Source organism: Rhizobium sp. BK491, from assembly GCF_014194925.1.
Lineage (GTDB): Bacteria > Pseudomonadota > Alphaproteobacteria > Rhizobiales > Rhizobiaceae > Rhizobium.
The window spans coordinates 1,355,758-1,576,313 of sequence record NZ_JACIAR010000001.1; the positions used below are offsets into that span (position 1 = coordinate 1,355,758).

Genomic DNA, 220,556 nt, shown 5'->3' on the forward strand with positions numbered 1-220,556 from the left:
GTGCGCGAGGTCATCAACAGGCTGCCCGATGCCATGCGCGAGGTCCTGGTCCTGCGCGAACTCGAGGATCTCTCCTACAGGGAAATCGCCGAGATCATCGATGCGCCGATCGGCACCGTCATGTCGCGCCTTGCCCGCGCCCGCCGTGATTTTGGCGAAGTCTGGCGCAGCCTCGAAGGAAAAGGGACGGCACGATGAGCGGCGGGAGACACGATGGTCACGGTGAATGGAACGACCTGCTGCACGGCTTCATCGACGGCGAACTGGACGCAACCAACGCGGCGCGTTTCGAGGCGCATCTGGCGACTTGCCGGGACTGCGCCGACGAGATGGAGAATGCTCTGATGGTCAAGCGTCTTTCCGCACGCGAGGGCGTCAAATGGCAGGCGCCTGATACCGTCCATGCCCGCGTGCAGGCGGCACTGACGCTGGAGCAATCCGTGATGAGGCGCGCAACCACGGCCGCGAGCCAAACGGAGAGCCCGTGGCAGCACGTGTGGCGATTGGTCCGCGAATGGAGTTTCGTGCCGTCGCTTGCCGTCCTTGCGGCAAGCCTCATGCTGGTACTGAACGTGCCGCAGCAGAGCCAGACGATCGAGGATCAGCTTCTCGCAAGCCATGTGCGCTCGATGCTCGCCGACCATCTGACCGACGTGCTGACATCAGACCAGCACACGGTCAAACCATGGTTCAACGGCAAGATTGATTTCTCCCCGCCCGTAGTCGATCTGGCAGCACAGGGCTTCCCTCTCGTCGGCGGCAGGGTGGATTATCTCGATGGTCGGGTGGTGGCGGCGCTGATCTATCGCCGGCATGGTCATGTCATCAATCTCTTCATCTGGCCGGGCGCTGCGGGAGCCAAAACCAATGCCGAGAAGGAGGGCTATAATTTCGTCGAATGGCATGCCGACGGGCTGGTCTTTTGGGCTGTCTCCGATGTCGCCGCACCGGATCTCACCACCTTCCGCGATGATTTTATCCGCGCGACAGCCCCATAACGCAAAAAGCCGGCCGCATCGCTGCAGCCGGCTTTTCTGAATGATCAGAAGGGATCAGGCCGAGAGCTTGGCCATAACTTCGTCCGAAACTTCGAAGTTCGAATAGACGTTCTGAACGTCGTCATCGTCTTCAAGGTTTTCGATGAGCTTCATCAGCGACTGGGCCTTTTCTTCGTCGACCGGCACGTTGTTCTGCGCGCGCCAGATCGCCTTCACGGTTTCGGCTTCGCCGAGCGTCGCTTCGAGCGCCTTGGCGACTTCGCCGAGGGATTCGAAGGCGCAGATGATGACATGGCCCTCTTCATCGCTTTCGACATCATCGGCGCCTGCCTCGATCGCCGCTTCCATGACCTTGTCGGCATCGCCGGCGGTCGGCTTGTAGGTGATTTCGCCGACGTGATCGAAGGAGAAGGACACCGAACCGGTTTCGCCAAGCGCACCGCCGGCCTTCGTGAAGATCGAGCGAACGTTGGATGCTGTGCGGTTGCGGTTGTCGGTCAGCGCTTCGACGATGATCGCCGTACCGCCCGGACCGTAGCCCTCGTAACGGATCGCGTCGTAATTCTCGGTATCGGCACCGGAAGCCTTCTTGATGGCACGGTCGATATTGTCCTTCGGCATCGACTGGGCCTTGGCGTTCTGGATCGCCAGACGCAGGCTCGCGTTCATGGTCGGGTCGGGCAGGCCCGATTTGGCAGCGACCGTAATTTCGCGCGCCAGCTTCGAGAACATTTTCGAGCGCACAGAGTCCTGACGACCCTTGCGGTGCATGATGTTTTTAAACTGTGAATGGCCAGCCATGGCACCCCTGTTCACGTCTTTTGTTGGGAATGGGCTGCCTTATAAGAGCGAAGCGGCCCTCATTCAAGTAAAAAGCCGGATAATGGGGATGAAGAGCGGTCGCGATCGAGAAGGTCTCAAAGGTGATCGCGATGGTCACAGCCCCTTGAGCACATAGATCAGCGGCTTGCGCGGCAAGGTCTTCACCGACACCGTGACGCTCGGCGTCGGTGCATAGGCAATATCGAAGTCGGGGCCGAACAGGGCGAGAAACTGATCGACCGGCGGACCCCAGCGATGCATGGGCAGGATCAGCGATGAGCGCAGCCTTTTCACCACGCGGCTCATGCTGTCGGCCCCCATGGTCAGACCGCCGTCGACCGGCACCATCACGACATCGAGACGGCCGATCTCGGCATATTGCTGGTCGGTGAGCTCGAAATGCAAATGGCCCAGATGTCCAATGCAAAGGCCCGCCACCTCGAAGATGAAGATCGAATTGCCGTTGGCTTCGATGCCGCCGCCCCAGGAGCGAATATCGGTGACGACATTGCGGATCAACGTATCACCGACGGTCATGCGGATCTTTGCCGGCTCTCCAGGCACATCGCTCCATCCATGCAGCACATATTTGATCGCCGGGTCCGGCGTCAGCGTGTAGTGGCTCGGATGCGCCTTGTTCATCGTGACGACCTCGGGCGTATAGGGCGGCGGATAGGCACCGCTATAATCCGTGGCGATCGAAACGCCGCCCGGCGTTTCGATGAAAAGCGTGGCGTGGCCGAGGAAGGTAATCTTCACGTCGCCATTGATTGGGTCATCGGCAAGCGTCGGACGGGGAGGAGAAAAGCTGGCGAAAGTTGCTTTCGGAAGAGATTGCGCGATCGCCTGGCATTGGCTGGGTTGCGGACGAGAGGGCTTTTGCTGGGCGTCAGCCGCGGTCCACCAAAAAATCATCGCCAGGAAAAACGCAGCAAGGACAGGAAATCGCTGTAACATGCCATCCCCTCAAGCCAGATAGTGGCCGAAGGATGCGGCATGACCGGAAACGGGTCCAGCGGCAATAAGACAGGATTGCTCACAATCGCGTCATCTTATGGTGATGCTGAATTACCAGGCAGCGATCAGCGCCAGAAGTCAGGAATGGTCTCCGCAAGCCGCGGTCCAAGCCGGAGCGGTGCGATCTTCTCAGCCAATCCCGTCGCGTCGGAAATCTCGACGCCAACGCCGCAGATGGTGGCTGGCCCCGAAGCCGCCTCGAAACGCCCCTTCGGCATCTTCGAGATGAAGCGGTTGAGCGGCTCTTCCTTTTCCATGCCGAGCGAGGAATCGTAATCGCCGCACATGCCAGCATCCGACATATAGGCGGTGCCACCATTCAGGATCTGTGCATCCGCAGTCGGCACATGCGTATGCGTGCCAATGACGAAGCTCGCGCGGCCATCGACGAAGTGACCGAAACACTGCTTTTCGCTCGTCGCCTCCGCGTGGAAGTCGAAGACGATGGCATCCGCCTGCTCTTTCAGCGGGCATGCATCGAGGATGGCTTCCGCCGACTTGAAGGGATCGTCGAGCTCCGGATGCATGAAGACGCGGCCCATGATGTTGGCAACGAGCACGCGGGCGCCGTTGCGGGCATAGTAGAGGCCGGAACCGCGGCCGGGCGTGCCGGCCGGATAGTTGGCAGGGCGCAGAAACTGGTCGTGACGCTCGCAGAAAACGACGGCTTCCTTCTGGTCCCAGACATGGTTGCCCGTCGTCACGACGTCAGCGCCGGCATCGATCGTCTCAAGGAAGATGTCCTCGGTGATGCCGAAGCCGCCGGCAGCATTCTCGCCATTGACGATGACGAAATCGAGCTTCAGGTCGGATACGAGGCCCGGCAGGCGGTCCCACACCGCGGTCCGTCCTGTCTTGCCGACCATATCTCCCAGAAAAAGCAGCCGCATTCGCTATCCAATCACTTCCGAAACGAAATTGAGTCCGCTCTCGGTCAAAATCGCGTCAAGACGGACATCATGCGGCTCTGCGGGTACTGATGGCACTTCTTGGCAATCGAATGCAATGCCGATCAGCCGCGGATCCAACCCTTTTTGATGCAGGCGTTCGATCGCACGGTCGTAATGACCGGCGCCATAGCCGATGCGATGGCCGCTTCTGTCGAAGGCCGAAAGCGGCACGAGCATGATATCCGGGTCCAGCACCGCCGCTTCAGGTCCCGGACCGGAAGTCCCGAATCCAACCGGAACCAATGGCACCCCGGCGACAAGCTCCCGGAAGACGATCGTGCTGCGATCAAGAATAACAGGCACACAGAGCCGCGCCCCCCGCTCCCGCAGACGCGCCATCAATGGCCTTATATCCACTTCCGAACGGATCGGCAGGAAGCCGGAGACGATATCTCCCGGCCTGATATCGATGGCGTCGCCACCATGCACCACCATGGCCAGGCCCTTTTCAATACGGTCCTCAGCCGGAATGGCGTCCCGTGCCGCCAGGCGCTCGTTGCGATATCGGGCTTTCAGCTCTTTGGGAGTCATTGGATCTTCGCGAAAGTTTATATTATCGCAAAAACATAATGAGCCGGCAGCCCATTGCAAAGCGCGAAAGCGACATGCCGTGGTCGCAGAAAGGAGTGGGCTGCATCAGCCTTTGCGGATGATCGACAATTTTCCGTTGCCATCCACATGGGCGCGAACATTTTCATAATTCTGCAGCGTCGTATGATTGGTCTCGATCGGATGCGAGTGCGTCGCCGTGATGACCACCACATCCGCACCAGCCGCCTCGCCCGCCTTGACACCGGCCAAGACGTCTTCAAACACCAGGCATTCCGACGGGCTGAGGCCGAGGCGTTGCGCCCCGAGGATGTAACCTTGCGGATCGGGCTTACCGACCTTCACGTCTTCGGCGGTGACCATGAAGCGCGGAACCGGGATCCCGGCGGCATCCAGCCGCGCCAGCGCCAGCCGATAGGGCGACGAGGTGACGATCGCCCAGCGCTCCGGCGGCAGCGATGCAAGGAAATCGACGGCGCCCGGCAGCGCGATCACACCCTCGACATCGGCAATCTCGGCCTCGGTGATCTTCAGCGCCTCCGCGACCGGATCGACGCCAGGCAGCTTCAACTGACCGATCGTATCGACACCGCGCTTGCCATGCATGGTTGGCATGAACTTCTCGACATCAAGACCCTGGGCGCGTGCCCAATTGCCCCAGACGCGTTCTGCAGCAGCAATCGAATTAATGATCGTGCCGTCCATATCGAATAGGAAGCCGGAATAGGTCTTTGCGAAGGCGGAATTCGATGCGGCGGACAAGGGCGGACCTTTCTGGATAAGACGGTGAGCGGCTGCGGCAAACGCAGCGCTCATGATATGCCCTTCCCGACTAACGGCAGCCGTCGAAAGAAGCAAATAAATGCTGCGCCGAACGCGCAGGAAAAGTCGGCAGGAGACCGTGGAGAAAGGCGAGAAAGGGCGCGCGACAGCAAGACGTGCCGCGCGCCATGACCATTATTCGCCGAGGCGGCTCTTCAGACCGTTGATGATGTGGTTCGCCAGGGCTTCGTAATCGTCATCGAAATGATGGCCGCCATCCATGGCGATGACTTCCGCACCCGTGCCCTTCAGCAGCGGGCAGGCGACATCCTCGTCATCGTCCTTGCCGTAGACGCATTGCACCATCTTTGGATTGATCGATTTGAGGTCGTTGACGGGATCGCCGCCCTTGCCCGCGCTCGAAGCCCCGAGCCAGCCCATGACCGAAATCACATAATCGACCTTCTGCGACAGGGATAGCAGCGACATCTGGACGATTTTGTCCTTTTCGGCCTGAGGCAGGCGATTATAGCTCGCCGGCAGCACATCGGCGCCAAAGGAATAACCGACCAGCACCACATGCTTGACCTTGAAGCGCTTGGTGTAGAAGTCGATGATCCGGCCGAGATCGTTGGCCGTCTGCTGTGGATCCTTCTCGGTCCAGAAATAATGCAGTGTATCGACGCCCACGACCGGGATTCCCTGGTCCTGCAGGTAGCTGCCGACTTCCTTGTCGATGTCGCGCCAGCCACCATCACCCGAATAGACGATTGCGAGCGTGTCCTCCGTCGGCGTCGTCTCCATGATGTCAAGGGGCAATCCAAGCGGCGACTTCGAGCTGTCGATCGTCTTCATCAGATCGGCGAGCGAAGCCTCCAGCGTCGCATAGGTATCGGCATTGTCGGAATCCGTAGTCTGGACTTCGGGGTGGTCCTTCTGGATGTCTGCAACGTGGTCGCGGCCATCCTTCGGCGCATTCGCCGTGAAGGTCACGAGAATAGGATTGGGCAGCGCGCCTTCCTGCAGACCGAAGGACACCATATCGCCGTCAGTCTTCTTCTCGGCCGGCGTGCAGAGTTCCTGCTTCAGGCCGATACCGGCAGTCGGGTCGACCGCCAGCGTACCGGCAACGGTCGCATCCGGGGTCTGGGCCGCGATCGTCAGCGCCATGGCGCCACCGGCGCCGACACCGGCGATAACAGGCAATTGATAGGTGCTGTCGGCAAAGGAGCGCTGCACCTGCTGGCTGAGCGATTCCAGATCCGAGACGATATAGATGCAGCCGTCATTCTTGCTGACGTCATAATTGTTGAGCGCGGCCAGAAAGGACGGATAGTCGATGCCGATGACGAGCGAGCCATTGGCGACGAGCTTGTCGGCAACAGCCTTCTCCTTGTCGCCCCAGCCGGCGAGATCGGAAATTAGGACAACTTCGTTCGAAACCTTGCCGTGCGGTCGCATGATATGCGGCGCCGGGATCATGCCCAGATCATATTTTGTATCGTCGGCTTCAGCCCGTGCTTGGCCCGACATCAGCAGGCCCGTCGACAGCACGCATGCGAAAGCCAATGACATTGCGTATTTCAAGATCATTTCCTCACGACCCCCTTAAGTCCGCCCCCGATGAGGAATGTGGCATCCATCAACGCGATCATTGGACTAACCCCTCCCGAAACAGCCAGGTAGCGCGGCTGCCATTCGGGATGGAATTTTGATTTGAAGGCACGAAGCCCTTTGAAATTGTAGAAGCGCTCGCCGTGCTCGAAGACAGTTCCCCCGACCCTGTCCCAAACCGGCGCCGATTCCCGTCTCGACATGCCCGACAGCGGCGCCATGCCAAGGTTGAAACGCTGAAATCCCTCACCCTTGAGGTATTCGAGGATCTGCACGAACAGAAAATCCATCGAACCCTTCGGGGCATCAGGGGAAAAACGCATCAGGTCGACGGATCCCTCCTCCTTGGTCTCCGTCATCAGAATATTCGCAAAAGCGACGATCTTACCATCCTTTTTCAACACGCCGACCGGCTGCGAGCAGACATAATCCGGATCGAACGCGCCGAGCGAGAAACTCTTTTCCTTGGCATTGTGATCGGCAAGCCATGTATCGGAGACATGCGCGAGCTGATCCAGCACATCGGGTATATCTTGAGGTTCGATAACGGCAAATTCTAGTCCATCGCGCACCGCGCGGCTCGCCGTCTGCCTGAGATTGGCCCATTTGCCGCCCTTGAGCTCGAAATTGGCAAGATTGACCACGGCAAGCTCGCCGAGCTTGAATGCCCGCAGGCCTGCATCGGCGCAGTAGGAGAGAAGCGCCGGCGAGATCTGGTAGAAGACCGAGCGGCAACCGGCAGCGCGCGCCGTCTCGACGAAGCGCCAAATCAGATCGGGCAGCGCCTGGCGCGGGCCGACCGGATCGAACAGGGCGATCCATGAGCGACCCTGCTTGCCATACATGATGAAGGCATCGCCTTTTTCCGAGAACATGATGCTCTTGTCGCCCATGCGTACCAGATTGGCATCGGCAACGCCCTGCTTGCGCACGATTTCCACGGCGCGCGCCACCGCATCGTCGCTGACAGGCTCCGGCCGCTTCGTTGCCGGACGCAACAGGCTGAAGATCGCGATCGCCGAGGACACGATGGAAATGCCGAGCGCCGCACGAAGCCCGCGCGGCGCCTCATCGGCAAATTCGAACTGCCACCAAAGCTCGTTGCTGTATCCGACATCGCGATAGACGAAGAACAGCACGACGATGGCGCCGATGCAGACGACCGCGATGGCCGTGAGCCAACCGGCCGTCAGCGTCTGGTTAAGCAGCGAGGCCGGTCGCTTGAACAGGCGACGGCTGACGACAAGGCTAAAGACGAAGAAGGCCAGCAGACCGGCTTCGACGATGGCGATGGCCTTCAGCAGCGAGAAGAACAGGGCGAACAGCGCGGAGAAGGTCGAAACCCACCAGGCCCCGTCGAGACGCTGGCTCAAGCCGCGCGCGGCCACGATGATCGCCAGCCCCAGAAGGCTTGAGAGGAAATGGGCGCTTTCGACCAAGGACAGCGGCAGATAGTCCGATAGCACGATCAGGTTATGATCCGGCGTCGGCGTCACGCTCGAAAAGACCAGCATCATGCCAAGCAGCAGCGCAAAAGCCGACAATAGCTGCGGCATCAGGCGTGCGCCGATGCGGCGCATGCTCGAAGCCACCGGATGATCGACGAAACGGCGCAGCTCCGCGACCGAGATCGCGGCAATGGCGATGACGAGCGGAATGACATTGTAGATGACGCGATAGAGGACCAGAGAGCTCAGAACGGCATCTTCATTCACGGAACTGCCGAGCCAGGCGATGATGATCGTCTCGAACACGCCGAAGCCGGCCGGAACGTGGCTGAGCACGCCAAGCCCGACGGCGATCGCGTAAATCGCGAAGAAGCCCGGCCATCCGATGGAGGTTTCCGGCAACAGCACATAGAGCACGGAGGCCGAGGCTGCGATATCGAATGCAGTGACCAGAAACTGCCGCGACCAGGTGCGCGAATCCGGCAGACGCACGGCAACCGGGCCGATACGCACTTCGCGGCCATTGCGGCCGGCATAGACTACGAAAGCAAGCGCCGCGAGAATGGCGATAGCGATCAGCCGCAGCCACAAGCCATCGACGCTGATCAGCGGACCGATCTCGTCGGCGATGACCAGAAGTGCCATGGCGCCGACAGACGCCAGACCCAGACCGAAGGCGAGCGTAACGAAAGCGATGACGCGGGTGATGTCGTCAGGCGACAGCCCGAGCCGGGTATATGCGCGGTAACGGATCGCGCCGGCGCTGAGCGCACCGAAGCCGGCGGTATTGCCGACCGCATAGGCGCTGAAGGAGGTCAGCGCGACATGCGGAAACGGCAGCCGCTTGCCGATATATTCCAGCGCATTCTGGTCATAGAAGATCAGGGAGGCGAAGCTTAGACCGGTAAACAGCAGTGCCAGCAGCACCGAGGAGATCTTCGTCGTCGTCAGGGCGTGGACGACGTCGTCATAGCGCACCTCGGTCGTCAGGTCGTAGATCGCATAGGCGGCGATGCAGAAGACGGCGACTGTGAGAACGGCGACAATCAGCGCGCGATAGCGGTTCAACAGACCGACGATGCCGCCACGCTCTTCCAATTCCTCATCGGCATTTTCCAGATCGATTGGGCTCGACATGCTCTACCTGTTTATAGTGATCTTCGCCGGTTCCGACTGTCCGGATATTCAATAACATCGACGACGCGTCTTCGAGTTGCCGTATACACTTCTTTCGACAAGCCCATTGTGACGCGCGCTCCATCGTTCTGAATTTAGGCAATTTTGGCGCAGGCCCCGTCCCGCCAGCAATGAATCTCTTATTATTTAAAGGATTTTGTCATTCACCCGGCTTTTGGGCTTATCCACACACAAAAGTGATATTCCCATCCCATCCTGAGCGCCCCCACCGCCAATACCGCCCTTCTTCCGATTGTCCGAAGCCTACTACAACGTGAGATGGATATCCATCGCACGGCATCAACCGCTCTCCCCGGTAGCAGAATCCGGAAACAGATAGGCCCGGCGTCGAAATCGGCACCGGGCCACTGACCGACAGCCAGGAAAGGGATCGAGACGATAGTGACCGGCGATACGGGTTTGCCGGAGCTCAGCGATCCGGCGCCTCCGCCGGCTCGCCGCGCATCTCGCTGAGAAAGAACCCTTCGCGCAGATTGATCCCGTATTCGACGAAGGCTTTCATGCAGCAAAGCATCTGCGTCCAGCCCTCGCAGTTCAGATAGGTGCCGCGACGGCCGGCCTCGTCCTCGCGCCAGCCGCTTTCTTCGATGATGACAAGCGTGCCGCCATCCTCGCCGATGCCGCCGTCCCAGTGAAAGACGATGCGCTTGTTGGCCTCCACCTCATTGACCTCGACGGGGGCGTTCTTCCACCAGATGGCGGTCCCGCCACCAGGGGCGCGCTCGCGCCGCTCCATCCTCGATCAGCTGAAGAACGATCTAGAGAGCTAAAATAGACGGTTGGGTTCGGAGAAAGCCGGATTACGCTGCGCTGGCGCGGCCCAACAGACGTTTCAGCCTGTCGCTCGTCCCGTCCTCTTCGAGCGGTGTATAAACGACCAGCTTCATGTCGGCACGGTCCATGACGGCAAGCGCGGTATATTCGAATGTCATCACGCCGCCTTCCGGATGGCGCAGACGCTTGTGACCCGTCAGCGGCCGCAGCACATCCTGCCTCGGCCACCAGGCGCGAAATTCGGGGCTCGCCTGCATCAAGGCAGCGATCAGCCGTTCGAAATCAGGATCGCCGGCGTAACGGGCACTGTCGACGCGAAACATCGCCAGCGAATTCGCCGCCACGATCTCCCAATCGACAAGAAGCTGCCGGTGGGAGGGGTCCGTAAACACCCGATGGACGCTGTTGCGCGCGTCCCCCTGCAGCAGGGCATAATCACCGAAAACTGCAACAGCCGCGGCATTCCAGGCCAGCACATCCCAGCGGCGGCCGAGAACATAGGCCGGCTGACCGGCAAGGCTTGCAAGCATGCGCATTAGCGCATCCGGCACTTCCTCAGGCCCGCGCGACGGGGTGTCAACAGATGGCCGATCACTCAGTGTAAAGAGATGCCGCCGCTCGACCGGATCGAGCCGCAGCGCGTCGGCCAGCGCCGATAGAACCTCTGCGGAGGGACGAACGTCCCGCCCCTGTTCCAGCCAAGTGTACCAGGTGGTGCCGACACCGGCGAGCAGCGCCACTTCCTCGCGCCTGAGCCCCGGCGTGCGCCGCCGGAACCCTTCCGGAAGCCCGACGCTGCCGGGCGTCAGCTTTTCCCGGCGGGAGCGCAGAAAGGCGCCGAACTCGCGACGTCTGGCTTCGAGAATGGTCTGGCTCTGGTTGATGGTCATGCCCTATCATAGCAGGATCAATACTAGGATAAAGTCAGAACTGTTTGCCGCGTCTGTAAGCTGCCACATATCATCATGCAGACAACGAGAAGGCGGTTGCTATGAATATGAGCGGCAAGACAGTTCTGATTACAGGCTCGACGGATGGTGTCGGGCGCAGGGTTGCGGAACGACTGGCAGCGGCAGGTGCTAGGCTGATCGTTCACGGCCGTGACAAGACCCGCGCGGAAGAACTGGTCTCCCGCATTCAGGACAAGGGCGGCAAAGCGACCTATTACCTCGCCGACCTTTCCTCACTGGAAGAGGTCCGCACTCTGGCCGACGCCATCCAGCGCGACTACGATCGCCTCGATGTTCTGATCAACAATGCCGGCATCGGCACCAGTGGCGGCGGCACAGGGCGCCAGGTAAGCCGAGACGGATACGAGCTGCGCTTCGCGGTGAATTATCTTGCCGGCTTCCTGCTGACGCGCCGGCTCCTGCCTCTGTTGAAGGCAAGCACTCCCGCCCGCATCGTCAATGTATCTTCCGTCGGCCAGCAGGCCATCGACTTCTCCGATGTCATGTTGACGCACGGCTATAGCGGCGTGCGCGCCTATTGCCAGAGCAAACTGGCGCAGATCATGTTCACCTTCGATCTCGCCGAAGAGCTTGCCGACTCCGGCGTCACCGCCAACTGCCTGCACCCGGCGACCTATATGGACACGACCATGGTGCGCCAGGCAGGCGTTGCGCCGCTAAGCACGGTCGAGCAAGGGGCCGATGCCATCCTCAATCTGGCCGCCGGCACCGCTCTGGAAGGACACACCGGCCTCTATTACGACGGACTGCGCCCATCGCGCGCCTCTGCCCAAGCCTATGACGCAACTGCGCGCAGCAACCTGCGAACACTCAGCCAAAGCCTTACCGGCCTGGTCTGAGACCTTATTCCTTGCCTCTCCCCAGCCTCTAGAAAGGAGACATCCATGTGGTCTCAACACGTCGCTATTGTCGGCGGCTCCTCCGGTATCGGTCTTGCGACTGCCGCCCATCTTCTCGAAAAAGGCTATCGCGTCACGATCACTGGCCGCGATAAGGCGAAACTCCAGGACGCCGCACAAAGCCTGAACGGCGATTTCACTGCCGTCGCCATTGACGCCGCCGACCTTGCGGGCCTTGCGGAAGCCTTTGAGGCAATCGGCCCTCTCGATCATCTCGTCCTGGCATTGGGCGGCGGCAATGGCGCCGGACCTTTCGCCACGGTCGATCTTGCCGACGTCAGGAAAGGTTTCGAGCAGAAGACGATGGCGCATTTCGCCTGTGCCCAGGCCTGCCTACCCTATCTGTCGAAGCAAGGCAGCATCACCTTCGTCTCGGCCGTATCGGCACAGGCGGCGATGCCCGGAACCGCAGGGCTCGGAGCCATCAATGCCGCCATTGCCGCCTTGGCGCCGATTCTCGCCGTCGAGCTCAAGCCGATCCGGGTGAACTGCGTTTCACCGGGAGTTGTCGACACCCCCTGGTGGGACTTCCTGAGCGCAGATCAGAAAGAGCCGACATTTGCCGGCTTCGCAGCGCGCACACCCGTCGGTCGTGTCGGCCAGCCCAAAGAAATAGCCGAAGCCATCGCCTTCCTGATCGGCAACGGCTTTACGAGCGGCCACACGCTGATTTGTGACGGCGGCATCCGCCTCGGTCAATAATCTCCAGCCATCGCCAGCCGGCAGCGGCGATGGCGTCCTCAGCTGTTTTGAACGCCCGCCCGCAAATGCGTGAGGATTTCGATCAGCTTGAGCGCCATATCGCGGATTTCGACCAGATGGATCAAACTGAGCCGCTGAAGAACCTTCGAAGCGGGGCGCGGCTGAAGGGCGGTCGCGCGCCTGGTGGACTTGATTGCCCGCTAAGATCTGCCGCGGCTGGGCAGCGCGAGCAGTCGCACCGAACTTGAACGCGGTGTCTATCTGCGGACGAAAGTTGCCAGCGCGGCGATGGAACTGCGCGGCGCTTTCCTTGGCAATCGTCCGGAAAATTGAAGAGCGATCCACGACGACCGATGGATGTTTACGATCCTGGGTGCCTACAAACGTAGGTGGGCACCGTGTGTCCAGGCCCACGGGCCTGGTCAGGGACAGCTCCCTTTGGATCGAGTATGGCCCCAGGGATTGTGGTTCCTGTCGGGAAGCGCAGACCGCCTGAACTATATAGAGCGAATTGTGCCGCTGCACCAGAGGGCCGCATCGGGCATCCGCAGAAATAACTCAAAGCATATCGCGCAAAAGTGAGCAGCGGTTTTGCGCGACATGCGTAAAATCGAATCTAAAGCGAGAGAAGCGAGGCTGAAAGCTCGCGATGCGCTTTAGACCTGCTCGATGCCCGGCCGCTCCAGGAGCTTCTCGGTGATGCCGTGGATGCGTGTCGTCACCTCGTCGATCACACTGGCGAGCGTTTCCTCCGCGCGGGCATTGGCAGCGAGCGTCGTATCACGATTGCTGGTCAGGGACTCCAGTTCGGCTTCCAGCGCGGAGACCCGTCGCGTCAATTCCGATACCTCGTCCATGATCATGATCCCGGCCATGACAGTCAGCCTGAGATCGCCGATTTCACCGAACTGGCTCTTCAAATGCAGGACATAGCGGTCGAAGCGATTGGCAAGATCCGTCAGATGGTCTTCCTGCCCCTCTTCGCAGGCCATCCGGTAGGCTTTGCCGTCGATCGTTACCGTTACTTGCGCCATTCGACTTTCCGATCACTGCCGCTCCGGCACGGCTGCCTCCCGAGGGATCAGCGGTCCAGCACGGCTCTTATGGTTTCCATCGCCGTAACCAGCCGGCGCGACACTTCACGATTGACTTCTTCGAGCCGGTTCGCCCGGAACTCGGCCTGATCCAATTCCTGGGCAAGGCGCGACCGGTCGGCGTGAACCCTGCGGACCTCGCCTTCTATATCGCTCTGCGCCCGTTCCCGCTCGAACCGTCCGTCGACGGCACTCTCCAAAGTCGAAAGCGCCTGGCGTAACTGGGCGAGCGCCGCGTCCACCGTTTTGCCTGAAGGTGTCATACCCTTCGCTTCTCCGCGCAAGGCCCGAATCAAAACATCCGGCCACTTGTCTGATTTCGCAACAATATTCAACTCGGCAACAGCACGTCAATAAAGGCTGTCATGTGGCAGGGCCCCTATTCTGTGGATGAATGCCGCCTTTGCCGTCTGCACAGGCCTTGTCGCATGATTGTCGTCTTTTGTAAAAGTGAACGGGCAAATGTTAAAAAATTGCCGCAAGGGAGTCGGATTGAGCCCTCGATTTGTTGACTTGCTCGCCCTAACTGCTATGTCTCGACCGCCTGAGGCGACGTTGGAAATGGCGTTCGGAAGAGCGCCTCACTTCACCCGCCTTTAACCGATGGCCTCCCTCCCAAGCGTGCGGCCATCCCCCGAACCCGGAACACTGCGGAAAAACCCATGAACTCTCGCGAACAACACGACCGGATGGCAAATGCGATCCGTTTCCTTGCCATGGATGCTGTCGAGAAGGCCAATTCCGGTCACCCCGGTTTGCCGATGGGGATGGCTGATGTCGCCACCGTTCTCTTTAGCAAATATCTGCGCTTCGACCCGAAGAACCCGCTTTGGCCGGATCGTGACCGTTTCGTTCTGTCGGCTGGCCACGGCTCGATGCTGCTTTATTCGGTTCTCTACCTCACCGGCTATCCGGACATGACGGTCGATGAGCTCACACGCTTCCGCCAGCTCGGCTCCAAGACCGCCGGCCATCCGGAATATGGTCACGCCACCGGCATCGAAACCACCACCGGCCCGCTCGGCCAGGGCATTGCCAACGCTGTCGGCATGGCGATCGCCGAGCGCAAGCTGCGCGAAGAGTTCGGCGCCGAGCTTCAGGATCACTACACCTACGCCATGTGCGGCGACGGCTGCCTGATGGAAGGTATCAGCCATGAAGCGATCGCGCTGGCCGGCCACCTCAAGCTCAACAAGCTGATCCTGTTCTGGGACAACAACTCCATCACCATCGACGGCGCCGTCTCGCTTTCGGACTCGACCGACCAGATCATGCGCTTTAAGGCCGTTCACTGGAATACGATCGAAGTCGACGGCCACGACCAGGCCGCCATCAGCGCCGCCATCGAAGCCGCACACAAGTCCGACCGCCCGACGCTGATCGCCTGCAAGACGATCATCGGCTTCGGCGCTCCGAACAAGCAGGGCACCCACAAGGTCCACGGCTCGCCGCTCGGCGCCGAGGAAATCGCCGCGACCCGCGTTGCGCTCAACTGGCCTTATGAGCCCTTCGTCATTCCGAACGACATCCTCGGCGAATGGCGCGCTGCCGGCGAACGCTCCGTCGGCACCCGTGAAGCCTGGGAAGGCCGCCTCGCTGCCGCCGACCCGGCCAAGAAGGCAGAGTTCACCCGCCGCTTCGATCACAAGCTGCCTGCCGGCTTCGACGCCGCCATCAGCGACTACAAGAAGAAGCTCGCGGAAACCAAGCCGACACTCGCAACCCGCAAGGCATCGGAAGATGCGCTGGAAATCATCAACGGCTTCATTCCGGAAACGCTCGGCGGCTCCGCCGACCTGACGCCGTCGAACAATACCAAGACCAGCCAGATGAAGTCGATCACCCCGACCGATTTCTCCGGCCGCTACATGCACTGGGGCATCCGCGAACACGGCATGGCTGCTGCCATGAACGGCATCGCGCTCCACGGCGGTCTCATCCCCTATAGCGGCGGCTTCCTGATCTTCTCGGATTATTGCCGTCCGCCGCTGCGCCTCGCCGCTCTGATGGGCATCCGCGCCATCCACGTCCTGACGCATGATTCCATCGGCGTCGGCGAAGACGGCCCGACCCACCAGCCGGTCGAGCAGGTCGCCAGCCTGCGCGCTATCCCGAACTTCCAGCTCTTCCGCCCGGCAGACGCAACGGAAACGGCCGAATGCTGGCAAATCGCCATCAAGACGACCAACCGTCCGTCCGGCCTTGCTCTGACCCGTCAGAACCTGCTGGCCGCCCGTACCGAGTACAGCGAAAAGAACCTCTGCGAACTCGGCGCCTACACCTTGGCCGGCAATGCCGATGCCAAGGTGACGATCTTCGCTTCGGGCTCCGAAGTTGAGCTCGCCGTTGCTGCCCGCGCGGTCCTGGAAGGCAAGGGCGTTTCCACGCGCGTCGTTTCCGTTCCCTGCACCGAACTCTTCTTCGAGCAGCCGGACGCCTACCGCAAGGAAGTCATCGGCAATTCGCCGGTCAAGGTTGCCGTCGAAGCCGGCGTTCGCGAAGGCTGGGATGCCTTCATCGGGCCGGAAGGCGCCTTTATCGGCATGAAGAGCTTTGGCGCTTCGGCTCCGTACAAGGACGTCTACAAGCACTTCGGCATCACCACCGAGGCTGTTGTCGCCGCCGCTGAGGCAAAGCTTTCCTGAGGGCGCTGACAAGCGCTCTCAAATCCAATAGATAAACACCCTGAATGAAAGGGAGTGACATTCATGACTGTAAAAGTAGCCATCAACGGCTTTGGCCGCATCGGCCGTAACGTCCTGCGTGCAATCGTCGAATCCGGCCGTACCGACATCGAGGTCGTTGCCATCAACGACCTCGGCCCGGTCGAGACCAATGCTCACCTGCTGCGTTACGATTCCATCCACGGCAGATTCCCCGCCGAAGTGAAGGTCGAAGGCGACTCGATCATCGTGGGCGGCGGCAAGCCGATCAAGGTCACGGCGATCAAGGACCCGGCAACCCTGCCGCACCGCGATCTCGGCGTCGACATCGCCATGGAATGCACGGGCATCTTCACCGCTCGTGACAAGGCTGCCGCTCACCTGACGGCCGGTGCCAAGCGCGTCATCGTTTCGGCTCCTGCCGACGGTGCCGACCTGACAGTCGTTTTCGGCGTCAACCATGACCAGCTCACCAAGGAGCACCTGGTCATCTCCAACGCATCCTGCACCACGAACTGCCTGGTGCCGGTGGTCAAGGTTCTCGACGACGCCGTCGGCATCGACCATGGCTTCATGACGACGATCCACTCCTACACCGGTGACCAGCCGACGCTCGACACCATGCACAAGGACCTGTACCGCGCCCGCGCCGCAGCCCTGTCCATGATCCCGACCTCGACGGGCGCCGCAAAGGCTGTCGGTCTCGTTCTGCCGCACCTCAAGGGCAAGCTCGACGGCACGTCGATCCGCGTTCCCACGCCGAACGTCTCGGTCGTCGACTTCAAGTTCGTGGCCAAGAAGGCAACGACGGTCGGCGAAATCAACGAAGCCATCAAGGCTGCATCGAACGGCAAGCTGAAGGGCATCCTCGGCTACACCGACGAGCCGCTGGTTTCCCGCGACTTCAACCATGACAGCCACTCGTCGATCTTCGCGACCGACCAGACCAAGGTCATGGAAGGGAACTTCGTGCGCGTCCTGTCCTGGTACGACAACGAGTGGGGCTTCTCCAGCCGCATGTCTGACACGGCCGTTGCCTTCGCAAAGCTGATCTGACCATGGCCTTCCGCCCGCTCCTTCCGACGACAGTCCGCTGGCGTCCCATGGAAGGAGACGGGCTGGAGCACCTCACGATCGCTCCTATCGACAATGCCGGCGCTGCGGTTATCCGCGCCGCCGGCATTATTATTGGTGGCCGCGGCGGCACGCCCTACGGCGTCTCCTACCGTATCGATTGCTCCGCCGGCTGGGCCGTTCTTTCCTTCTCGGTCGAAACCACCGACGGATGCCGTCTCGCGCTGATCTCTGACGGCAAGGGACATTGGCGTACCGAGGATGGCGTGGCCCTGCCGCAGTTCGACGGCTGCATCGATATCGATCTCCACGGCTCGCCCTTCACCAACAGCCTGCCGATCCGCCGGCTGGAGATGACACCGCAAGACGGAACCGCCAAGCTCTCCATGCTCTATATCCCGTTCGACACCTTCGAGCCGGTGCGCGACGGCCAACATTACACCTGCATCGTGCCAGGGAAACTTTATCGCTATGCCGCCGAAGACAGGGATTTCACCGTCGATCTTCCGGTCGACGAAGATGGGCTGGTAATCGATTATCCGATCTATTTCAGGCGCGTCACCGTCTGAGCGCCTGCTAATGTGCGCTCGTGCATCCTCTTAAAAACATTTCGATTTTTCATCCCCCTGCCCTGCTATGGTCCAGATTTACCAGTAAATTTTGAATCAGGACGTCTTCCAGGCTATTTCACGCCGCTTTGCCGTTCTGGCAAGGCGCATCACACTATGACGATATGGTCGTCGGAAAGAGTTTCATTGTCTGAACTCTGCTCCGAACGATTTCCGTGTTTGCCAATTTGCCAGGCGCGGCGGCATGATGGACACTGGGGGTTTCCGGCATTCGGGGCTTTGGCCCTAGCAGCGGCGCACGGAAAGGGGAAAAGGTGGAGGCATTTTACATCATCGTGCTCATCAGCACGGTTCTCATACTCATTGCAGCCTTCTCCAGCCTCCTCGCCTTCCGTTTCGGCGCGCCTTTGCTGCTGCTCTTCCTGATGATCGGCCTTGCCGCCGGGACGGACGGGCTCGGCATCGAATTCTCCAACAATTATCTCGCCTATATCCTCGGCTCCCTGGCGCTTGCGATCATTCTTTTCGATTCCGGCTATGGCACGCCGATCCAGGCCTTCAAGCTTGCTGCGGCACCCGCGCTAACAATCGCTTCCGTCGGCGTCATCGTGACGGCCGCATTGTTTGGCCTCGCGGCCACCTGGCTGCTCGGCTTCACCTGGCTGCAGGGTCTTCTGCTCGGCTCCATCGTCGCCTCGACGGATGCGGCGGCAGTCTTCTTCCTGCTGCGCATCGGCGGCATCAATATCCGTGACAAGGTGCGCTCGACGCTGGAGGTCGAATCCGGCACCAACGATCCGATGGCAATCTTCCTGACACTTGCCTTGGTCGAGCTCCTGGCAAGCGGCGAAGGCTATGCCGGCATCAACCTCGCCATGCTTGCCACCTTCGTCCAGCAGATGGGGCTGGGTGTCATACTCGGCCTGCTCGGCGGCATGATGATCGTCCTCATCGTGAGCCGGCTGGAGACGGATCGCGGCCTGACGCCCATCTTCGTGCTGGCCCTGGCGCTCCTCGTCTTCTCGTTTACCGGCGCCGTCGGCGGCAGTGGCTTCCTGGCCGTCTATGTCGCAGGCATCTATGCCGGCAATCGCAAGCTGCCAGCCTCCGCCTCGATCAAGCGTTTCCAGGATGGCATGACCTGGCTGGCGCAGATCATCATGTTCCTCGTGCTCGGCCTGCTCGCCACCCCATCGGAATTTCCGGCAATCGCCATCCCTGCCGTGGCGCTGGCGCTGTTCCTGATCTTCGTTGCCCGGCCGATCGCCGTGTGGCTCTGCGTGCTGCCCTTCGACTATACGCAGCGGGAAACCGGCTTCGTTGCCTGGGTCGGTCTGCGCGGCGCCGTCTCCATTCTTCTCGCGATCATGCCGATCCTCGGCGGCCTCCAGGCGGGGCAAACCTATTTCAACGTTGCCTTCATCGTCGTGCTGGTGTCGCTGCTCGTACAGGGCTGGACCATCAAACCCATGGCGCGCCGCCTCGGCCTCATCGTTCCCCCGCGCATGGGCGCGATCGACAAGGTCGAAGTCGACCTGCCGGGCACGGTCAACCACGAACTCCTCTCCTATCGCGTCGTGAAGGACAGCCCGGTCCTGCGCGGCGAACGCATTCCGCGTTGGGCGACACCGTCGCTCATCGTTCGCGACGGCAAGTCCATGCGCTATCAATACGCCGGCCGCCTGCGCGAAAACGATATCGTCTATCTTTTCGTCTCGCCCAATTATTCGCGCCTTCTCGACCGCATCTTCGCCAGCCGCGCGCCGGTCGATCCCGAGGATGCCGAATTCTTCGGTGCCTTCTCGATATCGCCGCTGCGCCCCGCCGCCGATCTCGACGCCGCCTATGGACCAGGATTGCTGAGCGAACAAGAGAAGGGGCTGACCATAGCGGAGCTCATGCGCCATCGCCTCGGTGGCAAGGCCGACTATGCGGATCGCGTACGCCTCGGCGAGATTATCCTCATCGTCCGCGATCTCGACGAGAACGATCACATCCAATCCGTCGGAATGTCGCTCGAGGCGGTGGAACCGCCCGTCATCATGCCGATCTTCATCAATCTCCATGATATTTTGAAGAGCATCCGGGCTTATCTGCAGAAGCGCCGCGAGCGCGTGAATGAAGCTATTTCCGACGAATCGACACCGGGTAAAAACGACGCCTGAGTGCCTTGAGCAGTTCCCGGAAAAATGCATGACGGCTTTCCGTCCGGAATTGCCGAAAACCAGGAAAATAGAACCGTTCGGCGATCCCATGAAACGCCGAACGGTTCTTGCGTCTCCGATCATCCGTAGTATGGTCGGCGCGCTTTTCGCCACCAACAATATCGGATCCTTCCCATGGCAGCCTTCAAAACTCTCGACGATCTCACCGACATCTCCGGCAAGCGCGTACTGGTGCGCGTCGACCTCAACGTGCCGGTCAAGGATGGCAAGGTCACCGATGCGACCCGCGTCGAGCGTGTCGCCCCGACGATTCTCGAACTGTCCGAAAAGGGCGCCAAGGTCATTCTGCTTGCCCACTTCGGCCGCCCGAAGGATGGCCCCTCCCCGGACCTTTCGCTCGGTCTTATCGTCCCGACGGTCGAAGAAGTTCTGGATCATGCCGTTCTCTTTGCCTCCGACTGCATCGGCACCCCAGCTGCCGACGCCGTTGCCAAGATGAACAATGGCGACATCCTGCTGCTGGAAAACACCCGCTTCCACAAGGAAGAGGAAAAGAACGACGCAGCCTTCACCAAGGCGCTCGCCGTCAATGGCGATATCTACGTCAACGACGCTTTCTCGGCTGCCCATCGCGCCCACTCTTCCACGGAAGGCCTCGCTCACCTGCTGCCGGCCTATGCGGGCCGCACGATGCAGGCAGAGCTTGAAGCCCTGGAAAAAGGCCTTGGCAATCCGGTCCGCCCGGTCGTCGCCATCGTCGGCGGCGCCAAGGTTTCCACCAAGATCGACCTTCTGATGAACCTGGTGAAGAAGGTTGATGCGCTTGTCATCGGCGGCGGCATGGCCAACACCTTCCTCGCTGCGCGCGGCACCAATGTCGGCAAATCGCTCTGCGAACACGATCTCGCCGATACCGCGAAGCAGATCATGATCGAAGCCGCAACGGCCGGCTGCGCGATCGTGCTGCCGGAAGACGGCGTCATCGCTCGCGAATTCAAGGCCGGCGCAGAAAACGAAGTCGTCGCGATCGAAGCGATCCCCGCCGATGCCATGGTACTCGATGTCGGCCCGAAATCGGTCGAAGCGATCAACAACTGGATCGGCCGCGCCACCACGCTCGTCTGGAACGGCCCGCTCGGCGCCTTCGAAATCACGCCTTTCGATGCAGCAACGGTCGCGGCAGCCAAATATGCCGCCGAATGCACCAAGACCGGCAAGCTGACCTCGGTCGCCGGCGGCGGTGACACGGTTTCGGCGCTGAACCACGCCGGCGTTGCCGACGACTTCACCTATGTCTCGACGGCGGGCGGCGCGTTCCTCGAATGGATGGAAGGCAAGGTCCTTCCCGGCGTCGCCGTTTTGCAGGCCGGCAAGTAAATCAGCCGGCAATTCGAACGAATGAAAAGCCCCGGTCGTGATGCGGCCGGGGCTTTTTGCTTTATGGCAATAACGTCCGACGTTCAGAACAGGGCAAGTTACATATGCCACAATGACAAGATCAGCTTTGCTGTGATATCGGAAAGCAAACCGTGTCAAACGGATGTTACAAAAGCGCGGCACTAGGTCCGATTATAATGAAGGGCCGAATAGAGGGGTTGCCATATGCTGGCCTGGCGCAGTTTTATCGCCGTTCTTGCTGCAGTCCTGGTCGCTCAAACAGATATTGCTCAAGCCCAACAGGTGCGTGCAGCTGTTCCTGTGTTTTCTCCGACCGGACCGGATGCGGAAGCTTACGGTGAGAAACTCGGCTATCCCGTCGGTCTGCCGCTCAGCGAACAACGCAATATGATCGGCAACTTCACCCATGCCGATCAGCTTGCGCCAACGCACACGATCGCCCCCGCCGAGCATCCGTTACAGCTCTTACGCGCCCCGTCCGAGATTTCGGTGAAGTTCACATTCGGCGCTGAGACCGCCTCCCTGTCGAAATATCTCGATACCAATCCCACCACGGGATTGCTGATTGCTCGCAACGACACGATCCTGTTCGAACATTATCAATACGGCCGCACCGATCACGACCACTTCGTCTCGCAATCACTGGCAAAGACATTGACCGGCATGATGATCGGAATTGCGATTTCCGAAGGTGCCATCCGTTCGATCAACGATACGGTTGAGACCTATGTGCCGGAGCTGAAAGGTACGGAGATGGGCGTTACGCCGATCCGCGCATTGCTGCACATGGCCTCCGGCATTGCCTTCACCGAAAACTTCGGCAACCCCGACGACAACGTTCACCTCAGCAATTCCCTGCTTGGCCCCGAAAAGCTCGACCCCATCACAGCCATATCCCGCTTCAACAAGCGGGTGGCGCCTCCCGATACGGTCTGGCACTACAGCAATCTCGATACCGAAGGATTGAGCCTCATCCTGACCCACGCCACCCATATGAGCATGGCGGACTATCTTCAGACCCGGATATGGCAGCCGATGGGCGCCGAAGCCAGCGCGAACTGGCAGGTCGACAAAACAGGTCAGGAAGTCGGCTACTGCTGCTTCAGCGCGACGCTTCGCGACTATGCCCGCTTCGGCATGCTGCTCGCCCATGACGGAGCCTTGAACGGGCGGCAGATCATCCCGCGTCAATGGCTATTGGATGCGACGGAACCGGTAAAGCAGGGCTCGTTCCTCGCTGTCAATCACGAGACGAACCCCTGGGGCTACGGCTATCAGACCTGGCTGATGCCCGGTCCGCGCCGAACGTTCTTTCTGGACGGACGAGCCGGCCAGCGCATTCTCGTCGATCCGGCAACACATCTGGTCCTGGTGCACACTGCGGTCCGTGCCAAGCCCGGCGATGCAGGTAGTGCGGAGCTTGTCGAGCTCTGGTCCAGCGTGCTTAAGCAGTTTCAGAACAATTGACGCGATCGTCATTGCATGACGCGACTTTCCGGCTAATGCACTGCTGGTGAAGTTGTCACCGGCACAAGTTCCCGCTTCCAGCATCCGCCGAGCAACGGCTAAATCCTCGCAGATCTGCAAAAGCTCTGGGGGCCTCCATGAACACCATCGCCTATGTCACCGTCGATGTCTTCACGTCCGAACGCTTTGTCGGCAATCCACTGGCGGTCATCCCCGATGCGCGTGGCCTCAGCAGCGACGCCATGCAGAAGGTAGCGGCCGAGTTCGGTTATTCGGAAACGACCTTCGTGCTGCCGCCCGAAAACGCCGAGCACACCGCGCGCGTTCGCATCTTCACGCCGACATCAGAAATTCCCTTTGCTGGCCACCCGAATGTCGGCACCGCCTTCGTTCTCGGCCAGCAGCCGGCGATCTTCGGAAGGCCTACGGGCGACACGCTGATTTTCGAAGAGGATGCCGGCCTTGTGGAAGTGACGTTGTTGCGCAACGACGGCGTGGTCTCGGGCGCAAGCATTCGCGCGCCGGGCCGACTTTCGGTCGGCGAGACGATTGCCGACGAACTCATTGCACGCTGCGTACAGATCGACCCGCAATCGATCCGCCATACGACCCATACTCCGACCTTCGCATCCGTCGGCCTGCCTTTCGCCTTTGCCGAGCTGGACAGCCTGGAAACGCTTGGCAAAGCATGGCCGAATGCCGCCGTTTTTGCCGAAGCAGCTGTGCGGCACAAAGAGGACAAGACCGGTTTCTCGCTCTTTCTCTACGTACGCTCCGCCGAAAATCCATGGGCTATCCGCGCCCGCATGTTTGCGCCGCTCGACAATGTCACGGAAGACGCGGCGACCGGCAGCGCCTCCGCCGCAATTGGCGCCTATCTCACGTCCCTGCTGCCTACACAGGATGCAGAGGTAAAAATCACCATTGAACAGGGCGTGGAAATGGGAAGACGCAGCGTCATCGGCGTCGACGTCAAAAAATCTGCCGGTACGGTAAATGAAGTCTTGCTGTCCGGCAGCAGCGTCTTCGTCATGCGCGGAGAGATCCGGCTATAGGAAGCGACGCACGCCGGAGCTGAAGCCCCGAAACCGATCTGAAATGCCCTAAAACACCTCGTTGATAACGAGCGCCACCGTCCAGATGGCAAAGGCGAAGAGGGCGATCTTCCAGAAATCAGCCCTGCGCCTCAGGCCCGGCAGCCCCAAAGGCTTGATGATGTGCACCGCCATGGCGAGCAGGAGCAGCACCGCTATGGCTTTTGTCACGCTATTTTTCCCCATTTATGCAAGAGTGAGAGCAGCCGCGACCAAAAACCGCTGCACGCCTTTCGCGATCATGCTCTAATCGTCATACGACGGACATTTTTCCGCGCCAACAGACTGTTTCTACACGCCGATAGCGGCAATCCGGGACACAATCAATAGCGAATACAGGCAGGGCGCGATCCTGTCTTTCGGCTCCCAAACGGAGCCGCGTGAAGGTGGGGAGCATGAAAAGAAACATATTGCCGGTACTCGCTCTGCTGTTCGGCACGCTGTTCCTGTTTACCGGCAACGGCCTGCACAGCCTGCTGCTGCCTGTGCGTGGTACGGCCGAAGGCTATGCGACGACGACGCTCGGCCTGCTGGGCACGACGTGGGCGACGGGCTTCGTGCTCGGTTGCCTGACGGCGCCGAAACTGGTCCGACGTATCGGCCATGTGCGCGCCTTTTCGGGCTTCATCTCCGTCATCGCCATTATCGCGCTTCTGACCGGCATCATCGTCGACCCAATCTGGTGGGTGGCGCTGCGTGCCGTGACCGGCTTCTGCACGGCCGGCACCTCTATGATCATCGAGAGCTGGCTCAACGAACGCGCCACCAATGAAAGCCGTGGCGCGATCTTCTCGCTCTATATCGGCATCACCCTCATCGGCGCCGTCGCCGGCCAGATGATGGTGCCCTTTGCCGATGTCCATACGCCCATCCTCTTCATGGTGTGTGGCATCTGCTATTGTATCGCCATGCTGCCGACCACGCTGTCGACCGCCGCCTCGCCGCAGCCGCTGAAGGCCGTCAGCCTCGATCTGAAGGCACTCTACCGCAATTCGCCGGTTGCCTCGATCGGCATCCTACTTGTCGGCATCGCCAATGGCGCATACGGCACGCTCGGCGCCGTCTTCGGCGCTAAGGCCGGCCTTTCCCAAAGCGATATCGCGCTGATGATGAGTTCGACCATCTTTGCCGGCGCCGTCATGCAGCTGCCGGCCGGCCGCCTGTCCGATCGCATCGACCGCCGCTATGTGCTCGCAGGCATGGCTGCGATCGCAGCCCTCGACGGCCTGCTGCTCTTTCTGTTGAAGCCGGGCAGCCCGGCTTTCCTCATCAGCATGGTCGTCATCTATGGCGCCGTCGCCAACACGCTCTATCCGATCGCCGTCGCCCATGCCAACGACTTCGCCGCGCCGGAGGATTTCGTCAAGGTTTCGGGCGGCCTGCTGCTGCTCTACGGCATCGGCACGATCATCGGCCCGACGTTGAGCGGCCCGGTCATGTCCTCCATCGGCCCCTATTCATTGTTCTTCGTCACGGCCATCGCCCACGTGCTGATTACCTCCTATTCGATCTTCCGCAGCCGCATGCGCGCCGCAAAGCCGGCAGGCGATCGCGATGCCTATACGACCATGCCGTCGGCCAACGCGCAGATGATCACGCCGGAGAGTATGTCGCTCGCGCGGAGCGAGACTTCAAAAAAGGACGATATAACTGTAAATTACGGCACTTGATCCCTCTTGAAGGGAAGGAGGAGCCGAAATGAGCGTATTCGATGATGATCGTCCCAAGCAGCCGTCCGCCCACGAGATCGGCAGCGACCTGTCGTTACTATCGGTCGATGAGCTGAAAAGCCGCGTTGCATTGCTTCAGGGCGAGATCGCCCGGCTGGAAGAGGAAATCGCCACCAAGACCTCCGGCCGCAAGGCGGCGGATAGCCTTTTCCGCTTCTGAGACATCGTTCCAAGGTGCATCGCCGCAGCACAAAATTTGGGCGGCGCAGTCCTGGATCAAGACATGGTCAACTGAATATTAAGCTTTACGACATATTACTAGGACCATCCAGATTCGCTCTGGACTCAGACAGTTCCTCCACTTGGCGAATTGGTCTGATTTTTCTCCCTGTTTTACCTTGAGAGCCGCTTTTGCGGCTCTTCTTTTTTGTCCTGTATCACGGACCTTGCCGAAACTGTGGAGATTAACCCTTTCTTAAGAATCGCCTTGCGAATTTCAGTTAAAACAACCATCTTAAAGTCATAAAAGCGGATGCCGAAAGCTCTTAGGGACTTGACCGGCCTTTCCTGAACAAAAGTGTTGCGTGAAGCAGGGATTTATTCAATGTCGGAACTTGGATTGAACACGATCAGCTTTGCTGGCCACGCCGCATCGTCGGCGCAGTTCAGGGCGCTCTATTCTGAAGGCATGTCGCTGGTCGAAGAAACTGCCGGCTATCTCGACGGCCAGGGCCGCGCCGCTTCCAAGGTTCTGCCGCGCATGGCCTCCGTACTCTATGCCGCCGAATCTATGCGGCTGACGACCCGTCTCATGCAGATGGCCTCCTGGCTGCTGCTCCAGCGCGCCGTCAACAATGGCGAAATGTCGCGCGATCAGGTGCTGGCCGAAAAGAACAAGGTTCGCCTCGACGGCTTCAACGTCGACCGCACGGCACCCGGCTGGAATGACCTGCCGGAATCCTTCCGCGATCTCGTCGAGCGTTCGCTGCGCCTGCAGAACCGCGTCGCCATCCTCGATCGCGAGATCTATCGTCCTACGGAAGCGGCCATCGTTCCGGACAACCAGAATAGCGTCAAGGCACAACTGACCCTGCTGCAGACCGCATTCGGCGGCAACTAAGCCCTACCATCGACTATGAATTCGAACCGGTCGCGCACTGCGCGGCCGGTTTTGTTTTGAGCAGTTATTCATCTTTCCGAAAAGCCGTGCGCGGGGAGCTAAACCGCAAGTGGCAAGCGGGCAAAGCTTGACGATCTCAGCGAAACCTTTGTAAAAAGAGAGTGCCTGCCTCTCTCAAGGGGTGGGCGAGCCGATATCGAATGTGCGTGGAGGACCCAATGCGCCGACTCACTTCTCACGAAATTCAAATCCGAAATTCTGAGAAGATGATGAACCATGCGCACATTGAATCTGGGCATCCTCGCCCATGTAGACGCGGGCAAGACTAGCCTCACGGAGCGACTCCTTTTTGATACCGGCATAATCGACAAGCTCGGCAGCGTCGACGCCGGCAGCACGCAGACAGATAGCCTCGAACTCGAAAGACAGCGCGGTATCACCATTGCCGCCGCGGTGGTCTCGTTCACCGTCGGTGACGTCACGGTGAACCTCATCGACACGCCGGGACATCCGGACTTCATTGCCGAGATCGAACGGGTGCTGCAGCTGCTCGATGCGGCCGTGGTCGTCGTATCGGCTGTCGAGGGCGTGCAATCGCAGACCCGCGTGCTCGTCAGGGCATTGCGCCGCCTCAGCATCCCTTTCATCTTCTTCATCAACAAGGTCGACCGCCTCGGCGCCCGCTATGATGAGGTGCTTCAGGATATTGCGAGCCAGCTGGCGGTTCGCCCCATTGCGATGTCGATCGTCCATGATGCCGGTAGCAGGCTCGCCACGGTGGAAACCGCCGATCTCGGAAGCGATCCGCATTTCTCGCGCGTCTGCGAAGCCCTTTCGGTCAACGACGAGCTCTTCCTGGAGGATTATGTTCTAGCTCCCGAGCGCCTGACACGGCAGAGGCTGGAGCAAGCCCTTGTCGATCAGGTGAGGAAGTCTCTGATTCATCCGGCGTTCGCCGGCGCGGCGACACGGGGCCTCGGCATCCCTACCCTGATTTCGGCGGTCCAGGCTTTGCTGCCCAGCCGTCAGCCGAACCATGACGGTCCGGTTTCCGGGACGATCTTCAAGATCGAACGCGGATGGGGTGGCGAGAAGCTCGCCTATCTCTATCTGGCGTCTGGCACGATCGGCCTTCGCGACGATATCGAAACCACGAACGGCCCGGCAAAGATCAGCAGCCTCCAGCTCTTCCGGGATGGCAAGGCGGAAAAGGTCGCGCAGATCAGCGCCGGACAGATCGCCAAGGTCGGCGGTCTTCCGAACGCCCGTATCGGCGATTGGATCGGCATCGAAAGCCGGCCAGGCACGCTTTGCCACTTCGCGCCGCCCACTTTGGAAACCCGCATCCGCCCGATGCGCCCTTCGGAAAATGCAGCGCTCTGGCTGGCTCTGGCGCAACTTGCAGAACAGGATCCGCTCATCAACCTGCGCTCCAACGAGGAAACCGGCGAGATATACGTCTCACTCTATGGCGAAGTGCAGAAGGAGGTCATCCAGGCAACGCTCTCCACGGAATTCGGCTTGGATATAGCTTTCGAGGAAAGCACCGTCGTCTATGTCGAAAGGCTGGCGGGAACGGGAAGCGCGGTTGAGCACATATTCAAGGAGCCCAATCCGTTTCTCGCAACAGTCGGCTTGCGCGTCGAGCCGCGACCGGAAGGCGCCGGCAACAGCTTTGCCCTGGAAGTAGATGTCGGCCAGATGCCCGCAAGCTTCTACCGGGCAGTCGAGGAAGCCACGTTCGAAACACTCAAGGAAGGTCTTTTCGGCTGGCAGATCATCGACTGCCATGTCGCCATGACGGCGGCTCGACAGACCTCGCCGGCGAGCACTGCGGTGGATTTCCGCAAACTGACGCCATTGGTGCTTGCATCAGCGCTTTCATCGGCACAAACGATCCTCTGCGAACCCATCGAGCATTTTCACGTCGAGATACCGGCAACGGCTTTGGCTGGTGTGCACAGCCTGCTCGCAAAATCCGGCGCATCGATGAGAAAATCGCTGATCGACGAGGGACTGGCCCGGCTGGAAGGCACGGTGGCATCATCGATGATCCAGACAATCCAAAGACAATTGCCGGGATTATCGGGCGGAGCCGGCGTCCTGGAGCACGCCTTCGATCACTATGCACCACTATCGGGTCCGCACCGTGTACGGGAGCGCGCAGCCGTAAATCCGTTCGACCGTGCGGATTACCTGCGGCGCGTGCGATGAGGAACGAGGCTCCGTATCAACGCAAAAAAGCCCGGCAAAACCGGGCTCTTTTCAAGCGGCAAATCGCAATGCGATTAGATGCCGAGACCGCCGAAGCGCTTGTTGAACTTCGAAACACGGCCGGCACGGTCCATCAGCTGCTGGTTGCCGCCGGTCCAAGCCGGATGGGACTTGGAATCGATTTCGAGGTTCATGACAGCGCCTTCAGAACCCCAGGTCGAGCGGGTTTCATATTCGGTACCGTCGGTCATGACTACCTTGATGGTGTGATAGTCGGGATGAATGTTGGCCTTCATAACAATCTTCCTGTCATGCCAGGGTCCATTTGTCGCAAGGCATTGCGGCAACCGAACCGATTGAATAAATGAAGCCGCAGTCCGTTAAAGGCCACGGCTTCCAATTAAGATGGCGTGCCTATACATGAAGGCAGCGGCGATAACAAGGGGCGAAACGCCGAGTCCCTTGCTGATATGGGGATTGGAGACGACTTGTCAGAAACTGGCCAGGCTGAGGAAAAGAAAACCCGTTCAATCCGTCCTCTCGGACGACTGACGCCATACCTCAGGCGATATCGAGGCATGGTGGCCGGGGCAATCATATCGCTCGTCATCGCTGCCGTTACCTCGCTTGCTTTGCCAGTCGCCGTCCGCCGCATGATCGATCACGGCTTCGATCAAGCCGACCGCGCTCTGATCGACAGTTATTTCGTAGCGATCATGATCATGGCGCTGCTGCTCGCGGCTGCGAGCGCGCTGCGCTATTATTTCGTCATCTCCATCGGCGAGCGCATCGTCTCCGACATGCGCCGCGAGGTCTTCGATCACGTGACGCGGCTGTCGCCCTCCTTCTTCGATGTCAATCAATCGGGCGAGATCGTCTCGCGGCTGACGGCAGATACCACGCAGATCAAGTCCGCGGTCGGCGCCACGGCCTCGGTCGCGCTGCGCAACCTGATCCTCTGTCTTGGCGCCGTGATCATGATGATCGTCACCAGCCCGAAACTCTCCAGCATCGTCCTGATCGCGATCCCGATCATCGTCCTGCCGCTGGTCAGTTTCGGCCGTTCCGTACGCAAGCGCTCGCGGGCCGCGCAGGAGACGCTGGCGCAGGCGTCGGCCTATGCCAACGAGACCATCGCGGCCAACCGCACCATCCAGGCCTATAATGGCGAGAACGCCGCCGCTCAGCGCTATGGCAGCGCCGTCGAGGATGCCTATCAGGCGGCGCGCGCGGCGATCAAATCCCGTTCGCTGCTGACGGGCTTCGCCATCGCCATGGTTTTCGGCAGCATCGTCGCGGTTCTCTGGGTCGGTGCGCAGAATGTTCTCGCCGGCACGATGTCGGCCGGCACGCTCGGCCAGTTCCTGCTCTATTCCGTCATCGCCGGCTCCTCGCTCGGCTCGCTGTCGGAAGTCTGGGGCGAGCTCTCCCAGGCCGCAGGTGCTGCCGATCGCCTGGGCGAGCTCCTTGCAGAAGTCTCACCCATTGCCGCCCCGGCCAATTCCCTGCCCTTGCCACAGCCGCCGCAGGGCCGAGTGGAATTTTCCGACGTCCATTTCTTTTACCCGTCACGACCGAACAGATCGGCACTGCATGGGCTCTCCTTCTCCGTGAAGCCGGGGGAGACGGTCGCAATCGTCGGCGCATCGGGTGCAGGCAAGAGCACCATCTTTTCGCTGCTGCTGCGCTTCTACGATCCGCAGAAGGGCCGCGTTGCCCTGGATGGTGTCGATGCACGCGACGTACTGCCGGATGCGCTGCGCGAACGCATCGCCATCGTCCCTCAGGATACGACGATCTTCGCCGCCTCCATCCATGACAATATCGCCTTCGGCCGCCCGGGCGCCTCGCGCGATGAAGTGCGAGCCGCCGCGATTGCCGCGCAGGCCGACGAGTTCATTTCGCGCCTCGAAATGGGCTATGATACGCAGGTCGGCGAGCGCGGCGTCACCCTTTCCGGCGGCCAGCGCCAACGTGTCGCCATCGCCCGCGCCATCTTGAAGAACGCGCCTATCCTGCTGCTCGATGAAGCGACCTCTGCGCTCGATGCCGAAAGCGAGACCCTTGTTCAGAAGGCGCTGGAGGGCTTGATGGAGGCGCGCACGACCCTCGTCATCGCCCATCGCCTGGCGACCGTGCTCAAGGCCGACCGCATTCTGGTGCTGGATCAGGGCCGCATCGTCGAGGAAGGTACGCACCAGAGCCTGATCCGTCACGGCGGCATCTACGCCAAGCTTGCGCGCCTGCAATTCGATGCCGGCATCGAGGACCACATGCTCGTCGCGAAATAGCGGGCAAGTCGTCTCAAATACAACCTTGTGGAAATAGTTTCAAAGTTGAGCTAGATTTTCGGCGTTATCCCGCGCTGACGCGATTCTAGGAGACGTGCACCATGTATAAATTTGAAGTCTACAAGGACAAGGCCGGCGAGTTTCGCTTCCGCTTCAAGGCCTCGAACGGCGAAACCATGTTCGGTTCGGAAGGCTATAAGGCGAAGGCCTCGGCCCTGCATGCTATCGAATCGATCAAGGCTCACGTTGGCGGCGCCGTCATCGACGACCAGACCACCGCCACCGCATAATTTTCGCGTCACGCACTTGCTGCAAAGCCATTAACAGCCGGCTGCCCTTTGGGCATGCCGGTCGTTTTGATTTTTCTGCGGCGAATTTCAAGAAATCTTTTCGCGAGTGTCGAATTCACTCAGGCCTGCGGCTCATTATGTCGAAGCGGCAGGAAGCCGTTTTGCCAGCGGTGTTGTATATTCCGGCATTCAGCTTTCGGGGTACGCCGTCCGGCCATCGTCAAAACTGCAAATGGGAGACCCATCTCATGCAATATGCTTTGATCATCCGTGAATCAGCCGAGGATTTTGGGCGTCGCGCCGATCCGACCTATAAGAACGGCTGGATCGCCTACACCCAGGCGCTTGTCCAGGCCGGCATCATGACGGGAGGCGCGGGATTGACGGCGCCGGAGACGGCAACGGTTGTCCGTCGCCAGGGCGAGGACCATGAAGTAAAGGACGGTCCCTTCCCTGAAGGTAAGGAGCAGCTTGGCGGCTTCTACCTGATCGATGTGCCGGATCTCGATGCCGCGCTGGAATGGGCGCTGCGCGTACCGATCTCCCAGCAAGGTTCGGTCGAGATACGACCGCGATTGCAGATGTAGCCATCATGGAGTTGGATGCCGGACGCGCCGCCGAGCAAACGGCGCGTCAATCCTATGGCAAGCTGATCGCCTTTCTCGCCGCGCGCTTCCGCGACGTGCCGGCGGCCGAGGATGCTTTGTCGGATGCGATCGCGGCAGCGTTGAGCACCTGGCCGGAACGCGGCATTCCCGACAATCCGGAGGCCTGGCTGCTGGTTGCAGCCAAGCGTAACCTCCTTCGCCGTGTCAGGCACGAGAACGTCAGGGCCGGAGCGCGCGACAGGATCATAATGGCCTTCGAAGAAGCGGAAGAACGCATGAATGCCGACAATTCCACCTTTCCGGATGAGCGCCTGAAGCTCCTTTTCGTCTGCGCCCATCCGGCTCTGGATCGCTCGGCTCACACCCCGCTGATGCTGCAATCCGTGCTCGCCGTCGATGCAGCAACCATAGCCAAGGCCTTCCTCGTTTCGCCGCAAGCCATGAGCCAGCGGCTGGTACGGGCAAAAATCAAGATCCGCGACGCACATATTCCCTTCATCGCTCCGGAGCGGTCCGCACTGCCGGACCGATTGGAAAGCGTGCTCTCGGCGATATATGCCGCCTATGGCCTCGGCTGGGACGGTGTCGACGGAGAGATCGGCAAGCAAAGATCTTTAGCGGATGAAGCCATCTGGCTCGGCCGCACGCTGCTTGCGACCCTGCCCGAGGAACCGGAGGCGGCAGGCTTGTTGTCGCTGATGCTCTACAGCCAATCCCGTCGTGAAGCGCGACGCAACGCGAATGGACGATATGTCCCTCTCGACCAGCAGGACATGGCCCTTTGGGACGTCGAAATGATCGCGGAAGCCGACAATCTGTTACAAAAGGCGGGTGCATTCGGGCGCTTCGGCCCCTTCCAGTGTCAGGCTGCGATCCAGTCCGTGCATGCCGACCGGCGACGTTCGGGCATCACTGACTGGGCAGCTCTGGCCAAGCTTTATCAGGCGCTCGTTATGATGAAACCGACCGTCGGCGCCCGCGTCAGCTATGCCGCGGTGACGGGCAAAGTGGAAGGTCCCGCTGCGGGGTTGGCTCTCCTTGACCGGATAGCCGAACGCGAAATCGTCAACTATCAGCCCTATTGGGCCGTGCGCGCCCATCTCCTGGCCGAAGCCGGAGATACGGAAAGCGCCTCCAATGCCTATCGGATCGCGATCGGCCTCAGTGACAGCGAAGCCCTGCGGCAATTCCTGCAGGCACGCCTCGATGGCATCGCATCGCCGGAGCGATGATCGATTACTTCTCCGTCAGTTTCAGTTCGATGCGGCGGTTGGTGGCGCGAGCATCCGGCGTATCGCCCGGTGCAATCGGCTGGAATTCGCCGAAGCCGGCAGCGACGAGCCTGTCGGCGGGCACACCCTGCGAGATCAGAAACTTGACGACTGCGATAGCGCGCGCCGATGACAGCGCCCAGTTGTCCGGATAGCGGCCATTGCCCGAAAGCGGCACATTATCGGTGTGGCCATCGACGCGCAGTACCCAATTGATCTCGGGCGGAATTTCCTTGGAAAGGTCGATGAGAGCTGTGGCAAGCTTGGTCATCTCCGCCTGGCCCGCCGGATTGAGATCGGCAGCGCCGGACGGGAAAAGCACCTCGGACTGGAACACGAAGCGGTCGCCGACGATGCGGATATTATCCCGATCCGAAAGGATTTCGCGCAAGCGGCCGAAGAAGTCGGAACGATACCGGTTCAGTTCCTGTACGCGCTGTGCCAGCGCCACGTTCAGCCGCCGGCCGAGATCGGCAATCTTCACCTGCGATGACTGATCCTTGGCTTCTGATGCCTGAAGGGCAGCTTCGATAGCGGCGATCTGGTTGCGCAGGGCGGCAATCTGCTGATTGAGGAGATCGACCTGGCTCATCGCCCGTGCGCTCACCTGCTTCTGATCGTCAAGCTCCTGCGAAAGCGATCCAGCCCGCTTTTCCGCAGCCTGGCTGCTGCCGGAGCCTGCTGCGAGAAGGTCTTGCAGCCGCGAGCGCTCAGTCTCCGCCGAGGATAGCGATGCCTGAAGATTGGCGACAGCATCCTCCAGATCCTGTTTGCCGCTTTTTTCCAGTGCCAGCTGCTGCACCAGATCGTTGATGCGGCTGTTGAGGCGATTGAGCACTTCGTCGCGCCCGGAAATTTCGCGGCTGAGGATGAATTGGCCAACGACGAATACCGTCAGCAGGAACATGATCGCCATGAGCAGCGTGGACAGCGCATCGACGAAGCCGGGCCAATAGTCGACGCTTCTCTGGTGGCGTCGGTTGCGGGCGAGCGCCATGGCTTACTTGCTCCCGGTCTTCTCGGTATGGCTGATCCGGTCGGCGAGGCGGTCGAGCGTGCGGCGCATCGATTTCGCCTCTTCCTGCTGGGCCTCGATCCAGTCGCGCAGCATCTGCTGCTCGTTACGCATGTTCTTGACTAGGCCCTGAATGCCTTCGGCGAGGTTCGCCATCGCGGTCACCGAGCGTTGACCACCGCCCTCCTCGGCGATCTTGCGCAGATAGTCGGAAAGCGCACGCACATCCTCCGAGGAGGCGCCGGCGGCATTTTCGATGACCGGCGTGATATCGGAACCGACATCCGTGACCGAGGAAAGCCAGTTCTCGAGCTCGGTGTAGAAACGGTTCTGAGCACGGCCAGCCTGGAGATCGAGGAAGCCGAGGATCAGCGAGCCGGAAAGGCCGAGCAGCGAGGAGGAGAAGGCTGTGCCCATACCCACAAGCGGGCCGGAAAGACCCGATTTCAAGGCGCTCAGAATGTCACCTGAGTCGCCGGTGCCCGCGTCGAGGCCCTGGATGACGTCATTGATCGAGCCGATCGTGCCGATCAGACCCCAGAATGTGCCGAGCAGACCGAGAAAGACAAGGAGGCCGATAAGATAGCGTGAGGTGTCCCGCGATTCGTCGAGGCGTGTGGCGATCGAGTCGAGGATCGAGCGCAGCGTCGCCGTGGAAAGCTGCATCGCGCGGCGATTGCCGAGCAGCGCCCGCATCGGCGCCAGCAGCCGCGGATTGCGACCGACCTTGTCCGCATTGCCGACTGCGCGGAAGTGATTGAACCAGCGAACCTCGGGTCTCAGCATCAGCACATGGTTGAATACCAGCAGAATGCCGACGACCAGCACACCGACGATCAGGCCATTGAGGCCGGGATTGTGCAGGAACGCAACCTGGGCCTGACGGAAAAGGATAGCCACGATAAAGCCGACGATGACGAGGAAAAGCACCATCGTCCAGAAAAAGGCCATCGGGCTCGAGAGCTTATAGGCGTAGCTGCCCGACACATTGTCGGTCGATCCCAGATCCGCCAATTTCACATTTTCCATTGCACGCTCCGCCACCGCATTTTCCGCAGGCGAGACTAGAGCAACATTGTGCCGAATTGAAGAGACGGAAAGCACAAAACAGCCCGTTGGCAACAGACCGTTTTATCCCTCGAAAAGGCGAATGGGGGAATGACTTATTTCGTCGGGACCGGCCGCTTGACAACTTCGGCGAGCGCCTTCTGTATATGCTCGTTGCCGCAAATGATCGATTTCGTTGCGAACATCTCGGTACCGCCATGGAAATCCGATACGAAGCCGCCGGCTTCGCGGATCAGCAGAATGCCGGCTGCGATATCCCAGGAAGACAGGCCGGTTTCCCAGAAGCCGTCGAAGCGACCCGCGGCCACATAGGCAAGATCGAGCGATGCGGAACCGAGACGGCGAACACCGGCGACCTCGCCCATGACATGGCGCAGCTCGACGAGGAACTTGCCGTGATTGCCGCGGCCAAGATGCGGAACGCCGCAGCCGATGACGCTGTCCGACAGTACGCGGCGCGAAGCCACGCGCAGGCGGCGGTCATTGAGGAATGCGCCACCACCGCGCTCGGTCGTATAGAGTTCGTCGGTGGCCGGATTGAAGATGACGCCGGCAACGATCTCGTCGTTGCGCTCAAGCGCGATCGAGACCGCAAACAGCGGAATGCCGTGCAGGAAATTGGTGGTACCGTCGAGCGGATCGACGATCCAGCGATGGGCGCCATCCGTGCCCTTGACCTCTTCGCCTTCCTCGCCGAGGAAACCGTAGGTCGGGCGGGCCTTCAACAGCTCGTCGCGGATGATCTTCTGCGCCTTCAGGTCCGCCTGGCTGACGAAATCGCCCGGTCCCTTCACCGACACCTGCAGGTTCTGCACTTCGCCGAAATCGCGGCTGAGCGACTTGCCTGCCTTGAGGGCAGCCTGAACCATGACATTGAGAAGAGCAGAACGGGCCATCGGGGTTCCTTGGATAATGCAGAAAGCGCTGACCGGGCCCGAAAGCAGGCACCGACGGAGCAGGAGCGTCAGCGGAAATAAAGATTGGCGGCCTCAAGACCATAAAATCGCGGGAATTTCAAGTGGTGAGGCTGTGGCAGACGCAAACTGACCTCAGATCAGCTCCGCCAAGGCTCAATCCGACACCTTTATTATCGCGCGCGCCGATACTTGTTGGCTGCGTCGATGGCCGCCTTCTGCTGGTAGTCCTCGATCCCTTGATAGAAATCCTCAAGCTCGGGGTCTTTCAGGCCGGCACGACGCGAAATGACATACCAGGTGGCTGCAGCCACCGGATCCTGCTTCGTGCCGATGGCGTTGATATAAAGATGCGCCAATTTGTTTTGCGCGACGACGTTGCCGCGATAGGCTGCGACCCGCATCCAGTTAAAGCCGTTTTCGAGGTCCTGCGCGCCGCCGGTGCCGTTGATCAGCCAGATGCCCATGTCGAGCTGTGCAGTATCGAAGCCTGCATTGGCTGCACGCGACAGCCACTCTCGTGCGCGCGCCTTCTTTTCCGGCGGCAGATCGGGAAGGTTCAGATAGAGCTGCGAAACGGCATACTGCGCGTCGGCAATGCCCTGCTGCGCAGACTTTTCATAATAGGGAAGCGCCATCTGCAGACCCTTCGGGCCTGGATTTTCGGCCGTCAGCATCTGGGCGACATTGAATTCCGCCGAAGGCTGACCCGCATCGGCCGCCTTCTTCATCCATTCATCGGCCTTCTTCTGATCGCGGGGCACTTCGCGGCCCTCCATCAGGATCAGCGCGTATTTGAACATCGCCGTGGGATCACCGCCCTCGGCCGCCTTGCTGTACCAGAAGGCGGCGTCCTTCGTATCGCGCTTCACGCCCAGGCCCTGTGCCATCAGCTCCGCGATCAAGGTCTGTGCGGCCGGATCGCCGAGCTGCGCCCGCGGCAATGCTTTCTGAAAAGCGGTCAGGTAATAGCCGCGTTGGAAGGCACCATAGGCATCATCCACCTTGCCGGTGAAAGGCTTTTCCGGCGGCAGGTCCGGCAAATTTGCCCCCATGCGCTCGAAAACGCCAACGCCCTGGGATGGCTTGATGTCGCTATCGGCTTTCGGCTCTGCGCCCGGCTGAATCTTTTCAGTCTTGAAAGTGCCGGCATCGGCGCCCAGGGGCCGGGTCATGACATTATCGTTGTGCTGCGGTGCATCCGGCACGGTTGTGTCGTCATCGGATTGCGCATTGTCTTCCGGTCGCGCGCCCTTCTCCGCCGGCTGCGAAACACCCGGCAGGGACGTATTGTCATTGCCGGATTGCGCCGCGGCCAGCAACGGGAATGCTGCAAGCCCGGCTGCCAGCACGGCAAGGAAGGATCGATGGCGGAATCGAGGCGCTGACGACATGAATCGCTATCAATCCTCAAACCGTGGCGCTTTTTCGTCCAGAAGCGCATTCACTTCCGCAACGATGGACGGGGCGGCGGCGGGATCGGCAAAGACCGCCTTGTGCAGCGCCACGAACTCGGCGCCGGTGAGCGCCACCTCCAGCGCCGACTTCGGATCGGTGCCGCCCATGACGATACAGGGGATTTCGATCATCGAAGCCCACCATTCGCCGAGCGCCAGATTTTTTGGATGCGCCTCGGGCTTGATGTCGCCATCGAGCTTGCCGAAGAAGATATAGTCCGGCCTGAGTTCGCCGACCTCCAGTGCGCTGTGCCTATCGGCTGCGCTGCCGCCACCGACGATCAGCTTCGGCACGAATTTTTCGACGGCTTCCGTAAGCTCGGTAATATTGCCGGCAATGTGCAGCCCGTCGGCCTTGGCACGCCCTGCCACGCGGCTGTCACCGGCGACGAGCGCTGCCGCACCTGCGGCCTGAATGACCGGCACGAGCTTTTCGGCATGTTTCTGGAAGGTACCGTCATCAAGACCATATTGAGGAATGATCACCGAAGCGACGTCCCCACCCCTCAGGGCATCGGCCACTGCCGTCGCCCGCTGCTCGATATCGGCAATGTCGGGAACGATGAGTACGAGGCGGCAACGATCTTCGGGCACGGTCATGCGAGCTTCCATGGTTTCGGCCTCCATCGTCAGCGATGGCGCACCGGTTCGATAATCGTGAGTAAATCCGTTAGCTCTCTCTGACAAGGGGCAGCTGCCGAAACGGGCACTTCGCGATGAAGGACATCGGGCACGCCACCTCCGCGAGCGGCCATTCGCACAATATATCATGCAGCGCACAATTAACTTGCCGCCCTTTGGTGTTTGACGTAGCTTTCCGCCATGTCGACCATGGACCCTTTCGCAGCCATCGCGGACCCGAACCGGCGTCATCTGCTGGAGGAATTGCGCCGCGCACCCAAGACGGTCAACGAACTGGCGCAGGGCCTGCCAATCAGCCGCCCAGCCGTCTCGCAGCATCTCAAGGCGCTGCTCGACAGCAACCTCGTTTCCGTCACCAATGAAGGCACGAAGCGCATTTATGCGGTCAACAGCCGCGGTTTCGACAAGCTGAATCTATGGCTGGATCAATTCTGGTCCTGAAACGGCTTTTCCGCTTTCATCATACTTGGAAATTTGCGGAATTTGGCAGCTGATAGCGTCCGCTATGACGACGCGCAAAGCGGCTCTTCGAGTTGAGTCCGCGATCGAAACGACATGACCTCCGGATGAGCGAGTGCCGCGACCACAACGAGCCGAGAGTCGCCAACGACGGCATTTGTTGCATAAGATGGGGAAATTGCGCCAACCCCTACCTTCGACACTACGAAGCTGGCGCATCCGTTTTTGACGGAAATGCTCATCGATCCTGACTGGGAATTTGCCTCAAGACCTTTCGATCTGCCTCTTTTGCCCCAAGATCGATGGCTTTTTTGAACTTTGGAACGTTGCCTCAGTGAACGGAGGAACGCAGACGCTGGATTTCGTCCTTGACGCGCAGTTTCCTGCGTTTGATGTCGGCTATTTCCGTATCATTGCTAGAGGGAGATGAGATTGCCGCATGCAGCGCCTCCTCGAGCGCGACATGTTTCTTTTCGAGCGATTCAAGATGTGCTTGAACAGTCATATGACCCTTCCTTCCTCTGAAGAGCCCTGACCATCCATTCGCCAAGGCTCTAGGTGTCAACCCTCTCACTGTGCCATAAGATGGAGCCTTTGTCGAAGGCGAAAACGTGGCCTATAGGCGGCAAATTCGTGAAGAAGGATAACTTCCCGTTATCGCCATTTGGTGATAGGAGCTTGCGGAATTCAGGAGGCGGAACGAATGCGATTCCGCGATATGCTGGGGAAATGAACATGGCCGATCAGGAACAGGCGGAAATCAGGCTGATCGTGGCGCGGCTGCGCCAGGAACACGAGGATTATGATGCCGCAATCAATGCCATGATCGAGACGGGCTGCGATGCCCTTCGTATCCAGCGCATGAAAAAGAAGAAGCTCGTCATCAAGGACAAGCTGACTAAGCTGGAAGACCAGATCATCCCCGACATCATCGCCTGAGGAGCACAACGCAACGATGCTGACCGAAAGACCGCCTGTCGCCATCATCATGGGAAGCCAGTCTGACTGGGAGACCATGAAGAATGCTGCGGACACCCTGGAAGCGCTTGAGATTACCTATGATGCGCGCATCATTTCCGCGCATCGTACGCCGGACAGGCTGGTGAGCTTCGCCAAGGGCGCGAGGGATGAGGGTTTCAAGGTCATTATCGCGGGCGCCGGCGGCGCGGCGCATCTGCCGGGCATGGCGGCTTCTATGACGCCTCTTCCGGTCTTCGGCGTGCCGGTTCAGTCACGCGCGCTCTCCGGTCAGGACAGCCTTCTTTCGATCGTGCAGATGCCGGCCGGCATTCCCGTCGGCACGCTCGCGATCGGAAAGGCCGGCGCGGTCAATGCCGCCCTTCTTGCTGCCGCCGTCCTGGCGCTCGGCGACGAAGAGATTGCCGACCGGCTCGACGAATGGCGCGCGCGCCAGAGCGCAGCCGTTGCCGAATATCCGATGGACGACCTATGAACGCGAAGACGATTGGTATCATCGGCGGCGGCCAGCTCGGCCGCATGCTGGCCATGGCGGCTGCGCGCCTGAATTTTCGCACCGTCATCCTCGAGCCCCAGGCCGATTGTCCGGCGGCCCATGTTGCCAACGAACAGATCACAGCCGCCTATGACGATGCGGCCGCCCTTGCCGAGCTGGCGAAGCGCTGCGATGTCGTGACCTATGAGTTCGAAAACGTGCCCGTAACCGCCGCCGAGGATCTTGCCTTGCAGGTAACGGTCTATCCGCCGCCCAAGGCGCTTGAAATGGCGCAGGACCGGCTGACCGAAAAGAGCTTCATCAACGGCTGCGGCATTCCGACGGCCCGCTTCCATGCCGTCGACAGCCAGGACGACCTCGAAAAGGCGCTAGCGGATTTCGGCGGTCAGGGCGTGCTGAAGACGCGCCGCCTCGGCTATGACGGCAAAGGCCAGCGCGTCTATCGCTCCGCCGCCGACAGCCCCGAAGGCGGCTATGCGGCCTTGGGCAGCGTTCCGTTGATTCTGGAGAGCTTCGTATCCTTCGAGCGCGAGGTTTCCATCATCGCCGCCCGCGGCAGCGACGGAAAAGTCGCCTGCTACGATCCGGCAGAGAACGTCCATCGCAACGGCATTCTCCACACCTCCACGCTGCCGGCGAGCATTTCGCAAGAGACGGCGAATGCCGCTCGCGATGCTGCGGAGAAGATATTGACGGCGCTCGGCTATGTCGGCGTCATCGGCATCGAGTTCTTCGTGCTTGCCGATGGCAGTCTGATCGCCAATGAAATGGCGCCGCGCGTCCACAATTCCGGTCATTGGACGGAGGCCGCCTGCGTCATATCGCAATTCGAGCAGCATATCCGCGCCGTCGCCGGCCTGCCGCTCGGAAATCCTCAGCGCCACTCGGACTGCGTCATGACGAATCTGATCGGCGACGACATCCTGGCACTGCCGGAATGGCTGCGCCTTGACGACACGCTAGTGCATCTCTATGGCAAGACCGAAGCCCGGCCGGGCCGCAAGATGGGGCACGTTACACAGCTTCTGCGCTGAGATCAGCGGGAAAAAGCCCTGACATGGTTGACAGCGCACGGCCGACAGGGTATTTGCTCCCCACCCTAAAGAGCGCGCCCTGAGCGCGCTTTTGATTGTTAAAGACCCGGGCGAATGTGACATTCCCCCTCAGAGATCGCGGATCAGAAAAATGAAGATCAAGAATTCGCTCAAGTCGCTCAAGGCGCGCCACCGTGACAACCGTCTCGTCCGCCGCAAGGGCCGTATCTACATCATCAACAAGCTGAACCCACGCTACAAGGCTCGTCAGGGCTGATACAGCGCGCGGCTCCGATCCCACGGATCGGGCCTCAGTTTTAGTTGATCGCATCAAATTTGTTTTGATCTTCGACATTGGCGGGCTACTATGCCCGCCATGCGCGTTTTTGCTTTGTCATATCTAGCCCTGCCGATTCTGTTTGCTCTGACTGCCTCTGCATCCCATGCGGCGCAGGCTGATGAACCAAACCCTGTGGAAAAGCAGAATCAGGGCAATTCCTCCGGCACCCTGTCGCCTAAGCAGCAGCTCGACAATCTGTTCACGACGCTGAAGCGGCAGCGCGATCCCGACCAGGCAAGCTTGATTGCGGACCAGATCAATGCCCAGTTCGCCGATTCCGGCAGCGCCACTATCAATCTCCTGATGCAATGGGCCGACAAGGCCATTCAGGACAAGCGCAATGCCGCCGCGATGGATTATCTCGATCAGGTGATCTCGCTGAAGCCCGACTATGTCGAAGGCTGGAACCGCCGCGCCACGCTCAATTTCGCGATCGGCGACTATCGCAAGTCGATGGAAGACATCAATCAGGTGCTGCGCATCGAGCCGCGCCATTTCGGAGCGCTGGCCGGTATGGCGGCGATGCTGACCGAACGCGGCAACGATGCTCTCGCCCTCAAGGCCTGGCAGCGCTTTCTCGAAGTCTATCCTGCGAATCGATCAGCCCAGGAGGAAGCGGACAAGCTCTCGGAAAAGATCGCCGGCAGCCGCACCTGATTTTCCGCCGCGGTTTCCCGGCGGAAATCGCATTTGGAGGGATGAAAAGCCGCCATATCACGCTAGATTAGCGTCTCAAGATATTTGATCCGTGCCGCAATGATCGATTCTTTCCTCGTCGCCATTGTCTTGCTTCTTATCGCCGCCGCGGGCTTTTCCGCCTACAAGACCCGCGCCATCGAGCAGGCCTATCCCAATATTGGCGAACTTACCGATATTGGCGGCTACCGCCTCAACGCGGTCCATTTGCCGCGCCCGTCAACGGCTGATCTGCCGGCTCTGGTCTTTATCCATGGGGCCAGCGGCAATCTGCGCGACCAGTTCGAGGCCTTTGCGGCACCTTTATCTGGCCGCGCCGAAATGCTGTTCGTCGACCGCCCCGGTCACGGCTATTCCGAACGCGGGCCGGCCGAAAACGCGGTGCCCTCGGGCCAAGCCGATGCGATCGCGAAGCTGATGGACAAGCGCGGCATCAAGAGTGCCATCATCGTCGGTCACTCCTTCGGTGGTGCGATCGCAGCCGCCTTCGGCATGCGGCACCCCGAAAAGACGGAGGGGCTGCTCTTTCTCGCGCCGGCGACTCACCCCTGGCCTGGTGGCGTCGACTGGTATTATACACTTGCCGCCACGCCCGTTTTCGGCTGGCTCTTCACTCAGCTTTTCGTCATTCCGATCGGCTTGCGCCGAGTCGAAAATGGCACGCTCAGCATCTTTCGCCCTAACGAACGGCCGGCGGATTATATAATCAAGACGGCGCCGGAACTGGTGCTACGGCCGCAGACCTTCCGCAACAATGCGATCGATGTGGTCAATCTCTTTGCCTATGTCTCTGCCCATTCCCCGCGCTATAGCGAGATCAAAGCACCCACGGTCATCATCACCGGCGACAGCGACGATATCGTGCTCGAAGAATTGCATTCGCGTGGACTTGCCCGGGATATCGCGGGCGCCGAACTCGTCACCATCCGCAATCTCGGCCACAAGCCAGATTATGTCACGACGGATGTCGCAATCGCCGCCATGGAACGGCTGGCAGGCCAGCCGCGTGACCTGTATGAGCTGGCTGCACAGGCGGAAATCCGCATCAGCGACCTCGGCAGCGAACTTTCCACGCGACAGCCCTCTTCTCAGGCCATGACGACATCCTGACCAGACGCATCCTCGAATATGCGGCTCTGCGGCACCGCCTCGATGGTCTGCCGCACCGCCTGCAGCATGATCGATGCCAAGCGCTCCGTCGCCGGGCTCCCCTCCGCCTCGGCACGATGGAGCACGAGATCGAGCGTCGGCAAAGCCGGCAAGCCCACCTCTCCCGGCGTCAATTGCCGTACCTTTGGCGGCAGCCCGAGCGGCGTGCGCAGTGTCAGGCCAAGACCTGCCGCCGTTGCTGCCCAAAGGCCCCCGAGACTCGGGCTGACGAAAGATATCCGCCAGCCGACGCCGGCGCGATCGAGCGTCTTTGTGGCGATGTTGCGCAGCAAACAAGGCGCCTCAAGCGAGGCGAGCGGCATGGCTTCGCCGCCATCGGCGTGCCACTGCATGTCGCCACTGGCCGGGCCGACCCAGCAGAGCGGGACTTCAGCTATACGGTCCGTATAAGCCGTGCGGAAACCGTCGCTCCAGGCAAGCGCCAGATCGAGCTTGCCTGACGTCACCCGCTCCACAAGTTCCGCGTTGCGCACGACACGCGCCTCGATACGCACCTTGGGATGTGCACGGGCGAAGCGGCCCAATACGTCCGGCAGCAGCGTCTCGCCGAAATCCTCTTGCAGCCCCAGGCGCACCCAGCCTTCAAGCTCGGTCCCATGTAGTGCCGTGGCCGCCTCGTCGTTCAGATCCAGCAGCCGCCGTGCATAGCCAAGCATCGTCTCGCCAGCCTCCGTCAGCGCCAGTCCCCGGCCCGCCTTGCGGAAGATCGGCGTGCCCGCCTGCTCCTCCAGCTTTTTCAGCTGGGCACTGATCGCCGAGGTGGAACGCCCGAGCCGGTCTGCCGCCTTGGCATAGCTGCCGAGATCCATACCAGTGACGAAGCTGCGCAGCACATCGAGATCGAAGATGATCTTTCGCACGGATAATCATCCATATTTTTGGGACTATATATCCAGAATTATCTGATTTTCAGGATGATTATCGACTGACATTCTATGCTCGTCAAGTGACACGGAAACAGGAGCAATCCCATGCCATTCACCCGCATCACCCTTCTGCGCGGCAAGTCGCCGGAATATCTCAAGGCACTTTCGGATAATTTCCACCGCGCTCTGGTCGAAGCCTTCGAGGTGCCGCCGACCGATCGCTTCCAGTCTATTCATCAGCTGGAGCCGCATGAGCTCATCTTCGATCGCACCTATTTTGCCAGCACTCCGCGTTCGGACAATTACGTCTTCTTCGACGTCACCATCGGCAAGCCGCGCAGCACCGAGGTCAAGCAAGCCTTCTATCGCCGTGTCGCCGAGCTGCTTGCCGATGCACCAGGCATTCGCCCCGAGGACATCATGATCACCATCACGACTGCGACGCGCGAGGATTGGTCCTTCTCCGATGGTCGCGCGCAAATGATCGAACAGGTCTGAGAGCCATGCCGCAGACCACATCGACCCAATCCCCGACCATACATCGCGCCGGCACGAATATGCGCGCATCGCCCGAGGGCATCGCCACGGCCTCCTTCCTGGTGGAGTCGCTCGTGGAGAATGCCGAAAACGGCGGTCTCACCGCCATGCGCTGCGCACTCGAACCCGGCGTCATGACGCGCTGGCATACGCATCCGCATGGACAGATCCTCTATGTTCTGTCCGGCGTCGGACTTGCCGAACGCTTTGGCGGCACGGCCGAGGAACTGCGCGCCGGCGACTGCATCAGCTTCGCGCCGAACGAACGCCATCGGCACGGTGCAGCGCCGGAAAATGCCTTCTCCTATATCAGCATCCAGGCGGCGCAAGATGGAAGCGCTGTAACCTGGCTGGAGGAATGACCGATGATCGCCATGCAATATAACTTCCCCCTACCCGCGGATTACGACATGGCGATCATCGATCGCCGTATCCGTGAAAAAGGTCCCCTGCTCGACAATCTCCCGGGCCTGAAGTTCAAGGCCTACCTGACGGCGAGAAAGGGCGATGCCGTCACAGGGAGCCGACAGAACTTCTACTCGCCCTTCTATGTCTGGCAGCAGGAAGAAGGACTGAGCGACTTCGTCTCTGGCCCAGGCTTCTCAGCCCTGACCGAGAACTTCGGCCGCCCTCAGGTCGATACCTGGATCGCATGGCACACCGAGACATCTGCGGATATTCGCAGCGCCAAGTTCGCAACGCGCGAGGTGGTCGCGATTGACGCCGAAACATCGCTTGCCGAACTCCGCGCAAACGAGACTGAGGCTGCGGCGCAGGCCCTATCGAACGGCGAAGCACTCGCCTCGCTCGTCGCCTTCGAACCGACGCACTGGACATTGGTGCGCTTCCGTCTGCTGGCCGAGCCGCCGAAAGACCCGGGTCTATCCGGGGTCCAAGCCTACAATGTCGGACATCTTTCGCTGCCCGGCGTCGCCTGAAGTGTCATGGAGACAATCTCCTTGTTTTAAAGGAAAGGCCGGAGCTTTATGGAGGGAAAGTCTTTCTGAATCCGAAGAGTGATCCCTCCATGGTCGATATCGCAATGATCGAAGCCGCCCGCACTCGCCTCGGCGGTCGGGCGCGCCGCACTCCGCTGCTCTCCTCGCCCTTTCTCGATGAGATCGCCGGCCGACGCCTGTTCGTGAAGGCCGAATGCCTGCAGCATTCCGGTTCCTTCAAGTTCCGCGGCGGCTGGTCGGCTGTTTCGGCGCTGGAGCCGACCGTGCGCGCCAGAGGCGTCATCGCGTTTTCCTCTGGCAACCACGCGCAGGGTGTGGCGCTGGCCGCAAAGCTGCACGGCATCCCCTCGGTCATCATCATGCCGACGGACGCGCCGAAGCTGAAGATCGACAACACCCGCGCCTTCGGCGCGGAGGTCGTGCTCTATGACCGCATCAAGGAAGATCGCGACGAGATCAGTGCCCGTATTTCCAAGGAGCGAGGCCTGACGCTCATCAAGCCCTTCGATGAGCCGCAAGTCATCGCCGGCCAGGGAACGACGGGGCTGGAGATCGCAGAGCAGGCTGCCGAAGAAGGCATCGAAACTGCCGATGTGCTGGTCCCCTGCGGTGGCGGTGGCCTGACCTCGGGAATCGCACTGGCGCTCGAATCCCGCGCTCCGGGCCTGAAGGCGCGCCCATGCGAGCCCGAAAATTTCGATGATACCACCCGTTCACTCGCCTCGGGCAAGATCGAGCGCAACGCCGCGCTGCAAGGCTCGATCTGCGACGCCATCATCACGCCGCAGCCGGGCAACATCACCTTCCCGATCCTGAAGCGCCTTTGCGGCCCCGGCCTCGTCGTGACGGATGAAGAGGCGCAAAAGGCCATGGCCCTCGCCTTCACCCGCCTGAAGATCGTCGTGGAACCAGGCGGCGCCGTCGCGCTTGCAGCAGCGCTTTTCCACGGCAAGGGCATCGACGGTGATACGGTGATCGCCGTCACTTCAGGCGGCAATGTCGACCAGGACGTCTTCGAGGCGGCGCTGAGCCGCCACTAAACCCTAGTTCACGGTGCGGCGATAGAGCGCCAGCGAACCGGCAAGAGCCAAAAGCGCGCCGCCACAGGCGCGCTCGAGCCATTTCGCCCCTTCCGACTTCAGGACGCGGACGGCATGAGAGCCGAACACCGCATAGCCGAGCATGATCATGAAATCGAGCGCGGCGAAGATCGCGCCGAGCACGATATATTGCTGCATCTGCGGCGCCGAAGGGTCGATGAACTGCGGCAGGAACGCCGAGAAGAAGAGATAGCCCTTCGGATTGGTCACGGCGACCAGGAAGCTCTTCAGCCCAATGGAGAAAGCGGTTCCCTTCGATTGGCTCGCGCTCGCCTGCAATGCGCCGTCGATGCTCCCCTTCGAGCGCAGCATCATGATACCGAGAAAGGCGAGATAGGCCGCACCCACCCATTTCAGAGCCGAAAACCAGAATTCGGAGGCAGCCAGCAAGGCGCCGAGGCCGATGGCGACGGCGCTGATTAGCACCGCGTCGGAAAGAACGGCTCCCACCATGCCGGGCAAGGCGCGCCTGATGCCGAAGCGCGAACCATTGGTCAGCGCCAGAAGCACAGTCGGCCCCGGCGTCGCGATACCGATGAAGGAAACAGTGGCGAAGGCGAGCAGCGTGGTCAGATGCATGGGAGTCTCTCCTCTGGAAGAGGGGAAAGTTGCATGTGGTGCCGTGCTTAGCAAGAGGGCGTAAGAGAGGCTTCGGTATGCCGAACCTCGGGCGGCCCCCTTCTGTCCCTATCGGGACATCTCCCCCACAAGGGGGAAGATTGGTAACTCGTGGTCCCGGCGCACCTCAAGCGAATATTGGAGGTGCAGAAACCACAGTTCACCGGTTTGAAAGGAACGGGCGACAACTCCCAACGATCTCCCCCTTGTGGGGGAGATGTCATGGAAGTGACAGAGGGGGCACGCACCCACCACAAACTCGATCAGCTGTGGGTAAATCTTCCAACCCTCGAACTACCCCACCAAACCCGCATCTTTCGCCGCCAGCGCGCCAATCGCCGACCAGTCCAGTTCCTCTCCGCCATGCGCCAGCAGGTTGAGGAACCGATCACGCAGCAGGCTCGCCAGCGGCAGCGGCACGTTCAGCGCCTCACCGGCAGCCAAAGCCAGCCGAATATCCTTTTGACCGAGCGGCGCGGTGAAACCGGCCGGCTTGAACTTGCGGTCCGCAATTAGCCCGCCATACGTCTTGTAGACAGGCGCGTTGAACAGCGTCGAGGTCAAGAGATCGAGATAGGCGTGCCTGTCGACACCGCCCTTTTCGACCAACGCCATAGCCTCGCCCAGCGACTCGATGACCGAAGCGATGAGGAAATTGCCGCTGAGCTTGACGAGATTGGCCGCCTTCGGCTCCTCGCCGAGGACGAAGGTGCGCTGACCGATGGCGTCGAAAAGCGGCGTGACCGTTTGAATCGCATCAGGCGCACCCGCAGCGGCAACGAAGAGCTTTGCCGCAGCCGCCGCTTCCGGGCGGCCGAAGACGGGCGCTGCCACGAAGTGCTGACCTGCCGCGACATGTTCCCTCGTCAGCCTTTCCGACATGGCGACGCTGATCGTGCTGGCGGAAATATGAACTGCACCCTTGCCAAGACTTGCCAGAGCGCCGCCATCGCCATGGACGACCGCCGACAGCGCATCGTCATGCGCAAGCATGGTGAAGACAGCCTCGCCGCCGCACGCTTCCGCCACGGTCGCCGCAACCTTGGCGCCCTCGCCGGCCAGAGCCTCGGCCTTGTCGCGTGAGCGATTGTAGACGGTCACTTCATGCCCGGCCTTGATGAGATTGATGGCCATGGCGCTGCCCATCTGGCCCAATCCGATAAATCCGACTTTCATTGACATATCTCCTTCTTCATCCGCCTGCCTGGGATTGCAGGCGCTTCGGCTTCAAGAAAAAACCCGCCGTCTTTCGACAGCGGGTTTCGGATGTTTGAGGTGCTGCCGCAATCGGATGTCGGCAATCACACGCCCGACTGGCCGTCCGAACCGATATAGGCAATGCGCAACATGTTAGTGGCGCCCGGCGTGCCGAGCGGCACACCGGCCGAAATGATGATGCGGTCGCCCGGCTTGCCGAAGCCTTCCTCGGCGACGATACGGCAGGCATTGTTGACCATGTCGTCGAGGTCGGTCGCATCGTGCGTGACGACACAATGCATACCCCAGACGACGGACAGGCGGCGTGCCGTCTGGATGATCGGCGACAGCGCCAGGATCGGAACCTGCGGACGCTCGCGCGAGGCGCGCAGGCCGGTGGTGCCGGAGGACGTGTAGCAGACGATGGCGGCAAGCTTCAGCGTCTCGGCGATCTGGCGGGCAGCGAGCGAGATCGCGTCGGCGCCAGTTGCTTCGGGTAGAGCGCGCTGAGCATAGATGATGCCCGGATAATGTGGCTCGCGCTCGATGGTGCCGGCAATCGACGCCATCATGGAAACGGCTTCGACCGGATAGTCGCCGGACGCGGATTCTGCAGAGAGCATAACGGCATCGGCGCCTTCGAAGACGGCGGTCGCGACGTCGGAAACTTCGGCGCGGGTTGGGACCGGCGCGGAGATCATCGATTCCAGCATCTGCGTGGCGACGACCACCGGCTTGCCGGAGCGGCGGCAGGCGCGGATCAGCTGCTTCTGGATACCCGGAACGGCTTCCAGCGGCATTTCAACGCCGAGGTCGCCACGAGCCACCATCAGTGCGTCGGAAAGCTCGATGATTTCCTCGATGCGCTCGACAGCCTGCGGCTTCTCGATCTTCGACATCAGCCCAACGCGGCCGTGCGAGATCTTGCGAACTTCCGTCAGGTCTTCCGGGCGCTGGATGAAGGAGAGCGCGACCCAGTCGACTTCATTGGTGGCGAGAACGGCGTCGAGATCGGCGCGGTCCTTGTCGGTCAGCGCGCCGACGCCGAGCAGCGTATCGGGCAGGCTGACGCCCTTGCGGTCGGAAATCTTGGTGCCCGAAATGACAGTCGTGACGATGCTCTTGCCGTCGCACTTTTCGGCACGCAGTGCCAGCTTGCCATCATCGATCAGTAGGCGGTGGCCGGGCTGAACCGATTCCAGGATTTCCGGATGCGGCAGGTAGACACGCGTGTTGTCGCCTGGGATATCCTGATTGTCGAGCGTGAAAGTTTGACCCGGCTTGAGATCGACCTTGGTGTCCGCAAACTTGCCAACGCGCAGCTTGGGACCCTGCAAGTCAGCGAGAATGCCGATCGGCCGACCACAGCGAGCTTCGACGGCGCGAATGCGCTGGATCAGCGTGCGCATCACATCATGGCTGGCGTGGCTCATGTTGATGCGGAACAGGTCCGCGCCGGCCTCGTGAAGCTTCTGGATCATTTCCTCCGAAGAGGAGGCCGGACCGAGCGTTGCGAGGATTTTGACTTTTCGGTTTCGTCTCATCAATTCTGGCTTTCTTGGCTGCCCGAGGGCTCGGAAAGCTGAACCATCCAGCTCGCCTGGCGCCCGGTGTCGTATTCCTTGAATCCCATCTTCTGATAGCCACGCGCGTAGCAATCCTTGACGCCTGGGATTTTGAATTCATTTTCCGCCACGCACATTTCGACGTCACCCGTCCAGCGGCCGCCGCGGGCCGCATCTTCTGCGTAGAGATAATAATAGCGGGATTGAAGCGGCCCCTCGATCAAAGTCGCGCAGGTATTGGCCGGAATTTGCCACCAACCCTCCGTCACCCACCCGTCCTTGGCGCGATAGCCGATCGCAACGCCGACAAGGTTCTGCGTACCGTTGCACGTTCGGAAATCGGCATAAGCCGCATTCGGCATGAAGAAGAACGGCGCTGCCGCAGCGAGAATGAGAAAGGCGATTCGGGCGAGCGGGCCTGACCGCTTAACGAAACGTGGCGCGACTTGGCTGGACACGGCTTCCAATTGGCTCCCGGTTATTCGTTGTTGCGTCTTCTTGCGCCGCCATCCCATGAATGTCAACGCAACTCTAATCGATTATATTTTCTTCACGGGATGGTGGCGGCACCATCCACCGCCCCTCATCCGACCGAAGCTGCAAACCTTGCACCTTCCATCCGCACATGCAATCAAACAAAGAGTTGAAAATTTCAATAATCGACAATCCGCATGACTGATTTCAGACCGTTTGAATTTATACCCGGCAATCGTGACAAAGGCATGGTCATTCTCGGCGACCACGCCATGCGGCGCCTGCCCGAGCGTTATGGCAGCCTCGGCCTGCCGGAGACCGCCTTCTCCCGCCACATCGCCTACGACATCGGCATCGAAGGCCTCTGCCGTCATCTCTGCGCGCGGCTGGACGTGCCGGGCGTGCTTGGCGGCTTTTCCCGTCTGCTGATCGATCCGAACCGCGGCGAAGACGACCCGACGCTCATCATGAAAATATCGGATGGCGCGATCATCCCGGGCAATCATCCAATCACGGATGAAGAATGGAACTACCGTATAGAAGCCTTCCATCGGCCCTATCATGAAGCGGTCGACGAAACGATCTCCGCCGTGGCCGCGGCAACGGGCAAGGCACCCCTGGTTTTCTCGATGCACTCCTTCACGCCGGCTTGGAAAGGTGTGCCGCGTCCCTGGCATGCAAGCGTACTCTGGGACAGCGACGATCGTGCCGTCGTGCCGCTCCTTGCAAAGCTCGGCGCCGATACCGATCTCGTTATCGGAGACAATGAACCGTATGACGGTGCGCTGCGCAACGACACCATGTTCCGCCATTGCATGATGAAAGGCATTGGGCATGCGCTGCTGGAAGTCCGGCAGGATCTGATCGGCGACGAGGCCGGTATTATCGAATGGGCCGATCGCCTGGCACCGATCTTTGCGGAGATCAATGCCGATCCGTCGCTCCATGAATATAGGCGATACCCTTCGCGCACCGGCCCCTATGAGGCGTGAACCGGCAAGCGAATTGAGGAGAAAGAGATGACCACGCTCACCAAGGAACAAGAGACCGAGCTTGAGGCCGCTGCCTTCCGCCGCCTCGTTGCGCATTTGCGCGAACGCAGCGACGTTCAGAACATCGACCTGATGAATCTTGCCGGCTTCTGCCGCAACTGCCTCTCGAACTGGTATCGCGAAGCGGCCGAAGAGGCGGGGCTGCCCGTCAGCAAGGATAAGTCCCGGGAAGTGATCTATGGCATGCCCTACGAGGATTGGAAGAACCTGCACCAGAAAGAAGCCTCGCCTGTGCAAAAAGCCGCTTTCGAGCAAAACAAGCCGAAAGATTAACGCTCCCTTCACCAATTCGGCTTGACCTTGCGCGCCATTCGCGGCACGTCAACTGCCCGATCGAATTCGAAATCCCGCGCAAGCCCTGAAGCGATGTGCCCCTATCGGTGACCGACCGATCTCATCTGCGACGGGCTGCAAGCGACCCTTTGAGACCCTTTAGGAGAAGTGCATGGAAGAGAACAGCGTCGAGAACGTGGCTGCGGCGGAACTGCGTCAATTCATCGAGCGCATCGAGCGCCTCGAAGAAGAAAAGGCCGCGATTGGGTCCGACATCAAGGATGTCATGGGTGAAGCCAAGGGCCGCGGCTACGACACCAAGGCGATCCGCACCATCATTCGCCTTCGCAAGAAGGACGCGAACGAACGCCTGGAAGAAGAATCCATCCTGCAGACCTACATGGCCGCACTCGGCATGGAATAATCGGGGCTCCCCTCAGCCTTGTGAGATGATCAGGAGCCGGCAAGCCGGCTCCTTTCTTTTTGAGCGCATCACTCTGCGAAAAGACGGCCGATCAATTCGGCGGCACTCCCCTGCCACAGCTCGCCCTTGCCGGTTCCCGACCAGAGAGACAGGAAATCCGGCGATCCCTTCGCCGTCGACGCAGCGCGGATGTCCCGCGTAAACTTGTTTTGCGCCGGAAAGGGAAGAATGGCATCAGGCTTTCCATCCATCTCATCCATGAAGCGGTTCTCGATCCCTCGCGCAAAGCGGCCCGAAAAGGCGCGCGTCGTTCGCGTCCGGCGCTCCGGCGTTTCCAGCAGCTTCCTGCGATAGGGTGCCGAGGTTCCGGCTTCCACGCAGGTGAGGAAGGCCGTGCCCATCTGCACGGCCCGCGCTCCCGCCTTCAGCGCCGCCCGGATATCGCTGGGGGTCATGATGCCGCCGGCTGCGATCAACGGCAAACGAATGGTGCCGACGCATTGCACCAGAAGATCGCGCATCCCGATTTCCGGGTCTGCTGCCTTGGCATCGAAAATGCCGCGATGACCGCCCGCTTCGAAACCCTGCAGCACGACCGCATCGACGCCGCTCTCTTCCAACGCCCTCGCCTCGTCGAGTGTCGTCGCCGTGCCGATCAGCGGAATACCAGCCTTCTTCGCTTCCCGTACATAGCTGGCCGGCAACAAGCCGAAGACGAAACTGAAACAAGCCGGCTTGATACGCAAAACCGCTTCAAACTGCGCATCGAAATCCTCTTCATAGGGAGGCACAAGCTGCGGTGAAGGCAGCTCCAACTCCCGGCGATATCGTGCGGTCGCCGCAGCCGCGCGCTCGACCCGATCAGTGGCAACTTCCGGGATTGAGTGCGGAATGAAGAGATTGATCGAAAACGGCCTGTCGGTCCGTTGACGCACCTGAGCTGCAAAGGCTTCGATCGCCGCGGCGTTTAGATAGGCGCCGCCCATGGCGCCGAGCGAGCCTGCGGCAGAAGCCGCCGCCACCAGCTCCACCGACGAAGGACCGCCCGCCATCGGCGCGACGATCAATGGATGCTTCAAACCAAGTTGTTGAAAAAGATTGCTGTCCATAGGGGCAGACATGTCCGGCGTCCTTTCAGAAATGTCTGTTCAGGTCTCCATGCAACATAGGTGCCGCAAGACGGCTTCCCAAGCGTGAGCTTGACGAAATTTAGGTCCATCAGCCCCGCCTGAGCGCTTCGGTGCGAGCCTCGATGGCCGCAACCACCGACACCATGTCGAGCCGGCCGTTGCCGAGTTCGACGCTCTCGCCATAAAGAGTACGGCAGACATCAAGGACCGGCGATGCCATGCCGACGGCACGAGCCGCCTCGGCAATCAGTTTCGTGCTGTTGAACGCATCGGCTGTCGCCGCTTGCACTGAAAAATCCCGCGCAACAAGCTTCGGAATTTTTACGCGCGTCAGATCGCTGGCCATCGGGCCGGAATCGATCGCAGCCTGAAAAGTTTCGAGATCGAGGCCGTTCCGCTCGGCGAAATGCGAGGCTTCGGCGAGACCCGCCAGCATCGTGCAAAGGTAGAGGTTGACGGTCAGCTTCATCAGCAGCGCATTGCCGACCGGACCGCACAGGATCGTTTCGCGGCACATAGGCGCAAGCAGCGGCCGCACCTCAGCAACCGTGTCCGCATCGCCGCCGAGCAGCGCGACCAGCTGCGCTGTCTCGGCAGGCTTCCGCGAGCCCGAAACCGGGGCTTCGACATAGCGCCCACCGGCTGCGAGAATATCGGCGGCTAGCCCGCGCGAATAGTCGGGCGGATTGGAGCCCATCGACACGACGATATGGCCGGCTACCAGCTTGGCGAAGTCCGGTGTCCCGCGCCGCAGCACCTCGTCCAGCACAGTTTCGTTGACCAGCATCAGGATGACGATGCGCGTGCGTTCGAACACCTCTTCTACACTTACGGCGACCGTCGCACCTGCCTCGCGCAACGGATCGGCCGCTGCCGGCGATCTGTTCCAAACGACAAGCCTCGCGCCTGCCTTTGCGAGATTGAGGGCCATCGGCTGGCCCATGACGCCGAGACCGACAAAGCCGATCTCCTCGCCCGGCTCGACGCCGGGACGCTCGCTGACGTTGGTTATCATAACAACTCCGATGTTTCGGGTGGCTATGCGAACTTTAGAGCAATTCCAGGAAAAGTGCGCAGCGGTTTTCCGTCCGGAATTGCGTGAAACAAAGAGATCGAGCGGTTCAGATATTTCACGAAAAGCTGAACCGCTCTTGAGTCAGAAGCCGGCGGGAGAGCTCACATGCCTTTTCCCGCCGAATATCGGTTCATTCTTCGCTTAGAACAGGCGGTCCAGCCACTCGTTCTTGTCGGGCGCGCGGCCGAACTGAATGTCGGTCAGCGCCGCCTTCAGACGCTGCGTCGTAGTGCCGGCATTGCCGTCGCCGATGGCGAAGCCGTGCTTGCGGCCCTTCACCTTGCCAATCGGAGTCACGACAGCCGCCGTGCCGCAGGCGAAGGATTCGCGCAGGCGCCCGCTCTCGGCATCCGCCTGCCACTGCTCGATCGAATAGGGCTCCTCGCGCACTGTCAGGCCCATGTCGCGCCCAAGCTTGATCAGCGAATCGCGGGTAATGCCCGGCAAGATCGTGCCGGTGAGCGGCGGCGTCTGCAGCGATCCGTCATCGAAGACGAAGAACACGTTCATGCCGCCAAGCTCCTCGATCCAGCGCTTTTCGACGGCATCGAGAAAGACGACCTGATCGCAGCCTTCGCGCTGGCCCTCAGCCAATGCGGCAAGACTTGCGGCGTAGTTGCCGCCACACTTGGCCGCACCCGTGCCGCCCGGCGCGGCGCGGGTGAAATTCTCGGAGACCCAGAGCGTGACGGCCGATCCGCCGCCCTTGAAAAAGGAGGCGACGGGGGAGGCAATAACGCAATAGATATATTCTGCCGACGGCTTTGTGCCGAGAGCGACTTCGGTGCCGATCAGGAACGGCCGGAGATAGAGCGATGCCCCCTCCGCGGTCGGGATCCATTCGCGCTCGATCTTGACCAGCTCGCGTACGGACTCGACAAAAAGCTCTTCCGGCAAGCGCGGCATCGCCAGCCGTTCGGCCGAATTCTGGAAACGGCGCGCATTGGCGCTCGGGCGGAAAAGGGCGGCCCCGCCATCCGGCAGGTGATAGGCCTTCATGCCTTCGAAGATTTCCTGGGCGTAATGAAGCACCACGGTTGCCGGATCGAGAGCAAGCGCCTTGCGCGGCTCGATCTTGGCGCTGTGCCAACCACGATCCTGCGAGTAGCGGATCGTTACCATGTGATCGGTGAAGATGCGGCCGAAGCCCGGGTTCTGCAACAGCGCTTCCCGCTCGCTCGCCGTCGCGGGATTGGGGTTTTTCTGGATGTCGAAGGTTAATGTTTCGCCGGTGCTCATGGCTCCTCCAATGCTTCTTTTGCTGCGGCTTTCGCCGCCCATCTCCCGAAGGATGGTGTAAATCAAATCGGGTGGTATTTGATTGCGTTTACGCCTGTTCTCACGCAAGTTTAAGAGCGATTTGCATAAAATTACGAGGCGAATCGCTATTTCTCGCCTGGAAGCTGGCTATCGATCTCATGAGGCTTCCATTAGAGCGTTTTCGCAACGGCTTCGGCGGCGGCAACGCCGGTTTCATAAGCGCCGTGCGCGGTAGAATAACGCGTCTTCGAGCAGGCTTCTCCGGCGAAGAACAAACGCTCGTTGTGAGGAGCGGCAAGGACGCTGCGTAGATCGGAAGCACCCGGCGTCGCATAGGAATAAGAACCACCGAAGAAAGGCTCTCCCGCCCAGGCCGATGCGGCCAGCGGCGACAGCGTCTTGCCGACATCGGCACCGAAGACACGCTTCAACTGTTCCACCGAAAAACCAAACATCGCATCGACGCCCTGTCGCTCCAGATCGAGCGCGAGGTCGGCAGCGAAATAGGCCTCGATGACCGGCGCACCGAATGGCTTCAGCTGATAGGCACCCGTCCGGCGGCTATGCTGCGATCCCGTCACATGCGTATCCTTCGGAAACATCGCCGGCTCGGCAACACGAATGAAAAGCTTGTTTGCCAGGCCGAGCGGCAGGCGGGACGCCGCCTCGATCTTTTCCGGCAAAGGCGGCCAGAAGGCGATGCGTTCGGCCGCAAGCACATTGGTTGAAACTGTGACGATGACGGCCTTCGCCCGCAGCTCACCCTTGCCTGTCGAAAGCACGATATGGCCGGCGCCGCTGTGGTCGATGCGGCGGACCTCGGCGCCGACAACGGTCGGCACCGGCAGACCGTAGGTGGCGATCAAGGTGCCGTAGCCCTGTCGCACGCGCCAGTCAGGACCGGGGCCGGGATCGTAGCGGCCAAGATCGATCACCGAAGACTTGTCGAGCTCTCCCCCGGTCATGAAGGCGGCGACGGCGTAAATCCTTTCATTCCACGGATCATCAGGCGACAACATGATCGAGAGATCGGCGTCTGCATCGCCCTCATACTCATAGACCCGCCCGAAGAAGTCGTTGACGGCGGCGGCCGCGGCTTTTGCATCGGGATCGTTCCGTTCCAAGCGATGGCCGCCATCGCTCCAGGGCGCAGGCGTGCGATCGACGGTCAGGCCTACTTCCTCGGCAATATCAGTCCAGGCATTGGTGCGCGCGCCATGCAGCCAGCCGCAGCCAAGATCGAGCGCGGCGGCGTCGGTGCCGAACGGATGGATCGAGCGGGCGCGGCCGCCGACGCGATCGGAGGCTTCGAGCAAGACGATCGAGAGATCCGGCCGAAGCAATTGCAGCTGCCGGGCTGCAGCTACGCCGGCTGCGCCGGCGCCGATCACGGCAACGTCGACCTCGCCGCCTCTCCAGGATTCGATGGGCATTCCAATTCCCCTTCGCGCAAGCACCGGAGCGTGACCGAGCCTCGCGACTTGGTGATGTCAGGCTCGCCTATCCGCCGGCACGAGCCCTGTCGATCATCTGTAGCCGACCTCGGCGCGGCCTGTAAACGGTCACAATGGTGGGCATACCAAATTGCCGCATTGAGCCCAAATGACGAATGTCGTACGTGCTTCATCAAGGCAGATAATGAGGAAGATCGTGCGGAAACCGACCTTCACAACAACACTTTCGACCGCGACGCGTAATATTGGAGGCGCTTGTGCCAACACAGCTCAATAAGACGGCAGCCGGACGTCGGGCTTCTTTCAAGTCGCGTCAGGAAACACCGATGTTCACGAAGGAGTGGTCCATCCCCGCGATCCTCACCGTCTTCCTGCTCGGCATCTGCGGTCTGATCGCCTATTTCACCTGGACCCTCCTGCCGCCAGCGGCGACAGCACAGAACCATGTCGGTGGAGCTGCCATACTCAGCGACAGCAGTGCTCATCCGACGGCCTATTCCGCGCCCCAAAAACAGAAGTAGCAGGCGCAGCGGCCGATAAGGCAGAAATGAAGACTAAGATGCGTGGGCGCCGTACTTTCTGCCGCCGGCCATAAGACCGACGGCAGTTACAGCTTTACAGTAGCACCCTGATTACAGGTACTCGTTATCCGAGGGCACATTTCTTGACGAAATGCAGCCAGCTGTCGTTGCGCCGGATAGTGGCGCGCGGCAAGCCGAAGGGATCGTCGCTTGATCGCGCCCGACCGCGGCGTGTCGTCGTTGCGGCGCTGTAACCGGCTTCATAGGCAAGCACGCGGTCGAGCGGCGTTTCGTCGCCATAGGGAAAACAGAAGGACGAAATCCCCTCATCCAGTAAATCTTCGAGCAGCTCGCGCGACTGCGTGATCTGACGGCGTGCCTCTTCCATGGGCAATTGCGGCAGGCGAACATGATCGAGCGTATGCGATCCCACCTCATGCCCCAGACTGTGCCAGCGCTTCAGCTGCTCGACAGACATGCAAGGCGCCTGCGCCACGCCAAGGGGAGCATCCCAGACATTGCTGCCGCCGATCTGGTTTGCCACGACGAAATTCGTGGCGGTGAAGCCGAACTCCTCCAGCACGGGCAAGGCATTCTCATAAACATTGGCATAGCTGTCATCGAAGGTGATGGCGGCGACTTTGCCGGTCTTCTCGCCGCGGATGTAAGGCATTGCCTCGCGCAGCGATACACCCTGAATTCCAAGCCTTTTCAGCCATTCCATCTGACGATGGAAAGCCTCTGGGTGGACGACCATGCTTCTAAACGGCGCCTTGCGCGACGGCGGCACCGCAATCTGATGATATGCGAGGATCGGAACGGCCACGATGGATGATCTCAGATGATGCGGCGCGAGCGAAGCGCGATCTTTGCACGATAGAGTGGCCGCAACACCTCTCTGGAGAGCGTTTCCGTCAATGTCTTGCGGCTTTTGATCGTGCTGCCGCCGAGCTCGGGAGAGATTTCACGCACACCACCGGGCAAGACCGAAAGCGGCGACACGCGGGTAAACCAGCTCATCTGCACGGTGGTATCGACGGGCCTGTCGAAGACGGCGGTCGCCTCCAGCAGGCGGATGGCAGCATCGCGACTGACAAGCTGTGCCACCATGCCAAGCCCAATCCGCGTCGGCTGAATGACATTGGTCGCTCCCTGGGACAGAACACATTTGCCATGCTCCTTGCCCATGCGAAACGGGAAGCGAATAAACGAACCTGGCTTCAGGCAGGCCTTGGCGGCGGCAAAAGCGGCATGGAACGCATCGTCGATCTCGACGTCGTCTTCGAAGACAAGGCCGGCATCGATGCCCTGCTCGACGATGGCGGCCCAAGCCTTACGGTGCGACAGAAAGCAGGCGATCTCGCCCGTGCTCATGGCAAACGGATAATACGGCTTTTGCAGCCGGGGACGATAAACGCTGTCGATCTCGGCGAAACTCAGAGCGCGGCCATCGACTGCCTCGATGACCTCACTCTGCACCGGAAGCTTTGCAACAAGCCTTTCAACCTGGGGCATGCGATCGCGAGCGCGAGCGAGATGGATGATGAAGCCACGAATGACAGGTTGGCCGGGCGTGTCCAGAACGGTACCGACCGAATTGGACGCAGGAGCGAACTCGAATCCCGTGTGAGATCTTTCGAGCGGCATCGCCGAAGACGGGTTGAATTCGTGGGCTTGCATGAATGAATACCTCGAGGTCATATTTCGCGAGGCTCTAGCAACCCTGAATGAAAGCGAGCTTAGGCAAACCTGAGGCCAAACTGAAAATGGTTGTTTTCAACTGGTCTGAACAACTGAAGGAAGGCTAAACGAGCATGCTGATGCGGCCGCTCGCCATTTTGTCTTCAACCCAGCGGCGCTCGTCCAGCCAGGCATGGCGTTTCCACCCTTCCCAGCTGAAACCGCACAGCTTCACCTCCCACTCGTCGGCAGGCAATCGTGACAGCACATATCGGATGCCGAAGAAGCCGGTGCTCGGAAAGAGCTGGTGCATGCGGCATTGGCTCACGCCGAGTTCCTCGCAGCCCTCGATGTAAAATTGCGGCGGCATGATGCGGATTTCCTTGCCGGCCGCGCCGACCAATTCGATCGTCCGCATCGTCCAATCGCTTCTCCTGCCTTTGAGGCGCGAGAGAAGATTGGGCTTGGGGTGATATTTGCGGATGATATCGGGATGATAGGCCAGCACGACCTCTTTGGCCGCCGTGAAAGTCGGGCTTGTCAGAAAGGCCGGGTCCGTCAATCGCCGCTGCATCGGCTTGCTGGAAGCTGCAAGCATGAGAATATCCGTGCGTGAGCCGCTCATCCCGATCGAGGCTTTCGGCTCGTTGAAGCGCATTGCGAATTCAGCATTGTCCACGACCTCGGAAAGGTCGCGATGCAGCTTGCCATTGCCGATGATGATTGCCGTCTTTCGGGTCAAATATGAGTATCCATCAGGTCTGAAATCGTCGACCTAACGAAGCCAAATGAAGCCAAACTGAAGACGGATGAGGGGAAGGATGCATAAAAGCTGACACGAACCTGAAAGCCGTCGCGATGTCACCCGCAAGCAACAGCAGCGCCCGAGGACCACGCGTCAGCTCAGATTTGTGTGGGGCTTGAGAGTGCAAGAAACCGATTGTGAACGCAAAGAGGTGACATCTTGCCGAATCAAAAAGGAGCCCAAACGGGCTCCCGAAACAATGACGGTTTGTCTGGTCTATTCGACCGAATTAAATTTCTTAACCTGAAGGAAATTCACTGCACTTCCGCTGAAGCGTTCGGGATCGATCGACGCGGTCTGTACCTTGAAGCCATCCGTGTAAACGGCAGTCGGCTGGGCACGAAGCGTCGGGCTCACGAAGCGCGGAGCCTTGACCGGGCGGTTCACGATCTCAACCCGAGCCTTTGCGATCGCCCATTGCGAGATCATTTTATCCGTCAGCGTCGGCGCAGTTGTCACAGTTGCACGGCCCGAATCGGCCACGACGGCATCCTGCTTGTTCGGCCGGCCGCCCTTGGTCGCAATGCCAGCGGCAATTGGGCGCTCCTGCGGCGTTGTCGGCTCGAACCCGTCGTTGAAGCGACGGCTGCTGGCCTTAACCTCATTGCGAACCGGCGCGAGTGCGGCCACCTGCATCGGCATTTGCTGGGTCGGTCTCTGCTGCGGCAGGACGGAGGCAATTGCCTGCGCTGCATCATTACCGGCAGCCAGACCATTGTCTGCCGCGGGCAGCTGATCCTTAGACGCGACGTTGTTCGACGGCTGGGTCATCGCAACCGCATTGTTGGCATCCGATCGATCCGGACGGCTCTGCTCCAGAGCGGCAATGACCGAAGGCGAAAGTGCGCCTGCATCGGCTTGGTCGTCGGCAGCCTCCTGATCCGCATCGGCTGATGCCAGCAGGCTTTCGGCCAATTCCGGACGCTGCGCCGGCACCGGAACGGCAGCCAACTGGCCTTTCATGCCAGCCTCGGCCGATGCCACTTCGGCATCGCCGGGTGAGCGGCGGTCAAGCAAGGACGGCACCGGCACATGATAGGAGCGAAGATCGGCATATTGCGGCTGATCTCCCGTATCCGGCATGGCGGCGGCAAGCGCATCCTGAGCAGCGTTGCGAGACGGCGAAACGAGAGCGGAAGCAACATCGCTGCCGGCGGGCTGACTACCGAATGCCGGGCGAACCTGCGGAACGGGCGCGTTTACGCTGGCGACCTGAACCTGGGCAGGAGCCAGAGCAGCGCCATCGTCACCATCATCGCTGGCGGCTGGAGCGGGCTGGCCTTTGCGAACAGCCGAAGCGACAGCCACCGGTGCTGCCGCCGTGCCGGTATCCGCATTATCCTCTTCCTCATCCGCACCACCGCCCCCGAACAGACGGGCAAAGAAGCCGCGGCGCGACGAAGAGGAGCTGGCGATCTGGATATCGTCGGACGACATGCGGCGCTTGTAATCGGCGACTGCCTGCTGGTAACCCGGCAGCGGCCGGCCATCGGCCGGAATATGCATCGTCTTGCCATCCGGGAAGAGGCGGACGAGATCCTGGCGATCCATGCGCGGCCATGCACGCACGCCGCCGACGTCCATATGGACGAAAGGCGAACCCGAAGTCGGATAATAGCCGACACCGCCCACCTGTAGCTTCATGCCGATTTCGCGCAGCTTGGAAAGCTTGACGTCCGGAAGATAGAAGTCCATCGCGTTGCCAAGCATGTGCTGGCTCTTCTTGGCAACGCCGGTGTGGGCCGAACGCGTGCGCAGCATCTCGTTGGTGCCAGGCGAACGGAACCCGCAAATCACATAGATGAATTCGTGCGAACCGCTTTCGCGGTAGGCCTCCCAGATCAGATCGAACAGGCGCGGGTTCATCTTGGTCGGCTGATTCTTGCGCCAATCGCGCAGGATGCGGTTCAGCTTTTCCAGGCCGTCCGGATCGAACTTGCCGTTGCGTTTGTAGGTAATGACGGCCTTTTCGCCGGTGTGGACATAATAGATCTTCAGGCTGCGGGTTTCACCACCAGCCTGCGAGGGAGTACCGACGAAAACAGGAGTAGAAACGGCCAAAGCAAGGAGGCCAACGGCTGCTACCTTGGCCACCTTGCTAAATAGGTTAGAGCACGCAGAATGCCAGCTCAAGCTATTAGGCTTGGTATTTGCACTCAAATTCGGCAATTCGATCCCCGTCCGACAGACAATGTCGCATCGTGTTCCAAATGGCTGTCAATTGCGGTGACACGATGGCAAAAATGCCACACATGGTCGCCCCCTTCATACATGGTGAACGATGCACTAACAAGTGCTTTACGACGGGTAACAAAATATGCTTGCCTAAACGTTAAGCTTTTTCTCATGCCGCGCTTTTTTGCGGATCATCCGGGTCGATGCCATAGTCTTTCAACTTACGGTAGAGAGTTGAGCGCCCGATACCGAGCTTCCTCGCCACCTGACTCATCTGCCCGCGATAGAATTTAAGGGCGAATCGGATCAATTCTTCCTCTACATCCGCCAGTTTTCTTACGTCGCCCAAGGTGTTCGTGCTGACGATGACGTTGTCGGAAGCACCGGCCGAGGCATCGGCGGAAGCAAGCGGAGGAGTTGCAGGCGATGCCTGCGCAACCCCGTAAGGGATCCGCTCGCTTCTTTCAGCCGCCAGAAGTCCAGCCGACGAGGCATGCGAATTATCCACAACCAAAGTCGGATGCTCGACGGCGAAATAACCCGGCAGCTGCGCGGCGATCTGCGGAAAATCCGTATCGAGCAATTCCGGTCCTTCGGACAGAACGACTGCGCGGAAGATCGCGTTTTCGAGCTGGCGGATATTGCCCGGCCAGTCATAGGCCGTCAGCAAGGCTAGAGCATCATTGCTGATACCAAGCGGGCGATCGAGCTTCTGCTCCAGCGCAAACCGGTCGGCGAAAGCGCGCGCCAGATGCGGGATGTCCTCCTTGCGGCGGCGCAGGGCCGGCATCGTAATCGGGAAGACATTGAGGCGATAGTAGAGATCCTCGCGGAATCGCCCTGCCTTGACCTCTTCGATCAGATCCTTGTTGGTGGCCGAGATCAGCCGGACATTGACCTTCTGCGCGACACGTGCGCCGACGGTCTCGATTTCGCCCTGCTGCACGGCGCGCAAAAGCTTGACCTGGACTTCCAGCGGCAGATCGCCGATTTCGTCGAGGAACAGCGTGCCACCATCGGCTTCCATGAATTTGCCGACATGGCGTTCGGTCGCACCCGTGAATGCGCCCTTCTCGTGTCCGAAAAGGATGCTTTCGACGAGATTGTGCGGGATCGCACCGCAATTGACGATCACGAACGGCTTGCCGGCACGATCGCTGGCGGCCTGAATGGCGCGAGCCACCAGTTCCTTGCCGACGCCCGATTCGCCTTCCAGCACCACCGGAATGCTCGATTGCGCCGCCCGATGGGCGAGATCGATCACGCGCATCATCGCCGGACTTGCCGAGACGATGTCGTCGAAGGAGATGCTGCTCGAGCGCGACTTGCGCCCGGCGCGGGCCTTCGCCTCGCGCTGGTCGAGCTTCAGGGCGTTGGCGATCGACGCAGCGATACGCTCCGGCGACACAGGCTTGACAACGAAATCGAAGGCGCCGGCGCGCATGGCCTGCACCACGGTATCGATGCCGCCCTGCCCGGTCTGCACGATGACGGGCAGGTCGATGCCCATATCGTTCAGAGCGCCCAGGAACTCGATGCCGTTCATTTCCGGCATCATGAGATCGAGCACGATCACATTAATCTGATCGTGGCCACGCTTCAGGAACTCCAGGCCGAGACGGCCATTTTCTGCCAAATGGGCAACGTGTCCGTGCCGCTCGATGGCATTCTTCAGCAGACGGCGTTGAATCGGATCATCCTCAACAACGAGAATCTGCGCGCCTCCCTTGGCGCTATTGTAAACGGTCATTGGTGCCTCACTTCATGCGAAACCTGACGCGGACATTCGCAGAAAGGCTTGAACATGAAGTTTTGCCAAACCATCGCATTTTAATCATTATGACGAATATAAAATCGCTTATGAATCAACGGCCGGCGCTGGAAAATCAGGCCTTGCGGTGGCCTTTCCAGCCCACTAGACACGAATGGATCGGACGATCCGAAAGATAAAAGCAGAGGAAATTTCGCCCATGAGCCCGACCTCGCTCCGCCACTCTCTTAACTTCTCCGCAAGCTCGGCCGCCGGCGAGGCGCTTGGCGAGCTGCCCGCCTGGAAGCTCAGCGATCTCTATCCGTCCGCGACCTCGCCGGAATTTCTTGGAGACATCGAAAAGGCCCGCAAGCTGGCCATTGCCTTCGAGGAAAAGTGGAAAGGCAAGCTGACCGAAGCCGCCGCCAAATCGGGGGATGCCGGCATCGGCGCCGCCATCAAGGAGTATGAGGCGCTTGACGATATCATGGGCCGCCTCGGCTCCTATGCCGGGCTCACCTATTTCACGAACACCATCGATCCGGCCAACGGCAAGCTCTATGGCGACGTCCAGGCAAAGCTGACGGACTACGCCGCGCACCTGCTGTTCTTTCCGCTGGAATTGAACCGCATCGACGACGCAGTCATGGATGCCTGCATGGCGAACGACGCCACCGCCGGTCACTACCGCCCGTGGATCGTCGATCTGCGCAAGGACAAGCCGCATCAGCTCGACGACAAGCTCGAACAGTTGTTCCTGGAAAAGTCGATGACGAGCGCTGCCGCCTTCAACCGACTGTTCGACGAGACGATGGCAGAACTGCGCTTCGAGATCGACGGCGAGAAGCAGCCGCTGGAAGTGGCCTTGAACATGCTGCAGGAGCAGGACCCCGAAGTGCGTCGCAAGGCGGCCATGGCGCTTGCCGAAACCTTCAAGGCGAACCTGCGCACCTTCACGCTGATCACCAATACCCTCGCCAAGGATAAGGAAATTTCCGACCGTTGGCGCGGTTTCGAGGATATTGCCGATAGCAGGCATCTCGCCAACCGCGTCGAGCGCGAGGTCGTCGATGCCTTGGCAGCCGCCGTGCGCGACGCCTATCCGCGCCTGTCGCATCGTTATTACAAGATGAAAGCCAAATGGCTCGGCATGGAGCAGATGAATTTCTGGGATCGTAACGCGCCGCTGCCGGAAACACCAAATGCACTGATCCCCTGGACCGATGCGAAGGACACGGTTCTTTCGGCCTACGGCAATTTCGCGCCTGAAATGGCTGCGATCGCCAAGCGCTTTTTCGATGAGGAATGGATCGACGCGCCGGTACGTCCCGGCAAAGCGCCCGGTGCGTTCGCGCATCCGACCGTCCCGTCAGCCCATCCCTATGTCCTCGTCAATTACATGGGCAAGCCGCGCGATGTCATGACGCTGGCGCATGAGCTCGGCCACGGCGTGCATCAGGTGCTGGCCGGCGGCCAGGGGGCGCTGATGTGCCAGACGCCGCTGACATTGGCGGAAACCGCATCCGTCTTCGGCGAGATGCTGACCTTCCGCGCGCTCCTCGACAAGACTACCGACAAGCGCGAACGCAAGGCCATGCTCGCCCAGAAGGTCGAGGACATGATCAATACGGTCGTGCGCCAGATCGCCTTCTACGAATTCGAGCGCAAGGTGCATACCGCCCGCAAGAATGGCGAACTGACATCGGACAATATCGGCGAGCTGTGGCTCTCCGTGCAGGAAGAGAGCCTAGGCCCGGCGATCAAGATCTCCGAGGGCTATGAGACCTATTGGGCCTATATCCCCCATTTCATCCACTCGCCCTTCTACGTCTATGCCTATGCCTTTGGCGATTGCCTGGTAAACTCGCTCTATGCGGTCTACCAGAACGCCGAAAAGGGCTTCCAGGACAAGTATTTCGAGCTCCTGAAGGCCGGCGGCACCAAGCACCACTCTGAGCTTCTGAAGCCTTTTGGCCTCGACGCGACCGATCCGTCGTTCTGGAGCAAGGGCCTGTCGATGATCGAAGGGCTGATCGATGAGTTGGAAGCGTTAGATAAGAACTGAAATCCCGTCTGCTCGTAGGAGCAGGTCAGGCATGTCTGCCATTGCCGCAACCTCGCGCATGGCCCCTCACCCCAACCCTCGCCCCGCCTATGCGGGGAGAGGGAGCCGCGGCTCAGCCTTCGCATCATTTGGGCACGAATGGCGCGGCAATGTCGGATCGGTCCCCTCTCCCCGCCTGCGGGGAGAGGGTTGGGGTGAGGGGCCATACGCCTGGTTGCGGTAGGCACAACTAAAGCCTGACAATCGATATAACGAGAACCTGATCGAAATCCGCGCATGGTCGATGCCATACCCTACGTCCTCTTCAGGGACGACAGCACAGGACAGATGATGATCTTCGCCGAACCGGCCGAGATCATTATCGCCCATACGCGCGCGCAATTTTTCGATGCCCTCAATCGGATGGAGGAGGCCAAGCGGCAAGGACAATGGCTTGCCGGCTATATCGCCTATGAGGCCGGCCATCTCTTCGAGGAAAAACTCGCCCCTTTCGCCGAGGAGAATAGGGAAACGCCCCTGCTCTGCTTCGGCGTTTTCGACGGCCCTGCTGCGGGCGACCACCCGCTCTGCCAACCAGCCAAGCGCATGGAAAACCAGGAATTACTGACAGAGCCGAAAGCGGCCTGGAATTTCGAGACCTATCAGGAGCGCTTCGACAGGCTGCATCTGCATTTGCGCCTTGGCGACTGCTATCAAGCAAACCTTACCATGCCGATCCATGCGCGATGGAACGGTGATCCCCGCGCCGCCTTCTGGTCGCTGATCGAACGGCAGCCGGTGAAATACGGCGCGCTCGTCGATCTCGGCGGTCCGATCATCCTGTCGCGCTCGCCGGAGCTTTTCTTCCGCACGGACGAGAACGGCTGGATCGAGACGCATCCGATGAAAGGCACGGCCAAGCGCGGTGCGAATGCCGCCGAGGACGAGCGCATCGTCGCCGCCATGCTTGCCGACGAAAAGACGCAGGCCGAAAACCGTATGATCGTCGACCTCCTGCGCAACGATATCTCGCGCATCACCGAGGTCGGCACACTCGACGTGCCAAAGCTCTTCGAGATCGAGACCTATCCGACGCTCCATCAGATGGTCAGCCATGTCCAGGCGAAGCTGCGTCCGGGCATATCGATCCGCGACATTCTCGCAGCGCTTTTTCCCTGCGGCTCGATCACCGGTGCACCCAAAATGCGGGCGATGGAAATCCTTCATGAACTGGAAGACGGCCCGCGTGACGCCTATTGCGGCGCGATCGGCATGATCTCGCCCACGGGCGCCATGCGTTTTTCGGTGGCGATCCGCACGATCACGCTTTTCGAAGACGGCCGCGCGGTGTTCAATGTCGGTGGGGGCATCGTCTTCGATTCGACGGCGGAAGCGGAATATGAGGAATGCCTCCTCAAGGCGCGCTTTGCCGTGGGGGATAGATGGATCGAGCGGTAGAGAATTTTTCCCTCATCGAGACGCTGCGCTACGAGCCGGGTAACGGCTTCGTCCGCCTGCGCCTGCATCTTGCCCGGCTGCAGCGTTCCGCCCGCCGTTTAGGCTTTGCAGCCCCGAAGAACGTGCTTGGAAAACTGGAAGAGGCGGTTGCCGGCGCTGCCGCACCCTTGCGAGTGCGGCTGACGCTGGACCACGAAGGGCAAACGGAAGTGACGACGGCGCCGTTTGTCCCGCTTTTGCCTGACACAGTCTGGCGCTTGCGCATCGCTGCGACCCGGCTCGATTCCTCCGACAAGCTGCTGCGTTTTAAAACCACCCGACGTGGCATCTATGAAGCAGCCCGCGCGGAATGCCGGCCAGACGAGGCAGATGAAGTCCTGCTCCTGAATGAGAAGGACGAGGTGTGCGAGGGAACGATCACCTCGATCTTCCTTGAGGACAGCGCGGACCTGCTCAGAACCCCGCCCATATCAGCCGGTCTGCTTGCCGGTGTCCTGCGCACCGAGCTCATCTGCCAGCGCAAGGCTCGCGTCGGCCGCATCCGGCTCGATGAGCTGAAAGACCGTCCCCTTTATGTCGGAAACTCCCTGCGCGGCCTGATCCGCGCACAACTCCTATGGAATTGATTGCATGTTCATTCTCTCGCTCACCTACCTCAAGGGCAATGACGAAGCCGACAAGCACATGCAGCCGCATATGGCCTGGGTGCAGGAGGGCTATGCTAGGGGCTGGTTCCTCGCTTCCGGCCGCAAGGTACCGCGCACAGGCGGCGTCATCTTCGCACGTGGCGAGCGGGCGGAACTTGAAGCCTATGTCGCGGCCGACCCCTTCACGATCCACGGTGTCGCCATTTACGAAGTCCAGGAAATCGCCCTCACCACCGTCGTCGACGGGCTGGAAGGCCTGAAGGCCTAGGCGACGGAAGGCGCTTGCCTGCCGCCCATTCCGTTTATGTCAGCGAAAACCAACCTTGAGGGCAACAAACTCGTCGCATATGGCGTGTATGTTGCCCTCCACTTGACTTTGCCCGGCTAACCCTCAACAGCTCTTTATTGTGACATCAAATTATGATTAGAGCCGCTCACCTCGCGTTTTCGCGCAAACTCTGCCAGCGCTTTCGCGCAAACTCTAATTGAATTTCGTGAACCGAACGGCGTCCCGCCTTTCGAAGGAGAAAAGAATGACGAAACACAACTATCCGGTATATGCCGAAATTACCGGTCCGATCGTGATGATCGGCTTTGGCTCCATTGGCCGTGGCACCCTGCCCCTGATCGAGCGCCATTTCAAATTCGACAAGAGCCGGATGGTCGTCATCGACCCGCAGATGGACGCCGAGCACCTGGCGATCCTGGAAAAGCATGGCGTCCGTCATATCCAGGAATATGTCACCAAGGACAATTACAAGGACCTCCTGAAGCCCCTCCTGACGGAAGGCGACGGCCAGGGCTTCTGCGTCAACCTCTCGGTTGATACCGGCTCGCTCGACCTGGTCAAGCTGTGCCGCAAGCTCGATGTGCTCTATATCGACACCGTCGTCGAGCCCTGGCTTGGCTTCTACTTCGACAAGGGCCTGAAGAACGCCGACCGCACCAACTATGCGCTGCGCGAAACCATGCGCAAGGAGAAGGAAAAGAACCCGGGCGGCGCGACGGCCGTTTCCACCTGCGGCGCCAATCCGGGCATGGTCTCCTGGTTCGTCAAGCAGGCGCTCGTCAATCTCGCCAAGGATATCGGCCTGAAGTTCGAAGAGCCGGATCAGCATGATCGCGAAGGCTGGGCAAAGCTGATGAAGAAGGTCGGCGTCAAGGGCGTTCACATCGCCGAGCGCGACACGCAGCGCACCAAGCATCCGAAGCCGCTTAACGTCTTCTGGAACACCTGGTCCGTAGAAGGCTTCATTTCCGAAGGTCTGCAGCCGGCCGAACTCGGCTGGGGCACCCATGAAGAATGGATGCCGAAGAACGCCAAGAAGCACAAGAAGGGCTGCAAGGCCGCCATCTATCTGGAGCAGCCGGGCGCCAATACCCGTGTGCGCACGTGGTGCCCTACCCCCGGCCCGCAATACGGCTTCCTCGTCACCCATAACGAGTCGATCTCGATCGCCGACTATTTCACCGTCCGCGACAAGGACGGCGAAGTCACTTTCCGCCCGACCTGCCATTACGCCTATCATCCGGCCAATGACGCCGTGCTCTCGCTGCATGAGATGTTCGGCAATGGCGGCACGCCGCAGCCGGTCCATCACGTTCTCGACGAGGACGAGCTGGAAGACGGCATCGACGAACTCGGCGTGCTGCTTTACGGCCATGCCAAGAATGCCTACTGGTACGGCTCGCGCCTGTCTCTCGAAGAGACCCGCCGCATCGCTCCCTACCAGAACGCCACCGGTCTGCAGGTGACATCAGCCGTGCTCGCCGGCATGGTCTGGGCGTTGGAAAACCCGAAGGCCGGCATCGTGGAAGCCGACGAAATCGATTACAAGCGCTGCCTCGAAGTACAGCTGCCCTATCTCGGCCCGGTCGAAGGTCACTACACCGACTGGACCCCGCTCGACGGCCGTCCGGGCCTCTTCCCGGAAGACATCGACACCAAAGACCCCTGGCAGTTCCGGAACATTCTGGTTCGCTGAGGGTATCGTGTCAGCTTGATGCCAGACCCGAATGCCCGCACAAGTCGTGCGGGCATTTTTGTTACGCAAGCCAGATAAATCAAGCAGATCGCTTGGAGCGTCTTGCTTTAGCCCGATGGTCGCGGCATCTTCCTTGCAACCGATACGCCTTTAGACCGCCTTCATTCGCGGGAGATATTTATGAAGATGAGAACCGTTCTTGCCCTCGTTGCCGCCGCCGCGGCCCTCTCTGCCTGCGTCGATTTCGGCGGCTCCAGACCGCCGCCGATGGGGATGAACCCGGGTGGCTCCCAGCCGCGCATGAATTCGGTGGAAGGAAGCTGGGCTGATTCGAACGGCCTGAGTTCGACCTTCAACGGCGGCCGATTCGAAACGCATACCACTGATGGCACGAACCAGCAGATGGCCTCGGGAACCTATACGACCGATCCATCCGGCGTGATCCAGATCAATCTCTATTCGAACATCAAGCGCACATCATCGAAGGTGAATTGCTTCCTGGCCAATCCCAGCCAGCTCAATTGCACCTCCGAAACCGGTGGGCACTTCTCGCTCAATCGCCAGGGCTGATAGAGACCCGATGGACGGATAAGGCATCATGCGCGGCATGCTGATCCTCTATCTGGCACTTGTCGCGGCATTGCCCGTCGCCATTATGGCGACGGTCCTCCCTGTAAACAGCTATCGGGCTCAGGGCATCGACGCCCTTGATTGCGACGGCCCAGCGAGCGTCCTCCTCTTCGCCATACCGGCTTTGCTCGTCTACGGTGCCGGCGCTATCCTGCTTTACCGGAGGCGGAATCGGCGCCTGCATCTTGTCGCCTTCCTCTGTTGTGCGCTCGTCTTCTGCTCCGTCGGCTGGAATGCCGCTGCGGCGCTGCGCGAATCCTATGGTGCAGCCTCAGTCGAAGCCTGCGCCTGATCCGGCGGGCCATTTCGCTTCTTTGTAAAATCCGAATGAGGCCAACAGCTTTTACTTGCGCTCGCTCCGCGGGGATGGAAACATCGGCATGGGGGACCGCCTCGGGCATTGGCGGGCCGGATTGCAATGACCAACAGGAGAGACAGATGAAGCAGCCCTTCGGAGTGGGTCTTTTGGCCGCCACGCTGCTGGCGCTGAGCACCAGCGCCGCCTTCGCGGACTATCAGCTCAACATCCTGCACTTCAACGATTTCCATTCGCGCGTGGAGTCGATCAACAAGTTCGACGCGACGTGCTCCGCAGAAGAAGAAGCCAAGAACGAGTGCTTCGGCGGCGCAGCCCGGCTGAAGACCATCATCGACCAGCGCCGCGCCGCGCTTGCCGGCCAGAACGTCCTCGTCCTCGATGCCGGCGACAACTTCCAGGGCTCCCTATTCTACACGACCTACAAGGGCGCTGCCGAAGTCGAATTCCTCAATGACATGAAGATCGATGCCATGACGGTCGGCAATCATGAGTTCGACGATGGCGAAGGCCCGCTTGCCGCTTTCCTCGACAAGGCGCAGTTCCCCGTCGTGACGGCCAATCTGGTGGTCGACGACCAGTCGAAGCTGGGGGAACGCATCAAGAAGTCGATCGTGCTCGATATCGGCGGCCAGAAGATCGGTATCGTCGGTGCGGTGACGACCGAAACACCGGAACTTGCCTCTCCCGGCCCGCATGTGAAGATCACTGACGATGCTGCCGCCATCAGTGCCGAAGTCGATGCCCTGAAATCGCAAGGCGTCAACAAGATCATCGCGCTCACTCATGTCGGCTATCCGCGCGATGTCGAGAAGATCGCCAAGATCGCCGGCGTCAGCGTCGTGGTCGGCGGCCACTCGCATACGCTCCTGTCGAATACCGATCCGAAGGCAGCCGGCCCCTACCCGACCATGGTCGACAATCCGGCCGGCTATAAAGTGCCCGTCGTCCAGGCCGCGTCCTACAGCAAATATCTCGGCGACATCGTCGTCACCTTCGACGACAATGGCGCCGTCAAGGACGCCAAGGGCGATCCGATCCTGCTCGATTCCTCCATCAAGCCCGATCCAACGATCCTTGCACGCGTGCAGGAGATGGCGAAACCGATCCAGGAACTGCGCAAGAAGATCATCGGCAATTCGCAGGAGCCGATCGAAGGCGCGCGTGAAGTCTGCCGCGTTCGGGAATGCTCGATGGGCAATCTCGTCGCCGATGCGATGCTCGACCGCACCAAGGCGCAAGGAATCTCCATTGCCATCCAGAACGGCGGCGGCTTGCGCGCCTCAATCGGCGCCGGCGATGTCAGCATGGGCGACGTGCTAACCGTGCTGCCTTTCCAGAACACGGTTGCAACCTTCCAGCTGACTGGCGCGGACGTGAAAGCGGCGCTCGAAAACGGCCTCAGCCAGATCGACGACGGCGCGGGCCGCTTCCCGCAGGTTGCCGGCCTCAAATACAGCTTCGACAAATCGAAGCCGGCAGGCAGCCGTCTCGTCTCCGTCGAGGTGCAGGAAGGCACCGAGTTCAAGCCGATCGACCCGGAGAAGACCTATGGTGTCGTCAGCAACAACTATATGCGCGCAGGCGGCGACGGCTATACGGTCTTCGCCAAGGACGGCAAGAACGCCTATGACTTCGGCCCCAATCTGGAATCGGTGGTCGCCGACTATCTCGGCGCGCATAATCCCTACAAGCCCTACACGGACGGCCGCATAACCCAGATAGCCGCGGCAGCGCCAGCTGCGCAGCCGGAACCCGCAAAGCCCGCCGATACCACGCAGACAGCACCGGAGCAGAAGCCGGCAGCAGCTGCTACAGGTGGCGGCGCCTCATCCACGACCACCCCTCCGGCCTCCTCACCTCCCACGGTGACAACGCCAACTACCACCATGCTGGCAAACCCGACTGCGACACCGTCCGCTCCGGCAAAATCGGATCCGGCAGCCTCGACACCGGCCACCTCAGCTCCAGCGGCGGAAACCCCGACGACCCCCGCACCCACGGCCACAGCTGCGCCGGAGGCAAAGGGCAACGAACCGCCAAAGACACCCACAACCCACGTCGTCGTCGCCGGCGACACGCTCTGGGATCTCGCCAAGACCTATTATGGCAGCGCCAGCCAGTGGCACAAACTCGTGGTGGCCAACCGCAACATCAAGCCGCATCACCTGTCGGTCGGCGAAAAGTTGAAGATTCCGGCCAAGTAAGACGATTTGTCTCGCTTACTCCAGCCGGTCCGGGCTTTCCCGGACCGGCTTTTATTCTTATGTGAAGTGCTTCGTATCTTGAGAGGAATTCAATCGATGACAGCAGACCTGACCACGCTTTCACCCGGTCACCCCAGCGTGAAATACGGCAAGGTCGGCGTGCTGCTCATCAATCTCGGAACGCCAGACGGCACCGATTATTCCTCGATGCGCCGCTACCTGCGCGAATTCCTGACCGACCGCCGCGTCATCGAGTGGTCGCGCTGGAAATGGTACCCGATCCTGTTCGGCATCGTGCTCAACACCCGGCCGCAGAAGGTCGGCAAGGCCTATGAGACGATCTGGAACAAGGACAAGAACGAGAGCTATCTGCGCACCTACACCCGCAACCAGTCAGACCTGATGGCCGAGCGCCTGCGCGACCTGCCCAACGTCAGGGTCGATTGGGCCATGCGCTATGGTCAGCCTTCGATCGCCGATCGCATTCAGGCGCTGAAGGACGATGGCTGCGAGCGCATCGTGCTCTTCCCGCTCTATCCGCAATATGCGGCTGCAACGACGGCAACCGTCAACGACAAGGCCTTCGAGAAGCTCCAAAAGATGCGCTGGCAGCCGGCAATCCGCACCGTGCCGCAATATCACGACGACGAGACCTATATCGAGGCGCTCGCCAATTCCGTGAACCGGCACCTCTCGACGCTGGACTGGCAGCCCGAAAAGATCATCGCGTCCTTCCACGGCATACCAATGTCCTACTTCAAGCTCGGCGATCCCTATTACTGTTTCTGTCAGAAAACCGGCAGGCTGCTGCGCGAGAAGCTCGGCCTATCCAAAGACCAGTTCATGGTTACGTTCCAGTCCCGCTTCGGACCTGAGGAATGGTTGCAGCCATATACCGACAAGACCGTGGAAGAGCTCGCAAGAAACGGCACCAAGCGAATTGCCGTCCTCAATCCAGGCTTCGTCTCCGACTGCCTGGAGACGCTGGAAGAGATCGCCGAGCAGGCGGCTGAATCCTTCCACCACAATGGCGGCGATAAATTCACCCATATCCCCTGTCTCAACGACAGTGAAGACGGCATGAACGTGCTGGAGAAGGTGGTGCGGCGGGAGCTGCTCGGCTGGGCTTGAACGAAGCGCCGGGATTGATCCCGGCGACACTCGTCTACTGAAGCTGCGGCTTTTTGAGAAAGCTGCCGCGGTCGGCGGATTTGACGCGCAGCCAGGCCTCTCTGCCATCGCGCAATATACGCATGGGGATCTCGGAACCCGCCGGGCCGCTTTCCCAGATCTTGCGATAGAAATCGGCGAGCCCGTCGACCTCGCCATCGCGGATTTCGGAAATGACGTCGCCGCGACGCAAGCCCGCCTTGGCCGCCGGGCCGCCCTCCGCGACGCTCATGACGACGACTTCGCCATTGCTTTCGGCGGAGAAGGCGCCGAGCCAGGGCCGCGGAGGCTTGTTGACCCGACCGCGCTTGATCAGATCGTCCAGGATCGGCATCAGCAGATTGATCGGCACGATCATGTTGATATCCGCGCTATCGCCCTTCTCCGTCGCCATCTGCAAGTGCAGCGAGCCGATACCGAGAAGCTTGCCGTCCTCGTCAACAAGAGCCGCGCCGCCCCAGGAGGGATGGGCGGGCGCCGTGAAGATTGCCTCATCAAGCAGATACTCCCAATAGCCGGCAAATTCCTGCTTTGCGACGATCTTCGCCTCGACGAACTGACCGATCCCGTCAGCAACAACGACTTCATCACCGATCTCGGCCTTGTCGGCGTCGCCGAATTCGAGGGCGGGCACATCGAGAGGCCCGAGCGCTTGCACAAGACCGAATCCCGTTTCCTGATCGTAAGCGAGCGCATGGCCAGGCACGACACGGCCACTATTGGTCGTGAGCCAGACCTCTTCCGCTTCGGTAATCAGATAGCCGATCGTCAATACCAGGCCGTTACCGCGGATGACAACGCCACTGCCTTCCCTGCGGATGCCGAGCGTTGCCGCCGTAAAGGCGTCTTCCGGAATTGAGGCGTGCACGGCCACAACCGACCGCAAGGTCCTATCTAAGTTCATAGCTTCACCCTGATGATGCGCGATGGCTTGGCCCGAAAAGGCTGCGAGGCAGCGGAGCCGGAAATTCCATATAAGGTATGAATATCAATCGCCGGGCGCAAGACCCGAAGGACGATTGCTTGATCGGCTCGCAGCAAAACGTCCGCTGTAGCCCCATTCCTCACTTGCTGAGAACATGCTAACCCACCACATCTGATTGAGCTGCCGCCTCATGAGCTCGACCGAGCATAGGGAGGCCAAATCGCAGCGGTTTAGGCGACGCGAACCTGTTGAGGCGGGTGCGTCCATGGAGGAGTTCGATGGTAGTCGGTGGTTTCAGCATCGTTGTGATCGCCTTGGTGATCTTCGTCATTCTGGTGCTGTTCGCAGGCATCAAGACCGTACCACAAGGCTATCGGTACACAGTTCAACGCTTCGGACGCTATATCCGAACGCTGGAACCGGGGCTCAATCTGATCGTACCCTTCATCGAAACAATCGGGGTGCGAATGAACGTGATGGAACAGGTGTTGGCCGTGCCGACCCAGGAAGTCATCACGAAGGACAATGCGAGCGTTTCCGCCGATGCGGTCGCATTCTTCCAGGTGTTGAATGCGGCGCAGGCGGCCTATCAGATCACCAATCTCGAAAGCGCGATCCTCAACCTCACCAAGACGAATATCCGCTCCGTCATGGGCTCCATGGATCTCGATGAGCTCTTGTCTAATCGCGATGCCATCAACGAACGGCTGCTGCGCGTGGTCGATGAGGCGGTGGAGCCCTGGGGCATCAAGGTAACGCGCGTCGAAATCAAGGACATCCAACCGCCGAAAGACCTGGTTGACGCTATGGGCCGGCAGATGAAGGCGGAACGCGAAAAGCGCGCTCAGGTTCTGGAGGCGGAAGGTCTGCGCAACGCGCAAATTCTCCGCGCCGAGGGCGCGAAGCAGGCGGCCGTTTTGCAAGCCGAAGGTCAGCGCGAAGCAGCATTTCGCAATGCCGAAGCGCGCGAACGACTGGCCGAGGCCGAAGCCAAGGCGACCCGCATGGTGTCCGAAGCGATTGCAGAAGGTAATGTGCAGGCAATCAACTACTTCATCGCCCAGAAATATACCGAAGCCCTGACTGCAATCGGCTCCGCGGGCAATTCCAAGATCGTGCTGATGCCGATGGAGGCGAGCTCCATTATCGGTTCTCTTGGTGGCATCGGCGCTATCGCCCGCGAAGTCTTCGGCGATAACGGCGATGGCAGCGGCACGCCGCAGCCACCCCGCCCGCGTTCCGGCCCTACCCGCACGACGCCTTCGATTAATCCGCTGACGCCGAAGGAGAGCTGACATGTTCGACAATCTCATAGTCGAACTCGGGCCCTGGAGCTGGTGGCTCGTGGGTTTGGTGCTGCTTGCCGCCGAACTGATCCTGCCCGGCTTCTTTCTCGTCTGGATCGGGCTCGCCGCGATCATCGTCGGCGCCTTGTCGCTTCTGTTTTGGGAAAGCAGCTTCTGGGCCTGGCAGGTACAAGGACTGGTCTTCGCCGCCACAGCGGTGATCGTCACTCTCATCGGCCGCCGCTATCTCTATAACAACAACCAGGTGACCGACGAGCCGTTCCTGAACCAGCGCGGCGCGAGCCTGGTTGGCCGCACGGCAACACTCGACCAGCCGATCGCCGAGGGCCGCGGGCGCATTCGCCTGAACGATACCTATTGGACCGTCAGCGGACCGGACCTGCCTGTCGGCACCCGCGTCAAGGTGGTCGCCAGCAACGGCCGCGAGCTCACAGTCGAACCGGTCTGATCAGGCGACGCCGATCCGCAGCAGATCGTGGAAATGCACGACGCCGATCGGCCGGCGCGCTTCATCGATGACCATCAAAGCCGAGATATTGTGGCGGTTGAGCACGGCCATGGCGCTCGTCGCCAGCGTCGTTTCCTTCACCGTTTTCGGATTGGGGGTCATCACCTCGTCCACCAGCTTCTCCGCGAGGCTGGTGCCGAGATTGCGGGCGATATCGCCATCGGTGACGATACCGCACAGGCAACCATCATCATCGATCACGCCCACGCAGCCAAACCGCATCTTCGATAGCGTCATCGCCGCTTCCGGCATGCCGGTTCCAAGCTTGACGAGCGGCACACTGTCGCCTTTATGCATAATGTCGGCCACATGCGAGAGGCTGGCACCGAGCTTGCCGCCCGGATGGAAGGTACGGAAATCTTCGGCCGTAAAACCGCGCGCCTCCAGCAAGGCGACGGTCAGCGCATCGCCGATGGCAAGCTGCAGCAGCGTCGATGTCGTCGGCGCCAGCCCATGCGGGCAGGCCTCCTGCTCCTTGGGCAGCAGCAGCACCACATCCGATTCGCGCGCGAGTGTAGAAGTCTCGCCGGCAGTGATCGCGATCATGGGGATCGAGAAACGGCGTGAATAGCTGATGATGCCACGCAGCTCAGCGCTCTCGCCGCCCCACGATATGGCGATGATGACATCATGCTGCGTGATCATGCCGAGATCGCCGTGATTGGCTTCGACCGGGTGCACGAAGAATGCCGGCGTACCCGTGGACGCCAGGCTTGCGGCGAGTTTGTTGCCGATATGGCCGCTCTTGCCGACGCCGGTGATCACCACACGGCCGGAAATATCGCCTATGATCTCCACCGCGCGGCTGAAAGGCTCGGCCAGACCGTTGGTCAGTGCGCGTTCCAGCGCTTCCATGCCCCGTCTCTCGGTCTCGATCGTTCGCATCGCGGATTCGATCGCACCATTCTCGATGAGTCTTACAGCTCTCTTGTTCATGAGCGAGGCCTAACGCTTTTCGGCAAATCTGTCCACCAAAGATCGACTTATAGCGATGCGACAGCCTGCAACATCTTCCCGACAAATATTATCGAACCCGTTCTTGTTGCCATCGCTTGGCAACCAACCGTTAACCACGCGCCTTTACACTTGGGTAAGAATTTAGGTCATTTCCAGCAGGGTCAGATATAAACAACATGGGCATCGGCAAGGACAAGGCGGGTCATGGTGCCCTCCGGCTGACGGCATGGGCGAGTTCCGCCCTGCTCGGCTGGGGTATCGCATTTGCCCTTCCACTGCCGATCCATGCGCAATCATTGCCGCCAGATCAGAACCTCGACGATACCTTGCCTGCCCCGACATCGGCTTCCTCGACGGATCCGAGCGCCGCACCCACCCCAGACAGCCAGGCAACCGCACCGGCAAACCAGACAACGACCTCCAGCGACGCGCCATTGAACGCGCCGCTGCGCCTCACCGGTATCGACCCCACGACCACCGGCTCGACGCTGGATAACGACCTGCGCCGCGTGAACCAGCGGGAATCTGCCGTCGACGGTCTGAAGGCTCGCCAATATCCGGATCGCGCAGACGCCCAGGGTATACCGCTCGGCACCTTTACCCTGCGCCCCTCGATCAATCAGTCGGTCAATATCGAGCGGGATCGCACCGGCGACGTCAAGAACAACCGCACTTTCCTGCAGACCGACCTGCGCAGCACCCTGACATCGGATTGGGATCGCCACGCGCTGACCATCACCGGCGAAGGCGTCTGGCAGAGGAACGTCGGCGGCACGGGCGAAGAGAAACCGACAGTCAATCTTAATGCCGACCTGCGCCTGGATCTTCCCGCCGACACGACGGCACATGTCACCGCCGGCTATCAATTCTACCGCGAGGACACGAGCGATCCGAATGCGATCGCCGGCGCCTCGAAACAATCCGCCGTCAACCAATATACGGCCGGTCTCTCACTGGAACGCGATTTCGGCCTGCTGCGCGGCACGACGGCCGTGGCGCTGACACGCAGTGTCTATTCCAACGCCGTGCTTTCGGATGGGACGACGGTTACCCTCAGCGACCGCAACCAGACGGCCGGAAGCTGGCGCGGCCGCATCGGGTACGAGCTATCGCCCGCCATCATTCCCTTCGTGGAAGTGGATCTCGGACGCGCCGTCTACGACCAGACGCGCGACAGCAACGGTTATGCCCGCTCGAACCAGAGCTATGGCGGCAAGGGCGGCGTCGAAGTCGACCTCGGTGAAAAATTCAAGGGCGAGCTCGGCTTCGGCTACCAACACACGGAGTTCGACGATTCGCGCCTGAGTTCGGTCGACTCGCCGACGATCGACGGCAGCCTCGCCTGGTCGCCACAGCGCGGCACCGATATCAGTGTCGGCCTTTCGACGACGGTCCAGCCTTCAACCACGGCCGGTCTCAGCGGCTACACCGCTTACCAACTGACGAGCACCGTGGCCCATCAGCTGCGCGACGATCTCACCGCCAAGCTGACGGGCGGAACGATCTGGCGCGACTACCCCTCCAATGGCAGCGCCGCCGATGAGACCGAATATGATGCCGCCTTCGGCCTGACCTGGGGAATCAACCGTTACCTCGATCTCACCGGCAATGTCGGCTATCAGCTGACGACCAGAGACGTTGGCGACAGCACCCGTCAGCTTCAGGCCGGCATCGGTTTGACCGCGAAGCGTTGACGACCGCCCTCGCATTTTGATGATTCTTCCGTTCAAACGAATTGAGGCCCGGCATACGACGGGCCCCAACATATTCGGAAGTTCGATCACTTATTTCAGAGCAGCAACGAGCGCCTTGAACTCATCCTCGATAGTCGGGCGGATGTCGTCACGCGCCAAGGCAAAGGCGACGTTCGCGAGGATGAAGCCATCCTTTGCACCGCAGTCGAACGTCTGCCCCCGGAAGTGATAGCCGGCGAAATCCTGCGTCTTGGCAAGCTTCAGCATGCCGTCCGTCAGCTGGATCTCGTTGCCGGCACCGCGCTCCTGGCTTTCCAGGATACGGAAGATTTCCGGCTGCAGGATGTAGCGGCCGTTGATGAAGAAGTTGGAAGGCGCCGTGCCCTTGGCCGGCTTCTCAACCATTTCCGTGATGCGGAAGCCGCTGCCGATCGTCTCGCCGACGCCGACGATGCCATATTTATGAGCCTGATCGGGCGCGCATTCCTCGACGGCGATGACATTGCCGCCGCTCTGCTCGTAAAGCTCGATCATGCCCTTCATGCAGCCCTTTTCGGCGCGCATGACCATGTCGGGCAGTAGCAGCGCAAAGGGTTCGTCGCCGACGATCTCGCGGGCGCACCAGACGGCGTGGCCGAGACCGAGCGGCTCCTGCTGGCGCGTGAAGCTTGCCGTACCGGCCTTCGGCAGCAGGCCGCTCAGAAGCGACAGTTCGGCATTCTTGTTACGCTGACGCAGCGTCTGCTCGAGCTCGAACTGGATGTCGAAATAATCCTCGATGACGTGCTTGCTGCGGCCGGTCACGAATACGAAATGCTCGATGCCTGCTTCCATCGCCTCGTCGACGACATACTGGATCACCGGCTTATCAACGACGGTCAGCATTTCCTTCGGCACCGCCTTGGTCGCCGGCAAGAACCGCGTCCCTAGTCCGGCGACCGGAAATACTGCCTTACGAACCTTCTTATGCTGTCCCACGCATACCTCCTGGGCATTAAATCAGTTGGCACAAAGCCATTCTAAAGGTCAGTAGATTAGATTTGCTACCGTTTTGCAAATAATGACTGACGCAAGCTTCCATGGTAAAGAATTTGTTGACTTCGTTCGTTTAGCGTCACGCATGGGCCGATGCTACGTGCATCGCCGCACCGAAATCCAACGATTGATGGACAAGGCTGTAGATGACCGTAAACCGCAAACACTCCCTTCGTGGTCTCGCTCTGGCGCTCGCGCTCGGCGCCTTTGCGGGATTCCTTCCCGTTAACGCCAGCGCTGACCCTGGGTTCCAGAAATGGATCGCGGGCTTCTACGCTACCGCGGCAAAGAGCGGCATCACGCAATCCACGTATCGCAATGCATTTGCCGGCGTAACCGACCCGGACCCCACGGTGCTTGAAAAGGCGCAGTACCAGCCGGAATTCAAGTCCCAAATCTGGGATTACCTCGACTCCCGTGTCAATCCCTATACGGTCGATATTGGCCGCAAGATGGCGGTTAAGTACGGATCCACACTGCGCACGCTCGAACAGCATTTCGGCGTCGATCGCAATATCATACTGGCCATCTGGTCGATGGAGTCGAATTACGGCGAGGTTCTCGCCAAGAACGATCGGCTGCATTATGTGCCCCGCGCGCTGGCGACCCTTGCCTATGCCGATCCGAAGCGCGCGAGTTATGCCAAGAAGCAGCTCATCGCCGCCCTGAAAATCCTGCAGAAGGGCGACATCTCGCGCAAGGACCTGAACGGATCCTGGGCCGGCGCCATGGGCCATACGCAGTTCATCCCGACAAGCTATCTGCTCTATGCAGTCGATGCCGACGGCAGCGGCCATGCCGATATCTGGAATTCCATTCCGGACGCATTGGCGACAACCGCCAACCTCCTCGCCAAGAACGGCTGGGATACCGGCCGTACATGGGGTTATGAAGTCGTCGTACCACCCGGCGGCAGCGCCCAGGCCGGCAAGACGCACACGATTGGACAATGGGCGGCTCTCGGCTTCGTGCGTCCCAACGGCAAGGGTTTCCGTAGCACCTCCGACCGCGCGCAGCTGAAGATGCCCGGCGGACCGAACGGCCCCGGCTTCCTGATGACCGGTAACTTCTTCACCATCAAGCGCTACAACGCCTCCGATAGCTACGCCTTGGCAGTCGGGCTGCTCGCGGATCAGATCGCCGGCTATGGCGGCATGCAGCAATCCTGGCCCCGTCCGAGCGGCACGCTCGACGTCAAGCAGAAATTCGAGCTGCAGACGCGTCTGAAGGAACTCGGCTACTATGACGGCGTGGTCGACGGCAATTTCGGCTCGGGCTCGAAGGCCGCCATATCAGCCGTCCAGCAGCGCATGGGCATGGATGCGGACGGCGAGCCGTCAATGAACCTGCTGAAAGCATTGCGTAAGTAGGCCGCCTCAAGCGAATCCGGGACCACCGGACGATGAAATCGTCCTTGTGCGGCCCGGACTCGTCAGCGGAAAAGAAGCGATGATGAAACACCCTGCGCGCGCGACCAAGGCAAGTCTAAGGATTGTTCTGACGGCATTCCTCGCCGCCGTCATCACGCTTGGCTGTTTGCCGAACATGGCCGAAGCGCAGGAGCGGCCGCGGCGGAACCTGTTCGACATGCTGTTCGGCACCCGCGAGCCCGATTATCCGGACCAGCCCATGGAGCAGCCGCCGCCACGGCGCAAGGTGCAGCCGAAAAAACGGCCGACCCCGCCGCCGCGCCAGCCGGTCGCGCAGCCGGAAACGCCGCCGCCCGCCGAAAAGCTTTCTGACGCCAAAACCATCCTCGTCGTCGGCGATTTTCTGGCGAGCGGCCTGGCAACCGGGCTGGAAGATGCCTTCTCTACCTCCCCCGGCGTCGTTGTCCAGTCCCGCGGCAACGTCGCCTCCGGTCTCGTGCGGCAGGATTATTACAATTGGCCGCAACAATTACCCGGAATGATCGACCAGCTGAAACCGGCCATGGTCGTCGTCATGATCGGCGCCAATGACCGCCAGCAGATGATCGGCGATGGGCTCAACGAGAAATACGGCACCGATCCATGGTTCCTCGCCTATGAAGAACGCGTACAGCAATTCGCCAAACTGGTAACGAGCCGTCATATTCCGCTGCTCTGGGTCGGGCTGCCCTCCTTCGGCTCAGATCAGCTGACCGCCAGCGCGGTCAAGCTCAACCAGATCTACCAAAGCCAGATCATCAGCGTCGGCGGCGAGTTCATCGACATATGGGATGGCTTTACCGACCAGAATGGCGAATTCATCGTCACCGGTTCCGATATCAACGGCCAGCAGGTTCGACTGAGAACGGCCGACGGCGTCAATCTGACGGCGGCCGGCAAGCGCAAGGTCGCCTTCTATCTGGAGAAATCCGCACGCCGGATCCTGGGGGATCAGGCAAGCCCCGACATCACGCGCCTCGACACCAACAATCCGCTGCCGGCGCAACAGGCCAATCTTCCGGGCACAGAGCCGGAAAAGATCACCCGCACCCAGCCGATGAGCCTCTCCGATCCCGATCTTGACGGCGGCTCGCAGCTTCTCGGCAGCAGCCCTGCCCCCGCCATAACCACTTCATCACCCCGCGATCTTCTGGTCGAGAAGGGTCTGATGGACCCGGCGCCTGTCGGCCGTGTGGACGACTACAGATTGCCCGGATCAGTCGCGCGGTAGGTGTTGCGGAGGCGGTTTGACAACGCAGCGCCCCGCCAATAGAAGAACTGCATGAGCACCAAGAGCGCAGATCAGATCGATCGTTACCGCACCTGCCCGCAGGCTGCGGTTTTGCGCGCCTTCTCCGGCCGAGGTCTCCGCGTCCAGTCGTGACGGCCGGAGCGATTGGCGTGTCCGGCGGCTGCTGGACGTAAAGCCCTCCACCTCAAGACATCAACGTTGCCCATGGAGAAAGGCACGTGCTCAATATCTATAACGTCAATTCGCTCGTTCATTGGGAAGAGCGGGGCATTAGACTGCGCGACGATTTTGTCCGCTTCTTTTCCGATGAAGTGGCAAGCTTCCTGCGATCCACAAACCCCGCTTGGGATATACGAAGGGTCGAGGCTCCAACCCTGATGCCGCGAAATCTCGTCTCGGATGCCTATTCCAACTCGGACATATGGGTGCAGAAGCGAATGTCGAACACCGAAGCCGAACTTGTGCTCCGGCCCGAAACGACGCCGTCAACATACGCCTACATGCAGCATCTTCTCGGAAATCATTCGAGAACGAGGCTGCCGCTATGCGTTTGGCAGGCGGGCAAATCCTACCGCCGGGAACAGGACAGTCGAGCAAACATGTAAGGCTCAAGGAATTCTGGCAGCTCGAATTCCAATGCGCCTTCACCGCCGATAGCGGCAACGATTATCACGCCGCAACATTGGAACCCGTCCGCAGGATGATCGCCTCGGTCATCCATCTGCCGACACGGATCGTGCCGTCCGATCGCCTTCCGGCCTATTCCGAGGTCACCATGGATATCGAGGTCGACAATGGCGACAAATGGATGGAGGTCTGCTCGATTTCGAGACGAACGGACTTTCCGCAGCGCTACCGCAGCCACCCGAAGAAGGGGCCGGCGATAGACCATGACGTCGCGGTGCTCGAAATCGCTATCGGCCTCGACCGCTGCCTCTACAACTGGAACATCGCCGCAAGTCGGTAACGACAAAGGCCGGGTTTGTAACGAACGCGGCCTTCAACAACTTTGCGCGAGAGGACAGCGAAACTTAGGCCGGCAGGACCGTCGAACCCATCAAGGCCTCGTCGATCGCGCGCGCGGCCTGACGGCCCTCGCGGATCGCCCAGACGACCAGCGACTGGCCGCGCCGAATGTCCCCGGCCGTCCAGAGCTTGTCGACCGAGGTCTTATAGTCCTTGTCGTTGGCAACGACGTTGGTCGAGCCGCGGCGGTCGGTATTCAACGTTAGCTTGCCGTCCATTTCCTTGAGAACGCCGTCGGTGAACGGGCCGCGGAAGCCGATGGCAATGAAGGCGAGATCGGCGCGGATGACAAACTCTGTCCCGGCAATCGGCTTGCGGCGATCGTCGACTTCGCAGCACTTCACGCCCGTCAGCACGCCGTCTTCGCCGATGAACTCGAGCGTTGCCACCTGGAATTCGCGAACCGCACCTTCGGCCTGCGAGGAAGAGGTGCGCATCTTCGTTGCCCAGAAGGGCCATACGGCGAGCTTGTCTTCCTTCTCCGGCGGCTGCGGACGAATGTCGAGCTGGGTCACCTTCACCGCACCCTGACGGAATGCCGTGCCGACGCAGTCGGATGCCGTATCGCCACCACCGACGACGACGATGTGCTTGCCGCCCGCCAGGATCGGATCGGCGGGCCAGCCGACGCTGTCGATGTTTTCGCGACCGACGCGGCGGTTCTGCTGCACCAGATAGGGCATGGCGTCATGGACGCCGGCGAGCGTCGTGCCGGGAATGCCAGCTTCGCGCGGGGTTTCCGAGCCGCCGCAATAGAGCACGGCATCATGGTCGGCCAGAAGCTGTTCGACCTTGACATCGACGCCAACATTGACGCCGCAATGGAAGGTGACGCCTTCGCCCTTCATCTGCTCGACGCGGCGATCGATGAAGTTCTTCTCCATCTTGAAGTCCGGGATACCATAGCGCAGCAGGCCGCCCGGCTTGCTTTCGCGCTCGTAGACGTGGACGTCGTGACCTGCGCGGCCAAGCTGCTGAGCGGCAGCCATGCCGGCAGGGCCGGAGCCGATGATTGCGACCTTCTTGCCGGTGTGAACCGTTGCCGGCTGCGGCCGGATGAAGCCGAGCTCATAGGCCTTGTCGGCAATCGCCTGCTCGACGGTCTTGATCGCGACCGGGGCATCTTCCAGGTTCAGCGTGCAGGCTTCCTCGCAGGGTGCGGGGCAGACGCGGCCGGTGAATTCCGGGAAGTTGTTGGTCGAATGCAGGTTGTGGATCGCCTGTTCCCAATTGTTGTTGTAGACGAGGTCGTTCCAATCGGGAATCTGGTTGTGCACCGGGCAGCCGGTCGGGCCGTGGCAATAGGGAATGCCACAGTCCATGCAGCGGGCTGCCTGTTTCTGCACTTCCTGGTCCGACATGGGGATCGTGAATTCACGGAAATGCCGGATGCGATCCGACGCCGGCTGATACTTCGCCACCTGCCGGTCGATTTCCAAGAAGCCTGTTACCTTGCCCATGCTTTCGTTTCCTCACTCAAAAAGAGGAGCTCACGGCTCCCGTGCCTGGGGGTCATCTCAGTTTCCCTGTCCGGCACTTTAATTCAAATCCGATTCCGCTATTCGACAGTCGCGACCGCCATGACGGCGATCGCAATGCGAGGCGAAACCCTCGACTGGTTTCAGAACCGGGGCGGATTACTCCGCCGCCACGCTCATCCGGCTGCGCTCCATTTCCTCAAGGGCGCGGCGGTATTCGACCGGCATGACCTTGCGGAATTTCGGGCGGTAATCGGCCCAGTGATCGAGGATCTCCTTGGCTCGCGTCGAGCCCGTATAGTGGAAGTGGTTCGAAATCAGCTGGAAGAGACGCTCTTCGTCGTGGCGCGTCATGTCATCTGAGACGTCGACGCGTCCCTTGTGCATGATGTCGCCACCATGATGATGCAGCTTCTCCAGCAGCTCGTCTTCCTCGGGAACCGGCTCCAGCTCGACCATCGCCATGTTGCAGCGGCGCGCGAAATCGCCCTTTTCGTCGAGCACATAGGCCACGCCGCCCGACATTCCGGCCGCAAAGTTGCGTCCGGTTTCGCCGAGCACCACGACGACGCCGCCGGTCATGTATTCGCAGCCGTGATCGCCTACGCCTTCGACGACGGCGATCGCGCCCGAGTTTCTGACCGCGAAGCGCTCGCCCGCGACACCGCGGAAGTAGCACTCGCCCTCGGTCGCACCGTAGAGCACGGTGTTGCCGACGATGATCGAGTTCTCAGCGACGATCTTCGAGTTCTCCGGCGGACGGATAATGATGCGGCCACCCGAAAGGCCCTTGCCGACATAGTCATTGCCGTCACCGATCAGATTGAAGGTGACGCCCCGGGCTAGGAAGGCCGCGAAGGATTGGCCCGCCGTCCCCTTCAGGGTGACATTGATTGTGTCATCCTTCAGGCCACGATGACCATAGCGCTTGGCAACCGCGCCCGACAGCATGGCGCCGGCCGAACGGTCGACGTTCCTGATGTCAACCTCGAAGGCGACAGGCGTCTTCGAAGAAAGCGCCGGCTCCGCCTTCTCGATCAGCTTGCGGTCGAGAATGTCGTCGATCGGGTGCTTCTGCACTGTCGTCCAGTAGGTCTCTTCCTTCGGCGCATCGACCTTGTGGAAGATGCGGCTGAAGTCTAGGCCCCTCGCCTTCCAGTGAGCGAGCATGTCGTCCTTTTCCAGAAGCTCGGAAGCGCCGATGATCTCGTCCAGCTTGGCAACGCCAAGCGAGGCGAGGATCTCGCGTACTTCTTCGGCCACGAAGAAGAAGTAGTTGATGACATGCTCCGGCGCGCCCTTGAAGCGCTTGCGCAGAACCGGGTCCTGAGTAGCGACGCCAACCGGACAGGTGTTGAGATGGCACTTGCGCATCATGATGCAGCCGGCCGCAATCAGCGGCGCGGTGGCGAAGCCGAATTCGTCGGCACCGAGCAGCGCGCCGATGATGACGTCGCGACCGGTCTTCAGGCCGCCGTCGACCTGCAGGGCGATGCGCGAGCGCAGCCCGTTCAGCACCAGCGTCTGCTGGGTCTCGGCAAGGCCGATTTCCCAGGGCGAACCGGCATGCTTCAGCGAGGTCAGCGGCGAAGCGCCGGTGCCGCCATCATAGCCCGAGACGGTGATGTGATCGGCGCGCGCCTTGGCAACGCCGGCGGCAACCGTGCCGACGCCGACTTCCGAAACAAGCTTGACCGACACATCCGAGGTCGGGTTGACGTTCTTCAGGTCATAGATCAGCTGCGCCAGATCTTCGATCGAATAGATGTCGTGGTGCGGCGGCGGCGAGATCAGGCCGACGCCCGGCGTCGAGTGCCGGGTCTTGGCAACCGTAGCATCAACCTTGTGGCCGGGCAGCTGGCCGCCTTCGCCGGGCTTGGCGCCCTGCGCCACCTTGATCTGCAGCACATCAGCATTAACCAGATATTCGGTCGTCACGCCAAAACGGCCGGAGGCGATCTGCTTGATGGCGGAACGTTCCGGGTTCGGCGAGCCGTCGAAGAGCGGCATGTAGCGATCGGCTTCCTCGCCGCCTTCGCCGGTGTTCGACTTGCCGCCGATGCGGTTCATGGCAATCGCCAGCGTCGTATGCGCCTCGCGGCTGATGGAGCCGAAGGACATGGCGCCTGTCGAGAAGCGCTTGACGATATCGGCAGCCGGCTCGACCTCGTCGATCGAGATCGGCTTGCGGCCGAGCGCTTCCGCACCCTTGATCTTGAAGAGGCCACGGATGGTGTTCATCCGGAGCGCCGACTCGTTGACCATTTCGGAGAATTCGCGATAGCGATCCTCGGCATTCCCGCGCACGGCATGCTGCAGGGCAGCCACAGCATCGGGCGTCCAGGCGTGGCTTTCGCCACGCATGCGGTAGGCATATTCGCCACCGATGTCGAGCGTGCTTGCGAGCAGCGGATCGCGGCCGAAAGCAGCCTTGTGACGGGCAACGGTTTCCTCGGCGATCGTTTCGAGGCCGATGCCTTCGATCATGGTTGCGGTGCCAAAGAAGTACTTGTCGACCAGCTCCTGCTGCAAGCCCACGGCATCGAAGATCTGCGCGCCGCAATAGGACTGATAGGTCGAGATGCCCATCTTCGACATGACCTTGAGGATGCCCTTGCCGACCGCCTTGATGTAGCGGTAGACGACTTCGGTCGCATCCACTTCCTTCGGGAATTCGCCGCGCTGATGCATATCAAGCAGCGTGTCGAACGCCATATACGGGTTGATCGCCTCGGCGCCGTAACCGGCGAGCAGGCAGAAGTGATGCACTTCACGCGGCTCGCCGGTTTCGACAACGATACCGACCGAGGTGCGCAGGCCCTTGCGGATCAGGTGATGGTGCACGGCTGCCGTCGCCAGCAGCGCCGGGATCGCGATGCGGTCCGGTCCGATCTGACGGTCGGAAAGCACGATAATGTTGTAGCCGCCGCGAACGGCCGCTTCCGCCCGCTCGCAGAGACGGTCGAGCATCTCGGGCATGCCTTCGGCGCCACGTTCGACATCATAGGTGAAGTCGAGCGTTTTGGTGTCGAAGCGATCTTCGGTGTGACCGATCGAGCGGATCTTTTCGAGATCGCCGTTGGTCAGGATCGGCTGGCGCACTTCCAGACGCTTGGCGTTGGCCATGCCGGTATGATCGAGCAGGTTCGGGCGCGGGCCGATGAACGACACGAGGCTCATAACGAGCTCCTCGCGGATCGGATCGATCGGCGGGTTCGTCACCTGCGCGAAGTTCTGCTTGAAGTAGGTGTAGAGCAGCTTCGGCTTGTCGGACATGGCCGAGATCGGCGTATCCGTGCCCATGGAGCCGACGGCTTCCTGACCCGTCGTCGCCATCGGCGACATCAGGAGCTTGGTATCTTCGGTCGTGTAGCCAAAGGCCTGCTGACGGTCGAGCAAGGACACGTCGCGGCGCAGCGCGCGCGGCTCCACCGGCTTCAGGTCTTCCAGGATCAGCTGCGTGCGGTTCAGCCAGCTGCGATAGGGATGCTTGCTGGCAAGTTCCGACTTCACCTCGTCGTCGGAGATGATGCGGCCCTTTTCCATGTCGATCAGCAGCATCTTGCCCGGTTGCAGGCGCCACTTCTGGATGATCTTCTCTTCCTCGACAGGCAGAACGCCGGCTTCGGACGCCATGATAATGCGGTCGTCGTTGGTGACGAGATAGCGGGCCGGACGCAGGCCGTTACGGTCGAGCGTCGCGCCGATCTGCTTGCCATCGGTGAAAGCGACGGCGGCCGGGCCATCCCATGGCTCCATCAGGGCGGCGTGATATTCGTAGAATGCCTTGCGTTCCGGCGCCATCAGCTGGTTGCCGGCCCATGCCTCGGGGATGAGCATCATCATGGCGTGCGCAAGGGAGTATCCACCGCGCACGAGGAATTCGAGCGCGTTGTCGAAACAGGCCGTGTCCGACTGTCCCTCATAGGAGATCGGCCAGAGCTTGGAGATATCGTCGCCGAACAGCGGCGAGGATACCGATGCCTGGCGCGCTGCCATCCAGTTGACGTTGCCGCGCAGCGTGTTGATTTCGCCGTTATGCGCAACCATACGGTAGGGATGCGCAAGCTTCCACGACGGGAAGGTGTTCGTCGAGAAACGCTGGTGCACGAGAGCAACCGCCGTCTCGAAACGCGGGTCGGAGAGGTCCTTATAATAGGCGCCCACCTGATAGGCGAGGAACATGCCCTTGTAGACGATGGTCGAGCTCGACAGCGAGACGGGGTAGAAGCTGCTCTCCTCGCCCTCGTATTCCGCATAGATGCGGTTGGAGATCACCTTGCGCAGGGTAAAGAGACGACGCTCGAACTCCTCGTTCGTGCCGGCATCGCGGCCGGCGCCGATGAAGACCTGAACATGGTGCGGCTCGGTGGCGGCAATGTCAGGCGCCTTCGACAGCGAAGAGTTATCGACAGGCACATCGCGGAAGCCGAGCAGCACTTGGCCTTCCTCGGCGACAACCTGCTTGATCGCAGTCTTGAAGTGCTCGATCAGCGCCTCGTCGCGCGGCAGGAAGAAATGGCCGACGCCATACTCGCCGGCCTTCGGCAGGACGACGCCCTGCTTGGCCATCTCCTCGCGGAAGAAGCGATCGGGAATCTGTACGAGAATGCCGGCCCCATCGCCCATCAGCGGATCGGCGCCGACAGCACCGCGATGCGTCAGGTTTTCGAGAATGAACAAGCCGTCGCGCACGATCTGGTGCGACTTCTGACCCTTCATATGCGCAACGAAGCCGACGCCGCAGGCGTCATGCTCGTTGCGGGGATCATAAAGGCCCTGTTTCGGCGGGAAGCCGACAGCGCGTTTCGACGTCTTGGCCGTCACGGCAGCATTCACTGCAGCGGTCTGGTCAAAACTCGTCAACGTCGTCCTGTTCGTCATGGTCTTCCCTCCGATAAGGCCCGCATCGCGGGCGCTCCTTCGTCCCGCGCGGTCCGTTTCCGGGGCCGACGCGCGACTGCGCTGTTGCATTGTGAAGATCCGGCCGCGAACCGCGGCTCCTTGTATGGAGCCCGTCGTCAGCGTTTCGCGTCCTGCTATTCCACCGCCGCATTGCCCACCGCCCGAAAGGCTGAAAGGGACATGCTCCCGGTAACTATAGCTCGAAATCCCGACATCGTCAGGACCCTTAGCGCATCTTCGGCCTTGGCGGCCAAAATAGGACAGCAACCCTGTCCTAATTCATCAGCTCTATGCCAGAAAGCTTCTGCCTTCGCAAGAGCAAAACGGTAAAATTTCGTCAACCGAAGACGTAAGATTGCCTTTGTTGCATAAATCAAGCAATAAAGTTTCGCTGCAGCGCATCATTTTATTTGTTGATTGCGTAGATCAATTTCTGTGATGCATTCTTCAAACTCATGCGCTTGATAGGTTTTTGCATTGGCGTAATGTCCGCCCCGCACTATTTATCTCTCCCGCAATTCACTCCTTATAATCGGTGTACCTTCATGTTTTTTGCCTCCGATAATTGGGCCGGCGCCCATTCCAAGATCGCTGAACGTCTTCTCGCAGAGGCGGGAGGCTTTGCGACAGCATATGGCTTGAGCGAACTGGATCAGAAGGTCGAGGCAAAGTTTTCAGAGATATTCGAGCGCGAAGTCTCCGTATTCTTCGTCGCCACGGGCTCCGCCGCCAACTCCCTGTCGCTCGCCAGCGTCCAGAAGCCGGGTGGCATCACCTTTTGCCACAGCGAGGCGCATGTAGCCGAGGACGAATGCGGTTCACCGGACTTCTTCAGCAGCGCGCGTCTGGCAACGGTCAAGGGCGAGGCCGGCAAGATCGATCCAAAGGCCCTTGCTGCGAAAATTGCCCGCTTCCCGCAGGATGCCGTGCATCACGGCCGCGCCGCCGCCGTGACGATCACGCAAGCGACGGAAATCGGCACGGTCTATTCGCTGGATGAGATCGACGCCATCGCTGCCATCGCCAAGGCGAACGGCCTGCCGCTGCATATGGATGGCGCGCGCTTCGCCAACGCCCTCGTCGCGCTCGGCACGACGCCGGCCGAGATGACATGGAAGCGCGGCGTCGATATCCTCTCCTTCGGCGGCACCAAAAACGGCTGCTGGTGCGCCGAGGCGATCGTGGTCTTCGATCCTGAGAAGGCGAAGGAGATGCATTTCATCCGCAAGCGCGCCGCCCAGCTCTTCTCCAAATCGCGCTTCATCGCCGCCCAGTTCGACGGCTATTTCCAGGACGACCTCTGGCTCGATCTCGCCCGCCACTCCAATGAGATGGCCGATCGGCTGCGCGCTGGCCTCGAAAAGGTTCACGGCGCCCGTCTCGCGTGGCCGACTGCCTCGAACGAGGTTTTTGCGATCATCCCAAAATCCGCAGCCAAGGCGGCCGAAGACAAGGGAGCGAAGTTCTACGAATGGCCGATCCCGGAATCGCAGCCGGATCTCGTCGGCGGCGATGAAACGCTGATCCGCCTCGTGACCAGCTTTGCCACCACCGAGGCCGATGTGGGAAATTTCCTTGCTTGCCTGGGTTGACCGCATGAAAAGAGCGCCGGAGCCGACTTCACGGCCGGACGGCGCTCACAATGCCAGAAAGGGTCAGTTTTGATTCCGATGGGCGATCATTGCGAAGTTCGATAGATCGTCGCGATCGGATGCCGGTGCGTTGTGTATAGTCATCGTCATTGCCACAACGCAGGCGACAAGCCCGGAAATGAAGATGGCACCGTATATCATCGGACGGCTATTCCTCCGCAACTCCCCCATCACCACCTGAGATAGCAGAGGAAGCTGACTTCCGCCTGAAAACGGGCACAGAATAAATCAGCCGGCAAAATAAATCCGGATCCCTTCTGCATGATGGGAAACGACTTTCTATGATCGCTGATAGGCGACTTCGTCGTTAGTTTGATCGGGGACCCCGGACCTTGGAGAGGATGTCGTCAGAGAGCGCGTTAACCAGAAGTTGGTCCGCACCCTTGCGCGGCACGAGGACGAATTCGACATCTTCGAGGACGGGCAGCCAGCCCGGCGCGATCTCCATCAATCCCGCCGGCGCCATGCTTTTCGGCTGCACGAGAACACCCATGCCCGCGCGCGCCGCCGCTGTCAGGCCGCTCAGGCTGCCGCAGGTGCAGACAATGCGCCAGGGCATCTGCTGCCGGCGTAGTGCCTCCAGCGCGACCGCGCGCGTAACGCTCGGTGTGGGAAAGGCGATCAGCGGCAACGGTCCCGCAAGCTTGCGGATGCGATCCGGGTCGCGCGCCAGCCAGACCAGCGGCTCGCGGTAGACGAGCTTGCCCCTCGCATCACCGAGCCGGCGCTTGGCGAGCACCAGATCGAGATCGCCATTATCCTGCATTTCATAGAGCACGCCACTGAGCGCGACCGTCAGCTCGAGATCGACGGAGGGATGCGAACGCACGAACTCCTCCAATACGTCCGGGAGCTGGCTGGTGACGAAATCCTCGGAAACCCCGAACCGGAGACTGCCGCGCAGGCTGTTGCCGGCAAAAAGCTGCTGCACCTCCGCTTCGATCGACAGCATCTGGCGCGCATGGCCGAGTAGCGCCTCGCCATCACCAGTCAGGACGACACGATGCGTATCGCGCGCCAAAAGCTTTCGCCCGAGCTCTGCTTCCAGCCGCTGTATATGCTGGCTGACGGTCGATTGCCCGAGCCCCAACCGCTCCGCGGCAAGCGTGAAGCTGCCCATCTGCTCGACGGCGACGAAGCTGCGTAGCTGTGTGAGATCAAGCATGGCTTATCCTGTATTACGATAACTGTTATTCCTTGCATCGTGTATCGCAATAGGTCTATCTGCAAGGAGTAATCCTAAAAACTGCAATGCGATCGGGGTAGGCACGATGCGCCGCTTTCTTCCAGACACCTTCACCATGCTGCTGGTGCTCACCGTCCTGACGGCATCCTTCTTTCCGGTGCAGGGGACCAGCGCTCATTATTTCGGCATTGCCACCAACGTCGCCATTGGCCTTTTGTTCTTCCTGCATGGCGCGCGCCTGTCGCGCGATGTCGTCATCGCCGGCATGCTGCACTGGCGGCTGCATCTCGTCATCCTTTTGACGACCTTCGGCATCTTTCCGCTGCTGGTGCTGGCCATGGGTCAAATCGTTCCGAACAGCATCCTGCCCGTATCGCTCTATACCGGCATGCTGTTTTTGAGCGTGCTACCGTCTACCGTGCAGTCCTCGATCGCCTTCACGTCCATCGCCGGCGGCAATGTGCCGGCAGCCATCTGCTCGGCGTCGGCCTCCAACATCTTCGGCATGTTCCTGACGCCGCTGCTCGTCGGCATCCTGTTTTCGGTCGGCGGCCAGGGCGGTGGCTTCTCCTGGGATGTTCTGTGGCAGATCATGCTGCAGCTGCTCGCTCCTTTCATCGCCGGCCAGCTGCTGCAGCCATGGATCGGCGACTGGATCCGCTCGAAGAAGAAAATCCTGATGCCGGTCGATCGCGGCTCGATCCTCATGGTCGTCTATTCAGCCTTCAGCGAGGCCGTGGTGGAAGGACTGTGGCATACCTTCTCCGTCCTCGATATCGTCACAGTCATCATCGCAAACACGGTGCTCCTGGCGACGGTGATTTGTATCACCATGTTCGGCAGCCGTGCCCTGGGTTTTGAAAAATCCGATGAGATCACCATCACCTTCTGCGGCTCGAAGAAGTCGCTGGCAAGCGGCGTGCCTATGGCCAACGTTATCTTCGCCGGCCAAAGTATCGGCGCCATCGTGCTGCCACTCATGCTGTTCCATCAGATCCAGCTGATGACGTGCGCGGTGCTCGCCCAGAAATATGCCGACGCCGCCAAGCGGCGCGAGGCTGCAAAGGCTGGCGCAAAGTCCGGCGAAGCCACCAACGCGGCCTGAGCCCTCTGACACCACGCAAACGAAAGCGGCGCCCCGAGATGGAGCGCCGCTTCTTTGATCTTGGGAGGATCAGGAGCTGGGCGGCCAGAGACCGCCAGCCCAGCATGACGGTCCAAGACCGTCAGCCGCACTTAGTTGATGTGAGCCTCGATGGCCTTCGGGGTTTCAACGGGCTCGGCCGCGATGGAGATACGGCGGGGCTTCATGGCTTCAGGAATGTTGCGCAGCAGATCGATGTGCAACAGACCGTTCTTCAGTGAAGCGGCCTGAACCTCGACATGGTCGGCGAGCTGGAAACGACGCTCGAAGGCACGCTTGGCGATACCGCGATAGAGATATTCGCTGGTTTCAGCCGGCTCTTCGCTCTTTTCGCCCTTGACCTGAAGGACATGGGCGTGGGCCTCGATGCTCAGTTCCTTTTCATCGAAACCGGCAACGGCCATGGTGATGCGATAGGTGTTTTCACCCGTGCGCTCGATATTATAGGGCGGATAGGTCTGGGCCTGATCCGGCTGGCCAAGGCTGTCGAGCATGGTGAACAGACGGTCGAAACCGACGGTGGAACGGTAAAGGGGAGAGAAGTCTACGTGACGCATGGAAGTCCTCCTGTGAGCGACAATTGCGATTTTAGTTCTTGTCCCATGACCCCACTCGGGGCGGCCTCGGGACGGTTCTGCGAGCCCGTTTGGCACCCGCAAAAAAGAGATGGGGATCACTTTTCCGGAGTTCAAGCCCCCAGTGCCGCAACCCTCATTTTGCAGAAAATCACCGCGTGAACCGCAGATGAACGGATAGTTCGGAACCCGTTCAGGCTGGCTGGCCTAATCTCCAAACCATCGGAAGACCATCGTCCGATGACTGAAGTGTATCGTCCCTTCTTCTTCAGTCCTTGCTCGGCCGGCGAAGCGGATCTCTCTATCTCCGCAAGCCGGCCTTTTTTCTTTGCGGACACTACCGCAGCAACTTCAGCGAGCCGGTCAGCGACTTCACCCATTTCGAAGGCCCCGCCAGCCCGAGGCCGTCGATCGCCTCATCAGCAAGATCGCGATTTGGAAACGTCACCTCATACTCCCTGTAATCGTGCAGCGAGCGGGCAAAGGCAGGAAAGGGAACGATCGCGCGGTCGTTTTCCACCGGCAAGGTCTTCAGCAACAGAGATCGTATGGTTTCCGCATCCGCCTGCAGTATCGGGAGGGGCATGTTCGAACTGATGTCGATGGTGCGAGCCTCCCTGTCGGTCAATTGCCTTGCCGCGAGCGAGGGAAACTTTGCGCCCAACCCGATAGAGATAGCGCCGACGGTGTTGGCGATCAGCCCAAGCGGCAGTGCCGGATTGATGACGATGGCAATACGGATATCGGGAAGCATGGAGACCTGCTGCTGTTGACAAATGGGATCGCAGGATATCTCGCGCACCGGGGATAATCTTGCCTTTCATTGCCGCGCATTTGAATAATATGGTAGGATCTACCTAATATATGCAGATAAAAGGTTAGATATGCCCGACGCTCTTGAGCCCATCGATTTGAAGATTCTCGGCGCCCTTCAGAAGGATGGGCGCCTGACGAACCAAGCGCTTTCATCCGAAGTCGGGCTCTCGACATCTCCGTGCTGGCGACGCGTGCGCCAGCTGGAAGAAACTGGCGTGATCCAGGGTTATACGGCCGCGCTCGACAGGCGCCAGATCGGCCTCGGCGTCCTTGCCTTCATCAGGGTCAAGATCGACAGCCACAGTGAGGCGGAAGCCGAGGAGTTCTCCCATGACGTGCTGAAACTCAACGAGGTCGTGGCCTGCTACAGCATCGCCGGCGACGCGGATTTCCTGCTGCAGGTGGTGGCCGCGGATCTCGACAGCTATGCCGATTTCGCCATGTCTGTGGTGCGTCGCCTGCCACGCATCAAGGAGATGGAGACCACCTTCGTGCTGAAGGAAATCAAGCCTTTCAAGGGCTTTCCGCTTGGGGTCGGCCAGCGATAGCAGCGCAAGGCACGGATGCCAGGTGCGCTATGGAGGAAATAGCGCGCCCATGTGCCTCTTTACGTTTGGATCGAAGCCATCCTATTCTCGGGCAAGTGGCTGCCCACCCTAGGGTATTGCCCGGGGTATAAAATGTCGGCGCTCTCTTTCTCGAAGATTTCCTCATCGCTGAATACGCTTCTGGCTGCAATCGGTCTGTTGACGGTGGCGGTGCTTACGACGCCTGATATCGTCGGACAAACGAGGCTCATTCTGGAACTCGTGCTTGCCGGCATCTGGGCCGTCTATGTCCTGCAATTGATCGAGACGCTGGTCATGCACCGCGCAAGGGACGTTCGCGGCAGGATACCGGAAATCGCCGTCGATATGCTTGCCGTTCTGGTCCCTTTGGCCGCTTTCCTTCTCATTCGCGGGCGCGATCAAAGCCTCTATTGCACCATCTGGCTTTTGAAGCCGCTGCGCGGTTCGACCTTCTTCCGGCTGCTGGGCAGGGTCCTGACCAAGGAGGCACGCAACCTGATCGGCGTCACCTCGATTTTCGGCATCGTTCTGTTCGCCGCAGCGCTTGCCGCTTACATCATCGAACGCGACGTCCAGCCTGACAAGTTCGGCAGCATTCCCCTCGCAATGTGGTGGGCCGTGACGACGCTGTCGACCACGGGCTATGGCGACGAGATCCCGCAAAGTCTCGCCGGCCGCACCCTTGCCGGGCTGGTCATGATGTGCGGTATCGGCATCTTTGCCTTATGGGCCGGCATTCTCGCCACCGGCTTCTACGAAGAGGTTCGCCGCCAGGACTTCGTGCGCAACTGGCAGCTGGTGGCGGGAGTGCCGTTGTTCCAGAAGCTCGGTTCAGGCGCCCTCATCGAGATCGTACGGGCGCTGAGACCTCGCGTCGTGCCGGCCGGCGGCATCATCTGCCGCAAGGGCGAGGCCGGCGACCAGATGTATTTCATCGTCGAGGGCCGCGTCAGCGTCGCCACACCGAACCCGGTGGAACTTGGCTCCGGCAGCTTCTTCGGCGAGATGGCGCTGATCACCGGCGAGCCCCGCTCGGCAACCGTCAGCGCTGCGACCGAGGTCTCGCTGCTATCGCTCTATTCATCGGATTTCCAGATGCTCTCGAGCAGCAGCCCCGAGATCGCCGAGATCATCCGCCAGACCGCGCTGGAGCGACGGGGCGCGGCGCCGAAGGCTTGACGCGATCGACATCACGCAGCAGGCGCCTTCGAGGGCACAATAAAATTGCGCATACCGCTGGCCATCCCGTAGCGAATTGACGTCGATACAAGGGATGTGGCAGCCTGACTCGTATTGGCGTCGTCTCGCATTAGATGACGCTTGTCACACTCGTTTGGCACGGCACGGCTCGATGCACCCCCGATTACTCAAGACATTCCTGGCGGTCGCGCGGAACCGGAACTTCACCCGCGCAGCCGAAGAGGTCCATCTCGCGCAATCGAGCGTGAGTGATCAGATCCAGTCGCTCGAAGCCGAATTGGGCACGGCGCTTTTTATCCGGTCGCGATCGGGCCTGGAGCTGACGGCAGCTGGCGAGGCATTGAGACCCTATGCCGAGGAATTACTGGCAATCGCCAACGAGGCGCGCGCTGCCGTTGAAGCAGTTTCGGCGGCTGCGGCGGGCACTGTGACGATCGGCGCGCTCGAGACCATTGCTTCCATCAAGCTTCCGCAATGGTTGCCGGCCTTTCAACGTGATCATCCCGATATCGATCTGCGGGTGAAGATTGCCGGCAGTGGCGATCTATTGCGCAAGCTCGAAACCGGTGAGATCGATGTCGCCTTCTGCTTTGACAGGGGCGAGGTCGATGAACGCCTCGCAAAGCGAGCGATATCGACGGAGCCCCTGATCCTCATTACCCCTCCTGCACAGAAGCCATCATCGAAGACAAGCGATCTAGCAGCACTTGCTTCGATGAACTTCGTGGCAACCGAGGTCGGCTGCGTCTATCGGCACCTCTTCGACAAGGCATTCCAAGCGGCAGGAACGGCGGCACCGAAGCTCGCCGCCGAAGTCGGCAGCATCGGCACCATTGCGCGGCTCGTGGCAGCCGGTACGGGCTCGAGCTTGGTTCCGCGGTTTGCCGTTGCGGACGCACTCCATCGTGGCGAAATCGGTGAAATGCCCTGGCCGGGGCCGATGCGGACAGCCTCGCTTGTGGTGATCTGGCGGCGCAGGCGTGTTCAACCACCAGCTTTGAAGCTTGTACTGGCGTTCGCAAGCACCGGCTTTGCATCCGCTAAATCAGCCGCTGTCCGCCCTCGACATGCAGTATCGTTCCTGTTGTGAAGGCGTTACACATCAGGAAGCTGATAGCATCGGCGATGTCCTCCGGTTGTCCCACTCGTCCGACCAACAGCCGTTTTGCCATCGCGCCCAATGTTTCTTCTTTCCGATCACCGGCAACGAACGTCCAGATGGGCGTATCGACCCAGCCAGGTGAAACGGCGTTTACACGAATGGGCGCCAACTCGACGGCGAGTGCGCGAACCAATCCTTCCAGCCCCGCATTGACTGCGGCGACCACCGACCCCCGTGCGGCCGGACGATAAGCGGCAATGCCTGACGTGAACGTAATGGAGCCCGTGGCGGAGAGTAAGGGCGACCCATATTTTGCAAGCAATAACGGACCGTAGAATTTACTTTCCACGACCCTCTGCGCAGCCCTGAGGTCCAGCGAAGGCAGCAGCTCGTAAGCGCCTTCAATATCGGCAGCGGTGCTTACGATATGGTCGAGACGGCCGATGCGCTCAAACAGACCGGCGACTTGGCATTCTTGCGTGATATCGACTGTTTCAACTGAAACCGATGGGCTTTGGAGTTCTGCGCAAGCGCGCTTCAGCCTATCCGGATCGCGCCCAGCAATGATGACCTCGGCTCCGGCGGCAAGTGCGCGTTGCGCCAGCGCCAGTCCCATTCCGGAGCTGCCGCCGACAATAAGAATTCTCGAATTCGCAATTTCAGTGATTGGCATGTCTTTTCATTCCAGCAGGTGATGACCACGCCCGAACATTCGCAAAACTGCTCAAGAAGATGAAACGGAGAAAAACGATGGCACCATCGGAATCTCCGATGCAGGATTATCGTCTTTAGGCACACCGGATTCGATTGGCGAAACCGCCAACAAACCTGTTGCAATTCCATGAGGCTGCGCTATCCCCTTGAGGTGAGACATTGGTCAGCGAGGCGCGACACCGTCATGGATTCGATCCTCTATTCCACGGCAGACAATCCGGTGCCGGAAAACCGCACCGAAGGTTTCTTCGAAAGTTTCGACGGCCGCAAGCTGCGCTATGCCGTCTTCCGTTGCGAGCAGCCGGTTGCCAAGGGAACCGTTGTGCTGCTGCAGGGCCGTAACGAATTCATCGAGAAATATTTCGAGACGATCCGCGACCTCACAGCTAAGGGCCTGTGGGTCGCGACCTTCGATCTGCGCGGCCAGGGCGGATCCGAGCGGCTACTGAAAGACCCACTGCGCGGCCATATCCGCCATTTTTCCGATTATGAGCGGGATCTGACCGCCTTCCTCGACAAGATTGTCCTGCCGGATACACGCCTGCCCTTCTTTCTGCTTGCCCATTCGACGGGCGGACTGATTGCCCTGTCTGCCGCGCCAAGGCTTACAAACCGAATTGAGCGCATGGTGCTGTCCGCCCCCTTCATCGGCCTGACCGGCCACGGCGCCTCCCCCGGTTTTATCCGCTTCCTCTCCGGGGCGGTCAGCGGCGTTGGCCTGGGCCGCATGCAGTTCAGCAAGAAGTTCAAGGAAAGACCGTTTGCCGAAAACCCGTTGACCACGGACGAGCAGCGCTACCGGCGCAACATCGGCATCGGCACCGCCTATCCGCAACTTTCCCTGGGACCGCCGACGGCACGCTGGCTGTCACAGGCCTTGCGGGCGATCGAACGGGTCAACAGGCCCGAACACCTGTTTTCAATTCAGGTCCCTACCGTCTTGATTGCGCCGACGCGCGATGGCGTCGTGCCTTATGCCGATCAGGAGCGGCTGTCGCGCTATTTCCGCGCCGCGCAGCTGGTGCCGATTCACGGCGCCAAGCATGAAATCCTGCAGGAACGGGATGTCTATCGCAACCAGGCACTTGCCGCGATCCACGCCTTCATCCCCGGCAGCGATGCCGAGAGCAATGCCTATGAGATTGAGGCAGAAGCCTGAAGGACTTAGCGGGATAGAACTGCCAGGGCCTGGTCGTAAACGGCGCGGCTGCCGGCTGCGATAATCGTTCCGCCCATTTCCGGACGGCCGCCATCCCAGGTGGTCATGATGCCGCCAGCCTGCTCGATGACCGGAATGATGCCGCCGACATCATAGGGTTTCAGCGAATTCTCGATGACGAGATCGATATGACCTGCCGCCAGCAGCGCATAGGCATAGCAATCGCACCCGTAGCGGAAGAGGCGCACCTGACTTTCAATCTCGCGATATTTGGCAAGCTCGTCGCCGGCGAAGAGATGCGGCGAGGTGGTAAAAAGGATCGCATTGGAGAGGCTGCCGCAATCGCGGACCCGCAACCGCCTCTCGCCGTCCGGACCGGAATAGGTAGCGCCATTGCCATCGGCAAAATAGCGCTCGCCCGTAAAGGGCTGATCGATCATCCCCATGACGGCGCGGCCGTTCTTCTGCAGGCCGATCAGCGTTCCCCAGACCGGGACACCCGAGATGAAGGCGCGCGTGCCGTCGATCGGATCGATGACCCAGACATGCTCGCGATCGAGCCCGACATTGCCATGCTCCTCGCCTAGAATGCCATGTTCGGGGAATTCGGCCTCGATCAGCGCGCGAATCGCCTCTTCAGCGGCACGATCGCCTTCCGTCACGGGATCAAAGCCCGTGGCTTCCTTGTTGACCACGTCGATGCCGGCACGAAAACGCGGCAGGGTTTCGGCCTTGGCCGCTTCAGCCAGGCGATAGAAGAACGAGCGATCGGGGAGCATGGTCAATCCGATTAGGTGATGGGATGAGCGATCCATAGCGCATATAGCCGATGAAGCAAACCGGATGATGACGCAATGGGCGCAATGCCTGCCGATCAAGCAGAGTTTTCAAACTTGCCTAAATATTTTGCACCGCAATAAAATGCTTGACATTTGTGCAGTGCGAGATCAATATCCAGCTACAGTCTTCTGACTGTAAATACCCTCCTTGGGTGTTTCCTCCCTAGACTTAGCCGCGCCACGAGCGCGGTTCTTTTTTGCTGGGTCTGGAGTTAAGGCGCGGCGAAACAGCCAGCGCAGAACCACGGCCTTCCACGCTTGCTAGAGAGAATGGTGATCGCTATTCGGCAGCCAGCGCCGGATCGCCCGTGTAGGATTCCACATGTTCGGCCATGCGCTTCATGAAGAGCGTGATGGCGGCGGCGACCTTGTCGAAATCCGGGCGCTTCTCGAGCGTCATCTCATCGACATAGAGAGAGCGATTGACCTCGATCTGCAGGGCATGCAGCCCGCGCGACGGGCGGCCATAATGCTCGGTGATGAAACCGCCGGCATAGGGCTTGTTGCGCACGGCGTTGAAGCCCATCTCCTCGAGGATCTGCATGGCGGCGCGCGAAAGCTCCGCCGAGGCGCTGGTGCCGTAGCGATCGCCGAGGATGAAATCCGGCCGCATGTTACTGCCAGCAATACGGATATTGCCCGGCATCGAATGACAATCGACCAGTACGCCGAAGCCGAATTTGACATGGGTGCGTGCGATCAGCCGCCGCAACGTGGCGTGGTAAGGCTTATAGATCGTGTCGATTCGCTTCAGCGCGTCCTCGACCGGCACGCGGCGCGCATAGATCTCCATGTTTTCGGCGACGATTCGCGGAATCGTGCCAAGGCCGCCGGCGACCCGCAGCGAATTGATGTTGGCATAGGAGGGTAACGCGCCATCGAACATGCGCGGATCGAGCTCATAGGGCTCGCGATTCACGTCGATATAGGCGCGCGGGAAATTGGCGAGCAGCAACGGCGCCCCAAGCGCGCTCGCCGCACAGAAGAGCTCGTCAACATAGTGATCTTCCGAGCGGCGGATAGCGATACCCTGCAGGCGGGACTGGGCGATGAAATCGGGAGGGTAGATGCGACCGCTGTGAGGTGAACTGTAGACAAACGGTATCGTCTGGGAAGCGGGTTCCAATACCTCGAAAATCTCGAAACTACGCATTTCCGCGGACATCAACGTCTTTACCATGTCAACAACTTGTCGCAGTAATCATGTTGCCAGTTGCATGACCGCAAGTCCATAGTAACTTGAGCGAAATGGCCTTAATCCAAAACACCGTATTCGGATTCTCGGATGCCCGGTCAGCGAAAACGCAGGACGTTTTCGTGGAATGCACTTATGCTTCGAACAAATGCTGGAACGGCGCGTTTTGGCTGACCATTCACGGCTTGTTTACGGCGCCGCGGTACCCTAAACGCTGGACGAGTCCAACAAGACAAAGTTGATTAGCGATAGAGATGATGACCCAGAAGATACTTCTTGCCGAAGACGACAACGACATGCGTCGCTTTCTCGTGAAGGCACTCGAAAAAGCCGGCTACAAGGTCTTGTCCTTTGACAATGGAGCCAGCGCTTACGACCGGCTGCGCGAAGAGCCGTTCTCGCTGCTTTTGACTGACATCGTCATGCCTGAGATGGACGGTATCGAGCTAGCGCGGCGCGCCACCGAACTCGATCCGGACCTGAAGGTGATGTTCATCACCGGCTTTGCCGCCGTCGCGCTGAACCCCGATTCGAAGGCGCCGAAGGATGCCAAGGTCCTTTCCAAGCCTTTCCACCTCCGCGAACTCGTCGATGAAGTCAACAAACTCCTTGCCGCGTAGGGCTTTCGGCGGCAACGTCACAAAACCGAAAAAAGCCTATTGACGGCCACCAAGGTTTTGTGATCTATGCGCCGCCATCGGATGGGCGTGTAGCTCAGCGGGAGAGCACTACGTTGACATCGTAGGGGTCACAGGTTCAATCCCTGTCACGCCCACCATCCTAATTCGCTGAAAAGCAAGGCCTTTCGAGAAATCGAAAGGCCTTTTTAATTTCTTATCGGTTGACAGAGTCCGGTTATCCCCAAAGCGGATCAAACCGAAAAATACCCCTTGACCTGAAGCGAATTGCAGCCCGGTCAGCGATCCAGGAAATGCCGCAAAACCGCCGTCGTCGGATAGGCATAGACGCCGCGATCGACAAAGCCGTGACGATAGAGGCAATTTCGCAGAGCCAGCCAGTAAGGGGTACTGTTGGGGTTCGGAGAGCCACGGCGCCAGGAATAAGCCTCAGGCTCGCAGCGATCGAGAACCCTCTCATATGTCGCCAGCACCACCGGATCGCTGTCGGCGCGAATGCCGCCATGGTAGGTCTGGTAATTCGAAGGCGCCTCGCCGGCAGAGACGCATGCCAGGCTCAAAATCGCTCCCAACGCTAACATCATTCTCATGTGCTTCGATCTCCAACTAGCCGCGTCCCGAAAAATTCGAGCGCAGGTCGAGAATAGTAGTCTTTTGGGAGATAGCCAATCACATGCTGATGTTCGCGGCGATTGCGGGGGGAATGGAGCCTGCGACACAAGTTCCCGCTACAAGCCGCTTGACTTCCGGCCGCGCCGTCATCCTACTGTCATATCAGCGCATCGATCATACGGGAGGATGAGATGACGGTGATGAAGCGGCAGTTCTACAAGAATCACAAGCCCAATGGCGATGAGTACATGTTCCATCTCGCCCGCGACACCGAGAGCGGTGAGGTCTACGTCATCCGCCAGGCGGATTATGTCGTCGATGGCGGCAGCGAGAAAACCATGACCCTCTATGAATTCCTGGCCGGGGGTGGCAATCGGCAGAATGCCCTGCTGCAGTTGATCGGCGAGCTTGTTCCGGAATCCGCACAACAACACTGAAACGCGTCGCCTAACGGCCGCAGTGACTTTACGACAGTGGCATTCCTGCCATCGGACCTCGACGTACCCGGCTTGAATCCGGGCGTCGTCTGTTGGCTTTGGACTTGTGCACCGCTTCGGGTTGACTGCCACATTTTGATCGGCGAATCTGCACGGGCTTGAAAGGAGCCTCTCTTATGCGATTCGCAGGCATTGCTTTTGGATTGACAGCGCTGGTCGCCACACAGACCGCAGCTGCTACCGTCGAGAATTTTCCGGCACAGGGCGCCACCGTGGTTAGCGGAAAATGTTCCAAGCTCGTGGTCGGCAAACTCGATGCCTCCAAGGGATGCAAGGCGGAACTCGCCAGCGTCACCGCACCTGACGGCTCCGTGACTTTCATTTTCACATCCGGCGGCAAAATGCTCGGCTTCCGTGGCAATGGAAAAGGCATCAAGCCCGGCAACCAGAAAGGCACCGCACAATTGCCGATCGACGTTATCGCGACGGGTGCCGGCAACGATATGTCAAATCAAGTCCCAGCAAAGGGCGCCTGCACCTTCGCAAATCCTTACGCTGGCAAGCCGGTCGCCATCGAATGTACGGCCAAATCGCCGGAAATGAGCTTCAACGGCAGCTTTACATCCGACGGCAAGGCGCCTCGCCACAAGTAGCCATCATCATCGCGCCGCCATCATCTTGTGTTAGTGCGGCAGCGCATTTTTCCGTTTTCTGCCATGATTTGCATCGGCCGGCGCTTCCCGGGATAGGTCCGAACCGTTGACGTGGGCGGGAACGTGCACGTCCTCATGGGTTACAGGATGCAGTGTCAGATCCACCTGATGCGGCGGCAGAACCTGGGCTTGGCGAAGCGTATTGGGCCTTGCCTTTTTCTGCCGTTCCGTCAGCTCCGGTTTTGACGCCTGCGGCGTGCCGTGAATGGGTGCTGGACTCATCGGAGTTCCTCCTGTTGAACGCTGTTGTTAAGGGTAAGGACCCCGCCACAGCGGCGGATGGTCAAAGACACCCGAAAGCCAAACGCAGCCTTTTCCGTTTGGTTCCCCGAATTTCTCAATTATCGAGGGCAAGGACAGCCATCATCATTTCAACTCTTGACCTGCATCCTAACTTCACTAACTATGGAGCATCTCCGCACCTTCCTGACATCGGCAGCGGATTGAACTTTGGTGCCGGGCCCCTCTGGCGAGAGTTTTCACGGCGCTCTCGCGATGTCGGTACCGCCTGCAGATGAGCCGGCGGATTTCTTTCCATGATGAGCTTGACCATGCCTGACCCGCATGCCGTCTTCGGTATGCGGCTGTGCGCGCAATCCGGGTATATCCACTCCATTTCCAGCGAGGCGCATCCATGAAATCGCCCGCCGCCTCAAAATCCGTGCTCAGTTATTTCGGCTGGGCCTTTGCCGTAACCGTCGGCGGCCTTACGCTCGGTGCGCTGTTGGGTTGGAACACCACCGGCACCTTCAGCGGCCTTGCCACAGCCTTCTTTATCTGTGCCGTCCTGGCTGTGCTGGAAATTTCGCTTTCCTTCGACAATGCCATCGTCAATGCCAACAAGCTGAAGGAGATGACGCCGCTCTGGCAGCATCGCTTTCTGACCTGGGGCATCATCATCGCCGTCTTCGGCATGCGGATCGTCTTTCCGCTGGTGATCGTCGCCATCGCCGCCTGGATCAACCCATGGGAAGCGCTGAAACTCGCCGCCGCGAAGCCCGAGCAATATGCCGAGATCATGCAGGCAGCGCATCTGCCGATCGCCGCCTTCGGCGGCACCTTTCTGATGATGGTAGGCCTCACCTACTTCTTCAACCATGAAAAGGACGTGCACTGGATAGGCTTCATCGAGAAGCGGATGGCGCATTTTGCGACCGTCAAGGGCGTCGAAATCGCCTTTGTGCTGGTCCTGGTCCTCATCTTCACCTCGGTGCTCGACGGTGATGACGCGACGACCTTCCTGCATGCCGCGATCTATGGCCTCCTGACCTTTCTGCTCGTCGAGGTTCTGGCCGGCTTTCTGGACGCCTCGCAGCGAACGATGAGCGCTGCGGCGAAGGGCGGCTTCGGCGCTTTCCTCTATCTGGAAATCCTCGATGCCAGCTTCTCCTTTGACGGCGTCATCGGCGCCTTCGCCCTCACCCAAAACCTATTCATCATCGCCATCGGCCTGGGCATCGGCGCCATGTATGTCCGCTCCATGACGATCATGCTGGTGGAAAAGGGCACGCTCGCCCACTACCGCTACCTCGAACACGGTGCTTTCTACGCCATATTGATCCTCTCGGTGATCATGTACGTGCAGACGCTGATGCATATCCCCGAAGTCATCACCGGCCTTGGCGGCGCGGCCCTGATCGGCATCTCGCTTTGGTCATCGATCCGGTACAACAGACGCAACGGCCCCGATCACGTGCCGTCGCAGGATGAACGGCAAGACAGAGCGGAAGCTTGATCTCTGTAGCATTGAAACTATTACTTAGAGGCAATGCTATTTTAATCTGTAGCTAAGGCAGTCTTTCTACGGCTTCTGCTTTTTTTAAACAGAATCGCGCATGCGACACACTTTCAGTGGATCTTGTGGACTAAAGTTGTCGAATGTTTAGGATCTCGACGTATTAGAACTAGCGCTTTAAGAAAAAACATCGCAATGGCGATGGAAATTGTCGAAGGAGCATGGTCGGCGCACAATGGTTGTGCGTCGTCAGACGGCTTCAATTGAGATGGCCAGGAGAGGCAGAGCATGGCGGCAAAAATCGTCCCGGTGATCATGGCAGGCGGCAAGGGTACACGGCTGTGGCCGCTATCGCGCGCTTCCGCCCCGAAACAATTCATCCAGTTCATCGGCGACAGGACGCTGTTTCAGAACACTTTGGAGCGGGTGGCCGACCCCGAGCTCTATGAAGCTGCGATCGTTCTCACCAATGAGGAATTCCGCTTCCTCGTCGCAGAACAGGCCCGCGAACTCGACCTGAAACTGGCAGCGGTGCTGCTGGAGCCGGTGGCCCGCAACACGGCTGCCGCCGTTGCCGCCGCCGCGGCGCTCGTCACCGAGCTTTTCGGCAAGGACGCCATCATGCACGTCCTCGGCTCCGATTACGAGATCGACGCCAACGCGACCTATTATGATTGCGTACGCCTGGCACGCGATACCGCGCTGCAGGGCAAGCTTGTTACTTTCGGCATCAAGCCGACCGAACCCGCCACAGGCTACGGCTATATCGAAACCGGCAAGGCGCTCGCGACCGGCGCCCATGCCGTCAAGCGTTTCGTTGAGAAGCCCGTCCTGGAAAAGGCAAAGGAGATGGTGGCAAGCGGCAGCTTCTACTGGAACTCCGGCATGTTCATGTTCTCGGCCGCCCAGCTTCTCGCCGAAATGAAGGAATTTGCGCCTGATATAGAAAAGGCTGCCAGCAAGGCGGTCTCCAAATCGACGCGCGACCTCGATTTCACCCGCCTGGACGCCGATAATTTCGCAAAAAGCCCGGACATCTCCATCGACTACGCGCTGATGGAAAAGACGGCCAATGCCGCAGTCGTTCCCTCGCCCTTCACCTGGTCCGATCTCGGCAGCTGGGATGCGGTGTGGAAAGTCGGCAGCCGTGACGAAAGCGGCAACGTGTCGACGGGTGCCACGACGCTGGTCAACACGAAGAATTCGCTCGTCATGTCACACAGCCTGCACGTCGCCGTGCAGGGCCTTGAGGACGTCGCCGTCATCGCCAGCGAAGACGCCGTCTATGTCGGCCATCTTAAGGACAGCCAGGACGTCGGCAAGCTCGTTAAGCTGCTCGCAAGCGAGAAGAAGACGGCGAAGCTCACCGAAACGCATCCGACCTCCTACCGTCCCTGGGGCGGCTATACCTCGGTGCTGAATGGCGAGCGCTTCCAAGTGAAGCGCATCTTCGTGCTGCCGGGCAAGAAGCTGTCGCTACAGAAGCATCACCACCGCTCCGAGCATTGGATCGTCGTCAAGGGTACGGCCGAAGTAACGGTCGGCGAAAACGTACAGATGCTGCGCGAAAACGAATCGATCTATATCCCGCTCGGCGAAGTGCACCGCCTTGCCAACCCAGGCAAGATCTTGCTGGAGCTCATCGAAGTACAAACCGGCTCCTATCTCGGCGAAGACGACATCATCCGCCTCGTCGACGAGTTCGGCAGAAGCTGAGATCTTCGACGGTATCGATTACAAAGCGGCGGGCGAAAGCTCGCCGCTTTTGTTTGGCGTGCCACAGCAGGACTTTCCGAAGTACCTGGAGACACCTTGCTTTCTTTCGCTGCATTGCACACACTGCCTATGGGAACAGCAATCACCGCACAATGATGTGGGCTAGGCAAAGAGACATATGGCGATCAAGGCAAGCATCTATCATCTCACCCATTATAAATACGACAATCCGGTTCGCCTCGGTCCCCAGATCATCCGTCTGAAACCCGCCTCGCATTCCAAGACGCGCGTGCTGAGCCACGCGCTCAAGGTCACCCCGGCAAACCATTTCGTGAACCTGCAGCAAGACCCCTACGGCAACTATCTCGCCCGCTTCGTCTTTCCCGATCCGGTGACCGAACTGAAGATCGAGGTCGACCTCGTCGCCGATATGACGGTCTACAATCCCTTCGACTTCTTCGTCGAAGAGGAAGCGACGAAATGGCCTTTCGAGTATCCCGAGACGATCCGAGAAGATTTGTCGATCTATATGAAGCCGGAGGAGCCTGGTCCCCGGCTGAAAGACTTCCTCGCCACGCTCGACCGCTCGGAACAAAAGACCGTCGACATGATCGTCGGCCTCAATGCACGGCTGCAGCAGGAGATCGGCTATGTCATCCGCATGGAAGCCGGCGTCCAGGCGCCTGAGGAGACTTTGGAAAAAGCGAAAGGTTCCTGCCGTGACACGAGCTGGCTGCTCGTTCAGGTGCTGCGCCATCTCGGCCTCGCCACCCGCTTCGTCTCCGGCTACCTCATCCAGCTGACACCCGACCTAAAGGCGCTCGACGGTCCCTCCGGCACCGAAGTCGACTTCACCGATCTGCATGCCTGGGCAGAAGTCTATCTTCCCGGCGCCGGCTGGGTCGGCCTCGATCCGACCTCCGGCCTTCTGACGGGCGAGAGCCATATCCCGCTCGCCGCCACGCCGCATTACCGCAACGCCGCACCGATCTCGGGCGGATATTTCGGCGAAGCCAATACCGAATTCGATTTCGACATGAAAGTCGCCCGCGTCGCCGAGCATCCGCGCATCACCAAGCCCTTTTCCGACGAAAGCTGGGATGCCTTGAACGAACTCGGCGAAAAGGTTGACGCGATCCTCAAGGAAGACGACGTGCGCCTGACCATGGGCGGCGAACCGACCTTCGTGTCGATCGACGATTTCCAGTCCGAGGAATGGAACACCGCCGCCGTCGGCCCGACCAAACGCGACCTTGCCGATCAGTTGATCAGGCGCCTGCGCGAGCGCTTCGCGCCCGGCGGCTTCCTGCATTACGGCCAGGGCAAATGGTATCCCGGCGAAAGCCTGCCCCGCTGGACCTTCTCGCTTTACTGGCGCAAGGACGGGCGGCCGATCTGGCAGAACCCCGCTCTGATTGCCGAAGAAACGGCACAGACCGGTGCGGACTCGGAGAGCGCCAGCAAGCTTCTGAATGCGATTGCCAAGGAACTGGCGATCGAGCCTGACATGGTGCAACCGGCTTACGAAGACCCGGCTGAATGGATCGTCAAGGAAGGGAGCCTGCCGGAGAACGTTGATCCTTCCAATTCGAAGCTCAAGGATCCCGAGGAGCGCAGCCGTATCGCTCGTGTTTTCGAGCGTGGTCTGACGACTCCAACCGGCTACATATTGCCCATACAGGCATGGAACGCGCGCGCCGGCGGCACGCGCTGGGTCAGCGAAAAATGGCGCACACGCCGCGGCAAGATTTTCCTTGTGCCCGGCGATTCTCCGGTCGGCTATCGCCTGCCGCTCGGCACGCTGCCTTATGTGCCGCCGTCACGATATCCCTATATCCACACGGCCGATCCCTCCATTCCGCGCATGCCTCTGCCTGACGTCATCGTGCCAGCTGGCCGCACCATGCCAGAAGCCTCGTTCCAGGTGGATGAAAGCTCGCAATCGCGGGTCGAACAGACGCTCGGCGAAATCGGCGGCGCCGTCCGCACCGCGATCTCTGTCGAACCGCGTGACGGTCGGCTGTGTGTCTTCATGCCTCCGGTCGAAAAGATCGAACATTATCTCGAACTGCTGGCAGCGGCCGAGAATGCGGCGGCTGAGCTTGCGCTGCCGATTCACATCGAAGGCTATTCGCCGCCACAGGACGAACGCATCAACGTCATTCGCGTCGCGCCTGACCCGGGCGTGATCGAAGTCAATATCCATCCCGCGTCGAACTGGCAGGACTGCGTCGACATCACGACGGCGGTTTACGAAGAGGCGCGACAGACGCGCCTCGGCACGGACAAATTCCTGATCGACGGGCGTCATACCGGCACCGGTGGCGGCAATCATGTCGTCGTTGGCGGCGCCAATCCGAACGACAGCCCGTTTCTTCGTCGTCCCGACCTGTTGAAGAGCCTGGTGCTGCACTGGCAGCGCCATCCCTCGCTCTCCTACCTCTTTTCCGGCCTGTTCGTCGGGCCGACAAGCCAGGCGCCGCGCATCGATGAAGCCCGTCACGACAGCCTCTACGAGTTGGAAATCGCGCTGGCCCAGGTGCCGGCGCCAGGTCGCGGCATCCAGCCGCTCCCCTGGCTGGTGGACCGGCTCTTCCGCAATCTTCTAACCGATGTCACCGGCAATACGCACCGCTCGGAAATCTGCATCGACAAGCTGTTTTCGCCGGATGGACCGACGGGACGCCTCGGCCTCGTCGAATTCCGCGGTTTCGAAATGCCACCGAATGCCCGCATGAGCCTTGCCCAGCAATTGCTGGTGCGCGCACTGATCGCCCGCTTTTGGCGCAACCCGATTGATGGCAAATTCGTGCGCTGGGGCACGACGCTGCATGATCGCTTCATGCTGCCACATTATATCTGGCAGGATTTCCTCGACGTTCTCGGCGATCTTCGCGAAAACGGTTTCGACCTCAGACCGGAATGGTTCCAGGCGCAGCTCGAATTCCGCTTCCCCTTCTGTGGCGAGGTCGAATACGAGGGCTGCAAGCTGGAGCTGCGCCAGGCGCTGGAACCATGGCATGTCATGGGCGAAGAAGGTGCGATCGGCGGCACCGTGCGCTACGTCGATTCGTCGGTCGAGCGCCTGCAGGTGCAGTTCGAAACCTCCAATCCGTCGCGTTATACGGTGACCTGCAACAGCCGTCCCCTACCGCTGACGCCGACGGGAATGGCGGGTGTCTCGGTCGCTGGCGTGCGCTACAAGGCATGGCATCCGGCCTCCGGTCTGCATCCTGTGCTCCCCATCGATACGCCGCTGACCTTCGACATCTACGATACCTGGTCACAGCGCTCGATCGGCGGATGTATCTATCATGTTGCCCATCCGGGCGGCCGCAACTACGACACCTTCCCCGTCAATGGCAACGAGGCGGAAGCGCGACGTCTTGCGCGTTTCGAGCCTTGGGGGCATACAGCAGGTGGTTATGCCGTAAGACCGGAGACTGCATCGGTGGAATTCCCGCTGACGCTCGACCTCAGACGTCCCGCGGGAATTTGAAACGAGACTGTGCATGGGTAGAAAACGGGCGACGGAACGACGGGACGAGGCAAAGACCGGCACTGCCAAGGCGCCGGTCTTTGCCTATCGTCCCCTGCCCGGCGTCGCCGACGAAATGGTCGACAATACCGGCGCGGTGCGCCCGGTCTGGCAAAACTTCCTCTCGGCGCTGACGCGTATGACGGAAGAGGGATTGACCGAGCGCTTCGCCCGCGCCGACCGCTATTTGCGCGATGCAGGCGTCTTCTATCGCGCTTATGGGACAGCGGGTATCAGCGAACGCAACTGGCCGATCTCCCATATCCCCGTGCTCATCGACGAACGCGAATGGCAGGCTCTCTCCGAAGGCCTGCAGCAGCGCGCCGATCTGTTGGAATCGGTCATCGCCGATATCTATGGCGACAGCCGACTGGTGAGCGAAGGGCTGCTGCCGCCGGCCTTGATTGCCGCCAATCCGGAGTTCTTGCGCCCGCTTGTCGGCGTCAAGCCCGCAAGCGGCCATTACCTGCATTTCCTGGCTTTCGAGGTCGGCCGCGGTCCTGACGGCAATTGGTGGGTACTGGCTGACCGCGCGCAGGCGCCATCCGGCGCCGGCTTCGCGCTGGAAACCCGCGTCGCCACAACCCGCGCCTTCTCCGATATCTACGCCGAAACTAAGGTCCATCGCCTCGCCTCCTTCTTCGGCGCGTTCCGCGATGCCCTGCTCGGCGGCAAGCGCGGCGCCGAAGGCCGCGTCGCCGTGCTGACGCCGGGGCCTGCCAACGAAACCTATTACGAACACGCCTATATCGCCCGCTACCTCGGCTTCATGCTGCTAGAAGGCGAGGACATCACCGTCGTCAACGATCAGCTGATGGTGCGCACCGTCGCAGGCTTGCGACCGATCAGCGTACTATGGCGTCGCCTCGATGCTTCCTACGCCGATCCGTTGGAGCTCAACCAGCGCTCCCATATCGGCACGCCCGGCCTCGTCGAAGCCCTGCGAGCGCAGACGGTGACCATCGTCAATGCGCTCGGCTCCGGCATTCTCGAAACCCGAGCGCTGCTCGCCTTCATGCCGACCATCTGTCGGCATCTGCGCGGCGAGGAACTGAAGCTGCCCTCTATCGCGACCTGGTGGTGCGGCCAGAAGAGCGAGCGAGACCATGTCGCCGCCAATATCGAAAAGATGGTCATCGGTCCGGCCTATTCCTGCATGCCCTTCTTCGATGATAACGGCCAATCCGTGCTGGGCTCGACGCTGCGCAGCACTGCCCGCGATTCGATCGCGGACTGGCTGGCGACCGAGGGTAACAAGCTGGTGGGCCAGGAGGTCGTAACACTTTCGACGACTCCGGCCTGGGTCAATGGCAAGCTCACGCCGCGGCCGATGAGCTTGCGCGTCTTCGCCGCCCGCACCGAGAACGGCTGGCAGATCATGCCCGGCGGCTTTGCCCGCATCGGCAGCGGTGACGATGTCGCCGCGATTGCCATGCAGGCCGGCGGCTCGGCTGCCGATGTCTGGATCGTCTCCGACAAGCCAGTCGAGGCGCACACGCTTCTGCCGGCCGAAGAAACTTTCACCCGCAACATGCCGGGCAGCCTGCCCAGCCGGGCGGCCGACAATCTCTTCTGGCTCGGCCGCTATATCGAGCGCGCCGAAGGTGCGCTGCGCATCCTGCGCGCTTGGCACGGGCGTTTTGCCGAAGCCGCCGATCCGAACCAGCCACTGCTTGCCGATGTCAGCGCCTATCTTGCCGCCATCGACATCGATACCAAGCAAGCGGTGCCGGAAAACCTGCTGCGCAACATCGATAGCGCCGTCTATTCGGCCAGCAACATCCGCGATCGCTTCTCTCCCGATGGCTGGCTTGCGCTGAACGATCTCGCCAAGACGGCACGCCGCTTCAAGGAAGGGGTAAAGCCTGGCGACGATGCCAGCCATGCCATGACGATCCTGCTGCGCAAGCTCGCGGGCTTCGCCGGTCTCGTGCATGAAAACATGTACCGCTTCACCGGCTGGCGCTTCCTGTCGCTCGGCCGCTATATCGAGCGCGGCCTGCATATGACCCGGCTGCTCGGCCATATGTCCGGCCCCGATGCGCCCGATGGCGCGCTCGACATGCTGCTTGAAATCGGCGACAGCGTCATGACCCATCGCCGCCGCTACAACGTCAATACCGCTCGGCTGACGGTGACGGATCTGCTCGCACTCGATCCGCTTAATCCGCGCTCGATCCTTTTCCAGATGAACGAGATCCACCGCGAGGTCGAACAATTGCCGAATGCCTACGTCAACGGCCAGATGTCACCCTTCTTCCGCGAAGCCATGCGTCTGCATTCGGGGTTGGCAGTGATGACGCCCGAAGCAATGACGGGCGAAGTCTACCAGCAGCTGGCGCGCGAACTGGAGCGGCTGTCTGACCTGCTGGCACGCACCTACCTCGGATGACGTGAATGCTCTACGATCTCTCGCTTCACATGGGCTACATCTACGACGTGCCGGCAAGCGGTGCGCGGCATATATTGCGCGTCATGCCGCTCTCCCTGCCCAACCGGCAGAGGCTGATAGCCGGCTCGGTGAAGATAACGCCGGGACCGGACGAGCAATCCCACTTCACGGATTTCTTCCAGCATCCTGCAACTTCGATCCTCGTGCGCGAGCCCCATGAAAGGCTCGATATCCGCATGCAGGCGCGCGTTCAGGTGGAGAGCCAGCCCGTCGGGGCAGACTTCTCGCCGCTGCTCGCCAAGCTGCCAGAGGAGATCAATGATTGCTGGTCGATCGATCCGTCTTCGCCCCACCATTTTCTCGGCAGCAGCCCGCGTCTGCCGGACACCAGGGAAATCGCGGATTACAGCAGACAATGGAAAGCAGCCAATCTTACGACCCTGCAGATCGCCCATGCGGTCTGCGCGCAGGTACACAAGGACTTCGTCTATGATACCGAGGCGACGACAGTGGACACCACGCCGAGGGAAGCCTTCCGCCTTAAGCGCGGCGTCTGCCAGGATTTCTCGCATGTCATGATCATCGCGCTTCGCAGCCTCGGCATTCCCGCCGGCTATGTCAGCGGCTTTCTGCGCACCATTCCGCCGCCTGGCAAGGAAAGGCTGGAGGGCGCCGACGCCATGCACGCCTGGGTGCGCATCTGGTGCGGCGAGACGGCGGGCTGGATCGAGCTCGACCCGACCAACAATATCCCGGCAGGCACAGATCATATCGTCGTTGCCTATGGCCGCGATTATTCGGACGTTGCGCCCGTTATCGGCGTACTGAAGAGCTACGGCAATCAGGAAGCCGTTCAGGCGGTAGATGTAATTCCACTAAAATAGAATATACTTAAAGTAGTAAAAAGGTGAAGCCAATCGCGTCAGATTACATGGTTTGTTAAAAATCAACTGACCGATTAAACCTTCAACTAATATTTGTATTCGATAGTCCCGCCGTTCTTGAGAAGCTAACTCTTTCCAATAGGCGGACATGATGATTGCCGGCTCTGATATACTTTGGGCATTGAAACAACTTATACGCGATAGAGCCGGAAATTTTGGCATCCTGACGGCGATTGCCGTGCCCGTGCTGGCCGTGGCGAGTGGTGTAGCGGTCGATGTCACGAACATGTCGCTGACACACAGTCAGCTTCAGGAATCCACGGATGCCGCCGCGCTCACTGCGGCAACCGCGCTTGCGGACGGCAGTGCAACCACGACGACCGCCAAGGATCTCGCCAACAATTTCGTCCTCGGCCAGATGTCGAATTATCTCGCCGGTGATACGGATGCTACGAATTCATTGAAAGCGGGCACCGGCACAACGGTAACAAAAACGACCGATTCCTCCGGGAACACGGGCTACACGGTCGTCGTAAATTCATCCTATTCTATGCCCGTGAACAGCATGACCCGCTTGATAGGGCAGAGTTCGCTGAACATTTCTGCGTCCAGCACGTCAATCAGCGGCAAGACTTCCGAAACCCAGAAGAATGCGCTGTCGATGTATTTCGTTCTGGATCGTTCTGGATCGATGGATGAGGCCACGGACACGGTTAATGCCGAGCAGCCGACCAAAAAAAACTGCTGGGGGACCTATTGCACAACGCAGACCAACTATTACTCGAAGATGGAGTCGCTGAAAATCGCGACGTCCAATCTCTCCGCGCAACTGAACAAGGCCGACCCGAACATGATGTATGTTCGCACCGGGGCAGTTTCCTATAACAACGTCGCCCAAACGGCGACAGCTTTGGCCTGGGGTACCAGCGGCATCACAACATATGTCAACAACTTGACGTCAAAAGGTTCCACGAATTCGGCGCCTGCTTTTACGGCGGCAGTCGACGCGTTGACGAAACCGTCTGCGACAGCCGGGCTGACGAACGAGCAACTTCAGCACAAGAATAAGAGCGGCGTCAAAAATCCGACCATGTACATTGTTTTCATGACCGACGGCGAAAACAACGTGTCAAATGCTGACGCGGATACCAAAGCACAGTGCGACAAGGCACGCAGCAATGGCATCCATGTGTACACGATCGCCTTCATGGCACCGGAAAATGGCCAAGCCTTGCTGAAGTACTGCGCTACTTCAGCCTCGGACTACTTCACACCCCAAAGCGCGGCGGATCTTTTTAAGGCGTTCACGACAATCGCCACGGAAACATCGAAGCAAATGACGCTCCTGACCAAGTGATCGCGCCCGGCATCCGTACGGAGCAACCACCGATAGACTACAAAGAAAAAGCCGCGCGATACGAGTATTGCGCGGCTTTTGTTTTGATCGATGCGCGAATAAGAACCCGAAATATCATCAGAATCAAGTTCTTTCGCATTCACCGTAAACCTTTCGCCGCAATTTTCGCATCCGCCCAACTCGCTTGTTGCAACTGCTTTACATCGGTGCGTAAACTGATAGTGAAACGGAAAGGCAAATCGATTTAATTGGCCGTAACACGCTGAATATAAATCACAAATGGCGAGAGTTGATAGTATGAATAACTTGACGAAGGCCGATCTCCCCGTTCCAGCCCCGCGCAGTTCCCGCCCCGAAATCCTTGCCGAAGAAATCATCGAGCGCCTAACATACCGCATCGGCAAGGACGCAAAGGTCGCCAAGCCGCATGATTGGCTGACGGCAACGATCCTCGTCATTCGCGACCGCGTCATCGACAAATGGATCGAATCGACCCGCAAGACCTACGAGACGAACGCCAAGCGCGTCTACTATCTATCGCTCGAATTCCTGATCGGCCGCCTGATGCGCGACGCCATCTCCAATCTCGGTTTGATGGAGGAGATCACCAACGCTCTCGCTTCGCTGGGCGTCGATATTCGTGTCATCGCGGGTCTCGAACCCGATGCAGCGCTCGGCAACGGCGGTCTTGGCCGCCTTGCCGCCTGCTTCATGGAATCCATGGCAACCGTCGACGTGCCGGCCTATGGCTATGGCATTCGCTACGTCCACGGCCTCTTCCGCCAGCAGATGGCCGATGGCTGGCAGGTGGAATTGCCGGAAACCTGGCTGGCGCACGGCAACCCGTGGGAATTCGAACGCCAGGAAAGCTCCTATGAAATCGGTTTTGGCGGCGCCGTCGAGACCATCAGCAGCCACGACGATCAGCCGCGTTACGTCTGGAAGCCGGCCGAGCGCGTCATCGCCACCGCATTCGATACACCCGTCGTCGGCTGGCGCGGCAAGCGCGTCAACACGCTGCGCCTCTGGTCGGCGCAGCCGATCGACCCGATCCTGCTCGATGCCTTCAACGCCGGCGACCACATCGGCGCGCTGCGTGAAAGCAATAAGGCCGAAAGCCTGACGCGCGTTCTCTATCCCGCCGATGCGACGCCCGCCGGCCAGGAGCTGCGCCTGCGCCAGGAATTCTTCTTCTCGTCCGCCTCGCTGCAGGACATCCTGCGCCGTCACCTACAGCAATATGACGATCTGACCAATCTCGCCGACAAGGTCGCGATCCAGCTGAACGACACACATCCGGCCGTTTCCGTTACGGAAATGATGCGCCTGCTGGTCGATGTCCATGGCTTCGATTTCGACAAGGCCTGGGACATCACCAAAAACACCTTCGGATACACCAATCACACCCTGCTGCCGGAAGCTTTGGAAAGCTGGCCCGTGCCGCTGCTCGAGCGGCTTTTGCCGCGCCACATGCAGATCGTCTATGCCATCAACGCCAAGGTCCTGGTGGAAGCGCGCAAGCTGCGCAATTTCAGCGACACCGAAATCCGCTCGATCTCGCTCATCGACGAAAACGGCGATCGGCGTGTGCGCATGGGCAATCTCGCCTTTGTCGGCTCGCATTCGATCAACGGCGTTTCCGCACTTCATACCGACCTGATGAAGGTCACGGTTTTTGCCGACCTGCACAAACTCTATCCGGACCGCATCAACAACAAGACGAACGGCATCACACCGCGGCGCTGGCTGATGCAGTGCAATCCCGGCCTGACCAATCTCGTACGCGAAACCATCGGCGACGCCTTCCTCGACGATGCCGAGCAGCTGAAGCCGCTGGATCAGTTTGCACACGACAGCGCCTTCCAGGAGAAGTTCGCCGCCGTCAAGCGCACCAACAAGGTGCAGCTCTCCAATCTCGTTGCCAGCCGCATGGGCATCAAGCTCGATCCGAACGCGATGTTCGATATCCAGATCAAGCGCATCCATGAATACAAGCGCCAGCTTCTGAACGTCATCGAGGCCGTGGCGCTCTACGACCAGATCCGCTCGCATCCCGAGCTCGACTGGCAACCGCGCGTCAAGCTCTTTGCCGGCAAGGCGGCGCCGAGCTATCACAACGCGAAGCTTATCATCAAGCTGATCAACGACGTCGCCCGCGTCATCAATAACGATCCATCGGTTCGCGGCTTGCTGAAGGTCGTCTTCGTGCCGAACTACAACGTCTCGCTGGCGGAAGTCATGGTTCCGGCCGCCGATCTTTCCGAGCAGATTTCGACCGCCGGCATGGAAGCCTCGGGCACCGGCAACATGAAGTTCGGCCTCAACGGCGCGCTGACCATCGGCACACTTGATGGCGCCAATGTCGAAATGCGCGACAATGTCGGCGAGGACAATATCGTCATCTTCGGATTGCGGGCCGATGAGGTCGCAAACCTGCGCAGCGACGGTCATAACCCTCGTGCCATCATCGAGCGCTCGCGCGAATTGGCTCAGGCTCTGTCAGCCATCGCCTCCGGCGTCTTTTCTCCCGACGACCGCAATCGCTATGCCAGCCTGATCGACGGCATCTATAGTCACGACTGGTTCATGGTCGCCGCCGATTTCGATGCCTATGCCTCGGCACAGCGCGAGGTCGATATTCTTTGGGCCAATCCATCCGAGTGGTATGCGAAGACGATCAACAATACCGCTCGCATGGGCTGGTTCTCTTCCGACCGGACGATCCGTCAGTATGCCAAGGAAATCTGGAGAGCCGGATGAAAAAGCCGAAAAAACCCGCTGACGGCACAAGCTTGAGGGATATTTCGGCAGGGGATATTGCTGCAATTCTCGCAGGCACGCATTCCAATCCGTTCGCCGTTCTCGGCGTACACAAGACGGATGAAGGCTATGTGGCCCGCTGTTTCATCCTTGGCGCGGAAGCTGTCACCGCCACGGCGCTCGACGGTTCTGTCATCGGCGAGCTCGAATGCCTTGATCCGGCAGGCTTCTTTTCCGGCGACGTCAAACTTGTCAAGCAGCAGCCGGTCCGTTATCGCGCCAGACGCGGCGATGTCGAATGGGCCGTGACCGATCCCTATAGTTTCGGTCCGGTTCTCGGCCCGATGGATGATTATTTCGCGCGTCAGGGCACGCATCTGCGCCTCTTCGACAAGATGGGCGCCCATCCGCTGAAGCACGAGGGCGTGCAGGGCTTTCATTTCGCCGTCTGGGCACCGAATGCACAGCGTGTTTCCGTCGTCGGCGATTTTAACAATTGGGATGGCCGCCGCCACGTCATGCGATTTCGCTCCGATAGCGGCATCTGGGAGATCTTCGCCCCGGATGTGCCTGCGGGTGTCGCCTATAAGTTCGAGATCCGTGGCCATGACGGCGTAGTGCTGCCGCTGAAGGCCGATCCATTTGCTCGACGCAGCGAACTGCGCCCGAAGACGGCGTCGGTCACGGCCAACGAACTGGTTCAGGTCTGGGACGATTCCGCCCACCGCGAACATTGGGCGAGCGTCGATCAGCGCCGCCAGCCGATCTCCATCTACGAGGTCCACGCCGCTTCCTGGCAGCGCCGGGACGACGGTTCGATGCTGTCATGGGATGAACTCGCCTCGCGCCTCATCCCCTATTGCGTTGACATGGGCTTCACCCATATCGAATTTCTGCCGATCACCGAACACCCCTACGATCCGTCCTGGGGCTATCAGACCACGGGTCTTTACGCCCCGACCGCCCGCTTCGGTGAGCCGGAAGGCTTTGCCCGCTTCGTCAACGGTTGCCACAAGGTCGGGATCGGCGTCATCCTCGATTGGGTACCGGCGCATTTCCCGACCGACGAGCATGGCCTGCGCTGGTTCGATGGAACCGCCCTTTACGAACATGAAGACCCGCGCAAGGGCTTTCATCCTGACTGGAATACGGCGATCTACAATTTCGGCCGCACCGAGGTTCTCGCCTATTTGCTGAACAACGCGCTCTACTGGGCGGAAAAATACCATCTGGACGGTTTGCGCGTCGATGCCGTCGCCTCCATGCTCTACCTCGACTATTCCCGCAAGCATGGCGAATGGATCCCCAACGAATATGGCGGCAACGAAAACCTGGAAGCCGTCCGTTTTCTGCAGTCCATGAACACCCGGCTCTATGGCGCTCACCCCGGCGTCATGACCATCGCCGAGGAATCGACCTCTTGGCCGAAAGTGTCACAGCCTGTCCATGAAGGCGGCCTCGGCTTCGGCTTCAAGTGGAACATGGGCTTCATGCACGACACGCTGAGCTACCTCGCCCGCGAGCCGGTGTACCGCAAATATCACCACAACGAGCTGACCTTCGGCCTCATCTACGCCTTCTCGGAAAACTTCGTGCTGCCGCTCTCCCATGATGAAGTGGTTCACGGCAAGGGGTCCCTGATCGCCAAGATGGCAGGCGACGACTGGCAGAAATTCGCCAATCTGCGTGCCTACTATGCCTTCATGTGGGGCTATCCCGGCAAGAAGCTGCTCTTTATGGGCCAGGAATTCGCGCAATGGAGCGAGTGGAGCGAAGAACGTGCGCTGGACTGGAACCTGCTGCAGTACCGCATGCACGAGGGCATGCGCCGCCTCGTTCGCGATCTCAATTTCACCTATCGCAGCAAGCCGGCGCTCCATGCCCGCGACTGCGAGGGCGACGGCTTCGAATGGCTTGTGGTCGATGATTTCGAAAACTCGGTCTTCGCTTGGCTGCGCAAGGCGCCGGGCGAAAAGCCGGTTGCGGTCATCACCAATTTCACGCCAGTCTATCGTGAGAACTACACCTTGCGTCTGCCAGCGGAGGGGCGGTGGCGCGAGATATTGAATACCGATGCCGATATCTACGGCGGCAGCGGCAAAGGGAATGGCGGGCGTGTCCAGGCCGTCAATGCAGGCGGAGGCGTACAGGCGGTGATAACGCTGCCTCCGCTGGCGACCATCATGCTCGAACCGGAATTCTGAGATCACTACGGACAGGGAGGAATAAAATGGTAGAAAAACGTTTCCAGCCGCTGGCGCGCGATGCCATGGCCTACGTTCTTGCCGGGGGCCGCGGCAGCCGCCTGAAAGAACTGACCGACCGCCGTGCCAAGCCAGCGGTCTATTTCGGCGGCAAGACCAGAATCATCGATTTTGCGCTGTCAAACGCGCTCAATTCCGGCATCCGCCGCATCGGCGTCGCGACGCAGTATAAGGCGCACTCGCTGATCCGCCATATGCAGCGCGGCTGGAACTTCTTCCGCCCCGAACGAAACGAAAGCTTCGATATCCTGCCGGCCTCGCAGCGCGTTTCGGAAACGCAGTGGTATGAAGGCACCGCGGACGCCGTTTACCAGAACATCGACATCATCGAGCCTTACGGTCCGGAATATATGGTCATCCTTGCCGGCGATCATATTTACAAGATGGACTACGAATGGATGCTGCAGCAGCACGTCGATTCCGGTGCAGACGTCACCATCGGCTGCCTGGAAGTGCCGCGCATGGAGGCCGTCGGCTTCGGCGTCATGCATGTCGATGATAAGGACCGGATCATAGATTTCGTCGAGAAGCCGGCCGATCCTCCGGGTATCCCCGGCAATCCCGATTTCGCGCTCGCCTCGATGGGCATCTACGTCTTCCACACGAAATTCCTGATCGAATGCCTGAAGCGCGATGCAGCCGACCCCAATTCCAGCCGCGACTTCGGCAAGGACATCATTCCCCATATCGTCAAGAATGGTAAGGCGGTCGCCCATCGCTTCACCCAGTCCTGCGTTCGCTCGGATTTCGAACGTGAAGCCTATTGGCGCGATGTCGGCACGATCGATGCCTACTGGCAAGCCAATATCGACCTGACCGCCGTGGTGCCGGAGCTTGACATCTACGACAAGTCCTGGCCGATCTGGACCTATGCGGAAATCAGCCCGCCGGCCAAATTCGTCCATGACGACGAGGACCGCCGCGGTTCGGCAGTCTCCTCCGTCGTCGCCGGCGATTGCATCATTTCCGGTGCCAGCCTCTACAACAGCCTGCTCTTTACCGGCGTGCGCGCCAATTCCTACTCCAAGCTGGAAGGTGCGGTCGTGTTGCCGAGCGTCAAGGTTGGCCGCCGGGCACAGCTCAAGAATGTCGTCATCGACCATGGCGTGACCATTCCCGAAGGTCTGGTGGTCGGTGAAGATCCGGAACTGGATGCCAAACGCTGGCGCCGCACGGAAAGCGGTATCTGCCTCATCACCCAATCGATGGTCGACAAGCTGGATCTGTGACCTATGAAGGTTCTCTCGGTTTCGTCCGAAGTCTTCCCCTTGATCAAGACAGGGGGTCTGGCCGATGTGGTCGGCGCCCTGCCTATTGCACTGAAGCCCTATGGCGTCGAAACTAAGACCCTCATCCCAGGCTATCCTGCGGTTATGAAAGCCATTCGCGATCCGGTTGCCCGTCTGGAGCTTCCGGATCTTCTTGGCGAGGCAGCCACCATTCTAGAAGTCGAGCATGCGGGCATTTCCTTCCTCGTGCTCGACGCACCGGCTTATTATAGCCGCACCGGCGGCCCCTATGTCGATGCGACGGGCAAGGACTATCCCGACAATTGGCGGCGTTTCGCGGCGCTATCTCTCGCCGGTGCCGAGATTGCCGCCGGCCTCTTGCCCGGCTGGCGACCGGATCTCGTTCATGCGCATGATTGGCAGTCGGCCATGGTGCCGGTCTACATGCGCTATTATCCGACGCCGGAATTGCCGAGCGTCCTCACCATCCATAACATCGCATTCCAGGGCCAGTTCGGCGCCGATATCTTCCCCGGCCTTCGTCTGCCGGCACATGCTTTCTCGGTGGAAGGCATCGAATATTACGGCGATGTCGGCTTCCTGAAAGGCGGGCTGCAGACGGCACATGCCCTGACCACCGTCAGCCCTTCCTATGCCGAGGAAATCCTGACGCCGGAATTCGGCATGGGCCTCGAAGGCGTCATCGCCAGCAAGGCCTACAATCTGTACGGCATCGTCAACGGCATCGACGACGACATCTGGAATCCGGCGACCGATCCGATGATCGCGCAAACCTATAGCGCGGCGACGCTGAAGGATCGCGCCATCAATCGCCATCGGGTCGTCGAGCATTTCGGCCTCGACGAGGATGATGGTCCTATCTTCTGCGTCGTCAGCCGCCTCACCTGGCAGAAGGGCATGGATATTCTGGCGGAGGTTGCGAGCGAGATCGTCCACATGGGCGGCAAGCTCGCCATTCTCGGCGCAGGCGACGCGGCGCTGGAGGGCGCGCTCTTTGCCGCAGCCGGCCGTCACCGCGGTCGCGTCGGCGTTTCGGCAGGCTACAACGAGCCCATGTCGCATCTGATGCAGGCCGGCTGCGACGCGATTATCATCCCCTCGCGTTTCGAACCCTGTGGCCTCACGCAGCTTTATGGCTTACGCTATGGCTGCCTGCCGATCGTTGCGCGAACGGGCGGGCTGAACGATACGATTATCGACGCCAACCACGCCGCGCTGCAGGCAAAAGTCGCGACCGGCATTCAATTTTCACCCGTCACCGCGGAGGGGCTGTTGCAGGCCATGCGCCGCGCGATGCACCTCTTCCAGGATCGAAAGGTCTGGACGCAGATGCAAAAGCAGGGCATGAAATCCGACGTATCCTGGGGCAGGAGCGCAGAACGCTATGTCGCTCTCTACTCCAGTCTAGTCTCGAGAGGCGCTTAACCCGATGATTAAAACCGTACCGACCACCCCCTACGCGGATCAGAAACCCGGCACTTCGGGCTTGCGAAAGAAGGTTCCCGTATTCCAGCAGCCGAACTACGCGGAAAACTTCATCCAGTCGATTTTCGATTCGCTCGAAGGCTATCAGGGCAAGTGCCTGGTCATCGGCGGCGACGGCCGCTACTACAATCGCGAAGTCATCCAGAAGGCCATCAAAATGGCCGCCGCCAACGGCTTCGGCAAGGTGATGGTCGGCAAGGGCGGCATCCTCTCGACGCCCGCAGCCTCCAACATCATCCGCAAGTATAAGGCCTTCGGCGGCATCATCCTGTCGGCCAGCCACAATCCCGGCGGCCCGACCGAAGACTTCGGCATCAAATACAACATCAGCAATGGCGGCCCGGCGCCCGAAAAGATCACCGACGCCATCTATGAGCGCTCCAAGGTGATCGACAGCTACAAGATCGCTGACTTCCCGGACATCAACCTCGACCGCATTGCCCGCGAGGATGTCGGCGGCATGATCGTCTCGGTCATCGACCCCGTCGAAGACTATGCGGCTCTCATGGAGGAGCTGTTTGATTTCGGCGCGATCCGCAACCTGATCAGTCTCGGCTTCCGCATCTGCTTCGACGCGATGAGTGCCGTCACCGGCCCTTATGCCAAGGAAATCTTCGAAATCCGTCTTGGCGCCCCGGACGGATCGGTGCGCAACTTCCTGCCGCTGCCGGATTTCGGCGGTCATCACCCGGATCCGAACCTTGTCTACTGCAAAGAGCTCTACGACGACATGATGAGCGACGATGCGCCCGATTTCGGCGCAGCATCGGACGGCGACGGCGACCGCAATCTCATCATCGGCAAGGGCATCTACGTCACCCCGTCCGACAGCCTGGCGATCCTGGCAGCCAACGCCAACCTCGCTCCCGGCTATTCGCATGGCATTGCCGGCATCGCCCGTTCGATGCCAACAAGCGGCGCGGCCGATCGCGTTGCCGAAAAGCGCGGCGTCGGCATCTATGAAACGCCGACCGGCTGGAAGTTCTTCGGCAACCTGCTCGACGCGGGCATGGCGACGATCTGTGGCGAGGAAAGCTCCGGCACCGGCTCCAACCATGTTCGCGAAAAGGACGGCCTTTGGGCCGTGCTGCTCTGGCTGAACATCCTGGCCGTACGCGGCGAAAGCGTCATCGATATCGTGACGCAGCATTGGGCCACCTATGGCCGCAACTATTATTCGCGCCACGATTATGAAGGTGTCGACACAGACGCTGCCAACGGCCTGATTGCAGCGCTGCGCGAAAAGCTGCCGACCCTGCCGGGCACGAAAATCGGCGATCTCACCGTTTCCGCCGCCGACGATTTCGCCTATCACGACCCGGTCGACAAGTCGGTCAGCCAGCACCAGGGCATCCGCATCCTCTTCGAAGGCGGCTCCCGCGTGGTCTTCCGCCTCTCCGGTACCGGCACCACCGGCGCCACGCTGCGCGTCTATATCGAGCGCTACGAGCCCGATCCGACCCGTCACAATATCGAGACCCAGGAAGCGCTAGCCGATCTCATCACGGCTGCCCAGGAAATCGCAGACATCAAGGGCCGCACCGGCCGTAACGCGCCGACTGTGATTACCTGAGTTTTAGGTTTTAAGCTCCTTCTCCCCGCAATGCGGGGAGAAGGTGGCCAGGAGCAGCGGAACGAAGTGAAGCAGCGACTGGTTGGATGAGGGGCCTTCTCGAAATTCACCGCGACTGCACACTATGCCGAACGCTCTGCCCCTCACCCTAGCCCTCTCCCCGCAGGCGGGGTGAGGGAACAATCTCCAGCGATCCGGAAAGCCCGCGAGACATGTCAGAATCGACAACCCGCAGCCTTGGCGCGACCCTCACCGACTCGGGTGTTGAATTTGCCGTCTATTCCAGGCATGCCGAGCAGATAGATCTCTGTCTCTTCGACGCTGAGGGCCACAAGGAAATCGCGCGGCTTCCGCTCGCACACGACGGCGATGAGCATCGACTCTTTGTTAGAGATGCCGGGGAAGGCACGCGCTACGGCCTGCGAGCCCATGGTTCATACGATCCCGACCAAGGCCTATGGTTCGACCCCTCCAAACTGCTGATCGATCCCTACGCCAAGGAAATAGACCGGCCATTTCGCTACGATCCGCGCCTGGGCATCTTCGGCGCGGATACGCAGGACTTGATGCCAAAGGCAATCGTCTCGCGCGATATCGCGATAAAGCGAGCCAAGCCCTTGTTTCAGCCGAGCGGCCTGATCTACGAAATCGCGGTAAAGCCCTTCACCATGCTGCATCCCGACGTGCCGGCGAAGCAGCGCGGCACGCTCGGCGCCCTCGCCCATCCCTCCATCATCGCGCATCTCAAGCGCCTGCAGGTGAACGCCGTCGAACTGATGCCGATCACCGCATGGATCGACGAACGGCATCTGCCGCCGCTCGGCCTCACCAATGGCTGGGGTTACAATCCGGTCGCCTTCATGGCACTCGACCCGCGTCTTGTGCCCGGCGGCATGAAGGAGCTGCGCGAGACGGTCGCTGCCCTTCACGCCGAAGGCATCGCGGTCATCCTCGATCTCGTCTTCAATCATACCGGCGAGAGCGACCGCCAAGGCCCGACACTATCCCTGCGCGGCCTCGACAACCCCACTTATTTCCGTCATTTGCCGGACCAGCCCGGAACGCTGGTCAACGATACCGGCACGGGAAACACCGTCGCCTGCGATCAGCCGGCAACGCGAAAGCTCATTGTCGACAGCCTCAGCCATTTCGTCCGGAATGCTGGAATTGACGGCTTCCGCTTCGATCTCGCCACCGTGCTAGGACGCAACGGCAAGGGCTTCGATCTGGAAAGCATGACGCTTCGCACCATGCTGGCGGACGAGATGCTGCAGGATCGGGTCATGATCGCCGAACCCTGGGACATCGGCCCGGGCGGCTATCAGCTCGGGAATTTCCCGGCACCTTTCCTCGAATGGAACGACCGCGCTCGCGACGACCTGCGCCGCTTCTGGCGCGGCGATGCCGGCATCGGCGATCTGGCAACGATCCTTGCCGGCTCCTCCTCCATCTTCGGCCGTGACGGGCGCACGCAGACGCGCAGCGTCAACTTCCTCGCCGCCCATGACGGCTTCACGCTGATGGATCTCGTTTCCTACGAGAACAAGCACAATGAGGCCAATGGCGAGAACAATCGCGACGGCCACAACGAAAACTTCTCCTGGAACAACTGCATCGAGGGAAAAACGGACGATCAGGTAATACAGTCCAAGCGCCGCGCCGATATCGAAGCCATGCTGTCGACGCTTTTTGCCGCGCGTGGCACGATCATGCTGACCGCGGGCGATGAAGGCGGACGGAGCCAGCAGGGCAACAACAATGCCTACTGCCAGGATAACGCCATCACCTGGGTGGACTGGACGGCGCTGGACGAGGAGCTGATCGGCCATACCGCCTGGCTTGCCGGCCTCCGCCGCCGCTTCACGGCCTTTGGCGACATGAATTTCTTCCACGGCGATGGCGACGTGCTTTGGTTCTCAAGCGCAGGGACGCCGATGACGGTGCCCGATTGGGAGGCGCCGGGAGCGGCCGTGCTCGGCATGGCGCCACAGACAGAGGATCGCGCCACCGGCCGATCGACGCGGCTCGCCATAGTCTTCAATCGCGCCGCAGATGAACGCTCTGTTACATTGCCGGTTTCCGAAAGCGGCGGCTGGTCCCAGCTGACGACGGCAGGCGAAACCCCAGCCGGTGGGCAAATCACCATACCCGCCCGCTCCGTCGCATTCCTTCTGGAAAACTGATCGCGGTTGCACTTTCAGTCTCGATTCGCCAGAAAGGGTTTTGACGACACAGACTGATGAGGATGGAATGCCCGGCGATATCTCGCTTGTTGAGATTATGAAACTTGTAGGAACGGAGATCGGCGTTTCCGACTGGATCACCGTCGACCAGACGATGATCGACACCTTTGCCGATGCGACGCTCGATCACCAGTTCATCCACGTCGATCCAAAACGCGCCAAGGCGGAAACGCCCTATGGCGGCACAATTGCCCACGGCTTCCTGACACTATCGCTGCTCTCAGCGATGAACTACAGCGCATTGCCGAAAATCCGCGAACAGACCATGGGCATCAACTACGGCTTCGAGAAGATCCGCTTCATGTCGCCGGTCAAGTGCGGAGCGCAGGTGCGAGGACGTTTCACACTCGCCGAAACGCGGCTGCGCGGCGCCAATATGCTGATGCTGACCTATGACGTGACAGTCGAGATCGAAAACGAACGCAAGCCGGCGCTGACTGCGACATGGACCACCATATCGCAGTTCGACCCGAAGGATCGGCCGGAAGAGGGTTAAAGCCCAGCATCCTCGGCACCTTCGGCGAGAAGGCCGAAGGCATAGTCGGAGAAGGAGCGCCAGACCTCGACGCGGAATGTCTCCTCGTCGAGCCGCAAGATCACCACTTCCGCCTTGCCGAGCAGCGTGCGCGAGCAGGCGCCGATGGGGAATGCGCTCAACGAAACATCCTGCGGGCAGCCGGCGGCAAGCGTTGCTTCCGCGCCGGGACCGGAGATGATGACCGCGGTATTGCGATGCGAGACATCCGTCGCCGAATGCAGCACGCCGGACGATGCGGCCACGCCGACCAGCTCGGCACCGTTTTCATCGATGACGAGCCATTCGTCCGGGCCGAGCCACAGGGCATGACGGCCATTGGCACTGGCCGAGGTCTTCGGGCGGGTCGGCAGCTGAAGGCCGAGCGCCTGCGAAAGACTATGGACTGAATCCGCAGACGCTCGCAGCGAAATGCGGCTTGCAGGAGCGGCTGGCGTCAGCCGGACGGTCGAGGAACCGCCGTGGCGGCCGGCAAGCGGCAGTTTGCGGGTAGCGAGATCAGCCATTGATCCGGCCTCCTTCCTTGTCAAAGAACACCAGATCCGTCACCTCGACGGCAATCGTCTTGTCGGGCATCGGCACATAGAGCGTCTTGCCCATGCGCTCGCGCCCGCCGGCAACCAGCGCGAAGGCAATGGAGCGGCCGAGATTTTCGGACCAATAGGAAGAGGTGACATGGCCGAGCATGGTCATCGGTTTCGGCTCATTCGGATCGGCAACGATCTGTGCGCCCTCCTCCAGCACCACCTTCGGATCGCGGGTGACGAGACCGACGAGCTGCTTGCGGCCTTCCTTGACCAGATCCTGCCGTTTCAGGCCGCGAATGCCGACGAAATCGGTCTTCTTCTTGGAAACGGCCCAGGCAAGGCCGGCATCGTCAGGAGTCACCGTGCCGTCGGTATCCTGGCCGACGATGATATAGCCCTTCTCGGCGCGAAGCACGTGCATGGTCTCGGTGCCGTAGGCGCAGGCGCCCAGCGGCTCGGCGCGAGCCCATACGGCCTCCCAGACCGACTGGCCGTAGTCGGCCGGCACGTTGATTTCATAGCCGACTTCACCGGTGAAGGAGACGCGGAACAGCCGCGCCGGCACGCCGCAGACCTTGCACTCGGCCACGCTCATATGCGGGAAGGCCTCGTTGGAAAGATCCTGGCCCTCGACGAGCGGCTCGATGATCTCGCGTGCCTTCGGCCCCTGTACGGCGATAACAGCCCATTGCTCGGTGGTCGAGGTCAGCCACACCTTCAGGTGCGGGAACTCGGTCTGCAGATAGTCTTCCATATGATGCAGCACGCGCGGCGCGCCGCCGGTCGTCGTCGTCACATGGAAGCGATCCTCGGCAAGGCGCCCGACGACGCCATCGTCGTAGACGAAGCCATCCTCGCGGGTCATGATGCCGTAGCGGCAGCGGCCGGGCTTCAGCGTATCCCAGGCATTGGTGTAGAGGAGGTTCAGGAATTCCGCCGCATCTGGCCCGACCACTTCGATCTTGCCGAGCGTCGACGCATCGAACACGCCGGCCACTTCGCGCGCCGTCCGGCATTCGCGATTGACAGCCTGATGCATGGTCTCACCGGCACGCGGATAGAACCAGGCGCGCTTCCAGTTGCCGACATCCTCGAAGATCGCGCCATGCGCCTCTTCCCAGGCATGCATCGGCGTCTTGCGGGCGGGATCGAATAGAGCCCCGCGCGAATGGCTGATCAGCGTGCCGTAGGTAACGGGCGTATAGGGCGCGCGGAAGGTGGTGAGACCGACCTGCGGAATATCCTTGCCGAGCATTTCGGCAGCGATCGCCAGGCCATGCATGTTGGATAGTTTGCCCTGGTCGGACGCCATGCCGTTGGTGGTGAAGCGCTTGATATGCTCGATGGAATGCATGCCCTCGCGCACGGCAAGGCGGATATCCTTGGCGCAGACATCGTGCTGGAAATCGACGAAAGCCTTGGCATTCGTATCCGGTCCCGCGCCTTCGGCAGCACCGATCATGCCGCCTGTCCACTCGAAAGCCTGCTCGGCCTGGAGCTGGATCTTCTCGCCGCCATTGGTGCTGCCAGTCGCGCGCGCCATCAGCTCGCCCGCGGCAAGCGATTCCTCTATCGCGGCTTGCAGCCCGTCCGTGCCATTGCAGGCGCCGACCGAAAGGCAATCCTGAACATAGGTGCCCGGCAGGAAGCGCTGCTTCTCGGTATCGAATTTCAGCTTGCCGCGCGATTGCGAGAAGAGATGAACGGAGGGCGTCCAACCCGCCGAAACCAGCAGGGCATCCACCGGGATCTTGCGGGTTGCGGAGCTGCCGTTGCGCGAGACGGTCATCGAGGAGACGCGCAGCTTGCCTGATGTATCGACAACGGCATAGTCGGTCATCACCTCGATGCCGAGCCGCTTTGCTTCGGCGAGAACCGCCTCCCCCGGGCGCGCGCGGCTGTCGACGATGGCAGCGATGGAAACGCCGGCGCGCTTGAGATCGAAGGCGGCCTCATAGGCCGAATCATGCGCCGTGTAGACGCCGATCTTCGCACCGACGGCGACGCCATAGTGGTTGAGATAGGCACGCGCCGCCGAAGCGAGCATGATGCCCGGGCGGTCGTTGTTCGGAAACACCATGTGGCGCTCGATCGCACCTGTCGCCAGGATCGCGCGCTTGGCACGGACCTGCCATAGGCGCTCGCGCGGCAAGTCGCGGCCGGGTTTCGCCAGATGGTCGGTCACGCGTTCGGCAAGGCCGAAGAAATTATGGTTGTAGTAGCCGAAGGCGGTCGTGCGGGTCAGCACCTGCACATTCGGCATCGCCTTGAGCTTGGCGACGGTAGCCTGCGCCCACTCATAGCCTCCGACACCGTCGATCTTGATGCCGGTGTCGAAGCGGAGCGCGCCGCCGACCTCCGGCTGCTCATCACAGAGGATGACCTTAGCGCCGGTTTCGGCCGCCGCGAGCGCCGCGGAAAGACCGGCAACGCCGGCACCGACGACAAGAACGTCGCAATGGGCGTAACGGCCGGCATAATGATCCGGATCCTCTTCCGTCGGCGCAACACCGAGACCGGCAGCGCGGCGGATGAAGGGCTCGTAAATATGCTTCCAGGCCGACTTCGGCCACATGAAGGTCTTGTAGTAGAAGCCGGAGGCAAAGAAGGGCGACATCAGATTGTTGACGCCACCGATATCGAAGGCGAGCGACGGCCAGCGGTTCTGCGACTGAGCCTTCATGCCGTCGAAAACTTCCTGCACGCTGGCACGTACGTTCGGCTGTCGCCGCGCCGCATCGCGCGAGATATCGAGCAGTGCGTTCGGCTCTTCGGCTCCAGCCGAGAGGATACCGCGCGGCCGGTGATACTTGAAGGACCGGCCGACGAGATGAACGCCGTTGGCAAGCAGCGCCGAGGCGACGGTATCGCCTTCGAGCGCGGTATAGGTCTTGCCGTCAAAAGTGAAGCGAGCGGTTCTGGCCGGCGTCAAACGCCCCTTGCCCGCGATACGATTGGCGCCGCTCATTCAGCAAATCCCTCTGTTGGTGCCGTCTTTTCTTGTTCGTTCTGTTGCTGCGCCACCGGTTCGGCCGCGCCAGGCTTGAGCGTCGCCGGATCCGGCTTCGGTTCGCCGGTCTTGTAGGTTCGGTAGAAGTGATCGCTCACCGTATCGCGCGCCGCATTGAAAAAGCGGCCGCAGCCATGGATATGCCGCCAGCGCTCGAAGATCAGCCCCTTCGGGTTGTCGCGCAGGAAGAAATATTCCTCGAATTCCTCGTCCGAGATCCCGGCAATATTGGCCGGCCGCACGATATGCGCGTCGCCGGCGTTGCGGAATTCGAGTTCCGAACGCTCTTCCTCGCAATAGGGGCAGTAAATCAGCAGCATCGTTTTCTACCTGTGTTAAAGCTCGGAGCCTGTAAGGCTTGTGCCGGGAGGCTGCGCGCAAAGCTGCCGCCCCATGATGACGAAAGGTGTTATGCGCTTCAGCAGCGCCTCCAGCGATCCATAGGGCTTCAGCACGTTGGTCATCCCCAGATTGACCAGGCTCATGCCCAGCAGATCGGTGTCGATCGCAAACGCCCTCGTCGCCTCGGGCGTCTGGTCCGGCACGAAATAGACCGTCGGCTTGTTCAGCACCTTGGCGCAGGCAATCACACCGCTTTCAGCCACGAAGGGCCAGTCGGCCTCGTTCTTTGCCTTGTGGATCACCTGCATGCGAAAATCCTTGACCCCCGGAATAAGATCGCTGACTTCGGTCGCGATCGCTCCGCCCGGCAGGGAAAGCCCTGCGGCAAGAGCGATCCCGACCGCGGCCAGCATCAATGTGCCACGGCGGCTGCCGCCGCCTCATCGATCAGACGGCCGGTGCGGAAGCGATCCAGATTCAGCCCGGCGTTGAACTTGTGCGGCTCGTCGCGGGCAATCAGATGGGCAAAGAGATTGGCCGAACCCGGCGTCGCCTTGAAACCGCCCGTGCCCCAGCCGCAATTGACATAGAGCCCAGGCACCGGCGTCTTCGACTGGATTGCCGAACGATCCGGCGTATTGTCGACGATGCCGCCCCAGGAGCGCATCATTTTCACGCGGCGGAACATCGGGAAGAGCTCGCAGATCGCATCCAGCGTATGGGTGATGATCTGCAGGCCGCCTGTCTGGCTGTATGAATTATATTGATCCGTGCCGGCGCCGATGACGAGCTCGCCCTTGTCGGACTGCGAGATATAGGCGTGCACCGTGTTCGACATGACGACGCAGGGGAAGATCGGCTTCAGCGGCTCGGAGACCAACGCCTGCAGCGGGCTCGATTGCAGCGGCACGCGCACGCCGGCCATCTGCATGACGACGGTGGTGTGGCCGGCTGCGGACACGCCGATCTTCTTGGCGCCGATGAAGCCCTTGCTCGTGTCGACGCCGGTGACGCGGCCATCAGGCCCGCGGCGAATGCCGGTCACTTCGCAATTCTGGATGATGTGCACGCCGCGATCGGAAGCGGCGCGGGCAAAGCCCCAGGCGACCGCATCGTGGCGCGCCGTGCCGCCGCGACGCTGCAGGGCGGCACCGTTGATCGGATAGCGCGCCGTCTTCGAAATATCGAGCGGCGGGCAATATGCCTTAGCCTGCTCGGGCGTCAGCCATTCATTGTCGATGCCATAGAGACGGTTGGCGTGGATGTGACGCTTGAAGGACTGCTGGTCATGCACATTGTGCGACAGCATCATCACGCCGCGCGGCGAATACATGACATTGTAATTGAGATCCTGAGACAGCCCTTCCCAGAGCTTCATCGAATGCTCGTAGATGTGCATGCTCTCTTCATAGAGATAGTTCGAGCGGATGATGGTCGTGTTACGGCCGGTATTGCCGCCGCCGAGCCAGCCCTTTTCGATCACCGCGACATTGGTGATGCCGTGCTCCTTGGCGAGATAGTAGGCCGCACCCAGGCCATGACCGCCGCCACCGACGATGATGACGTCATACTCCTTGCGCGGCTCCGGCGAGGTCCATTGAGCCTCCCAGCCCTTGTGAGCCCGCATCGCTTCCCGTGCCACGGCAAAAACCGAGTATTTACGCATTCGCCCTCAACTCCTTCAGGCAAGACGCCCTTTTTCTGGGTCATACAAATCGCAAATCAAAAACCGACACAACGGCTCTTTTGCGACGCATTCAGGACCGTCTTTCGACACGGTTAAGATTGCCGCCTTCCCGCCCGCCCCGCTTACGACCTCTTAGCCGATTATTTGCGCTGCAGATGGCAGACCTTCACGCGCCCGCCATGACCGTCCTTGCGCCAGACACATCCCTCTTTTCGTGGCTTTCCATTGTAGAGATAAATTCTCGCACGATGTTTGCTGTCGTAGGTCTGATTGGAAAAATCATGGCCACCGATGCGTACATTCTTACCAAAACGCACTTCGCCGGCTGTGGCAGGCGCAAACACCGCAGTGAGTACTACAAGGCTGAGCGCGAGCGCAGCAAGCGCTTTCCCAACAGCGATAAAGCGATGCGATTGCATAAAGTGATTCCCTCTCGTTTCGGGCGGCCGCTCGAATCCCCCGCAGCTCACGAATGATTCTGATCCGAAATGCTCACATAAGCATGTCAGTGTCGCAAAGATCGGGATCTGCCAATCCCTCTTTCAAGCGCCTTCGTGAAAGCGCAGCAGGTATCGCCGGCTCAATTCAACCCTCGACAACTAGCTTTTTCCTCTGCAAACTCACGATCTGGCTAGACTTTGACAAACCGATCTGCTATCCCGCCTCCCAATCGCAAGGCTGTGGCCGCGCGAACGTTATATTTTTGCCTCCTGGCGCTGCCGTCGCCGCTGGCATCAACCAAACCAAAGGAACGTGATTCTCGTGCAGGTACTTGTCCGCGATAACAATGTCGACCAGGCTCTCCGCGCTCTCAAGAAGAAGATGCAGCGCGAAGGTATTTTCCGCGAAATGAAGATGCGCGACTACTACGAAAAGCCGTCGCAGAAGCGTGCTCGCGAGAAGGCTGAAGCTGTTCGTCGCGTTCGCAAGCTTGCTCGCAAGCGCGCTCAGCGCGAAGGCCTTGTTGCCAAGTAATCGCCGTTTTTCGACGTTTTCAGATGTATGTGTGGCGGGGGCGAGTCGTTCGCCGCCGCCTTTTTGATTTATTCTCTACGCAAATCGGATTAAATCAGAACAGCCTGATATGACGCATGGGGAAAGCGAACCCGATAATGGCAATGACGACTTCCGTAAAGTTCCGCACTTCGAACCTCTCTTTACCCGTTTCGAAGCGCGCCGCGGTGCTGCCTGCTTTGGCGATACTTGCCGCGATCAGCGTTTCCGGCTGCCAGACGGCTACGACAGATAATGTGATCCAGATCGACAAGGCTCAGGGCTCGTCCGAAAATATCGCCTCATTGACGTCAGTCATCAATGCCAATCCGCAGGATCCGGAAGGCTACAATGTGCGCGGCACGGCCTATGGCCGCGGCGGTGATTTCAACCGCGCCCTTGCCGACTTCAATCAAGCGATCCAGCTCAATCCGAAATTCTACCAGGCCTATGCCAACCGCGCGCTCATCTATCGCAACATGGGCAAGCTGCCGGAAGCGGTCGCGGACTATAATGCTGCGCTGCAGATCAACTCGAACTACGACGTCGCCTATATCGGCCGCGGCAACCTCTACCGTCAGTCCGGCCGCGACAACGACGCCTTCAACGATTATTCGAAGGCCATCAGCCTCGGGACGACGGACGGCCGCGCCTATAACGGCCGAGGCGTGATCTACCAGAAGCGCAATCAGCAGGATAAGGCGATCGACGATTTCTCCAAGGCGATCTCGCTGTCGCCGAACTCGCCGGAACCTTACAACAGCCGCGGCATCTCCTATCTTGCACAGAACGACGACGACAACGCGTTTGCCGATTTCAACCATGCGATCGAGCTGAACAACAAGCTCGCCGAATCCTGGGCAAACCAGGCATTCGTCTATGAGCGAAAAGGCGACAAGGCGAAAGCCCGCCGCTCCTATCAACACGCGGTCAACCTCGATCCCAACTATCAGCCGGCCAGAGACGGCCTGGCTCGCGTCGGCGCCGGCGCCTGACACGGGGCATATCGCAGTAAAGATACCCAGCCGCCGGCAATCCCTGCCCGGCGGCTTTTCTTTGCCCTGGTCTTCGATTTTGCGCATGTCGTTATCGCAAAACCGCTGCCCACTTTTGCGCGACATGCTGTAGTCTCGGGCTCATCCGTTCAAGCGAGACAAAGACATGCCCTCCCCACAGAAAATCATCGTCATCGGCGCCGGCATCATCGGGGCTTCCATCGCCTGGCATTTAAGCCGCAGGGGCGCATCGGTAACGGTGGTCGCACAGCAGACCGGCGGCGTTGCAACTCCGAACTCCTTCGCCTGGATCAATGCCAGCTGGGGTAATCCGGAATTCTACTTCCGTGTCCGTCATCGCTCGATGGCCGAGTGGTCGAGACTGAAGACAGATCTGCCTGACATCCCTCTATCCTGGTGCGGTGGCCTCAGCTGGGATCTTCCCGAGCCGGAGCTGGACGCCTATGTGGCGCAGCACCATGGCTGGGGCTATGGCATACAGCCGGTCAACCGGGCGACGGTTGCGATGCTCGAACCGAATCTGGCCAATCCGCCCGACTATGCTCTGCACGTCGCGGAAGAGGGTGCGGTCGAACCCGTTGCGGCCGCCAAACTGCTGCTCGAAGATGCCCGCCGTCGGGGCGCGATCCTGTCATCCAGTGTCGAAGTCAAAGGTCTGCTGAGGCAGGGCGAGCGGATCGTCGGTATCGAAACGAGCGAAGGGCCGATGCACGCCGATCATGTCGTTCTGGCTGCCGGTGCAGGCACGGCAGCACTTGCCGCCTCGGCGGATATTCTCGTGCCGCTTGAAACACCTCCGGGGCTCATCGTTCATTCCCGACCCGTAGGGAAAATGTTGAACGGCTTGGTGATGGCACCGGAACTGCATCTGCGCCAAACGGCAGAAGGACGAATCATAGCCGGCGGCGACTTTGGCGGCACCGATCCCGGCGATAATCCTCAAGCGGCTGCCGACGCGCTCTTCGCCAAGGTCAGAGCAACATTGAAAGGCGGCGAGGCGCTGGAGCTCGATTTCCACACCGTCGGTTATCGCCCGACGCCGAAAGACGGCCTGCCGATCTTGGGTAGCACCGGTGCGGCACCCGGCCTCTACCTCGCAGTTCTGCATTCCGGCGTTACGCTCGCACCGCTCGTCGGCCTGCTCGCCGCGCAGGAAATCGTTGATGGCAGCGAAGCACACGAGCTTGCGCCGTTCCGGCTCTCTCGCTTTTCCTAGCTTGAGAATGAGGCAGTCAGCGCAACTGCAGGGATGCGTTGCCACAGTCGTAAATACCCGAGATCGCTTACGATTTCGCAATAATGACTTTTCAGATGTTGCAAGGAAAATTACCGAGCCCTAACATGGCGCTTCTGGAGCATCTAGCTCGGATCGGGGCACGGGGGCGCTTGGCATGATGACCAATACCATTCTATTTGCGTTTGCCGGCGCGTCGTATCCTCATCGAGGCACGATCGGTTGATCGCTTCATGAGAAAGCCGCATTTTCCGAAAGCGTCGATTGGTGCCTATCTGATCGCAATCGCTCTGGCGATTGCCTTGCCCATTCTCGCCTTCGTCGCGCTGCTTTTGGTTCAGCTCGAAAATAATGAGCGCGATGTGCTGAAGGGTGACACCGTTCAGGATGCGCAGGCGCTTTCGCGCGTCATCGATCGCCAATTGCAGGACATGGCGACGACATTGCGTCTCCTGTCTTCCTCACCGGAACTCGAACGCAACGACATTGCCACCTTCTTCGCCCGCACGGAAACGGTCCTGCGCACTGATTCGCTCTTCGTGCTGCTCATGGAAAAGGATGGCCAGCTCCGGCTGAATACTCGCTGGCCGCTTGGAAAACCACTCGGCAAGACCGGTAACATCGCAGCGCTGCAATCGGCGCTGAACTCCGGGCGCATCGAGGCATCCGACGTCTTCATGGGACCTAACGCCCGCCGCTGGGTCTATAACGTCACCCTGCCCCTCGAACATTCGCCAGCCGGCGCCGCTTTGGCGGTAACCCAGGATGCCGACGAGCTCGCCAAGCTCGTGACGACGCAAGCCCTGCCGCCCGGCTGGTCCGCAGCGGTTGTGGATAAATCCGGCCATGTCGTTGCCGCTGGCGGCCCGACGACCCTTGCTCCGGGAGACACGTTCAACAAGGATATTCTGCCGAAACTGATCGCATCGAGCGGTGTCTACCAGGATGAAAAGACCCTCCCGAATGCGGTGCTCGGCTATGCCCAGATCTCCGGCTGGTCCTGGAAGGCCGTCGTCTGGGGACCGATAGCGTCCGCACAGCAGTCGCTGATGAGCACCTGGCGATTCCTGATCTATGGCGGAGTGACGCTGCTGCTGATCGCGCTGATCGCCGTCTATGCGCTGGCGCGCCAGGTGCGCACGACCATCCAGAGTATAGCCGACATGGCAGACCGCATGGGTCGAGGCGAAATCGTGTCGCCCGTTGACACCAGCGTTATCGAGGCAAACCAGGTGGCCATTGCGCTTTCCAACGCATCCTTCGACCGCAGCGTCACGGAGGACCGGCTGCATTTCGTCATGCACGAACTTGTCCACCGCACCAAGAATCTGTTGGCACTCGCCCAGGCGATGACGCGCCAGCTCGCACGGCAGACGGACAGCGTCGATACCTTCCAGCGGGCAGTCGCCGACCGCCTGGAAGGCCTGGCACGCTCGATCGAGGTGCTGACCAGCGAACAATGGTCCGGCGTGTCGCTGCGCCGCGTGATCGACATTCATCTCGCGACCTTCCTGCAGGGACCTCAGCAGCTCGACGTCCTCGGCAACGATTTCCTCTTGAAGCCGGAGGCGGTGCAGAATCTCGGCCTGATCCTGCACGAGCTTGCCACCAATTCGGTCAAATATGGTGCGCTTTCTGCGCCGGAGGGCAAGATCACCATCGAATGGACGAACGAGGTCGCTGAAACCGGCACCATGATCCGCTTCGTCTGGAGCGAAACCGGCGGTCCCACGGTCAAACCGCCCAGCGCGACCGGCTTCGGCACCACCGTCACGAAAACCCATGCCGCGGCATCCTTCAGCGGCCATGTCGAGGTCGATTTCCGTCCGACCGGACTTGTCTGGATACTGACTGCACCGCGCAACATGATGGAGCGTCAAAGGACCTAGAGCAATTCCAGGAAAAGTGCGCAGCGGTTTTCCGTCCGGAATTGCGAGACAACAAAGAGATAGAGCGGTTCAGAGATTCCGTGAAAAGCTGAACCGCTCTAAGAGCGGAAACACCCCCTTGCGGGCGCAGCGGCAGCCTACTCGTTCATTGCCTTGACGATGTCCTCGGTCACCTTCTTGGCGTCGCCCAGAAGCATCATCGTGCCATCCTTATAGAACAGCGTGTTGTCGATGCCGGCATAGCCGGAGCCCAGCGAACGCTTGACGAAGAGGCAGGTCTTCGCCTTGTCGACGTCGAGGATCGGCATGCCGTAGATCGGCGAGGTCTTGTCGTCTCGCGCCGCCGGATTGGTGACGTCGTTGGCGCCGATGACATAGGCGACATCGGCCTGGGCGAATTCCGAATTGATGTCCTCAAGCTCGAAGACTTCATCATAGGGCACGTTGGCTTCGGCGAGCAGCACGTTCATATGGCCCGGCATGCGGCCGGCAACGGGATGAATGGCATATTTGACCTCGACGCCATGTGCCTTCAGCCTATCAGCCATTTCGCGCAGCGCATGCTGGGCCTGCGCCACCGCCATGCCGTAACCGGGCACGATGATGACCTTGGAGGCATTCGCCATCAGATATGCGGCATCCTCGGCCGAGCCGAGCTTCACGGTCTTGTCGGAATTATCAGCTCTGCCCGAGGCCGTCTCGCCGCCGAAACCACCGAGAATGACGGAGATGAAGGAGCGGTTCATGCCCTTGCACATGATGTAGGACAGGATCGCACCCGAGGATCCCACAAGCGCGCCGGTGATGATGAGCGCGAGGTTACCGAGCGTGAAGCCGATGCCGGCGGCGGCCCAGCCGGAATAGGAGTTCAGCATCGACACGACGACGGGCATATCGGCGCCGCCGATCGGCACGATCAGAAGTACGCCCAGCGCCAGCGACAGCAGCACGACGGCCCAAAAAGCGAAATGGCTCTCGTTCGCCGCCAGGCTGATGATGAAGAACACGATGAGTACGAGCAGAGCAGCATTGATGACATGCCGGTTCGGCAGCAGGATCGGCTTGCCGGACATGCGCCCGTCGAGTTTCAGGAAGGCGATGATCGAGCCGGTGAAGGTCAGCGCGCCGATCGCTACACCGATCGCCATCTCGATGCGAGCCTCGGTGTGAATGTACCCGATCTCGCCGATGCCGAAGGAGGATGGCGTATAGAGCGCCGAAGCAGCGACGAGGACAGCCGCAAGACCGACCAGCGAATGGAAACCTGCCACGAGCTGCGGCATCGAGGTCATCGGAATGACACGGGCGATATAGGCGCCCGCACCGCCGCCGATGGCAAGGCCAAGGATGATCAGCACGAAGCCGCCGAAGGATGGCGTCGCCAGCACAAGCGTGGTGGCAATGGCAATGCCCATGCCGATCATACCGTAGAGATTGCCGCGCCGGCTGGTGGCCGGATGCGATAGCCCGCGCAGCGCCAGGATGAAGAGCACACCGGAGACGAGATAGAGGAAAGCCGCGATATTGCTCAGCATGCCGCCCTCACTTGTCCTTCTTCTTGTACATCGCCAGCATGCGCTGGGTGACAAGGAAGCCGCCGACGATATTGACCGAAACGAGAACCAGCGCCACGAAACCGAAGCCGGTGGCGAGACCGCTCGCGGAGATGCCCACGGCCAGCAGCGCACCGACGACGATGACCGAGGAGATGGCGTTCGTGACCGCCATCAGCGGCGTATGCAGGGCCGGCGTCACCGACCAAACGACGTAATAGCCGACGAAGATCGCCAGCACGAAAATGGCGAACTGGAAGACGAAGGGATCGATTGCTCCGCCTGTTGCCGCGCTCACAGTCTCCGGGGCCTGCGCTGCGGCGGTCGTGACGGCGTTAACGGCATCATGCAATCGCTGCAGTGCCTGATCCATCGCTTGACTGGCCATCTCAGAGATCTCCCTTCTTGATCGTCGGCTGGTCGGGATCGACGAAGTTCGGGTTCACGACCTCGCCGCCATCGGTCAGCATCGTCGCCTTGATCAGCTCATCGGTCCGGTTGACGGCGAGGCTCTTCGTATCCTTGTCGACCATCGTCTCCAGAAAGGTCACGAGGTTCTTCGCATAGAGAGCCGATGCGCTGGCCGCGATCCGGCCGGCCATGTTGGGATAGCCGACCACGCGGACGCCTTCGACCTCGGCGACCTTGCCATACTCAGCGCCTTCGATATTGCCGCCGCGTTCGACCGCGAGGTCGACGGCCACGGCGCCGGGACGCATCGCCTTCAGCATGTCGCGGCTGATAAGGCGCGGCGCCGGCCGTCCGGGGATCAGCGCCGTGGTAATGATGATGTCCTGTTTGGCGATATGATCGGCGACGAGAGCTGCCTGCTTGGCTTGATACTCCTTCGACATTTCCTTGGCATAGCCGCCGGCGGTCTCCGCCGCCTTGAATTCCTCGTCCTCGACGGCGATGAATTTTGCTCCGAGCGAGGCGACCTGTTCCTTCGCAGCCGGACGAACATCGGTCGCCGAGACCTGTGCGCCAAGACGCCGCGCGGTCGCGATCGCCTGCAGGCCGGCAACCCCTGCCCCCATGACGAACACTTTCGCCGCCGGCACCGTCCCCGCCGCCGTCATCATCATCGGCAGCGCCCGATCATAGACGGCTGCAGCCTCGATGACCGCCTGATAGCCGGCGAGGTTTGCCTGCGACGAGAGAACGTCCATCGACTGTGCACGGGTGATGCGCGGCATCAGCTCCATGGCGAAGCTCGTCAGCCCGCGACGCGCCATCTCGGCAAGCGCTGCCTCATTGCCATAAGGATCCATGATGGCGATGACGATGGCGCCGTTCTTGTAACCGGAAATCTCCTTGCTCGTCGGCCGCCTGACCTTGAGCACAACATCGGCGGCCTTCGCATCCTTGATGGAGCCGATCCGCGCACCGACGGCTTCATATTCGGCATCCGGGATGCGCGACAACCCACCCGCGCCGGCTTCGATCACGACATCGAAACCGAGGCTCCGCATCTTCTTTACCGTTTCAACGGAAGCCGCAACACGCGTCTCCTCCGCCACGCTTTCCTTGGCCACGAAAACCAGATTGCTCAATGACGACACCTCGCATCAGACGGCGCCGCTCCTGGATGCGGCGGCGCTGTAGCCTGCAGAATCATGGGAAAGCGCGGGAGATCGGCCCGCCATCTGTCAGCGCTGTTATATCAGCGCAACAGGACGACGCTGGCGATGGTCAGAACGATGAATATGAGGACGCCGCCGAGGAAACCGGCATGGCCAAAGAAACCGGCCGCCATGGCGATCAACAATGCGGCAACGATCGCAGACCCGACCTTGGCGCCCGAGATGAAAAGATTGTAGGTCTTCTCGTGCTCCTTGTAGTCCATCGGCGCACCCACTTCAGCAGGTCCAGTGTGATGTTCGGCCATTCAGAAATCTCCCCTCAATCCTCTCCCCGACAGATGATCTAGACTGCCGGCCGGAGTTCATCCTCAAAAGTTGCAATATCTTGTAAGAGAGATGTCGCAACCAATTTTCCTCTACCGAGGCGTTACACAAAGCGAGGAAAAATGCAATGCACGAGAAGGTCGCAGATGGCGCAGGCCGATCGAATTGCCGGAGGATTCCAAATGCCTGCGGGCCACAGCGCCGCCGCCGGCTATCGGACGACCTCGGGCGAGAAGAGCCTGCCGGTTCCCAGCTGCCGTCTGTCGAGGCTGGCGACCTTCTCGGCGACTTGCTCTGGGACTATCGGAGGGGAAAATACATAGCCCTGGATGATATCCGCCAGGTTTCGCTCGACGACCAACGCCAGCTGCTCCAGCGTCTCGACACCTTCGATCACGACACGCAGGCTGAGGGCGCGGGAGAGATCGACGATGCCGCATAGCAGCTTGAAACGTCGGCTGTCCGTCGTGATGTCGCGAACGAACGACCGGTCGATCTTCACGACATCCACCGGCAGCGTATCGAGGTAACTGAGGCTGGAAAATCCCGTTCCGAAATCGTCGATCGCAATCGTGATGCCCCTAGCCCGGAAATCCGCGAGAATGGAGCGTACGGTTACTACCTCGTCCATCAGGCAGCTTTCGGTAACTTCGAGATGAAGGCGGGAGGGCTCAAGTCCCGACGTCTCGAGCGCCGCGATCACGATTTTGACAATCTCGTCATTGCGCAGATCCTGCGCCGAGAGATTGACTGAAACGGCGAGTGGCGCAGGCCATGAAGCACAATCTTTGCAGGCCTGGTCGACCATGAAGCGAGTGATGCCGGCAACGATGCCCATCTCCTCGGCAAGCTGTACGAAAAGATCGGGCGGAATCGAGCCCTTTTCCGGGTGAATCCAGCGCGCGAGCGCCTCGCAGCATTCGATGCGGGAGCCATCCGGCGTGTACATCGGTTGGTAGACGGCTTGAAGCCTGCCGGCCTCCACCGCCTCGCGCAGGTCGTCCTTCAGCGTCTGCCGCTCGACATAGCGTGCGTCCATCTCCTGCTCGAAGGCACTGCAGCCGCCCTTCGTCCGTGATTTTGCCTCGAAGAGCGCGAGATCGACCTTGATCTGCCACTCCTCTGGGCGAAATTCCCGGCCGGGCATGGTCATATACCCGCCACTGACGGAAACCCGAAAGCTGCTGTCCTCCGCATCATAGGTGCCGGCCATTGCCGCATGCAGGGCGCGGACGCGGCCATCGATATCCGGAACATCGTCCTCATTCGGAAAGAACAGCACGAATTGATCGCCGACGAGACGAGCGACAAGCGCTGTCGTGCCGGCAAGCGCCTTCAAACGCTCGGCTACGGCGACCAGCAGACGGTCCCCGGCAACATGCCCCTTGGTATCGTTGACATGCTTGAAATCGTCGATATCCAGAACAAGGATGCCGATGCGGCTTTCCCGATTGCGCGCAGCCAGCTTTTCCTTGACCTGGTCCACGAAATATTCACGGTTCGGTAGCCCGGTCAAAGGGTCGTACCGCACCATATGCAGGATCTTGCGTTCAGCGCGAATACGCACCGTCACGTCTTCAAAGATCAGGATGACGATCCCATCGGCACGCCGGCTGGCCGAAAATTCCAGAAACTGATCCTCATTGAATTGAATGAGGGTTCGGGAAAGCGTGCCGCTGACGAGTTGGGCCAACTGCCGCTGAATGAGCCCGGGAAGCGATCCGTCGATGAAGGCGTGACGGGCGCCATAACGTAGAACGACGTCGAATTCGCAGTCTTTGAGCCGCTGCGGATCGGCAAAATTGAGGAGCTCGCAGGCTTTGCGATTGACAATCAGAATCCGGTTCTGGGCGTCCAGCATGAACAGCCCGTGAGGCATGTTGTTGAGCGCGGTGTCGAACCTGTCGGCCATCAACGATATCTCGCGGGAGGCGATAATGTTCCTGTAGAGAAATTCGCGCATGCCCTTTGCCATCGCACGCGTCGTTAGCCCGAACGGGATGAGCATGAGGGAGGCGACTCCCTTGTAGAGTTCCTGCGACAGCAGGCAGGCGATGACGATCGGCACGCAGCAGGCCAGAATCTGAAGATCGACCGCACGAGGTGAGCCGTAGTTACGGCCGACGATCGACACCATGGACGCCATGGTGACGGCGACGCAGATGAATTCCGCCAGTGGATCGCGCTGGATGAGGATGGCATAGCCGCTTCCGATGCCAAGAATGGCGGCGGTGGCCGCGGCGCCTACGACATAACGTGTTTCCCAGCTGGCTATATCGGCGCGCGTAAAGCCATTCTTGTCGGCTGCGTCGAATTGCCGGAAAAAATTGATCCGTAAGCTGAAGACGACGGCAAACGCCACGCAAAAGGCCAGATAGATGCCGGCATATGTGCTCAGAAAAACGAGGACATATATGAGGATATGAACGAATACGCCTGTAACGAGCGTTTTCCGGTTTCCGAAAAGCGAACTGACAAACGACAGATAAATATCCGTCGGCACGGTGTCCGGGCTTGGAGGCTTCATTCAGACTTCCCCTGATGCGGCGGACACCGTAGTGGAAACCCTTTAAAATTTACTTGCCCGAACTGGGCCCGTCCGGAAAGATTTTCCACTCAAAGCGGCAGTTTAAATGGAAGCTCGACTGTGCCCAGCATCACGCTGGCATAATGATTCTCGGTACACGTTCACGTTGATATGATGTTAGATCACTAATAAAGGAACGATATATCGCCGAAAACTTTTGAAATACGATTACAACTTGCCTGCCCGCTGTTGGATCATCATGAAGGTATCGAAGGTATACTCGGAAAGTTGCATCCACAGATAGGCATCCTTCTTATAGGCGACCTGGTCCTCGTAAATGCGCTTGAAATAATCGTTGGATTTCGAGAGATCGGCATAGAGCGCGCCGGCTGCCTGGAAACAGGCTTCCATGATCTCCTGGCTGAAGGGCCTGAGCGTCACGCCTTGTGTCACGATTTCCTTCAGCGCCTGCGGATTTTTGACGTCGTATTTCGCCAGCATGTTGGTGTTGGCGAAGGCGCATGCATCGCCGAGAATTGTCTGGTAAGGCTTCGGCAGGGCATTCCATTTTTCCAGGTTGAAAAAGGCATGCACCACGGCGCCGCCCTCCCACCAGCCAGGATAATAATAATACTTCGCGATCTTTTGCAGCCCGAGCTTCAGGTCGTCATAGGGTCCGACCCATTCGGCCGCATCGACGGTGCCCTTGTTCAGCGCGTCGTAGACGCCGTTGACCGCGATATCCTGCTGCGGCACGACGCCGATCTTCTCGATCACCTTGCCGGCCAGACCGGCAATGCGCATTTTCAGACCCTTGAGATCGTCGAGCGTATTGATTTCCTTGCGAAACCAGCCGCCCATCTGCGCGCCGGTGTTGCCTGCAGGAAGCCCCAAGATGCCCTGTGTGGCATAGAATTCGTTCATCAGCTTGTTGCCGTTGCCCTGGTAGAACCAGGCGTTGGTCAGCCGGGCATTGAGGCCGAAGGGCAGCGCGGTGCCGATGGCATAGGTCGGATCCTTTTGCCAGAAATAATAGGAGCAGGTGTGCGCGGCATCGACGGCGCCGGCGCTGACCGCATCGGCCGCCTGTGCGCCGGGAATGATCTCCCCGGCCTCATAGGTCTGGATGAGGAAATTGCCGTTGGTCGCGTCTGAAACATGCGCGGCAATATCCTCCGCGCCGCCATAGATCGTGTCCAGGCTCTTGGGGAAGGAGGAGGTCATCTTCCAGGTGATCTTCGGATATTCCTGGGCAAGGGCCGGGGTCGCAAGCGCAGAAGCGGCGGCACCTGCGCCAACGGCTCCTGCCCGCCTGATGAAGGAACGGCGATCCATCGAATTCTCCCATACGGACGGCATTGCTGAGGAGCGGCACGCTCCCCGTCACGGCGCAAGCGATGGAACTAACCACGCCGCACCCAGTCTTTCAAGTTAGCTCTCTTACACCGCATTATGGCGATTCCTGTACATCCGCATGACGAGGGGAAACAAAGCCTTATGGACGCCGCTGCACGTTGCTGCCTGCGCCGACTTCGCGTAGATTCGTGACATGGATAACATGCCTTTGGATTGACATCATGATCGTCCAGAGGTCCTACCATACAACCGTTTCGCCCTTGCCGGAGCCTCGAATGTCCAGACCGATCATCGCCATTCCCGCCGATATCCGCGAGTTCGATGGCACCAGCTGGCATGCGGTGCAGCTGCAATATGTACGCGCTGCCGTGAAGGCTGCGGGATTGATGGCACTGATCGTTCCCGCGCTGGAGGACGGCAACGAGGCGGACGCCATTCTCGACCGGGTGGACGGGCTGCTCGTTTCCGGTTCGGCGACCAATGTGCATCCGTCTCTCTATGGAAAAGAAGCAACGGACAGCGATGGCCCTTTCGACCCGGCGCGCGATGCGACATCGCTGCCGCTCATCCGCCGCGCGATCGACCGCGCCATTCCGATGCTCGCCATCTGCCGCGGCATTCAGGAGCTGAACGTCGCGCTCGGCGGCACGCTGGCAAGCGAAATCCAGGAACAGCCGGGCATCTGGGATCACCGCAAGCCGCCGAACGTCGATCGCGATACGATGTATTCGATCCGCCAGAGCGTCTTCGTCAAGGAAGGCTCCTGCATCGCCCGCGTCGTTGGGTCGGGTGAAGTGCGTGTCAATTCGCTGCATCGCCAGGCGATCGCCGATACGGCGCCGAGACTGCAGGTGGAAGCACTCGCAGAGGACGGCACGATCGAGGCCGTCTCCGTCATTGGCGCCAAGGCCTTTGCCGTCGGCGTACAATGGCACCCGGAATATTGGGCCGAGACGGATTCCTCATCATTGAAGCTCTTCACCGCCTTCGGCGATGCGGTGCGCGACTATGCTGCGAGCAAGGAGCGACCTGCGGCCGCTCCGTATCAGCAAAAAGCCGTCTGATCAGCCGCGCGGCTTGACCGGCGTTTCCGGCACCGGCGTCACAGGCTCACCCCTAGCGAACCATTCGATGACGTTGTCGGCAACAAGATCGGCCATGGCATCGCGCGTCGGCACCGAGGCCGAGGCCACATGCGGCAGCAGCGAAACGTTGGTGAGCGAGAGATATCCGGCTGGGACATTCGGTTCGTCGTAGAAGACGTCGAGACCGGCAGCACCAAGTGTTCCATTGCCGAGGGCCGTTATCAGCGCGTCGTCATCGACGGACCAGCCGCGGCCGACATTGATGAACACGCCCTGCGGCCCAAGCGCCGAGAGGATGTCCGCATTGATGACCTTGTGCGTCTCCGGCGTCTTCGGCACGATCGAAATCAGCGTGTCCACCGACTGCGCCATCTCCAGCAGCGTTGGATAGTAGTCATAGGGCAGCGAATCGCGCGGCGTGCGGGTGTGATAGCCGATCTTCACCTTGAACGGCTCCAGCCTTCTCGCGATTTCCAGGCCGATGCGGCCAAGACCGTTGATGCCGATGCGGCGTCCTTTCATGGAAAAAGGCGACAGCGGAAACGCCCCTTCCCTCGTCCAGCGCCCCTCGCGCAGCCAGGTCTCCGCCTTCGGAAACTGCCGCAGCGTGTTCAGGAGCAAGGCGATCGCGGTATCGGCAACCTCGTCGTTCAGGACGTCAGGCGTATTGGTAACGACGATCCCCTTCGAGGCGGCGTGCTTGACGTCTACGCCATCATAGCCGACGCCGAAATTGGCGATGACTTCGACATTCGGAAAGGCATCGATCCAGCCGGCATCGAAGCTGCCTGCAACGGCAACGCCGCGTATGCGGGCCGCGGTTTCCGCATCAACCTTCGGACCGCCATCGCGTTCGACGGAAACGATATCGAACTGTTTTCCGAGCCTTTCGAGGACACGCGGGTGTATCTTCCCCGGAACGAGGACGGCGATGCGACTATCGGACATGGATCTTTCCTCTTGAGAGACAGTTCGGCGCCGAACCGCTGCTAGCGAGCTTTATAAGGCGCCGTCGATTGGCGGATGCGCATTTCCGGCTTGATCAGATGAATCCCGTCCGGTTCATGGCTTCCCGCCAGCCTATCCAAAAGCGCGCGCGCTGCAAGCCTTCCGACCTCGGCCTGACCGTTCCAGACGGTGGTCAGCGCCGGCGTTGCGATCGCCGCCTCCTCCAGATCGTCGTAGCCGGTGACCGAAATGTCTCGCCCGGGAACGAGGCCAGCGCGCGAAATGCCGTTCATGAGACCGATGGCGACCAGGTCATTCCAGCAGACGGCCGCCGTCGGCTTCTGCGGCAGCGACAGGAAATGCACCGCCGCCTCGAAGCCGCCCTGCTTGGAACGTGCGCCGGGAATACGCAGATTGGGATCGACCTCGATGGCCGCCTTGCGCAGCGCATTCACATAGCCCTGATAGCGGTCGCGCCCCGTCGAAGTCTGATCGGTGCCACCGATCATCGCTATGGAGCGGTGGCCAAGGCTGATCAGGTGATTGGTCGCAAGGGAGATGCCGTAGCTGTCGTCACCACGAAAGGTCGGCAGATCCAGCGCTTCGATCTGTCGCGCGACGAGGATAGCCGGCATGCCGTTTTCTTCCGCCAGCTCGAAATCTTCCGGCGGCGTCCCAATCGCCGGCGACATGATGACGCCGTCACCGCCGAGCTGCAGCAGTGTCTCGATGAAGGTCCGCTGCTTTTCGACGGAATCATAGTGATTGGAAAGGATGAAGGTGTGGCGGCTGCGATCGAGCTCGCTTTCGATCGCCTTCAGGATTTCCCCGTAGAAGGGGTTCATGATGTCATGAACAACGACACCGATGATGCCCGATCGGGATGTCCTCAGGCTCGCCGCGCGGCGATTGTAGATATAGCCCAGCGCGCGGGCCTGGTCTTTGATCTTCTCGCGGGTATTGACCGCAACCAATGGGCTGTCGCGTAAGGCCAGAGATACCGTTGCCGTTGAAATGCCCAGCGTTTCCGCAATTGTAGAAAGCTTTATCTTTTGCGCCACGCGCGCCCTCCCCGTGAAACGCAGCCGTAACATATCCCGTTCGTTTTACGATTCCGGAATTTAAAATCTTTAATTAAAAGCTTTAATCACGCCGCGCAACACGAATTCTCGAGGATTCTCAGAATTCGTCTTCATCCTCGCCATCGTCGCCGGCCTGGAGATTATGCTCGATCGTCTTGAGCAGGCGCACAAGCGAGCGGATGTCTTTTTCCGAGAAGCCGCGTGTCGCAAGCTCATCGCAGCTTGCCGCCGAACTTTCGATCTCGCTGACGCTGTTTCGCCCTGCTTCCGTCAGATAGACCTTGGTCAGGCGGGCATCGTCGGCATCCGGCCGCCGTTCGACAAAGCCTTGCGCCTCCATGCGGCCAATCGTGCGCGTCATCGTCGGCGCCTTGACGCCGAGCTTCTGGGCCAGCGTACCGGCCGGAAGACCATCGCTTGCCGCCAGGGCAAGAATGACACCGTCCTGTCCGGCATAGAGGCCGCTCGCCGTCAGGCTGCGCGTTATCACCGTGCGCATGGACCGCGCCGCCTGCGTCAAGGCCGGCGACAGATCGGCAAGCGTGTAGTCCCGGTGATCCTTCTTCTTACCTGACTTACTTTTTTTCCCGACCTTGTTCTTTTTGCCCATCGTGATTCCGTTGACCTTTTCGCCGCTAAGTCATCACGCTATGACATTGCGCAGGTTACTGACATAAACAAGAGGTACATCCTCAGATGGCGCATCCTTTGCCATGTTTCGATGACAATGATGAAACATTGACGCCCGAAGAGCGAAGAAAATGGATCGCCGTACTGCCACTTGGCGCCTATGAGCAACACGGCCCACATTTGCCGTTCGAAACCGACGCGCTCATCGCGGGAGGAATCGTGTCGCGTCTCAAGGTTGCCTTGCCGGCAAACCTGCCGGTCACCTTTCTCGCCGTCGAGCCGGTTGGCTATTCCATCGAGCATATGGATGTCGTCGGTACGCGGACGTTGGCTTTTGACGAAGCTGTTCGGCGGTGGCTCGGCATTGCCGAGAAGATGAACAATCTCGGCATTCGTAAATTCGTCATGCTGAACGCCCATGGCGGCAACTCGCCGCTGATGACCATCGTGGCGACGGAAGCGCGCGTGCGCTTCGACATGCTGGCGGTCGCCACCAGCTGGACGCGTTTCGGCGTGCCGGACGGGCTGATCTCGCCGGACGACAAGGCCATCGACATTCACGGCGGCGATATCGAGACATCGGTCATGCTCGCCCTCCATCCGGAGAAGGTGGACATGTCGAAGGCGTCGAATTTCCCATCGCGTCAATCCGAGTTTATCAAGGGCTTCAAACATCTGCGCGCCTACGGCCCTCACGCTTTCGGCTGGAAAATGTCCGATCTGAGCGCACAAGGTGTCGCCGGCAATGCCGGCGTCGCAACGGCGGAGAAGGGTGAACGGCTGATCTCGCACTCTGTCAAAGGTCTCGTCGAACTGCTTGAAGATGTCGACCGCTTCGATGTGTCGACGCTGTCGTGACTATGCCGTCAAATCGCCTCTCCGCAATCCAATGTGATCTTATAACATACAAAAGCCTTTGAACTGACGTCTCCAACTCCTTATATGGAACCCGACCAATATCTGCTCCCCGGGGCAACCTTCCATATTTCGAGGCTCCCATGACCGAAACAGCCACGCAAAAGCCCGTTCCCGTCACCGTTCTCACCGGCTATCTCGGCGCCGGCAAGACGACGCTGCTGAACCGCATCCTTTCGGAAAATCACGGCAAGAAATACGCCGTCATCGTCAACGAGTTCGGCGAGATCGGCATCGACAACGACCTGATCGTCGAGTCGGACGAAGAAATCTACGAAATGAACAATGGCTGCGTCTGCTGCACCGTTCGCGGCGACCTGATCCGCGTCGTCGAAGGCCTGATGCGCCGTCCCGGCCGCTTTGACGGCATCATCGTCGAAACGACAGGCCTTGCCGATCCGGTTCCGGTCGCCCAGACCTTCTTCATGGACGACGATGTCCGCGCCAAGACCGAGCTTGATGCCGTCGTCGCGCTCGTCGATGCCAAGCACCTGCCGCTGCGACTGAAGGACAGCCGCGAAGCCGAAGACCAGATCGCCTTTGCCGACGTCGTCGTCATCAACAAGTCGGATCTCGTAACGCCGGAAGAGCTGGCCCAGATCGAGGACATCGTCCACGCGATCAACCCGGCCGCCCGCGTCTACAAGACGACCCGCTCCGGCGTCGATCTTGCCCGCGTCCTGAACCAGGGCGCCTTCAACCTGGAACGCGCGCTCGAGAACGACCCGCATTTCCTCGAGCACGGCCATGAGGATCATGTCTGCGGCCCGGATTGCGATCATGATCACCACCACCATCATGATCATGACCACGATCATCATCACCATGATCACGACCATCATCACCACCACGCGCCTTCGCCGATCCACGATGTCACCGTGCAGTCGGTTTCGTTGCGCGGCGGCGAGATGAATGCCGAGCGCTTCTTCCCCTGGATCCAGAAGGTCACGCAGACGCAAGGCCCGAATATCCTCCGCCTCAAGGGCATCATCGCCTTCAAGGACGATCCGGAACGCTACGTCGTCCAGGGCGTGCATATGATCATCGAAGGCGATCATCAGCGCCCCTGGAAGGACGGCGAGAAGCATGAAAGCCGCCTGGTGTTCATCGGCCGCGAGCTCGACCGCGAAAAGCTGGAAGCCAGCTTCAAGGCGTGCGAGGCGTCCGCTTGATGCCGACTGTTGCTCCGCTTGATATCGACGGCCACGTTCTGGCCGTCGAATTTTTAGGTGATACCCCCTTCTTCGCCAGCGCCGCCGGTGCGATCCATCGCCTGGAGGGCGGGGAGAAGATCACGGAAGCTCATCATGGGATGCTGACCTGCATCCGCGATCCCTATAGCGAGAGCCTGATTTCCGGCGGCGAGGACGGCAAGGTCCTGCGGATCGCATCCGACGGCAGCACGACGGTGCTCGCCGAAGCGCCGCGCAAATGGATCAGCCAGCTGGCAGCCGGCCCGCAAGGCGCCGTCGCCTATTCCTATGGCAGGAGCACCTTCGTACGGCTCTCCGACGGGACGACGAAAGAGTTCCCGGAAGAACGCACCGTCGAAGGCATCGCCTTCGCTCCCAAGGGCCTGCGTATCGCCGTCGCCCGCTATAACGGCGTATCCCTGCATTGGGTGGGCATGAGCGCGCCGCCGGTCAATCTCGAATGGAAGGGTGCCCACACCAGCGTCACCTTCTCGCCGGACGGCCAGTTCATCGTCACCACCATGCAGGAAAACGCCCTGCACGGCTGGAAGATGGATGCGAAGCCCGGCGCTGAAGCCCGCCATATGCGCATGACCGGCTATCCCGCCAAGGTGAAGTCGCTCTCCTGGTCCAACAAGGGCAAATGGCTTGCCTCCTCCGGCGCACCGGCCGCGATCGTCTGGCCCTTCCAGGGCAAGGATGGCCCGATGGGCAAGGCGCCGCTGGAGCTCGGCACACGCGCCAACATCATGGCGACCTCGGTGAAATTCCATCCCGTCGAGGATATTCTCGCCATCGGCTTCATCGATGGTATGATCCTCGCGGTCCGCATCGGCGACGCCAAGGAAGCGCTTCTGCGCCGGCCCGGCAAGGGTGCGATCACATCGATGAGTTGGAGCAAGTCCGGCAAGTTGCTCGCCTTCGCCTCCGAAGCCGGCGACTGCGGCGTCGTGGACATTTCCGGTTAAAGCGATTCCAGGAAAACTGCGCAGCGGTTTTCCGTCCGGTATTGCGTGAAAACAATGAGATGCAGAGAGACAGGATCATGCCCCAGCCAGGAACGGCAGTTGCCGGCGATATACCTGCCCCAGCCGAAAACGTCTGGGATGTGACCCGCTGCGAAGCAGCCGAGCTTGCTGCGCGCGAGCCGACGCTCGCTCCTCTGCTGCGAGCGCAATTGCTTGGCGGGAACTCCGATGCTGAAAGCCTTGCCAACGTACTGGCGGCACGGCTCTGCGTTGTCAGGATCGAGCATGGCGACATGCTTTCGCTACTGTCCGACGTGCTGGTGCGATATCCTGCCATCCTGCAGGCGACTGAAGCGGATCTCGTTGCCGTGCGAACCCGCGACCCGGCCTGCACGACCTATCTGCATGCGCTTCTGAACCTGAAGGGCTTCCATGCCCTGCAGACACACCGCATCGCCCATGCGCTCTGGACGGAGGGCCGCAAGGAAATCGCAAGCTGGCTCTCCAATCTCGCCTCGCTCGTCTTCGGCCCGGATATTCACCCGGCCGCGAAGATCGGCACCTCGATCATGCTCGACCACGGCTCGGGCATCGTCATCGGCGAAACCGCCGTCATCGAGGATGAGGTCTCCATCCTGCAGAACGTCACGCTTGGGGGCACCGGCAAGGAAAGCGGCGACCGTCACCCGAAGATCCGCCACGGCGTCATGATCGGCGCCGGCGCGAAGATCCTCGGCAACATCGAAGTCGGCGCCTTCAGCAAGGTTGCCGCGGGCAGCGTCGTGGTCAAACCCGTGCCGCCGCATTGCACTGTCGCCGGCGTCCCGGCCGTGGTCGTGCGCATCCATCGTGCCGACGAGATTCCGGCCGAAACGATGGACCAGAATATCTAGATCATTGAGAGACGGTGGCCGCCTTGAGGCTTATCGGGCCGTCTCGAACCGTGAGCGCGTGGTGACCCCTACCCGTGGCATAAGGTAGCATCGTAGACACGACGGCCGGACATCTTCCCCCTTCTTTCTGCCCGACACAGCAGAATCAATAGATTGCCGGAAACAAGGCAGCGAGAGCGGTATCCCCTCTCTGCACCCTTCATGGAACTGTCATACTCCATTGATAGCTCGAAAGGGTTCTCTGTGCCCGGCGTGACGCAAATGCGCCGGAGCAATGCCCCCACTCGAAGAGGATATGACGATGACCAGTCTTTCACGTCGCGCCGCCCTTATAGCCGGCAGCGCGCTTGGCCTTGTTCTGCTCTGTTCCACCGCCGGTGCCGCTGACTTGAGCCCAGCACCGAATACTGCGACTCCCATCAAGCATCTTGTCGTGATCTTCCAGGAAAACGTCTCCTTCGACCATTATTTCGCGACCTACCCCAAGGCAGCGAATGTCGACGGCGAACCGGCGTTCAAGGCGGCCGACAACACGCCGACAGATATCAACACGCTCGCCAATGCCGGTCTTCTCGACAACAATCCGAACAAGACCAACACGGCAAACGGCGCCGATGCGGCTGCCCCCTTCCGGCTCGATCGTACGCAGGCGGCAACCCAGTCACAGAACCATGGCTATACCGCCGAACAGGCCGCCTACAACAACTTCGCCATGGACCTTTTCCCGGCCAACACCGGCCGCGGCACCAAGGGTGCAGCCGGCGCCTTCGGCACCAAGGGGCAGGTCATGGGCTATTACGACGGCAACACCGTCACGGCCCTTTGGAATTATGCCCAGCACTATGCGCTGAACGACAATTCCTTCTCCACCAATTTCGGCCCGTCGACCCCGGGCGCGCTGAACCTGATTTCCGGCCAGACCAACGGCGCCATCCTGCCGCCCGGCTATACGCTGGAAAGCGACGGCACCTATTCGAAGGGCCGCATCGTACCTGACGGCAATGGCGGCTGGACTGCGATCAGCGACTTCGATCCGACCGGCGACGTCTGCTCGGTCGGCCAGACGGCACTGATGTATGGCAAGAACATCGGCGACATGCTGAACGAGCACAAGATCACCTGGGGCTTCTTCGAGGGCGGTTTCGATCTGACGGCGACCAACCCGGACGGCACGACAGGTTGCAAGCGCGCGACCACGTCGACCATCACCAAGGTCAATTACACCGACTACATTCCGCATCACCAGCCATTCCAGTACTATGCCTCGACCGCCAACCCGACGCATGCGCGCCCCTCTTCGGTAGCGGCGATCGGGACGACCGATGCGGCCAATCACCAGTATGACATGACCGACTTCTATGCGGCGCTGAAGAACGGCAACATGCCCACGATCAGCTTCCTGAAGGCACCTGCCTATCAGGACGGCCATGCCGGCTATTCCGACCCTCTCGACGAACAGGAATTCGTGACGCAAGTGGTCAACACCGTGCAAGATTCGCCGGATTGGAAGGACACCGCCATCATTATCCTCTACGACGATTCCGATGGCTGGTATGACCATGCCCATGCGGTCGTCAATCCATCGAAAATCCCCGTCAAAGGCTACGACGTGCTGAGCGGCGACAGCTGTTCCACCGGCACTGCCCTGCCCGGCGTCAACGGCCAGCCGGCGCAGGGACGCTGCGGCTACGGCACACGCCAGCCGCTGCTCGTGATTTCGCCTTATGCCAAGGTCAACTTCGTCGACCACACGCTGACCGATCAGACCTCCGTTATGCGCTTCATCGAGGACAACTGGATGGCCGGCGCCCGCCTCGGCGGCGGCTCCTTCGATGTGCTCTCGGGCTCGCTGAACACCATGTTCGACTGGTCCAAGGGTGACGTGCCGAAGCTGCTCCTCGATCCGAAGACCGGCAATCCGGCATCGTAAAACCATAAGGGAGACGGAAATGTCCTTGACCTATCGCCGTCTCCTGCCGCTCCTCCCACTCGCGGGCCTCTCGCTCGCGGGTGCGGCTGTGGGCATGGCAAGCGAGTCGGCCATAAACGTCACAGCGACTGACGGCTATGATGACCAAGCACCGCTGAGCGCGGTTGCGCAACTCGGCAAGAAGCTGTTCTTCGATCCGTCACTCTCGGGCGGCGGCCAGATGTCCTGCGCGACTTGCCACGATCCGGCCAGTCACTATGCGCCGGCCAATGGCCTCGCCGTCCAGCTCGGTGGCCCGCATCTCGATCAGCCGGGCATCCGTGCGGTGCCAAGCCTCGCCTACAAGATTTCGACGCCTTCTTTCTCTATCGGAGAAGAGAGCGCTGCCGACGAAGCGGCGGAAGCCTCACCGATGACCGAGGCATCGGGCGTGGCTCTCGCCAATGCCCCCGCCGCCACCGGTCCGCTGACGGCACAGGCCGTCGTCAAGGCCGATGCAGCTGCGACAAACCTCGTGCCGCAGGGCGGCATGTTCTGGGATGGGCGCGTCGATTCGCTGGAGGAACAGGCCCTGCAGCCGATGATCTCGCCCTTCGAAATGGCGAATGCCGATGCGGCCACCGTCTATGCCAAGCTGAAAGAGGGTTACGGCAAGGAGATTTCGGCGCTCTTCGGCGACAATATCCTCAACGATCGGGACATGACGATCTCCGAGATCGGCTTTGCGCTCGCCCGCTACCAGATCGAGGAAAATTCCTTCCATCCCTATACCAGCAAGTATGACTACTATCTGCGCGGCAAGGCGGTGCTGACGGATGCGGAAGCGCGGGGTCTGAAGTTGTTCGACGACGCGAACAAGGGCAATTGCGCCTCCTGCCATCTCGACAAGATGACCGGCGACGGGCAGATGCCCAATTTCACCGATTTCGAATTCGAGGCTTTGGGCGTGCCTCGCAACCCAGCCATTCCGGCCAATGCCGATGTGCATTACTACGACACCGGCATTTGCGGCCCGTTGCGCAACGACATCTATTCCGCCCAGCGGCAGAATTGCGGGCTCTTCAAGACGCCGACGCTGCGCAATGTCGCTACCCGCCACGTCTTCTTCCACAATGGCGTCTACCGCACACTGGAGGATGTCACCCGCTTCTACGTCAAGCGCGATACCAATCCGGAGGAAATCTATCCGAAGGATGCAAGCGGCAAGGTGCTGAAATATGATGACCTGCCGGCGCGGTATCAGGCCAATATCGATGTCATCGACGCGCCGATGAACCGCAAGCTCGGCGATGCCCCTGCCCTGACTAATGCCGAGATCGCCGACGTCGTCGCTTTCCTGAAAACGCTGACGGATGGATACGACCCGGCGAAAGACAACGTGAAGGCAGCCAAATAAAAAGGCGTCCGTCCGGACGGGCGGAAGCCTTATGATACTTCGGGATGTTCGGGCGCTTTATGCGGCCTTTGCTATCGGCGGCTGGGCCAGTTTGCGGCCGCTGGCGACGATCATGCCGGCGGCGCTGTCGAGCCAACCTTCCTTGAGCTCGAGAGCTAGGAAACGATCGCGCTGGAATGGACCTGGCATGACAAGATGGCGGGTCTTTGCGGCAAAGAAGCCGAAACGCTCGTAGTAAGGCGCATCGCCGACGAGCAGGATCGCGCCGTGGCCACGCTTCTTGGCTTCCATGATGGCTGCGCGCATCAGCGCCGAGCCGATGCCCTTGCCTTCATAGGCGGGATCGATCGCCAGCGGACCGAGCAGCAGCGCATCGACCGGACGGGTTTCGCGATCGACGCCGGCTTCGACGTTCCAGAGGCGAACCGTGCCGATAACATGGCCGGCGCGATCACGCGCGACCAGTGCCAGGCCTTCGGCCGGCACGCGGCCCTGGCGGAGCTTCTCGGACGACTTCTTGCGGCGGTCGGGACCCATGGCGCGATCCAGAAGGTTTTCGCGCGCGACGACATCGCCTGCATTTTCCAGGTCGAGGGTGAAAGTGGACGGCGCAAAGAATGCGCGGACAGAATCAAGAACAGCGGCCATCTCGGCCTCCCGTGCCCAATACCGTTATCAGCGGTGCTAAAGGGAATTGTGAGTGTGCCGCCCCGGCTGGCTACGGGGGCGGCTTTGTCAGACCTTAGATGATATAGGCCTTCAGCGGATCGAAACCGTTGAACGCCACAGCCGAGTAGGTCGTGGTGTAGGCGCCGGTGCCTTCGATCAGGACCTCGTCGCCGATGGTGAGCGACACCGGCAGCGGATAGAGGTTCTTCTCGTAAAGCACGTCGGCCGAATCGCAGGTCGGGCCGGCGATGACGCAAGGCTCCATTTCGTCGCTATCGCGCGTCGTACGGATCGGATAGCGGATCGCCTCATCCATGGTTTCGGCCAGACCGCCGAACTTGCCGATGTCGAGGAAGACCCAGCGAGCGGCGTCGTTGTCCGACTTCTTGGAAATCAGGACGACTTCAGCCTTGATCACGCCGGCATTGCCGACCATGCCGCGACCCGGCTCGATGATCGTGTGCGGGATCTGGTTGCCGAAATGGGCGCGCAGAGACGCAAAGATCGCCTTGCCATAGGCTTCGGCGGAGGGAACGTCGCGCAGGTACTTGGTCGGGAAACCGCCGCCCATATTGACCATCTGCAGGTGGATGCCCTGCTTGGCGAGCGAGACGAAAACGCGCTTGGCATCGGCGAGAGCATCGTCCCAGGCATCAACCTTGGTCATCTGCGAGCCGACGTGGAAAGACACGCCGTAGGATTCCAGACCCAGCTGATGGGCATAGACGAGAACGTCGACGGCCATCTGCGGAACGCAGCCGAACTTGCGTGACAGCGGCCACTCGGCGCCTTCGCCATCCGTCAGCACGCGGCAGAACACGCGGGCGCCGGGGGCGGCACGGGAAATCTTTTCGACTTCCTCGTGGCTGTCGACGGCGAAGAGGTTGATACCGAGTGCATGCGCACGGGCGATATCGCGCTCCTTCTTGATGGTGTTACCAAAAGAAATGCGGGCCGCAGTCGCGCCGGCATCGAGCGCCATTTCGATTTCAGCGACGGACGCGCAATCGAAGTTGGAGCCGAGGCTTGCGAGCAGGCGCAGCACTTCCGGAGCCGGATTGGCCTTGACGGCGTAGTAGATGGCGCTGTCCGGCATGGCATGGCGGAAGGCGTGAAAATTGTCGCGGACGACATCGAGATCGACCACCAGGCAAGGACCGTCCGGACGTCGGGTAGCGAGGAAATCGCGAATACGTTGCGTGGTCATGTCAATTCCCTTTCAATTCCAAAGGCTCCGGGAAAAACCCAGAGGACAAAGGGCGACGCTCATTTGCTCAGGAACCAGCCGGTGGAGACCCCGGTACCATGCAAATGCGCGAAGCGCGGATGATGAACGAGTGCCGCAAGCGGCGCTAATTCGCTTTGTCTGCCATGGATTGGAGGGAATATCCCAACCGCACTTCCGGCAATGAAGGTGTGCCTCTTCAGTATCCCCGGCTGATGGAAAGCCGGGAGAGAACAAAAAGGCCCGCACCGTCGTTGCTTCAGATGTCCTCGCATTTTTCGGTTGGCCGAAATAGCGACTGGAGGGGTTAGTTCCAGGTACCTTACCGATTTTCTCACCACATCGAGGATCGGCGGACACCCACGGGCACGTGCGACTTTGGGCTGATCGGGAAATAGGAATATTCGCCGTAATAATCAAGAAAATTTTTCAGCCATGCCCGAAAAAAATAATTGAACAAATCAAAGCATTTTGTTCAACATCCGGAAACAGTTAGCGGGAGGCTTCAGCATGGACACTTTGACCCGGATTCGCGCCTTTATCGACGTGGTCGAAGCCGAGGGATTTTCGGCGGCTGCGCGCAAGACCGGCCGCTCCAAGGCACTGCTGTCCAAATATGTCCGCGAACTGGAAGACGAGCTGGGCGCGCTGCTCTTGAACCGCACCACACGTCAGTTCTCCATGACGGAGGCCGGCCATACCTATTATCGCACCGCCTCGGACATCCTGAAGGAGATCGACAATCTCGCCGATCTCGTGCGTGAGAACAATCAGCAGCTCAAAGGTCGGCTGCGCGTTTCCGTGCCGCGCACCTTCGTCGATGCCGATGTCGGGCAATCGCTGATCGACTTCGCCAAGGAGAATCCCGATCTCGCACTGGAGATCGCCGCCGACGACCGTTTCGTCGATCTGATCGAGGAAGGCTTCGATGTCGCCGTGCGCATCACCAAGCTTGAAGACTCCGGCATGATCGCCCGCAAGATTTCCGATTTCCGCGTCCATCTCTGCGCAACCGAGGCATTTCTTCAGCGCTATCCGACGCTGGAACATCCGACTGACCTTACGCGCATTCCCTTCATCATCGACACCAACACCCGCTCGCAGGGCACTATTCGCTTCGTCGATGCCGACAGCACGACCTTCAACGTCGCCATCAACGGCACGCTCGAGGTCAATAGCCCGCATGCGACGCTGCGTGCAGCACTCGCCGATCTCGGCGTTGCCATTGTCCCAGATTTCATCGGCCGCAAGGCGATCGAAAGCGGACAGTTGCTGACGCTGTTCAACGATTACCTTCCGACGGATCGCGGCATCTATGCCGTCTATCCGCATCGCCGCTACCTCCCCGCCAAGGTGCGCATCTTTGTGGATTACCTGCACAACTGGTTCCGCAAGAACGGCTGAACGGCCGAGGTTGGTTGGCCGGTCCCAATTCCGTCTCATTTCCTGACCAGAAAACGAAGTGAATCAATGCTCGCGAAATCTATCGGACGCATGAGAAAATCCACGACCGCCTACGCTGTTGCCCTGACCGGCGGCCTGTTGCTCGTGCCGGCCACAGCATCGGCGCATCCACATATTTTCGTGGAAGCCCGCCTGGAAGTGCTGGCCGGCACGGATGGCAACGTGCAGGAACTGCGCAATGTCTGGCGTTTCGACGAAGTGTTCTCCTCCTCCGTCCTCATGGATTTCGACAAGAACACCAACCTCAAGCTCGATCCCGACGAGCTGAAAGAAGTTGGCAAGACGGTGCGCGAGTCTCTGGCGGACTACGATTATTATGCGAACCTGACGCTCAATGGCAAAGCAATCAAGGTGAACAAGCCCGATGTCATCAATGTCGACTTTCGCGATGGCCAACTCCTGATGTTCTTCGCCGTCAAACCGGCCGAGCCGATGCCGCTCGCCAAGGGCAACAAGCTAAGCTTCGGCATCTACGACCCGACGCTCTATACCTCGATCGATTTCCCGAGCGACAACGAATTGGTGACGGAGGGCGACGCCTTCAAAAGCTGCACGCACAAGGTCGTCCGGCCCAATCCGGATGAAGTCATTGCCGAGAACAAATCCACCTTGACGGATGCCTTCTTCAACGATCCGACGGGAACGACCATGTCGAAACTCTTTGCAACGCGGATAGATGTGCAATGCTGATTTCGCGACTAGAAAAGCTCGTCCCCGCGGCAATATTCGCCCTTCTGGCGGCAGCCGGTCTCGCCCATGCCGCTGGCTCGCCGCTCGGCATTGGCACAGCCGAGCCGAGCTTCCAACCGATGGGCGGGCCGCTTGCGCCGATCTTCCTCTATGTGAACTACGAGCAACAGGCTTTCTATCGTGCGCTTACCAAGTCCATCGAAGCCATGCGCCAGGACCCATGGCAGCTCTGGACGCTGATCGGCCTTTCCTTCGCCTATGGCATCTTCCACGCAGCCGGGCCGGGCCATGGTAAGGCTGTGATTTCCTCCTACATGGTCGCCAACGAGATCGAGCTGAAGCGCGGCATCGGCATCTCCTTCGTCTCCGCCCTCATCCAGGGCCTCGTTGCCGTCCTCGTCGTCGGCGCCGCCTATTTCGTCCTGCGCGGTTCCGGCATCACCATGACGATAGCGACCAATGCTATGGAGATCACAAGCTTCATCATGGTCATCCTGTTTGGCAGCTGGCTCTTGTTCCGTAAGCTGCGGGCGATGATGCAGAGCCGGGCGCAGCGTCAGGAAATGCAGCTCGCGACATCGGCGGGGCCAATCAGCCTCTCGCTGTTCGAGGGAGCCGCAACGGGCACGGATTCGGCAAGAGGTTTTGCGCGCAGCAGCGCCGCGATACCCGCTGCCAGCGGCTATCAATGCTATGATCCCGCCCATACGACCGGCGACGGCGCTTACTGCGAGACCTGCGGCCACGCCCATCTTCCCGATCCGAAGATGCTGTCGAACGAAAAGTTCAGTGCTCGCGAAGCCTGGTCCGCCATCGCCGCAGTCGGCCTGCGTCCGTGCTCGGGCGCGCTGCTGGTCATGACCTTTTCGATGCTGAACGGGCTCTATCTCGGTGGACTGCTGTCCGTGCTGGCCATGTCGATCGGCACGGCGCTCACCGTCTCGCTGCTTGCCATCATCGCCGTCTTCGCGAAAGGCACCGCCGTCCGTTTCACCGGCAAGGGCTCGAGACTTTCGGTTTGGGTGAGCAACGGCATCGAAATTCTCGGCGCGCTGCTCGTCATCTGCACGGGCATCATTCTGCTCGGGGCCTCGCTGCAGAACTGAGCGATTTTCCGAAAGAATTCAGAAGAGAGCCTTGCCTCGGAGCTTACGGCCCATTGCGCCGCTGATAGCGCGCTCGCATCCAGAACACGAAGAAGAAGGCCAGAATGACCAGCACGCCGAAGCCGGTGCCGAGCCATGGTGAAATGTCTCCGAGCCAGACGATGACATTCGGCATCAGGTAAAGCACGGCTGTCGCGACCAACAGAATAACGCCGGCTGCAATTGCCGCCGAGCGGGTTTCGCTTTTCTTGTCCGTCAATGTAGCCATCCCTGACGCCCTGACATGAGTTCCGGCGAAGGCTTAGGCCAGCTGCCGACCAAAGGCAACCGGCCCTTATCAATCACAGCTGAACTTTGGCGCCCGCAACCGTCGCTTCGATATGATCGACCAGAGCATCGGCCAGACCGAGCCTTCCAGCCAGCAGATCGAGATAACCGCGCTCGGCCCGCGAATCCGGCTCGATCGCCAGCCGCGACGCGGTAAAGACCTGCACGCGCTGCTCTTCCGTCTTCGCGGAGGCGACGATGGCGTCGAGATCGACGGGATTGGCAAGTTCGCGCTGGAAGAAGGCTTCCGCCTCGGCCCCGACGCCGGCCTCCTGAACCTTGCCGAGAATACGCTGACGTTCGGTATCATCGATATGGCCGTCGGCGCGGGCAGCCGCGATCATGGCCCTGACGAGCGACAGTGTGAAGTCGTTGGTCGCGACTGCCGGCGCCGTGCTGAAGCCGGAATCCGACGGCGGCGGCAGGAACTGCGGCTCGGTCTGCGGGGCCGATTGCGGCGCCGGCTGAGGCTGGTTGCCATCGCGATAATTCTTGTAGGCCTGATAGCCGAGGCCTGCGATGGCTGCGAGACCGCCGAGCGCCAGCGCATTTCCGGCGACCTGACGCCCCGTCTTCGTCCCCAGCAGCACGCCGGCAATCGCGCTCGTCGCCATCGGATTGTCCCTGGCGAGATTGATGGCTTGGGTTGCTCGATCTTTCACGGTCCCCTGCACTCCCGGAACCTGTGATCCCAGGAATTGGTCAAGAAGCTTGCGGGCATCGATCATATGGATGGTCCTCCGTCCTTGTGATGGTGAAGGGGAGATAGGAAGCGGAACTGCAAATACCAATCCAGGTCATGCAAAAAGGCGCGCGAAAAGCTCCACGCGCCTTTGAAATCGAATTCGATAGGCTCGGGTCTCAGCCCTTGAGTGCTGCTGCCTCTGCGGCGAGCTTGGTGATCCCGGCCCAATCGCCTGATGCAACGAGTTCCTTCGGCGCAACCCAGGAGCCGCCGACACAGATCACGTTCGGCAGCGACAGGTAGTCATGAGCGTTCTTCAGCGAAATGCCGCCGGTCGGGCAGAAGACCGTGCCGGCGAGCGGCGACGACAGAGCCTTGAGATAGGAAGCACCGCCTGCCTGCTCTGCCGGGAAGAACTTCAGTACCGTATAGCCCTCTTCGCGCAGCGCCATGACTTCGCTTGCGGTAGCGGCACCCGGCAGCAGCGGCACATCCGAGGAGCGCGCAGCATCGAGCAGTTCCTGCGTCGTGCCGGGGCTGACGATGAACTTCGAACCGGCTTCGACGGCCGCGTCCCATTGTTTGACATTGAGGATCGTGCCGGCGCCGACTTCTGCACCCTCGACCTCGTCGGCCACGGCGCGGATCGCGTCGAGCGCACCGGCGGTGCGCAGCGTGATCTCGATGGCCTTGAGACCGCCTGCGACGAGCGCCCGGGCGAGCGGCACGGCAGATTTCGCATCATCGACGATCAGCACAGGAACGACGGGCTGCAGTTTCAGGATGGAAAGAAGCTTCTCGGTTTTCTCGCCCATGGTCGGAGCGCTCCCCTTAAAACGATTGAAATCCGGCTTTCGAATAGCCTTCCCGAAGGTGCTTGTCGAGACAAAAGCTCGCTTTAAATACGACGGGTAGGAAATTGCGGCAACTTGCTATAGTCTGTCTCAATCTGTGCCGGTGGAGCATGTCAAACGCATGGCAAAAGAGATCGAGCGAAAGTTTCTGGTGCGCGCCGATCATTGGCGGGATTCCGTTTCGGAGCGGCTGATCCTGCGACAGGGATATATTGCCTCCATGGCGGACCGTTCCGTGCGCATACGGCTGACGAACGACACCAAGGCAACCTTGACGATCAAGATCGGCAAGGCAATGACCAGGGACGAATTCGAATATGAGATCCCCGTCGACGATGCGGAGGAATTGCTGGAAACGGCGATCGGCCTCGTCATCGAGAAAACCCGCCACAAGGTGCAGTTCAAGGGCTTTACCTGGGAAGTGGATGTCTTCCGCGGCGCCCATCGCGGCCTCGTCATTGCCGAAGTGGAAATGGACGACGAAAGCGACAATCCGGAACTGCCGGACTGGATCGGACGTGAGGTGACAGGCGAATACCGCTATTCCAACCAGGCCCTCGCGACGCAGTTCGAGCAGGAGTACGATGAGCTATCGCATACGGCCTGACCGAGCCCTTGATGACGAGGTGCACAAAGCAGCCGCGCATCAACTCGGCAAAGCAATGGCCGTATTGACGGACAGGCCGCAGGGCCTGCACGAAGCGGTTCACGCCGCCCGCAAGAACATCAAGCGCGTGCGGGCGCTCTACCGGTTGGTAGCTCCCGTCGCGCGCGAATTTCAGCTGCGGGAAAATGACCGGCTTCGGAATGTAGCGCTCACACTTTCCGGGGTGCGCGACGCAACCGCGTTGATCGAGATCAGCCATTATCTTCAAGCAACCGCTGCATCGGCGGAGGAACTGCATGCGCTGGCTCGCGTGAGCGATCTGCTGATCGCGAGACGCGACCGTATGGCGGAAGCCGAAACAGATCTCGAAGACAAGGCACGAGCAGCAGTCGCCACATGTGCGGAGGCACGTGAGGCGTTGAAGGAAATATCCTTCAACTGCGGCCGCCGTGACACGGCGCGTCTTTTTCAGAAAAGTTGGCGCAAGAATGTCCGCAAGGCGATAGAGGCGCTGTCCGCATGCCATGCGGAAGCGGCGCACGTCGAGAGCTTTCATGATCTGCGCAAACGCAGCCAGGACTACTGGATGCATCACATGTTGCTGCGCGATGTCTGGCCAGCCGCCATGCATGCCAAGCAACTGGAGGCCAAGGCCTTGGTCGACGTGCTCGGCCGCTATCTCGACATGTCAATATTGGCCGATGTCGCGGACCGCGAGCCGCATCTCTTCGACAGGAGCGACGATCACGCCCGCCTGCTGGAAGCGATCATTTCCCGGCAGCAGACCGCGCGTGAGGAGACGCTGGACCGAGCCCGCTGGGTCTTCGCCGACAAGCCGGGAAACGAGGCGCGGACTATCAAGCACCTTTGGCTGGAGGCGGCGGACTAACGGGGCCACGCCCCCGGCTCAGGCAGTTCAATCGGCATGGCCCCCAGCCGTTCCTTTAGGCACGCCACGCATCCGCCGAACCAAGCCCCACTTGCGCGAGATAGCCTTCCAGCATCGCGATGTCGTCGGCCGCAGCGATCGCGCCGATATATCCGTCCGGCCGCACAAGCGCCCATTCGCCGGAGGAGAGCGCGTAGATGTCGCGAAGATAGCCCTCGGCGTCGACCATATCGCCTGACGAGCCGAAAGTATGAATATGCAGGCCCGCGCGCGGCGGCACCGATCCCCGCTGCACCCCGTAGCCGAGCAATGTCCAATGCGCGCCTTGGAATAGATCGAACAGCCGTTTCGGCTGGCCGGCAACGCCGCGGATTGGCGCGTCCGGGGCTCGGTCGCCGGCGGACAGGCGACCGCTGCGCCCGAGCGTTTCGAGAGCGAGCGAGGACGAAGGATAACCTATATCGAGCTGACGCACCTCGCGACCACGCCGCATATTGCCCTGTTTCTGGTCATCGAGAAGCTTTGTCGACAGACCGAGCATCGCTGCCGCGATGGGCTGACGCTCCTCTTCATAGCTGTCGAGCAGCTTATCGTCGGCTCCGTTGGCGGCCGCAGCCAGCTTCCATCCGAGATTATAGGCATCCTGCACGCTGGTATTGAGACCCTGGCCGCCGGTCGGTGGATGAATATGGGCGGCATCACCGATGAGAAACACGCGACCGACACGGTATCGATCGGCCAGACGCGCATTCATGTTGTAGGCCGACGACCACGACACGGATTGGATGTGGATATCGTCGCGCCTGGTGCGCTCCGCCACCATGGCTTCGAGCCCTTCGGCAGAGAGGTCGATATCACCGTCAAGAGGGATCGGCCCCTGTATCTGGAACATCTCGGTCCCGGCGAGCGGGCAGAACATGATCTGCCGCGACATGTCGCCGTCGTCGAAGCGATGCCAGGCATCGCGCGTGAGACCGGTCAAAATGACATCGGCCACGATCGCACGGACGCCGAGGGTCTTGCCCGGAAAGTCGATATCGAGGGCATGGCGAACGAAACTGCGGCCGCCATCGGCGCCGACGAGCCAGTGCACGCGGAGAGTTTCCTCTCCAGCCTTGCCCGCGAGACGCGCCGTCACGCCGCTTGGGTCCTGCTCGAAACCAACCAGTTCGCAGCCGAATTGCGGCCTATGGCCGAGCTCGAGCAACCTCTCGCGCATCACCTTTTCGGTCAGGAATTGCGGTATCATCAGCGGCAGATGATAAGGTTCTGCCGGTGTGGGGTCCTCATGCTCGGTGATGTCGGACTCGGTAAAACTGCCGTCGTCGCGATATCGCCGCTCGGGTGGATAGAGGCCGCCGGCCGCGACGACCCGGTCGAGAATACCGAGATCCTCGAAGATTTCCTGCGTTCGCGGCTGAATACCCTTGCCGCGCGAACCACGGAAAGGCCCGTCCATCTTTTCGATCAGACGGAAGGAAATTCCTCTCCTTGCCAAATCGATGGCCAGCGCCAGGCCGGCCGCACCCGCACCGCAAATCAGCACATCTGCTGCAAATTGCTCTGTCATTTCCATCTCCATATGTGTAATATGCACATATTAAAAGAAGGGCGATACGGTGTCAACAAAAAGCTTGCAAAATACACATATCAGCGGTCAGCTACGCGAACTCCATAGCGCGCTGGTCGAAATCGTTGGCGTCATGAACCGGCCACAGCGCGATGAGGCGATGATCAAGGAGGCGGGTATCTCCCTCGACCGCGCACTGTTTTCCCTGTTGGTTTTGGTGGAACGGCTCGGCCCCATCGGCATTGTCGAACTGGCCGATCGCGTCGGGCGCGACTACACCACCGTCAGCCGCCAGGTTGCGAAGATGGAGGGACTCGGACTGATCAGCCGGCAGGAGAACGCGATCGACCGCCGCCTGCGCGAAGCCGTCATCACCGAACAGGGCAAGGCGATGACCGATCGCATCGATGAGGCGCGCGAGAGGATCGCCCGGTCCATTTTCGCCAAATGGGATGACCAGGATATCGAGGACCTTGTGCGGCTCATGCGCAGGTTTGCCGACGACATCAAGGATGATATGCCGCCTGCACGATAAGCTCATCTTGAAATGCCTTCCTTTGACGTCGTATGTGACACCGATCGGGCAGAATGGCGAAGGTGCGGGCTGCGGCGCAAATCCCGATTGCCTGAAAGCTCACAAAATTGTATTTCAGCGGCATGACCGACATGCTTCCAGATCCGCGGCGCGACGCGACCGGCGTATTCCTCGTTGCCGCGCTTTATCATTTCGTTTCCTTTCAGCGCTTCGAAAGCCTGCGCGAGCCGCTGCTTGCGCTCTGCGAGGAAACGGGCGTCAAGGGCACGCTGCTGCTGGCACATGAAGGGATCAACGGCACGATTGCCGGCACGGATGCCGCCATCGGCGCCGTGCTCGCCTTCCTGCGCGCCCAGCCGGAATTTGCCGGCCTCGAACACAAGGAAAGCCGCGCGTCGAAAATGCCGTTCGTGCGCATGAAGGTGAAACTGAAGAAAGAGATCGTCACTATGGGCGTCGAGGATATCGACCCCACCAGGGTCGTCGGCACCTATGTCGCGCCGAAGGACTGGAACGCGCTGATCTCCGACCCCGACACCATCGTCATCGATACGCGCAACGACTATGAGACTGCCATCGGCGTCTTCAAGGGCGCGGTCGACCCGAAGACCAAGACCTTCCGCGAGTTTCCGGAATGGGTGCGCGACAATACCGGCCTGCACAACAAGCCGAAAATCGCCATGTACTGCACCGGCGGCATTCGCTGCGAGAAGGCAACCGCCTTCATGAAACAGCAGGGCTTTGACGAGGTCTATCACCTCAAGGGCGGCATCCTGAAATATCTCGAGGAAGTGCCGGCAGAAGAGAGCCTATGGGAAGGCGCCTGCTTCGTCTTCGACGAGCGTGTCTCCGTCGAACATGGCCTGAAGGAGGGCAATCACAAGCTCTGCCACGCCTGCCGCAATCCCATCACGGCTGAGGAAGTGACCTCCCCCTTTTACGAGGCCGGCGTCTCCTGCAGCCATTGCTATCATGAGCGCAGCGAAGAGGATCGCGAGCGTTACCGCGAAAGGCAGCGCCAGATCGCGCTCGCTCGCAAGCGCGGCCACGAGCATATCGGCTAAAGCATTTTCGGAGGAACTGTGCTGCGGCCTTCCCCTCCCTGGGGAATGCGCCAGGGCTCCACGCGTATCAGGCAGCGGCGTGTTCTTCGTCCGGCGCGGTTGCCATCTGTACCGCAAGCCGCCTGCTGATCTCGGCTTCCGGCATCGGCTTGCCGTAGAAATAGCCCTGCAGCTCGTCGCAACCGAAGCCCGCAAGCGCCCTTCCCTGCTCCTCGGTTTCTATCCCTTCGGCCGTGACGGGAATGTCGAGTGACCGGGCCAGCGCCACGGTCGCCTTCACCATCTCGCGGGCGCGGTTGTCTTCCAGCACATTCATCGTCAGCGAGCGATCGATCTTGATGCGGTCGAACCCGAACTGGCGCAGATAGCCGATGGAGGAGAAACCCGATCCGAAGTCGTCGAGCGCCACCTTGACGCCGAGCCTCTTCAACCGCTCGATCGACTGACGGGTACGCTCGGGATTTTGAATGATATAGCCTTCAGTGATTTCCAGCGTCACACGCTCGGCTTCGATTTCAGTACTGTTAAGCACGCTGCGGACATAATCGGCGAAGGCGGGATTGCGGAACTGGCCGGGCGAAACGTTGACGGCGATACGCAGATCCGGCCAGTGCCTTGCCGCCTCGCAGGCCTTGCGCAGGACGAGCAGGCCCAATGCCTCGATCAGGCCGCTGGTTTCGGCAATCGGAATGAAGGCCTCTGGCGAAATCGGCCCGTGGCCGGGACGGTTCCACCGCACCAGCGCCTCGACGCCGATCATCTCGCAGCTCGATGCATCGACCAGCGGCTGATAGGCGAGCGTCAGTTCCTCCAATTCGATCGCGCGACGCAGATCGAGCTCCAGCGCGTTGCGTTCCTCGCGATGGGCATCCATGGCGGTGTCGTAGCAGGTCATGCGAGCACGACCGGCTTCCTTGGCCTTGTACATGGCAAGATCGGCACGCCGCACCAGTTCCTCACGGTCGATACGGCCTTCGGGCGAGCTTGCGATGCCGATGCTGGCACCGACGACCACCACGCGACGGCCGATTTCCAGCGGTTCGGCAAGGAAATCCAGGATCTGCTCTGCCAACCGCAAAGCCGGAGCGTCATTGAGTTCCTTTGCCGGGAAGGCGATGGCGAACTCATCGCCACCAAGGCGCGCCAAGGCTGCCTGCGGCGGCACGAGCACCTTGAGCCCGGCGGCCACCGCGCGGATCAGCTGATCGCCGGTGCCATGCCCATAGGCGTCGTTGATTTCCTTGAAACCATCGAGATCGAGGTAGAGAAGCAGGACATTGGTACCATCGGAGCGCGCCCGCTCGACCAGGCGATCCACATCGAGCCGCAATCCCTCGCGGTTGAGGAGCCCGCTCAGCCGATCGCGAAGAGAAACCTGGCGCGCCTGAACCTCTTCCGCCCGCAGCCGGCGCCCCGCCATCAATCCCAGGATCAAAAGCACGATGAAGAATAGACCCACCAGACCGAGCGCTCCGAGAACCAGCGGGCGGACCTGCTGATAGCTCATGTCCCCCGGCTGGCGCGAACTCCACACCAGCCGCCCCAGCGACTTGCCGAGCGGATCGACGATGGAGACGGCATAGCGGGCCACGGTTTCCGGCGGCACCAGCCTCAACCCGCTGATGACATAGGTATTCGAGAGCATCTTGATCCGGTCGGCATCGAGGTAGCGGACGAGGATCAGATAGCGCCGATGCCCTTCTGGCACCGGAATGCGACCGGATCTTTCGCGGATCGTCGCGGCACCGGCCACCGCGATACCATCCCGGGTCATGATATAGCTCGAGGCTTCCGGCACCCCGGTCACACGTGTCGCGCGCGCCTGATCGACGAGCGCCCAGACCGCGGTGCCAAGGACCTCGTCTATATTGCCAGTCAATGGTTCACCGTCATGATAAGCAACGATCGGCTTGTTGTTGTCGTCGACGATGACGGCAGTGTCGAACAGCGCACCATTGGAGGAAATGTCGCCGTAATTGCCGGCGATCCAGCCTTGATTGTCGGTTCCGTAAATGCTTCGCACCGCGTCATTGCGGGCGGAATGGTCGTGCAACGTCGCTTCCAGTTGTCCCTGAAAAGTCTTCAGTGCACCGACGGTCGTCTCCCAGGAGCGCTCGTCATCCAGCTTATTGGAATAATCGGCGACGCGGCCGATCGCGGTAAGAACCATCAAGGTCACGACGGCAACGATCAATGCAAAGCAAACCAAAACGGCCGTCACGATGGAATGACGACCGATCTGTGTATTTTTGCGCAATGACCTGAAAGCTGCTCCCAACGCCTTTTCTCCTTGGCGAATAAGTCTGCCGTCAGGTCTTCAATAAACGGTTAAGGCGAATTGGAGATTCCTACAGGAAATAGTTGTAGATCTGCCGAAACCGGAAGAATTCATGCCTTCGTGGCAATCGCCTGCGCGAAACGGCGGAGACTTGCGGATAAGAGGCCGCTTTCGCGCACTTCCAGCAGCATTGCGGCCTGTATCTCATCGCTCTTGCCAGCAACCGGGAGACGCAAGAAGGCGTCTTCAACGATATGCAGCGACATGGTCTGCAAGACATCGGTGAGCTGTGCCAATACGAGATCGCCGCGATGCGACGCGTGAGCAAACATCAGCGGCTTGAACGGCACCTCGTCCCGCGACACCAGCCAGTCCAGCGCGTTCTTGAAGCCGCCGGGTATGCCATGGGCATATTCCGGACAAGCGACGATCAAACCGTCTGCCTTGCGGATCTCGGCCGCAAATCTCTGAACGATAACTGGAGTTCGCTCACCCTCATTATCCGGATTGAAGACCGGCAAGTCGCCGATCAGATCGCAAATCGCTATGGTGATGCCTTCGGGGCAGGCGAGCTGCAGCGCCTCCAGCAGCCTGCGGTTGGCTGAGGCCCGCCGCTGGCTGCCGCAAAGCGCATAAAGAAAAATCGGCCGCTGAGTCATACATGCTGTCTATCAGGCCTCGCCGATTCGGGCGACAGACACCTTCCCCTTGAGAGCGAGGCCGAACCGCGTCAGACCGCTTTGTGGTTGCCCTTCGGAAACTGCGAGGCAAGCTCCCTGTACCACTTGCCGCTCTTCTTGATCGTGCGCACCTGTGTCTCGTAATCGACATGGACGAGGCCGAAACGCATACGGTAGCCCTCGGCCCATTCGAAATTGTCCATGAGGCTCCAGGCGAAATAGCCGCGCATCGGATAGCCGTCCTTGATGAGATCGGCGACGACGCCGAGATGTTCCATATAATAATCGAGACGCGGCTGGTCATCGATCTCGCCGTCGACGACGCCCATGTTGTAGCAGGCACCGTTTTCGGTGATGTAGCACTCCGGCAGCTCGTAGCGCTTGTTGAGGTCCTCGACGACATGCTTCAGGCCGGGCGAATAAACCTCCCAGCCGATATCCGTCCTTACGTCACTGACCGGCGGCGCTTCCTTCGTCCAGGGGAAATCGCCACTCTTGGAGGCGTCATCGGAGACGCGCATCGGCATATAATAGTTCAAACCCCACCAATCGAGCTTCTGGTTGATGGTCTTGAGATCGCCGTCCTCGATGACAGGCATGCGATCGCCGAGCGCCTCGACGAACTCCTTCGGATACTCGCCCTTGAAGATCGGATCGAAGAAGGCGCCGTTGTGGAACTGATGCGCACGCTCGACCGCGGCCCGATCTTCCGGACGATCGGAGCCCGGCAGGATCGAAGCGGCATTGAGCACGATGCCGACAGGCACCTTCGGCGCCACGGAGCGGATCGCCTCGACGCCGAGACCATGCGCAAGGTTCATATAATGCATGGCGTAAAGGGCGGCCTGCATGTTGCGCTCGCCCGGCGCATGAACGCCATAAAGATGGCTCAGCCAGACGATGCACCAGGGCTCGTTGAAGGTGGCGACAGAGTCCAGACGATCGCCAAGGCGGGCCATGACGGTCTTGGCATAACGCTGGAAGGCATGCGCCGTCGAGCGTGCAGTCCAGCCGCCATCGCCGGCAAGCGCCAGCGGCAGATCCCAATGGTAGAGCGTCGCAAAGGTCTTGATCCCTCGCGCCTTGCAGCCGTCGACCAGACGATCGTAGAAATCGAGGCCTGCTTCATTCACCGGGCCAATGCCTTCGGGAATGATGCGCGGCCAGGCGATCGAGAAGCGATAGGCCTCGACGCCCATATCCTTGATCATATCGAGATCCTGCTCCAGGCGGTTATAGTGATCGCAAGCGACATCGCCATTATCGCGCTGATAGACGCGGCCGGGCATGTTGGCGAAGGCATCCCATATGGATGGCTTGCGGCCATCGGCCTTGGTGGCGCCTTCGATCTGGAAAGCGGCGGTGGCAACACCGAATGTGAAATCGCCGGGGAAGCGATCAGCAAGAAGCTTCGGATCGATCATGATGAAAATCCCGTCTATTTTGGCTTCGTTGGCTGCGGTTTAACCAAGCGGCATGACAAAGTACAGAGTCGGCGCCGGAAAACTGCAACGTTGCAGGCGCCGATAAACAAGTCGGCGAAAGGCGCCTGAAAGAATTTCGTCGGCGGCGGCAACACTCTTCGCACGGCTTGATAACAGCAATGTCAACAGTCGTGACTTGTCTTTCGACTTTGGATCAATTGAGGGTAGCATCCAAACTTGACGACGAAAGGACACAAATGCTTCCTGCGATCCACGCCCTCCACCCTCATCTGCTGAGCCTGCTGCGCATCGTCGCCTCGCTTGTGCTCTTCAGCTATGGAACACAGAAAGTGCTGCATTTCCCGGCGGCCGAAAATGTGCCCGCCGTTGGATCGCTGCCGTGGATCGCCGGCCTGCTCGAACTCACCCTCGGCTTCCTCGTCCTGATCGGCTTCAAGACGCGGATTGCTTCGTTCATCCTGTCAGGCCTGATGGCCTTCGCCTATTTCCTTCGCCACGCGCCGCAAAGCTTCTACCCCGCACAAAACGGCGGCACCGCTGCCATCCTCTTCTGCTTCATCTTCCTGTTTCTCGCCAGCGCCGGCGGCGGCCCGCTGAGCGTCGATGCACTGACGAAGCGCCAGCAGCAAGCTGCGGCCTGAACAAGCAGGTCCGAGGCGGTTCACCGCCTCGGACCTCACGTAAAGCTTAGAGCTTGACCCAGGCGCCGTTGCGCTTGGACGAGGCGACACAAGCCTCGACGAAAGCCACGCCCTTCACGCCGTCATCGACGGTCGGATAGATCACAGCCGGATCGACCGCCACGCCCTTCTTGGCCGCATTGATGGCGCGCGCAGCCTCGGTATAGATGGTCGCGAAAGCTTCCAGATAACCTTCCGGATGGCCCGAAGGGATGCGCGAGACGCGCGCCGCTGCGGCACCGGAGCCGGCACCGTTGCGGGTGATCAGCCGCTTCGGCTCGCCGAACGGCGTGTACCACAGATAGTTCGGATCGGCCTGCGTCCACTCGATGCCGCCCTTGGTGCCGTAGACGCGGAGCTTCAAACCGTTCTCATGTCCGGGCGCCACCTGGCTGCACCAGAGCATGCCCTTCGCCGGCTTTTCCTTGCCCTTTGCCTTGAAGCGCAGCAGTACATGGCCGTTATCGTCGAGACGACGTCCCTCGACGAAGCTGTCGAGATCGGCGGCAAGACTGTCAAGCTCCAGGCCGGTGACGAAGGAAGCGAGGTTATAGGCATGGGTGCCGATATCGCCCGTTGAGCCGCCGACGCCGGATTGGGCCGGGTCGGTACGCCAGGCGGCCTGCTTCTGGCCGGACTGCTCGATATTTTCCGTCAGCCAATCCTGCGGATATTCCGCCTGCACGACACGGATATCGCCGAGCTCGCCATTCTCGATCATCTCGCGCGCCTGGCGGATCATCGGATAGCCGGTGTAGTTATGCGTGAGGATGAAGAGCGCCCCGCTTTCATCAGCCACCTTCTTCAGCTTCTTGGCGTCGGCAAGATTGGAGGTCAGCGGCTTGTCGCAGATGACATGGATACCGCGCCGCAGGAATTCCTTGGCGGCGTCGTAGTGGACATGATTCGGCGTGACGATTGAAACCGCTTCGATGCCGTTCTTCAGCTTGGCTTCCCGGATCGCCATGTCGCGGTAGCTGGAATAGGTGCGCGAGGGATCGAGACCGAGATCGCGGCCGGATGCCACGGCCTTTTCCGGCGAAGACGAGAGCGCACCGGCAACAAGATCGAACTGATCGTCAATACGTGCCGCAATGCGATGTACCGCGCCGATGAATGCGCCGGCGCCACCGCCCACCATGCCGAGCCGGATGCGCGGCTCCCGCGTCTGTTCCGATGATCCTTCGATTGCCATTTTGTCCTCCTGAGAATGGAATTGTTTGAACGCGATTGCCTGCCGCAATCGTCCCCTCTCCCCGCCTGCGGGGAGAGGGCTAGGAGCAAGCTCTGAATTGGCGGAAATATAGAGAAGGCCCCTCATCCGTCCTCAAACGATTTCGCTCCGCTCAATCGTTTAAGTCCACCTTCTCCCCGCACTTGCGGGGCGAAGGATTCGGATTACAGCCCCAGCATGCGCCGGTTTGCCGCCTGGTCCGTACCGCTGCCGGCGAAATCGTCGAAGGCCTTTTCCGTGACGCGGATGATGTGCGCCTTGACGAATTCGGAGCCTTCGCGGGCGCCGTCTTCGGGATGCTTCAACGCGCATTCCCATTCGACCACAGCCCAGCCGTCGAAATTGTTGGCGGTCATCTTCGAGAAGACGGCGCCGAAATCGACCTGGCCGTCGCCGAGCGAACGGAAGCGGCCGGCCCGCTCGACCCAGCCCTGGTAGCCGCCATAGACACCCTGGCGGCCGGTCGGATTGAACTCCGCATCCTTGACGTGGAACATCTTGATGCGGTCCTTGTAGATATCGATGTTCTCGAGATAATCGAGGCACTGCAGGACATAGTGCGAGGGATCGTAGAGCATGTTGGCGCGCGGATGGTTCTTCACGCGCTCCAGGAACATCTCGAAGGTGATGCCGTCGTGCAGGTCTTCGCCCGGATGGATCTCGTAGCAGACGTCGACGCCATTTTCGTCGGCATGGTTGAGGATCGGCGTCCAGCGGCGGGCAAGTTCTTCGAAAGCGGTCTCGACGAGGCCGGCCGGGCGCTGCGGCCAGGGATAGATGAAGGGCCAGGCGAGCGCGCCTGAGAAAGTCGCGTGCGCCTTGATGCCGAGATGCTTCGACGCCGTCAGCGCCATCTTCACCTGCTCGACGGCCCATTCCTGCCGCGCCTTCGGATTCCCACGCACTTCCGGCGCCGCAAAACCGTCGAAGGCTTCGTCATAGGCCGGATGCACGGCGACGAGCTGGCCCTGAAGATGGGTGGAAAGCTCGGTGACTTCGACGCCGTTGGCGCGGGCGACACCGGCGAATTCATCGCAATAATCCTTCGAGGAGGCTGCCTTCTTCAAGTCGATGAGCTGGCTTGCCCAGGTCGGAACCTGCACGCCGATATAGCCGGCGTCGGCAGCCCATTTCGTGATCGAATCCCACGAGTTGAACGGTGCCGCATCGCCGGCGAACTGACCGAGAAACAGGCCTGGTCCCTTGATCGTCTTCATCTGTAATTCCTCCCTAATCGCGTTCTGTAAACGTTTCCGATGCCTTTCGAACCCATATCCGAGGCGGCTGAGGTGCCGTAGCCTCCAAAAACTATAGGGTCGTCGGGCTGAAAGTCGAATGCCTTGCGACCTAATCACGGCACGCTGCAGACGGCAAGAGGTACGTGCCGCAAAATTTCCATCTGCCGCAAAACGGGGCTGATGGAACACTTAAAAAACGCCCGCCGAAACCGGCGGGCGCCCTGGAAGATCAACCGAAAAACCGATCAGAACGGTGAATCGGGGAAGTAGAAGTCCTTGGCGTTGTCCTTGGTGACGAGCGTCGCATCCAGGATGTAGTTGCCGCGAATCGGAACCTGATCATAGAAATTGGCAGCCGTCAGCTCCATGGCGGTGCCGACCATTGCCGGCGGATAGAGCACGTCGACCGGGATCAGCTTATCGCCATCCATGACCTTCTTGATCATGTCCTTCGAGCCGGCGCCGGCGACGATATACTTGATATCGGTGCGCTTGGCCTGCTCGATCGCCTGCAGAACGCCAACGGCCATGTCGTCATCCTGGCACCAGACGACATCGATCTTCGGGAATTTGGTCAGGTAGTCCTGCATGACCTTGAAGGCGTCGTCGCGGTTCCAGTTGCCGTACTGGCGGTCGAGAACCTTGACGTTCGAGCCGGCGATACCCTTGTCGAAGCCGTCCTGGCGCTGCTGATCGATCGGGATCGGCAGACCACGAATGACGACGACCTGTGCATCCGGCGTGTTCTTCTTGATGTATTCGCCCGCGACCTGGCCAAGCGCCGGATTGTTGCCGGCGACATAGAGGTCACGGACGGAATTGTCGTTGTTGCTCGGCGCACGGTCGACGAGCGCCACGAACTTGCCCTTGTCCTTGACTTCCTTGATCGCGTTGACGAGCGGATCCGGATCCGACGGCAGGATCACGAGGGCATCGATGCCCTGTGTTTCAAGATCCTGGACGGCGTTTGCCTGGCTGGCGGCATCCGGCGAGGTCTTGACGATGACGTTCAGTCCCGGATGCTCCGCCATCAAGAGCTTGGCGACGCGCTCGGCATGGAACACCACGCCCGAGGTCCAGCCGTGGTCGGCGGCCGGAATGGAAACGCCGATCGTCACCTTCTTGTCGGCGGCATGTACTGTGCCGGCCAGAGCCGCCATCACGACAGCCAAGCCTATGAATCTTTTTCGCATGTTTCTTCCTCCCAGATAGAGACAGGGCCTTAGCATGACGACCGGGCGCCCCCTGACCCGGTTATTCACTATTTGCGGGCAAGCGAACGCTGAACCAGCATGGCGATGATGATGATCGCACCCTGGATGGCGCTCAGCAGATACTCGCTGATGAAATTGGAAAGCAGCATGATATTGCCGACGAGTTCGAGGATGAACGCGCCGCAGATCGTGCCCCACACCCTGCCCGCGCCGCCCTTCAGCGCCGTGCCACCGACGACAACGGCGGTGATCGCCTGCAATTCCCACAGGCTGCCCGTCGTCGCCGATGTCGAACCGAGCCGCGGCACATAGAGAAGCACGGCGATGGCAACGCAAAATCCCTGGATGACGAAGGCGACGGTACGCACGCGATTGACCGCGACACCGGAATAGCGGGCAACGTCACGGTTGGAGCCGACCGCAATCACATGCCGCCCATAACGGGTGCGGTAGAGAATGAAAGCCGCAATGCCGGTGACGACGAGGATGACCACGATCGGCACCGGCACACCGAGCACGGCGCCATAATAGGCAGGCTTGTAGAGCGCCTGAATATCCGCCGGTCGCAAGGTGATGGCACCGCCCTGCGACAGCCAGGTCGTCAGGCCACGATAGACGCCCATGGTGCCGAGCGTCGCGATGAACGGTTCGATCTTGCCCATGGTCGTAATCAACCCGTTGGCAAGGCCGCATAGCAGGCCGGCAACGATCGAAAACAGCACCGCCGCCGCCAGCATCATAGAGGGATCGGCAATGACGCCCGAATTCATGAAGAGGATCATCAGGCTGGCGACGAAGGCGACCATCGCGCCGACGGACAGATCGAGATCGCCCGCCGAAATGACGAAAGTGGCACCGACCGCGATGATGGCTATGAAGGCGCATCTCGTCGCGACATTGGTGAGATTGGTGATGCCGATGAAGTTCGGATTGACCAGTGCGCCCACGATCAGAAGCAGCACCAGGGCCGCAAACGGTGCAACCGCCCTAAGATCGACATCCCACCAGGAACGTCCGCGCCGGCCTGTCTTGCCGCTGCTGTCTTCACCCACGCTCATAACCAAAACCAACCTCCCGTCCCATGATTGCTGGGAATTCGCCCTGCTCTCCACCGCCCATTCAGGCAGCCGTCTTTTTCTTCAGGCCCGCCGCATAACGCATGATTTCCTGCTCGGTGATCTCTTCGCCTTCGAGCACGCCGACGATCCGGCCCTCGCGCATCACGGCAACCCGCGTGCAGAGCCCAATGACCTCGGGCATTTCCGAAGAGATCACGATGATCGAATGGCCGTCGCGCGCCAGCGCGGAAATGAAATGATAGATCTGCTGCTTCGTCCCCACATCGATGCCGCGCGTCGGCTCATCAATGATGATGATCTGCGGCTCGGTCTCCATGATCTTCGCGAGAAGCAGCTTCTGCTGGTTGCCGCCGGACATGCGGCCGGCAACGATGTTTCCGTCACGCACACGTATGTCGAAACGGCGTCGCGCCCGCGTCAGCGCATCCGCTTCGCTGGAGGCGCTCAGATAGCCGAACTTGCCGTGCCGGTCGAGCGACTGCAGGGTCAGATTGACGACCATGCCTGAATTCAGAAGCAGACCCTTCGATTTGCGGTCCTTGGTCATATAGGCAAGGCCGGCATCGATGGCCGCATGCACGTCATGCGGTGGCACCGTCTGGCCGTTGGCGACGACCTCGCCGGATGCACGAGCGCGCAGGCCGACGATCGCTTCCATCAGCTCCGTGCGTCCCGAGCCGATCATGCCGGAAAAGCCCAGTATCTCGCCTTTTCGCAGCTCGAAGCTCGCATCGTGGACATAGCCGGTCGAAACCGAGGCAACGTTGAGCACGACCTTCTCGTCGACATCAGGCTCGCTCTTGGCCGGATAGAGGCTGGAAAGCTCGCGCCCGACCATCAGCTGGGCGATCGATTCGCCGTCGAGCAGCGATGTCGGCGATGTCTTCACCCATTGACCGTCGCGCAGCACCGTGACGCGATCCGTCAGCTCCATCACCTCATCGAGCTTGTGGGAGACGAAGACAAAACTGGTTCCCTGATCGCGCAGCTTACGCACCTGCTTGAACAGGAAATTGGTCTCCTCGCGGGAGAGAACGGCGGTCGGCTCGTCCATGAAGACGATGCGCGCATCGCGGCTGATCGCCTTGGCGATCTCCACCATCTGCTTGTCGGCAATGGAAAGCGAGCTGATCACGGCATTCTCGTCGACATGCGAGCCGAGGAGATCGAGCACGCGCCGCGTTTCGGCACGCATATGCTTGCGATCGAGCACACCGAGCCGTGTAACTTCGCGCCCGAGAAACAAGCTCTCGGTAACGGTCAGATGCTCAGCGAGATTGAATTCCTGATGGATGATGACGATGCCGAGCGCTTCCGCTGCACCGTTCGGCGGCAGCTTTACCGGCTTGCCATCGAGCAAAATCTCACCGGAGGTCGGCTGCTCGAAGCCGGACAGGACCTTGACGAGCGTCGACTTTCCGGCGCCATTTTCGCCCATGAGCGCATGGATTTCGCCGGCCCGAAGATCGAAGTTGACGCTGAACAGCACTTGTACGCCACTGAAGGCCTTGGAAATCCCTCTCGCAGACAGCACGACCGCACCGTCGACGGTTTCCGAACCCATTGCATCCTCCCTGCGGTCCCACCCGCTTTCCACGGTATGTAAACCTTTACATACGTCGTGTAAAGGTTTACATCGTTGGATATCGCACAAAATTTCGCGGTTACCTTTGACCTCCACGTGAGTCTGTGTAGTCTCCAGCCCGAGACGAGACCCAAGGCAGAGCGCAGTGTCGAATTCCACGCCCGCAACTATCGAAGACGTCGCCCGAATTGCCAATGTTTCGATAGCAACGGTTTCGCGGGCCATCCATACTCCGGAGAAAGTCGCCAATTCGACGCGGCTGAAAGTCAATCAGGCTATCGCCGTCACCGGTTATACCACCAATGCCATGGCGCGCAGCCTCCGGCTCGGCCGCTCGAACATGATTCTGGTCGTGGCGCCCGATATCGGCGATCCCAATTTCTCGAATATCCTGATCGGCCTGGAAAACGAGGCGCGTTCGCACGGTTATGGCATCCTGATCGGACACACGCAGAACGACGCGCAGCGTGGCCTGGAATATCTGAAATTCCTCAATTCCAACCAGGCGGCAGGTCTGATCCTCTTCACCGGTATCCTGCCCTTCGGTCATCAGACCATGACAGCGCGGCTGCCGCCGAGCGTCGGCGTTTTCGAGCCAGTCTTCAACGGCGGCATTCCCTATGTCGGCGTCGACGATATTGCCGGCGCCCGCAAGGCCATCGACCTGCTGATTGCCGAGGGCCACCGCAAGATCGCCTTTATCGGCGATTCCCGCACCCGCCTCGCCTACAGCCGGCGGCGCATGGGCTACGAGGCCGGACTGGATGCGGCCGGCATCGGACAAGATATGCGCATCGTGCTGGAAGGCGACGGCACCATCGAGAGCGGGCGGCTCTCCGTGGAGCAGTTGTTCATGCGCGATACGCTGCCGACAGCCTTCATGTGCGTCAACGATCAGACCGCGATCGGCGTGATGATCGGCCTGAAGGCACGCGGCTATGATATCCCCGAGGATTTTTCAGTGACCGGCTTCGACGACGTCCCGCAAGCCGTCTTTATGACGCCGTCGCTGACGACGATCCGGCAGCCGCGCACCGCCATCGGCAAGCATGCGATGGCGCTTTTGCTGGAACTGCTTTCGGATGGCGAGCCGCCCGAGACGGAGATCCTGTTGCGGCCGGATCTCGTGGTGCGAAATTCGGTCTCCCCACCGCCGCGCCTCCGGCGATAGGTGGACACAACGATGCCGCTCGGCAGAATCACCCTCTATGTCCGCAATGTCGAAGTGACAATCAGCTTTTACGAGAAGCATTTCGGGTTCAAGCCGCTCTATCTGGAGGGCGATCGGATTGTTGAGCTGCTCGCGCAGGATGGCGGCGCCAACCTGCTGATCCATCCGGCGGGCAAGGCGCAGAAAATGGGCCAGGTGCTGGTCAAGTTGGTCTTCGACGTCGAGCATGTCGAAGCTTTCCGCACTAAGTGTGCGGAGGAGGGACTGGAGTTCGGCCCCCTGCACCAAGCCGACGGCTATGTTTTCGCCAATGCGAAGGATCCCTCAGGGAATCCCATAGCCATTTCCAGCCGCGCGTTTCGGCTGAAATCGGGAGGCGATGAACCACCGCCTCCCGAAGTTGTCGATCAAACGTAACGGTTGACGATATTTTCCAGCAGTTCCTGCTTGCCGGACTTCGGCTGCGGGTTGACGTCCTTGGTTTCGACCCACTGAGCGATCTGATCGAGCGAATATTCACCGCGCAGCAGCTTCTGGCCTTCGGCCGAATCCCAGCCGGCGTAACGGTCGGCGAGCGGCTTGGAGAGCGCCTTGTCCTCGATCATCTTGGCGGCCGCCTTCAGGCCGCGGGCACAGCAATCCATGCCGCCGATATGGCCGATGAGCAGATCTTCCGGGTCGAGCGACTGGCGGCGCAGCTTGGCGTCGAAGTTCGTGCCGCCGGACTTGAAGCCGCCGCCTGCCAGAACCTGGTAATAGGCCAGCGTCATTTCCGGAACGTTGTTCGGGAACTGGTCGGTATCCCAGCCGGATTGGTAGTCGTTGCGGTTCATGTCGATCGAGCCGAAAATGCCGAGCGCATTGGCAAGCGCCAGTTCGTGCTCGAAGGAATGGCCGGCAAGGATCGCATGGCCCTGCTCGATATTGACCTTCACTTCGTTTTCGAGGCCGTACTTCTTGAGGAAGCCGTAAACCGTGGCGACGTCGTAGTCATACTGGTGCTTGGTCGGCTCCTGCGGCTTCGGCTCGATGAGGATCGTGCCCTTGAAGCCAATCTTGTGCTTGTATTCGACGACGAGATTGAGGAAGCGGCCCAACTGATCCAGCTCCCGCTTCAGGTCGGTGTTGAGCAGCGTCTCGTAGCCTTCGCGGCCGCCCCAGAGAACGTAGTTTTCGCCGCCGAGCTTATGGGTGGCATCCATGCAGGTCTTCACGGTCGCAGCCGAGAAGGCGAAGACATCCGGATCAGGATTGGTCGCGGCGCCCGACATGAAACGGCGGTTGGAGAAGAGGTTTGCCGTGCCCCAAAGCAGCTTTACGCCAGTATCGGCTTGCTTCTTGGCGAAATAGTCGACGATCTCGTTGAGGTTCTTGGTGTTCTCGGCAAAATTCTTGCCTTCCGGCCGTACGTCGGCATCGTGAAAGCAGTAATAGGGAGCGCCGAGCAGGGTGAAGAATTCGAAGGCGACATCGGCCTTCAGTTTGGCGGCTTCCATCGTCTCGTTGAACCAGGGGCGAAGGAAAGTCTGACCGCCGAAGGGATCGCCGCCCGGCCAGGTGAAGGTGTGCCAGTAGGCGACGGCGAAACGCAGATGGTCTTCCATGCGCTTGCCGGCAACGACTTCGTCCTTGTTGTAATAGCGGAAGGCCAGCGGATTGGTGCTGTCAGGCCCTTCGTATTTTACCTTGCTGATGTCACCAAAAAATCCGGTACTCATATCTCATCTCCTTGGGTTTGGTGTTTCGGTAGTGTTGTTCACCTGTCGGCAAGGCCCCCTCATCCAACCCTTCGGGCCACCTTCTCCCCGAGAGGAGAAGGTATGGGCGGCTGCCGCAAACTCGGTCTCACCCTCTCCCCTCGGGGAGAGGGCAGGGTGAGGGGGTTTCACCTCAAGCTATGCCCAGCGGCTTGATCGCCGGATAAACCGCGCGGTAGCGCTTATAGGCATCCGCATAGGCATCCGTCAGCGACGCAACCGGATCGATCGTGCCGGCCGTCTGCGGCGGGGTGCAGACCGCAACCGGATCGGCGCCCGTCGCGGCAATCAGGCCGAGACGGGCGGCACCAAAGGCTGCGCCGAAATCGCCGTCCGCCGGCAGGTCGACGGGCACGCCGAGCGCGGTGGCGATCGAGGCCAGCCAGTAGCGCGAACGCGAACCGCCACCGATGGCGGTTACGCGCGCAATATCCGTGCCGGCGGAGCGCAGCGCTTCGAGATTGTCGCGAATGGCGAAGGACACGCCTTCGAGCACGGCCTGCGTCAGCACGGCGCGGCCGCTTTCATGGCCGAGACCGATGAAGGCACCGCGGATCGTCGCGTCGTTGTGCGGCGTGCGCTCGCCCGAGAGATAGGGAAGGAAGGTTACGCTGGTCGGCGCCTTCAGCGTCTCGCCAAGCTCGGCGGTGAGTTCGGCAGCGGACTTGCCTGTCACATGCGAATGCCAGTTGAGCGCATCGGTTGCCGAGAGAATGACGCCCATCTGATGCCAGGTGTTGGGCAGCGCGTGGCAGAAGGCGTGAACGGCGCTTTCAGGCTTCGGCAGATAGGAGCCGTTGGCCGCGAAGAGCACGCCAGACGTCCCGAGCGAAACGAAGGCCGCACCATGGCTGACTGTGCCCATCCCGCAGGCCGAAGCTGCGTTATCCCCTGCCCCGCCGGCAACGACGACATCGCCGCCGATACCCCATTTCGAGGCCAGTTCGCCGCGCAGCTTGCCGGCAACTTCGGTGCCTTCCACCAGCGTCGGCATCTGCTTCTCGTCAAGATTGGTCGCGGCCAGCAGCTCTGAGGACCATTTGCGTTTGCCGGTATCGAGCCAGGAGGTGCCGGCCGAGTCAGACATTTCCGACATGTGCTCGCCGGTCAGCCACAGGCGCAGATAGTCCTTCGGCAGCAGCACCCAGCGTACCCTAGCGAAAATCTCCGGCTCATGCTTGGCGACCCAAGCGAGCTTCGGCGCCGTGAAGCCGGGGAAGACGATGTTGCCGGTCAATGCCCGGAAGCGCGGATCGGCATCGAGCGCGGCGGCCTCGTGATAGCTGCGCGTGTCGTTCCAGAGAATGCAGGGACGCAGCACCTTGTCGTCGGCATCGAGCAGCGTTGCGCCATGCATCTGGCCGGAAAGGCCGATGCCACGCACAGCCGCGAGTTCCTTCGGATGCGCAGCCTTCAATCCGGCCACAGCCTCTTCGGTCGCTCGGATCCAGTGGGCCGGATCCTGCTCGGACCAGCCGGGATGCGGGCGCGAGACATCAAGCCCGCCATTGGCGGAGCCGATGATCTTCTGATTGCCGTCGATCAGCATCGCTTTGACGCCGGACGTTCCGAGATCGAGACCCAAATACATCAGATATTACTCCCTATGCTCTGCCGCGTTCGAATGCTCAGGGCAGATTATCCTTCAAGAAAATGTCGAGGCGTATGCGCTCCTGGTCGGCGATGACGGCTTGGCCGTCGGCGGTCGCCTTCATGACGCGGATGGCGCTGCGCACTTCATGACCGGCATCCTGATTGAGGACGGCGTCGATCGTGCCGTCCAACAGCGCCGCCCGCGTATGCCGCGTCAGCTCGTGCACGACCACGGTCAACTCCCGCTCGGGCCGTACGGCCTTCAGCGCCGCTATCAGACCGCGGTTGCCGGCGCCGAGGCTGTAGATGCCGATAATGTCCTTGTTTTCGGACAGCGCCTTGGAGACAAGCGATTTGGCCCGCTCGGGATCGTCACGTCCTTCCAGCACGGGCAGCAGCCGGAGCTTGGGAAACTCTTCTGCCATCACGGCGGAAAAGCCCTGCAGGCGTTCGCGATGGTCGCGCACCAGCATCGAGCCGGCGAGAACGGTAAGATCACCTTCACGACCGCCAAGGAAGCGCCCGAGCAGCCGCGCGGCAGTCCGTCCGGCAGCAATATTGTCGATACCCGCATAGTGATGGCGGGTGGAATCGGTGAGATCCGAGACCAGCGTTATGACGGGAATACGCTCCGACACGAGACGGTCGACGGCGGCCCTGACTTCCGGCGCGTCGGTTGCCACGAGAGCGACACCGGCGATATCCTGCCCCTGCAAGGCGTCCAGCGCCGCGACCAGCGCCGGCACATCGAATGGTGGCACCTCGACGATGCGGATGTCCGTGCGCTCTATGCTGGCCCGCAAGGTTGCCTGATGCACTTCGAATCGCAGCCCGTGCATGAAGGAATTATCCCCCGTCGGCACGATGAAAACGAGAGGATAGACCCGGCTCTTGGCCAGATTGGCAGCTGCGACATCGCGGATATAGCCGATTTGCCGGATAGCGGCTTCCACCTTCTCCCGCGTTACCAGCCGGACACCCGGCCGCTGGTTCAAAACGCGGTCCACCGTGGCGAGGCTGACGCCCGCGGCGGCGGCGATGTCATGCACGGTCGGTCTCATGGGTCCTCCTGCAGAAAGCCTTACTGCGATTTTTGATGTACGTAAATCAAAAATTTCGGACCGACGAATTTTTCCGATAGATACCACAAACAAAAAAGGCCCCTCGCGAGGAGGGGCCATGCCTTGGGAGCATTTATAAGAGCCGGATCAGTGGCCTCCGCCGCCACCGCCACCTGCGGTATTCGGCTTGCTGATCATCAGAACGCCGAGGATCATCGCGAGGAACAGCACAGTCAGCATCAGGAAAATATCCCCGAAGGACATGACGACCGCCTGCCGCGTCGCCATGTTGACCATTTGCTTCAGGGCGGCCTGGTCGCCGTCCAGACCCGCTGCATTGAAGCTGGCGGCCATGTTGTTCAATTGGGTAACGGCCGCATGGCTGCCCCAATGAACATGGTCGCGCAGGTTGAAATAATGCTGGTCCTGCCTGTTCGTCAAAAGCGTATTGATGATCGCGAGTCCGACGGCCCCGCCGAGATTGCGCGTCAGATTGAACAGGCCGGACGCACCGCGCATGCGGGCGGGCGGCATGGTTCCGAGCGCGATATTGTTGATCGGCACCATGCACAGCATTAGACCGAAACCGCGCAGGATCTGCGGGATGAGCAGCTCCCAGAAATCCCAGTCCACCGTCAGGTGCATCATGATGTAGGTGCCGGCCGAGAAGCTGGTGAAGCCGATGATCATCAGGATGCGCAGATCGACCTTGCTCGACAGGAAGCCGGCAAGCGGCGCTGTGAAGAACATGGTGAGGCCGGAGACGAACATCGTCTCGCCGATCTGCAGCGAATCGTAGCCACGAATCCGCGCGAGATAGAGCGGATAGATATAGGTCAGGCCGTAGAGGCCGATGCCCATAACGAAGGAGAACACGGACCCGAAGGAGAAGTTCTTGTTCGTGAAAGCCCTGAGATCGACGACGGGGAAATCGACCGTGAAGGCGCGGTAGAAGAAGATCACGGCACCGATGGCGGAGGCGATGGCACCCGCAACGATATAATTGTCGTTGAACCAGTCGTTCGTATTGCCTTCCTCAAGCACATATTCGAGCGCGCCGAGGAAAACACCCATCGAAATCAGGCCCCACCAGTCGAACTTCTTGAAAAGCGACAGCTCGGGCTTGTCGAAATCGATGAAATTCCAGGTGACGATGGCAACGATGATACCGGGTGGAATGTTGACCAGAAACAGCCAATGCCAGGAAAACGCGTTGGACAGATAGCCGCCGACCGTCGGGCCGATGGTCGGCGCCAGCGTGGCGATCAGGCCGATAATCGGCGAGACGACATTGCGCTTGGATGGCGGGAAGATCGTGAATGCCGCCGCAAAGACCGAGGGGATCATGCCGCCACCGATGAAGCCCTGCAGGGCGCGGTAGATGATCATCTGATCGATGTTGGTGGCGGTCGCGGCAAGCGCGCTCGCTGCTGTGAAGCCGGCAGCTGAAATCGCAAACAGGTAGCGCGTCGAAATGATGCGTGCCAGCGTTCCAGACAACGGGATCATGATGACTTCGGCGATCAGATAGGCCGTCTGGACCCAGCCGATTTCATCCGAGCCGGCGCTGAGGCCGGCCTGGATTTCGCTGAGCGAGGCCGAGACGATCTGAATGTCGAGGATCGACATGAACATGCCGAGCACCATCGCCAGAAAGGCGATGAGCTTTCTCGGCTCGATATGATCAGCCGCGGGCGCGGCGGGGCCGGCCGCGCGTGGGGGCGACCCGGCTGTAGTGCTGGCGGACGACATGGCGCGTCTCTCCCGAGCTCGATCGTTTACTTGTCCGGCGCCGTGCGGGTATCGACGTCGACGACGACGCTGAGGCCTGCGCGCAGACGGCCGGTATTGAGCGCATCCTGCGGCAATGCGATGCGGACAGGCACGCGCTGGATGATCTTGGTGAAGTTACCCGTCGCGTTTTCCGGCGGCAGCAGCGAGAAGACCGAACCGGAAGCCGGCGAAATCGACTCGACAGTGCCGACGATCGGATGATCGCTGAAAGCATCGACGTGAACATTGACCTTGGAGCCGGGAACCAGATGCTGGATCTGCGTTTCCTTGAAATTCGCATCGATATAAAGCTGTTTGGTCGGTACGATCGCCATCAGCTTCTGGCCGGGAGAGACGAGATCGCCTTCCTGCACCGAGCGATTGCCGACGATACCGTCATAAGGCGCCTTCAGTACGGTAAAGGACAGGTCGCGAGCGGCTTTGTCGCGAGCGGCTTCCAGGCCCTTGATCGTGCTCTCGGCCTGACGGCGCTGAGCCTGCAGCAGGTTGATATTGGCCTGCGCGGATGCGATGGCGGCGTCGCCGCCGACCAGATTGGCCTTGGCCTGATCAAGCGCGATATTGGCGCTGTCCAAAGCGGCCGTGGTGCCGACCGACTTCGATTGCAGTTCGGCAGCGCGCGTCTGGGTGATCTGGGCGCCGCGGACCGTGGCTTCCAGGGCAACCTTCTGTGCCTGCGACTGGGCAAGGGCTGCCTGGCCGGCAGCGATCTGTGCATCGATGGTATGGAGCGAAAGCTGTTCGGTATCGAGCGAGGCCTGAGCCTGGCCAAGCGCCAGCTTGTAGTCGCCGTCATCGAGCGTTACGAGCACGTCGCCGGCCTTGACCTGCTGGTTGGCCACAACGTTTACCTTGGCGACATAGCCCGTCACCTTCGGCGAGATCGTGGCGATATCGCCGCCAATATAGGCATCGTCGGTAGAGACCATGAAGCGGCCGTTCGTCCACCAGTCATAGCCATACCAGCCACCGGCCGCGAGTGCCGCGACGATGACGATGGGGAAAACCAGGCTGCGCCGCTTCTTCTCCGGCGGCGGTGGGGCCGCAGGGGCCGGAGCGGCAGGCGCAGCCTGGGCGGGAGCAGGATTGCCGCGCGTCTCGGCAAGAGGAGCATCCGCAGGTGCACCGGCTTGCCGAGCTTCCGCATCTGCATCAGCGGGCTCGTTCACGATACGCGCTACATTGTTTCCATGACTTGACGACATTTCCTACCACCGAAAATCTGGCAAATTAATCGAACCGAACGGTTCGGTTCAATTGACATAAAGCCTTTTTCACTCCATATCAAGAGACATCGAACTGAGCGGTTCGATTTATTTCGCGAATCTGTTTAAGATTCAGAAAAAATGATCGAGTATCGCGTAAAGGAGACAGTGAAAGAGCCAATGAAACACGAATCCCAAAATGCCGCTGTGTTGAACGCGCCCGCACCCGGCTCCGGTGGACGTTGGGCAGCCGGCGAGGACCCAGCCAAGCGCCATCAGATTCTCGAAGGCGCCAAGCGTGTCTTTATGAAAATGGGCTTCGATGCGGCGAGCATGAACGATGTCACCCGCGAGGCGGGCGTTTCCAAGGGCACTCTCTACGTCTATTTCGCCAACAAGGAAGATCTGTTCGCCGCCATGATGGAGAGCGAGCGGACCCATTTCGTCAATCTCGTGCGCAATGCCCTTTCAGACGAAGCGGATGTCACCACCTCGCTTTATGATTTCGGTATCGTCTTCGTCACGCACGTCACCTCGGATAAGACCATCAGCGCCATGCGCACGGTCATCGGCGTGCGCGAACGCATGCCCTCGCTCTGTCAACGCTTTTTCACCGGTCCGGAAAATCTGCGCACGGTGCTGCGCGGCTTCCTCGAGCGGCAGGCTGCCATAGGCCATCTCAAGATCGACGACTTCGACATGGCTGCCCGCCACTTCCTGGAAATGGCCAGCGGCGGCTATTTCAAGCTGCGGCTCTTCGGCGACATGGAAGAGCCGCCGTCTAAGGAAGAGATCGACTATGTCGTGCGCGGCGCCGTGCGGGTTTTCCTGGCGGGCTACGGTCCGGATCGCAGGGATTAGGATGATCAGGCCTCTCCTGCTGTCCGCGGGCGTGTAGTAATTCAACTCCGCAATGGCGATCAAGCATCGCCACCGCCACAGGCCTATGAGTGGCCCGGCAACCAGGGGAGTTGAAAATGAGCGCGATCGGCAGAGCGATATGGTTCATCGAAAGCCATTTTAAATCCGACATCTCGCTCGACGAGATTGCCGAGACGGCCGGGCTGTCGCGCTTTCATCTTTCGCGGGTCTTTGGCATGACGACGGGCCACTCGATCAGCAGCTATATCCGGGGCCGCCGCCTCAGCGAAGCGGCTCTCGCACTGACCGACGGCTCCTCCTCCATTCTCCAGGTTGCCCTCGATGCCGGCTACGGCTCGCACGAGGCTTTCACCCGTGCCTTCCGCGAGCAATTCGGCATGACGCCGGAAAATCTGCGCAAGCAGGGGCACGTTCGCAACCTCGCTCTACAGGAACCGATCAGAATGGACGACACCCGCCTTCCCAAACTCGAGGCACCGCGCTTCGAGACCCACCCCGCAATGCTGCTTGCCGGCCTTGCGGAAACCTATGCCTATGAGGCGACACAGGCCATCCCCTCGCTGTGGCAGAAATTCAACCAGTATTTCGGCCATATTCCCGGCCAGATCGGCAATGTCGCCTATGGCGTCTGCACCCAGGCGGAAGAAGGTAGCGAAAGCTTCCGTTACATGTCGGCAGCCGAAGTTTCCGCCCCGGACGGCCTGCCCGAAGGCTTCGTGACGACGAAACTACCGCAACAGCGCTACGCGATCTTCACGCATCGCGGCCATATCTCAGGCATTTCCGCGACGGTGCATCAGATCTTCGGAGACTGGCTGCCGCAATCGGGTCAACAGCATGCCGGCACCCCCGACATGATGGAACGCTATGACGACCGCTTCGACCCACGCACGGGCACGGGCGTTACGGAGATATGGATCCCCCTCAAAGACTAGAAACCACGCCTGGGAACAAGACCCGGAAACAAGGCCGCCGCCATGAAAATGGCGGCGGCCTTGTACGAACCATGACACTCCTTACATTACGGCCATTCTGGAGAGGCCGGGCTGGGGGTCAGCATCGGCAAATGCTGATCAAGGGGGCATCGTCAATGGATATTGTGGGGCTGATACAGGACCCGGGGACGTGGGTGGCACTCGTCACGCTCGTCGTCATGGAAGTGGTCCTCGGCATCGACAACCTCATCTTCATCTCGATCCTGACCAACAAGCTGCCGGCCGAACATCGCGACAGAGCCCGCAAGATCGGTATCGGCCTCGCCCTTATCATGCGCCTTGCGCTGCTCGGAACCGTCGCCTGGATCGTCCAGCTCACCCAGCCGGTCTTCGAAATCTTCGGCCAAGGATTCTCCTGGAAGGATATGATCCTCATCGGCGGCGGCCTCTTCCTTGTCTGGAAGGCGACGAAGGAGATCCATCACAATGTCGATCCGCAGGAACAGGGTGAGGATTTCATCGCCAAATCCACCACCTCAACCTTCGCCTCGGCAATCGGCCAGATCCTGCTGCTGGATCTGGTCTTCTCGATCGACAGCATCATTACCGCCGTCGGCATGACGCCGCACCTGCCGATCATGTTCGTCGCCGTGATCGCCGCCGTCACCGTGATGCTGGTCGCCGCCAGCCCGCTCGCCAACTTCATCGAGAAAAACCCGAGCATCGTCATGCTGGCGCTCGCCTTCCTGCTGATGATCGGCACGACGCTGATCGCCGAAGGCATGGGCGTGCATGTTCCCAAGGGATACATCTACGCCGCCATGGCCTTCTCCGCTCTGGTCGAAGTGCTGAACATGATGGCGCGGAACCGTCGGAAAAAAGCATCTGGTGGCCATTGATCGAAAGAGCCGCACCCGCCAGCGGGTGCAGTTCCATCAGATCGATCAATCCTGGACGTGCACGTCGACCCATTCGCCGACATCACCGCGGCCATAAATGTCGACGTTGATCCAGACGTTGCCGCGAACGATATAATTCCCGGCATCGTCGGCGATATTGCCGTTGGCCAGCATGGCTTCCAGTTTCTGGCGATTGGAGGGCAGTGAGAAGAAGCTGTCGCCCTCGTCGCCACGGTCACGGCGGCGATAGGCGTGATAGTTGGCGCGGTCCTGGCGGATGATCTGCCAGGGTGCCGTGAGGCGCTCGCCCTTGGAATTATAGAGATCGTCATTGCCAATATAGGCGCGATAGGATTCGATCAGTTTCGCCGAGCCATCGCGCGTAATAGTCGATTGGGCAGCGGCGGCGTCGGCCATCGAGACCGCCAATAGCAAGCGCAAAATTAGTTTCTTCATGGGATCCCCGGAATGAACGATTGAAAACCTATTTCGCCACTGCCGCGAAAATTGCAAATCAAATTGGGCAAGCGTAAGGCTTTTCTCCTGAAACACTTACGAAGAGTAAAGACGCTTCGTGAAATTGGAAGGCAGGCCCTTTTCGATGCATCACGGCGTCCTCGGTGCCTCTGCCTGCCCTCGCGGCGCAGTTTCCCTTGACGTCACCCCTTGAATATGGCCTAAGGCCAGCCATACGGAAAACGCTGATAGAAGCGGCAAGACGCCCTTTTCCGGCCGGTTTCCTGATCCAGATAGACATTTTCGGCTGGACGGCGCTTGTCCCAAGCGCGGCCCGGCCTTTTATGACGGGCAAACAAGATGACCACTTCAGGCGTTCGCGTCCGCATCGCACCCTCCCCCACCGGCGAGCCGCATGTCGGTACCGCCTATATCGCGCTGTTCAACTATCTCTTCGCCAAGAAACACGGCGGCGAGTTCATCCTGCGCATCGAGGATACTGACGCGACCCGCTCCACCCCGGAATTCGAGACAAAGGTGCTCGACGCGCTGAAATGGTGCGGCCTGAAATGGTCGGAAGGCCCGGATATCGGCGGCCCTTACGGCCCCTATCGCCAGAGCGACCGCAAGGACCTCTACAAGCCCTATGTCGAGCAGGTCGTCACGGCCGGTCACGGCTTCCGCTGCTTCTGCACGCCGGAGCGCCTGGAAAAGATGCGCGAGGCGCAGCGCGCCGCCGGCCTGCCGCCGAAGTATGACGGCCACTGTCTGAACCTCTCGGCCGAGGAAGTGACCTCACGCGTTGCTGCCGGCGAGCCGCATGTCGTGCGCATGAAGATCCCGACTGAAGGCTCCTGCAAGTTCCATGACGGCGTCTACGGCGATGTGGAAATCCCGTGGGATGCCGTCGATATGCAGGTCCTGCTCAAGGCCGACGGCATGCCCACCTATCACATGGCCAACGTCGTCGACGATCATCTGATGAAGATCACCCATGTCGCGCGCGGCGAGGAATGGCTCGCCTCGGTGCCGAAGCATATCCTTATCTATCAGTATCTCGGCTGGGAGCCGCCGGTGTTCATGCACCTGTCGCTGATGCGCAATGCAGACAAGTCGAAACTGTCGAAGCGCAAGAACCCGACCTCGATCTCTTATTACACAGCGCTCGGCTATATCCCCGAAGCGCTGATGAACTTCCTCGGCCTGTTCTTCATCCAGATCGCCGAAGGTGAAGAGCTCTTGAACATGGACGAGCTTGCCGCAAAGTTCGATCCGGAAAACCTCTCCAAGGCCGGCGCGATCTTCGACATCCAGAAGCTCGATTGGCTGAACGGCCGTTGGATCCGCGAGAAGCTGTCAGAAGAAGAGTTCCAGCATCGGGTACTGATCTGGGCGATGGAAAATGATCGCCTGAAGGAAGGCCTGAAGCTGTCGCAGTCGCGCATCACCAAGCTTGGCGAACTGCCCGACTTGGCCGGCTTCCTGTTCAAGTCCGACCTCAACCTCGACCCCTCCGCCTTCGCGAAGATCAAGTCGACGCCGGAAGAACTGCTTGAGATCCTGAACACTGTGCAGCCGGATCTGGAAAAGATCCTCGAATGGAATGTCGAGACGATCGAAGCCGAGCTGCGCGCCATTGCAGACCGCATGGGCAAGAAACTGAAGGTCATCGTCGCGCCGCTTTTCGTCGCCGTATCGGGCTCCTCGCGCTCCCTCCCGCTTTTCGATAGCATGGCGATCCTCGGCCGCTCCGTCGTCCGCCAGCGACTGAAACTTGCCGCGCAGACCGTTGCGACCCTCGTCGGCCCGAAGAACTGAACCGGACTTTAAAACCATGAACGACAAGACCGAAGCCTCCGCCCTCTCCTCCGACGCAACGGAAGTTCGCGCGCAGAAGCTGAAGCTGCTGCGCGAGCAGATCGGCGACGTCTATCCGGCGCATTTCCACCGGACCATGACCAATGCCGAGCTCGCTGCGAAATACGAAGGCCTGGAGCCGGATACCGAAACCGGCGATGTCGTCACCGTTGCCGGCCGCGTCTATTCCTCGCGCAACTCCGGCATGTTCATGGACATCCACGACGCCTCGGCCAAGATCCAGATCTTCAGCCACAAGGACGTGACCTCGGAAGAAGCTCGCGCGTTGCTGCCGATGATCGATATCGGCGACATCATCGGCGTCACCGGCGTCGTGCGCCGCACCAAGCGTGGCGAACTGACGATCAATGCCCAGCAGATCACCATGCTGACAAAGTCGTTGTTGCCGATGCCGGAAAAGTGGCACGGCCTCTCCGATATCGAGCTGCGCTACCGCAAGCGTCATCTCGACATCATGACCAACGAGGAATCGAAGCTCCGCTTCCAGCAGCGCAGCCGCATCGTTTCCGGCATCCGCCGTTTCATGGAAAATGACGGCTTCATGGAAGTCGAGACGCCAATGCTGCATTCGGTCTATGGCGGCGCGACGGCCGAGCCGTTCAAGACGCATCACAACACGCTGAAGCTCGACATGTACCTGCGCATTGCGCCGGAACTGTTCCTGAAGCGCACGCTGGTTTCCGGCCTCACCGACAAGGTCTTCGAGATCAACCGCAACTTCCGCAACGAAGGCGTCTCCACCCGGCACAATCCTGAATTCACGATGATGGAGTGCTATTGGGCCTATGCCGATTACGAGGACATCATGGACCTCGTCGAGCGTCTGTTCTCGACGCTCGCCATGTCGATCCATGGCAGCACCGAATTCGCGTTCGGCGACAAGCAGATCTCCTTCGAGGGCCCGTTCCGCCGCGTGCCGATGCCCGATGCCGTCAAGGAAGCGACCGGCATCGACTTCCTGGCGATCAAGACCGACGAAGAAGCCCGCGCCGCCTCCAAGGCTGCCGGCTTCGCCGTCGAGAAGGATGCGACCTGGGGTGAATGCCTTGCCTTCATCTTCGAAGAGAAGGTCGAGGGCACACTGATCCAGCCGGCACACGTCACGCATTTCCCGAAGGACATCTCGCCCTTCGCCAAGGAAGTGCCGGGCGAGCCGCGCCTCGTCGAACGTTTCGAGACCTATTGCAACGCCTGGGAACTCGGCAACGCCTTCTCGGAACTCAACGATCCGGAAGAGCAGCGCGCCCGCATGGTCGAGCAGCTCCAGCAGGCGCATGCACGCGGCGAGAAGGAAAAGCAGCTGGACGAGGAATTCCTCGATGCCATCGACCAGGGCATGCCTCCGGCAGGCGGTCTCGGCATTGGTGTGGACCGCCTCATCATGCTGTTGACCAACTCGCCATCGATCCGCGACATCATTCTTTTCCCGGCCCGTCGCAACAAGGCCGATTGAGACCGGTTTGGTCCTTCGAACATCAAAGGTGCGTATTATGACGGATAAAGAGATGCCAGCCGCAGACGATAGCGAGCATCAGCGGCTGGCCGATCTCGCTGAGATCGGCGACATCGATCTCTCGCAATACGCACCGGGAACGTTCGGTTGCCACGAGGCGATGCACACCGTATCGATCATGCTCGACATGACCGACGACCTGCTTCTTCAGCACCCCGCCATCCTGGCGAATCCGGACTTCTATCGTCTTGCAGGTGAGGTTCACGAGGCGCTTTTCGCGCTCTACCAGGCTATCGGCGAAAAACATCTGGCGGAATAAGGCTGTTACTTGTCCGCCGGATGGCGCGAAGCCAGCTTTGATCAGTTGGTGACGGGCGAGCGACGGTCGGCTGCACCCGTCATGGTCGGGTCCAATCCCGGTGATGGGCTCTTGTCTTTGGAACCGGCATCAGCCCCGATGAACTCGCCGTTCTCATCATAGCCCGGCCGCACATTGCCCGTCGATTTCGGCTCCGGCAGCGGCGGCTTGGCATCGCGGCTCTCGCCCTGTTTTGCGGCCGTTTTCTCTTCCGCAGCGATCGCTGCCTTCATCTTGTCCTTCTTGGCGTCGCCGCCATTGTCCGCTGCCAGCGCATTGCCGCAGTCGGACAGATCCTTCAATCCAGCGATCGCCGCATCGATATCCTGCGGCAGCATGGTAATCTGCTCGCCGTAAAACAGGCCAGCATTACTGGCGCCACCATCGTAATAGCGCGCCGTCAGCGGTGCTTCGGAGCTGCCATCGACCAGCCGGTCGGGATGGGCCACATAGACGACATCGGCGCCAAAGGCCCGGCCGCGCAGGTCGGAGCGCAACGTCGGTCCGTTCTGGTCGAGAACCACAACCTGTACGAGATCCGGCTTCTGTTCCTGATAGACGGCCTTGGCAACGCGGAGCGCGGTTCTGACCCGCGTCAACCCATCGGTCGGCTCGGTGCGAATATATTTGCGAACCCAGAAGCGGTTGTCCTTGCGGATCGTGATGAGATTGACGTCGGTGCACTGGAGCCCGTCGGGGGAAGCAGATACAAGACCGAGCAGCCTGTCCTTGCCAACATAAAGCGCAAAAACGCCGGAGGACCCCACGAGAAGGGCCACTCCGCCGATCAGTACGACAAGTTTCCGGGGTACCCGGAAAATGTGCAGTAAGGCGCTCACGCCAACTGCTCCCTCATAGACCACTCCAAGGCGACAAAAATGATCAACCCTCACGTTAGGGAACTGGCGTTTCGGAATACTTAAAACCGAGGTAAAACTTGCATCGCGTTCGACATCGTTACCAAAAAAGGTCCAAACTTTCACAGCTATGACGAGCACTTGCCTTTCCTGACGCGAACATGCTCTAACCGGAACATGGCCTTCACGCTGAGACAGCTGCAATACTTCGTCGCCGTGGCGGAACAGGGCTCCGTGACGCGGGCCGCGCAGAACCTGTCGATCTCGCAATCCTCTGTGACCGAAGCCCTCAAGGAGCTGGAAAGCGACCTCGGCGTCGAGCTGTTCGAGCGCCATCCGCGCGGTCTGTCGATCACCCACAACGGTCATCAATTCCTGCGCCATGCGACGAAGATCCTCGCAACCGTTTCCGACGCTCGCACCAGCTTTTCCGGAAAGCGGAACGAAGCCGGCGGCACGCTGAATATCGGCGTGACGTCGCTTGTCGCCGGCTATGTTCTGTCAGATCTTCTGGCACGCTATCGCCGTGCCTGCCCCGGCGTCGAGGTCAGCGCCATCGAGGATAATGGCGGCTATCTGGAACATCTTCTGGTGGGTGGCGAACTCGACGTCGCCGTCATGGTCATTTCCAACCTGCGCGACCGCATGGCCCTGCAGGCGGAGATCCTCGAAACTTCGCCCTACCGGCTCTGGCTGCCGATGGGCCACCCCCTTGTCTCGGCCGATATCATCAGTGTCGCCGACATCAGCCGTGAGCCGCTGATCATGCTGACCATCGACGAAATCGAGGAAAACACCGGCAAGCTTTTGACCGCGCTCGGCGCCCGCCCACATGTCGCCTTCCGCACCCGCTCTGTCGAAGCGGTGCGCAGCCTGGTTGCGACGGGCGCCGGTGTCGCACTGCTGCCGGACCTCGTCTATCGCCCCTGGTCGCTGGAAGGCGATCGCATCGAAAGCCGCGACGTCTCCGGCTCTTTGCCGGTCGTGCAGGTCGGCATGGTCTGGCGCAAAGGCTCCAGCCTGCCGCAAGCGGCCCGCGATTTCGTCGGCGTCGCCGAAAGCATGCGCTCGGGCCGGCAGCGGTAGCAGAGGCCCGCTACCAGCTCATGCATATGCGCTAGGAATCGGAAATTCCGATATCGCCTTTCTGATAAATGAATTTGCGAATGCGGCAAAATCGCGTCACCTTTTCTTCCGGGAACAAAAAGCCAGCCACTGGCTCCACGCCATCAAGGCTCAAAAACCGGGAGAGTCCGATGAAGCATCTGCTGAAATCATGCACGGCCGTGCTCGCATGCCTTAGTTTCGCAACACAGGTCATCGCCGCCGAGCCATTGAAGACGCTCGGCAAGGGCGAAGGTGCGGTCAGCATCGTCGCATGGGCCGGCTATATCGAACGCGGCGAAAGCGACAAGAATTACGATTGGGTCACCGGCTTCGAGAAGGAGACCGGCTGCAAGGTCAGCGTCAAGACGGCGGCGACATCGGACGAAATGGTCGCCCTGATGAACGAAGGCGGCTTCGACCTCGTGACCGCATCCGGCGATGCCTCGCTGAGACTCGTCGCCGGCAAGCGCGTGCAACCGATCAACACCGACCTCATCCCGAGCTGGAAGAACCTCGACGAACGCCTGAAGAATGCCCCCTGGCATACTGTCAACGGCGTTCACTACGGCGTTCCCTATCTCTGGGGACCGAACGTGCTGATGTACAACACCGCCGCCTTCAAGGACCAGGCGCCGAAGAGCTGGAATGTCGTCTTCGAAGAAACGACGCTGCCGGATGGTAAGTCCAACAAGGGCCGCGTTCAGGCCTATGACGGCCCGATCTACATTGCCGATGCCGCCCTTTACCTCATGGCGCACAAGCCCGAACTCGGCATCAAGGACCCCTACGAACTCAACGAAGATCAGTACAAGGCCGCACTCGAATTGCTGCGCGGCCAGCGCAAGCTCGTCAGCCGCTACTGGCATGATGCCATGATTCAGACCGACGACTTCAAGAACGAAGGCGTCGTTGCCTCCGGCTCCTGGCCGTTCCAGGTGAACCTGCTGCAGGCCGACAAGCAGAAGATCGCCTCCACCTTCCCGGATGAGGGAACGACGGGCTGGGCCGATACCACCATGCTGCATGCCGATAGCGAGCATCCGAACTGCGCCTATATGTGGATGGAACACTCGCTGCAGGCCAAGGTTCAGGGCGATGCAGCCGCCTGGTTCGGCGCCGTACCTTCCGTTCCGGCCGCCTGCAAGGGCGATGAGCTCCTGACCGACAGCGGTTGCGCCACCAATGGCTATGACCACTTCGACAAGATCAAGTTCTGGAAGACGCCGGTCGCGAAATGCAGCACGCAGAGCGAATGCGTGCCCTATCATCGCTGGGTCTCAGACTATATCGGCGTGATCGGCGGGCGGTGATCTCTATCTTCTCCCCAGCGGGGAGAAGATGCCTGACAAGGCAGATGAGGGGGATGAGGAACGAAGTGACGAATGTCCTGAGCGGCTAGCGAAGGACAGTCTATGCCGCACCAATCCCTCATCCGACCCTTCGGGCCACCTTCTCCCCAAGGGGAGAAGGAAAAACAACCCTTCCCTGGAGAAACCAATGAACGCCGTTCGTTTCCAGCAGGTGTCGCGCCATTTCGGCCAGGTCCGCGCTGTGGACCGCGTCGACCTGGAGATCGCACCCGGCGAATTCTTCGCCATGCTCGGCCCTTCCGGTTCCGGCAAGACCACCTGCCTCAGGCTGATCGCGGGTTTCGAGCAGCCGACGGGCGGCCATATCGAGATCTTCGGCGAAACTGCCGAAGGCGTGCCGCCCTACCGGCGTAACGTCAACACGGTGTTCCAGGATTATGCGCTCTTTCCGCATCTCAATATCCTCGACAACGTCGCCTATGGGTTGATGGTCAAGGGTGTCGGCAAGGCCGAACGGCTGAAGGCCGCCGAACAGGCGCTGGAGCTGGTCAAGCTACCTGGCTATGGCGCCCGCCGTCCTGGTCAGCTCTCCGGCGGCCAGCGACAGCGCGTGGCGCTCGCCCGCGCTCTGGTCAACAAGCCGAAGGTATTGCTGCTTGATGAGCCGCTCGGCGCGCTCGACCTGAAACTGCGCGAGCAGATGCAGGAGGAGTTGAAGAGCCTGCAGCGCGCGCTCGGCATCACCTTCGTCTTCGTTACCCACGATCAGGGCGAGGCCCTGTCCATGGCCGATCGCGTCGCCGTTTTCAATGACGGCCGCATCGTGCAGCAGGGTACGCCGCACGATATCTATCAACGGCCGAAGACCCGCTTCGTCGCCGATTTCGTCGGCTCCTCCAATGTCATTGCCCCCGACACCATGTCGTCGCTCGGCGGCGAACGGCGTTGGGCGAGCCTGCGCCCCGAAGCCATCCGGTTGACTGAGGAGAGCGGCGTGGCGGCGACCGTGAAAGCGACGAGCTTTCTCGGTGCCGCTACCCGCCTCTCCGTCGAAGCAAACGGCACCCGGCTGCATGTGACGGTACCCGCCGGGCAACTAGCCCCGGATACCGGTGCGTCCGTTCGCCTCGCATGGCTGCCTGCCGATATCCATTATATGGACGACGCCGCATGAACGCCGCAGCCTTCCCCGCCTCGGCGAAGCAAGCGCCGACCTCGATCCTGCCGCGGCGCGGCGGCGTCTTCGGTCGCCTCTCCGATCTCTTCTGGCGGCGCCCGAAACTGCTGTTGTTCCTGATGCTGACGCCGCCGCTGCTCTGGCTCGGCATCATCTATATCGGCTCGCTGATTGCGCTGCTGCTGCAGAGTTTCTTCTCGATCGACGACTTCTCGGGAATGGTGAATTACGAATTCACGCTCTCGACCTATGCGCAGCTGCTGAATAGCGCGAACTTCGACATCATCGTGCGCACGGTGGTCATGGCGGCTCTCGTTACACTCGCCTCCGCTTTCGTCGCCTTCCCCATCGCCTATTATGCGGCGCGCTATGCGCAAGGCAAATGGAAGGCACTGTTCTATCTCGGTGTCATGCTGCCGCTCTGGTCGAGCTATCTGGTGAAAGTCTATGCCTGGAAGCTCATCCTCGCCAAGGAAGGCATCCTCACCTGGATCTTCGACAAGCTGCATCTTGGCTGGCTGCTCGACGGCGTGCTTGCTTTGCCCGTCATCGGCGGCAACTCGCTCTCGGTCAGCTATATCGGCACCTTCCTTGTCTTCGTCTATATCTGGCTGCCCTATATGATCCTGCCAACGCAGGCCGCCCTCGAACGCGTGCCGGCGAACCTGCTGGAAGCCTCCTCCGATCTCGGCGCGACGCCGAACCAGACCTTCCGCACGGTGCTGCTGCCGCTCGCTTTGCCTGGCGTTGTCGCCGGCTCCATCTTCACCTTCTCGCTGACATTAGGCGATTACATCATCCCGCAGATCATCGGCTCCTCGCGCCTCTTCATCGGCCAGGCCGTCTATGCGCAACAGGGAACCGCCGGCAACGTGCCGCTTGCCGCCGCCTTCTCGGTCGTGCCGATCGTCATCATGGCCATCTATCTCTGGATCGCCAAGAAACAGGGAGCTTTCGATGCGCTCTGATCGTGGCCAACGCGCCTCATTCCCGCTGAAGATCGCAGCAGCAGGTGGCCTGCTCTTCCTGCATCTGCCGATCCTGCTGATCTTCGTCTATGCCTTCACGACGGAGGAAAAGAGCTACCAGTGGCCGCCGCCGGGGCTTACCCTGCAATGGTTCGGCATCGCTTGGAACAGGCCGGATGTCTGGTCGGCACTAGGGCTGTCGGTGCAGGTCGCGACCATCGCGACCGCCATTGCATTGATCCTCGGCACGCTCTGCGCCGCCGCAGTCAGCCAGACGAAGTTCTTCGGCCGCGAGGCGATCTCGCTGCTGGTCATCCTGCCGATCGCGCTGCCCGGCATCATCACCGGCATCGCACTGCGCTCCGCCTTCAGCCTGTTCGACATCCCCTTCTCGGTCTGGACCATCGTTCTCGGCCATGCCACTTTCTGCGTCGTCGTTGTTTATAACAACGCCGTCGCCCGTTTCCGCCGCACCTCCGGTTCGCTGATCGAGGCGTCGATGGATCTGGGCGCGGATGGCTTCCAGACCTTCCGCCATGTCGTCCTGCCGAACATCGGCACGGCGCTGCTTGCCGGCGGCATGCTCGCCTTCGCGCTGTCCTTCGATGAAGTCATCGTCACCACCTTCACAGGCGGCCAGCAGATGACCTTGCCGATCTGGATGCTGGAGGAACTCATTCGCCCGCGCCAGCGACCCGTGACCAACGTCGTCGCCATGGTTGTCGTGCTTGTCACCTTTCTGCCTATCCTGGCAGCCTACTATCTTACCCGCGACGGCGACCAGATCGCCGGCGGCGGCAAATGAAAGGGAGATAATAATGGATACCCAAATGCTGATCGGCTCCCGCTTCGAAGCCGGCACGGAGACGGAAGAGCGCGTCCTCAACCCGAAGACGGGCGAAACTGTTCTCAACTTGCCCGAGGCGTCACTAGGCCAGATCGATGCCGCCGTCGACGCTGCCGAAAAAGCCTTCTCGAGCTGGTCGCAGACGACGCCAAGCCAGCGTTCGGCCTATCTCCTCAAGATCGCCGACGCCATCGAGCGCGATGCCGAAGGCTTCGCCGCGTTGGAAGCGTTGAACTGCGGCAAGCCGATCAATGCCGTGCTCAACGATGAAATCCCGGCGATTGTCGACTGCTACCGCTTCTTTGCCGGTGCGGTACGCAACCTACACGGCCCGGTCGCCGGCGAATATCTGCCCGGCCACACCTCGATGATCCGCCGCGACCCGATCGGCATCGTCGGCTCGATTGCACCGTGGAACTATCCGCTGATGATGATGGCCTGGAAGCTGGCGCCGGCGATTGCCGGCGGCAACACCGTCGTCTTCAAGCCCTCCGAACAGACGCCGCTGACGGCGCTGAAGATGGCGAAGCTTTTGGCTGATGTGCTGCCGGAAGGCGTTGTCAATGTCATCCTCGGCCGTGGCGAGAGCGTCGGCAACGCACTGATCAACCATCCGAAGATCGGCATGGTCTCGATCACCGGCGATGTCGCGACCGGCAAGAAGGTCTTGCAGGCGGCCGCCAAGACGGTCAAGCGCACGCATCTCGAACTCGGCGGCAAGGCCCCCGTCATTGTCTTCGACGATGCCGATATCGACGCCGTCGTCGCCGGCATCCGCACCTTCGGCTACTACAATGCCGGCCAGGACTGCACCGCCGCCTGCCGCATCTATGCCGACGCCAAGGTCTACGACAACTTCGTCGCCGACCTGACGTCTGCCGTTTCCAGCATCAAGTTCAACCTCGCTGACGATACCGAGAACGAAATTGGCCCGCTGATCTCCAAGCGTCAGCGCGACCGCGTCGAAAGCTTCGTCACCCGCGCCGCCGAACACAAGCATATGGAGATCACAACAGGCGGCAAGATCTCCGGCGAACGCGGCTTCTTCTATGCGCCGACGGTCGTTGCCGGCGCGACGCAGGATGACGAGATCGTCCGGCGCGAAGTTTTCGGTCCTGTCGTCTCCGTCACCCGCTTCACCAATCCCGACGACGCCGTCGCCTGGGCCAATGACAGCGATTACGGCCTTGCCTCCTCCGTCTGGACCAAGGACATCAGCCGCGGCATGCAAACCGCTGCCCGCCTGCAATATGGCTGCACCTGGATCAACACCCACTTCATGCTGGTCAACGAAATGCCGCATGGCGGGCTGAAGCAATCCGGCTACGGCAAGGATATGTCGGTCTACGCTATCGAAGACTATACAGCCGTGCGGCATGTGATGATCAATCATGGGTGAGGCGCGGTTCGGCGTAGCCGAAGTAATCGATCCAGTGGATCGATGACAGCGCCGAACGCCCTGAGCCGTGCGAAGGGCCGGCAAGCCCCAATATGAACGAGGCCCGATCCAGCCTTAACCAGCAGAATCGGGCGTTAATCGAAACGCCCTCGGAACAAATCACCCTCCTCCCGCGTCTTTATGAAGTACAACGCAGAGGAGACAGCTAAATGCTGAAATGGGCTCTCATTTTCTTTGTGATTTCGCTGATCAGCGGCTTTTTCGGCTTTTCGGGCGTGTCCGCGGCAACCGCAACCATTGCGCGCGTTCTCTTCGCCATCTTCCTGATCATCTTCCTGGTGTTCCTGGTTCTCGCCGTCATGGCCGGCAATGCGGTCGTCTAGCAATATAAGCCGCGACTATCGAAGGGGCGGGCCTAGATCAGGCTCGCCCCGACATTTATGGCGAGCGCGAGGATCGTCGTGTTGAACAGGAACGACAGGATTGCATGGAGGAGCGCCAGCTTACGCATCGAGACGGTGGAAATACCGATATCGGCGGTCTGCGCCGCAACGCCGATCGTGAAAGAGAAGTAGAGGAAATCCCAATAGATCGGCTCCTCCAAAGGCTCGGCGAATTTCAGCCCCTGCCCCTTGCCCGGAGTGCTGTAAAACCGGTGCGCATAGTGGATGGTGAACAGCGTGTGCAGGAAAGTCCATGATATCAGGATCGTCACGATCGCCATCATCACGCGGTAGAAGGCGATTTCGGGCGAGGCGTCCTTGACGCCAAGCAGATCAAGCGCGATGCCGCCGATGCTTGCGAGCGCTGCCGCAATCGACAGGAACAGCAGGAAACCATCCGAGAAATCGAGATCGGCCGAGCGCTTGCGGATGCGCTGCGGGTCGGCCGTCAGCATGCGGTAAAGGCTATAGACGATGAAGACGACGGCGGTCGTATCCCAGGCGATCAGCAGATTGCTGGCATTGAAGTCTCTGGAGGTCAGGAGCAGGAAAACGGCAAGACCAGCAAGCACCGAGATCACGATCACATGGTGCTTGCGCCACAGAACGAGGCCTCTTGAACGATGCAACAATCCGTTCGCATCCATGCCGCTCTCCCGATCGCAAACCGTCTGTTACAAACCGATTCGCAAACGAGAGTGGCAAATAAAAGGAGGCCCCGCAACACGAAGCCTCCGATAGCGAAAAACGGCTTCAGCCCGTCCAGCCGCCGTCGATGACGTGGATCTGGCCTGTGGTGAAACCCGCCTCGTCGCCGGCAAGGTAGGTCACCAGCGCGGCGATCTCCTCGGCGGTCGCGATTCGGCCCATCGGCTGGCGGGCGATGAAATCCTTGAGCGCCTTGTCATAGTCACCGGTTGCCTTCAGCCGCTCATGCAGCGAGGGGCTATCGACCGTGCCAGGGCAAATCGCATTGGCACGGATGCCCTTGGCAACAAAATCGGCAGCGATCGACTTGGTAAGGCCGATTACGGCAGCCTTCGAAGCGCAATAGGCGAAACGGTTGGGCACGCCCTTCACGCTGGAAGCGACCGAGGCCATATTGACGATCGAACCCTTGCCCTTTTCCAGCATGCCCGGCAGGAAGGCGCGGCAGGTCGTGTACATTGCCTTGGCATTGAGGTTGAAGGAGAAATCCCAATCCTTTTCCTCGCAGTCCAGGATCGTGCCGGCATGCACGAAACCGGCGCAGTTGAAGAGCACGTCGATCGGGCCAAGCTCTTCCGCGTAGGCCTTGACGGCAGCGCTATCGAGCACGTTCAACACATGCTTGGTCGCACCGTCCAGCGTAGAGAGTGTCTGCTCGTTGATATCGGTGGCGTAGACATGCGCGCCAAGCGAGATGAAGCGCTCCGCCGACGCCCGGCCGATGCCCTGTCCCGCCGCCGTAATGACGACCTTCCTGCCTTCCAATCCATGACCCATAATCCTGATCCTTTCCTCCGGGACCATGATCCTATCCAGTTCCACCAGCTGCATCGCCGGCACCAGGGATAAGATCATGCAATAACAATCAGTTAGCGTAGCCTTGCGCTACCTTCTGAGGACCGCACGAAGCGGCCGCTCAGCCTGTCAACGAGGACTGTATGTTGTTCGCCACTTGGCAGTCCATCGCTAATCACTCCCCTCCAGGCTGGGACCAATCGTCCGATTGCCCTCTGGACCCTTTACAGGCCGATAATTTATAAGCAAACATCTTATTCACTGATCGTCAAGTCGCGTTCACTTACTTGTAAAATTTCATCATTCATATATGAATGATTGATATATTTTATCGCATGAGGGCTTGTTCATGAGCATAGAAGACGACAGTGATCGCTATCGCGCACCGGCCTTGGACAAGGGGCTCGACATTCTCGAATTGCTGGCGAGGATCGATGGCGGGCTGACGCAGGCGGAAATCGCCAAGGCGCTCAACAAGAGTCCCAACGAATTCTATCGCATGCTCGATCGTCTCGTGCGGCGCGGCTATGTGCAGCGGCAGGACGGCGATCGCTTCTATCTGACCCTGAAGCTTTTCGGCCTCGCGCATTACCATGCGCCGGTGCGCCGCCTCGTCTCCTTCGCCACGCCCCTGATGCGCGAATTTTCCAATCGAGCCGAGCAGGCCTGTCATCTGGCGATATACGATCGCGGCTCCGTCGTCGTCATTGCCCAGCAGGATTCGCCGACCTATTGGGGCATCTCGATCCGTGTCGGTGCCCAGCTCAATCTCTATAATACCGGCTCAGGTCACATTCTCCTGGCATTCAAGGATGAAAAGCAGCGCCAGATGATGATCAACGAGCAAAGGCGCCAGGAACCGGACCCTGAGGAGCCACCTGCGGATCTCGAAGAGAAGCTCTCGGCAATCCGCGAGAACGGCTTCGAAACCATGGACAGCCTGCAGACGAGTGGCGTTCACAATATTTCCGCGCCCGTTCTGGCGATGGACGGTAATGCGCTGGCCGCGTTGACCTGCCCCTATATCCAGGCCGTGAACCCGAAGGCGCCGACGCGTCAGCAAGTAGTCGAATATGTGCGGCAAACAGCCAAGGCGATCTCCGAAATCGTCGCGGGGACTGTGGACCAGGCCGAGCTATAATTTTTATTTGAATGAATAATTCTTCTGTGAGTATGTAGAGAGCTAGCAGCCCGGGGAGGAACGCCATGCTTTTCGACAGCCATCTTCACATCGTTGACCGCAAGCGGCTGGGCTATCCTTGGCTGGCGGATGCCGGCGCACTCAATCGTGACAGTCTTTATGAAGATTATGCGCGAGAGGCCAAACGCCTTGGGATCACCGACACGCTGCACATGGAAGTCGATGTCGCCGAAGAGGATATCGAGCGCGAGACCGAATATGTCAAAGGCCTGAGCCGCGAGCCCGACAGCCTGCTGCGCGGCGCCATCGCCGCCTGCCGTCCCGAAAGCCCCAACTTTCCCGCATATCTCGAGCGAGCGCTCGCCGACCCCTTCGTCAAAGGCTTCCGCCGCGTGCTGCATGTCGTGCCGGATGACGTCTCAGAGGGTGTCCTCTTCCGCGAAAACCTGAAGCGGCTAAGCGATACCCTCCTTACCTTCGATCTCTGCGTCCTGCCGCATCAGATATCCAAGGCGATCGCGCTCATCGACCTCAATCCAAATATTCGCTTCATCCTCGACCATTGTGGCGTGCCTGCGGTGAAGGATGGGCTGAGCGAAAGCTGGTCGTTGGGCATCAGCGAGGTGGCGAAACGGCCGAATGTCATCGTGAAGATTTCCGGCGTTGTCGCCTATGCCGATCCGGGCAACTGGTCGCCGGAAACGTTACGGCCGTTCGTCGAACATTGCATCGCAAGCTTCGGCTGGGACCGCGTCATCTGGGGCAGCGATTGGCCCGTCTGCACGCTTGGCGGCAATCTCTCCACCTGGGTCGCCGCCACTCATGCCCTGATGCATGGTGTCAGTGCCGACGAACGCAATCGGCTCTATCGCCTCAATGCAAAGCGCCTCTGGTCTCTCTAAGGCTGCGCCTATGCCGTCTAACTGCGGCGACCTCAAAGCTCTGTCTTCAAACAAAAAGGGCGCCGCATCCCTGCGACACCCTGTCGAATCATAGCTCCCCCCGACGGAGAGACGCCCGATCACCGTCAAGCGGCTGCGAGCTGCAGTTCCTTGCTGACCATGGCGCGCAGCGTGCCGAGATCCTTGGCGAAAGCGCGGATGCCTTCGGAGAGCTTCTCGGTAGCCATCGCATCTTCGTTCATCATCCAGCGGAAGGTCTTTTCGTCGACCGCGATCTTCTCGACCGAGCCCTTGGGCTCCGGCGAGAGCTTGCGCTCCAGCTTGCCTTCATCCTTGGAAAGTTCGTCAAGCAGGTTCGGGCTGATCGTCAGGCGATCGCAGCCGGCCAGCGCTTCGATTTCGCCGGTATTGCGGAAGGAGGCGCCCATGACGATCGTCTTGATGTCGTTGGCCTTGTAATAGTGGTAGATGTCACGCACCGAGACGACGCCCGGATCTTCCTCTGCCGTGTAGTCCTTGCCGGTCGACTTCTTGTACCAGTCGAGGATGCGGCCGACGAAGGGCGAAATGAGGAATGCCTTGGCGTCGGCGCAGGCAATCGCCTGGGCCTTGCTGAAGAGCAGCGTCAGATTGCAGTCGATGCCTTCCTTTTGCAGCACTTCGGCGGCGCGGATGCCTTCCCAGGTGGAAGCGAGCTTGATCAGGATGCGGTCACGCTCGATGCCGCGCTCTTTGTAGGCGGCGATGATGGCGCGGGCCTTGGCAAGCGAAGCTTCCGTGTTGAAGGAGAGGTCGGCATCGACTTCGGTCGAGACACGACCGGGAACGAGGCCGGAAAGCGCTGCACCGACGGAAATTGCCAGGCGGTCGGCAACGGCGGCAACCACGGCCTCGGAGGCACCGCCCTGTTTCTTGCCCCAGGCAACGGCTTCCTTGATCGCATCGGCGAACATCGGCGTGCCCAGTGCCTTCAACACGATCGTCGGGTTGGTGGTGCAATCCACCGGCTTCAGGCGGGCGACTGCCTCGATATCGCCGGTGTCGGCCACGACCGTGGTCATGGCGCGGAGTTGGTCAAGCTTGGAAGTCATAACAGGTATCCTTGTTGAATGAAGCCCATTGGAATGGGAGATGTTGGCAGCAGATCCGGTCTTTTCGCCGGACGGGACCGAAGGCGTCGGGGTGTAGCCTTCCTTCTCCTATGTGTCGGTAACGGGATAAAACGCGCTGGAGTTCCATTTCCGGTGAACGGCCGAGCGGTGAAGAACAACCTTCCGAAAGCAGGCTTTTCACCGGCACCGGGCGCCCTATATGGCTCCCTGTCCGGTCTGGCACTTGCTTGCAGCAGCACTCGCACATTGTCCTCCTCGGTTGGACAAGACCGAATTCCTCATCACCGACTATCAGCAATCTCGCATCGAAAAGTCAAGGACATTTGTGCAATTCGATTGACATAAGTTTCATGTCATAGAATATCGGCAGCAGAAGAGCCGATCTCGCCTGCTCCAGTCATCCGCCATCATTCCTTTTCGCATCTCAGGCGGATCATGACGTTAAACGGCGCATGCGACAATCTCGCCGGAGGACCTGTGGCCAAACTGAGACGCGGAACCCACACCGCCTATTCGGAGACCTCCTCCCTGAGGCTTCGCGCCGCTTGGCTTTATTACAACCAGGGCCTGACGCAAAAAGATGTCGCCGAACAGCTGGGTATCAGCCGCACCACCGTCATCCGCCTGCTGGACGAGGCCATGCGCCGCGCCGAGGTGCAGATCTGGATCACCGAAGGCATCGATGACTGCGTTGAACTGGCGATCAAGCTCGAGCGCACCTTTGGCCTCGATGAAGCGATCGTCGTTCCCGAGCCGGCCAATGGAGATGTGAACGCACAGGCAAAGAGCGTCGGCCTGGCACTCGGCCAGTTCCTGACCGAAGCCATCCCCGACAACTATACGATCGGCGTCGGCTGGGGCCGGACGATGACCGCGTCGCTTGCAAGCTTCCGCCCGACCCGCCGTGACAATTGTAAGGTGGTTTCCCTGCTCGGCGGCATCGTCGCCGTCCATCAGACCAATCCGATCGATTACACTTGGCGTCTGGCAAGCCAGCTCGGCGCGGAGTGCTACATGTTCCTGGCGCCGCTTCTCGTCGACTCCGTCGAGACCAAGCGCAATCTCATCGAGAAATGCGGGCTGGAAGCCATCTACCGCCTCGCGGAGAATCTCGATCTCGCTATCGTCAGCTGCGGCGACATCGGACCGCACTCGACATCGCTGTCGGAAGGTTTCATTTCGAAACGCGAGCTGGAAGAGCTGATCGAAATGGGCTGCGTCTGCGACACCATGTTCAACTTCCTCGATGCCGAGGGCAATTCCGTCGATCACCCGATCAACAAGCGCGTCATGTCCGTCGATCTCGATACGCTGAAAAAGGCCAAGCACATCGTGATCTCCTCCGGCGGCGCCCACCGCGCCCGGGCGATCAGCGCCACCATCAAGCGAATCGGCTGCAATACTTTGATTACGGATGAAAGTGCTGCGAAGGCGCTGCTGCAGATGGCTATGGCGAAGGCGGCTTGAGAAGCTTGATGCGAGTTTACGGAGAGTGCGCCCCCCTCCGCAAACTTCAGAGCCTCAGCCCCCCTCAAGCATCCCCCGCTTCCCATCCCAGCATCGCCCGCTTGCGCGTCAGCCCCCAGTGATACCCCGTAAGCTGCCCATTTTTGCCCAGCGCGCGATGGCAGGGCACGACAAAAGAGATCGGGTTGCGGCCGACCGCCGCACCCACGGCCCGCATGGCCGTCGGCTGGCCGATATCCCTTGCGATGTCGGAATAGGTCACCGCGCGGCCCATTGGGATCTTCAAAAGGCTCTCCCAGACGCGGAGTTGGAAATCCGAACCGATCAGCACGACCCGCAGCGGCTGATCACTCGACCAGTTCCCTCGCTCGAAGATGCGGGCCGCGTAAGGTGCGGTCGCATGCGGATCCTCGATGAACTCTGCATTCGGCCAGCGGCAGGTCATGTCGGCGAGACAAGCCTTCTCATTGCCGGAATCGCTGAAGGCGAGACCGGCAAGGCCGCGATCGGTGACCATGATCAAGGCAAGACCAAAGGGCGAGATGTGAAACGCATAGCGCATCACCAGACCGCTGCCCCTCGCCTTCCATTCGCCCGGAGACATCGCCTCATGTGTGACGAAGAGATCGTGCAGCCGGCTTGGCCCGGAAAGGCCGACCTCGAAAGAGGTCTCCAGCAGCGGCAGATCCTCCTTGCGCAAAAGGCGCTTGGCATGATCGAGCGTGACGGCCTGGAGGAACGCCTTCGGTGACAGCCCGGCCCAGCGTGTAAACGTCTTCTGCAGCTGGGTCGGCGACTGCCCGAGCCTTTCGGCCAGCATCTCCAGCGACGGCTGGTCGCGATATTCCTCAGTGATGAGCTCGATGACCTCCCGCACGGTGTCGTAATCCTGACCTTCCGGGGTGATGTCTTTCTTCAGCTGTGCAATCGCATTCATGATCTTTCTCCTTGAAAAGGAGAAAACCACGGCAAGACGGCTAAAACCACCCGTTTCTTGCGCCAGTGGTCTCTCTGCAAAAATGTGATATCGCCGGTCTGTAAAGTCCGCTCATATCCGTTGCGTCACGGTCGCCAAGGCACGCTTGAAGGCCTTGGCAAAGCTCTCACGATCTTCCGGATTGAGGAAGGAGCCGACATCGGTGTCGTGGCTTCTGTCGCGAACATGCATGGAAACAACGCCGATCTCGCTGTGACGGCGAACCAGGAACCGCGTCCAAAACGGATTGAAATCATGCTCCACCATGCGGCCCGTCGGCGAGAATTTGCGGATGGAAACGTTGGTGCGCGATACCGTTACCTCTTCGCGCACACGGCCCGAGCGGTAGTTCAGCCAGAAGGCGCCATAGAGCAGGAAGAAATCGGCACCGAAGAAAATGCCGATCGGCCAGGCGCCGCGCGTGACGAAGAGAATGCTGTAGAAGAGACAGAAGATGCCCGCCAAGGCCAGCATGACCCTGAACCCCTTTCGCGACAGCGAGCGATGGGGAAACAATTCGGCAGCGAAAACCGGCCTGTTGCCGTCTCCAGCCGTATCGGCGTTGCGTTTCGTCATAGGACTTGAGTATAGGTCGCTTATGGCAAATCCAAAGATCAAATCCAGCGCCCAAACCGCGAAAAAGTCAAATGCGACCGCAGGCCGCAAGCCGGCGGGAAAGAGCCTTTATTCCAAAGCGGAGTTGGAAGAGATCTTCCGGCGTTTCTCCATCCAACGGCCGGAACCGAAGGGCGAGCTGGAGCACGTCAATCCTTTCACGCTGGTCGTTGCCGTGGCGCTTTCAGCGCAGGCGACCGACGCCGGCGTCAACAAGGCGACGCGTGCCCTCTTTGCCGTTGCCGATACCCCGCAGAAGATGCTCGATCTCGGCGAGGAGCGCATCCGCGAATATATCAAGACGATCGGCCTTTACCGCAATAAGGCGAAGAACGTCGTGGCTCTGTCGGAAAAGCTGATCACGGATTTCGGTGGCGAGGTGCCGCGCACCCGCGAAGAATTGATCACCCTACCCGGCGTCGGCCGCAAGACCGCGAATGTCGTGCTTTCCATGGCTTTCGGTCAGGCGACGATGGCCGTCGATACACATATCTTCCGCATCGCCAACCGGCTGCTATTGGCTCCCGGCAAGACGCCCGACGAAGTCGAGCAGCGGTTGATGAAGATCATTCCCGACCAGTATCTCTACCACGCGCACCATTGGCTGATCCTGCATGGCCGCTATATCTGCAAGGCGCGCAAGCCCGAATGCGAACGCTGCGTCATTGCCGACCTCTGTCGCTCCCCGGAAAAGACATGGGACATACCTGCTCCTCTGGTCGAACTTCCGCCGCAGATCATCGGAGCTGAAGCGGCGAGCTAAGCCTATCTTGACCGCAGCTTCGCCTCCCTGTGCGAGATCAGCTTGTGCAGATGTACCATCATGCCGGCAGCAAAGAGCGGCGTCAGCAGATTGAGCAGCGGGATCGCCAGAAACGCCGCGATCACCAGGCCGGCCAGGAAGACCGTGAGAGCGTGCTTGACGCGGAATTCCCGCGCCTCGTCCGGCGAGCGGAAACGCATGGCGGCAAATTCGAAGAATTCCCGCCCCAGCAGATAGCCGTTCACCAGAAAGAAGGCGACGAGATTGACGCCCGGAATGAACAGCAGGAACAGCGCCACGATGTTGCCGACGATGACGACGCCGAGAAAGCGTAGGGAACTCTTCATCGCCGCGACGATTGGCATTGCCGTTCCCGGCGCATCACCCGGATAGTCGCGCTTTTCCACCACTTCGGCGACGTCGTCGAGAAATAGGCCGGCAATCAGCGCCGTGACCGGTGAAATCAGCAGCGCCATCGCCAATGCCAATGCAATCCCGGCGAAGATGGCAAGAAGGAATGCGAGCCAACCCGTCCAATCCGAGGTGGATGGCATGAAGCCCTGCAGCCAAGGCAATACGAGGAAATTAAAGACGCCCCGCAGGACGAACCACAGCACGAGGAGCGCCAGCAATGTAAGGCCGAGTACCTTCCAGAAAACTTTGCGCGTTTCAGGCGCAAAAAGATTTTCGAAGGAGCGGCGGGCGGCAAGGCCAATCATTCGTTCTACCTCTCTTAGTGGCAAATGGACACTTAAGAAACGGTTGTATCGATATCAATATCCCGCAGAGATATATGAATGTGACAATTAAAAATTTGAATTATTGTAATACATTTTGCACTAATATATTCTGTACGCCACATTAGGAACAACAACCGCAACAAGAACGGCGGCCAGATCAAAATTGAATAGCCAATGGGCGTAGAAATTGGCGCAACATAACATCGAAAAGACCATCAAAGAGGCGCAAAACTTGGAAGACCTTAGCCAGAAACTTAGACAATATATAAAGATCGGCACTCCGGCCGAACGAAGAATTGCTAAGTATTTCTCCGAGCATTTGAATGAACTACCCTTCGAGACGGCCTCCTCCGTTGCCGACAGGCTGGAATTGAGCCCGATGACGGTAGGTAGGTTTCTGCGGTCGCTCGGCTACCACGGTCTCGATGGGATAAAGGTGCACCTCAAGGAAAATGCGCCCGGTATCACATCGCAATTGCCCAATATCCTGGAACAGCTGCAGAAAGATGCGAGCGAAGGGCGCCCGCTTGCGACGCAGATTGCCGAACAGATCGAGATGCTGCAGCATATTTACAACCTCGCCGGCCAGCCGCAATGGCGCGACGCGGTTTCGACAATTCTGTCCTCCGGACATGTCTTTGTCACCTCTCACCCGAGTCTCGCAGGGATCGGTCGCTATTTTCGCGATCGCCTGACCTTCGCCCGCGATCAGGTCCTTTTCCTTGACGGCGCCAATGGCAGCTACATCGAGCTGTTCGGCGAGCCCGCCGAAGACGGATTGCTTGTCGTCATCGACTCCCCGAGCTTTGTCACCTCACGGCTTCTGGCTCGCTCGGCTCGTCGGGCAGGCTACAAGGTATTGCTGTTAACTGGACAATTCACGGAATGGGCGCATGAATTCGCAAACATCACGCTGTCCCTGCCGCCGCAGCGCGCCAACAGCCGCGAAAATCTTTCAGCCATAATGGCGCTGCTGGAATATCTGGCGACTTCTGTCGCTCACGCCGCGGGCGAAGCGGCGGAAACGAGGACGCGCCGCATAGAAGAGCTTCAGGGCATGTTCGCCCAGGCACCGCTCCGGTAATCCGCCTATTCCATGGCATCCAGCTCCGCGCGATGGCGATACATGGCGAGGAAACGTCGGTAGTCACGATCGTAGAGTTTCGTCTTTTCGGCATTCGGCAGCCGCTCATGACCGCCCGGATACATGGCGGCGCCGGCAACGCCGAGGCTTTCGTGAATCCCGCAGGAGACGGAAGCTGCGATTGCCGTGCCAAGCAGCACGGTTTCGTTCATCTTCGGGATGACCACCTTGCAGCCGGTCACGTCCGAGTAGAGTTCCATCAGCACCGAATTCTTCACATGGCCGCCGGCGACGTGCAGCGTGTCGGGCACATAGCCATAATCCCGCATCCGCTCCAGGATATGGCGAATGCCGAGCGCAATGCCGACGCTGGTGCGCCAGTACAGCCGGCAGAGGCCATCGAAGGACGCATCCAGCGTCATGCCGCTGATGACACCCAACGCATGCGGATCGGCAAGGGGAGAGCGATTGCCGTGAAAATCGGGCAGCACATGGATACGCCCGCCAAGGGAATCGCCCTCCGCACGCCTGAGCTCCGCAATCCGCCGGACGATACGATCGTGCAACGCCGCTGTCGGCGGCCCACCGGCCGCATGCATGCTGACGATATGATCGAGCAGTGCGCCCGTCGCCGACTGCCCGGCCTCGGCGAGCCACATCCCCGGGAAGACAGCCTCGTAATATGGCCCCCACATGCCTGTGCTGCGCTTGCGCTCGCGCGCAAAGGAAACGACACAGCTCGAGGTTCCCGCAATCAGCGCCAGTTGATGTTCCAACGTGGTGGCGTCGCCGGCATGGGCTGCAAGCGCGCCTAGCGCGCCCGCGTAGGCGTCGATCATGCCCGCACCGACATGGCATTTACGGTCGAGACCCAGCGCGTGCGCCGCCTCGGCCGTCAGTGTGCCGATAGACCGTCCAACGGCAACGCTCTCGTCAGGCAGGCTGCCGCGTTCGCGCAGATCGCCAAGGCCGATCACATTGAGGAAATCGGCCTGCCAGCCCGGCTCGCGATGCGCAAGATAGTTCCATTTCGCCACCAGCGTCGAACGCGACCGTGCAAGCGAACCGGTCGCCTTCCATGTCATGAAATCGGCGAGGTCGAAAAAATAGCCGGCCTCAGCCCAGGTTTCCGGCAGGTTTTCCTTCAGCCACATCAGCTTCGGCATTTCCATTTCGGGCGACATGAAAGCGCCGGAATATTCAAGAACCGCATGCTTCGTCGCCGTGCAGTAATCCGCCTCAGCCAACGCCCGATGATCGAGCCAGACGATGGTGTCGAACCTTTTCTCGCCGCCGGTGGAAACGGTGAGCTGCCCGCCATCGCGGTCACGCACGACCAGCGAGCAGGTCGCATCGAAGCCGATCGCGCCGATGACAGAGGAGTCGACACCGGCAGCCTTTACCGCTGCGCGAACGACGATGCAGACGGCAGTCCATATGTCTTCAGAATCATGCTCGGCGTGGTTTTCACGCGGGCGATTCATCAGGATCGGATGTTCGCTTTTACCCAGCAGTGAACCGCTCGCGGTGAAGACACCAGCGCGCGCGCTGCCTGTGCCGATATCGACCGCAACCACGTGATCACGCATGCAAAAGAGGTCCCGCCCACTTATCTCTTGTTGCGGACAAGTTGTATCAATTCCGGCATCGCGTCAAACACGACTTCCGGCGAAAGCTGCTCCAACTCCGCCCGGTAACTCGGCGAATGGGCATGCGAACCACCGGTGAAGGCAAAGACCGTCATGCCGGCCGCACGCGCTGCCGTGATGCCCGCCGGGCTATCTTCTACGACGATGCAATCCTTCGGCAGAACGCCCATCTTTTCGGCCGCATAGAGGAAAAGATCCGGCGCCGGCTTGCCGCGTTTCACCATGCTGGCACTGAATATATTCGGCTCCAGTCTGTCCAGCAGTCCGGTCACGCCGAGCGAGAGGCGGATGCGCTCCAGCTGGCTGGACGAGGCGACGCAGCGCGGCAGCGAAAGCGCATCCAGCGTCGCGCCGATCCCGTCGATCGGCTTCAGCTCATGCTTGAAGCGTTCATAGAGATCGTTGCGGATGCGGTCGAGAAATGCCTGATCGATAAAGACGTCGAATTCCGTCTGCATCGTATCGACGAGCGTCGCCAGGCTCTTGCCGAGGAAGCGGCTATAGACATCCTCTTCGCTCATCTCTACGCCGACATCATGCATCGCCTGAATGAGCACGCCGACCGACAGCGGCTCGCTGTCGACAAGCACACCATCGCAATCGAAGATTACGAGCCCTGTTCCCGCATCCGCCATCACTGATCCAACCTGAATTCTATTCGTAGCCCTGTCATGCCCGAAACACCGGCGGGACAATGGAAAACGGCCGGAACAGGAGAGGTCCGACCGTTCGAAATTATTCCGCGAGTTTGTTGTCCAAGTATAGCTGCAGGGTGACGCGGGTACCCTTTTCCCACAGCGTTTTCAGTGCATGCGCAAAGCGCTTGCTGAAAAGATCGGATTTGGCGACATCTCCGAAGATGTCGTCGAATACGAGGAAGGCATTCGGATCGTCCTTCGCCTTGAGGGCGGCTTCATGCAGCCGATCGGCGCTGGCATCGTTGAAGACGATCTCCTTGCCGCTGTCGCTCTTGCCGGCGAAGTAACGGCACCACAACGCCGAAACGAGCGATAGGCCGACAATATCCTCGCCGCGGCGGAGACGATCCGCCGTCGATGGCAGGATGAATTTCGGCTGGCGGTTCGAGCCGTCCTGCGCCAGCCGCGGGATGGTATCGGCGATCTTTGGATTGGCGAAGCGGTGTTCGATCAGCTTGAAGTAATCCGCAAGCACGGTATTTGGCACCGGCGGGATGACGGGGATGATCTCGTCATTTTCGAGCTTGGCCAGAAAGGCGCGGATCAGCGGCTCTTCCATGGCTTCATGCACGAAATGAATATCCATCAGCGCCGCCGGATAGGCGATGGCCGCATGGCCGCCATTGAGGATGCGGATCTTCATGTGCTCATAGGGGGTGACGTCGGGCACGAAGGTGACGCCGACCTTTTCAAGCGGCGGACGACCGGCCGGGAAATTGTCCTCCAGCACCCATTGCTTGAACTCTTCGCAATAGACCGGCCAGTTGTCTTCGATATCGAAAGCTTCTTTGAGCAAGTCGATCTCACGCGCACCCGTTGCCGGCGTAATGCGGTCGACCATGCCGTTCGGAAAGGCGACGTTCGCGGCGATCCAGTCGGCAAAGGCCGGGTCGGAAAGCTTTGCCGTGCCGACGACGGCGGCTTTGGTGACGCCGCCATTATGGGGGATATTGTCGCAGGACATGACGGTGAAGGGGGGCAGGCCGGCAGCGCGACGCGCCTTCAGACCGGCGACGATCAGGCCGAACACCGTCTTCGGCGCATCCGGGTTCTGCCCATCGGCCACGATTGCCGGATGGGCGGGATTGAACTTGCCCGAGGCATCGATGAAGTAGCCACCCTCGGTAATCGTCATCGAGACGATGCGGATTGTGGGGTCAGCGAGCTTGGCAATGATCGCCCTGGCGTCGCCGACCGGCAGGATGTCGATCATGGGCGCGGTGACACGCGCAGCCGTGCGGTTGTTGTCCTGCTCGACAACGGTCGTCAGGAAGTCCTGGGCGGCCAGCTTTTCACGCATGGCTGCATCCGACGGCAATACGCCGGCGCCGATGATCGCCCAGTCATGCGCCTCGCCCGTATTGAAAAGGTCGTCGAGATAGATTGCCTGATGGGCACGATGGAAATTGCCGACACCGAAATGCACGATACCAGCCGAAAGCGACTTCCGGTCATAGGCAGGAATGGCCACCTTTGCAGCCGCCTGCTGGAGAGTTGCGAGCGATAATTTGCACGTCATGTCTCTGGTCCTTCTGAAAGGTCTTGGCTCCGGGCGGCAGGGAAACCCGCGCCGGCTGGTATGCTTGACCGGTGCACGCAGATCGATGATGCGAACCGGAACAGATGCGTCGGCCGTGCCCGCTCCAGCGCACACGGCCTTGGCTTTTAAGCTGAAATCGCAAGCCCTTCGGCGTTGAACCGGTGAATATGCGCCTTGTCCGGTGTCAGGTAGACGGTATCGCCGGCCCGGGCCGGGAAATCGCCCGAGCCGCGCGCAGTCACCGTGCCGATCCCGTCAACGTCGATGTGCAGGAAAGTGTCGGAGCCGAGATGCTCGGCCACGAGCACCTTGCCCTGCCAGTCGCCTGCGGTAGTCGACAGCAGGGTATGTTCCGGCCTGACGCCGATCGTGTCGCCGCCAAGGCTCTGGGCATAGGCGCCCTTGACGAAATTCATCTTCGGCGAGCCGATGAAGCCCGCGACGAAGAGGTTGCGCGGGCTGCGGTAGAGCTCCAATGGCGAACCCACCTGCTCGATATTGCCGCG

The 220,556-nt window shown here is 60.3% G+C and carries 200 protein-coding genes, 1 tRNA gene, 1 other RNA gene and 2 pseudogenes (1 of these 204 running past the window's edge); 111 read left to right on the forward strand and 93 right to left on the reverse strand.

Annotation, left to right across the window (positions count from 1 at the left end):
• A protein-coding gene (locus tag FHX05_RS06800) for a sigma-70 family RNA polymerase sigma factor (RefSeq protein WP_183871204.1) crosses the window boundary here: on the forward strand, positions 1-198 show its end. It extends 555 nt beyond the left edge of the window; the window shows 198 of its 753 coding nt (coding positions 556-753); the start codon falls outside the window, past its left edge; its stop codon occupies positions 196-198.
• Positions 195-998, forward strand: coding sequence for an anti-sigma factor (locus FHX05_RS06805; protein ID WP_183871053.1), 804 nt, complete (start codon positions 195-197; stop codon positions 996-998). The genes FHX05_RS06800 and FHX05_RS06805 overlap by 4 nt, the downstream gene beginning before the upstream one ends.
• A gap of 54 nt (positions 999-1,052) precedes the next feature.
• Here the strand turns inward: FHX05_RS06805 and FHX05_RS06810 are convergent, their stop codons facing one another.
• The 9 genes and pseudogenes from FHX05_RS06810 to FHX05_RS06850 form a co-directional block, all read right to left on the reverse strand.
• Positions 1,053-1,799: a YebC/PmpR family DNA-binding transcriptional regulator gene (locus FHX05_RS06810; protein WP_112410001.1), complete on the reverse strand. Its 747-nt coding sequence runs from the start codon at positions 1,797-1,799 to the stop codon at positions 1,053-1,055.
• Between the two features lie 135 nt (positions 1,800-1,934).
• Positions 1,935-2,735, reverse strand: coding sequence for an MBL fold metallo-hydrolase (locus FHX05_RS06815; RefSeq protein WP_246698875.1), 801 nt, complete (start codon positions 2,733-2,735; stop codon positions 1,935-1,937).
• Between the two features lie 167 nt (positions 2,736-2,902).
• Positions 2,903-3,727 carry a YmdB family metallophosphoesterase gene (locus FHX05_RS06820; protein WP_183871055.1) on the reverse strand — a complete coding sequence of 275 codons (825 nt, stop codon included), beginning with the start codon at positions 3,725-3,727 and terminating at the stop codon, positions 2,903-2,905.
• Between the two features lie 3 nt (positions 3,728-3,730).
• A complete protein-coding gene (locus tag FHX05_RS06825) occupies positions 3,731-4,318 on the reverse strand; it encodes a 5-formyltetrahydrofolate cyclo-ligase (RefSeq protein WP_183871056.1) in 588 nt (195 codons plus the stop codon).
• Positions 4,319-4,423: 105 nt separating this feature from the next.
• On the reverse strand, positions 4,424-5,152 hold the full coding sequence (locus FHX05_RS06830) for an HAD family hydrolase (RefSeq protein ID WP_246698852.1): 729 nt from the start codon (positions 5,150-5,152) through the stop codon (positions 4,424-4,426).
• Between the two features lie 141 nt (positions 5,153-5,293).
• Complete coding sequence (locus FHX05_RS06835; protein ID WP_112399329.1) at positions 5,294-6,691, reverse strand: AcvB/VirJ family lysyl-phosphatidylglycerol hydrolase; 1,398 nt, start codon at positions 6,689-6,691, stop codon at positions 5,294-5,296.
• Positions 6,688-9,297, reverse strand: coding sequence for a bifunctional lysylphosphatidylglycerol flippase/synthetase MprF (gene mprF, locus FHX05_RS06840; RefSeq protein ID WP_183871057.1), 2,610 nt, complete (start codon positions 9,295-9,297; stop codon positions 6,688-6,690). Before mprF ends, FHX05_RS06835 begins: the two co-directional genes overlap by 4 nt.
• A 469-nt stretch (positions 9,298-9,766) precedes the next feature.
• A pseudogene (locus tag FHX05_RS06845) lies at positions 9,767-10,086 on the reverse strand (ATPase); the annotation flags it as partial.
• A 71-nt stretch (positions 10,087-10,157) separates the two neighbouring features.
• Complete coding sequence (locus tag FHX05_RS06850) at positions 10,158-11,021, reverse strand: helix-turn-helix transcriptional regulator (RefSeq protein ID WP_183871058.1); 864 nt, start codon at positions 11,019-11,021, stop codon at positions 10,158-10,160.
• Positions 11,022-11,122: 101 nt separating this feature from the next.
• Here FHX05_RS06850 and FHX05_RS06855 point away from each other — a divergent pair, with 101 nt between their 5' ends.
• Complete coding sequence (locus FHX05_RS06855) at positions 11,123-11,941, forward strand: SDR family NAD(P)-dependent oxidoreductase (protein ID WP_183871059.1); 819 nt, start codon at positions 11,123-11,125, stop codon at positions 11,939-11,941.
• Positions 11,942-11,986: 45 nt separating this feature from the next.
• On the forward strand, positions 11,987-12,703 hold the full coding sequence (locus FHX05_RS06860) for an SDR family oxidoreductase (RefSeq protein WP_183871060.1): 717 nt from the start codon (positions 11,987-11,989) through the stop codon (positions 12,701-12,703).
• Between the two features lie 334 nt (positions 12,704-13,037).
• On the opposite strand, the gene ssrS is transcribed toward FHX05_RS06860, so the two are convergent.
• The 3 genes from ssrS to FHX05_RS06875 all read right to left on the reverse strand — a co-directional run bounded on the left by ssrS (position 13,038) and on the right by FHX05_RS06875 (position 14,060).
• Positions 13,038-13,196, reverse strand: a non-coding RNA gene (gene ssrS, locus FHX05_RS06865) — 6S RNA.
• A gap of 163 nt (positions 13,197-13,359) precedes the next feature.
• Positions 13,360-13,737, reverse strand: coding sequence for a cell division protein ZapA (locus tag FHX05_RS06870; protein WP_015341017.1), 378 nt, complete (start codon positions 13,735-13,737; stop codon positions 13,360-13,362).
• A 47-nt stretch (positions 13,738-13,784) separates the two neighbouring features.
• Positions 13,785-14,060 (reverse strand): DUF4164 domain-containing protein, encoded by a 276-nt coding sequence (locus tag FHX05_RS06875; RefSeq protein ID WP_015341018.1) that lies wholly within the window; start codon positions 14,058-14,060, stop codon positions 13,785-13,787.
• Positions 14,061-14,459: 399 nt separating this feature from the next.
• On the opposite strand from FHX05_RS06875, the gene tkt reads away from it, so the two are divergent.
• The 7 genes from tkt (at position 14,460) to FHX05_RS06910 (ending at position 24,188) form a co-directional block, all read left to right on the forward strand.
• Positions 14,460-16,442 (forward strand): transketolase, encoded by a 1,983-nt coding sequence (gene tkt / locus FHX05_RS06880; protein ID WP_112609520.1) that lies wholly within the window; start codon positions 14,460-14,462, stop codon positions 16,440-16,442.
• A 63-nt stretch (positions 16,443-16,505) separates the two neighbouring features.
• Entirely contained in the window at positions 16,506-17,516 is a 1,011-nt protein-coding gene (gap, locus tag FHX05_RS06885; protein ID WP_112609522.1) for a type I glyceraldehyde-3-phosphate dehydrogenase, read from the forward strand.
• 2 nt (positions 17,517-17,518) lie between these two features.
• On the forward strand, positions 17,519-18,103 hold the full coding sequence (locus tag FHX05_RS06890) for a putative glycolipid-binding domain-containing protein (RefSeq protein ID WP_183871061.1): 585 nt from the start codon (positions 17,519-17,521) through the stop codon (positions 18,101-18,103).
• A gap of 314 nt (positions 18,104-18,417) precedes the next feature.
• Positions 18,418-20,268, forward strand: coding sequence for a potassium/proton antiporter (locus tag FHX05_RS06895; RefSeq protein ID WP_183714662.1), 1,851 nt, complete (start codon positions 18,418-18,420; stop codon positions 20,266-20,268).
• Positions 20,269-20,442: 174 nt separating this feature from the next.
• Complete coding sequence (locus tag FHX05_RS06900; RefSeq protein ID WP_183871062.1) at positions 20,443-21,645, forward strand: phosphoglycerate kinase; 1,203 nt, start codon at positions 20,443-20,445, stop codon at positions 21,643-21,645.
• Between the two features lie 225 nt (positions 21,646-21,870).
• Entirely contained in the window at positions 21,871-23,133 is a 1,263-nt protein-coding gene (locus tag FHX05_RS06905) for a serine hydrolase (protein ID WP_183871063.1), read from the forward strand.
• A 137-nt stretch (positions 23,134-23,270) separates the two neighbouring features.
• Positions 23,271-24,188, forward strand: a complete 918-nt coding sequence (locus FHX05_RS06910) for a PhzF family phenazine biosynthesis protein (protein ID WP_183871064.1) — start codon at positions 23,271-23,273, stop codon at positions 24,186-24,188.
• Positions 24,189-24,236: 48 nt separating this feature from the next.
• Here FHX05_RS06910 and FHX05_RS06915 read toward each other — a convergent pair whose 3' ends face one another.
• Positions 24,237-24,398, reverse strand: a complete 162-nt coding sequence (locus FHX05_RS06915) for a hypothetical protein (RefSeq protein ID WP_015341025.1) — start codon at positions 24,396-24,398, stop codon at positions 24,237-24,239.
• A gap of 224 nt (positions 24,399-24,622) precedes the next feature.
• Here FHX05_RS06915 and FHX05_RS06920 point away from each other — a divergent pair, with 224 nt between their 5' ends.
• From FHX05_RS06920 to FHX05_RS06935, 4 genes are all read left to right on the forward strand, one after another.
• The gene (locus tag FHX05_RS06920) at positions 24,623-25,897 is read left to right on the forward strand and encodes an MFS transporter (protein WP_112335085.1); all 1,275 of its coding nucleotides are present in this window, start codon (positions 24,623-24,625) and stop codon (positions 25,895-25,897) included.
• Between the two features lie 28 nt (positions 25,898-25,925).
• The gene (locus tag FHX05_RS06925) at positions 25,926-26,117 is read left to right on the forward strand and encodes a DUF1192 domain-containing protein (protein ID WP_112335086.1); all 192 of its coding nucleotides are present in this window, start codon (positions 25,926-25,928) and stop codon (positions 26,115-26,117) included.
• Between the two features lie 384 nt (positions 26,118-26,501).
• The gene (locus tag FHX05_RS06930) at positions 26,502-27,017 is read left to right on the forward strand and encodes a DUF1465 family protein (protein ID WP_069611865.1); all 516 of its coding nucleotides are present in this window, start codon (positions 26,502-26,504) and stop codon (positions 27,015-27,017) included.
• Between the two features lie 276 nt (positions 27,018-27,293).
• Positions 27,294-29,231 carry a TetM/TetW/TetO/TetS family tetracycline resistance ribosomal protection protein gene (locus tag FHX05_RS06935; protein ID WP_183871065.1) on the forward strand — a complete coding sequence of 646 codons (1,938 nt, stop codon included), beginning with the start codon at positions 27,294-27,296 and terminating at the stop codon, positions 29,229-29,231.
• Positions 29,232-29,305: 74 nt separating this feature from the next.
• On the opposite strand, the gene rpmE is transcribed toward FHX05_RS06935, so the two are convergent.
• Positions 29,306-29,527, reverse strand: a complete 222-nt coding sequence (rpmE, locus tag FHX05_RS06940; protein ID WP_015341030.1) for a 50S ribosomal protein L31 — start codon at positions 29,525-29,527, stop codon at positions 29,306-29,308.
• 192 nt (positions 29,528-29,719) lie between these two features.
• Between rpmE and FHX05_RS06945 the strand changes: the two genes are divergently transcribed.
• The 4 genes from FHX05_RS06945 (at position 29,720) to FHX05_RS06960 (ending at position 33,652) form a co-directional block, all read left to right on the forward strand.
• The gene (locus tag FHX05_RS06945; RefSeq protein WP_183871066.1) at positions 29,720-31,522 is read left to right on the forward strand and encodes an ABC transporter transmembrane domain-containing protein; all 1,803 of its coding nucleotides are present in this window, start codon (positions 29,720-29,722) and stop codon (positions 31,520-31,522) included.
• A 101-nt stretch (positions 31,523-31,623) separates the two neighbouring features.
• A complete protein-coding gene (locus FHX05_RS06950) occupies positions 31,624-31,812 on the forward strand; it encodes a YegP family protein (RefSeq protein WP_015341032.1) in 189 nt (62 codons plus the stop codon).
• A gap of 248 nt (positions 31,813-32,060) precedes the next feature.
• A complete protein-coding gene (locus tag FHX05_RS06955; protein WP_112335089.1) occupies positions 32,061-32,399 on the forward strand; it encodes a YciI family protein in 339 nt (112 codons plus the stop codon).
• A gap of 5 nt (positions 32,400-32,404) precedes the next feature.
• Positions 32,405-33,652 (forward strand): DUF6596 domain-containing protein, encoded by a 1,248-nt coding sequence (locus FHX05_RS06960; RefSeq protein ID WP_183871067.1) that lies wholly within the window; start codon positions 32,405-32,407, stop codon positions 33,650-33,652.
• A 4-nt stretch (positions 33,653-33,656) separates the two neighbouring features.
• Here FHX05_RS06960 and FHX05_RS06965 read toward each other — a convergent pair whose 3' ends face one another.
• From FHX05_RS06965 to FHX05_RS06985, 5 genes are all read right to left on the reverse strand, one after another.
• Positions 33,657-34,688, reverse strand: a complete 1,032-nt coding sequence (locus FHX05_RS06965; RefSeq protein WP_112335091.1) for a peptidoglycan -binding protein — start codon at positions 34,686-34,688, stop codon at positions 33,657-33,659.
• 3 nt (positions 34,689-34,691) lie between these two features.
• On the reverse strand, positions 34,692-35,735 hold the full coding sequence (locus tag FHX05_RS06970) for a hypothetical protein (protein WP_041677656.1): 1,044 nt from the start codon (positions 35,733-35,735) through the stop codon (positions 34,692-34,694).
• Positions 35,736-35,869: 134 nt separating this feature from the next.
• Positions 35,870-36,670 (reverse strand): inositol monophosphatase family protein, encoded by an 801-nt coding sequence (locus FHX05_RS06975; protein WP_015341037.1) that lies wholly within the window; start codon positions 36,668-36,670, stop codon positions 35,870-35,872.
• 191 nt (positions 36,671-36,861) lie between these two features.
• Positions 36,862-38,082, reverse strand: a complete 1,221-nt coding sequence (locus tag FHX05_RS06980; protein ID WP_183871068.1) for a tetratricopeptide repeat protein — start codon at positions 38,080-38,082, stop codon at positions 36,862-36,864.
• 9 nt (positions 38,083-38,091) lie between these two features.
• Entirely contained in the window at positions 38,092-38,745 is a 654-nt protein-coding gene (locus FHX05_RS06985; RefSeq protein WP_112335297.1) for a thiamine phosphate synthase, read from the reverse strand.
• A 222-nt stretch (positions 38,746-38,967) separates the two neighbouring features.
• Here FHX05_RS06985 and FHX05_RS06990 point away from each other — a divergent pair, with 222 nt between their 5' ends.
• Entirely contained in the window at positions 38,968-39,228 is a 261-nt protein-coding gene (locus FHX05_RS06990) for a metalloregulator ArsR/SmtB family transcription factor (RefSeq protein WP_015341040.1), read from the forward strand.
• A gap of 349 nt (positions 39,229-39,577) precedes the next feature.
• On the opposite strand, the gene FHX05_RS06995 is transcribed toward FHX05_RS06990, so the two are convergent.
• Positions 39,578-39,751: a DUF465 domain-containing protein gene (locus FHX05_RS06995; protein WP_015341041.1), complete on the reverse strand. Its 174-nt coding sequence runs from the start codon at positions 39,749-39,751 to the stop codon at positions 39,578-39,580.
• A gap of 230 nt (positions 39,752-39,981) precedes the next feature.
• On the opposite strand from FHX05_RS06995, the gene FHX05_RS07000 reads away from it, so the two are divergent.
• The 6 genes from FHX05_RS07000 to FHX05_RS07025 all read left to right on the forward strand — a co-directional run bounded on the left by FHX05_RS07000 (position 39,982) and on the right by FHX05_RS07025 (position 43,900).
• Positions 39,982-40,185 carry a DUF465 domain-containing protein gene (locus FHX05_RS07000; protein ID WP_015341042.1) on the forward strand — a complete coding sequence of 68 codons (204 nt, stop codon included), beginning with the start codon at positions 39,982-39,984 and terminating at the stop codon, positions 40,183-40,185.
• Between the two features lie 16 nt (positions 40,186-40,201).
• Positions 40,202-40,699, forward strand: coding sequence for a 5-(carboxyamino)imidazole ribonucleotide mutase (gene purE / locus FHX05_RS07005; RefSeq protein WP_015341043.1), 498 nt, complete (start codon positions 40,202-40,204; stop codon positions 40,697-40,699).
• A complete protein-coding gene (locus FHX05_RS07010; protein WP_112609542.1) occupies positions 40,696-41,754 on the forward strand; it encodes a 5-(carboxyamino)imidazole ribonucleotide synthase in 1,059 nt (352 codons plus the stop codon). The genes purE and FHX05_RS07010 overlap by 4 nt, the downstream gene beginning before the upstream one ends.
• A gap of 151 nt (positions 41,755-41,905) precedes the next feature.
• Complete coding sequence (gene ykgO / locus FHX05_RS07015) at positions 41,906-42,031, forward strand: type B 50S ribosomal protein L36 (RefSeq protein WP_003582204.1); 126 nt, start codon at positions 41,906-41,908, stop codon at positions 42,029-42,031.
• A gap of 90 nt (positions 42,032-42,121) precedes the next feature.
• Positions 42,122-42,751, forward strand: a complete 630-nt coding sequence (locus FHX05_RS07020; RefSeq protein WP_183871069.1) for a hypothetical protein — start codon at positions 42,122-42,124, stop codon at positions 42,749-42,751.
• A 99-nt stretch (positions 42,752-42,850) separates the two neighbouring features.
• Entirely contained in the window at positions 42,851-43,900 is a 1,050-nt protein-coding gene (locus FHX05_RS07025; protein WP_183871070.1) for an alpha/beta hydrolase, read from the forward strand.
• Here FHX05_RS07025 and FHX05_RS07030 read toward each other — a convergent pair.
• Entirely contained in the window at positions 43,879-44,820 is a 942-nt protein-coding gene (locus tag FHX05_RS07030) for a LysR substrate-binding domain-containing protein (protein ID WP_112609548.1), read from the reverse strand. The two genes, FHX05_RS07025 and FHX05_RS07030, sit on opposite strands and share 22 nt — an antisense overlap.
• Positions 44,821-44,931: 111 nt before the next feature.
• On the opposite strand from FHX05_RS07030, the gene FHX05_RS07035 reads away from it, so the two are divergent.
• The 4 genes from FHX05_RS07035 (at position 44,932) to FHX05_RS07050 (ending at position 47,362) form a co-directional block, all read left to right on the forward strand.
• The gene (locus tag FHX05_RS07035) at positions 44,932-45,324 is read left to right on the forward strand and encodes a tautomerase family protein (RefSeq protein ID WP_183871071.1); all 393 of its coding nucleotides are present in this window, start codon (positions 44,932-44,934) and stop codon (positions 45,322-45,324) included.
• Between the two features lie 5 nt (positions 45,325-45,329).
• Positions 45,330-45,725, forward strand: a complete 396-nt coding sequence (locus tag FHX05_RS07040; RefSeq protein ID WP_183871072.1) for a cupin domain-containing protein — start codon at positions 45,330-45,332, stop codon at positions 45,723-45,725.
• 3 nt (positions 45,726-45,728) lie between these two features.
• Positions 45,729-46,301: a DUF4865 family protein gene (locus FHX05_RS07045; protein WP_183871073.1), complete on the forward strand. Its 573-nt coding sequence runs from the start codon at positions 45,729-45,731 to the stop codon at positions 46,299-46,301.
• An 89-nt stretch (positions 46,302-46,390) separates the two neighbouring features.
• Positions 46,391-47,362, forward strand: coding sequence for a threonine/serine dehydratase (locus tag FHX05_RS07050; protein ID WP_183871074.1), 972 nt, complete (start codon positions 46,391-46,393; stop codon positions 47,360-47,362).
• A gap of 3 nt (positions 47,363-47,365) precedes the next feature.
• Here FHX05_RS07050 and FHX05_RS07055 read toward each other — a convergent pair whose 3' ends face one another.
• The 4 genes from FHX05_RS07055 to FHX05_RS07070 all read right to left on the reverse strand — a co-directional run bounded on the left by FHX05_RS07055 (position 47,366) and on the right by FHX05_RS07070 (position 51,269).
• Positions 47,366-48,001, reverse strand: coding sequence for a LysE family translocator (locus FHX05_RS07055; protein ID WP_183714617.1), 636 nt, complete (start codon positions 47,999-48,001; stop codon positions 47,366-47,368).
• 333 nt (positions 48,002-48,334) lie between these two features.
• Positions 48,335-49,216 carry an NAD(P)-dependent oxidoreductase gene (locus tag FHX05_RS07060; RefSeq protein ID WP_183871075.1) on the reverse strand — a complete coding sequence of 294 codons (882 nt, stop codon included), beginning with the start codon at positions 49,214-49,216 and terminating at the stop codon, positions 48,335-48,337.
• 125 nt (positions 49,217-49,341) lie between these two features.
• Positions 49,342-50,781 carry a pyruvate kinase gene (pyk, locus tag FHX05_RS07065; protein WP_015341054.1) on the reverse strand — a complete coding sequence of 480 codons (1,440 nt, stop codon included), beginning with the start codon at positions 50,779-50,781 and terminating at the stop codon, positions 49,342-49,344.
• Complete coding sequence (locus FHX05_RS07070) at positions 50,781-51,269, reverse strand: DUF1036 domain-containing protein (RefSeq protein WP_183871076.1); 489 nt, start codon at positions 51,267-51,269, stop codon at positions 50,781-50,783. Before FHX05_RS07070 ends, pyk begins: the two co-directional genes overlap by 1 nt.
• Positions 51,270-51,473: 204 nt before the next feature.
• On the opposite strand from FHX05_RS07070, the gene FHX05_RS07075 reads away from it, so the two are divergent.
• The 3 genes from FHX05_RS07075 to FHX05_RS07085 all read left to right on the forward strand — a co-directional run bounded on the left by FHX05_RS07075 (position 51,474) and on the right by FHX05_RS07085 (position 53,025).
• On the forward strand, positions 51,474-52,268 hold the full coding sequence (locus tag FHX05_RS07075; protein ID WP_183871077.1) for an N-formylglutamate amidohydrolase: 795 nt from the start codon (positions 51,474-51,476) through the stop codon (positions 52,266-52,268).
• A 27-nt stretch (positions 52,269-52,295) separates the two neighbouring features.
• Positions 52,296-52,601, forward strand: a complete 306-nt coding sequence (locus FHX05_RS07080) for a DUF1244 domain-containing protein (RefSeq protein ID WP_183871078.1) — start codon at positions 52,296-52,298, stop codon at positions 52,599-52,601.
• A gap of 172 nt (positions 52,602-52,773) precedes the next feature.
• Positions 52,774-53,025: a DUF2312 domain-containing protein gene (locus FHX05_RS07085; protein WP_015341059.1), complete on the forward strand. Its 252-nt coding sequence runs from the start codon at positions 52,774-52,776 to the stop codon at positions 53,023-53,025.
• Between the two features lie 68 nt (positions 53,026-53,093).
• Here FHX05_RS07085 and FHX05_RS07090 read toward each other — a convergent pair whose 3' ends face one another.
• The 4 genes from FHX05_RS07090 to FHX05_RS07105 form a co-directional block, all read right to left on the reverse strand.
• On the reverse strand, positions 53,094-54,146 hold the full coding sequence (locus FHX05_RS07090; protein WP_183871079.1) for a nitronate monooxygenase: 1,053 nt from the start codon (positions 54,144-54,146) through the stop codon (positions 53,094-53,096).
• A gap of 97 nt (positions 54,147-54,243) precedes the next feature.
• On the reverse strand, positions 54,244-55,170 hold the full coding sequence (locus tag FHX05_RS07095; protein ID WP_183871080.1) for an NAD(P)-dependent oxidoreductase: 927 nt from the start codon (positions 55,168-55,170) through the stop codon (positions 54,244-54,246).
• A 201-nt stretch (positions 55,171-55,371) separates the two neighbouring features.
• Positions 55,372-56,469, reverse strand: a complete 1,098-nt coding sequence (locus tag FHX05_RS07100) for a branched-chain amino acid aminotransferase (protein WP_183871081.1) — start codon at positions 56,467-56,469, stop codon at positions 55,372-55,374.
• A gap of 191 nt (positions 56,470-56,660) precedes the next feature.
• Positions 56,661-57,923 carry an NAD(P)/FAD-dependent oxidoreductase gene (locus tag FHX05_RS07105; protein WP_183871082.1) on the reverse strand — a complete coding sequence of 421 codons (1,263 nt, stop codon included), beginning with the start codon at positions 57,921-57,923 and terminating at the stop codon, positions 56,661-56,663.
• A 347-nt stretch (positions 57,924-58,270) separates the two neighbouring features.
• Here FHX05_RS07105 and FHX05_RS07110 point away from each other — a divergent pair, with 347 nt between their 5' ends.
• Positions 58,271-58,465 carry a hypothetical protein gene (locus FHX05_RS07110; protein ID WP_112335110.1) on the forward strand — a complete coding sequence of 65 codons (195 nt, stop codon included), beginning with the start codon at positions 58,271-58,273 and terminating at the stop codon, positions 58,463-58,465.
• A gap of 124 nt (positions 58,466-58,589) precedes the next feature.
• Here FHX05_RS07110 and FHX05_RS07115 read toward each other — a convergent pair whose 3' ends face one another.
• The 5 genes from FHX05_RS07115 to FHX05_RS07135 form a co-directional block, all read right to left on the reverse strand.
• Positions 58,590-59,291, reverse strand: coding sequence for a polysaccharide deacetylase family protein (locus FHX05_RS07115; protein ID WP_112609565.1), 702 nt, complete (start codon positions 59,289-59,291; stop codon positions 58,590-58,592).
• 11 nt (positions 59,292-59,302) lie between these two features.
• Positions 59,303-60,145, reverse strand: coding sequence for a glycosyltransferase family 25 protein (locus FHX05_RS07120; RefSeq protein ID WP_112609567.1), 843 nt, complete (start codon positions 60,143-60,145; stop codon positions 59,303-59,305).
• 124 nt (positions 60,146-60,269) lie between these two features.
• On the reverse strand, positions 60,270-60,887 hold the full coding sequence (locus tag FHX05_RS07125) for a hypothetical protein (RefSeq protein ID WP_112609569.1): 618 nt from the start codon (positions 60,885-60,887) through the stop codon (positions 60,270-60,272).
• Between the two features lie 279 nt (positions 60,888-61,166).
• On the reverse strand, positions 61,167-63,119 hold the full coding sequence (locus tag FHX05_RS07130) for a DUF882 domain-containing protein (protein WP_183871083.1): 1,953 nt from the start codon (positions 63,117-63,119) through the stop codon (positions 61,167-61,169).
• 175 nt (positions 63,120-63,294) lie between these two features.
• Positions 63,295-64,875, reverse strand: a complete 1,581-nt coding sequence (locus tag FHX05_RS07135; RefSeq protein WP_112609573.1) for a sigma-54 dependent transcriptional regulator — start codon at positions 64,873-64,875, stop codon at positions 63,295-63,297.
• A gap of 220 nt (positions 64,876-65,095) precedes the next feature.
• Between FHX05_RS07135 and FHX05_RS07140 the strand changes: the two genes are divergently transcribed.
• The 9 genes from FHX05_RS07140 to hemH all read left to right on the forward strand — a co-directional run bounded on the left by FHX05_RS07140 (position 65,096) and on the right by hemH (position 75,293).
• Positions 65,096-66,940, forward strand: coding sequence for a M3 family oligoendopeptidase (locus FHX05_RS07140; RefSeq protein WP_183871084.1), 1,845 nt, complete (start codon positions 65,096-65,098; stop codon positions 66,938-66,940).
• 276 nt (positions 66,941-67,216) lie between these two features.
• Positions 67,217-68,377, forward strand: coding sequence for an aminodeoxychorismate synthase component I (locus tag FHX05_RS07145; RefSeq protein WP_183871085.1), 1,161 nt, complete (start codon positions 67,217-67,219; stop codon positions 68,375-68,377).
• A complete protein-coding gene (locus FHX05_RS07150) occupies positions 68,362-69,003 on the forward strand; it encodes an aminotransferase class IV family protein (RefSeq protein ID WP_183871086.1) in 642 nt (213 codons plus the stop codon). Before FHX05_RS07145 ends, FHX05_RS07150 begins: the two co-directional genes overlap by 16 nt.
• Before the next feature lie 4 nt (positions 69,004-69,007).
• Complete coding sequence (locus FHX05_RS07155) at positions 69,008-69,292, forward strand: YciI family protein (protein WP_183871087.1); 285 nt, start codon at positions 69,008-69,010, stop codon at positions 69,290-69,292.
• A 265-nt stretch (positions 69,293-69,557) separates the two neighbouring features.
• Positions 69,558-71,009, forward strand: coding sequence for a homospermidine synthase (locus tag FHX05_RS07160; protein WP_112609583.1), 1,452 nt, complete (start codon positions 69,558-69,560; stop codon positions 71,007-71,009).
• A gap of 180 nt (positions 71,010-71,189) precedes the next feature.
• Positions 71,190-71,579: a hypothetical protein gene (locus FHX05_RS07165; RefSeq protein ID WP_183871088.1), complete on the forward strand. Its 390-nt coding sequence runs from the start codon at positions 71,190-71,192 to the stop codon at positions 71,577-71,579.
• Between the two features lie 28 nt (positions 71,580-71,607).
• Positions 71,608-71,931 (forward strand): hypothetical protein, encoded by a 324-nt coding sequence (locus FHX05_RS07170; protein WP_183714566.1) that lies wholly within the window; start codon positions 71,608-71,610, stop codon positions 71,929-71,931.
• A 146-nt stretch (positions 71,932-72,077) separates the two neighbouring features.
• Positions 72,078-74,162 carry a 5'-nucleotidase C-terminal domain-containing protein gene (locus tag FHX05_RS07175; RefSeq protein WP_183871089.1) on the forward strand — a complete coding sequence of 695 codons (2,085 nt, stop codon included), beginning with the start codon at positions 72,078-72,080 and terminating at the stop codon, positions 74,160-74,162.
• Positions 74,163-74,258: 96 nt separating this feature from the next.
• A complete protein-coding gene (gene hemH / locus FHX05_RS07180) occupies positions 74,259-75,293 on the forward strand; it encodes a ferrochelatase (protein ID WP_183871090.1) in 1,035 nt (344 codons plus the stop codon).
• 34 nt (positions 75,294-75,327) lie between these two features.
• Here hemH and FHX05_RS07185 read toward each other — a convergent pair whose 3' ends face one another.
• Positions 75,328-76,236, reverse strand: coding sequence for a S1C family serine protease (locus tag FHX05_RS07185; RefSeq protein ID WP_183714558.1), 909 nt, complete (start codon positions 76,234-76,236; stop codon positions 75,328-75,330).
• 299 nt (positions 76,237-76,535) lie between these two features.
• Here FHX05_RS07185 and FHX05_RS07190 point away from each other — a divergent pair, with 299 nt between their 5' ends.
• Positions 76,536-77,552 (forward strand): SPFH domain-containing protein, encoded by a 1,017-nt coding sequence (locus FHX05_RS07190; protein ID WP_183871091.1) that lies wholly within the window; start codon positions 76,536-76,538, stop codon positions 77,550-77,552.
• A gap of 1 nt (position 77,553) precedes the next feature.
• The gene (locus FHX05_RS07195) at positions 77,554-78,012 is read left to right on the forward strand and encodes an NfeD family protein (protein WP_183871092.1); all 459 of its coding nucleotides are present in this window, start codon (positions 77,554-77,556) and stop codon (positions 78,010-78,012) included.
• On the opposite strand, the gene FHX05_RS07200 is transcribed toward FHX05_RS07195, so the two are convergent.
• A complete protein-coding gene (locus FHX05_RS07200; RefSeq protein WP_015341083.1) occupies positions 78,013-79,008 on the reverse strand; it encodes a KpsF/GutQ family sugar-phosphate isomerase in 996 nt (331 codons plus the stop codon).
• 197 nt (positions 79,009-79,205) lie between these two features.
• On the opposite strand from FHX05_RS07200, the gene FHX05_RS07205 reads away from it, so the two are divergent.
• Positions 79,206-80,723, forward strand: a complete 1,518-nt coding sequence (locus FHX05_RS07205) for an outer membrane beta-barrel protein (RefSeq protein WP_183871093.1) — start codon at positions 79,206-79,208, stop codon at positions 80,721-80,723.
• Between the two features lie 90 nt (positions 80,724-80,813).
• Here the strand turns inward: FHX05_RS07205 and galU are convergent, their stop codons facing one another.
• Positions 80,814-81,701, reverse strand: a complete 888-nt coding sequence (gene galU / locus FHX05_RS07210; RefSeq protein WP_112609603.1) for a UTP--glucose-1-phosphate uridylyltransferase GalU — start codon at positions 81,699-81,701, stop codon at positions 80,814-80,816.
• Positions 81,702-81,904: 203 nt separating this feature from the next.
• Between galU and FHX05_RS07215 the strand changes: the two genes are divergently transcribed.
• The 3 genes and pseudogenes from FHX05_RS07215 to FHX05_RS07225 all read left to right on the forward strand — a co-directional run bounded on the left by FHX05_RS07215 (position 81,905) and on the right by FHX05_RS07225 (position 85,386).
• Entirely contained in the window at positions 81,905-83,128 is a 1,224-nt protein-coding gene (locus FHX05_RS07215) for a lytic murein transglycosylase (protein ID WP_183871094.1), read from the forward strand.
• A gap of 79 nt (positions 83,129-83,207) precedes the next feature.
• Positions 83,208-84,398, forward strand: a complete 1,191-nt coding sequence (locus tag FHX05_RS07220; RefSeq protein ID WP_183871095.1) for a DUF459 domain-containing protein — start codon at positions 83,208-83,210, stop codon at positions 84,396-84,398.
• A 239-nt stretch (positions 84,399-84,637) separates the two neighbouring features.
• Positions 84,638-85,386, forward strand: a pseudogene (locus tag FHX05_RS07225) (aminoacyl--tRNA ligase-related protein).
• A 64-nt stretch (positions 85,387-85,450) separates the two neighbouring features.
• Here the strand turns inward: FHX05_RS07225 and FHX05_RS07230 are convergent.
• Together FHX05_RS07230 and gltB are read right to left on the reverse strand one after the other, a co-directional pair.
• Positions 85,451-86,905: a glutamate synthase subunit beta gene (locus FHX05_RS07230; protein ID WP_183714540.1), complete on the reverse strand. Its 1,455-nt coding sequence runs from the start codon at positions 86,903-86,905 to the stop codon at positions 85,451-85,453.
• A 177-nt stretch (positions 86,906-87,082) separates the two neighbouring features.
• Positions 87,083-91,807 (reverse strand): glutamate synthase large subunit, encoded by a 4,725-nt coding sequence (gene gltB, locus FHX05_RS07235; protein ID WP_183871096.1) that lies wholly within the window; start codon positions 91,805-91,807, stop codon positions 87,083-87,085.
• A 566-nt stretch (positions 91,808-92,373) separates the two neighbouring features.
• Between gltB and FHX05_RS07240 the strand changes: the two genes are divergently transcribed.
• Positions 92,374-93,420, forward strand: a complete 1,047-nt coding sequence (locus FHX05_RS07240) for a low specificity L-threonine aldolase (RefSeq protein ID WP_183871097.1) — start codon at positions 92,374-92,376, stop codon at positions 93,418-93,420.
• A 367-nt stretch (positions 93,421-93,787) separates the two neighbouring features.
• Here FHX05_RS07240 and FHX05_RS07245 read toward each other — a convergent pair whose 3' ends face one another.
• On the reverse strand, positions 93,788-94,645 hold the full coding sequence (locus FHX05_RS07245) for a LysR family transcriptional regulator (protein ID WP_183871098.1): 858 nt from the start codon (positions 94,643-94,645) through the stop codon (positions 93,788-93,790).
• A gap of 106 nt (positions 94,646-94,751) precedes the next feature.
• Between FHX05_RS07245 and FHX05_RS07250 the strand changes: the two genes are divergently transcribed.
• The gene (locus FHX05_RS07250) at positions 94,752-95,771 is read left to right on the forward strand and encodes a bile acid:sodium symporter family protein (protein WP_183871099.1); all 1,020 of its coding nucleotides are present in this window, start codon (positions 94,752-94,754) and stop codon (positions 95,769-95,771) included.
• Positions 95,772-95,902: 131 nt separating this feature from the next.
• Here FHX05_RS07250 and FHX05_RS07255 read toward each other — a convergent pair whose 3' ends face one another.
• Entirely contained in the window at positions 95,903-96,367 is a 465-nt protein-coding gene (locus tag FHX05_RS07255; RefSeq protein ID WP_015341097.1) for an Hsp20 family protein, read from the reverse strand.
• A gap of 355 nt (positions 96,368-96,722) precedes the next feature.
• Positions 96,723-97,139: a DUF2000 domain-containing protein gene (locus FHX05_RS07260; protein ID WP_112602717.1), complete on the reverse strand. Its 417-nt coding sequence runs from the start codon at positions 97,137-97,139 to the stop codon at positions 96,723-96,725.
• Positions 97,140-97,269: 130 nt separating this feature from the next.
• Here FHX05_RS07260 and FHX05_RS07265 point away from each other — a divergent pair, with 130 nt between their 5' ends.
• From FHX05_RS07265 to FHX05_RS07275, 3 genes are all read left to right on the forward strand, one after another.
• Entirely contained in the window at positions 97,270-97,749 is a 480-nt protein-coding gene (locus FHX05_RS07265; RefSeq protein ID WP_112602719.1) for an Lrp/AsnC family transcriptional regulator, read from the forward strand.
• A 132-nt stretch (positions 97,750-97,881) separates the two neighbouring features.
• Positions 97,882-98,949, forward strand: coding sequence for a cyclic nucleotide-gated ion channel (locus tag FHX05_RS07270; protein WP_112335137.1), 1,068 nt, complete (start codon positions 97,882-97,884; stop codon positions 98,947-98,949).
• 172 nt (positions 98,950-99,121) lie between these two features.
• The gene (locus tag FHX05_RS07275; protein ID WP_183871100.1) at positions 99,122-100,060 is read left to right on the forward strand and encodes a LysR family transcriptional regulator; all 939 of its coding nucleotides are present in this window, start codon (positions 99,122-99,124) and stop codon (positions 100,058-100,060) included.
• On the opposite strand, the gene FHX05_RS07280 is transcribed toward FHX05_RS07275, so the two are convergent.
• Positions 100,011-100,745: an SDR family oxidoreductase gene (locus tag FHX05_RS07280; protein ID WP_183871101.1), complete on the reverse strand. Its 735-nt coding sequence runs from the start codon at positions 100,743-100,745 to the stop codon at positions 100,011-100,013. The two genes, FHX05_RS07275 and FHX05_RS07280, sit on opposite strands and share 50 nt — an antisense overlap.
• Positions 100,746-100,970: 225 nt before the next feature.
• Between FHX05_RS07280 and FHX05_RS07285 the strand changes: the two genes are divergently transcribed.
• Positions 100,971-101,945 carry an alpha/beta hydrolase gene (locus FHX05_RS07285; RefSeq protein WP_112602728.1) on the forward strand — a complete coding sequence of 325 codons (975 nt, stop codon included), beginning with the start codon at positions 100,971-100,973 and terminating at the stop codon, positions 101,943-101,945.
• Positions 101,946-101,950: 5 nt separating this feature from the next.
• On the opposite strand, the gene hisN is transcribed toward FHX05_RS07285, so the two are convergent.
• The gene (hisN, locus tag FHX05_RS07290) at positions 101,951-102,724 is read right to left on the reverse strand and encodes a histidinol-phosphatase (RefSeq protein WP_112602730.1); all 774 of its coding nucleotides are present in this window, start codon (positions 102,722-102,724) and stop codon (positions 101,951-101,953) included.
• Positions 102,725-103,064: 340 nt separating this feature from the next.
• Positions 103,065-103,964: an N-formylglutamate amidohydrolase gene (locus tag FHX05_RS07295; RefSeq protein ID WP_246698853.1), complete on the reverse strand. Its 900-nt coding sequence runs from the start codon at positions 103,962-103,964 to the stop codon at positions 103,065-103,067.
• A gap of 272 nt (positions 103,965-104,236) precedes the next feature.
• Here FHX05_RS07295 and cpdR1 point away from each other — a divergent pair, with 272 nt between their 5' ends.
• Entirely contained in the window at positions 104,237-104,599 is a 363-nt protein-coding gene (gene cpdR1, locus FHX05_RS07300; protein WP_004117561.1) for a response regulator CpdR1, read from the forward strand.
• Between the two features lie 83 nt (positions 104,600-104,682).
• Positions 104,683-104,757, forward strand: a tRNA-Val gene (locus FHX05_RS07305).
• A gap of 138 nt (positions 104,758-104,895) precedes the next feature.
• On the opposite strand, the gene FHX05_RS07310 is transcribed toward FHX05_RS07305, so the two are convergent.
• Positions 104,896-105,207 (reverse strand): hypothetical protein, encoded by a 312-nt coding sequence (locus tag FHX05_RS07310; protein WP_183871102.1) that lies wholly within the window; start codon positions 105,205-105,207, stop codon positions 104,896-104,898.
• 213 nt (positions 105,208-105,420) lie between these two features.
• Here FHX05_RS07310 and FHX05_RS07315 point away from each other — a divergent pair, with 213 nt between their 5' ends.
• A complete protein-coding gene (locus FHX05_RS07315; protein ID WP_041677665.1) occupies positions 105,421-105,666 on the forward strand; it encodes a hypothetical protein in 246 nt (81 codons plus the stop codon).
• Positions 105,667-105,842: 176 nt separating this feature from the next.
• Positions 105,843-106,319 (forward strand): hypothetical protein, encoded by a 477-nt coding sequence (locus tag FHX05_RS07320; RefSeq protein WP_112335143.1) that lies wholly within the window; start codon positions 105,843-105,845, stop codon positions 106,317-106,319.
• 30 nt (positions 106,320-106,349) lie between these two features.
• Here the strand turns inward: FHX05_RS07320 and FHX05_RS07325 are convergent, their stop codons facing one another.
• Positions 106,350-106,601 carry a hypothetical protein gene (locus tag FHX05_RS07325; RefSeq protein ID WP_183871103.1) on the reverse strand — a complete coding sequence of 84 codons (252 nt, stop codon included), beginning with the start codon at positions 106,599-106,601 and terminating at the stop codon, positions 106,350-106,352.
• A gap of 412 nt (positions 106,602-107,013) precedes the next feature.
• Here FHX05_RS07325 and FHX05_RS07330 point away from each other — a divergent pair, with 412 nt between their 5' ends.
• From FHX05_RS07330 to FHX05_RS07390, 13 genes are all read left to right on the forward strand, one after another.
• Positions 107,014-108,114 carry a DUF475 domain-containing protein gene (locus FHX05_RS07330; RefSeq protein ID WP_183871104.1) on the forward strand — a complete coding sequence of 367 codons (1,101 nt, stop codon included), beginning with the start codon at positions 107,014-107,016 and terminating at the stop codon, positions 108,112-108,114.
• 288 nt (positions 108,115-108,402) lie between these two features.
• On the forward strand, positions 108,403-109,830 hold the full coding sequence (locus FHX05_RS07335) for a mannose-1-phosphate guanylyltransferase/mannose-6-phosphate isomerase (protein WP_183871105.1): 1,428 nt from the start codon (positions 108,403-108,405) through the stop codon (positions 109,828-109,830).
• 178 nt (positions 109,831-110,008) lie between these two features.
• Positions 110,009-113,329 (forward strand): transglutaminase family protein, encoded by a 3,321-nt coding sequence (locus tag FHX05_RS07340; RefSeq protein WP_183871106.1) that lies wholly within the window; start codon positions 110,009-110,011, stop codon positions 113,327-113,329.
• A gap of 13 nt (positions 113,330-113,342) precedes the next feature.
• Positions 113,343-115,760 (forward strand): circularly permuted type 2 ATP-grasp protein, encoded by a 2,418-nt coding sequence (locus FHX05_RS07345; RefSeq protein ID WP_183871107.1) that lies wholly within the window; start codon positions 113,343-113,345, stop codon positions 115,758-115,760.
• Between the two features lie 5 nt (positions 115,761-115,765).
• Entirely contained in the window at positions 115,766-116,644 is an 879-nt protein-coding gene (locus FHX05_RS07350) for a transglutaminase family protein (RefSeq protein ID WP_112602823.1), read from the forward strand.
• Between the two features lie 148 nt (positions 116,645-116,792).
• Positions 116,793-118,001, forward strand: a complete 1,209-nt coding sequence (locus tag FHX05_RS07355) for a TadE/TadG family type IV pilus assembly protein (protein WP_246698854.1) — start codon at positions 116,793-116,795, stop codon at positions 117,999-118,001.
• Positions 118,002-118,298: 297 nt separating this feature from the next.
• A complete protein-coding gene (locus FHX05_RS07360) occupies positions 118,299-120,761 on the forward strand; it encodes a glycogen/starch/alpha-glucan phosphorylase (protein ID WP_183714367.1) in 2,463 nt (820 codons plus the stop codon).
• Entirely contained in the window at positions 120,758-122,965 is a 2,208-nt protein-coding gene (glgB, locus tag FHX05_RS07365; protein ID WP_183871108.1) for a 1,4-alpha-glucan branching protein GlgB, read from the forward strand. Before FHX05_RS07360 ends, glgB begins: the two co-directional genes overlap by 4 nt.
• A gap of 26 nt (positions 122,966-122,991) precedes the next feature.
• Positions 122,992-124,254 (forward strand): glucose-1-phosphate adenylyltransferase, encoded by a 1,263-nt coding sequence (glgC, locus tag FHX05_RS07370; protein WP_112602829.1) that lies wholly within the window; start codon positions 122,992-122,994, stop codon positions 124,252-124,254.
• A gap of 3 nt (positions 124,255-124,257) precedes the next feature.
• Positions 124,258-125,700: a glycogen synthase GlgA gene (gene glgA / locus FHX05_RS07375; protein WP_112400681.1), complete on the forward strand. Its 1,443-nt coding sequence runs from the start codon at positions 124,258-124,260 to the stop codon at positions 125,698-125,700.
• Between the two features lie 4 nt (positions 125,701-125,704).
• On the forward strand, positions 125,705-127,333 hold the full coding sequence (locus FHX05_RS07380) for an alpha-D-glucose phosphate-specific phosphoglucomutase (protein ID WP_112413515.1): 1,629 nt from the start codon (positions 125,705-125,707) through the stop codon (positions 127,331-127,333).
• A 212-nt stretch (positions 127,334-127,545) separates the two neighbouring features.
• Positions 127,546-129,516, forward strand: a complete 1,971-nt coding sequence (gene glgX, locus FHX05_RS07385; RefSeq protein WP_183871109.1) for a glycogen debranching protein GlgX — start codon at positions 127,546-127,548, stop codon at positions 129,514-129,516.
• 67 nt (positions 129,517-129,583) lie between these two features.
• Positions 129,584-130,072, forward strand: coding sequence for a MaoC family dehydratase (locus FHX05_RS07390; protein WP_183871208.1), 489 nt, complete (start codon positions 129,584-129,586; stop codon positions 130,070-130,072).
• Here FHX05_RS07390 and FHX05_RS07395 read toward each other — a convergent pair.
• The 6 genes from FHX05_RS07395 to FHX05_RS07420 all read right to left on the reverse strand — a co-directional run bounded on the left by FHX05_RS07395 (position 130,069) and on the right by FHX05_RS07420 (position 136,096).
• The gene (locus FHX05_RS07395; protein ID WP_183871110.1) at positions 130,069-130,617 is read right to left on the reverse strand and encodes a sarcosine oxidase subunit gamma; all 549 of its coding nucleotides are present in this window, start codon (positions 130,615-130,617) and stop codon (positions 130,069-130,071) included. The two genes, FHX05_RS07390 and FHX05_RS07395, sit on opposite strands and share 4 nt — an antisense overlap.
• Positions 130,610-133,606: a sarcosine oxidase subunit alpha gene (locus FHX05_RS07400; RefSeq protein WP_183871111.1), complete on the reverse strand. Its 2,997-nt coding sequence runs from the start codon at positions 133,604-133,606 to the stop codon at positions 130,610-130,612. Before FHX05_RS07400 ends, FHX05_RS07395 begins: the two co-directional genes overlap by 8 nt.
• Positions 133,603-133,968, reverse strand: coding sequence for a sarcosine oxidase subunit delta (locus FHX05_RS07405; RefSeq protein WP_183871112.1), 366 nt, complete (start codon positions 133,966-133,968; stop codon positions 133,603-133,605). Before FHX05_RS07405 ends, FHX05_RS07400 begins: the two co-directional genes overlap by 4 nt.
• Before the next feature lie 15 nt (positions 133,969-133,983).
• A complete protein-coding gene (locus FHX05_RS07410; protein ID WP_112602839.1) occupies positions 133,984-134,403 on the reverse strand; it encodes a hypothetical protein in 420 nt (139 codons plus the stop codon).
• Complete coding sequence (locus tag FHX05_RS07415) at positions 134,403-135,656, reverse strand: sarcosine oxidase subunit beta family protein (protein WP_112602841.1); 1,254 nt, start codon at positions 135,654-135,656, stop codon at positions 134,403-134,405. The genes FHX05_RS07410 and FHX05_RS07415 overlap by 1 nt, the downstream gene beginning before the upstream one ends.
• 161 nt (positions 135,657-135,817) lie before the next feature.
• A complete protein-coding gene (locus FHX05_RS07420; RefSeq protein ID WP_183871113.1) occupies positions 135,818-136,096 on the reverse strand; it encodes a hypothetical protein in 279 nt (92 codons plus the stop codon).
• A gap of 343 nt (positions 136,097-136,439) precedes the next feature.
• Here FHX05_RS07420 and rpsU point away from each other — a divergent pair, with 343 nt between their 5' ends.
• From rpsU to FHX05_RS07440, 4 genes are all read left to right on the forward strand, one after another.
• Positions 136,440-136,652: a 30S ribosomal protein S21 gene (gene rpsU, locus FHX05_RS07425; protein WP_004117638.1), complete on the forward strand. Its 213-nt coding sequence runs from the start codon at positions 136,440-136,442 to the stop codon at positions 136,650-136,652.
• Between the two features lie 137 nt (positions 136,653-136,789).
• Complete coding sequence (locus tag FHX05_RS07430; RefSeq protein ID WP_183871114.1) at positions 136,790-137,665, forward strand: tetratricopeptide repeat protein; 876 nt, start codon at positions 136,790-136,792, stop codon at positions 137,663-137,665.
• A gap of 166 nt (positions 137,666-137,831) precedes the next feature.
• Entirely contained in the window at positions 137,832-138,902 is a 1,071-nt protein-coding gene (locus FHX05_RS07435) for an FAD-binding oxidoreductase (RefSeq protein WP_183871115.1), read from the forward strand.
• Between the two features lie 251 nt (positions 138,903-139,153).
• Positions 139,154-140,809, forward strand: coding sequence for a sensor histidine kinase (locus FHX05_RS07440; protein WP_183714336.1), 1,656 nt, complete (start codon positions 139,154-139,156; stop codon positions 140,807-140,809).
• A gap of 137 nt (positions 140,810-140,946) precedes the next feature.
• On the opposite strand, the gene FHX05_RS07445 is transcribed toward FHX05_RS07440, so the two are convergent.
• The 6 genes from FHX05_RS07445 to FHX05_RS07470 form a co-directional block, all read right to left on the reverse strand.
• Entirely contained in the window at positions 140,947-142,341 is a 1,395-nt protein-coding gene (locus FHX05_RS07445; RefSeq protein WP_183871209.1) for an NAD(P)(+) transhydrogenase (Re/Si-specific) subunit beta, read from the reverse strand.
• 10 nt (positions 142,342-142,351) lie between these two features.
• Positions 142,352-142,750: a proton-translocating transhydrogenase family protein gene (locus FHX05_RS07450; protein ID WP_112602846.1), complete on the reverse strand. Its 399-nt coding sequence runs from the start codon at positions 142,748-142,750 to the stop codon at positions 142,352-142,354.
• 1 nt (position 142,751) lies between these two features.
• Positions 142,752-143,915, reverse strand: coding sequence for a Re/Si-specific NAD(P)(+) transhydrogenase subunit alpha (locus tag FHX05_RS07455; protein ID WP_183871116.1), 1,164 nt, complete (start codon positions 143,913-143,915; stop codon positions 142,752-142,754).
• Positions 143,916-144,025: 110 nt separating this feature from the next.
• A complete protein-coding gene (locus tag FHX05_RS07460; protein WP_041677669.1) occupies positions 144,026-144,250 on the reverse strand; it encodes an aa3-type cytochrome c oxidase subunit IV in 225 nt (74 codons plus the stop codon).
• 230 nt (positions 144,251-144,480) lie between these two features.
• Complete coding sequence (locus FHX05_RS07465; protein WP_183871117.1) at positions 144,481-146,796, reverse strand: EAL domain-containing protein; 2,316 nt, start codon at positions 146,794-146,796, stop codon at positions 144,481-144,483.
• A gap of 228 nt (positions 146,797-147,024) precedes the next feature.
• Positions 147,025-148,131 carry a TRAP transporter substrate-binding protein gene (locus FHX05_RS07470; RefSeq protein WP_015341136.1) on the reverse strand — a complete coding sequence of 369 codons (1,107 nt, stop codon included), beginning with the start codon at positions 148,129-148,131 and terminating at the stop codon, positions 147,025-147,027.
• 296 nt (positions 148,132-148,427) lie between these two features.
• On the opposite strand from FHX05_RS07470, the gene FHX05_RS07475 reads away from it, so the two are divergent.
• On the forward strand, positions 148,428-149,216 hold the full coding sequence (locus tag FHX05_RS07475; protein ID WP_183871118.1) for a gamma-glutamyl-gamma-aminobutyrate hydrolase family protein: 789 nt from the start codon (positions 148,428-148,430) through the stop codon (positions 149,214-149,216).
• Here FHX05_RS07475 and FHX05_RS07480 read toward each other — a convergent pair whose 3' ends face one another.
• From FHX05_RS07480 to FHX05_RS07490, 3 genes are all read right to left on the reverse strand, one after another.
• Positions 149,217-150,185 (reverse strand): 2-hydroxyacid dehydrogenase, encoded by a 969-nt coding sequence (locus tag FHX05_RS07480; RefSeq protein ID WP_183871119.1) that lies wholly within the window; start codon positions 150,183-150,185, stop codon positions 149,217-149,219.
• A 41-nt stretch (positions 150,186-150,226) separates the two neighbouring features.
• Positions 150,227-151,246, reverse strand: coding sequence for a LacI family DNA-binding transcriptional regulator (locus tag FHX05_RS07485; RefSeq protein WP_112335169.1), 1,020 nt, complete (start codon positions 151,244-151,246; stop codon positions 150,227-150,229).
• A 118-nt stretch (positions 151,247-151,364) separates the two neighbouring features.
• The gene (locus tag FHX05_RS07490) at positions 151,365-151,877 is read right to left on the reverse strand and encodes a MarR family winged helix-turn-helix transcriptional regulator (protein ID WP_112400693.1); all 513 of its coding nucleotides are present in this window, start codon (positions 151,875-151,877) and stop codon (positions 151,365-151,367) included.
• Between the two features lie 86 nt (positions 151,878-151,963).
• On the opposite strand from FHX05_RS07490, the gene FHX05_RS07495 reads away from it, so the two are divergent.
• The 6 genes from FHX05_RS07495 to FHX05_RS07520 all read left to right on the forward strand — a co-directional run bounded on the left by FHX05_RS07495 (position 151,964) and on the right by FHX05_RS07520 (position 159,192).
• Positions 151,964-152,755 carry a creatininase family protein gene (locus FHX05_RS07495; RefSeq protein WP_183871120.1) on the forward strand — a complete coding sequence of 264 codons (792 nt, stop codon included), beginning with the start codon at positions 151,964-151,966 and terminating at the stop codon, positions 152,753-152,755.
• 140 nt (positions 152,756-152,895) lie between these two features.
• The gene (locus FHX05_RS07500) at positions 152,896-153,984 is read left to right on the forward strand and encodes a GTP-binding protein (protein WP_183871121.1); all 1,089 of its coding nucleotides are present in this window, start codon (positions 152,896-152,898) and stop codon (positions 153,982-153,984) included.
• Complete coding sequence (locus FHX05_RS07505) at positions 153,984-154,973, forward strand: WD40 repeat domain-containing protein (protein WP_183871122.1); 990 nt, start codon at positions 153,984-153,986, stop codon at positions 154,971-154,973. Before FHX05_RS07500 ends, FHX05_RS07505 begins: the two co-directional genes overlap by 1 nt.
• Before the next feature lie 77 nt (positions 154,974-155,050).
• On the forward strand, positions 155,051-155,866 hold the full coding sequence (gene cysE / locus FHX05_RS07510; protein ID WP_183871123.1) for a serine O-acetyltransferase: 816 nt from the start codon (positions 155,051-155,053) through the stop codon (positions 155,864-155,866).
• A 301-nt stretch (positions 155,867-156,167) separates the two neighbouring features.
• Entirely contained in the window at positions 156,168-157,796 is a 1,629-nt protein-coding gene (locus FHX05_RS07515) for an alkaline phosphatase family protein (protein WP_183871124.1), read from the forward strand.
• A 19-nt stretch (positions 157,797-157,815) separates the two neighbouring features.
• Positions 157,816-159,192, forward strand: coding sequence for a cytochrome c peroxidase (locus FHX05_RS07520; RefSeq protein ID WP_183871125.1), 1,377 nt, complete (start codon positions 157,816-157,818; stop codon positions 159,190-159,192).
• Between the two features lie 57 nt (positions 159,193-159,249).
• On the opposite strand, the gene FHX05_RS07525 is transcribed toward FHX05_RS07520, so the two are convergent.
• Positions 159,250-159,840 carry an N-acetyltransferase gene (locus FHX05_RS07525; RefSeq protein WP_112400698.1) on the reverse strand — a complete coding sequence of 197 codons (591 nt, stop codon included), beginning with the start codon at positions 159,838-159,840 and terminating at the stop codon, positions 159,250-159,252.
• 94 nt (positions 159,841-159,934) lie between these two features.
• Positions 159,935-161,068 carry an ornithine/lysine decarboxylase gene (gene odc2, locus FHX05_RS07530; protein WP_112410040.1) on the reverse strand — a complete coding sequence of 378 codons (1,134 nt, stop codon included), beginning with the start codon at positions 161,066-161,068 and terminating at the stop codon, positions 159,935-159,937.
• 528 nt (positions 161,069-161,596) lie between these two features.
• Between odc2 and FHX05_RS07535 the strand changes: the two genes are divergently transcribed.
• The 3 genes from FHX05_RS07535 (at position 161,597) to FHX05_RS07545 (ending at position 164,346) form a co-directional block, all read left to right on the forward strand.
• Positions 161,597-162,490: a LysR family transcriptional regulator gene (locus tag FHX05_RS07535; RefSeq protein WP_112602869.1), complete on the forward strand. Its 894-nt coding sequence runs from the start codon at positions 161,597-161,599 to the stop codon at positions 162,488-162,490.
• A gap of 90 nt (positions 162,491-162,580) precedes the next feature.
• A complete protein-coding gene (locus tag FHX05_RS07540) occupies positions 162,581-163,240 on the forward strand; it encodes a DUF1007 family protein (RefSeq protein ID WP_183714306.1) in 660 nt (219 codons plus the stop codon).
• Positions 163,234-164,346, forward strand: coding sequence for a nickel/cobalt transporter (locus tag FHX05_RS07545; protein WP_183871126.1), 1,113 nt, complete (start codon positions 163,234-163,236; stop codon positions 164,344-164,346). Before FHX05_RS07540 ends, FHX05_RS07545 begins: the two co-directional genes overlap by 7 nt.
• A 43-nt stretch (positions 164,347-164,389) precedes the next feature.
• Here the strand turns inward: FHX05_RS07545 and FHX05_RS07550 are convergent, their stop codons facing one another.
• The 3 genes from FHX05_RS07550 to FHX05_RS07560 all read right to left on the reverse strand — a co-directional run bounded on the left by FHX05_RS07550 (position 164,390) and on the right by FHX05_RS07560 (position 166,173).
• Complete coding sequence (locus tag FHX05_RS07550) at positions 164,390-164,605, reverse strand: hypothetical protein (RefSeq protein WP_173002425.1); 216 nt, start codon at positions 164,603-164,605, stop codon at positions 164,390-164,392.
• An 82-nt stretch (positions 164,606-164,687) separates the two neighbouring features.
• Entirely contained in the window at positions 164,688-165,401 is a 714-nt protein-coding gene (locus FHX05_RS07555; RefSeq protein WP_183871127.1) for a tellurite resistance TerB family protein, read from the reverse strand.
• A gap of 133 nt (positions 165,402-165,534) precedes the next feature.
• The gene (locus tag FHX05_RS07560) at positions 165,535-166,173 is read right to left on the reverse strand and encodes a 2-dehydro-3-deoxy-phosphogluconate aldolase (RefSeq protein ID WP_112602879.1); all 639 of its coding nucleotides are present in this window, start codon (positions 166,171-166,173) and stop codon (positions 165,535-165,537) included.
• Positions 166,174-166,333: 160 nt separating this feature from the next.
• Here FHX05_RS07560 and FHX05_RS07565 point away from each other — a divergent pair, with 160 nt between their 5' ends.
• Positions 166,334-166,819: a CYTH domain-containing protein gene (locus tag FHX05_RS07565; RefSeq protein ID WP_112602881.1), complete on the forward strand. Its 486-nt coding sequence runs from the start codon at positions 166,334-166,336 to the stop codon at positions 166,817-166,819.
• A complete protein-coding gene (locus FHX05_RS07570) occupies positions 166,797-167,708 on the forward strand; it encodes a CHAD domain-containing protein (RefSeq protein WP_183871128.1) in 912 nt (303 codons plus the stop codon). Before FHX05_RS07565 ends, FHX05_RS07570 begins: the two co-directional genes overlap by 23 nt.
• Before the next feature lie 55 nt (positions 167,709-167,763).
• On the opposite strand, the gene FHX05_RS07575 is transcribed toward FHX05_RS07570, so the two are convergent.
• On the reverse strand, positions 167,764-169,278 hold the full coding sequence (locus FHX05_RS07575) for an FAD-dependent oxidoreductase (RefSeq protein WP_183871129.1): 1,515 nt from the start codon (positions 169,276-169,278) through the stop codon (positions 167,764-167,766).
• Between the two features lie 49 nt (positions 169,279-169,327).
• Here FHX05_RS07575 and FHX05_RS07580 point away from each other — a divergent pair, with 49 nt between their 5' ends.
• Together FHX05_RS07580 and FHX05_RS07585 are read left to right on the forward strand one after the other, a co-directional pair.
• The gene (locus FHX05_RS07580) at positions 169,328-169,813 is read left to right on the forward strand and encodes a MarR family winged helix-turn-helix transcriptional regulator (protein ID WP_183871130.1); all 486 of its coding nucleotides are present in this window, start codon (positions 169,328-169,330) and stop codon (positions 169,811-169,813) included.
• A gap of 122 nt (positions 169,814-169,935) precedes the next feature.
• Positions 169,936-170,877, forward strand: coding sequence for a rhodanese-related sulfurtransferase (locus FHX05_RS07585; RefSeq protein ID WP_183871131.1), 942 nt, complete (start codon positions 169,936-169,938; stop codon positions 170,875-170,877).
• A gap of 67 nt (positions 170,878-170,944) precedes the next feature.
• On the opposite strand, the gene FHX05_RS07590 is transcribed toward FHX05_RS07585, so the two are convergent.
• The 3 genes from FHX05_RS07590 to FHX05_RS07600 form a co-directional block, all read right to left on the reverse strand.
• Positions 170,945-173,155, reverse strand: coding sequence for an EAL domain-containing protein (locus tag FHX05_RS07590; protein WP_183871132.1), 2,211 nt, complete (start codon positions 173,153-173,155; stop codon positions 170,945-170,947).
• 110 nt (positions 173,156-173,265) lie between these two features.
• Positions 173,266-173,814: an NADPH-dependent FMN reductase gene (locus tag FHX05_RS07595; protein WP_112602891.1), complete on the reverse strand. Its 549-nt coding sequence runs from the start codon at positions 173,812-173,814 to the stop codon at positions 173,266-173,268.
• 71 nt (positions 173,815-173,885) lie between these two features.
• Positions 173,886-175,259 (reverse strand): GH1 family beta-glucosidase, encoded by a 1,374-nt coding sequence (locus tag FHX05_RS07600; protein ID WP_112602893.1) that lies wholly within the window; start codon positions 175,257-175,259, stop codon positions 173,886-173,888.
• Between the two features lie 257 nt (positions 175,260-175,516).
• Here FHX05_RS07600 and FHX05_RS07605 point away from each other — a divergent pair, with 257 nt between their 5' ends.
• Entirely contained in the window at positions 175,517-175,921 is a 405-nt protein-coding gene (locus FHX05_RS07605) for a DoxX family protein (RefSeq protein ID WP_183871133.1), read from the forward strand.
• A gap of 46 nt (positions 175,922-175,967) precedes the next feature.
• Here FHX05_RS07605 and FHX05_RS07610 read toward each other — a convergent pair whose 3' ends face one another.
• From FHX05_RS07610 to FHX05_RS07630, 5 genes are all read right to left on the reverse strand, one after another.
• Entirely contained in the window at positions 175,968-177,155 is a 1,188-nt protein-coding gene (locus FHX05_RS07610) for a Gfo/Idh/MocA family oxidoreductase (RefSeq protein WP_183871134.1), read from the reverse strand.
• Between the two features lie 203 nt (positions 177,156-177,358).
• On the reverse strand, positions 177,359-178,411 hold the full coding sequence (locus FHX05_RS07615) for a sugar phosphate isomerase/epimerase (RefSeq protein WP_112343252.1): 1,053 nt from the start codon (positions 178,409-178,411) through the stop codon (positions 177,359-177,361).
• A 266-nt stretch (positions 178,412-178,677) separates the two neighbouring features.
• Positions 178,678-179,625 carry a substrate-binding domain-containing protein gene (locus FHX05_RS07620; protein ID WP_112335191.1) on the reverse strand — a complete coding sequence of 316 codons (948 nt, stop codon included), beginning with the start codon at positions 179,623-179,625 and terminating at the stop codon, positions 178,678-178,680.
• Between the two features lie 68 nt (positions 179,626-179,693).
• Complete coding sequence (locus FHX05_RS07625) at positions 179,694-180,704, reverse strand: ABC transporter permease (RefSeq protein WP_183871210.1); 1,011 nt, start codon at positions 180,702-180,704, stop codon at positions 179,694-179,696.
• Between the two features lie 61 nt (positions 180,705-180,765).
• Complete coding sequence (locus tag FHX05_RS07630; RefSeq protein ID WP_183871135.1) at positions 180,766-182,289, reverse strand: sugar ABC transporter ATP-binding protein; 1,524 nt, start codon at positions 182,287-182,289, stop codon at positions 180,766-180,768.
• Positions 182,290-182,455: 166 nt separating this feature from the next.
• Here FHX05_RS07630 and FHX05_RS07635 point away from each other — a divergent pair, with 166 nt between their 5' ends.
• Positions 182,456-183,481 carry a LacI family DNA-binding transcriptional regulator gene (locus FHX05_RS07635; protein WP_112602903.1) on the forward strand — a complete coding sequence of 342 codons (1,026 nt, stop codon included), beginning with the start codon at positions 182,456-182,458 and terminating at the stop codon, positions 183,479-183,481.
• A 12-nt stretch (positions 183,482-183,493) separates the two neighbouring features.
• On the forward strand, positions 183,494-183,898 hold the full coding sequence (locus FHX05_RS07640; RefSeq protein ID WP_183714271.1) for a VOC family protein: 405 nt from the start codon (positions 183,494-183,496) through the stop codon (positions 183,896-183,898).
• Here the strand turns inward: FHX05_RS07640 and xylA are convergent.
• From xylA to FHX05_RS07665, 5 genes are all read right to left on the reverse strand, one after another.
• Complete coding sequence (gene xylA / locus FHX05_RS07645; RefSeq protein ID WP_112410050.1) at positions 183,889-185,199, reverse strand: xylose isomerase; 1,311 nt, start codon at positions 185,197-185,199, stop codon at positions 183,889-183,891. The genes FHX05_RS07640 and xylA overlap by 10 nt on opposite strands.
• A gap of 172 nt (positions 185,200-185,371) precedes the next feature.
• A complete protein-coding gene (gene xylB, locus FHX05_RS07650; protein WP_183871136.1) occupies positions 185,372-186,829 on the reverse strand; it encodes a xylulokinase in 1,458 nt (485 codons plus the stop codon).
• 37 nt (positions 186,830-186,866) lie between these two features.
• A complete protein-coding gene (locus tag FHX05_RS07655; RefSeq protein ID WP_112400715.1) occupies positions 186,867-187,892 on the reverse strand; it encodes a LacI family DNA-binding transcriptional regulator in 1,026 nt (341 codons plus the stop codon).
• A gap of 147 nt (positions 187,893-188,039) precedes the next feature.
• Positions 188,040-189,644, reverse strand: coding sequence for a DHA2 family efflux MFS transporter permease subunit (locus tag FHX05_RS07660; RefSeq protein ID WP_112335199.1), 1,605 nt, complete (start codon positions 189,642-189,644; stop codon positions 188,040-188,042).
• Between the two features lie 26 nt (positions 189,645-189,670).
• Positions 189,671-190,891, reverse strand: a complete 1,221-nt coding sequence (locus FHX05_RS07665) for an HlyD family secretion protein (RefSeq protein ID WP_112400716.1) — start codon at positions 190,889-190,891, stop codon at positions 189,671-189,673.
• Between the two features lie 180 nt (positions 190,892-191,071).
• On the opposite strand from FHX05_RS07665, the gene FHX05_RS07670 reads away from it, so the two are divergent.
• From FHX05_RS07670 to FHX05_RS07680, 3 genes are all read left to right on the forward strand, one after another.
• On the forward strand, positions 191,072-191,752 hold the full coding sequence (locus FHX05_RS07670; RefSeq protein WP_041677674.1) for a TetR/AcrR family transcriptional regulator: 681 nt from the start codon (positions 191,072-191,074) through the stop codon (positions 191,750-191,752).
• A gap of 116 nt (positions 191,753-191,868) precedes the next feature.
• Positions 191,869-192,708, forward strand: a complete 840-nt coding sequence (locus tag FHX05_RS07675; RefSeq protein WP_183871137.1) for a GyrI-like domain-containing protein — start codon at positions 191,869-191,871, stop codon at positions 192,706-192,708.
• Between the two features lie 155 nt (positions 192,709-192,863).
• A complete protein-coding gene (locus FHX05_RS07680; protein WP_183871138.1) occupies positions 192,864-193,607 on the forward strand; it encodes a TerC family protein in 744 nt (247 codons plus the stop codon).
• 45 nt (positions 193,608-193,652) lie between these two features.
• On the opposite strand, the gene FHX05_RS07685 is transcribed toward FHX05_RS07680, so the two are convergent.
• On the reverse strand, positions 193,653-194,063 hold the full coding sequence (locus FHX05_RS07685) for a hypothetical protein (RefSeq protein ID WP_183871139.1): 411 nt from the start codon (positions 194,061-194,063) through the stop codon (positions 193,653-193,655).
• Between the two features lie 360 nt (positions 194,064-194,423).
• On the opposite strand from FHX05_RS07685, the gene gltX reads away from it, so the two are divergent.
• From gltX to FHX05_RS07700, 3 genes are read left to right on the forward strand one after another with little or no spacing between them, the layout of a single operon-like run.
• Positions 194,424-195,881 (forward strand): glutamate--tRNA ligase, encoded by a 1,458-nt coding sequence (gene gltX, locus FHX05_RS07690; RefSeq protein WP_183871140.1) that lies wholly within the window; start codon positions 194,424-194,426, stop codon positions 195,879-195,881.
• Between the two features lie 16 nt (positions 195,882-195,897).
• A complete protein-coding gene (gene lysS, locus FHX05_RS07695; RefSeq protein WP_183871141.1) occupies positions 195,898-197,394 on the forward strand; it encodes a lysine--tRNA ligase in 1,497 nt (498 codons plus the stop codon).
• Between the two features lie 52 nt (positions 197,395-197,446).
• Positions 197,447-197,713: a hypothetical protein gene (locus tag FHX05_RS07700; protein WP_015341182.1), complete on the forward strand. Its 267-nt coding sequence runs from the start codon at positions 197,447-197,449 to the stop codon at positions 197,711-197,713.
• 41 nt (positions 197,714-197,754) lie between these two features.
• Here the strand turns inward: FHX05_RS07700 and FHX05_RS07705 are convergent, their stop codons facing one another.
• Positions 197,755-198,591 (reverse strand): hypothetical protein, encoded by an 837-nt coding sequence (locus FHX05_RS07705; RefSeq protein WP_183871142.1) that lies wholly within the window; start codon positions 198,589-198,591, stop codon positions 197,755-197,757.
• Positions 198,592-198,786: 195 nt separating this feature from the next.
• Between FHX05_RS07705 and FHX05_RS07710 the strand changes: the two genes are divergently transcribed.
• From FHX05_RS07710 to FHX05_RS07740, 7 genes are all read left to right on the forward strand, one after another.
• Positions 198,787-199,695 (forward strand): LysR family transcriptional regulator, encoded by a 909-nt coding sequence (locus tag FHX05_RS07710; RefSeq protein WP_112343236.1) that lies wholly within the window; start codon positions 198,787-198,789, stop codon positions 199,693-199,695.
• Between the two features lie 170 nt (positions 199,696-199,865).
• On the forward strand, positions 199,866-201,026 hold the full coding sequence (locus FHX05_RS07715; protein WP_112400723.1) for an ABC transporter substrate-binding protein: 1,161 nt from the start codon (positions 199,866-199,868) through the stop codon (positions 201,024-201,026).
• Between the two features lie 187 nt (positions 201,027-201,213).
• Positions 201,214-202,200, forward strand: coding sequence for an ABC transporter ATP-binding protein (locus FHX05_RS07720; RefSeq protein WP_183871143.1), 987 nt, complete (start codon positions 201,214-201,216; stop codon positions 202,198-202,200).
• Positions 202,197-203,171: an ABC transporter permease gene (locus FHX05_RS07725; RefSeq protein WP_183871144.1), complete on the forward strand. Its 975-nt coding sequence runs from the start codon at positions 202,197-202,199 to the stop codon at positions 203,169-203,171. The genes FHX05_RS07720 and FHX05_RS07725 overlap by 4 nt, the downstream gene beginning before the upstream one ends.
• Complete coding sequence (locus FHX05_RS07730; protein WP_183871145.1) at positions 203,161-203,976, forward strand: ABC transporter permease; 816 nt, start codon at positions 203,161-203,163, stop codon at positions 203,974-203,976. Before FHX05_RS07725 ends, FHX05_RS07730 begins: the two co-directional genes overlap by 11 nt.
• A 13-nt stretch (positions 203,977-203,989) precedes the next feature.
• A complete protein-coding gene (locus FHX05_RS07735; protein WP_183871146.1) occupies positions 203,990-205,417 on the forward strand; it encodes a gamma-aminobutyraldehyde dehydrogenase in 1,428 nt (475 codons plus the stop codon).
• A gap of 209 nt (positions 205,418-205,626) precedes the next feature.
• Positions 205,627-205,800, forward strand: coding sequence for a DUF1328 domain-containing protein (locus tag FHX05_RS07740; RefSeq protein ID WP_037196276.1), 174 nt, complete (start codon positions 205,627-205,629; stop codon positions 205,798-205,800).
• A 32-nt stretch (positions 205,801-205,832) separates the two neighbouring features.
• Here the strand turns inward: FHX05_RS07740 and FHX05_RS07745 are convergent, their stop codons facing one another.
• The gene (locus tag FHX05_RS07745; RefSeq protein WP_112335212.1) at positions 205,833-206,507 is read right to left on the reverse strand and encodes a DUF1345 domain-containing protein; all 675 of its coding nucleotides are present in this window, start codon (positions 206,505-206,507) and stop codon (positions 205,833-205,835) included.
• Positions 206,508-206,613: 106 nt separating this feature from the next.
• On the reverse strand, positions 206,614-207,345 hold the full coding sequence (locus FHX05_RS07750) for an SDR family oxidoreductase (RefSeq protein ID WP_112410131.1): 732 nt from the start codon (positions 207,343-207,345) through the stop codon (positions 206,614-206,616).
• A 367-nt stretch (positions 207,346-207,712) separates the two neighbouring features.
• Between FHX05_RS07750 and FHX05_RS07755 the strand changes: the two genes are divergently transcribed.
• Complete coding sequence (locus FHX05_RS07755) at positions 207,713-208,504, forward strand: IclR family transcriptional regulator (protein ID WP_112335214.1); 792 nt, start codon at positions 207,713-207,715, stop codon at positions 208,502-208,504.
• 65 nt (positions 208,505-208,569) lie between these two features.
• Positions 208,570-209,406, forward strand: coding sequence for an amidohydrolase (locus FHX05_RS07760; protein WP_183871147.1), 837 nt, complete (start codon positions 208,570-208,572; stop codon positions 209,404-209,406).
• Positions 209,407-209,531: 125 nt separating this feature from the next.
• Here the strand turns inward: FHX05_RS07760 and tal are convergent, their stop codons facing one another.
• On the reverse strand, positions 209,532-210,497 hold the full coding sequence (tal, locus tag FHX05_RS07765) for a transaldolase (protein WP_112335216.1): 966 nt from the start codon (positions 210,495-210,497) through the stop codon (positions 209,532-209,534).
• 498 nt (positions 210,498-210,995) lie between these two features.
• Here tal and FHX05_RS07770 point away from each other — a divergent pair, with 498 nt between their 5' ends.
• Entirely contained in the window at positions 210,996-211,985 is a 990-nt protein-coding gene (locus tag FHX05_RS07770) for a sugar-binding transcriptional regulator (protein ID WP_112335217.1), read from the forward strand.
• A 64-nt stretch (positions 211,986-212,049) separates the two neighbouring features.
• On the opposite strand, the gene FHX05_RS07775 is transcribed toward FHX05_RS07770, so the two are convergent.
• Positions 212,050-212,922, reverse strand: a complete 873-nt coding sequence (locus FHX05_RS07775; protein WP_112400729.1) for a bifunctional helix-turn-helix domain-containing protein/methylated-DNA--[protein]-cysteine S-methyltransferase — start codon at positions 212,920-212,922, stop codon at positions 212,050-212,052.
• Positions 212,923-213,033: 111 nt separating this feature from the next.
• Complete coding sequence (locus tag FHX05_RS07780) at positions 213,034-213,537, reverse strand: DUF2244 domain-containing protein (protein ID WP_112413525.1); 504 nt, start codon at positions 213,535-213,537, stop codon at positions 213,034-213,036.
• Between the two features lie 22 nt (positions 213,538-213,559).
• On the opposite strand from FHX05_RS07780, the gene nth reads away from it, so the two are divergent.
• The gene (gene nth, locus FHX05_RS07785; RefSeq protein WP_183871148.1) at positions 213,560-214,339 is read left to right on the forward strand and encodes an endonuclease III; all 780 of its coding nucleotides are present in this window, start codon (positions 213,560-213,562) and stop codon (positions 214,337-214,339) included.
• A gap of 2 nt (positions 214,340-214,341) precedes the next feature.
• On the opposite strand, the gene FHX05_RS07790 is transcribed toward nth, so the two are convergent.
• The gene (locus FHX05_RS07790; RefSeq protein ID WP_183871149.1) at positions 214,342-215,058 is read right to left on the reverse strand and encodes a sulfate transporter family protein; all 717 of its coding nucleotides are present in this window, start codon (positions 215,056-215,058) and stop codon (positions 214,342-214,344) included.
• Positions 215,059-215,311: 253 nt separating this feature from the next.
• Here FHX05_RS07790 and FHX05_RS07795 point away from each other — a divergent pair, with 253 nt between their 5' ends.
• Complete coding sequence (locus FHX05_RS07795; RefSeq protein WP_183714240.1) at positions 215,312-216,163, forward strand: MurR/RpiR family transcriptional regulator; 852 nt, start codon at positions 215,312-215,314, stop codon at positions 216,161-216,163.
• Positions 216,164-216,168: 5 nt separating this feature from the next.
• Here FHX05_RS07795 and FHX05_RS07800 read toward each other — a convergent pair whose 3' ends face one another.
• From FHX05_RS07800 to FHX05_RS07815, 4 genes are all read right to left on the reverse strand, one after another.
• Entirely contained in the window at positions 216,169-217,752 is a 1,584-nt protein-coding gene (locus FHX05_RS07800; protein ID WP_112335222.1) for an FGGY-family carbohydrate kinase, read from the reverse strand.
• 20 nt (positions 217,753-217,772) lie between these two features.
• The gene (locus tag FHX05_RS07805) at positions 217,773-218,447 is read right to left on the reverse strand and encodes an HAD family hydrolase (protein ID WP_015341204.1); all 675 of its coding nucleotides are present in this window, start codon (positions 218,445-218,447) and stop codon (positions 217,773-217,775) included.
• Between the two features lie 100 nt (positions 218,448-218,547).
• Positions 218,548-220,029, reverse strand: coding sequence for a mannitol dehydrogenase family protein (locus tag FHX05_RS07810; RefSeq protein ID WP_183871150.1), 1,482 nt, complete (start codon positions 220,027-220,029; stop codon positions 218,548-218,550).
• Between the two features lie 146 nt (positions 220,030-220,175).
• The coding region (locus tag FHX05_RS07815; protein WP_183871151.1) for a TOBE domain-containing protein at positions 220,176-220,556 on the reverse strand (381 nt) is incomplete at its 5' end.

Coding starts and splice junctions, on each gene's coding strand:
- glgA (WP_112400681.1), top strand. CDS start 124,258: ATGAAGGTTCTCTCGGTTTCGTCCGAAGTCTTCCCCTTGATCAAGACA.
- gap (WP_112609522.1), top strand. CDS start 16,506: ATGACTGTAAAAGTAGCCATCAACGGCTTTGGCCGCATCGGCCGTAAC.
- FHX05_RS07505 (WP_183871122.1), top strand. CDS start 153,984: ATGCCGACTGTTGCTCCGCTTGATATCGACGGCCACGTTCTGGCCGTC.
- cysE (WP_183871123.1), top strand. CDS start 155,051: ATGCCCCAGCCAGGAACGGCAGTTGCCGGCGATATACCTGCCCCAGCC.
- FHX05_RS07055 (WP_183714617.1), bottom strand. CDS start 48,001: ATGCATCTGACCACGCTGCTCGCCTTCGCCACTGTTTCCTTCATCGGT.
- lysS (WP_183871141.1), top strand. CDS start 195,898: ATGAACGACAAGACCGAAGCCTCCGCCCTCTCCTCCGACGCAACGGAA.
- FHX05_RS06820 (WP_183871055.1), bottom strand. CDS start 3,727: ATGCGGCTGCTTTTTCTGGGAGATATGGTCGGCAAGACAGGACGGACC.
- nth (WP_183871148.1), top strand. CDS start 213,560: ATGGCAAATCCAAAGATCAAATCCAGCGCCCAAACCGCGAAAAAGTCA.
- FHX05_RS07640 (WP_183714271.1), top strand. CDS start 183,494: ATGCCGCTCGGCAGAATCACCCTCTATGTCCGCAATGTCGAAGTGACA.
- FHX05_RS07160 (WP_112609583.1), top strand. CDS start 69,558: ATGACGAAACACAACTATCCGGTATATGCCGAAATTACCGGTCCGATC.
- FHX05_RS07150 (WP_183871086.1), top strand. CDS start 68,362: ATGGATCGAGCGGTAGAGAATTTTTCCCTCATCGAGACGCTGCGCTAC.
- FHX05_RS07470 (WP_015341136.1), bottom strand. CDS start 148,131: ATGGATCGCCGTTCCTTCATCAGGCGGGCAGGAGCCGTTGGCGCAGGT.
- FHX05_RS07625 (WP_183871210.1), bottom strand. CDS start 180,704: ATGAGCGTGGGTGAAGACAGCAGCGGCAAGACAGGCCGGCGCGGACGT.
- FHX05_RS07390 (WP_183871208.1), top strand. CDS start 129,584: ATGCCCGGCGATATCTCGCTTGTTGAGATTATGAAACTTGTAGGAACG.
- FHX05_RS07325 (WP_183871103.1), bottom strand. CDS start 106,601: ATGAGTCCAGCACCCATTCACGGCACGCCGCAGGCGTCAAAACCGGAG.
- FHX05_RS07475 (WP_183871118.1), top strand. CDS start 148,428: ATGTCCAGACCGATCATCGCCATTCCCGCCGATATCCGCGAGTTCGAT.
- FHX05_RS06955 (WP_112335089.1), top strand. CDS start 32,061: ATGCAATATGCTTTGATCATCCGTGAATCAGCCGAGGATTTTGGGCGT.
- FHX05_RS06925 (WP_112335086.1), top strand. CDS start 25,926: ATGAGCGTATTCGATGATGATCGTCCCAAGCAGCCGTCCGCCCACGAG.
- FHX05_RS06815 (WP_246698875.1), bottom strand. CDS start 2,735: ATGATTTTTTGGTGGACCGCGGCTGACGCCCAGCAAAAGCCCTCTCGT.
- FHX05_RS07555 (WP_183871127.1), bottom strand. CDS start 165,401: ATGATCGATGCCCGCAAGCTTCTTGACCAATTCCTGGGATCACAGGTT.
- FHX05_RS07780 (WP_112413525.1), bottom strand. CDS start 213,537: ATGACGAAACGCAACGCCGATACGGCTGGAGACGGCAACAGGCCGGTT.
- FHX05_RS07250 (WP_183871099.1), top strand. CDS start 94,752: ATGCGCCGCTTTCTTCCAGACACCTTCACCATGCTGCTGGTGCTCACC.
- purE (WP_015341043.1), top strand. CDS start 40,202: ATGCTGACCGAAAGACCGCCTGTCGCCATCATCATGGGAAGCCAGTCT.
- FHX05_RS07010 (WP_112609542.1), top strand. CDS start 40,696: ATGAACGCGAAGACGATTGGTATCATCGGCGGCGGCCAGCTCGGCCGC.
- tkt (WP_112609520.1), top strand. CDS start 14,460: ATGAACTCTCGCGAACAACACGACCGGATGGCAAATGCGATCCGTTTC.
- FHX05_RS07675 (WP_183871137.1), top strand. CDS start 191,869: ATGAGCGCGATCGGCAGAGCGATATGGTTCATCGAAAGCCATTTTAAA.
- FHX05_RS06810 (WP_112410001.1), bottom strand. CDS start 1,799: ATGGCTGGCCATTCACAGTTTAAAAACATCATGCACCGCAAGGGTCGT.
- FHX05_RS06890 (WP_183871061.1), top strand. CDS start 17,519: ATGGCCTTCCGCCCGCTCCTTCCGACGACAGTCCGCTGGCGTCCCATG.
- FHX05_RS07655 (WP_112400715.1), bottom strand. CDS start 187,892: ATGAGACCGACCGTGCATGACATCGCCGCCGCCGCGGGCGTCAGCCTC.
- FHX05_RS07750 (WP_112410131.1), bottom strand. CDS start 207,345: ATGGGTCATGGATTGGAAGGCAGGAAGGTCGTCATTACGGCGGCGGGA.
- FHX05_RS07460 (WP_041677669.1), bottom strand. CDS start 144,250: ATGGCCGAACATCACACTGGACCTGCTGAAGTGGGTGCGCCGATGGAC.
- FHX05_RS07155 (WP_183871087.1), top strand. CDS start 69,008: ATGTTCATTCTCTCGCTCACCTACCTCAAGGGCAATGACGAAGCCGAC.
- xylB (WP_183871136.1), bottom strand. CDS start 186,829: ATGTATTTGGGTCTCGATCTCGGAACGTCCGGCGTCAAAGCGATGCTG.
- FHX05_RS07185 (WP_183714558.1), bottom strand. CDS start 76,236: ATGAACTTAGATAGGACCTTGCGGTCGGTTGTGGCCGTGCACGCCTCA.
- mprF (WP_183871057.1), bottom strand. CDS start 9,297: ATGTCGAGCCCAATCGATCTGGAAAATGCCGATGAGGAATTGGAAGAG.
- FHX05_RS07355 (WP_246698854.1), top strand. CDS start 116,793: ATGATGATTGCCGGCTCTGATATACTTTGGGCATTGAAACAACTTATA.
- FHX05_RS07020 (WP_183871069.1), top strand. CDS start 42,122: ATGCCCGCCATGCGCGTTTTTGCTTTGTCATATCTAGCCCTGCCGATT.
- FHX05_RS07025 (WP_183871070.1), top strand. CDS start 42,851: ATGATCGATTCTTTCCTCGTCGCCATTGTCTTGCTTCTTATCGCCGCC.
- FHX05_RS07515 (WP_183871124.1), top strand. CDS start 156,168: ATGACCAGTCTTTCACGTCGCGCCGCCCTTATAGCCGGCAGCGCGCTT.
- FHX05_RS06980 (WP_183871068.1), bottom strand. CDS start 38,082: ATGTCGTCAGCGCCTCGATTCCGCCATCGATCCTTCCTTGCCGTGCTG.
- FHX05_RS07195 (WP_183871092.1), top strand. CDS start 77,554: ATGTTCGACAATCTCATAGTCGAACTCGGGCCCTGGAGCTGGTGGCTC.
- FHX05_RS07045 (WP_183871073.1), top strand. CDS start 45,729: ATGATCGCCATGCAATATAACTTCCCCCTACCCGCGGATTACGACATG.
- FHX05_RS07170 (WP_183714566.1), top strand. CDS start 71,608: ATGCGCGGCATGCTGATCCTCTATCTGGCACTTGTCGCGGCATTGCCC.
- FHX05_RS07680 (WP_183871138.1), top strand. CDS start 192,864: ATGGATATTGTGGGGCTGATACAGGACCCGGGGACGTGGGTGGCACTC.
- FHX05_RS07720 (WP_183871143.1), top strand. CDS start 201,214: ATGAACGCCGTTCGTTTCCAGCAGGTGTCGCGCCATTTCGGCCAGGTC.
- FHX05_RS07465 (WP_183871117.1), bottom strand. CDS start 146,796: ATGAAGCCTCCAAGCCCGGACACCGTGCCGACGGATATTTATCTGTCG.
- FHX05_RS07735 (WP_183871146.1), top strand. CDS start 203,990: ATGGATACCCAAATGCTGATCGGCTCCCGCTTCGAAGCCGGCACGGAG.
- FHX05_RS07565 (WP_112602881.1), top strand. CDS start 166,334: ATGGCAAAAGAGATCGAGCGAAAGTTTCTGGTGCGCGCCGATCATTGG.
- FHX05_RS07490 (WP_112400693.1), bottom strand. CDS start 151,877: ATGGGCAAAAAGAACAAGGTCGGGAAAAAAAGTAAGTCAGGTAAGAAG.
- FHX05_RS07760 (WP_183871147.1), top strand. CDS start 208,570: ATGCTTTTCGACAGCCATCTTCACATCGTTGACCGCAAGCGGCTGGGC.
- FHX05_RS07000 (WP_015341042.1), top strand. CDS start 39,982: ATGGCCGATCAGGAACAGGCGGAAATCAGGCTGATCGTGGCGCGGCTG.
- pyk (WP_015341054.1), bottom strand. CDS start 50,781: ATGAGACGAAACCGAAAAGTCAAAATCCTCGCAACGCTCGGTCCGGCC.
- glgC (WP_112602829.1), top strand. CDS start 122,992: ATGGTAGAAAAACGTTTCCAGCCGCTGGCGCGCGATGCCATGGCCTAC.
- FHX05_RS07205 (WP_183871093.1), top strand. CDS start 79,206: ATGGGCATCGGCAAGGACAAGGCGGGTCATGGTGCCCTCCGGCTGACG.
- FHX05_RS07395 (WP_183871110.1), bottom strand. CDS start 130,617: ATGGCTGATCTCGCTACCCGCAAACTGCCGCTTGCCGGCCGCCACGGC.
- FHX05_RS07665 (WP_112400716.1), bottom strand. CDS start 190,891: ATGTCGTCAAGTCATGGAAACAATGTAGCGCGTATCGTGAACGAGCCC.
- FHX05_RS07270 (WP_112335137.1), top strand. CDS start 97,882: ATGTCGGCGCTCTCTTTCTCGAAGATTTCCTCATCGCTGAATACGCTT.
- FHX05_RS07715 (WP_112400723.1), top strand. CDS start 199,866: ATGAAGCATCTGCTGAAATCATGCACGGCCGTGCTCGCATGCCTTAGT.
- FHX05_RS07405 (WP_183871112.1), bottom strand. CDS start 133,968: ATGCTGCTGATTTACTGCCCCTATTGCGAGGAAGAGCGTTCGGAACTC.
- hisN (WP_112602730.1), bottom strand. CDS start 102,724: ATGCTCCCCGATCGCTCGTTCTTCTATCGCCTGGCTGAAGCGGCCAAG.
- FHX05_RS06960 (WP_183871067.1), top strand. CDS start 32,405: ATGGAGTTGGATGCCGGACGCGCCGCCGAGCAAACGGCGCGTCAATCC.
- FHX05_RS07310 (WP_183871102.1), bottom strand. CDS start 105,207: ATGAGAATGATGTTAGCGTTGGGAGCGATTTTGAGCCTGGCATGCGTC.
- FHX05_RS07240 (WP_183871097.1), top strand. CDS start 92,374: ATGTTTTTTGCCTCCGATAATTGGGCCGGCGCCCATTCCAAGATCGCT.
- FHX05_RS07280 (WP_183871101.1), bottom strand. CDS start 100,745: ATGCCAATCACTGAAATTGCGAATTCGAGAATTCTTATTGTCGGCGGC.
- FHX05_RS07500 (WP_183871121.1), top strand. CDS start 152,896: ATGACCGAAACAGCCACGCAAAAGCCCGTTCCCGTCACCGTTCTCACC.
- FHX05_RS07585 (WP_183871131.1), top strand. CDS start 169,936: ATGACCGACATGCTTCCAGATCCGCGGCGCGACGCGACCGGCGTATTC.
- FHX05_RS07090 (WP_183871079.1), bottom strand. CDS start 54,146: ATGTCTGCCCCTATGGACAGCAATCTTTTTCAACAACTTGGTTTGAAG.
- xylA (WP_112410050.1), bottom strand. CDS start 185,199: ATGAGTACCGGATTTTTTGGTGACATCAGCAAGGTAAAATACGAAGGG.
- FHX05_RS07700 (WP_015341182.1), top strand. CDS start 197,447: ATGCCAGCCGCAGACGATAGCGAGCATCAGCGGCTGGCCGATCTCGCT.
- FHX05_RS07200 (WP_015341083.1), bottom strand. CDS start 79,008: ATGAACAAGAGAGCTGTAAGACTCATCGAGAATGGTGCGATCGAATCC.
- FHX05_RS07605 (WP_183871133.1), top strand. CDS start 175,517: ATGCTTCCTGCGATCCACGCCCTCCACCCTCATCTGCTGAGCCTGCTG.
- FHX05_RS06985 (WP_112335297.1), bottom strand. CDS start 38,745: ATGACCGTGCCCGAAGATCGTTGCCGCCTCGTACTCATCGTTCCCGAC.
- FHX05_RS07360 (WP_183714367.1), top strand. CDS start 118,299: ATGAATAACTTGACGAAGGCCGATCTCCCCGTTCCAGCCCCGCGCAGT.
- FHX05_RS07710 (WP_112343236.1), top strand. CDS start 198,787: ATGGCCTTCACGCTGAGACAGCTGCAATACTTCGTCGCCGTGGCGGAA.
- FHX05_RS07400 (WP_183871111.1), bottom strand. CDS start 133,606: ATGAGCGGCGCCAATCGTATCGCGGGCAAGGGGCGTTTGACGCCGGCC.
- odc2 (WP_112410040.1), bottom strand. CDS start 161,068: ATGACCACGCAACGTATTCGCGATTTCCTCGCTACCCGACGTCCGGAC.
- FHX05_RS07320 (WP_112335143.1), top strand. CDS start 105,843: ATGCGATTCGCAGGCATTGCTTTTGGATTGACAGCGCTGGTCGCCACA.
- FHX05_RS06835 (WP_112399329.1), bottom strand. CDS start 6,691: ATGATCTTGAAATACGCAATGTCATTGGCTTTCGCATGCGTGCTGTCG.
- FHX05_RS07110 (WP_112335110.1), top strand. CDS start 58,271: ATGTTCACGAAGGAGTGGTCCATCCCCGCGATCCTCACCGTCTTCCTG.
- FHX05_RS07060 (WP_183871075.1), bottom strand. CDS start 49,216: ATGAAAGTCGGATTTATCGGATTGGGCCAGATGGGCAGCGCCATGGCC.
- FHX05_RS07215 (WP_183871094.1), top strand. CDS start 81,905: ATGACCGTAAACCGCAAACACTCCCTTCGTGGTCTCGCTCTGGCGCTC.
- tal (WP_112335216.1), bottom strand. CDS start 210,497: ATGACTTCCAAGCTTGACCAACTCCGCGCCATGACCACGGTCGTGGCC.
- FHX05_RS07275 (WP_183871100.1), top strand. CDS start 99,122: ATGCACCCCCGATTACTCAAGACATTCCTGGCGGTCGCGCGGAACCGG.
- FHX05_RS07755 (WP_112335214.1), top strand. CDS start 207,713: ATGAGCATAGAAGACGACAGTGATCGCTATCGCGCACCGGCCTTGGAC.
- FHX05_RS07540 (WP_183714306.1), top strand. CDS start 162,581: ATGAGAAAATCCACGACCGCCTACGCTGTTGCCCTGACCGGCGGCCTG.
- FHX05_RS07685 (WP_183871139.1), bottom strand. CDS start 194,063: ATGAAGAAACTAATTTTGCGCTTGCTATTGGCGGTCTCGATGGCCGAC.
- FHX05_RS07740 (WP_037196276.1), top strand. CDS start 205,627: ATGCTGAAATGGGCTCTCATTTTCTTTGTGATTTCGCTGATCAGCGGC.
- FHX05_RS07140 (WP_183871084.1), top strand. CDS start 65,096: ATGAGCCCGACCTCGCTCCGCCACTCTCTTAACTTCTCCGCAAGCTCG.
- FHX05_RS07245 (WP_183871098.1), bottom strand. CDS start 94,645: ATGCTTGATCTCACACAGCTACGCAGCTTCGTCGCCGTCGAGCAGATG.
- FHX05_RS07535 (WP_112602869.1), top strand. CDS start 161,597: ATGGACACTTTGACCCGGATTCGCGCCTTTATCGACGTGGTCGAAGCC.
- FHX05_RS07145 (WP_183871085.1), top strand. CDS start 67,217: ATGGTCGATGCCATACCCTACGTCCTCTTCAGGGACGACAGCACAGGA.
- FHX05_RS07035 (WP_183871071.1), top strand. CDS start 44,932: ATGCCATTCACCCGCATCACCCTTCTGCGCGGCAAGTCGCCGGAATAT.
- FHX05_RS07450 (WP_112602846.1), bottom strand. CDS start 142,750: ATGGCCAGTCAAGCGATGGATCAGGCACTGCAGCGATTGCATGATGCC.
- FHX05_RS07050 (WP_183871074.1), top strand. CDS start 46,391: ATGGTCGATATCGCAATGATCGAAGCCGCCCGCACTCGCCTCGGCGGT.
- FHX05_RS06990 (WP_015341040.1), top strand. CDS start 38,968: ATGTCGACCATGGACCCTTTCGCAGCCATCGCGGACCCGAACCGGCGT.
- FHX05_RS07285 (WP_112602728.1), top strand. CDS start 100,971: ATGGATTCGATCCTCTATTCCACGGCAGACAATCCGGTGCCGGAAAAC.
- ykgO (WP_003582204.1), top strand. CDS start 41,906: ATGAAGATCAAGAATTCGCTCAAGTCGCTCAAGGCGCGCCACCGTGAC.
- FHX05_RS06805 (WP_183871053.1), top strand. CDS start 195: ATGAGCGGCGGGAGACACGATGGTCACGGTGAATGGAACGACCTGCTG.
- FHX05_RS07610 (WP_183871134.1), bottom strand. CDS start 177,155: ATGGCAATCGAAGGATCATCGGAACAGACGCGGGAGCCGCGCATCCGG.
- FHX05_RS06910 (WP_183871064.1), top strand. CDS start 23,271: ATGAACACCATCGCCTATGTCACCGTCGATGTCTTCACGTCCGAACGC.
- FHX05_RS06970 (WP_041677656.1), bottom strand. CDS start 35,735: ATGGAAAATGTGAAATTGGCGGATCTGGGATCGACCGACAATGTGTCG.
- FHX05_RS07730 (WP_183871145.1), top strand. CDS start 203,161: ATGCGCTCTGATCGTGGCCAACGCGCCTCATTCCCGCTGAAGATCGCA.
- FHX05_RS06855 (WP_183871059.1), top strand. CDS start 11,123: ATGAATATGAGCGGCAAGACAGTTCTGATTACAGGCTCGACGGATGGT.
- FHX05_RS07330 (WP_183871104.1), top strand. CDS start 107,014: ATGAAATCGCCCGCCGCCTCAAAATCCGTGCTCAGTTATTTCGGCTGG.
- FHX05_RS07775 (WP_112400729.1), bottom strand. CDS start 212,922: ATGAATGCGATTGCACAGCTGAAGAAAGACATCACCCCGGAAGGTCAG.
- FHX05_RS07295 (WP_246698853.1), bottom strand. CDS start 103,964: ATGGTAAAGACGTTGATGTCCGCGGAAATGCGTAGTTTCGAGATTTTC.
- FHX05_RS07790 (WP_183871149.1), bottom strand. CDS start 215,058: ATGATTGGCCTTGCCGCCCGCCGCTCCTTCGAAAATCTTTTTGCGCCT.
- FHX05_RS06975 (WP_015341037.1), bottom strand. CDS start 36,670: ATGGCCCGTTCTGCTCTTCTCAATGTCATGGTTCAGGCTGCCCTCAAG.
- FHX05_RS07350 (WP_112602823.1), top strand. CDS start 115,766: ATGCTCTACGATCTCTCGCTTCACATGGGCTACATCTACGACGTGCCG.
- glgX (WP_183871109.1), top strand. CDS start 127,546: ATGTCAGAATCGACAACCCGCAGCCTTGGCGCGACCCTCACCGACTCG.
- FHX05_RS06995 (WP_015341041.1), bottom strand. CDS start 39,751: ATGACTGTTCAAGCACATCTTGAATCGCTCGAAAAGAAACATGTCGCG.
- FHX05_RS07260 (WP_112602717.1), bottom strand. CDS start 97,139: ATGCTTCCCGATATCCGTATTGCCATCGTCATCAATCCGGCACTGCCG.
- FHX05_RS07520 (WP_183871125.1), top strand. CDS start 157,816: ATGTCCTTGACCTATCGCCGTCTCCTGCCGCTCCTCCCACTCGCGGGC.
- FHX05_RS07335 (WP_183871105.1), top strand. CDS start 108,403: ATGGCGGCAAAAATCGTCCCGGTGATCATGGCAGGCGGCAAGGGTACA.
- FHX05_RS07440 (WP_183714336.1), top strand. CDS start 139,154: ATGAGAAAGCCGCATTTTCCGAAAGCGTCGATTGGTGCCTATCTGATC.
- FHX05_RS06875 (WP_015341018.1), bottom strand. CDS start 14,060: ATGACACCTTCAGGCAAAACGGTGGACGCGGCGCTCGCCCAGTTACGC.
- FHX05_RS07075 (WP_183871077.1), top strand. CDS start 51,474: ATGACTGATTTCAGACCGTTTGAATTTATACCCGGCAATCGTGACAAA.
- glgB (WP_183871108.1), top strand. CDS start 120,758: ATGAAAAAGCCGAAAAAACCCGCTGACGGCACAAGCTTGAGGGATATT.
- FHX05_RS07805 (WP_015341204.1), bottom strand. CDS start 218,447: ATGGCGGATGCGGGAACAGGGCTCGTAATCTTCGATTGCGATGGTGTG.
- FHX05_RS07340 (WP_183871106.1), top strand. CDS start 110,009: ATGGCGATCAAGGCAAGCATCTATCATCTCACCCATTATAAATACGAC.
- FHX05_RS07660 (WP_112335199.1), bottom strand. CDS start 189,644: ATGTCGTCCGCCAGCACTACAGCCGGGTCGCCCCCACGCGCGGCCGGC.
- FHX05_RS07570 (WP_183871128.1), top strand. CDS start 166,797: ATGAGCTATCGCATACGGCCTGACCGAGCCCTTGATGACGAGGTGCAC.
- FHX05_RS07670 (WP_041677674.1), top strand. CDS start 191,072: ATGAAACACGAATCCCAAAATGCCGCTGTGTTGAACGCGCCCGCACCC.
- FHX05_RS07435 (WP_183871115.1), top strand. CDS start 137,832: ATGCCCTCCCCACAGAAAATCATCGTCATCGGCGCCGGCATCATCGGG.
- FHX05_RS06850 (WP_183871058.1), bottom strand. CDS start 11,021: ATGACCATCAACCAGAGCCAGACCATTCTCGAAGCCAGACGTCGCGAG.
- FHX05_RS07165 (WP_183871088.1), top strand. CDS start 71,190: ATGAAGATGAGAACCGTTCTTGCCCTCGTTGCCGCCGCCGCGGCCCTC.
- FHX05_RS07800 (WP_112335222.1), bottom strand. CDS start 217,752: ATGCGTGATCACGTGGTTGCGGTCGATATCGGCACAGGCAGCGCGCGC.
- FHX05_RS07615 (WP_112343252.1), bottom strand. CDS start 178,411: ATGAAGACGATCAAGGGACCAGGCCTGTTTCTCGGTCAGTTCGCCGGC.
- FHX05_RS07480 (WP_183871119.1), bottom strand. CDS start 150,185: ATGTCCGATAGTCGCATCGCCGTCCTCGTTCCGGGGAAGATACACCCG.
- FHX05_RS07600 (WP_112602893.1), bottom strand. CDS start 175,259: ATGATCGATCCGAAGCTTCTTGCTGATCGCTTCCCCGGCGATTTCACA.
- FHX05_RS07560 (WP_112602879.1), bottom strand. CDS start 166,173: ATGGGCGAGAAAACCGAGAAGCTTCTTTCCATCCTGAAACTGCAGCCC.
- FHX05_RS06920 (WP_112335085.1), top strand. CDS start 24,623: ATGAAAAGAAACATATTGCCGGTACTCGCTCTGCTGTTCGGCACGCTG.
- FHX05_RS07190 (WP_183871091.1), top strand. CDS start 76,536: ATGGTAGTCGGTGGTTTCAGCATCGTTGTGATCGCCTTGGTGATCTTC.
- FHX05_RS07380 (WP_112413515.1), top strand. CDS start 125,705: ATGATTAAAACCGTACCGACCACCCCCTACGCGGATCAGAAACCCGGC.
- FHX05_RS07080 (WP_183871078.1), top strand. CDS start 52,296: ATGACCACGCTCACCAAGGAACAAGAGACCGAGCTTGAGGCCGCTGCC.
- FHX05_RS07105 (WP_183871082.1), bottom strand. CDS start 57,923: ATGCCCATCGAATCCTGGAGAGGCGGCGAGGTCGACGTTGCCGTGATC.
- FHX05_RS06825 (WP_183871056.1), bottom strand. CDS start 4,318: ATGACTCCCAAAGAGCTGAAAGCCCGATATCGCAACGAGCGCCTGGCG.
- FHX05_RS07725 (WP_183871144.1), top strand. CDS start 202,197: ATGAACGCCGCAGCCTTCCCCGCCTCGGCGAAGCAAGCGCCGACCTCG.
- gltX (WP_183871140.1), top strand. CDS start 194,424: ATGACCACTTCAGGCGTTCGCGTCCGCATCGCACCCTCCCCCACCGGC.
- FHX05_RS07630 (WP_183871135.1), bottom strand. CDS start 182,289: ATGGGTTCGGAAACCGTCGACGGTGCGGTCGTGCTGTCTGCGAGAGGG.
- FHX05_RS07040 (WP_183871072.1), top strand. CDS start 45,330: ATGCCGCAGACCACATCGACCCAATCCCCGACCATACATCGCGCCGGC.
- FHX05_RS07595 (WP_112602891.1), bottom strand. CDS start 173,814: ATGACTCAGCGGCCGATTTTTCTTTATGCGCTTTGCGGCAGCCAGCGG.
- FHX05_RS06935 (WP_183871065.1), top strand. CDS start 27,294: ATGCGCACATTGAATCTGGGCATCCTCGCCCATGTAGACGCGGGCAAG.
- FHX05_RS06950 (WP_015341032.1), top strand. CDS start 31,624: ATGTATAAATTTGAAGTCTACAAGGACAAGGCCGGCGAGTTTCGCTTC.
- hemH (WP_183871090.1), top strand. CDS start 74,259: ATGACAGCAGACCTGACCACGCTTTCACCCGGTCACCCCAGCGTGAAA.
- FHX05_RS07620 (WP_112335191.1), bottom strand. CDS start 179,625: ATGCGAAAAAGATTCATAGGCTTGGCTGTCGTGATGGCGGCTCTGGCC.
- FHX05_RS07745 (WP_112335212.1), bottom strand. CDS start 206,507: ATGGATGCGAACGGATTGTTGCATCGTTCAAGAGGCCTCGTTCTGTGG.
- FHX05_RS07135 (WP_112609573.1), bottom strand. CDS start 64,875: ATGACCGTTTACAATAGCGCCAAGGGAGGCGCGCAGATTCTCGTTGTT.
- gltB (WP_183871096.1), bottom strand. CDS start 91,807: ATGACGAACAGGACGACGTTGACGAGTTTTGACCAGACCGCTGCAGTG.
- FHX05_RS07095 (WP_183871080.1), bottom strand. CDS start 55,170: ATGATAACCAACGTCAGCGAGCGTCCCGGCGTCGAGCCGGGCGAGGAG.
- FHX05_RS07495 (WP_183871120.1), top strand. CDS start 151,964: ATGGCGCATCCTTTGCCATGTTTCGATGACAATGATGAAACATTGACG.
- FHX05_RS07085 (WP_015341059.1), top strand. CDS start 52,774: ATGGAAGAGAACAGCGTCGAGAACGTGGCTGCGGCGGAACTGCGTCAA.
- FHX05_RS06900 (WP_183871062.1), top strand. CDS start 20,443: ATGGCAGCCTTCAAAACTCTCGACGATCTCACCGACATCTCCGGCAAG.
- FHX05_RS07230 (WP_183714540.1), bottom strand. CDS start 86,905: ATGGGCAAGGTAACAGGCTTCTTGGAAATCGACCGGCAGGTGGCGAAG.
- FHX05_RS07120 (WP_112609567.1), bottom strand. CDS start 60,145: ATGCAAGCCCACGAATTCAACCCGTCTTCGGCGATGCCGCTCGAAAGA.
- cpdR1 (WP_004117561.1), top strand. CDS start 104,237: ATGACCCAGAAGATACTTCTTGCCGAAGACGACAACGACATGCGTCGC.
- FHX05_RS06860 (WP_183871060.1), top strand. CDS start 11,987: ATGTGGTCTCAACACGTCGCTATTGTCGGCGGCTCCTCCGGTATCGGT.
- FHX05_RS07255 (WP_015341097.1), bottom strand. CDS start 96,367: ATGCGTCACGTAGACTTCTCTCCCCTTTACCGTTCCACCGTCGGTTTC.
- FHX05_RS07430 (WP_183871114.1), top strand. CDS start 136,790: ATGGCAATGACGACTTCCGTAAAGTTCCGCACTTCGAACCTCTCTTTA.
- FHX05_RS07175 (WP_183871089.1), top strand. CDS start 72,078: ATGAAGCAGCCCTTCGGAGTGGGTCTTTTGGCCGCCACGCTGCTGGCG.
- FHX05_RS07525 (WP_112400698.1), bottom strand. CDS start 159,840: ATGGCCGCTGTTCTTGATTCTGTCCGCGCATTCTTTGCGCCGTCCACT.
- FHX05_RS07315 (WP_041677665.1), top strand. CDS start 105,421: ATGACGGTGATGAAGCGGCAGTTCTACAAGAATCACAAGCCCAATGGC.
- FHX05_RS06870 (WP_015341017.1), bottom strand. CDS start 13,737: ATGGCGCAAGTAACGGTAACGATCGACGGCAAAGCCTACCGGATGGCC.
- FHX05_RS07420 (WP_183871113.1), bottom strand. CDS start 136,096: ATGCAATCGCATCGCTTTATCGCTGTTGGGAAAGCGCTTGCTGCGCTC.
- FHX05_RS07415 (WP_112602841.1), bottom strand. CDS start 135,656: ATGCGTAAATACTCGGTTTTTGCCGTGGCACGGGAAGCGATGCGGGCT.
- FHX05_RS06830 (WP_246698852.1), bottom strand. CDS start 5,152: ATGAGCGCTGCGTTTGCCGCAGCCGCTCACCGTCTTATCCAGAAAGGT.
- FHX05_RS07410 (WP_112602839.1), bottom strand. CDS start 134,403: ATGCTGGCCGCGGTCGGGATCGCTCTTGCCGCAGGGCTTTCCCTGCCG.
- FHX05_RS06905 (WP_183871063.1), top strand. CDS start 21,871: ATGCTGGCCTGGCGCAGTTTTATCGCCGTTCTTGCTGCAGTCCTGGTC.
- FHX05_RS07575 (WP_183871129.1), bottom strand. CDS start 169,278: ATGACAGAGCAATTTGCAGCAGATGTGCTGATTTGCGGTGCGGGTGCG.
- FHX05_RS06965 (WP_112335091.1), bottom strand. CDS start 34,688: ATGGCGCTCGCCCGCAACCGACGCCACCAGAGAAGCGTCGACTATTGG.
- FHX05_RS07265 (WP_112602719.1), top strand. CDS start 97,270: ATGCCCGACGCTCTTGAGCCCATCGATTTGAAGATTCTCGGCGCCCTT.
- FHX05_RS07100 (WP_183871081.1), bottom strand. CDS start 56,469: ATGAGCACCGGCGAAACATTAACCTTCGACATCCAGAAAAACCCCAAT.
- FHX05_RS07345 (WP_183871107.1), top strand. CDS start 113,343: ATGGGTAGAAAACGGGCGACGGAACGACGGGACGAGGCAAAGACCGGC.
- FHX05_RS07810 (WP_183871150.1), bottom strand. CDS start 220,029: ATGACGTGCAAATTATCGCTCGCAACTCTCCAGCAGGCGGCTGCAAAG.
- rpmE (WP_015341030.1), bottom strand. CDS start 29,527: ATGAAGGCCAACATTCATCCCGACTATCACACCATCAAGGTAGTCATG.
- FHX05_RS07220 (WP_183871095.1), top strand. CDS start 83,208: ATGATGAAACACCCTGCGCGCGCGACCAAGGCAAGTCTAAGGATTGTT.
- FHX05_RS06930 (WP_069611865.1), top strand. CDS start 26,502: ATGTCGGAACTTGGATTGAACACGATCAGCTTTGCTGGCCACGCCGCA.
- FHX05_RS07545 (WP_183871126.1), top strand. CDS start 163,234: ATGCTGATTTCGCGACTAGAAAAGCTCGTCCCCGCGGCAATATTCGCC.